The sequence below is a fragment of the Brevundimonas sp. UBA6550 genome (assembly GCF_002434505.1).
GTDB lineage: Bacteria > Pseudomonadota > Alphaproteobacteria > Caulobacterales > Caulobacteraceae > Brevundimonas.
The window spans coordinates 57672-283985 of the sequence record NZ_DJKE01000001.1 but is presented as its reverse complement, the minus strand read 5'-3'; the positions used below and the strand labels follow the sequence as shown (position 1 = coordinate 283985).

The 226314-nt window shown below is 67.2% G+C and carries 215 protein-coding genes, 1 tRNA gene and 1 pseudogene (2 of these 217 running past the window's edge); 101 read left to right on the top strand and 116 right to left on the bottom strand.

Going from position 1 to position 226314, the window contains the following annotated elements:
* The 5 genes from B3Z70_RS01305 to B3Z70_RS01285 form a co-directional block, all read right to left on the bottom strand.
* Positions 1-385, bottom strand: the 5' portion of a protein-coding gene (locus B3Z70_RS01305; RefSeq protein WP_087120466.1) for a MerR family transcriptional regulator. Its footprint begins 95 nt before the window's first position; the window shows 385 of its 480 coding nt (coding positions 1-385); it begins with the start codon at positions 383-385; its stop codon lies off the left edge, out of view.
* Between the two features lie 175 nt (positions 386-560).
* Positions 561-977 carry a DoxX family protein gene (locus B3Z70_RS01300; protein WP_292024131.1) on the bottom strand — a complete coding sequence of 139 codons (417 nt, stop codon included), beginning with the start codon at positions 975-977 and terminating at the stop codon, positions 561-563.
* Positions 978-1188: 211 nt separating this feature from the next.
* Complete coding sequence (locus tag B3Z70_RS01295) at positions 1189-1404, bottom strand: helix-turn-helix domain-containing protein (RefSeq protein ID WP_292024130.1); 216 nt, start codon at positions 1402-1404, stop codon at positions 1189-1191.
* 9 nt (positions 1405-1413) lie between these two features.
* Complete coding sequence (locus tag B3Z70_RS01290) at positions 1414-1941, bottom strand: DUF2975 domain-containing protein (protein WP_292024129.1); 528 nt, start codon at positions 1939-1941, stop codon at positions 1414-1416.
* A 121-nt stretch (positions 1942-2062) separates the two neighbouring features.
* Positions 2063-3475, bottom strand: coding sequence for a protein adenylyltransferase SelO (locus tag B3Z70_RS01285; protein WP_292024128.1), 1413 nt, complete (start codon positions 3473-3475; stop codon positions 2063-2065).
* A 372-nt stretch (positions 3476-3847) separates the two neighbouring features.
* Between B3Z70_RS01285 and nhaA the strand changes: the two genes are divergently transcribed.
* Positions 3848-5092, top strand: a complete 1245-nt coding sequence (nhaA, locus tag B3Z70_RS01280) for a Na+/H+ antiporter NhaA (RefSeq protein WP_292024127.1) — start codon at positions 3848-3850, stop codon at positions 5090-5092.
* A 203-nt stretch (positions 5093-5295) separates the two neighbouring features.
* Complete coding sequence (locus B3Z70_RS01275; protein WP_292044469.1) at positions 5296-7938, top strand: TonB-dependent receptor; 2643 nt, start codon at positions 5296-5298, stop codon at positions 7936-7938.
* A 79-nt stretch (positions 7939-8017) separates the two neighbouring features.
* On the opposite strand, the gene B3Z70_RS01270 is transcribed toward B3Z70_RS01275, so the two are convergent.
* Positions 8018-8455, bottom strand: coding sequence for a VOC family protein (locus B3Z70_RS01270; RefSeq protein WP_292024125.1), 438 nt, complete (start codon positions 8453-8455; stop codon positions 8018-8020).
* Between the two features lie 79 nt (positions 8456-8534).
* Here B3Z70_RS01270 and B3Z70_RS01265 point away from each other — a divergent pair, with 79 nt between their 5' ends.
* On the top strand, positions 8535-9440 hold the full coding sequence (locus B3Z70_RS01265) for a LysR family transcriptional regulator (protein ID WP_292024124.1): 906 nt from the start codon (positions 8535-8537) through the stop codon (positions 9438-9440).
* Positions 9441-9502: 62 nt separating this feature from the next.
* On the opposite strand, the gene B3Z70_RS01260 is transcribed toward B3Z70_RS01265, so the two are convergent.
* The gene (locus B3Z70_RS01260) at positions 9503-12595 is read right to left on the bottom strand and encodes an efflux RND transporter permease subunit (RefSeq protein WP_292024123.1); all 3093 of its coding nucleotides are present in this window, start codon (positions 12593-12595) and stop codon (positions 9503-9505) included.
* Between the two features lie 10 nt (positions 12596-12605).
* Complete coding sequence (locus B3Z70_RS01255; RefSeq protein WP_292024122.1) at positions 12606-13739, bottom strand: efflux RND transporter periplasmic adaptor subunit; 1134 nt, start codon at positions 13737-13739, stop codon at positions 12606-12608.
* Between the two features lie 194 nt (positions 13740-13933).
* On the opposite strand from B3Z70_RS01255, the gene lepA reads away from it, so the two are divergent.
* The gene (gene lepA / locus B3Z70_RS01250) at positions 13934-15742 is read left to right on the top strand and encodes a translation elongation factor 4 (protein WP_292024121.1); all 1809 of its coding nucleotides are present in this window, start codon (positions 13934-13936) and stop codon (positions 15740-15742) included.
* 197 nt (positions 15743-15939) lie between these two features.
* Here lepA and B3Z70_RS01245 read toward each other — a convergent pair whose 3' ends face one another.
* Positions 15940-16692 (bottom strand): SDR family oxidoreductase, encoded by a 753-nt coding sequence (locus B3Z70_RS01245; protein WP_292024120.1) that lies wholly within the window; start codon positions 16690-16692, stop codon positions 15940-15942.
* Between the two features lie 110 nt (positions 16693-16802).
* Here B3Z70_RS01245 and B3Z70_RS01240 point away from each other — a divergent pair, with 110 nt between their 5' ends.
* The 3 genes from B3Z70_RS01240 (at position 16803) to B3Z70_RS01230 (ending at position 18888) form a co-directional block, all read left to right on the top strand.
* Positions 16803-17207 carry a winged helix-turn-helix transcriptional regulator gene (locus tag B3Z70_RS01240; RefSeq protein WP_292044466.1) on the top strand — a complete coding sequence of 135 codons (405 nt, stop codon included), beginning with the start codon at positions 16803-16805 and terminating at the stop codon, positions 17205-17207.
* Positions 17208-17289: 82 nt separating this feature from the next.
* Positions 17290-17835, top strand: coding sequence for a GbsR/MarR family transcriptional regulator (locus B3Z70_RS01235; RefSeq protein WP_292024118.1), 546 nt, complete (start codon positions 17290-17292; stop codon positions 17833-17835).
* Positions 17836-17886: 51 nt separating this feature from the next.
* Positions 17887-18888 carry an SRPBCC family protein gene (locus B3Z70_RS01230; RefSeq protein ID WP_292024117.1) on the top strand — a complete coding sequence of 334 codons (1002 nt, stop codon included), beginning with the start codon at positions 17887-17889 and terminating at the stop codon, positions 18886-18888.
* 2 nt (positions 18889-18890) lie between these two features.
* On the opposite strand, the gene B3Z70_RS01225 is transcribed toward B3Z70_RS01230, so the two are convergent.
* Positions 18891-19220, bottom strand: a complete 330-nt coding sequence (locus B3Z70_RS01225; protein WP_292024116.1) for a DUF1491 family protein — start codon at positions 19218-19220, stop codon at positions 18891-18893.
* 94 nt (positions 19221-19314) lie between these two features.
* On the opposite strand from B3Z70_RS01225, the gene B3Z70_RS01220 reads away from it, so the two are divergent.
* Entirely contained in the window at positions 19315-20136 is an 822-nt protein-coding gene (locus B3Z70_RS01220; RefSeq protein WP_292044465.1) for a hypothetical protein, read from the top strand.
* A gap of 42 nt (positions 20137-20178) precedes the next feature.
* Complete coding sequence (locus B3Z70_RS01215; protein ID WP_292020237.1) at positions 20179-20736, top strand: hypothetical protein; 558 nt, start codon at positions 20179-20181, stop codon at positions 20734-20736.
* A gap of 10 nt (positions 20737-20746) precedes the next feature.
* Here B3Z70_RS01215 and B3Z70_RS01210 read toward each other — a convergent pair whose 3' ends face one another.
* A complete protein-coding gene (locus B3Z70_RS01210; RefSeq protein WP_292020235.1) occupies positions 20747-22450 on the bottom strand; it encodes a sensor histidine kinase in 1704 nt (567 codons plus the stop codon).
* A 161-nt stretch (positions 22451-22611) separates the two neighbouring features.
* On the opposite strand from B3Z70_RS01210, the gene B3Z70_RS01205 reads away from it, so the two are divergent.
* Positions 22612-23055 (top strand): SufE family protein, encoded by a 444-nt coding sequence (locus B3Z70_RS01205; protein WP_292020234.1) that lies wholly within the window; start codon positions 22612-22614, stop codon positions 23053-23055.
* Between the two features lie 4 nt (positions 23056-23059).
* On the opposite strand, the gene B3Z70_RS01200 is transcribed toward B3Z70_RS01205, so the two are convergent.
* Positions 23060-25138, bottom strand: a complete 2079-nt coding sequence (locus B3Z70_RS01200) for a TonB-dependent receptor (RefSeq protein WP_292044463.1) — start codon at positions 25136-25138, stop codon at positions 23060-23062.
* A gap of 48 nt (positions 25139-25186) precedes the next feature.
* Here B3Z70_RS01200 and B3Z70_RS01195 point away from each other — a divergent pair, with 48 nt between their 5' ends.
* A complete protein-coding gene (locus tag B3Z70_RS01195; protein WP_292044461.1) occupies positions 25187-26416 on the top strand; it encodes a DUF1624 domain-containing protein in 1230 nt (409 codons plus the stop codon).
* Between the two features lie 185 nt (positions 26417-26601).
* On the opposite strand, the gene B3Z70_RS01190 is transcribed toward B3Z70_RS01195, so the two are convergent.
* Positions 26602-27324 carry a DUF6456 domain-containing protein gene (locus B3Z70_RS01190; protein ID WP_292044459.1) on the bottom strand — a complete coding sequence of 241 codons (723 nt, stop codon included), beginning with the start codon at positions 27322-27324 and terminating at the stop codon, positions 26602-26604.
* On the bottom strand, positions 27321-27674 hold the full coding sequence (locus B3Z70_RS01185) for a chromosomal replication initiator DnaA (protein WP_292022641.1): 354 nt from the start codon (positions 27672-27674) through the stop codon (positions 27321-27323). The genes B3Z70_RS01190 and B3Z70_RS01185 overlap by 4 nt, the downstream gene beginning before the upstream one ends.
* A 372-nt stretch (positions 27675-28046) precedes the next feature.
* On the opposite strand from B3Z70_RS01185, the gene ctrA reads away from it, so the two are divergent.
* Complete coding sequence (gene ctrA, locus B3Z70_RS01180; RefSeq protein WP_292022643.1) at positions 28047-28748, top strand: response regulator transcription factor CtrA; 702 nt, start codon at positions 28047-28049, stop codon at positions 28746-28748.
* A 63-nt stretch (positions 28749-28811) separates the two neighbouring features.
* On the opposite strand, the gene B3Z70_RS01175 is transcribed toward ctrA, so the two are convergent.
* From B3Z70_RS01175 to fliI, 4 genes are all read right to left on the bottom strand, one after another.
* A complete protein-coding gene (locus B3Z70_RS01175) occupies positions 28812-30215 on the bottom strand; it encodes a serine hydrolase (protein WP_292044457.1) in 1404 nt (467 codons plus the stop codon).
* A gap of 95 nt (positions 30216-30310) precedes the next feature.
* The gene (locus B3Z70_RS01170) at positions 30311-31378 is read right to left on the bottom strand and encodes an endo-1,4-beta-xylanase (RefSeq protein WP_292022647.1); all 1068 of its coding nucleotides are present in this window, start codon (positions 31376-31378) and stop codon (positions 30311-30313) included.
* A 177-nt stretch (positions 31379-31555) separates the two neighbouring features.
* Positions 31556-31966, bottom strand: a complete 411-nt coding sequence (locus tag B3Z70_RS01165; RefSeq protein WP_292022649.1) for a flagellar export protein FliJ — start codon at positions 31964-31966, stop codon at positions 31556-31558.
* A 129-nt stretch (positions 31967-32095) separates the two neighbouring features.
* Positions 32096-33439 (bottom strand): flagellar protein export ATPase FliI, encoded by a 1344-nt coding sequence (fliI, locus tag B3Z70_RS01160; RefSeq protein ID WP_292022651.1) that lies wholly within the window; start codon positions 33437-33439, stop codon positions 32096-32098.
* A 235-nt stretch (positions 33440-33674) separates the two neighbouring features.
* Between fliI and B3Z70_RS01155 the strand changes: the two genes are divergently transcribed.
* Entirely contained in the window at positions 33675-35132 is a 1458-nt protein-coding gene (locus tag B3Z70_RS01155; RefSeq protein WP_292022664.1) for a methyl-accepting chemotaxis protein, read from the top strand.
* Positions 35133-35281: 149 nt separating this feature from the next.
* Here the strand turns inward: B3Z70_RS01155 and B3Z70_RS01150 are convergent, their stop codons facing one another.
* Positions 35282-36184, bottom strand: coding sequence for an EamA family transporter (locus tag B3Z70_RS01150; protein WP_292022654.1), 903 nt, complete (start codon positions 36182-36184; stop codon positions 35282-35284).
* An 84-nt stretch (positions 36185-36268) separates the two neighbouring features.
* On the opposite strand from B3Z70_RS01150, the gene B3Z70_RS01145 reads away from it, so the two are divergent.
* Positions 36269-36751, top strand: a complete 483-nt coding sequence (locus tag B3Z70_RS01145) for an Lrp/AsnC family transcriptional regulator (RefSeq protein WP_292022656.1) — start codon at positions 36269-36271, stop codon at positions 36749-36751.
* 31 nt (positions 36752-36782) lie between these two features.
* Here B3Z70_RS01145 and B3Z70_RS01140 read toward each other — a convergent pair whose 3' ends face one another.
* The gene (locus B3Z70_RS01140; protein ID WP_292022658.1) at positions 36783-38072 is read right to left on the bottom strand and encodes a sensor histidine kinase; all 1290 of its coding nucleotides are present in this window, start codon (positions 38070-38072) and stop codon (positions 36783-36785) included.
* A 148-nt stretch (positions 38073-38220) separates the two neighbouring features.
* Here B3Z70_RS01140 and cysK point away from each other — a divergent pair, with 148 nt between their 5' ends.
* The 6 genes from cysK (at position 38221) to B3Z70_RS01110 (ending at position 42599) form a co-directional block, all read left to right on the top strand.
* Positions 38221-39201 carry a cysteine synthase A gene (gene cysK, locus B3Z70_RS01135; protein ID WP_292022660.1) on the top strand — a complete coding sequence of 327 codons (981 nt, stop codon included), beginning with the start codon at positions 38221-38223 and terminating at the stop codon, positions 39199-39201.
* 102 nt (positions 39202-39303) lie between these two features.
* Complete coding sequence (locus tag B3Z70_RS01130; protein WP_292022662.1) at positions 39304-39864, top strand: hypothetical protein; 561 nt, start codon at positions 39304-39306, stop codon at positions 39862-39864.
* Positions 39861-40505, top strand: a complete 645-nt coding sequence (locus B3Z70_RS01125) for an OmpA family protein (protein ID WP_292044456.1) — start codon at positions 39861-39863, stop codon at positions 40503-40505. Before B3Z70_RS01130 ends, B3Z70_RS01125 begins: the two co-directional genes overlap by 4 nt.
* A gap of 2 nt (positions 40506-40507) precedes the next feature.
* Complete coding sequence (locus tag B3Z70_RS01120; protein ID WP_292022829.1) at positions 40508-40756, top strand: zinc ribbon domain-containing protein; 249 nt, start codon at positions 40508-40510, stop codon at positions 40754-40756.
* A 42-nt stretch (positions 40757-40798) separates the two neighbouring features.
* Positions 40799-42019: a DUF2336 domain-containing protein gene (locus tag B3Z70_RS01115; RefSeq protein ID WP_292022830.1), complete on the top strand. Its 1221-nt coding sequence runs from the start codon at positions 40799-40801 to the stop codon at positions 42017-42019.
* A gap of 151 nt (positions 42020-42170) precedes the next feature.
* A complete protein-coding gene (locus tag B3Z70_RS01110; RefSeq protein WP_248117692.1) occupies positions 42171-42599 on the top strand; it encodes a MucR family transcriptional regulator in 429 nt (142 codons plus the stop codon).
* 170 nt (positions 42600-42769) lie between these two features.
* Here the strand turns inward: B3Z70_RS01110 and B3Z70_RS01105 are convergent, their stop codons facing one another.
* The 5 genes from B3Z70_RS01105 to B3Z70_RS01085 form a co-directional block, all read right to left on the bottom strand.
* Positions 42770-42991 carry a hypothetical protein gene (locus B3Z70_RS01105; RefSeq protein ID WP_292022832.1) on the bottom strand — a complete coding sequence of 74 codons (222 nt, stop codon included), beginning with the start codon at positions 42989-42991 and terminating at the stop codon, positions 42770-42772.
* Between the two features lie 190 nt (positions 42992-43181).
* The gene (locus B3Z70_RS01100) at positions 43182-44297 is read right to left on the bottom strand and encodes a DUF2336 domain-containing protein (RefSeq protein WP_292022833.1); all 1116 of its coding nucleotides are present in this window, start codon (positions 44295-44297) and stop codon (positions 43182-43184) included.
* Positions 44294-45286, bottom strand: a complete 993-nt coding sequence (locus tag B3Z70_RS01095; RefSeq protein ID WP_292044454.1) for a hypothetical protein — start codon at positions 45284-45286, stop codon at positions 44294-44296. The genes B3Z70_RS01100 and B3Z70_RS01095 overlap by 4 nt, the downstream gene beginning before the upstream one ends.
* Positions 45287-45360: 74 nt before the next feature.
* Entirely contained in the window at positions 45361-46401 is a 1041-nt protein-coding gene (locus B3Z70_RS01090) for an ABC transporter substrate-binding protein (protein ID WP_292044452.1), read from the bottom strand.
* Positions 46402-46445: 44 nt separating this feature from the next.
* Positions 46446-47636, bottom strand: a complete 1191-nt coding sequence (locus B3Z70_RS01085) for a TonB family protein (RefSeq protein WP_292044451.1) — start codon at positions 47634-47636, stop codon at positions 46446-46448.
* 718 nt (positions 47637-48354) lie between these two features.
* On the opposite strand from B3Z70_RS01085, the gene B3Z70_RS01080 reads away from it, so the two are divergent.
* On the top strand, positions 48355-51249 hold the full coding sequence (locus B3Z70_RS01080; RefSeq protein WP_292044449.1) for an ATP-binding protein: 2895 nt from the start codon (positions 48355-48357) through the stop codon (positions 51247-51249).
* A 173-nt stretch (positions 51250-51422) separates the two neighbouring features.
* Here the strand turns inward: B3Z70_RS01080 and B3Z70_RS01075 are convergent, their stop codons facing one another.
* Both B3Z70_RS01075 and B3Z70_RS01070 read right to left on the bottom strand, forming a co-directional pair.
* Positions 51423-52391 carry an alpha/beta hydrolase gene (locus B3Z70_RS01075; protein ID WP_292022113.1) on the bottom strand — a complete coding sequence of 323 codons (969 nt, stop codon included), beginning with the start codon at positions 52389-52391 and terminating at the stop codon, positions 51423-51425.
* Positions 52392-52583: 192 nt separating this feature from the next.
* Positions 52584-54401, bottom strand: a complete 1818-nt coding sequence (locus B3Z70_RS01070; RefSeq protein ID WP_292022111.1) for an ABC-F family ATP-binding cassette domain-containing protein — start codon at positions 54399-54401, stop codon at positions 52584-52586.
* An 89-nt stretch (positions 54402-54490) separates the two neighbouring features.
* On the opposite strand from B3Z70_RS01070, the gene B3Z70_RS01065 reads away from it, so the two are divergent.
* The 11 genes from B3Z70_RS01065 (at position 54491) to B3Z70_RS01015 (ending at position 62284) form a co-directional block, all read left to right on the top strand.
* Positions 54491-55063, top strand: a complete 573-nt coding sequence (locus B3Z70_RS01065) for a TetR/AcrR family transcriptional regulator (RefSeq protein ID WP_292022109.1) — start codon at positions 54491-54493, stop codon at positions 55061-55063.
* Positions 55060-55398 (top strand): DMT family transporter, encoded by a 339-nt coding sequence (locus B3Z70_RS01060; RefSeq protein WP_292022107.1) that lies wholly within the window; start codon positions 55060-55062, stop codon positions 55396-55398. Before B3Z70_RS01065 ends, B3Z70_RS01060 begins: the two co-directional genes overlap by 4 nt.
* Before the next feature lie 40 nt (positions 55399-55438).
* Positions 55439-55900 (top strand): YcgN family cysteine cluster protein, encoded by a 462-nt coding sequence (locus B3Z70_RS01055; RefSeq protein ID WP_292022105.1) that lies wholly within the window; start codon positions 55439-55441, stop codon positions 55898-55900.
* A gap of 116 nt (positions 55901-56016) precedes the next feature.
* Positions 56017-56457: a hypothetical protein gene (locus tag B3Z70_RS01050; RefSeq protein WP_292044447.1), complete on the top strand. Its 441-nt coding sequence runs from the start codon at positions 56017-56019 to the stop codon at positions 56455-56457.
* Positions 56408-57601, top strand: coding sequence for a DNA-packaging protein (locus tag B3Z70_RS01045; protein WP_409514367.1), 1194 nt, complete (start codon positions 56408-56410; stop codon positions 57599-57601). The genes B3Z70_RS01050 and B3Z70_RS01045 overlap by 50 nt, the downstream gene beginning before the upstream one ends.
* A 178-nt stretch (positions 57602-57779) precedes the next feature.
* Positions 57780-58067, top strand: coding sequence for a spike base protein, RCAP_Rcc01079 family (locus B3Z70_RS01040; RefSeq protein ID WP_292021808.1), 288 nt, complete (start codon positions 57780-57782; stop codon positions 58065-58067).
* Positions 58067-59194, top strand: a complete 1128-nt coding sequence (locus B3Z70_RS01035; RefSeq protein WP_292021806.1) for an SGNH/GDSL hydrolase family protein — start codon at positions 58067-58069, stop codon at positions 59192-59194. The genes B3Z70_RS01040 and B3Z70_RS01035 overlap by 1 nt, the downstream gene beginning before the upstream one ends.
* 38 nt (positions 59195-59232) lie before the next feature.
* Positions 59233-60303, top strand: coding sequence for an acyltransferase family protein (locus B3Z70_RS01030; protein WP_292021804.1), 1071 nt, complete (start codon positions 59233-59235; stop codon positions 60301-60303).
* A 126-nt stretch (positions 60304-60429) separates the two neighbouring features.
* Entirely contained in the window at positions 60430-61602 is a 1173-nt protein-coding gene (locus B3Z70_RS01025; RefSeq protein WP_292021802.1) for a phage portal protein, read from the top strand.
* Positions 61599-61829: a hypothetical protein gene (locus B3Z70_RS01020; protein WP_292021801.1), complete on the top strand. Its 231-nt coding sequence runs from the start codon at positions 61599-61601 to the stop codon at positions 61827-61829. Before B3Z70_RS01025 ends, B3Z70_RS01020 begins: the two co-directional genes overlap by 4 nt.
* Positions 61829-62284 (top strand): HK97 family phage prohead protease, encoded by a 456-nt coding sequence (locus B3Z70_RS01015; RefSeq protein WP_292044523.1) that lies wholly within the window; start codon positions 61829-61831, stop codon positions 62282-62284. Before B3Z70_RS01020 ends, B3Z70_RS01015 begins: the two co-directional genes overlap by 1 nt.
* Here the strand turns inward: B3Z70_RS01015 and B3Z70_RS01010 are convergent.
* Positions 62271-63074, bottom strand: coding sequence for a hypothetical protein (locus B3Z70_RS01010; protein WP_292044445.1), 804 nt, complete (start codon positions 63072-63074; stop codon positions 62271-62273). The genes B3Z70_RS01015 and B3Z70_RS01010 overlap by 14 nt on opposite strands.
* 89 nt (positions 63075-63163) lie before the next feature.
* On the opposite strand from B3Z70_RS01010, the gene B3Z70_RS01005 reads away from it, so the two are divergent.
* The 8 genes from B3Z70_RS01005 (at position 63164) to B3Z70_RS00970 (ending at position 67112) form a co-directional block, all read left to right on the top strand.
* A complete protein-coding gene (locus B3Z70_RS01005; RefSeq protein ID WP_292020590.1) occupies positions 63164-64390 on the top strand; it encodes a phage major capsid protein in 1227 nt (408 codons plus the stop codon).
* 197 nt (positions 64391-64587) lie between these two features.
* Positions 64588-64854 carry a head-tail connector protein gene (locus tag B3Z70_RS01000; RefSeq protein ID WP_292020592.1) on the top strand — a complete coding sequence of 89 codons (267 nt, stop codon included), beginning with the start codon at positions 64588-64590 and terminating at the stop codon, positions 64852-64854.
* On the top strand, positions 64851-65147 hold the full coding sequence (locus B3Z70_RS00995; RefSeq protein ID WP_292020593.1) for a phage head-tail adapter protein: 297 nt from the start codon (positions 64851-64853) through the stop codon (positions 65145-65147). Before B3Z70_RS01000 ends, B3Z70_RS00995 begins: the two co-directional genes overlap by 4 nt.
* A complete protein-coding gene (locus B3Z70_RS00990; protein WP_292020594.1) occupies positions 65144-65557 on the top strand; it encodes a DUF3168 domain-containing protein in 414 nt (137 codons plus the stop codon). Before B3Z70_RS00995 ends, B3Z70_RS00990 begins: the two co-directional genes overlap by 4 nt.
* A gap of 79 nt (positions 65558-65636) precedes the next feature.
* Complete coding sequence (locus B3Z70_RS00985; RefSeq protein WP_292020595.1) at positions 65637-66047, top strand: phage major tail protein, TP901-1 family; 411 nt, start codon at positions 65637-65639, stop codon at positions 66045-66047.
* 90 nt (positions 66048-66137) lie between these two features.
* Complete coding sequence (locus B3Z70_RS00980) at positions 66138-66416, top strand: GTA-gp10 family protein (protein WP_292020596.1); 279 nt, start codon at positions 66138-66140, stop codon at positions 66414-66416.
* Positions 66413-66589: a phage tail assembly chaperone gene (locus B3Z70_RS00975; RefSeq protein ID WP_292020597.1), complete on the top strand. Its 177-nt coding sequence runs from the start codon at positions 66413-66415 to the stop codon at positions 66587-66589. Before B3Z70_RS00980 ends, B3Z70_RS00975 begins: the two co-directional genes overlap by 4 nt.
* On the top strand, positions 66579-67112 hold the full coding sequence (locus B3Z70_RS00970; protein WP_292044443.1) for a phage tail tape measure protein: 534 nt from the start codon (positions 66579-66581) through the stop codon (positions 67110-67112). The genes B3Z70_RS00975 and B3Z70_RS00970 overlap by 11 nt, the downstream gene beginning before the upstream one ends.
* Before the next feature lie 102 nt (positions 67113-67214).
* Here B3Z70_RS00970 and B3Z70_RS00965 read toward each other — a convergent pair whose 3' ends face one another.
* The gene (locus B3Z70_RS00965; RefSeq protein WP_292020598.1) at positions 67215-67922 is read right to left on the bottom strand and encodes a DUF805 domain-containing protein; all 708 of its coding nucleotides are present in this window, start codon (positions 67920-67922) and stop codon (positions 67215-67217) included.
* A gap of 112 nt (positions 67923-68034) precedes the next feature.
* Complete coding sequence (locus tag B3Z70_RS00960) at positions 68035-68664, bottom strand: DUF805 domain-containing protein (protein ID WP_292020599.1); 630 nt, start codon at positions 68662-68664, stop codon at positions 68035-68037.
* 84 nt (positions 68665-68748) lie between these two features.
* Between B3Z70_RS00960 and B3Z70_RS00955 the strand changes: the two genes are divergently transcribed.
* From B3Z70_RS00955 to B3Z70_RS00920, 8 genes are all read left to right on the top strand, one after another.
* A complete protein-coding gene (locus tag B3Z70_RS00955; RefSeq protein ID WP_292020600.1) occupies positions 68749-69363 on the top strand; it encodes a DUF2460 domain-containing protein in 615 nt (204 codons plus the stop codon).
* 131 nt (positions 69364-69494) lie between these two features.
* Positions 69495-70181 (top strand): baseplate hub protein, encoded by a 687-nt coding sequence (locus B3Z70_RS00950; RefSeq protein ID WP_292020601.1) that lies wholly within the window; start codon positions 69495-69497, stop codon positions 70179-70181.
* Between the two features lie 176 nt (positions 70182-70357).
* Positions 70358-70831, top strand: coding sequence for an NlpC/P60 family protein (locus B3Z70_RS00945; protein ID WP_292020604.1), 474 nt, complete (start codon positions 70358-70360; stop codon positions 70829-70831).
* A 4-nt stretch (positions 70832-70835) separates the two neighbouring features.
* The gene (locus B3Z70_RS00940; RefSeq protein ID WP_292044441.1) at positions 70836-74534 is read left to right on the top strand and encodes a baseplate multidomain protein megatron; all 3699 of its coding nucleotides are present in this window, start codon (positions 70836-70838) and stop codon (positions 74532-74534) included.
* Between the two features lie 87 nt (positions 74535-74621).
* Positions 74622-75554, top strand: a complete 933-nt coding sequence (locus B3Z70_RS00935; protein WP_292022866.1) for a DnaJ C-terminal domain-containing protein — start codon at positions 74622-74624, stop codon at positions 75552-75554.
* A gap of 23 nt (positions 75555-75577) precedes the next feature.
* On the top strand, positions 75578-76738 hold the full coding sequence (locus B3Z70_RS00930; RefSeq protein ID WP_292022868.1) for a phosphoserine transaminase: 1161 nt from the start codon (positions 75578-75580) through the stop codon (positions 76736-76738).
* 73 nt (positions 76739-76811) lie between these two features.
* Positions 76812-78107 carry an adenylosuccinate synthase gene (locus B3Z70_RS00925; RefSeq protein WP_292022869.1) on the top strand — a complete coding sequence of 432 codons (1296 nt, stop codon included), beginning with the start codon at positions 76812-76814 and terminating at the stop codon, positions 78105-78107.
* A 73-nt stretch (positions 78108-78180) separates the two neighbouring features.
* Entirely contained in the window at positions 78181-78987 is an 807-nt protein-coding gene (locus B3Z70_RS00920) for a response regulator (RefSeq protein WP_292022871.1), read from the top strand.
* A gap of 21 nt (positions 78988-79008) precedes the next feature.
* On the opposite strand, the gene rpoH is transcribed toward B3Z70_RS00920, so the two are convergent.
* From rpoH to B3Z70_RS00905, 3 genes are all read right to left on the bottom strand, one after another.
* Positions 79009-79896, bottom strand: a complete 888-nt coding sequence (gene rpoH, locus B3Z70_RS00915; RefSeq protein WP_292022874.1) for an RNA polymerase sigma factor RpoH — start codon at positions 79894-79896, stop codon at positions 79009-79011.
* 219 nt (positions 79897-80115) lie between these two features.
* Positions 80116-80421, bottom strand: coding sequence for a GNAT family N-acetyltransferase (locus B3Z70_RS00910; RefSeq protein ID WP_292022875.1), 306 nt, complete (start codon positions 80419-80421; stop codon positions 80116-80118).
* A gap of 8 nt (positions 80422-80429) precedes the next feature.
* A complete protein-coding gene (locus B3Z70_RS00905) occupies positions 80430-81449 on the bottom strand; it encodes an RluA family pseudouridine synthase (RefSeq protein WP_292022878.1) in 1020 nt (339 codons plus the stop codon).
* Between the two features lie 85 nt (positions 81450-81534).
* On the opposite strand from B3Z70_RS00905, the gene B3Z70_RS00900 reads away from it, so the two are divergent.
* On the top strand, positions 81535-82182 hold the full coding sequence (locus B3Z70_RS00900; RefSeq protein ID WP_292022880.1) for a DUF2799 domain-containing protein: 648 nt from the start codon (positions 81535-81537) through the stop codon (positions 82180-82182).
* 7 nt (positions 82183-82189) lie between these two features.
* Here B3Z70_RS00900 and fba read toward each other — a convergent pair whose 3' ends face one another.
* The 3 genes from fba to gap form a co-directional block, all read right to left on the bottom strand.
* Complete coding sequence (gene fba / locus B3Z70_RS00895) at positions 82190-83275, bottom strand: class II fructose-bisphosphate aldolase (RefSeq protein WP_292022882.1); 1086 nt, start codon at positions 83273-83275, stop codon at positions 82190-82192.
* Between the two features lie 146 nt (positions 83276-83421).
* On the bottom strand, positions 83422-84630 hold the full coding sequence (locus B3Z70_RS00890; protein WP_292022884.1) for a phosphoglycerate kinase: 1209 nt from the start codon (positions 84628-84630) through the stop codon (positions 83422-83424).
* A gap of 164 nt (positions 84631-84794) precedes the next feature.
* Positions 84795-85802: a type I glyceraldehyde-3-phosphate dehydrogenase gene (gene gap / locus B3Z70_RS00885; RefSeq protein ID WP_292022886.1), complete on the bottom strand. Its 1008-nt coding sequence runs from the start codon at positions 85800-85802 to the stop codon at positions 84795-84797.
* Positions 85803-86058: 256 nt separating this feature from the next.
* Between gap and B3Z70_RS00880 the strand changes: the two genes are divergently transcribed.
* The 11 genes from B3Z70_RS00880 (at position 86059) to B3Z70_RS00830 (ending at position 97790) form a co-directional block, all read left to right on the top strand.
* A complete protein-coding gene (locus tag B3Z70_RS00880; protein WP_292022889.1) occupies positions 86059-86211 on the top strand; it encodes a hypothetical protein in 153 nt (50 codons plus the stop codon).
* A gap of 90 nt (positions 86212-86301) precedes the next feature.
* Entirely contained in the window at positions 86302-88053 is a 1752-nt protein-coding gene (locus B3Z70_RS00875) for a dihydroxy-acid dehydratase (protein WP_292022891.1), read from the top strand.
* A 5-nt stretch (positions 88054-88058) separates the two neighbouring features.
* Entirely contained in the window at positions 88059-89072 is a 1014-nt protein-coding gene (ilvC, locus tag B3Z70_RS00870) for a ketol-acid reductoisomerase (protein WP_292022892.1), read from the top strand.
* A 32-nt stretch (positions 89073-89104) separates the two neighbouring features.
* Positions 89105-90817: an acetolactate synthase 2 catalytic subunit gene (gene ilvG / locus B3Z70_RS00865; RefSeq protein WP_292022894.1), complete on the top strand. Its 1713-nt coding sequence runs from the start codon at positions 89105-89107 to the stop codon at positions 90815-90817.
* A 1-nt stretch (position 90818) separates the two neighbouring features.
* A complete protein-coding gene (locus B3Z70_RS00860; RefSeq protein WP_292022896.1) occupies positions 90819-91070 on the top strand; it encodes an ACT domain-containing protein in 252 nt (83 codons plus the stop codon).
* Complete coding sequence (locus B3Z70_RS00855; RefSeq protein WP_292022898.1) at positions 91070-92320, top strand: 2-isopropylmalate synthase; 1251 nt, start codon at positions 91070-91072, stop codon at positions 92318-92320. Before B3Z70_RS00860 ends, B3Z70_RS00855 begins: the two co-directional genes overlap by 1 nt.
* The gene (gene leuC, locus B3Z70_RS00850) at positions 92313-93770 is read left to right on the top strand and encodes a 3-isopropylmalate dehydratase large subunit (RefSeq protein ID WP_292022900.1); all 1458 of its coding nucleotides are present in this window, start codon (positions 92313-92315) and stop codon (positions 93768-93770) included. The genes B3Z70_RS00855 and leuC overlap by 8 nt, the downstream gene beginning before the upstream one ends.
* The gene (gene leuD / locus B3Z70_RS00845; RefSeq protein ID WP_292022903.1) at positions 93763-94347 is read left to right on the top strand and encodes a 3-isopropylmalate dehydratase small subunit; all 585 of its coding nucleotides are present in this window, start codon (positions 93763-93765) and stop codon (positions 94345-94347) included. The genes leuC and leuD overlap by 8 nt, the downstream gene beginning before the upstream one ends.
* Positions 94347-95453: a 3-isopropylmalate dehydrogenase gene (gene leuB / locus B3Z70_RS00840; protein WP_292022904.1), complete on the top strand. Its 1107-nt coding sequence runs from the start codon at positions 94347-94349 to the stop codon at positions 95451-95453. The genes leuD and leuB overlap by 1 nt, the downstream gene beginning before the upstream one ends.
* 218 nt (positions 95454-95671) lie before the next feature.
* A complete protein-coding gene (locus tag B3Z70_RS00835; protein ID WP_292022907.1) occupies positions 95672-97015 on the top strand; it encodes an ammonium transporter in 1344 nt (447 codons plus the stop codon).
* 79 nt (positions 97016-97094) lie between these two features.
* The gene (locus B3Z70_RS00830; protein ID WP_292022909.1) at positions 97095-97790 is read left to right on the top strand and encodes a TorF family putative porin; all 696 of its coding nucleotides are present in this window, start codon (positions 97095-97097) and stop codon (positions 97788-97790) included.
* A 58-nt stretch (positions 97791-97848) separates the two neighbouring features.
* On the opposite strand, the gene B3Z70_RS00825 is transcribed toward B3Z70_RS00830, so the two are convergent.
* From B3Z70_RS00825 to B3Z70_RS00810, 4 genes are all read right to left on the bottom strand, one after another.
* Positions 97849-100221 (bottom strand): glucan 1,4-alpha-glucosidase, encoded by a 2373-nt coding sequence (locus tag B3Z70_RS00825; RefSeq protein ID WP_292044439.1) that lies wholly within the window; start codon positions 100219-100221, stop codon positions 97849-97851.
* A gap of 8 nt (positions 100222-100229) precedes the next feature.
* On the bottom strand, positions 100230-101171 hold the full coding sequence (locus B3Z70_RS00820) for an alpha/beta hydrolase (RefSeq protein WP_292023975.1): 942 nt from the start codon (positions 101169-101171) through the stop codon (positions 100230-100232).
* Positions 101168-102673 (bottom strand): MFS transporter, encoded by a 1506-nt coding sequence (locus tag B3Z70_RS00815; protein WP_292044438.1) that lies wholly within the window; start codon positions 102671-102673, stop codon positions 101168-101170. Before B3Z70_RS00815 ends, B3Z70_RS00820 begins: the two co-directional genes overlap by 4 nt.
* Before the next feature lie 181 nt (positions 102674-102854).
* Positions 102855-104918, bottom strand: coding sequence for a glycoside hydrolase family 97 protein (locus B3Z70_RS00810; protein WP_292023972.1), 2064 nt, complete (start codon positions 104916-104918; stop codon positions 102855-102857).
* Positions 104919-105021: 103 nt separating this feature from the next.
* On the opposite strand from B3Z70_RS00810, the gene B3Z70_RS00805 reads away from it, so the two are divergent.
* Positions 105022-106047: a LacI family DNA-binding transcriptional regulator gene (locus B3Z70_RS00805; protein ID WP_292023970.1), complete on the top strand. Its 1026-nt coding sequence runs from the start codon at positions 105022-105024 to the stop codon at positions 106045-106047.
* 5 nt (positions 106048-106052) lie between these two features.
* Here B3Z70_RS00805 and B3Z70_RS00800 read toward each other — a convergent pair whose 3' ends face one another.
* Genes B3Z70_RS00800 through B3Z70_RS00790 form a run of 3 tightly spaced genes read right to left on the bottom strand, consistent with a single transcriptional unit; the run spans position 106053 to position 109797 of the window.
* Positions 106053-107696 (bottom strand): alpha-amylase family glycosyl hydrolase, encoded by a 1644-nt coding sequence (locus B3Z70_RS00800; RefSeq protein WP_292023968.1) that lies wholly within the window; start codon positions 107694-107696, stop codon positions 106053-106055.
* Entirely contained in the window at positions 107693-109507 is a 1815-nt protein-coding gene (locus B3Z70_RS00795) for an alpha-amylase family glycosyl hydrolase (RefSeq protein WP_292023967.1), read from the bottom strand. Before B3Z70_RS00795 ends, B3Z70_RS00800 begins: the two co-directional genes overlap by 4 nt.
* Positions 109504-109797, bottom strand: a complete 294-nt coding sequence (locus tag B3Z70_RS00790; RefSeq protein ID WP_292023965.1) for a hypothetical protein — start codon at positions 109795-109797, stop codon at positions 109504-109506. Before B3Z70_RS00790 ends, B3Z70_RS00795 begins: the two co-directional genes overlap by 4 nt.
* On the opposite strand from B3Z70_RS00790, the gene B3Z70_RS00785 reads away from it, so the two are divergent.
* Together B3Z70_RS00785 and B3Z70_RS00780 are read left to right on the top strand one after the other, a co-directional pair.
* A complete protein-coding gene (locus B3Z70_RS00785; protein WP_292023963.1) occupies positions 109796-112636 on the top strand; it encodes a TonB-dependent receptor in 2841 nt (946 codons plus the stop codon). The two genes, B3Z70_RS00790 and B3Z70_RS00785, sit on opposite strands and share 2 nt — an antisense overlap.
* A 189-nt stretch (positions 112637-112825) precedes the next feature.
* Positions 112826-114100: a sugar MFS transporter gene (locus tag B3Z70_RS00780; RefSeq protein WP_292023961.1), complete on the top strand. Its 1275-nt coding sequence runs from the start codon at positions 112826-112828 to the stop codon at positions 114098-114100.
* A gap of 74 nt (positions 114101-114174) precedes the next feature.
* On the opposite strand, the gene B3Z70_RS00775 is transcribed toward B3Z70_RS00780, so the two are convergent.
* Positions 114175-114783: a TetR/AcrR family transcriptional regulator gene (locus B3Z70_RS00775; protein WP_292044436.1), complete on the bottom strand. Its 609-nt coding sequence runs from the start codon at positions 114781-114783 to the stop codon at positions 114175-114177.
* Positions 114784-114914: 131 nt separating this feature from the next.
* Here B3Z70_RS00775 and B3Z70_RS00770 point away from each other — a divergent pair, with 131 nt between their 5' ends.
* The 4 genes from B3Z70_RS00770 to B3Z70_RS00755 all read left to right on the top strand — a co-directional run bounded on the left by B3Z70_RS00770 (position 114915) and on the right by B3Z70_RS00755 (position 121190).
* A complete protein-coding gene (locus B3Z70_RS00770) occupies positions 114915-116117 on the top strand; it encodes an efflux RND transporter periplasmic adaptor subunit (RefSeq protein WP_292023958.1) in 1203 nt (400 codons plus the stop codon).
* A gap of 3 nt (positions 116118-116120) precedes the next feature.
* A complete protein-coding gene (locus B3Z70_RS00765; RefSeq protein WP_292044434.1) occupies positions 116121-119399 on the top strand; it encodes an efflux RND transporter permease subunit in 3279 nt (1092 codons plus the stop codon).
* Positions 119399-120832 (top strand): efflux transporter outer membrane subunit, encoded by a 1434-nt coding sequence (locus B3Z70_RS00760; protein WP_292044432.1) that lies wholly within the window; start codon positions 119399-119401, stop codon positions 120830-120832. The genes B3Z70_RS00765 and B3Z70_RS00760 overlap by 1 nt, the downstream gene beginning before the upstream one ends.
* 151 nt (positions 120833-120983) lie before the next feature.
* Positions 120984-121190, top strand: a complete 207-nt coding sequence (locus tag B3Z70_RS00755) for a hypothetical protein (protein WP_292044431.1) — start codon at positions 120984-120986, stop codon at positions 121188-121190.
* On the opposite strand, the gene B3Z70_RS00750 is transcribed toward B3Z70_RS00755, so the two are convergent.
* From B3Z70_RS00750 to B3Z70_RS00720, 7 genes are all read right to left on the bottom strand, one after another.
* The gene (locus B3Z70_RS00750) at positions 121187-121363 is read right to left on the bottom strand and encodes a hypothetical protein (protein ID WP_292044428.1); all 177 of its coding nucleotides are present in this window, start codon (positions 121361-121363) and stop codon (positions 121187-121189) included. The genes B3Z70_RS00755 and B3Z70_RS00750 overlap by 4 nt on opposite strands.
* A 65-nt stretch (positions 121364-121428) precedes the next feature.
* Positions 121429-122520: an HlyD family secretion protein gene (locus tag B3Z70_RS00745; protein ID WP_292044426.1), complete on the bottom strand. Its 1092-nt coding sequence runs from the start codon at positions 122518-122520 to the stop codon at positions 121429-121431.
* A 23-nt stretch (positions 122521-122543) separates the two neighbouring features.
* A complete protein-coding gene (locus B3Z70_RS00740; RefSeq protein WP_292021723.1) occupies positions 122544-124247 on the bottom strand; it encodes an MFS transporter in 1704 nt (567 codons plus the stop codon).
* Positions 124247-124822, bottom strand: a complete 576-nt coding sequence (locus B3Z70_RS00735) for a TetR/AcrR family transcriptional regulator (protein WP_292021725.1) — start codon at positions 124820-124822, stop codon at positions 124247-124249. Before B3Z70_RS00735 ends, B3Z70_RS00740 begins: the two co-directional genes overlap by 1 nt.
* Positions 124823-125030: 208 nt before the next feature.
* A complete protein-coding gene (locus B3Z70_RS00730; RefSeq protein ID WP_292021727.1) occupies positions 125031-125540 on the bottom strand; it encodes a GNAT family N-acetyltransferase in 510 nt (169 codons plus the stop codon).
* The gene (locus B3Z70_RS00725; RefSeq protein WP_292021729.1) at positions 125537-127612 is read right to left on the bottom strand and encodes a S46 family peptidase; all 2076 of its coding nucleotides are present in this window, start codon (positions 127610-127612) and stop codon (positions 125537-125539) included. Before B3Z70_RS00725 ends, B3Z70_RS00730 begins: the two co-directional genes overlap by 4 nt.
* A 171-nt stretch (positions 127613-127783) precedes the next feature.
* Complete coding sequence (locus tag B3Z70_RS00720) at positions 127784-129877, bottom strand: S46 family peptidase (RefSeq protein ID WP_292021731.1); 2094 nt, start codon at positions 129875-129877, stop codon at positions 127784-127786.
* 224 nt (positions 129878-130101) lie between these two features.
* On the opposite strand from B3Z70_RS00720, the gene B3Z70_RS00715 reads away from it, so the two are divergent.
* The 3 genes from B3Z70_RS00715 to B3Z70_RS00705 are packed head-to-tail and all read left to right on the top strand — an operon-like array spanning position 130102 to position 133061.
* Complete coding sequence (locus tag B3Z70_RS00715) at positions 130102-131268, top strand: ABC transporter permease (protein ID WP_292021733.1); 1167 nt, start codon at positions 130102-130104, stop codon at positions 131266-131268.
* The gene (locus B3Z70_RS00710; RefSeq protein ID WP_292021735.1) at positions 131265-132020 is read left to right on the top strand and encodes an ABC transporter ATP-binding protein; all 756 of its coding nucleotides are present in this window, start codon (positions 131265-131267) and stop codon (positions 132018-132020) included. The genes B3Z70_RS00715 and B3Z70_RS00710 overlap by 4 nt, the downstream gene beginning before the upstream one ends.
* A gap of 27 nt (positions 132021-132047) precedes the next feature.
* Complete coding sequence (locus tag B3Z70_RS00705; protein WP_292021737.1) at positions 132048-133061, top strand: HlyD family secretion protein; 1014 nt, start codon at positions 132048-132050, stop codon at positions 133059-133061.
* A gap of 76 nt (positions 133062-133137) precedes the next feature.
* Here the strand turns inward: B3Z70_RS00705 and B3Z70_RS00700 are convergent, their stop codons facing one another.
* Together B3Z70_RS00700 and B3Z70_RS00695 are read right to left on the bottom strand one after the other, a co-directional pair.
* Positions 133138-133935 carry a crotonase/enoyl-CoA hydratase family protein gene (locus tag B3Z70_RS00700; protein WP_292021740.1) on the bottom strand — a complete coding sequence of 266 codons (798 nt, stop codon included), beginning with the start codon at positions 133933-133935 and terminating at the stop codon, positions 133138-133140.
* Between the two features lie 117 nt (positions 133936-134052).
* A complete protein-coding gene (locus tag B3Z70_RS00695; protein ID WP_017505113.1) occupies positions 134053-134205 on the bottom strand; it encodes a hypothetical protein in 153 nt (50 codons plus the stop codon).
* 156 nt (positions 134206-134361) lie between these two features.
* Here B3Z70_RS00695 and B3Z70_RS00690 point away from each other — a divergent pair, with 156 nt between their 5' ends.
* On the top strand, positions 134362-134583 hold the full coding sequence (locus tag B3Z70_RS00690; RefSeq protein WP_292021743.1) for a DUF1289 domain-containing protein: 222 nt from the start codon (positions 134362-134364) through the stop codon (positions 134581-134583).
* A 76-nt stretch (positions 134584-134659) separates the two neighbouring features.
* Positions 134660-135178 carry a retropepsin-like aspartic protease family protein gene (locus B3Z70_RS00685; RefSeq protein WP_292021745.1) on the top strand — a complete coding sequence of 173 codons (519 nt, stop codon included), beginning with the start codon at positions 134660-134662 and terminating at the stop codon, positions 135176-135178.
* Here B3Z70_RS00685 and pgsA read toward each other — a convergent pair.
* The 4 genes from pgsA to B3Z70_RS00665 are packed head-to-tail and all read right to left on the bottom strand — an operon-like array spanning position 135175 to position 137159.
* Positions 135175-135804 carry a CDP-diacylglycerol--glycerol-3-phosphate 3-phosphatidyltransferase gene (pgsA, locus tag B3Z70_RS00680; protein ID WP_292021747.1) on the bottom strand — a complete coding sequence of 210 codons (630 nt, stop codon included), beginning with the start codon at positions 135802-135804 and terminating at the stop codon, positions 135175-135177. The genes B3Z70_RS00685 and pgsA overlap by 4 nt on opposite strands.
* Positions 135801-136256, bottom strand: coding sequence for a PIN domain-containing protein (locus tag B3Z70_RS00675; protein ID WP_292021749.1), 456 nt, complete (start codon positions 136254-136256; stop codon positions 135801-135803). Before B3Z70_RS00675 ends, pgsA begins: the two co-directional genes overlap by 4 nt.
* On the bottom strand, positions 136253-136498 hold the full coding sequence (locus B3Z70_RS00670) for a type II toxin-antitoxin system Phd/YefM family antitoxin (RefSeq protein WP_292044424.1): 246 nt from the start codon (positions 136496-136498) through the stop codon (positions 136253-136255). Before B3Z70_RS00670 ends, B3Z70_RS00675 begins: the two co-directional genes overlap by 4 nt.
* Before the next feature lie 37 nt (positions 136499-136535).
* A complete protein-coding gene (locus B3Z70_RS00665) occupies positions 136536-137159 on the bottom strand; it encodes a carbonic anhydrase (RefSeq protein WP_292021751.1) in 624 nt (207 codons plus the stop codon).
* 68 nt (positions 137160-137227) lie between these two features.
* Here B3Z70_RS00665 and B3Z70_RS00660 point away from each other — a divergent pair, with 68 nt between their 5' ends.
* Both B3Z70_RS00660 and B3Z70_RS00655 read left to right on the top strand, forming a co-directional pair.
* Entirely contained in the window at positions 137228-137464 is a 237-nt protein-coding gene (locus tag B3Z70_RS00660) for an antitoxin (RefSeq protein ID WP_045811950.1), read from the top strand.
* Between the two features lie 12 nt (positions 137465-137476).
* Entirely contained in the window at positions 137477-137854 is a 378-nt protein-coding gene (locus tag B3Z70_RS00655) for a PIN domain-containing protein (RefSeq protein ID WP_292021753.1), read from the top strand.
* A 6-nt stretch (positions 137855-137860) separates the two neighbouring features.
* Here B3Z70_RS00655 and uvrC read toward each other — a convergent pair whose 3' ends face one another.
* From uvrC to B3Z70_RS00630, 5 genes are all read right to left on the bottom strand, one after another.
* A complete protein-coding gene (gene uvrC, locus B3Z70_RS00650; protein WP_292044423.1) occupies positions 137861-139729 on the bottom strand; it encodes an excinuclease ABC subunit UvrC in 1869 nt (622 codons plus the stop codon).
* Between the two features lie 16 nt (positions 139730-139745).
* Positions 139746-140192, bottom strand: a complete 447-nt coding sequence (locus B3Z70_RS00645; protein WP_292021758.1) for a DMT family transporter — start codon at positions 140190-140192, stop codon at positions 139746-139748.
* Positions 140189-140797 (bottom strand): hypothetical protein, encoded by a 609-nt coding sequence (locus tag B3Z70_RS00640; RefSeq protein WP_292021760.1) that lies wholly within the window; start codon positions 140795-140797, stop codon positions 140189-140191. The genes B3Z70_RS00645 and B3Z70_RS00640 overlap by 4 nt, the downstream gene beginning before the upstream one ends.
* A 210-nt stretch (positions 140798-141007) precedes the next feature.
* Positions 141008-141481 (bottom strand): NUDIX domain-containing protein, encoded by a 474-nt coding sequence (locus tag B3Z70_RS00635; RefSeq protein WP_292021763.1) that lies wholly within the window; start codon positions 141479-141481, stop codon positions 141008-141010.
* Between the two features lie 101 nt (positions 141482-141582).
* Positions 141583-143574, bottom strand: coding sequence for an ATP-binding protein (locus tag B3Z70_RS00630; RefSeq protein ID WP_292021765.1), 1992 nt, complete (start codon positions 143572-143574; stop codon positions 141583-141585).
* A gap of 246 nt (positions 143575-143820) precedes the next feature.
* On the opposite strand from B3Z70_RS00630, the gene B3Z70_RS00625 reads away from it, so the two are divergent.
* The 5 genes from B3Z70_RS00625 to B3Z70_RS00605 all read left to right on the top strand — a co-directional run bounded on the left by B3Z70_RS00625 (position 143821) and on the right by B3Z70_RS00605 (position 146494).
* Positions 143821-144582 carry an SDR family oxidoreductase gene (locus B3Z70_RS00625; protein WP_292021767.1) on the top strand — a complete coding sequence of 254 codons (762 nt, stop codon included), beginning with the start codon at positions 143821-143823 and terminating at the stop codon, positions 144580-144582.
* A 5-nt stretch (positions 144583-144587) separates the two neighbouring features.
* A complete protein-coding gene (gene folB / locus B3Z70_RS00620) occupies positions 144588-144986 on the top strand; it encodes a dihydroneopterin aldolase (protein ID WP_292021769.1) in 399 nt (132 codons plus the stop codon).
* A 93-nt stretch (positions 144987-145079) separates the two neighbouring features.
* On the top strand, positions 145080-145742 hold the full coding sequence (locus B3Z70_RS00615) for a hypothetical protein (RefSeq protein ID WP_292044422.1): 663 nt from the start codon (positions 145080-145082) through the stop codon (positions 145740-145742).
* Between the two features lie 13 nt (positions 145743-145755).
* Positions 145756-146139 (top strand): hypothetical protein, encoded by a 384-nt coding sequence (locus B3Z70_RS00610; RefSeq protein WP_292021773.1) that lies wholly within the window; start codon positions 145756-145758, stop codon positions 146137-146139.
* 58 nt (positions 146140-146197) lie between these two features.
* A complete protein-coding gene (locus B3Z70_RS00605; protein WP_292021775.1) occupies positions 146198-146494 on the top strand; it encodes a GNAT family N-acetyltransferase in 297 nt (98 codons plus the stop codon).
* Positions 146495-146553: 59 nt separating this feature from the next.
* On the opposite strand, the gene B3Z70_RS00600 is transcribed toward B3Z70_RS00605, so the two are convergent.
* From B3Z70_RS00600 to msrA, 8 genes are all read right to left on the bottom strand, one after another.
* Positions 146554-147534, bottom strand: a complete 981-nt coding sequence (locus B3Z70_RS00600; RefSeq protein ID WP_292021777.1) for an SDR family oxidoreductase — start codon at positions 147532-147534, stop codon at positions 146554-146556.
* Positions 147535-147600: 66 nt separating this feature from the next.
* Positions 147601-147918 carry a hypothetical protein gene (locus B3Z70_RS00595; RefSeq protein WP_292044420.1) on the bottom strand — a complete coding sequence of 106 codons (318 nt, stop codon included), beginning with the start codon at positions 147916-147918 and terminating at the stop codon, positions 147601-147603.
* Positions 147919-148037: 119 nt separating this feature from the next.
* The gene (gene mdoH, locus B3Z70_RS00590; RefSeq protein ID WP_292044419.1) at positions 148038-149999 is read right to left on the bottom strand and encodes a glucans biosynthesis glucosyltransferase MdoH; all 1962 of its coding nucleotides are present in this window, start codon (positions 149997-149999) and stop codon (positions 148038-148040) included.
* 154 nt (positions 150000-150153) lie between these two features.
* Complete coding sequence (locus B3Z70_RS00585; protein ID WP_292022474.1) at positions 150154-152001, bottom strand: acyltransferase family protein; 1848 nt, start codon at positions 151999-152001, stop codon at positions 150154-150156.
* Between the two features lie 73 nt (positions 152002-152074).
* Entirely contained in the window at positions 152075-152374 is a 300-nt protein-coding gene (locus B3Z70_RS00580; protein WP_292022476.1) for a HigA family addiction module antitoxin, read from the bottom strand.
* On the bottom strand, positions 152374-152661 hold the full coding sequence (locus B3Z70_RS00575; protein ID WP_292044416.1) for a type II toxin-antitoxin system RelE/ParE family toxin: 288 nt from the start codon (positions 152659-152661) through the stop codon (positions 152374-152376). The genes B3Z70_RS00580 and B3Z70_RS00575 overlap by 1 nt, the downstream gene beginning before the upstream one ends.
* Before the next feature lie 99 nt (positions 152662-152760).
* Positions 152761-154098, bottom strand: coding sequence for a VOC family protein (locus B3Z70_RS00570; RefSeq protein WP_292022479.1), 1338 nt, complete (start codon positions 154096-154098; stop codon positions 152761-152763).
* Positions 154099-154169: 71 nt separating this feature from the next.
* Positions 154170-154820 (bottom strand): peptide-methionine (S)-S-oxide reductase MsrA, encoded by a 651-nt coding sequence (msrA, locus tag B3Z70_RS00565; RefSeq protein WP_292044414.1) that lies wholly within the window; start codon positions 154818-154820, stop codon positions 154170-154172.
* Positions 154821-154959: 139 nt separating this feature from the next.
* On the opposite strand from msrA, the gene B3Z70_RS00560 reads away from it, so the two are divergent.
* Positions 154960-155049, top strand: a tRNA-Ser gene (locus B3Z70_RS00560).
* On the opposite strand, the gene B3Z70_RS00555 is transcribed toward B3Z70_RS00560, so the two are convergent.
* The 14 genes from B3Z70_RS00555 to trbB form a co-directional block, all read right to left on the bottom strand.
* Positions 155017-156666 carry a recombinase family protein gene (locus tag B3Z70_RS00555; RefSeq protein ID WP_292044413.1) on the bottom strand — a complete coding sequence of 550 codons (1650 nt, stop codon included), beginning with the start codon at positions 156664-156666 and terminating at the stop codon, positions 155017-155019. The two genes, B3Z70_RS00560 and B3Z70_RS00555, sit on opposite strands and share 33 nt — an antisense overlap.
* The gene (locus B3Z70_RS00550; protein WP_127966070.1) at positions 156663-157061 is read right to left on the bottom strand and encodes a helix-turn-helix domain-containing protein; all 399 of its coding nucleotides are present in this window, start codon (positions 157059-157061) and stop codon (positions 156663-156665) included. The genes B3Z70_RS00555 and B3Z70_RS00550 overlap by 4 nt, the downstream gene beginning before the upstream one ends.
* 146 nt (positions 157062-157207) lie before the next feature.
* Positions 157208-157549 (bottom strand): hypothetical protein, encoded by a 342-nt coding sequence (locus B3Z70_RS00545; RefSeq protein WP_127966069.1) that lies wholly within the window; start codon positions 157547-157549, stop codon positions 157208-157210.
* Positions 157550-157639: 90 nt separating this feature from the next.
* Positions 157640-157882: a DUF2274 domain-containing protein gene (locus B3Z70_RS00540; protein ID WP_127966068.1), complete on the bottom strand. Its 243-nt coding sequence runs from the start codon at positions 157880-157882 to the stop codon at positions 157640-157642.
* Positions 157879-159033, bottom strand: coding sequence for a TrbI/VirB10 family protein (locus B3Z70_RS00535; RefSeq protein WP_284114204.1), 1155 nt, complete (start codon positions 159031-159033; stop codon positions 157879-157881). The genes B3Z70_RS00540 and B3Z70_RS00535 overlap by 4 nt, the downstream gene beginning before the upstream one ends.
* A gap of 95 nt (positions 159034-159128) precedes the next feature.
* A complete protein-coding gene (trbG, locus tag B3Z70_RS00530; RefSeq protein ID WP_127966066.1) occupies positions 159129-160205 on the bottom strand; it encodes a P-type conjugative transfer protein TrbG in 1077 nt (358 codons plus the stop codon).
* Positions 160202-160885, bottom strand: a complete 684-nt coding sequence (gene trbF, locus B3Z70_RS00525; protein WP_127966065.1) for a conjugal transfer protein TrbF — start codon at positions 160883-160885, stop codon at positions 160202-160204. The genes trbG and trbF overlap by 4 nt, the downstream gene beginning before the upstream one ends.
* Positions 160885-162189, bottom strand: coding sequence for a P-type conjugative transfer protein TrbL (gene trbL, locus B3Z70_RS00520; RefSeq protein ID WP_127966064.1), 1305 nt, complete (start codon positions 162187-162189; stop codon positions 160885-160887). The genes trbF and trbL overlap by 1 nt, the downstream gene beginning before the upstream one ends.
* Position 162190: 1 nt before the next feature.
* The gene (gene trbK-alt / locus B3Z70_RS00515; protein WP_127966063.1) at positions 162191-162529 is read right to left on the bottom strand and encodes a putative entry exclusion protein TrbK-alt; all 339 of its coding nucleotides are present in this window, start codon (positions 162527-162529) and stop codon (positions 162191-162193) included.
* Between the two features lie 15 nt (positions 162530-162544).
* Complete coding sequence (gene trbJ / locus B3Z70_RS00510; protein ID WP_284113692.1) at positions 162545-163318, bottom strand: P-type conjugative transfer protein TrbJ; 774 nt, start codon at positions 163316-163318, stop codon at positions 162545-162547.
* Positions 163315-165753: a conjugal transfer protein TrbE gene (trbE, locus tag B3Z70_RS00505; protein ID WP_127966061.1), complete on the bottom strand. Its 2439-nt coding sequence runs from the start codon at positions 165751-165753 to the stop codon at positions 163315-163317. The genes trbJ and trbE overlap by 4 nt, the downstream gene beginning before the upstream one ends.
* Positions 165754-165766: 13 nt before the next feature.
* On the bottom strand, positions 165767-166048 hold the full coding sequence (locus B3Z70_RS00500; protein WP_127966060.1) for a VirB3 family type IV secretion system protein: 282 nt from the start codon (positions 166046-166048) through the stop codon (positions 165767-165769).
* On the bottom strand, positions 166048-166380 hold the full coding sequence (locus tag B3Z70_RS00495) for a TrbC/VirB2 family protein (protein ID WP_127966059.1): 333 nt from the start codon (positions 166378-166380) through the stop codon (positions 166048-166050). Before B3Z70_RS00495 ends, B3Z70_RS00500 begins: the two co-directional genes overlap by 1 nt.
* Positions 166377-167345, bottom strand: a complete 969-nt coding sequence (gene trbB / locus B3Z70_RS00490; protein WP_409514366.1) for a P-type conjugative transfer ATPase TrbB — start codon at positions 167343-167345, stop codon at positions 166377-166379. The genes B3Z70_RS00495 and trbB overlap by 4 nt, the downstream gene beginning before the upstream one ends.
* Positions 167346-167558: 213 nt before the next feature.
* Here trbB and B3Z70_RS00485 point away from each other — a divergent pair, with 213 nt between their 5' ends.
* Complete coding sequence (locus B3Z70_RS00485; protein ID WP_292044403.1) at positions 167559-167924, top strand: hypothetical protein; 366 nt, start codon at positions 167559-167561, stop codon at positions 167922-167924.
* Between the two features lie 28 nt (positions 167925-167952).
* On the opposite strand, the gene B3Z70_RS00480 is transcribed toward B3Z70_RS00485, so the two are convergent.
* The 3 genes from B3Z70_RS00480 to B3Z70_RS00470 all read right to left on the bottom strand — a co-directional run bounded on the left by B3Z70_RS00480 (position 167953) and on the right by B3Z70_RS00470 (position 170808).
* Complete coding sequence (locus tag B3Z70_RS00480) at positions 167953-168387, bottom strand: CopG family transcriptional regulator (protein WP_127966056.1); 435 nt, start codon at positions 168385-168387, stop codon at positions 167953-167955.
* 12 nt (positions 168388-168399) lie between these two features.
* Positions 168400-170391 carry a conjugal transfer protein TraG gene (locus tag B3Z70_RS00475; RefSeq protein ID WP_127966055.1) on the bottom strand — a complete coding sequence of 664 codons (1992 nt, stop codon included), beginning with the start codon at positions 170389-170391 and terminating at the stop codon, positions 168400-168402.
* A 117-nt stretch (positions 170392-170508) separates the two neighbouring features.
* Complete coding sequence (locus B3Z70_RS00470) at positions 170509-170808, bottom strand: DNA -binding domain-containing protein (RefSeq protein ID WP_127966054.1); 300 nt, start codon at positions 170806-170808, stop codon at positions 170509-170511.
* A gap of 224 nt (positions 170809-171032) precedes the next feature.
* Here B3Z70_RS00470 and B3Z70_RS00465 point away from each other — a divergent pair, with 224 nt between their 5' ends.
* Positions 171033-171236 (top strand): helix-turn-helix domain-containing protein, encoded by a 204-nt coding sequence (locus B3Z70_RS00465; RefSeq protein WP_292044398.1) that lies wholly within the window; start codon positions 171033-171035, stop codon positions 171234-171236.
* Here B3Z70_RS00465 and B3Z70_RS00460 read toward each other — a convergent pair.
* The 19 genes and pseudogenes from B3Z70_RS00460 to B3Z70_RS00375 form a co-directional block, all read right to left on the bottom strand.
* Entirely contained in the window at positions 171219-172109 is an 891-nt protein-coding gene (locus B3Z70_RS00460) for a LysR family transcriptional regulator (protein ID WP_292044396.1), read from the bottom strand. The genes B3Z70_RS00465 and B3Z70_RS00460 overlap by 18 nt on opposite strands.
* A gap of 183 nt (positions 172110-172292) precedes the next feature.
* A complete protein-coding gene (locus B3Z70_RS00455; RefSeq protein ID WP_164876625.1) occupies positions 172293-173702 on the bottom strand; it encodes an efflux transporter outer membrane subunit in 1410 nt (469 codons plus the stop codon).
* A gap of 3 nt (positions 173703-173705) precedes the next feature.
* Complete coding sequence (locus B3Z70_RS00450; protein WP_164876624.1) at positions 173706-174827, bottom strand: ABC transporter permease; 1122 nt, start codon at positions 174825-174827, stop codon at positions 173706-173708.
* A complete protein-coding gene (locus B3Z70_RS00445; RefSeq protein WP_292044394.1) occupies positions 174827-175954 on the bottom strand; it encodes an ABC transporter permease in 1128 nt (375 codons plus the stop codon). The genes B3Z70_RS00450 and B3Z70_RS00445 overlap by 1 nt, the downstream gene beginning before the upstream one ends.
* Complete coding sequence (locus B3Z70_RS00440; protein WP_127966050.1) at positions 175951-177678, bottom strand: ATP-binding cassette domain-containing protein; 1728 nt, start codon at positions 177676-177678, stop codon at positions 175951-175953. Before B3Z70_RS00440 ends, B3Z70_RS00445 begins: the two co-directional genes overlap by 4 nt.
* Positions 177675-178688 carry a secretion protein HlyD gene (gene hlyD, locus B3Z70_RS00435; protein ID WP_127966049.1) on the bottom strand — a complete coding sequence of 338 codons (1014 nt, stop codon included), beginning with the start codon at positions 178686-178688 and terminating at the stop codon, positions 177675-177677. The genes B3Z70_RS00440 and hlyD overlap by 4 nt, the downstream gene beginning before the upstream one ends.
* Positions 178688-179377 (bottom strand): CerR family C-terminal domain-containing protein, encoded by a 690-nt coding sequence (locus B3Z70_RS00430; protein ID WP_127966048.1) that lies wholly within the window; start codon positions 179375-179377, stop codon positions 178688-178690. Before B3Z70_RS00430 ends, hlyD begins: the two co-directional genes overlap by 1 nt.
* Before the next feature lie 191 nt (positions 179378-179568).
* A complete protein-coding gene (locus B3Z70_RS17230; RefSeq protein ID WP_371414566.1) occupies positions 179569-180747 on the bottom strand; it encodes a DUF3363 domain-containing protein in 1179 nt (392 codons plus the stop codon).
* 1168 nt (positions 180748-181915) lie between these two features.
* On the bottom strand, positions 181916-182842 hold the full coding sequence (locus tag B3Z70_RS00420) for a lytic transglycosylase domain-containing protein (RefSeq protein ID WP_292044388.1): 927 nt from the start codon (positions 182840-182842) through the stop codon (positions 181916-181918).
* Positions 182843-182846: 4 nt separating this feature from the next.
* Positions 182847-183182 (bottom strand): DUF736 domain-containing protein, encoded by a 336-nt coding sequence (locus B3Z70_RS00415; RefSeq protein WP_292044387.1) that lies wholly within the window; start codon positions 183180-183182, stop codon positions 182847-182849.
* 68 nt (positions 183183-183250) lie between these two features.
* Entirely contained in the window at positions 183251-183796 is a 546-nt protein-coding gene (locus B3Z70_RS00410; protein ID WP_292044386.1) for a S26 family signal peptidase, read from the bottom strand.
* Positions 183793-184314, bottom strand: coding sequence for a DUF2840 domain-containing protein (locus B3Z70_RS00405; protein ID WP_292044385.1), 522 nt, complete (start codon positions 184312-184314; stop codon positions 183793-183795). The genes B3Z70_RS00410 and B3Z70_RS00405 overlap by 4 nt, the downstream gene beginning before the upstream one ends.
* On the bottom strand, positions 184311-184565 hold the full coding sequence (locus B3Z70_RS00400) for a ribbon-helix-helix protein (protein WP_292044383.1): 255 nt from the start codon (positions 184563-184565) through the stop codon (positions 184311-184313). Before B3Z70_RS00400 ends, B3Z70_RS00405 begins: the two co-directional genes overlap by 4 nt.
* Positions 184562-185200 carry a ParA family partition ATPase gene (gene parA / locus B3Z70_RS00395; protein ID WP_292044381.1) on the bottom strand — a complete coding sequence of 213 codons (639 nt, stop codon included), beginning with the start codon at positions 185198-185200 and terminating at the stop codon, positions 184562-184564. Before parA ends, B3Z70_RS00400 begins: the two co-directional genes overlap by 4 nt.
* Before the next feature lie 281 nt (positions 185201-185481).
* A pseudogene (locus B3Z70_RS00390) lies at positions 185482-186291 on the bottom strand (replication initiator protein A); the annotation flags it as partial.
* Complete coding sequence (locus B3Z70_RS00385; protein ID WP_292044378.1) at positions 186292-186561, bottom strand: helix-turn-helix transcriptional regulator; 270 nt, start codon at positions 186559-186561, stop codon at positions 186292-186294. It abuts the pseudogene before it with no gap.
* Between the two features lie 191 nt (positions 186562-186752).
* Positions 186753-187352 (bottom strand): DUF2285 domain-containing protein, encoded by a 600-nt coding sequence (locus tag B3Z70_RS00380; RefSeq protein WP_292044376.1) that lies wholly within the window; start codon positions 187350-187352, stop codon positions 186753-186755.
* On the bottom strand, positions 187291-187545 hold the full coding sequence (locus B3Z70_RS17225; protein WP_409514365.1) for a transcriptional regulator domain-containing protein: 255 nt from the start codon (positions 187543-187545) through the stop codon (positions 187291-187293). The genes B3Z70_RS00380 and B3Z70_RS17225 overlap by 62 nt, the downstream gene beginning before the upstream one ends.
* Positions 187546-187807: 262 nt before the next feature.
* Positions 187808-188650 carry a DUF932 domain-containing protein gene (locus B3Z70_RS00375; RefSeq protein WP_292044374.1) on the bottom strand — a complete coding sequence of 281 codons (843 nt, stop codon included), beginning with the start codon at positions 188648-188650 and terminating at the stop codon, positions 187808-187810.
* A gap of 389 nt (positions 188651-189039) precedes the next feature.
* Here B3Z70_RS00375 and B3Z70_RS00370 point away from each other — a divergent pair, with 389 nt between their 5' ends.
* Positions 189040-189417, top strand: coding sequence for a hypothetical protein (locus B3Z70_RS00370; RefSeq protein WP_292044372.1), 378 nt, complete (start codon positions 189040-189042; stop codon positions 189415-189417).
* Positions 189418-189483: 66 nt separating this feature from the next.
* On the opposite strand, the gene B3Z70_RS00365 is transcribed toward B3Z70_RS00370, so the two are convergent.
* A complete protein-coding gene (locus B3Z70_RS00365; RefSeq protein ID WP_292044371.1) occupies positions 189484-189801 on the bottom strand; it encodes a DUF736 domain-containing protein in 318 nt (105 codons plus the stop codon).
* Positions 189802-190600: 799 nt separating this feature from the next.
* Between B3Z70_RS00365 and B3Z70_RS00360 the strand changes: the two genes are divergently transcribed.
* From B3Z70_RS00360 to B3Z70_RS00350, 3 genes are all read left to right on the top strand, one after another.
* Positions 190601-191311 carry a dual OB domain-containing protein gene (locus B3Z70_RS00360; protein ID WP_292044369.1) on the top strand — a complete coding sequence of 237 codons (711 nt, stop codon included), beginning with the start codon at positions 190601-190603 and terminating at the stop codon, positions 191309-191311.
* Positions 191312-191465: 154 nt separating this feature from the next.
* Positions 191466-192089: a DUF488 family protein gene (locus B3Z70_RS00355; protein ID WP_292044367.1), complete on the top strand. Its 624-nt coding sequence runs from the start codon at positions 191466-191468 to the stop codon at positions 192087-192089.
* A 14-nt stretch (positions 192090-192103) separates the two neighbouring features.
* Positions 192104-192541, top strand: a complete 438-nt coding sequence (locus B3Z70_RS00350) for a DUF488 family protein (RefSeq protein ID WP_183196368.1) — start codon at positions 192104-192106, stop codon at positions 192539-192541.
* 21 nt (positions 192542-192562) lie between these two features.
* Here B3Z70_RS00350 and B3Z70_RS00345 read toward each other — a convergent pair whose 3' ends face one another.
* The 3 genes from B3Z70_RS00345 to B3Z70_RS00335 all read right to left on the bottom strand — a co-directional run bounded on the left by B3Z70_RS00345 (position 192563) and on the right by B3Z70_RS00335 (position 196020).
* Positions 192563-192976 carry a hypothetical protein gene (locus B3Z70_RS00345; protein WP_292044365.1) on the bottom strand — a complete coding sequence of 138 codons (414 nt, stop codon included), beginning with the start codon at positions 192974-192976 and terminating at the stop codon, positions 192563-192565.
* Between the two features lie 136 nt (positions 192977-193112).
* Positions 193113-195161, bottom strand: coding sequence for a ParB/RepB/Spo0J family partition protein (locus B3Z70_RS00340; RefSeq protein ID WP_292044364.1), 2049 nt, complete (start codon positions 195159-195161; stop codon positions 193113-193115).
* 352 nt (positions 195162-195513) lie between these two features.
* Entirely contained in the window at positions 195514-196020 is a 507-nt protein-coding gene (locus B3Z70_RS00335; protein ID WP_292044363.1) for a hypothetical protein, read from the bottom strand.
* A 193-nt stretch (positions 196021-196213) separates the two neighbouring features.
* Here B3Z70_RS00335 and B3Z70_RS00330 point away from each other — a divergent pair, with 193 nt between their 5' ends.
* The gene (locus B3Z70_RS00330; protein WP_292044361.1) at positions 196214-197395 is read left to right on the top strand and encodes a Fic family protein; all 1182 of its coding nucleotides are present in this window, start codon (positions 196214-196216) and stop codon (positions 197393-197395) included.
* Between the two features lie 38 nt (positions 197396-197433).
* On the opposite strand, the gene nucC is transcribed toward B3Z70_RS00330, so the two are convergent.
* From nucC to B3Z70_RS00300, 6 genes are read right to left on the bottom strand one after another with little or no spacing between them, the layout of a single operon-like run.
* Entirely contained in the window at positions 197434-198159 is a 726-nt protein-coding gene (nucC, locus tag B3Z70_RS00325) for a CBASS effector endonuclease NucC (protein WP_292044359.1), read from the bottom strand.
* Between the two features lie 34 nt (positions 198160-198193).
* Positions 198194-199090, bottom strand: a complete 897-nt coding sequence (locus B3Z70_RS00320; protein ID WP_292044357.1) for a CBASS oligonucleotide cyclase — start codon at positions 199088-199090, stop codon at positions 198194-198196.
* Positions 199090-199590, bottom strand: coding sequence for an HORMA domain containing protein (locus B3Z70_RS00315; RefSeq protein WP_292044355.1), 501 nt, complete (start codon positions 199588-199590; stop codon positions 199090-199092). Before B3Z70_RS00315 ends, B3Z70_RS00320 begins: the two co-directional genes overlap by 1 nt.
* On the bottom strand, positions 199587-200063 hold the full coding sequence (locus B3Z70_RS00310) for a hypothetical protein (RefSeq protein ID WP_292044353.1): 477 nt from the start codon (positions 200061-200063) through the stop codon (positions 199587-199589). Before B3Z70_RS00310 ends, B3Z70_RS00315 begins: the two co-directional genes overlap by 4 nt.
* Entirely contained in the window at positions 200060-201019 is a 960-nt protein-coding gene (locus tag B3Z70_RS00305) for an AAA family ATPase (protein WP_292044352.1), read from the bottom strand. The genes B3Z70_RS00310 and B3Z70_RS00305 overlap by 4 nt, the downstream gene beginning before the upstream one ends.
* Positions 201020-201067: 48 nt before the next feature.
* Complete coding sequence (locus tag B3Z70_RS00300; protein ID WP_292044350.1) at positions 201068-201307, bottom strand: DUF2188 domain-containing protein; 240 nt, start codon at positions 201305-201307, stop codon at positions 201068-201070.
* Between the two features lie 138 nt (positions 201308-201445).
* On the opposite strand from B3Z70_RS00300, the gene B3Z70_RS00295 reads away from it, so the two are divergent.
* The 14 genes from B3Z70_RS00295 to B3Z70_RS00230 form a co-directional block, all read left to right on the top strand.
* Complete coding sequence (locus B3Z70_RS00295; protein ID WP_292044348.1) at positions 201446-201769, top strand: helix-turn-helix domain-containing protein; 324 nt, start codon at positions 201446-201448, stop codon at positions 201767-201769.
* A complete protein-coding gene (locus tag B3Z70_RS00290) occupies positions 201766-202668 on the top strand; it encodes an ImmA/IrrE family metallo-endopeptidase (RefSeq protein ID WP_292044346.1) in 903 nt (300 codons plus the stop codon). Before B3Z70_RS00295 ends, B3Z70_RS00290 begins: the two co-directional genes overlap by 4 nt.
* A 566-nt stretch (positions 202669-203234) precedes the next feature.
* Positions 203235-205931, top strand: coding sequence for a TrlF family AAA-like ATPase (locus B3Z70_RS00285; protein WP_292044344.1), 2697 nt, complete (start codon positions 203235-203237; stop codon positions 205929-205931).
* Between the two features lie 38 nt (positions 205932-205969).
* The gene (locus B3Z70_RS00280; RefSeq protein WP_292044342.1) at positions 205970-207391 is read left to right on the top strand and encodes a Shedu immune nuclease family protein; all 1422 of its coding nucleotides are present in this window, start codon (positions 205970-205972) and stop codon (positions 207389-207391) included.
* A gap of 494 nt (positions 207392-207885) precedes the next feature.
* Complete coding sequence (locus tag B3Z70_RS00275; protein ID WP_292022483.1) at positions 207886-208539, top strand: TonB family protein; 654 nt, start codon at positions 207886-207888, stop codon at positions 208537-208539.
* A gap of 105 nt (positions 208540-208644) precedes the next feature.
* Positions 208645-209232, top strand: coding sequence for a TonB family protein (locus B3Z70_RS00270; RefSeq protein WP_292022485.1), 588 nt, complete (start codon positions 208645-208647; stop codon positions 209230-209232).
* Positions 209233-209239: 7 nt separating this feature from the next.
* Positions 209240-209785: an RNA polymerase sigma factor gene (locus B3Z70_RS00265; RefSeq protein WP_292022487.1), complete on the top strand. Its 546-nt coding sequence runs from the start codon at positions 209240-209242 to the stop codon at positions 209783-209785.
* Complete coding sequence (locus tag B3Z70_RS00260) at positions 209782-210765, top strand: FecR family protein (RefSeq protein WP_292022489.1); 984 nt, start codon at positions 209782-209784, stop codon at positions 210763-210765. Before B3Z70_RS00265 ends, B3Z70_RS00260 begins: the two co-directional genes overlap by 4 nt.
* Positions 210766-210898: 133 nt before the next feature.
* Positions 210899-212446 carry a ShlB/FhaC/HecB family hemolysin secretion/activation protein gene (locus B3Z70_RS00255; RefSeq protein ID WP_292022491.1) on the top strand — a complete coding sequence of 516 codons (1548 nt, stop codon included), beginning with the start codon at positions 210899-210901 and terminating at the stop codon, positions 212444-212446.
* The gene (locus B3Z70_RS00250; RefSeq protein WP_292022493.1) at positions 212447-214183 is read left to right on the top strand and encodes a DUF2341 domain-containing protein; all 1737 of its coding nucleotides are present in this window, start codon (positions 212447-212449) and stop codon (positions 214181-214183) included.
* Positions 214184-214192: 9 nt separating this feature from the next.
* Positions 214193-214600 carry an ExbD/TolR family protein gene (locus tag B3Z70_RS00245; protein WP_292022495.1) on the top strand — a complete coding sequence of 136 codons (408 nt, stop codon included), beginning with the start codon at positions 214193-214195 and terminating at the stop codon, positions 214598-214600.
* A 5-nt stretch (positions 214601-214605) separates the two neighbouring features.
* The gene (locus tag B3Z70_RS00240) at positions 214606-215295 is read left to right on the top strand and encodes a hypothetical protein (RefSeq protein ID WP_292022496.1); all 690 of its coding nucleotides are present in this window, start codon (positions 214606-214608) and stop codon (positions 215293-215295) included.
* A gap of 41 nt (positions 215296-215336) precedes the next feature.
* Positions 215337-217115, top strand: a complete 1779-nt coding sequence (locus tag B3Z70_RS00235; RefSeq protein WP_292022499.1) for a putative porin — start codon at positions 215337-215339, stop codon at positions 217113-217115.
* Positions 217116-217793: 678 nt separating this feature from the next.
* Positions 217794-226314: the 5' portion of a filamentous hemagglutinin family protein gene (locus B3Z70_RS00230; protein WP_292044340.1), read on the top strand. Its footprint extends 4067 nt past the window's final position; 8521 of the gene's 12588 nt are visible here — the first part of the coding sequence; the start codon lies at positions 217794-217796; the stop codon falls past the right edge of the window.

Below are 226314 nucleotides of genomic sequence, written 5' to 3'. Positions count from 1 at the left end.
GTTCGGACAGTTTGGATTCCATCCAGGCGCAGGCGGTTTCCGCCGTCTCGATCGCGCCCTCGATGTCTTCCAGCTGCTGTTTCAGCGCGGCGATCTGGGCGCGGTGCCGCACCAGGGCCACCGCCATCTGATGGACGTTGTGGTCCTTCTGATCATAGAGATCCATCATGTCCTGGATCTCCTGCAGGGTGAAGCCGATGCGGCGTCCCCTCAGGATCAGCTTCAGACGGGCGCGGTCGCGGGCGTCATAGACCCGCGTCTGGCCCTTGCGCGCAGGGGTCAGAAGGCCCTTGTCCTCATAGAATCGAAGGGCCCGCGCCGTGGCGCCGAACTCGCGGCACAGCTGGCGAATGGAATAGGTTCTGTGATCGTCGGCTGTGGCCATGCGCCGACCATAACTTTACCCGCACGTAAAGGGAAGAGTTTACGCGCACGTAAGGGTAAGCTTTTTCGGCGGCGCGCTTTCGGCAAAGAAAAAGCCCGGAACCGGGGGAACGGTTCCGGGCGCGAAACGCCGGATGGAGGGGGGAGAACGTCCGGCGCTCGAACTTGTCGGCGCGTCAGGCCCGGCGGCGACCCAGCAGCACCGGAACCGTGAAGGCCAGAAGCACGGCGTTGACCGCCGCCAGGGCGATGTCGTGATTGACGGCGTGGACGGCCATCATGGCCGCCTCCATCACGACCAGGCCGGTCGCGGCGGTCAGCAGCAGCGGACGGCCGACGCGCCAGGAGATCAGCGGGCTCAGCACGCCCAGCGCCAGCACCACCTCGACCAGGCCCAGGCCGCGCACCATGTTCTCGGGCGCGACGGCGGGCCAGCCCATCAGATTGATCAGATTGGTCATCGGCTCGGTCAGCTTGGCGTAGCCGGCGGCGATGAAGAACATCGCGATCCAGCCCTGCAGGGTCCACAGGGCGATGTTGCGATAGGCGGCGCGGCTGCGGGCCTGGGGGGCGGGAAGGGTCGTCGTGGTCATTGGGAAAGGGCCTAATTCGTAACAGCCGCGATATCGGATCGGGCATCGCCGTTCGCAAGAGGGGATATAGCGGCGCTTTGAATATTTGTCATCCGGCGATGACATCAGCTGATGACATCGGTTGATGACTTTGTGTTACAGGCCTCTCAAACCGTTGAGGCGCGGAGAGATTTTCCGCGCCTCGTCGAACTTTCGGATTGTGCAGCCGGGCCTATTCCGGCTGCGGTCCCGGCGTCTGCACGATCAGGTCGCCGGGCTGGCAGTCCAGTTCGCGGCACAGGGCGTCCAGGGTGGAAAATCGCACGGCGCGGGCCTTGCCGGTCTTCAGGATCGACAGATTGGCCATCGTCACCCCCACCCGGTCGGACAGTTCGGTCAGCGACATCCGGCGGTCCAGCAGCAGGCGGTCCAGTTGGATCAGGATCATGGCGCGCCCTCAGACCGTGGTCAGCTGTTCGTCGCGCATGGCGGCGCCCTGGCGAAACACCTCGGCCAGGATGAAGACCACCAGGATCCCCAGCCAGGACCCCAGGTCGAACTTATAGTCCGACGGCGCCTGGCCGATGCTCTGCGGGGCGACGAAGACCAGCAGCAGCGCCGTCATCTGGATGCCGATCAGGCCCAGGCCCACGCCTTGCAGGCGTTTGACGTTGGCGAACTCGAAGGCGTCGGCCTGGTTCACCGACAGCAGGATGCGCCGCAGCCGGTTGATGATCCACCAGGTGAAGCCGCAGGCCATGGCCGCGCCCAGGAAGGTCAGGCGCCCGGTCCATTGCAGGGTGTTGGTCGGGTCGGCGCTGGCGCCCTTCAGCGCGTCGATCAGCCCTGCGCCGAAACTCGGCACGACCAGGGTGAACAGGAAGACGAGAATCGTCGCCACGGCGCCGATCATCACGTACACGTTCAAGAAGCCCAATAGCCAGCGCAGGGCGCTGGCGATGGAGTATTTGCCGATCATCTTCATCTCGAAACCCTTCCAATGGGTCGCCCTCCGCGACCGACTTGGTGAATATCGATATGGATTTATCGATAAACGGGCAAGAACATTATCGATAAACGAGATGAAGCTTTCGTAAGGTTCGGCTTCAGGCGGTGAAGCCCCAGGCGACGCGGGCCGCCTCCAGCCGGGCCAGCTTGGCGTGGAGCGGCGTCCAGTCGTCGTCGGCGTCGATTGAGGCCCACAGGGTTTCGACCTCCCCGATCAGCATTTCCTCCGGCTCGCGGGCGGCGAACATGGGGTGCTCCAGCCGCTCGATCCGGTCGGGCTCGTGCTCCAACAGGGCGAAGCGGAAGGCGTCGAAGGCCTCGCCCTGATACAGTTTGGCGCGCGGTCCCGACAGGGCGCGGGCCGAGGAGGCGAAACCGCCGAACCAGTCGAAGAACAGCGGCTCCCACCGCATCGCCTCGCCGCCTTCGCGCAGAAGGGCCAGAGTCGCATCCACAAGCCGCTGATCCGCCGCTTCGCCCAGGCTGTGGACTCCCAGCCGCATCAAAAAGGCGGCGCGCAGTTCGCGGATATAGGCCGGGCCAAACCCGTTCAGCGCGTCGGCCAGGGTCTTGGGATCGGACACCACCGCCAGGCAGCTGGCCAGCTGCGTCAGGTTCCAGAACACCGCCTCGGGCTGGCGGGCGAAGGCGTAGAGGCCGCCGTGGTCGAAATAGGCGGCGGTGAAACCAGGCTGATAGGACGGCAGGAAGCGCCACGGGCCATAGTCGAAGCTCTCGCCCGTGACGTTCAGATTGTCGGTGTTCAGCACCCCATGCACGAACCCCGCCGCGATCCAGCGCGCCGTCAGCCGGGCCGAGGCGTCGACGATGGCGCGCATCAGGCCGGGAACGTCGCCCGGCGCGACCTGGGGGTGATACATACTGCGGACGTGTTCGATCAGGGCCTCGATCTGATCCGGCCGGTTCAGATAGGCGGCGCGCTGAAAGGTCCCGAACCTCACATGACTGTGCGACAGCCGCACCAGGACGGCGGATCGGGTAGGCGACGGTTCGTCCCCCCGCTCCAGCGCCTCGCCGGTCTCGATCAGGGACAGGGCGCGGCTGGTGGGTACGCCCAGCGCCTCCAGCATCGCCGCCGCCAGCACCTCGCGCACCCCGCCCTTCAGCGTTAGCCGTCCGTCGCCGTCGCGCGACCAAGGCGTGCGGCCCGACCCCTTGGTCCCCAGATCGAGCAGGCGGCCATTGGCGTCGCGCATCTGCGCCGCCAGAAAGCCGCGCCCGTCGCCCAGGTCGGGATTGTAGTGGCGGAACTGATGGCCGTGATAGCGCATGGCGACCGGGCCGGGCTGGCCGGGCAGGGGTTCGAACCGGCCGAAGGCGGCGATCCATTCCGCGTCGCTCAATCCCTCCAGCCCGACCTCGGCGGCGGCGCGGTCGTTGCGGAACCGCAGGATCGTCTGCGGGAAGTCGGCGGCCTGAACCGCGTCCGAATAGTCGGGGCCGAGGTCGATGAAGCGCGGTTCGGGGCGATAGGCGGAGGAGACGGGCATGGAGGGCTAGGTGCGTGTCCGACGGGGGAAGCGCAACCGCTTCTTTCGTCATCCTCCGGCAAGCCGCTTGCGGCGCAGACCGGGGGACCCAGCGGCGCGCGTGAGCGCGAACCTGTCGCGAACTGGATCTTTGGAGAGCTTACGGCGGATGAGTTTCGCCTTCGGCGCCGCTGGGTTCCGGGTCTTCGCTCCGCTTCGCCCGGAATGACGAAAGAGGGCGGCGGTTGGTCCCGCACTCAGCTTCGCCTATAATGTCGCCAGACATCAGGCCGCCCCGCGCGGCCAGGCTGGCGCGCCCTATGCGGGCGGCGAATCCGGTCCGACGCCCGTCGATAACCTGGCGTCACGACGAAACTTCCTTTGGAGGCCGCCGTGGCGCGCAGACTGACTCTCGATTTCCTCAAGACCGAGGCCGCATCCGGCCTGGCCCTGGCGCTGGCGGCCCTCGCCGCCTTGATGGTCGCCAACTCGCCCTGGAGCGGGGAGTATTTCGCCTGGCTGAAGTCCTATCACGTGCTTCAGATCGGCCCGATCAGGCTGCAGGAGACGATCTCCGACTGGATCAAGGAAGGGCTGATGGCGGTCTTCTTCCTCGTGGTGGGGCTGGAGATCAAATACGAGATCGTGCGCGGCGAACTGAGCGATCCCAGGAAGCTGGCGACGCCGGTGCTGGCGGCCCTGGGCGGCATGGCGGGGCCGGCGGCGGTCTATCTGCTGGCATCCGGCCTGATCGGCGCGCCCCACGCGGGATGGCCCATCCCCCTGGCCACCGATATCGCCTTCGCCCTGGCCGTCTTCGGTTTCGTGGGCAAGGGGCTGCCGTCGTCGCTGCGGGTCTTCCTTCTGACCCTGGCCATCGTCGACGACCTGGGCGCCATCGCCCTGATCGCCGTGCTGTTCAGCGAGGGGACCAACTGGATTCAGCTGCTGTGGGCCGCGGCCGCCCTGATCGCGGGCGCCGTCGCCGCGCATCGCATCCGCATCCCCGCGCCCTTTTGGGTGCTGGGGTTCGCCCTGGTCTGGTATCTGACGGTGCTGTCGGGCCTCAGCACCTCCCTGACCGCCGTGGCCTTCGCCATGATCGTGCCGATCCAGGCGCGCGCCGAAGACGGCCAGAGCCCGCTGAAGGCGGCCATCCACGACCTGCACCCGTGGAACGCCTTTCTGGTCCTGCCCCTGTTCGCCTTCGCCAAGGCGGGCGTCTCCTTCGCCGGCCTGTCGATGGATCAGGCGTTCGCGCCGCTGGTCGTCGCCATCGCGCTGGGCCTGTTCCTGGGCAAGCAGATCGGCGTGTTCGGCGCCGCCTGGCTGGCCTCGGCGCTGAAGATCGGCGCACGTCCGACCGGCGCCGGCTGGCTGCAGGTCTATGGGGTGTCGCTGCTGTGCGGCGTGGGCTTCACCATGAGCCTGTTCATCGGCGTGCTGGCCTTCCCCGGCGTGGTCGACAGCCCCGAGCAGGTCGAGGTCAAGCTGGGGGTTATCGGCGGCTCGATCCTGTCGGCGGTCGCGGCGGCCCTGGTGCTGGGTCTGGCGGGCCGGAAGCGCCGCTTCGACCCCGTCGCTCTGAAACCCGAGGTAGAGCCATTGGGGCCGAAAACCGGGCAAAAACTGACCTAGCGTCAGGGTTTTCTGTCGCTTCCTCGACACACAAAGGCGGATCTGCGGCGAAAAATCGTCGCGGGCGAGAACGCTCGCTTGTCGGTGGCGTCGAAGCGCGCTTAGCCTAGCGATAACGAACGCTCCCCCACGAAGGGGACGTCGATGGGAACAGGAAACGCCGCGATCGCCCAAGGCGACGCGACTTCAGCCGGGAGGACGCTATGCGCCGCAATCTTCAACTCAGGACCACCGTGTCCGCCGCCGCCGTGATCGGCGCCGTGGCCTTCGGCTTCGCCGGCGCCGCCGTCGCACAGGAAGCGCCGGCGACCGTCGACGACATCATCGTCACCGCCCAGAAGCGCGAACAGAGCCTGCAGGACGTGCCGATCGTGGTCACCACCCTGTCGCAGGAACTGCTGCAGGGCGCGGGCGTGCAGGACATCAAGGACCTGCAGATCCTGACGCCGGGCATGACCGTCACCTCGACCCAGTCGGAAGCCTCCACCACCGTCCGCATCCGCGGCGCCGGCACCGTGGGCGACAACCCCGGCCTGGAAAGCTCGGTCGGCGTGGTGATCGACGGCGTCTATCGCTCGCGCAACTCGGTCGGCTTCGGCGACCTGGGCGAACTGAGCCGCATCGAGGTCCTGAAGGGCCCGCAGGGCACCCTGTTCGGCAAGAACACCTCGGCCGGCGTCATCAACATCATCACCGAACGCCCGTCGTTCGACCCGTCGATCTCGGCGGAACTGACCGGCGGCAACTTCGGCGCCATCGGCGGCTCGGTTTCCGTCACGGGCGGCCTGACCGACCAGATCGCCGGTCGCCTGTTCGTCGCCCACCGCGAGCGTGACGGCTTCTACGACGTCAACAACGGCGACGGCCCCAACAGCCGCAAGGACGACCAGACCCAGGATTACTGGACCACGCGCGGCCAGCTGCTGATCCTGCCCAACGACAACACCTCGATCCGCCTGATCGCGGACTACACCAAGCGCGAGGAATACTGCTGCGTCGCCGTGCAGACCCGCGTCGGCCCGTCCCAGGCCTTCATCGCCGCCCTGGCCGCGCCGAACGGTCCGGGCCAAACGCCGCCGGTCGCAGGATTCGGCACGGTGCCCTTCTCGCGCCTGGCCTATTCGAACCGCGAGACGCCGCAAGAGATCGAGGACATGGGACTGTCGGCGGAAGCCACCATCGACTTCCCCAGCATGAACGCCACCCTGACGTCGCTGACCTCGTGGCGCGACTGGTCGTTCCAGCAGGGGATGGACCTGGACTACACCGGCGCCGACCTCCTGTACCGCGCCAACGACGGCTCCAACGGCTATGGCGTCGGCAACCTGACCCAGGAACTGCGGCTGGCCGGAACGACGGACAAGTTCGACTGGCTGGTCGGCATGTTCGCCACGCGCGAGACGGTCTATCGCGACGACAACTATGTCTATGGCTCGGATTACAACGCCTTCGCCTCCTTCCTGCTGACGGCCTCGGTGCCTGCGGCCTTCGGCGGCCCCAGCCCGTCGCGGATCGGCTGCTTCACCAATCCGAACGGCTTCCTGGTCGGCACGACCGGCGCCCTGGCCGGCCAGCCGCTTTGCGTTCTGGGGCTGGTTCCGCCCAGCGCCGCCGCCCCTGCCTTCGGCGTCGGCAAGGCCTATGAGGACCGTTATTCCCAGAAGTCGGAATCGGTCGCCCTGTTCACCAACAACACCTACCGCGTGACCGAGGCCTTCGACATCAACCTGGGCCTGCGCTACACCTACGACAGCAAGCGTCTGCTGGGCCTGCAGGACAATCTGGGGACCAACGGCGCGGCCTGCGGCGGCGCCCTGGCGAACCAGAACCCGGCCAACCGCACCGTCTCGCCGATCCCCGGCACCGCCAATGTCGCCACGCCGGCCGCCGCGCTGGGCCTTCTGTGCCTGCCCTGGTCCAACCCGCTCTATGACGGTCGCCGCATCCAGGAGAAGTTCAGCGACACCGACCTGTCGGGCACGATCAAGGCGTCCTACCGCTTCAACCCCTCGATCATGGTCTATGGGTCCTATGCGCGCGGCTACAAGGGCGCGGGCTACAACATGGACCGGGTGCAGACGGGCGTGACGCCGGACGCCTCGCTGTTCTTCAAGGCCGAGACGGTCGACAGCTATGAGGCTGGGGTCAAGACGACCCTGTTCAACCGCACCATGCTGCTGAACCTGACCTACTTCGACCAGAAGTTCGAGAACTTCCAGCTGAACACCTTCCTGGGCACCGCCTTCGTGGTGGAATCGATCCCGGAACTGACCTCGCGCGGCGTCGACGCCGACATGGTCTGGTTCACCCCGGTCGAGGGCCTGACCTTCCAGGGCGGCGTGACCTACACCGACGCGAAGTATGGCCAGTTCGGCGCCGCCGACCTGTCCAGCCCGGGCCGCTTCCCGCAGCTGTCGCTGCTGCCGGGCGCACGCGCCTCGTTCGCCCCGGAATGGTCGCTGACCGGCGCCCTGGCCTTCGACCGCTCGCTGGGCGGGGGCCTGCGCGGCGGGTTCAACCTGTCGGCCAAATATTCGACCGAGTACAACACCGGCTCTGACCTGCTGCCCTACAAGCATCAGGACGCCTTCACCGTGGTCAACGGCCGGGTCTCGATCGGGTCGGAAGACGAACGCTGGACCGTGGAGGTCTGGGGCCAGAACCTGCTGCAGGAAGAATACACCCAGGTCGGCTTCGCCGCCCCGCTGCAGGGCACGGCCTTCACCAACACCACGACGCCCCAGGCCAACGGCACCTTCTACAACCAGGCCACCGACACGGCGACCTACAACGCCTACCTCGGCGCCCCGCGCACCTACGGCGTGACGCTGAAGGTCAAATACTGATCGTCAGGCCGCAGGGCTGGACGACCAAGGGCCGACCGGGAAACCGGCCGGCCCTTTTTCCTTTGCGCTCGCCGGGCCGCTATCCGGCCGCCTGTCGGGCCGAATGGCGAACGGTCTGCCCGTAGGACAGCTCCAGGGTGTTGCCGTCGGGGTCGGCGATATAGGTCCAGTACCCCACCGGATCGGGGCTTTGCGTGGGCGGCGAGCGCAGGACGCCTTGCGCCCTGGCCAGGTCCGCCAGACGATCCACGTCCGCGCGGCTGGCGCAGGCCATGCCCAAATGGCCGAAAGGCCCCAGAGGCGTGTCGCGCAGGGCGTCGGATTCCACCAGCACGACGGCGAACCGCGTATGGGGGTCCGCCATCCAGACGACGCGGTTGATGGGCCCCGCTCCCTCGCGCTCGTGGGTCGCCGAAAGCCCGGCGAAGGTTTTGTAGAAGGCGCGGCTCCGATCCAGGTCGCGCACGACAAATGCGACGTGGGTCAGTCCCCGGTCGGGATGTGGCGTTTCGGACATGTCTTGCGCTCCTGGCTTGATGTCCGGCATGTTTCGTCATGCGTTGAGCGAATGGAAATGAAGATGCATGATGCCGATCATGCGATCTGTGAATGATCTGAACGGCGTCGATCTCAACCTTCTGGTTGTGCTGGACGCCTTGCTCGCCGAGCGCCATGTCACCCGCGCCGCCGTTCGGCTGAACAAGACCCAGCCTGCCGTCAGCCATGCCCTGGCCCGTCTTCGCGTCCTGTTCGACGATCCGATTCTGGTGCGGCGCCAGGGGCGGTTGGAGCCGACGCCGCGCGCCCTGGACCTGGCGGCGCCGTTGCGGGACGCGCTGTCGATGCTGAGCGGTCTGGTGGACGAGCGGGTGTTCAGGGCCGAGACGGCCAAGCGCGAGTTTCGGCTGTCGATGTCGGACTATGCGGCCGACGTCCTTCTGCCCGGCCTGGTCGGGCGGATCGTTCATGCGGCGCCGGGCGCGACTCTGGCCCTTGTGTCGCTGGGTCGGGACGCCGCGCTGGCCGCGATCCGGGCGGGCGAGATCGATCTGGCGATCGGGGTCTATCCCCAGGGGCGAACCGACGACCTTCGCACATCCCCCCTGTTCGATGACCAGTTCGCCTGCCTCGCCGATGCGACATCGGGGGCGCCGGCTTCGCTACGGGCCTATCTGTCGAGACCGCACATCGCCGTCTCCGCCTCGCCCGAGGACAATGGGGAGGTGGACGCCGCCCTGGCCGCTCGGGGTCTCGACAGGCGCGTGGCGATCACCCTGCCGCATTGGTCGGTCGCGCCCCGGCTTCTGCAAGGCTCCGACCTGATCCTGACCGTCGCCCGCCGGAGTCTGGCGAGCCGGCAAGAAGGCCTTGTGATCGCGCCGCCGCCGATCGCGCTGCCGATCATTCCCCTGGTGCAGGCCTGGCATGTCCGGCGGGATTACGACCAGGGCCTGAGATGGTTGCGGACGCAGATCGCGCAAAGCGTCGCCGCCGATCCCTAGGCGCTTTCCAAAACGGCCGGGAGAGGTCCGCCGAACGCGCGGCGCCTCTCCCGGAAAGGCCTTTATTCCACCAGCGGTCCCTGTTTCGGCTTGGCCAGTTCGCGCTGGCCGGCCGTCTTGCGGTGCAGGATGCGGCGGGCGCCCTGGGCGAAGTCGTCGACGATGGTGAAGATGGCCGGGATGTAGAGCAGGCTGAGGAAGGTCGAGGAGATCAGTCCGCCCAGCACGGCGATGGCCATGGGCGAGCGGAACTGGACGTCGGCCCCCACCCCCATGGCGATGGGCACCATGCCGGCGCCCATGGCGAAGGTGGTCATCAGGATGGGCCGGGCGCGCTTGTGCGCCGCGTCCAGAATGGCCTCGCGCCGGGGCATCCCGTCGCGCTCGGCCATGATGACGTAGTCGACCAGCAGGATGGAGTTCTTGGCCGCGATCCCCATCAGCATCAGCACCCCGATCAGGGCCGACATGGAGAAGTTGGCGCCGCCGATGGCCAGGGCGATGAAGGCGCCGCCGATGGCCAGCGGCAGGGCCGCCATGATGGTGATCGGATAGGCGAAGCTTTTGAACAGCAAGGTCAGAACCGCATACATCAACAGGATGCCCGAGGCGAAGGCGACGCCGAAGCCGGTCAGCATCTCCTGAATGAACTCGGCGTCGCCGGCCGGCACCTGGCGCACGCCGGCGGGCAGGTTCTTGACCGAGGGCAGGCGGTTGACCGCCGCGCTGGCCGCCCCGGTCGTCGTGCCGTCCAGTTCGGCGCTGATCGAGGCGAGGCGCGAACGGTCCTGGCGGTTGACGGTGGCTGGGCCGGCGCCGAACTGGATGTCGGCGACGGCGCTCAGCGGCACCGAGGCGCCGCCGCTTGCGGGAACGCGCAGGTTCTCCAGCACGCTCAGGTCCTCGCGCGCGGCCTCGGTCAGCTGCAGACGGATCGGCACCTGGCGGTCGCCGAGGTTATATTTGGGCAGGTTCTGATCCACGTCGCCGATGGTGGCGACGCGCACGGCCTGTGAAATGGCGCCGGCGGACACGCCCGCCAGGGCCGCCTCGTCGGGGCGCGGCGTGACCAGGATTTCCGGCCGGGCGATGGCGGCCGAGTTGACCACGTTCGCCAGACCCGGAACGGTCCGCATCTCGGCCTCGACCTTGCGCGCCGCCGCGTTCAGGGCGTCGGGATTGTCGCCCAGAATCGAGAAGGTGTAGGTCGTGCCGTCTCCGGGGCCGCCGCCCTGCTGGGCGATGCCGGCGCGGACGCGGGCGCCGGGGATCTTCTTCAGCTCGTCCACCATGGCGCGGGCGAAGGCCTGCTGGCTCAGATCGCGGTCGCCCTTGGGCACCATGTCGGCATAGACATTGGCCTGGGTCACGTCCTGACCCCCGATGGCGGCATAGACCGACGTCACCTCGGGCCGGGCCTCCAGCGTCCGGGTCACCTGCTGCACCACCGCATCGGTCTGACGCAGGGTGGAGCCGGGCGGCAGTTCGACCTGGAAGGCGGCGCGGGCCGTGTCGCCGGGCGACATGAACTCGAACGACATCTTGGCCACGATCGCGGTGCCGATGGAGCCGACCAGGAACAGGATGCCCAGGACGAACACCTTCCAGCGGTTGCCCAGCGACCAGCGCAGCGCTTTCAGGTAACCGCCCATCCAGAACGGATCCTTGTCCTCATGGTGGGTGTGTTTGAGGATATAGGCCGCCATCAGCGGCGTCAGGGTGCGCGCCACCAGCAGGGAGAAGACCACAGACACGCAGGCCGCCAGGGCGAAGGCCTTGAAGAACTGTCCGATGATGCCGGGCATGAAGCCCACGGGCGCGAACACGGCGACGATGGTGGCGGTGGTGGCCACGACCGCCAGACCGATCTCGTCGGCCGCCTCCAGCGAGGCGTCATAGGGCGGTTTGCCGTCGCGCATGTGGCGGACGATGTTCTCGATCTCCACGATGGCGTCGTCGACCAGGATGCCGATGGTCAGCGACAGGGCCAGGAGCGTGACCACGTTCAGCGACTGATCCATCGGCCCCAGGATGGCGAAGGTCGGGATCAGCGACATCGGCATGGCCGTGGCCGCGATGAAGGTGGCCCGCCAGTCTCGCAGGAAGATGAAGACGATGATGACCGCCAGCACGGCGCCCAGCAGCAGGGCCTCCAGCGAGGCCAGATAGGATTCCTCGATCTGTTCGACGCTGGCGGTGACCTGGCGGATGGTCAGTTCGGGATGGGCCTCGTTCAGCCGCTTGACCTCTTCGCGGACCTTGTCGGCGACCTTGACCTCGGAGGCGGTGCGCGAGCGCAGGAAGTTGAAGGTCACGGCCTCCTGGCCGTTGTAGCGGGCCAGGCGGCGCGGCTCGCTCCACTTGTCCTCGACCTTGCCCAGATTATCCAGGCGCACGGTCTTGCCGTCGCCCAGCGGCACCAGGGTCTCGCGAAGCTGCTGGACCGAGGTGGCCGAACCCAGGGTGCGGACCGCGCGCTCGGATCCGGCGATGGTGACGCGGCCGCCGGGCAGGTTGTTGTTGACGTTGTTCAGGGCCTGGCTGACCTCGGCGGCGGTGACGCCATAGGCGGCCAGCCGTTGCGGATCCAGCTCGACCCGCATTTCGCGATCCACCCCGCCGGAGCGGTTGACCTGGCCGACGCCGCCCAGGGCCAGCAGGCTGCGGCTGACCTCGTTGTCGATGAACCAGCTGATCTCTTCCGGCGTCATGGTGGGCGAGCGCACGACATAGGTGATCAGGGCGTCGCCGGTGATGTCGATGCGCTGGACCGCCGGCTCCTGCATGTCCTGGGGCAGGCTGGCGCGCAGGCCGGTCATGGCGTTGCGCACGTCGTTGGTGGCCCGGTCGGTGTCTGTGCCCAGCTCGAACTCGATGGTCGTGGTCGAGACGCCGTCGGTGATGTTGGAGTTGATGTGGCGCACGCCCGACAGGCCGGCCAGCGAATCCTCGATCAGGCGCGTGACCTGCACCTCCATTTCCGCCGGGGCGGAGCCGGGGCGGGCGGCGGTGACGGCGACCAGGGGGAAGTCGACGTCGGGGTTCTGATTGATCCGCATCCCCATGAAGCCGACCACCCCGCCGAGCGTCAGCAGCAGGAACAGCAGGATGATCGGGATCGGATTCTTGATCGCCCAGGACGACATCTGGTTCATGGCGTCGGTCCTACTTGGTCGCGGCCGGGGCTGCGGGGGCGACGGCGGGGGCGCCCACGGCCGGGGCGACGTTGACGCGGTCGCCCTCGTTCAGGAAGCCCGCGCCGTCCACCACCACGCGCACGCCGGTGTTGACGCCCGACACCGCCGTCTGGGCGTCGGTGCGCGACAGGACCGTGATCGGCTGGAAATGAACCCTGTCGCCGTTCAGGACGAAGACGCCGGGCTTGTTCTCCCGGTACAGCACCGCCCCGGTCGGGACGGTGGTCGCCGGCTGGTCGCCCACGGCGATGTCGGCGCGCGCGAACATGCCGGGCCGCAGCTGGGCGCCGGGCGCCAGGGAGATGCGGGCCAGGCCCAGGCGGGTCGTGGCGTTCACCTCGGGCGTGACGATGCGGACCGAGCCGGTGGTCTGGCCGGCCTCGCTGGAGGTCACGGTCGCCGACTGACCGGCGCGCACCAGGCCCAGCTCCGTCTCCGGCACCTGGGCGTCCAGCTCCAGCCGGCCGTCGCGGACCATGCGGAACAGTTCGGTCCCGGCCGCGATGATCTGGCCCTTGGTCACGCTGCGGCTGACGATCAGCCCGCCGACGGGCGCGCGGATGGTGGATTGGCTGAGGCGCGTCTGGGTCTCGGACAGGGCCGCGCGGGCGGCGGCCAGATTGGCGGTCGAGGACCGCTGATTGGCCAGGGCGGTGTCCAGCGACGCCTGGCTGAGGAAGCCGCGTTCCTTCAGCTGCTGGGCGCGGTCCAGGGCGGCGTCGTCGCGCGACACATTGGCCTGGGCCAGCTGCACCTGGGCCTGCTGCTGCTGAAGTTGGGCGCGCAGCAGGACATCGTTCATCTGCACCAGGGGCTGGCCCTGACGGACATAGGTTCCCTCGTCCACATAGACGGCGACGGCGGTCAGGCCCCCGGTCTCGGCCGCCACCGGCACCTCTTCCCAGGCCGAGACGGTGCCGGACGCGGTCACGGTGCGGTTCAGGCTGGTCTGGGACACGGTGGCCACGCTGACGGTCTGGCGCGAGCCGCCGCCGGCCTTTTCCTCGCTCTTGTCCTCGCCATGCCCGCCGCAGCTCGCCAGCAGAAACGCCGACAGGGCCATGGCGCCGACGTTGAGAGCGGTTCGGGTCGTCTTGGACACGGGGGATTTCCTCGGTTGCAGGCGAAGCGCATCGCCGGCTGGGCGCCGGTTAGGGGAAGAGTTGCTCCTTACCGCGTCCGCGAGCCGTTCTCAAACGCGGAAGTGGTTTGTTGCAAAGCCGTAATGTGGTCGGGCGCGCGACAGATCGGCCGTGCGGCTGGCCCCGGACCCTTGCGCGTGATAGGGGCGCGCGGATGACGACTCCCCCCATCTCGAACATTCGCAACTTCAGCGTGGTCGCGCACATCGACCACGGCAAGTCGACCCTGTCCGACCGCCTGATCCAGCACACCGGCGGCCTGACCGCGCGCGAGATGTCCGAACAGGTTCTCGACAACATGGAGATCGAGAAGGAACGGGGCATCACCATCAAGGCCCAGACCGTGCGCCTGACCTATCGGGCCAAGGACGGCCAGGACTATATCCTGAACCTGATGGACACGCCCGGCCACGTGGACTTCGCCTATGAGGTCAGCCGCTCGCTGGCCGCCTGCGAAGGCTCGCTGCTGGTGGTGGACGCCTCGCAAGGCGTCGAGGCCCAGACCCTGGCCAATGTCTATCAGGCCATCGACAACAACCACGAGATCGTCCCGGTCCTGAACAAGGTCGATCTGCCGGCCGCGGAGCCGGACCGGGTGCGCGCCCAGATCGAGGACGTGATCGGCATCGACGCCTCCGAAGCCGTCCTGGCCAGCGCCAAGTCCGGCATCGGCATCGAGGAGGTGCTGGAGGCCATCGTCACCAAGCTGCCCTCTCCTAAGGGGGATGCCAACGCGCCGCTGAAGGCCATGCTGGTGGACGCCTGGTACGACCCTTACCTGGGCGTCGTCGTGCTGGTGCGGGTGTTCGACGGCGTGCTGAAGACCGGGATGCGGGTCAAGATGATGCGCAACGGCTCGACCCACCTGATCGACCGGGTCGGCGTCTTCCTGCCCAAGAACACGCCGGTCGATCAGCTCGGCCCCGGCGAGGTCGGCTTCATCACCGCCCAGATCAAGGAAGTGGCCCACGCCGCCGTCGGCGACACCATCACCGACGAGAAGAAGCCGACCGCCGAGCCGCTGAAGGGGTTCAAGGAAGTCCAGTCGGTGGTCTTCTGCGGCCTTTTCCCGGTGGACGCCGCCGACTTCGAGGACCTGCGCGCCGCGATCGGCAAGCTGCGCCTGAACGACGCCTCCTTCACCTATGAGATGGAAAGCTCGGCGGCCCTGGGCTTCGGCTTCCGCTGCGGCTTCCTGGGTCTGCTGCACCTGGAGATCATTCAGGAACGCCTGAGCCGCGAGTTCAACCTCGACCTGATCGCCACGGCGCCCTCGGTCGTCTACAAGATCGGCCTGCGCGACGGCTCCGAAATGGACCTGCACAACCCGGCCGACCTGCCCGACGTGATGCAGATCGAGACCATCGCCGAGCCCTGGATCAAGGCCACCATCCTGACCCCCGACGAATACCTCGGCGGCGTGATCAAGCTGTGCCAGGACCGCCGCGGCCAGCAGATCGAACTGTCCTACGTCGGCAACCGCGCCATGGTGGTCTATGAGCTGCCGCTGAACGAGGTGGTTTTCGACTTCTACGACCGGCTGAAGTCGATCTCGAAGGGCTACGCTTCGTTCGACTACGAGATCACCGAATACAAGGTCGGCGACCTGGTGAAGATGTCCATTCTGGTCAACGCCGAGCCGGTCGACGCCCTGTCCATGCTGGTCCACCGCGCCCGCGCCGAGACGCGCGGGCGGGGCATGGTCGAGAAGATGAAGGAATTGATCCCGCCCCACCTGTTCCAGATCCCGATCCAGGCGGCCATCGGCGGCAAGATCATCGCCCGCGAGACCGTGCGCGCGCTTCGCAAGGACGTGACCTCGAAATGCTACGGCGGCGACGCCACCCGCAAGAAGAAGCTGCTGGAAAAGCAGAAGGCCGGCAAGAAGCGGATGCGCCAGTTCGGCAAGGTCGAAATCCCGCAGGAAGCCTTCATCGCCGCCCTGAAGATGGACGAGGATTGATCGCCTAGCGACGATCTTATCCCTCCCCCTGCGGGGTAGGGTGGCTGAGCCGCAGGCGAAGCCGGGTGGGGGCGGCTAGGCGACGGCGCGCTGATCTGACTTCAGACGAAATCTGAGAGGCTTTGCCCGGCCGCCCCCACCCGGTCGCTTCGCGACCACCCTCCCCGGCACGGGGAGGGAAAGGCATTTACGACGCCTCAGTGCGCCCCGTTCAGCCGCTCGAACACCGCGTCATAGCCGTTCACCTCGGCGAACCGTAGCGGCTTGACCCGTTCGACCAGGATTTCGCCGCGCGGCGTCTCGCCCCGTTCGATCAGGCCGATCACCTCGGCCGTATAGTCCGCCAGCGGCATGGAGTTGGGGTTCTCCGCATGGCCCGGCACGATGTCGGTGGCCACGGCGGGCGGGGCCAGCTCCAGCACCTCGACCGAGGTGTCGGCCAGTTGATGCCGCAGCGACTGGGTCCAGGAATGCATCGCCGCCTTGGTGGCGTTGTAGGTCGGCGTCGCCGTCAGGGGGATGAAGGCCAGGCCCGACGTCACCGTCATCACCGTCGCCGCCGGTTGCGCCGTCAGATGCGGCAGCAGGGCGGCCGTCAGGCGGATCGGCCCCAACAGATTGGTGGCGATGGTCGCGTCCACCGTGGCCAGGTCGAACGGCTGGGCCTTCAGGTCCTCCAGCTTCATGATCCCGGCGTTCAGGATCACGGCGTTCAGGGCGGGATGGTCCTTGACCACCTGGGCGCCGAAGGCGGCGACGGTGCCGGCGTCCTGCATGTCCAGCGTGGCCCAGGCCATGCCGGGATTGGCGGCGGCCGTCGCCTTCAGCACGTCTTCGCGACGGCCGGTGATGATGATCTGATTGCCGCGCGCGTGCAGCGCCTCGGCCAGGGCGCGGCCTATGCCCGTGCCGCCGCCGGTGATCAGCAGGGTGTTGCCGGTGATGTTCATGATCGTTTCCTCGAGGATGCGTCAGCGATGAAGACGAGGTATGACCTTCACTCTCCAATCGAAAGTAGGCACTTGAAACCGCCCTACTTACCCGCCGGAAAGAAATGGACATGACGGCCGTTCCGCCCGCAAGAATCGCGCATCCCGAAACCGGCGAAACCGCCGATCCGCGTGTAGAGGCCCTGGTCAACGACGTGATCGGCCGCGTCGCCGACAAATGGACCATGCTGATCCTGGAGGTCCTGGCCGAACACGGCGAGCAGCGCTTTACCCGCGTCGGCGACCTGGTCGGCGGGATCAGCCAGAAGATGCTGACCCAGACCCTGCGTCAGATGGAGCGCGACGGCCTGGTCATCCGCACCGTCCACCCCGTCATCCCGCCCAGGGTCGAATACCGCCTGATCGACCTGGGCGTCACCCTGGCCGAAGCCTTCTGCGGCGTCTGGACCTGGGCCGAAAAGAACATCGACCGCATCGAAGCCGCGCGGGCCGCGTTCGACGGCCGCAAGGGATAGGCAGAGGCGGCGCCCCCGCCTCCTTGACTCAAAACGGTGTTCGTCGTTTATTTCTGTCATGACAGAAACGAATGACCGATCTTTGCCGCTCGCTGTCGAGCAGATCGTGCTGCGCTGGGGCGACCTTGGCGGCCAGTGGGGCGTTAACCGTTCGGTCGCCCAGATTCAGGCGCTTCTATATCTCAGCGAGCAGCCGCTGACGGCCGAGGACATCGCAACGACACTGGGGCTGGCCCGGTCGAATGTCTCCAACAGCCTGAAGGAACTGCTGACCTGGAAACTGATCCACCGGGTTCCGGTGCTGGGCGACCGTCGCGATCACTATCAGGCCGAAACCGATCTCTGGCAGATGGCCACCAAGGTCGCCCAGGGCCGCAAGGCGCGCGAGATCGATCCCATGGTCGCCGCCATCAACGAGGCCGTAGCCGGCGTCGACGCCCAGGGTTCCGGCGTCAGCCCGGAGGTTCGCGCCCGGCTGGAGCGGCTGCAGGGTTTCGTCAACACCGTGGACGGCTGGTATCAGCAGATGCTGGACGTGCCGCCTGACACCTTGATGCGGCTGATCCGCATGGGATCCAAGGTCGTCGGCCTGCTCAAGTTCGTCGGCAAGCGGGACCGAGGCGGATGATTCATTTGCCCTTTGATTTCTCTCTCTGCAGAAACAACTGACGAGACCGTCATGACCCAGCAAGACCCCACGACTTCCAATGCCCGCAGACGTCTGAACGGACGTCTCCTGTCGGGCTTCGCCCTGGCCCTGGCGATCGCGTTCAGCGCCTTCGTTCTGTTCTCGGCTTCGCGGGCAGGCTCGGTCTGGTTCGCCAGCCTATGGTTTCTGGCCCTGTTGCCGGCCGTCCTGTGCGCGCTGATCTGCTACATCGGCGACCCGGACAAGACCCGGTCGGTCGGCTTCTACTGGCTTGTGCCTGTGGTTCTGGGCGTGATCGTCTGTCTGGCCTCGGCCTTCATCCTGCATGAGGGGGTCATCTGCATCGTCATGCTGTCGCCGGTCTGGCTGCTCAGCGGCTGGGCGGGCGCGCTCATCATGCGCTCGCAACGTCATCGCCGGGGCGGGACCCTGCAATCCAGCTTCCTGATCATCCCCCTGGCGGCGGCGATGGTGGAGGCGCAACTGCCCATGCCGCACGAAGCCGTCTCCCTCAGCCGCACCGTCGTGGTCCGCGCCGCGCCCGAAGACATCTGGCCCTATGCGGTGTCCAGCCGCGACATCGGCGAACAGGAGGGGCGCTGGACCATCACCCACAACATCCTGGGCATCCCCCGCCCCAAGGAATCCACCGTCGTCGGGACCGGCGTGGAGGCGGTGCGGACGGCCTATTGGGGCGATCACGTCAACTTCGAGGAACGGATCGTCGCCTGGGCGCCCGGCCGCAAACTGGGCTGGGACTTCAACTTCACCAACAGTTCGGTGCAGGACTATACCGACAAGCATATTTCGCCGGATGGCGAATTCCTGAAGATCGAGTCCGGCGACTACGTCCTGCGCCCGATCTCACCCGGCCTGACCGAAGTGACCCTGACGACCCGCTATGTCGCCAAGACCCACGTCAACCCCTATGCCAGACTGTGGGGCGAACTGATGATGGGCGACATTCAGGACAATGTGCTGACCATCATCAAGACGCGGGCCGAGCGCGACGCGGCGCTGGGCCGAATCTGAGGTCAGACCTGCACCGTCTCGGTGATGAAGTGCCGGCCCTGCTTGTCCTCGATCTCCACCACCCACAGGTCGGGATCATAGCCCCGCTGGCGGGCGATATAGGCGTCCAGTTCGCTTTCGCTGTCGGACGTGACGGGCTGGATCCACAGGCGGTCGCCGTCGGTTCCGAAGGCTTCGGTGTATAGGCGGGCGGTGCGGGTGGAGGTGTCATAGGCCTTGACGATGACCGAGCCGGCGCGGTCGTCGCCCTTGTTGACCACGGTCGCATAGGCGCCCTCGATCTGGGCGCGGCGGATCAGGGCGCTGACCCACAGGTCGCTGGAAAGAAGCAATTCGCTAACCCTGCTCGAACACGGAACCCCAACGCTGAGCCGCTAGGGTCGAGGCATGAGGATAGGCCTTTCCCCCCGGCGGACCCAAGCCCTGATGTCGGCGCTGCTGATCGCCGCCACCCCTGCCGCCGCGCTGGCCGCGCCGCAGGACCGCTATTATGAGCGCAGCTTCGTGCTGGCCGCCAACGACCGTTGCGGCCTGTTCGAGCCGCAGCTGACCGCCGCCCTGACGGCGGCCGCCTATCAGGCGCGGGGCGCGGCCCTGCGGGCGGGCGCCAACGACCGGCAACTGGCCGAGACGGCCCAGCGGGCGCGGGCGCGGGCGGTCACGACGCCGTGCGGCTCGGCCGATCTGAAGACGGTTCAGGGCCGGGTGCAGACCGCCTTCTCCGGCTGGTCGCGCACCACGCGGATGCAGTTTCCCGGCGACCGCAGGGGCTGGAGCGCCGACCGCGCCGCCTATGCGCGCCCGACCTGGCGGCTGATGCAGGCGACCACGACCGGCGCTTCGCCCGTGCGGTTCGGGGTGGTGGGCGGCATGGATCGGCCGGATCAACTGGCGGCCGTGGTGTCCTGGCAGGGGCGCTCGCGCCCGACCGGCGTTCGGATCGTGATGCGCGACGCGGGCGTGGCGCCGCGCCCGTGGCTGGCGCAGGGCCTGCCGCCCGTGGTCCAGCGCCGCGCCTTCTGGGCCGCCGGCACGCAGGCGGCCGACCGCACCCTGCTGTCCGAGGGCCGTGCGAACGGCCAGGCCTGGCTGTTCCCCGCCGAGGCCGCCGACGCCCTGTCGCGGCTGGACCCGCGCGAGGTCTTCACCGTCGAGTTCGTCTTCCGCGACGGCAGCATCGCACGCTCGACGTTCGAAGCCGGGGACTTCGCGGCTGGTCGGGCCTTTTTGGCGATGGGACAGGTGTAGGTTCGGGTTGTCGGCGTTCGCCTGACGTGCATTTTTCGGATTATGCGCCAGATGCTGTCAGTCGCCGCCGTTCTTGTCCTGGCCTCGGCCTGCTCGAAGGAGGATCGGCCGCCACCGCCTGTGAGAGTTGTCGCCGAGGCGGACTTCGACCGTGAATACCTATGGGACCAAGCCCCCGCGACGTGGGCGAGTGCGCCGACCCTGGTGATCGCCGAAAGAGACAGTCTTTACCCGACGGTGCCCGACGCCGAGCTGTTGCTGACCTGCGAAGCCGACGGAAGTTTGCATGTGTGGGGCGACGCCTACAGATTTGCGACCGACGTGGGCGGTCCTCCGCAACTGCTGCCGATGTTCGGGCTTCGAAGCCCGGGTGTCTCGCTGTTGGGCGAGCCCGTCTGGGAATACGGCGGCTTCGACATGTTCGCCTCTTACCGGCTGCATCCGTCCAAGAACGAGCTGGCCGCCTTGCTGGGTGGGCCCTGGTTCGAGATCGGCGAACGATATGCGGATGGCGACGGCGCCGTCCGATACCCGCCGCCGCCTGCCGAACTGGCGCATCGGTTCATGCAGCGTTGCGACGAGGTGCGCGAGGCCGGATAAAAGCCGGCGGTCAGGTCTCGGCGAGGATGCGACGGGGCGTCGCCTCGGGCTGTTCGCCCCCCACCACCATCACCGGCAACCGGATCATCACCGCCGCCCCTTCGCCTAGGGTGCTGTCGATGGTCATGCGGCCGCCGTGCAGTTCGGTCAGGCTGCGGACCAGGGATAGGCCCAGGCCCGTGCCTTGGGCCTTCTGGTCGGCGCCGCCGGCCTGTTCGAAGGGGCGGCCCAGGCGTTTCAGGTCTTCGGGGGCGATGCCGACGCCGGTGTCGGACACCGCCAGCTCCAGGTCCGGGCCGTCCGCGTCCAGCGTCAGGGTGACGGAGCCGCCGGCCGGGGTGAACTTGACCGCATTGGACAGCAGGTTCAGCGCCATCTGCTTCAGGGCGCGGGCGTCGGCGCGCACCTTCAATGGCTCGGCCGACAGGACGGCGGCCAGATCCACGCCCTTGTCGTCGGCCTGGAGCCGTACCAGGGCGACGGCGGCGGACACGGCGTCGCGCGCATCGAACTCGGCGACGGCCAGCTGATAGCGTTCGGCTTCGATCTTGGACAGGTCCAAGACGTCGTTGATCAGGTCCAGCAGGTGGCCGCCCGCCTGGTGGATGGCGTCGGCGTAACCGGCGTAACGGTCGGGCATGGGGCCGAACAGGCGCTGGCGCATGATGTCGGCGAAGCCCAGCACGGCGTTCAGCGGCGTGCGCAGTTCGTGGCTCATATTGGCCAGGAAGCGGGTCTTGCCGGCGGACTGGGCCTCGGCCTCGACGCGGGCGGTCTCCAGCCCCAGTTCGCGGGCGAACTGGGCCGTGCCGTCGAACGCCTGGGCGATTAGGCGGGGGCGGCTGGCGGCCCGATCATGGAAGGGGGCGACGATCAGGATGACGCGGCGGTCCAGGGCGCTGCGGGGGCTGAACTGCACCTCGGCCGGCTGGCCCGACAGGGCGCGCGACAGGGCGGCGGAGACAGCCGGCCGGTCCGGCGCATGGGCGCTGGCCACCAGACCCTGGTCGATCAGGGCCGGAACCGACAGGGCGGGCGGGGCGGCCCCCCACGTCGCGACCGCATGGCCCGACGGCTCCAGCAGCAGGGTCAGGCCGGGCTGGTCGTGCAGCAGGGCGGCGATGCGGTCGGCCTGGTCCTGCGCCTCGACCAAGCGGCGGCGACGCTGGCCCCAGGTCAGGCGCAGGGCCGATCCGACGGCGCCCAGGGCCAGAAAGGCAGAGGCGGCGGCCAGCAGCGGTTCCTGCGCCTCCGGCCCGTTCAACCAGCTGGACGTCAGGCCGCTGAACAGCGGCGGCAGCACGCCGCCCACCCCCAGCCAGGTCAGGCCGTCGCGGCCGTCGCGTTCGTGATCCAGGGCCACGCCCGCCGCCAGCGGCAGCATGACCAGACCGGGCAGGGCGCCGGTGACGCCCCCGGTCAGGCCCGCCGCCGCCGTCGCCGCGACCAGCCAGGCGACCATGATCGTCAGCCGCAGCGCCAGGGTGTCGCGCACCATCAGCGCCACCCCCAGCACCCCGGGCAGGGCCATGATCAGAAGCGCGGCCAGCGGTCCGTTATGCAGACTGCCCGTCATCTGGGCCGACAGGGCCGTCAGGCTGACCGCCACGGCCCAGACGGCGTGCCACAGGGCCACCAGCGGCGCGCCCGACCGGGCGTCATGCGGCGGCGGGCGCGGGTCGTCCTGGAAGCTGTGGCGAGGGAAGGGTGTCAATCGGTCGGGCCGGTGTTCTGTCTGATCCCAGATTAGTCCCCGCCTTGAGTCGGTGCGAGGCCGCTCCCCCCTCAGGCGAACCCCATCGCGGCGTTCACCATGAATATCGGGGGACAAAACGGCCGGTTGTCGTTAACGGCGCGGCGGCCTATCCAGCGCCCATGACCGCAAGCGACCCCACGCCCCCGACCGACAGCCTGGATCAGACCCTGGCCGAACTGGCCGAGGATTTCGACCTGCTGGGCGATTGGGAGCAGCGGATCGAATATGTGATCGAACTGGGCAAGGGGCTGGCCCCGCTGGACGAGGCCGACCGTGTCGAGGCCAACAAGGTGCCGGGCTGCGCGGCCCAGGTGTGGCTGGCCGTGACGGCTGCGGACGGGCGCCTGTGGTTCGCCGCCGACAGCGACAGCGCCCTGTCCAAGGGCAATATCGCCCTGTTGCTGAAACTGTATTCCGGGCGCACGCCGTCCGAAATCCTGGCCTTCGACGCCAGGGCCGCGCTTGACCGCCTGGGCCTGCCCTCGGCCCTGACGCGCCAGCGCGCCAACGGCCTGAACAGCATGGTGGGGCGGATCAGGGAGGCGGCGCTGGCGGCGGGGTGAAGGCTTACAGCGCGATCCTCAGCGACGCCCTAACGCTGCGCGGCGCGCCGGGGAAGATCCACAGGGCGCTGTAGGAGCTGGCGGCGTAGCGTTCGTCGAACAGGTTGTCGACCTCGACCCGCGCCGTGACCTGGCGCGTCAGCCCATAGTCCAGCGCCGCCTTGGCCTTCCAATAGGCGGGCAGTCTGACCGGATCGGCGGTCAGGGCGCCGGCGCGGTCGCCGACATAGGCCGCGCCCGCCATCACCGACCAGTCCGTGCCGTGGGCGGTGGGGAACCGGCCGATGACGAACAGCGAGCCGGAATGTTCGGGCACGTTCAGCACGGCGTCGCTGGCGAACCGGCTGTCGTCGGCCTTGGCGTCGGTCCAGCTGTAGTTGGCCACCACCTGCCAGGCGTCGTCGATCTTCAGCGAGCCGTCCAGCTCGATCCCGCGCGTGGTCAGCTTGCCGACCGGGGCCAGATAGTTGGAATCGACCGGGTCGGTGGTCAGGATGTTCGACTTCTCGATGTCGAAGACGGTGGCGGCCAGGTCCAGCCCGTCCCAGGCGCCGGCCAGACCGATCTCGGACCCCTGGCCCTTCTCGGGCGCGAAGCCCGCGCCGTCGCGCCCCGTGCCCGAGTTCAGCACGAAGGAGCGGCCATAGCTGGCGTGGGCGGTGACGTTGTCGGTCAGGCGGTAGCGGGCGGCGAAGCGATAGTCGAACGGCGTGTCCGCCGCCTCGCCCACGGCGCCGGTGCGGTTGTTGCGGATGCGCTGGCTGTAGTCGTCCAGCCGCAGGCCCGCCGACAGGCTCAGGCGGTCGTTCACCTCCCACAGGTCCTGGGCGTACAGGGTCACGACCTCGCGCGTCTCCAGATTGTCGGTGAACGGCAGGGGCGTGGGCGCCGGGACCGCCCCATAGACCGGGTCGAAGACATTGATCGGATAGGGGTTGGCCGCCGTCGGATTGATCCGCAGCCACTTCTCTCCATAGGTCAGCTTGTAGCCCTTGAGCCCGAAGGCGAGGTTGTGGACGCCCGGGCCGGTCGCGACAGCGCCCCGCACCTCCAGCCGCGCCGACAGGTCCTCGACGGAGAAGTCGCGGCCCCGACGCTGGCGCCACAGCTGGTCGCCGACCAGGCGCGACTGATCGCTGGACAGGCCGCGCAACGAGCCGCCGCGCCAGGCGATCCCGCCGTTCAGGCTCCAAGCGCCGTTCAGGGCGTATTCGCCCGTGACCTGATGCCGTTCGTTGCGGAACCGGGTCGGGCCGTCGCCCGGCTCGCCGTAGTAGTTGGATTCCGGCAGGGCCAGGGCGTCGCCGCCGATCGCCGGCATCCCCCGGTCGAACAGAGTGGTGAAGGTGGTGAACTCGCCCACATAGGTCAGGCGCAGATCGCCATTGGGCCGCCAGGTCAGGGACGGCGCGACCACCGTCCGGTCCAGCCCGACATTGTCGCGCCAGCCCGTGCTGGTCTCGCCCGCCAGGATCAGCCGCCCGGCCAGGGTCTCGGTCACCGGGCCGGTGACGTCCAGCTCGCCGCGCCGCAGGCCGAAGGAGCCGACAGTTCCGGTGAACGCCGCCTCTGTCGCGAACCGGGGCGTCTTGGAAACCAGATTGACCCGCCCGGCCGGATCGATGTCGCCAAACAGGGCGCCGGACGGGCCCTTCAGCACCTCGATCCGCTCGGCCGTGGCCGGGTCGCGGGGCGGGGCCATGCCGCGATTGGCCAGGAAGCCGTCGACGTAATATTCCGCCCCGCCGTCGGGCGTGCCCAGAAAGCCGCGAATGGCGAAGTTGTCCATCACCCCGCCGCGATTGTTCTGCTGGCTGACGCCGCTGACCAGCTCCAGCGCATCCGCCAGGCGCGTGGCCCCGACCGCCAGGATCAGGTCGTTCTCGATCGAGCGGCTGGACGGGGACATGGTCTCGGTGTCGCGCCCGGCGCCCAGGGTGCGGTCGCGCGGCGCCGCGCGGCGGCCCAAGACGACGATTTCGCTCAAGGCGGCCGGTTCGACCGCCGCCTCCGGCGCAGGCGCGACAGGCGGTTGGGCGGCGGCCAGCAGGCAGGCGCCGGCGCAGCTCGAAAGCAGGGACAAGTCAGGCTCCGTTTGAAACGTTATAATATATCGGCTATCCGTTTCGGCATGATGCTGTCAACCGCCGCAACGCTTTCGCCTTCCGCCCCGTCCCGCGCCCTCGCCCGATCCCGCATCGCCGCCGGCGTGGGCGGGCGCATCCGCTCCATCGACGCCCTGCGGGGGCTGGTGATCCTGCTGATGCTGGTGGACCATGCGCGGGAGTTCTTCTTCATCCACGCCCAGGTCTCGGACCCGATGGACGTTTCGACGACCACGCCGGGCCTGTTCTTCACCCGGCTGTCGGCCCACCTGTGCGCCCCGGTGTTCGTCGCCCTGACCGGCCTGGGGGCCTGGCTCTATGCGGACAAGACCGCCGCGGGCGGGAACCGGGCGCGGGCCGCCTCGGGCTTTCTGCTGAAGCGCGGCCTGTTCCTGGTGGCGCTGGAGCTGACGGTGGTCAGTTTCGCCTGGACCTTCTCCCTGACGCCGCAGACCCTCTATCTGCAGGTGATCTGGGTCATCGGCCTGTCGATGATCGCCCTGGCGGGGCTGGCGTATCTGCCGCGCCCGGCCCTGATCGCGGTCGGTCTTGCGATCGTCCTGGGCCACAATCTGCTGGACACGATCAGCCTGCAGCCGGGTCAGCCGGGCCATGCGATATGGGCCATTCTGCACGACCGGGGCTTCATCGACCTGTCGGGGTTGGGGCTAGGCGTCGAACAGGCCCGAACCTCCTATCCCCTGCTGCCGTGGATCGGCGTTATCGCCCTGGGCTATGGCGTCGGTCCCTGGTTCGCGGGGCCGCAAGGGGTGCGGCTGAAGCGTCTGGCGGCGACCGGCCTTTCGGCCTTGGCCCTGTTCGCGGTCCTGCGCGCGATCAACCTGTATGGCGATCCCACCCCGTGGACCGTGCAGGCGACGCCGTTGCAGACGGCGATGAGCGTGCTGAATCTGACCAAATATCCGCCGTCCGCCGATTTCATCCTGCTGACCCTGGGCGTCGGCGCCCTGCTGCTGGCGGGGCTGGAGCGGGCGTCGGATCGGCTGGTCGGCCTGTTGGCCGTGTTCGGCGCGGCGCCGCTGTTCTTCTATCTGATCCACCTCTACGGCCTGCATCTTCTGCAACTGGCGGCGCTGGCGGTCCTCGGGCCCAATCAGGGCGATGGCTTCGCCGTGCCGGGCGTAGGCTGGCTCTGGGCGCTGGCGGCCGTCGTCGCCATCCCCTGCTGGTTCGCCTGCCGCTGGTTCGCCCGGATCAAGCGGACCAGCGGCCAGCCCTGGATGAAATACCTCTAGGTCCAAACCGAAGTCAGCCGAAGACCGTCATTCCGGGGCTGAGCGCAGCGAAGAACCCGGAACCCAGGGCCACGCTCACGCTGCTGGACGCCTTTGATGCCGGATGCGAAGCCCGGGGTTCCGGGTTTGTCCTTCGGACGCCCCGGAATGACGATTGTGGGCCAGATTGATCGCGTATCGGCGCGCTAGACCCCGATCCCATAGTGTTCGGCCAGGGCCTGGAGCGCGTGTTTCAGCACCGTCTTGCCCTGGCGGCGACGCAGGCCCAGGCCGGTTTCGGCCAGTTGCAGGCTGTCGCCATGGATGCAGATGCGGTTCAGCATCGGACGCAGGCGCGGGCCGACCACCGCCAGCGCCGCCTCCACCCGGCGCCCGGCCGACAGGGCGCGGTCGCTCGGCTCCAGCCGCGCGGCGGTTCCGGCGCCCGACGTCGGCAGGGCGTCCCAGCGCATGGTCAGGGACGGGCCGCGCAGGGCGAACTCGGCCTCGCGCCGCAGACGCTCCCCGGCCGCCGCCTCGGCCGGCGTCAGCCAGGGGCGGCCCGAGACGTCCTTTCGCCGCGCCAGCCAGGCGATGGGGCTTTCGCCCAGATTGGCCGCCCGCCGCGCCACCCGTCCGTCCGGCTGGATCAGGTCGCGTTCGCCCAGGACCACCCCCGGTCGGCCGGGGGGAGGCGGGGCCGCCGTCTCCCCTTCGGCCCGCGCCTGCCACCCGCCGCCGGGCCGGGCGCGCAGGCCGGGCCGTTCGATCAGGGCCCTGAACTCGGCCTCGTTCAGGCTCAGGCTGATCCGGCTGCGCCGATCCGCCGACAGCCGCAGCGCATAGCCGCCGCCTCCGTCGCCGCTGGGGGCCAGCCAGGCGCCGGGGCGGGTCATCAGGTTGCGCGCCCGCTCCACGATCCGGCTCATCGGGCCAGGTCCAGGACGGGCGGCTGATACAGGGCCTGGATGCAGGTCTCCAGCTCGTTCAGCAGGTCGTCCAGCGTGCGCCGGTCCCGTTCGTCCTCCACCCAGCGGCAGGCCGCGCCGACGCTGGCGCGGTTGACCCCGAAGACGTGGCTGACCCGCTCCAGCGTCCAGCCGAAGGCGACGTGCGACAGATACATGGCCACCCAGCGCGGCCGGGCCGTGCGCGGATGCATCCGGCCCCGGCCCATCATCTGCGACGGCCGCGCCCCCGTCCGCGCCGCGACCAGATGGATGGCCAGCCCGGCCTTGATCCGATCCTCCTCGCTGACCGGCACGATATAGTCTTCCACGGCGAACGCCTCCCTGTTCTTCTGAACCCACGCCGACACCATAAGGCGCCTCGACCCTGCGATAGGAATAAATGCCTATCCAACGTCAAAATCGGTCGTGGCGCCTTAACCGCCTTGGGGTTGTGGGGCGGGCGATGTGCTGGCTGGGGTCGGGGCGTCGTCCGCGTCGCGCCGGGCGGCGCGGGGAACATGGTTAATAATTTTCGAATCGTTGACTCCGCCCACTCGACGCCGATTCGCAAATCAGCCTAGATTCGACTCAATCGAATGGCGTTAACCCTTCTTAAGGTTTTCACGTCTTAACCTGCGAACAAGGTTACCCGGCCGTGTGCCAGGGTGGTTACCGCAAAGCTATGGCCTGGAGGGGCACGAATGCGCGTCCTGTTGATTGAAGACGATCACGCAACTGCCCAAAGCATCGAACTGATGCTGAAGTCGGAAGGCTTCAACGTCTACACGACCGACCTGGGCGAAGAAGGCATCGATCTGGGCAAGATCTATGACTACGACCTCATTCTTCTTGACCTCAACCTGCCGGACATGAGCGGCCTGGAAGTCCTGCGCCAGCTGCGCGTGAGCAAGGTCAACACCCCCGTCATGATCCTGTCGGGCAGCCACGAGATCGAAACCAAGGTCAAGACGTTCGGCGGCGGCGCCGACGACTACATGACCAAGCCCTTCCACAAGGACGAGTTGATCGCGCGCACCCACGCCGTGGTCCGCCGCTCGAAGGGTCACGCCCAGGCCATCATCCACACCGGCGAGATCGCCGTGAACCTGGACGCCAAGACGGTCGAGGTGAACGGTCACCGCGTGCATCTGACCGGCAAGGAATATCAGATGCTGGAGCTGCTCTCGCTGCGCAAGGGCACGACCCTGACCAAGGAAATGTTCCTGAACCACCTGTATGGCGGCATGGACGAGCCCGAGTTGAAGATCATCGACGTCTTCATCTGCAAGCTGCGCAAGAAGCTGGCCACCGCCGCCGACGGCAAACACTATATCGAAACCGTCTGGGGCCGCGGCTACGTCCTGCGCGACCCGTCCGAGAGCGTCGTCACCGTCGCCGCCTGATCGGTTTTCGATCCTGAGATGCTGAAACGCCCGCCGGAAACGGCGGGCGTTTTTGCGTTTCGCCTACTGCCGTCTGGCCGGCATGTCGCGACCGCCCTGGTGCAGGACCAGCCCATCGACGGCGCCGGTCGCGTCGCGGGTGAAGGTGATCTGGGCGTCGACAGCGGTCAGGTAGAAGGCGTCCTCGGCCTCCGCCGTCAGTTCGAACGCCTTCTGGCCCGTGGCCTGGGCCGTCAACTTGCCGTCCACGACCGACACGGTCAGGGCGAAGGCGGACGACAGGGCGTAGACGCCCTCATAGACCTTCAACGCCTCGGGCGACAGGGCGACGGCGCGGCGCTCGCTGGCCAGGGTGACGGTCCCGCCGCGCGCCAGGGCGACCAGGGCCGCGCCCAGCTTGTCCGGCGCCTCGCCGTTCAGATTGCCCAACACGATCACGGCCGTCCGGTCACCCGGATCATAGGCCATATAGGTGTTGAAGCCCTCGATGGCGCCATTGTGCCAGACCAGGCGGCGGCCATCGGCCTCGCTGACGATCAGGCCCATGGCGTAGCCGTCGCGAACGGGCGTCGTCAGGGCGGTCAGGGACTGGGCGTTCAGAAGCCGGCCGCCGAATAGACCCTGTTCCCACTTCAGCAGGTCGTGGGTCGTCGAATACAGAGCGCCGGCGCCGGTCGGGATGCTCATGTCCACATAGTCGGCGTTGACGACCCCGTCGGCGCCCGGCGCATAGCCCGAGGCCCGGCGGGGCAGGACGACCTCATTGCGGTCATAGCCGCTGTCGTTCATGCCCAGCGGCTGGAACAGATTGGCGCTCACGAAGTCGGCGTAGCTCTGGCCGCCGGCCGCCTCGACGATGGCGCTGAGCAACACATAGCCTGAGTTGGAATAGGCGAAGCGCGAGCCGGGCGCGAAGTCCAGCGGGCGGTCGCGGAACCGGGCGATCAACTGCTCCAGCGTCGCCGGTCGCGTCTTCAAATCCTGATAGTCGGGAAGGGCGGTGAAGTTCGGCACGCCCGCCGTGTGGCTGAGTAGATGGCGCGGGGTGATCTTGTCCCAGGCGACCGGGGCGTCGGGCAGCCAGGTCTTGATCGGCGCGTCCAGGTCGAGCTTGCCCTGTTGGTTCAACAGCATGACGGCGACGGCGGTGAACTGTTTGGACAGGGACCCCAAGCGGAACTTCACATCCCCGTCGTTGGGGATGTTCCACTCGCGATTGGCCAGGCCGTAGCCCTGATCCAGCAGGATGCGGCCGTCGCGCGCGACCAGGACGGCGCCCGAAAACGCGTCGGCGTCGCTGGAGGCGCGCACGACCTGATCCATGCGCCCGACGTCCTGGGCCTTGGCCTGATTTGCCGCCAGGGGACCGAAGGCGAGGGCGAGCGTGCCGACGGCGAACAGCAGGCGGGCGGTGGTGCGTCGGGCGACGGGCGAATGGGGCAAGGCGGTCTCTCCTGAACGCGCCACGCTGACGCTTTCAACAAGAGGCGGCGAGGGGGCCTTGCGGATGCACGCCGTCGAAATAACGCCAGGCCGTCGCCGGACGACCGGCCGCCTTCCGATCAGGCGGGCGTCCTGAACCCCGCAGCGAGGGCCGCCGCCATCGGGTTGGGGCGGCCGAAGCTGTCGAAGGGCAGGGGCTTGTCCTTGCCGTCGTCCTTTTCGCCCTGGCGATACCAGCTGTCGGTATCCCTCAGGCCCCAGACGGTGAAGGCGAACTGCTGGGCCTTAGGCAGGGCGGCGAAGGCCTGGGCCAGTTCGGTCACGCGCGCGCCCTGGGCGGTCAGGCGTTCGGACTGGCTGCGGAAGTCCAGCCGGTCCTCGGTGCGCAGGGTGCAGTCCAGCTCCGACACATGGATCGGCAGGCCGAACTGGGCCGCCTCGCGCATGAAGGCGGCGATGACGCCCGGCTTGATGTCGATCCACAGGTGGGATTGCAGCCCCAGCCCCTGCAGCGGACAGCCGGCCTTCAGCAGCCGTTCGACCAGTTTCAGGAACTGCGCGCCCTTGGCCGGCACGCTTTCCTGATTGTAGTCGTTGAGGAACAGCAGGGCCTGCGGATCGGCGGCGCGGGCCTTTTCGAAGGCGCGCAGGATATAGCCGTCGTGGCCGTAACGGGCGCTCCAGTGGCAGTCGCGCATCCCCGAGCCGTCGTCCAGGATCGGCTCGTTGACCACGTCCCAGCTGCGGACCTTGCCGCGATAACGACCGGCCGTGGTCGCGATATAGCCGTCGAAGGCGCGGTCGAAGGCGGCGCCGGACAGGCCCGCGAACGCCTGTTCGCCCTGTGCGTACCAGATCAGGGTGTGGCCATGCAGGGCCATGCCCTCAGCCTGGGCGAAGGCGGCGATGCGGTCCGAGCGGTCGAAGTTGGGCTGGTCCAGGCCCTCGGCCAGGATGTATTCCATCTTCATCTCCCACTCCGGCGTCAGCTGGGAGACGTTGGCGCGGGCCAGAGCGACCCAGTCCGGGTCGTCGATCTGGCTGGCCTTGATCGCCGTGCCGAAGGGGGCGGGGGCGACGGATTTCAGCGGCGGAACGGTCGGCGGCGTCGGCTCCGCCGAGGCGAAGCGATCGCAGGCGGCGAGGGCGATGGGGGCGGCGAGGACGGCGCGGCGGGTCGGGGTCAAGGCTTTCCCTCCCCGTTACGGGGAGGGTGGCTGAGGCGCAGCCGAAGTCGGGTGGGGACGGCAGGGCGACGCCCCACTAGCCTGTCTGGCATCTGGCAGTTGCGTCCCTGACGGGCCGCCCCCGCCCCGTCGCTGCGCGACGACCCTCGCCGGGTCGGGGAGGGAGATTGTCGGCTGCTAGACCGCACGCTTCCGCAGGCCCAGTTCGTCGAAGGCGGCGGTTTCGCGCTTGGCGATGGCGACCAGCTGGTTCAGGCGTGTGGTCTCGGCGACGTGTTCGAACTTCTTCAGCTCTTCGAAGGCGCCGGTCAGGGCGTCGCGCGCGCCGGCTTCCTCGGCGTCCAGCACCGACAGGTCGCCTTCGGCCTGGGCTTTGCGGGATTTCCAGCCGTTCAGATAGGCGCCCAGCATCAGACCGGCCTCTGCGTCCAGGCGGGCGCGGTCGCGTTCGGCCTCGGCCTCGGCGTCCAGAACGGCGATGCGGACCTCGGCGCCGGCGCGGCGTTCGGCGATCTCGGCCAGGCGCTTCTGCAGCGTCTCGACCTCGTAGTTGGAGATGCGGATCAGGGATTGAGCCCAAGCGGTCATGAGGTCACTGCGTCTTCTTGAGGGTGGGCATGGAGGCCGGGGCGGAGGTGAGGCGTGCGAGTGAGCAAGGGGTGAGCCGGGACGTCGAAGCGTCCACGTCTGCGCTCACTTCTCGCTCACTAGCACTTCTCACCCCTGCACCATTCCCATGTTCAGGATTGCTTCCAGCCGGGTAAAGGAATCGGAAAGACGGGTGGCGTCGTCCTTGTCCTGACCCAGGAAATCCTCCAGCGCGGGGTTCAGGGCGATGGCCCGGTCCACGATGGGGTCGGCGCCGGTCCGGTAGGCGCCGATCTTGATCAACTCCTCCATGTTCGCATAGGCCGACAGACATTGGCGCGCCCGCTTGTTCAACTCGCGCTCGGGCGGGGTCTGACAGCCGGGCAGGGTGCGGCTGACGGATTTCAGCACGTCGATGGCGGGAAAGCGCCCGCGCTCGGCGATCTTGCGGTCCATGACGATGTGGCCGTCCAGAATACCGCGCACGGCGTCCGCGATCGGCTCGTCATGGTCGCCGCCGTCCACCAGAACGGTGAACAGGGCGGTTATGGGCGCAGCCGTCGTGCCGTCGGGCCGGATCGGGCCGGGACCGGCGCGCTCCAGCAGTTTGGGCAGTTCGGTGAAGACGGTCGGCGTATAGCCCTTGGTGGTCGGCGGTTCGCCGGCCGCCAGACCGATCTCGCGCTGGGCCATCGCAAAGCGGGTGACGCTGTCCATTAGGCACAGCACCTCCAGATCCTGGTCGCGCAGGAACTCGGCGATGGCCATGGTCATATAGGCCGACTGGCGGCGTTTCAGGGCCGGCTCGTCCGAGGTGGCGACCACGACGACGGCGCGTTTCAGCCCCTCTTCGCCCAGGGTCTCCTCGACGAACTCGCGCACCTCGCGGCCCCGTTCGCCGATCAGGCCCACGACCACGGCGTCGCAGGTCGCCTCCTTGGCCAGCATGGACAAAAGCACCGACTTGCCCACGCCCGACCCGGCGAAGATGCCCAGGCGCTGGCCCCGGCAGGTGGTGGTGAAGACGTCCATGGCCCGCACGCCAAGATCCAGCCGTTCGCCCACGCGGCCGCGCGAATGGGCGGGCGGGGGCGGGGCGCGCAAGGGATAGGGCGCTGGCCCCTGCGGCAACGGCCCCTTGCCGTCGATCGGCTGGCCGAAGGCGTCGATGATCCGGCCCAGCCAGGCGGTGGTCGGGCGCACGCTGGCGGCCGTCTCGATGATCCTGATGTCGGCGCCGGGGGCCACGCCCTCTACGGGTCCGAACGGCATCAGCAGGGCCTTGGAATCGCGAAAGCCGACCACCTCGGCCGGCAGGGGATCATGGCCGCGACGCCCGATCTCGGCCCGCGCCCCGACCGCCAGACGCGACAGGCCGCCGCGCGATTCGATCAGCAGGCCGGACACGCCCGCGACCTTGCCGGTGACGACCAGCGGATCGATCGCTTCGACGGCGGCGACGAGATTGCGCAAGCGGACGACCCCAGGAACAGACCCCGATCAGATGCGCCATCGTGGTTAACGACCCGTGAAGTTCGACCGCCTTCCAACCTTTGCAGCAACGCGAGTTGTGTACGGTATGCAACTCATGGGCGAAAGACTTCCGAAACCAATTCAGGTGTTAATCCTGCAACTGAGGCGAGCGGGGACTCGCTGATCGCGAAGGGGTGGGACCATGTTCGCAAAGTAGCATCGAGCGCGTGTGCAGATGCAGGACCGGCTGGCCGATCTGGACGGCAAGATGGCCGCTATCGGCCGATCCCAGGCGGTGATCGAGTTCAGTCTGGATGGGGTGATCATCGACGCCAACCAGAACCTGCTGACCACCATGGGTTACAGCCTGGACGAGATCCGGGGCGCCCATCACCGGCAGTTCATGGATCCGGTCGAGGCGGCCTCGCCCGACTATGTCGCATTCTGGCGCGAGTTGAACGCCGGCCGGTTCCTGGCGCGCAAGTTTCGGCGGCTGGCCAAGGGCGGGCGCGAGGTGTGGCTGCAAGCCTCCTACAACCCGGTCTTCGGCCCCGACGGGCGGCCGGTGAAGGTGATCAAACTGGCCATCGACATCACCGAACAGGAGCAGGAGGCGGCCCGGCGCGAGGCCCAGCGGATCGCGGCGGAACAGGCCCAGACCGTGCTGGTCGAGGCCCTGGCCGGGGTGTTGGCGCGGCTGTCGGCGGGCGACCTGACCGCGCGGATCGACGCGCCGGTCGAGGGGGCGCATGTGCGGGTGCGCGACGACTATAATGCGGCGGTCGAAAGCCTGCGTCAGACGCTGGGCCAGGCGCTGGGGGCCATCGGGGTGCTGCGCGGCGGGGTGGGCGAAATCTCCAGCGCCTCGGACGATCTGTCGCGGCGCACCGAACAGCAGGCGGCCAGTCTGGAAGAGACGGCGGCGGCGCTGGATCAGATCACCGCCACCGTCAAACGCAGCGCGGACGGCGCCCGTCAGGCCTCGACCGCCGCCGCCGGGGCCCGCACCGAGGCGGATCGTTCGTCCGAGGTGGTGCGTCAGGCCGTGGCGGCCATGGACGGCATCAAGCGCAGCTCGACCCAGATCAGCGACATCATCGGCGTGATCGACGAGATCGCCTTCCAGACCAATCTTCTGGCGCTGAACGCCGGGGTAGAGGCGGCGCGGGCGGGCGAGGCGGGGCGCGGCTTCGCCGTCGTGGCGTCGGAGGTCCGCGCCCTGGCCCAGCGTTCGGCCGAGGCCGCCAAGCAGATCAAGACCCTGATCACCACCTCGGGCCAGGAGGTGTCGCACGGGGTGCGGCTGGTCCACGAAACCGGCGCGGCGCTGGACGCCATCGTGGTCAAGGTGGCCGAGATGGACGCCCTGGTCTCCGAAATCGCCGCCTCGGCCCAGGAACAGGCGACCGGCCTCAGCCAGGTCAACAGCGCCGTCAACCAGATGGATCAGGTCACGCAGCAGAACGCCGCCATGGTCGAACAGACGACGGCGGCGGCCATCAGCCTGAAGACCGAGACGGACCAGTTGGCGCAACTGGTCGAACGGTTCGAGACGGGCGAGGCCCCGCCGCGCGTCCACGACCTGTCGCGCGGCGCCGGCCCCATCCCCCTGGCCCGCGAACGCGCCCGCATCCGCGCCTACGCCGGCGCAAGCGCGGCGACGGCGGTCAGTCAGGATTGGGAGGAGTTCTGAGGGGACGTTCAGCCGTCATTCCGGGGCGTCCGTAGGACGAACCCGGAAGCCAGGGCCGCATTGCCGGCGCCCAATGCGGCAAGCGTCGTCGCCACACGCCTGGCTTCCGGGTTCTTCGCTTCGCTCAGCCCCGGAATGACGTGGCGCAACTAGACCGGCTCCGGTCCCGTCTGCGGCTCGCGCGTCGTGGCGATGGCGCCGACCGAGGCGGCGACGATGGCGGCGATGGCCAGCCATTGCTGGCCGGTCAGATGCTCGTGCAGGATGACCAGGCCGGCCAGGGCGCCGACGGCCGGTTCGGCGCTCAGCACCACGCCGAAGGTGCGTTTGGGAATGGCGCGCAGGGCCACCATCTCCAGCGAATAGGGCAGGGCGCTGGAGAAGATCGCCACGGCCACGCCCGCCAGCACGATGGCCGGGTTCAGCAGCGCCATCCCGGCATGGGCGACGCCGAACGGCACGACCACCATGGCCGCCACGCTCATGCCCAGGGCCACAGATTGTCCGGCGTGCAGGTGCGACAGCCGCTTGCCGAACACGATATACAGCGCCCAGCACAGGCCGGCGAAGGCGGCCAAAGCCATGCCGACCGGATCCAGCGCGCCCACGCCCTGTTTCAGCGGCAGCAGCAGGCCCAGGCCCAGGACGGCGAAGCCGATGCAGACGAAGTGGACCGCCTTGCGCGAATGCAGCAGCGCCAGGGTCAGCGGCCCCATAAACTCGATGGCGATGGCCAGACCCAGCGGAATGGTCCTCAGCGACATGTAGAAGCTGAGGTTCATCGCCCCCAGAACCACGCCGTACAGGGCCACGGCGCCGAGATCGGCGCGCGTCAGGCGGAACCGCCAGGGCCGGAACACCGCAACCAGAATGACGGCCGACAGACCGACGCGATAGGCGGTCGTCCCCTGCGCCCCGATCACCGGGAACAGGGTCTTGGCGAAGGAGGTGCCGCACGCCAGCGTCATCATGCCGCCGAACAGCGCCAGATAGGGGATCAGCCGCGCCATCAGGGGCGAGGTCAGGTGCGATTTCAGGGCCACGGCGGTCATGGCCGATGACTAGCCCAAATACGGTTGCGCTTCCCGGCGATTTCCGGCCTGAATGCGCCTGAAACCGGCGTCAAGGGAAATGAAATGACGAATTTCGTCACGCTGGATGCGTTCGATCACAAGCTGCTGGATCGAGTGCGTCGCGACAATCAGGAGCCGGCGCGGGTCACGGCCGAGGCGGTGGGCCTGTCGGAATCGGCGGTGCTGCGGCGGTTGCGGCGGCTGCGGGCCGAGGGGGTGATCGTGCGCGACGTGGCCATGATCGATCCTGCGCGGATCGAGCCGCGCATCGTCCTGCACGTCCAGGTCGAGATGAACACCCAGGACCGCAAGGTGATGGACGCCTTCCAGCGCGCCATGAAGGCCAGTCCCGAGGTCCAGGGCTGCTGGGACGTGACGGGCGAGACCGACTATCTGCTGACCGTCGCCGTCCGCTCCATGCAGGACTACGAGGCGTTCGGCATTCGCGAACTGGTCCCCGAGAAGGGCGTGCGCGGCTTCAAGAGCATGATCGTGATCCGCGAGGTGGTCGCCTTCGACCCCGCCCGCGCGGTGCTGGGGCGGTAAGGGCCGACGGTTTGTGGCGGAACGGGCGTGGTCAGACGGCGGCGGCCTCGACCACCAGGACCGAGCCGGTCCCTTCGGCGCGGTTCTCGATCACCCCGCCGATCTGTTTCACCAGACTGTCGATCACGCGCATGCCCAGGCTGCGGTCGCTGCGGGCGGCGGCCAGGTCGAACCCCCGGCCCCGGTCGGCGACGGTGACGGTCAGGCGGCCGTTGGCGATCCGGCCCGACACGGCGATGGCGCCGCCCTCGGGGCCATAGGCGTATTTGATGGCGTTGGTGACCAACTCGTTGACGATCAGCCCCAGCGGAATGGCGATGTCGGCGCCCAGCGGCGCCTCTGACGCCTCGCAGGTGACGACATGGCGTTCGCTGCCGGCGGCGACGGCCTCGCACAGCTGGCACAGGAAGTCGGACAGGATCACGCTCTGCACGTCGGCGCCGCGCCACAGCTGGTCGTGGACCTGGCCGATGGCCTGGATGCGGGCGCCCGCCGTCGCCAGCGCCTGGCGCACGTCGTCGGACGCGGCGCCGCGCGCCTGCATCGACAACAGGCTGGAGACCAGGGTCAGGCTGTTCTTGACCCGGTGGCTGACCTCGCGCGCCAGCAGGGCCTGGTGTTCGATGGCGGCCAGCAGCCGTTGCTCGGTCTGCTGGCGGGCCAGGGCCGCGCCCACCACGGCGGCGAAGGCGTCCAGGAACAGGGCGTCGCGGGCGTCGAACTGGCCCTCGTCGGGGCTGTCCACCTCCAGCACGCCCCAGGGTTCGCCGTCCACCTCGGGTCGGATCAGGACGTTGATCGCGCGCCGAACCCCGTGATCGGCCAGAAGCCTGGGCGTGCGGAACCGCTGTTCGATGTCCAGGTGGTTGGAGATCAGCGGCTTGCCGGTCTGGAAGGCGTAGCCGGCGGGCGAATCCAGCTCCACCCCCAGGGACGACAGCCCTTCGACCGCCCCGGTCCAGCCGACGCCGGCGATCAGCACCAGCCGGTCGCGCGCCTCGTTATGGATCAGCACCTTGGACAGCGGCGTCTCCAGCCCGTCGGCGCAGACCGCGCAGGCGGCGTCCAGCAGGGCCTGACGATCCCGCTCGCGCAGCGCCAGTTCGCCGAACCGCGCCAGCAGCGACTGCTGCTTCAGCCGATAGCGCAGCTCGTCGTCCAGGGGCCGGGCGTCGGCCACGGGCGCCGCTTCGACGCGGGGCGGAACGGGGGCGTCCATCTGGATCTGGGTCGGCTCGGCCTGATCGGCGCGCACCTCGGCCACCAGGTCCGCGATCTCTGGCGTCAGGCCGGGGTCGGAGGGAGGACGACGGTGGGGCAAGGGCTGTAATCTCGACTTCGCGCGACGGCGACATATAGTCCGACATAGCCGCTCTGAAAGTCTCGCGCAGAAATGATCGCGCGCGGCCCCTTGCGCCGGGGCCTTATGCCTTATCTGTTACGGGCCGCAGTTTCACGGAGACCTCCCCATGTCTGACTTCAGCTATGACGCCGCCCGCCACCTGAAGAAGGGTCGGGGCAAGGTCTATGACTCGATCATCGACACCATCGGCGACACCCCCATCGTGCGCCTGCCGCGCCTGTCGGCCGAATATGGCGCAAAGGCCACGGTGCTGGCCAAGCTGGAGTTCTTCAACCCCATCGCCTCGGTCAAGGACCGGATCGGCGTGGCCATGGTCGAGGCGCTGGAGCAGGCGGGCAAGATCGACCGCAACACGGTGCTTATCGAACCCACCAGCGGCAACACCGGCATCGCCCTGGCCTTCGTCGCCGCCGCCAAGGGGCTGAAGCTGATCCTGTGCATGCCCGAAAGCATGTCGATCGAACGGCGCAAGATGCTGGCCCTGCTGGGCGCCCAGCTGGAGCTGACGCCGGCCGAGAAGGGGATGAAGGGCGCCATCGCCCGCGCCCAGGAACTGCTGGATTCGACGCCCAACGCCATCAGCCCCTCGCAGTTCGAGAACCTGGCCAACCCCGCCATCCACCGCGTGACGACGGCCGAGGAGATCTGGAACGACACCGACGGGGCGGTGGACATCATCGTGGCGGGCGTCGGCACCGGCGGCACCATTTCCGGCGTCGGCCAGGCGCTGAAGGCCAGAAAGCCGTCGGTCCAGATGATCGCGGTGGAGCCGGAGGCGTCGCCGGTGCTGTCGGGCGGACAGCCGGGGCCGCACAAGATCCAGGGCATCGGCGCCGGCTTCGTGCCCGCCATCTATGACCCCTCGGTCGTGGACGGGGTGGAGCAGGTGTCCAACGACGACAGTTTCGACATGGCGCGCAAGGCCGCGCGCGTCGAGGGTATTCCGGTCGGCATCAGTTCGGGCGCGGCCCTGACGGCGGCCTTCCGTCTGGCGGCGCGCGACGAGAATGCGGGCAAGACCATCGTGGTGGTGATCCCCTCCTTCGCCGAACGCTATCTTTCCACGGCCTTGTTCGAGGGCTTGTAAGCGGAGCTTTTTCACCGCTCGCGTGTTCGACAACGGACGCGCGTGCGGCTCCGCTTGGGAGGCGGACAGACGCGCGGTGGATCAACAACGCCGGAGCGTTCCATGCCTGTCGCCCTTCGCCTGATCGCCGTCGCCGGGGTGTCCGCCCTGGCCCTGGCCGCCTGTTCGAACAACGAGGACAAGGCGGCCGCCGGCATGTCCCCCGAACAGCAGGCCGCCGCCGCCGCCAACACCCCCGTCACCGCCCAGCCGCGCCAGACCCGCAATGTGCCGGTCGATGTGCAGGGCGTGACCGAGGTCGGGGCCACGGTGCGGGTCAAGAACGTCGATCTGGCCGAGGACGCCACCATACTGGACGTCAGCATCTCGTTCGCCAGCGACATGACCAACAACGTCCAGATGGCCACCAACGCCACCTATATCGAACTGCCCAACGGTCAGAAGCTGCGTCTGAAGCCGCCCGAGGGCAATCCGAACATGAACATCGTCAAGGGCGACACCATGAACGGCCGCCTGGTCTTCATGGGCGCCGTGCCGACCGGGACGCCGCAGATTTCGGTGGTGTTCAACGAAGGTTCGACGTCGGACAGCATCATCGGCCCGTTCCTGCGCATGACCATTCCGCTGACGGCCCAGGCGGCGACCGCGGGAGCCGCCGGATGACGGGGCGGCACGCGCCCGCCCTGGCGGCCGCCCTGCTGGCCGCCGGTCTGACGCCCTGCGCGGCCTCGGCCCTGACCGTGCGGCTGATGAGCGGCAGCGCCATCGGCATGAAATCCACCTTCGAAAAGGCCGAGACCCCGCGCTCCACCTTCGAGAAGGCCGGGCCGGACAGCGAGCTTCAGAGCGTCTTCGTCTCGTCCGAGGTCGCGCCCGAGCGGGTTGAGACGACCCGCAGTCTGCTGAGCGAACTGAATGCGCGGCGCAGCGAGGGCGTCATCGTGATCGACCTGCCCGCCGACGTGCTGTTCGACTTCGACAAGGCCACGATCCGGCCCGACGCCGAGCCGGCCCTGGCGCGGGCGGCGGAACTGCTGAAAAGCTATCCGCGCGCCCAGGTCAGCATCGGCGGCCACACCGACGCCAAGGGCGACGACGCCTATAACGAGGGCCTGTCGCTGAGACGGGCGCGAGCGGTGGCGGATCGGCTGCAAGGCCCCGCCGGCCGGTCGCTGAAGGCCGAGGGCTTCGGCGAGCGTCGCCCCGTGGCGCCCAACGTCAAACCGGACGGGGCCGACGACCCGGCGGGCCGTCAGAAGAACCGGCGCGTCGAAATCCGCATCGCCCCGCAGGCGGGGGGCTGACCATGGCGCTGATCCCCTGTCCCGCCTGCGGGCGTCAGGTGTCCCAGGCCGCCGTCGCCTGTCCCAACTGCGGCCATCCGATCGCAGGCGACAACGGCGGCACGTTCAAACAGGCCCTGACCCGGCCAGAGGCGGTGAAAAGCGGCTTTACCGTGCTGGGCGTCTTCGTCGCCGCGCCGTGGATCGCGCGCATCTTGGCGTTGATCCTGTTCGTCGTCCTGGCCATCGTGGTGGTGGTCAACAAGAGCTGAGGCCCTCACGCCCGGTTAACCGCTCGCGCCTAGATTGGTCGGATGGGCGAACTGACAGCCATGATCGGGCATGAGCCGGGGGCGGATGCGCCGCTGCGGGCGCGCCGGGCGCTGCTGAAGCGTCTGGCCGATGTCGTGTCGCTGCCCGCCAGCCGGATCAACGCCTTCGAACGCGCGGTGACGGGCGATTTGCTGGTCGAGATGCTGCGCCTGGCCTCGCGCGAGGAGCGTCGCCGCGTCGCCGCCCGCCTGGCGCCCCTGGCCGAACTGCCCAACAGCGTGGCGCGCATTCTGCTACGCGACGAGGTGGAGATCGCCGGCCTTCTGATCGAACAGTGCGCGTCCCTGAGCGACGCCGACATCGTGGGCTGCGCGCGCGACGCCAGCATCGATCACCGCCTGCTGATCGCGGCCCGGCGCGGCCTGTCCGAGATCGTGACCGAGACCCTGTTCTCCTTCGGCGAGATGGCCGTGATGGAGGCGGTGCTGCGCAACCCGACCGCCCGGCTGTCGCAGGTGGGGATCGAGGCGGTGGTGGGCCTGAGCCGACAATCGCCGGGCCTGTGCGGCCTGTTGCTGAAACGGCCGGAGCTGAGGCCGTCGGGCGCCTATGTCATGTTCTGGTGGTGCGGGCCGGAGGATCGCCGCACCATCCTGCAGCGGTTCGCCGTGTCGCGCGAGGTGATGCAGGAGGCGTCCGAGGACGTGTTCGGCATGGCGGCGGCCGAGGACTGGTCCGACCCCGTCGCGCGCAAGGCGCTGCAGTTCATCGAGCGGCGCCAGCGCAATCGCGGCGCCATCGCCAAGAGCCCGTTCGACAGCCTGGAACAGGCCGTGATGGTCGCCGGGCGCGACGGGCTGACGCGCGAGACGGCCTCTGAGATCGCCTTCCTGTCGGGGGTCAAGCCGCTGACGGGCGCCAAGCTGCTGGGCGATCCGGGCGGCGAGCCGCTGGCCATATTGTGCAAGGCCACGGGGATGTCGCGCGCCGACCTGACCCGTCTGTGGCGTTCGATGCGGCGGCCCGAGACGACGGCCGACGGTCAGATCCATCCCGATTGGGAGCGGGTGCAGATCACCTATGAAATGCTGGCCGTGGACCGGGCGCAGACGGTGCTGCGTTACTGGAACTGGTCTCTGTCCTCGGCGCTGACGCCCAGTCTGTTGCGGGCCATACGCGACGGCGAGGACGATGTGGTCGACGAATATTCGGCGCCCGAACGCGCGGCGATGATGGTGCTGGCCGAAGACTTCGGCCGCTGAGCTTCACCACTACAGATAGATGCAGTAACGTGCATAGATCGGTCGTGACGGTCGCGTTTGCTTTCGAGGCCGAATAACTCTATTAGCCGAGACAGGATGTTTCGGCTGCAGAATCGGTCGGGCGCAATAGATCAGGAAAGCGAAGACGCGAATGGAAGATAAGCCCGAACTGCTCGAGATGACCGCAGACATCGTGTCCGCCTATGTGGGCAACAATACAGTCTCGGCCGAGACCCTGCCGTCGCTTATCGCCAGTATCCACGCCGCCCTGTCGGGTGTTTCCAATGGTCCGGTCGAGGCCGAGCCGGAACCCAAGGAACCGGCGGTGCCGATCCGCAAGTCGATCGCGCCCGACTTCCTGATCTGCCTGGAAGACGGCCGCAAGTTCAAGTCGCTGAAGCGCCACCTGCGCACCAAATACGACATGAGCCCCGAAGAATACCGCGCCAAATGGGGTCTGCCCAAAGACTATCCGATGGTCGCCCCGAACTACGCCAAGGCGCGTTCGGAACTGGCCAAGTCGATGGGCCTGGGCCAAGGCGGCCGCAAGCCGGCCCGCACCCCGCGCGTCAAGAAATAAGCCGGATCGTTTCGGTATAGAGACGCCCGCTTCCGAAAGGAGGCGGGCGTTTTTGCTTTGGGGTGATGTCTCTCCCTCCCCCTGCGGGGGAGGGTGGCTGAGGCGCAGCCGAAGCCGGGTGGGGACGGCAGGCGATGGATCGCAGATGATGCTGTTTCGATAGCTGGGGCTTAATCATGGCCACCTCTCTGCCGTGCTTCAGGCTGCGGTGGAGCAACTCCATGTGCGGATGATCCGTCTATCGCTTTTACGCGCGATCCATCGCGCCAGCGCTTGAGGCAGTATCGGAATCCAGTTTCGAAAATATAACCGATAACGCGGTCGCTAAGGCCATCGGCTAGATAGGGGGCGGTGTTATTCCAGGCTTCGATGAGTGCGTTGATGACGGACATCCGTCGCTCCTTCCAAAAGAAAGGATCGATGCTCCATCACTTCGAAATCCCGCAACGCGGCTATGTTGTGCGGTGCGGTGCTGACAACACGCTTTCTTCGATGCGCGTGTGGCTACAGAGCCGTCTCCACCCGGCTTCGGCTGCGCCTCAGCCACCCTCCCCCGTAGGGGAGGGAGAAGTCAGTAGGGCGTTACGCCGCCTGCGCCGTGCGGCGCATACGCCAGAAGCGCAGGGTGCGCAGGGCCGCGTCGCGGGTCAGTTCGCCGTACATCCGCCCATAGGCGGCGGCCTTGCCCATCGGATTGTCCTCGGACCCCAGGACGGCGACGGCGTAGGTCAGATAGACGGCGCGGTCCATGTCGGCCGCCTTGCAGACCACCGACAGGGCGTCCAGGTCCTTGCGCTCGACGATGCCGCGCGCGGTGTGGAAGTCGATGTCCGCCAGTTTGGACAGGGCGATCAGGAAGGGCGTGCGGCCGTTCGAGCGCAGAAAGCGGATCAGCACCTGAGGCGTCAGCTGGCCCGCCGCGTGCAGCTCGTTCACATAGGCCAGGTTCTCGGCGTAGTCGGCCGGCAGGGCGCCGTCGTCGGTGGCGACCCGGGTGCGGCCGGCGGCCAGCGCCGCCTCCAGCAAGTCGGGGTCCATCCGCGCGTTCTGCTCCAGGATCTGGTGACGCAGCCGGGCCTCGACGACGAAATACATCTCGTTCAGCAGGTCGACCGGCAGGCTCTGGCGCTCGACCGTGGCGGCGTGCAGGGCGGGATTGGCCTTGGCCCGTTCGACGGCCGTCTCGGACGCCGCGCGCGACAGGCGGGCGCCGTCGTTGCGCAACAGGGCGCCCAGGGTGTCGTCGTCGCCGCGCTCGACGATGATGTCCGACACCGCCTCCGACACCACGGCGCGGCCCGACACGGCGCGCAGATGACCTTGGCCGCGCCGGCGCGCCACCTGGATCAGATCGTCGTCGGTCAGGACGGCGGAGCCGCGCAGGACCGGCTCGGCCACCTCCAGCTCGTCGTCCGCCAGACGCCGGATCAGGCTGTGCGGCGCATTGGCGGCGGGGGCGAAACGGGCGGCCAGCTCGGCGCGCACCGCCTGCTCCATCTCGTCGGACAGTTTGGCCAGGACCGCGCCATACAGGGCGGTCTCGCTGGGGCTGTGTTCGGGGGCGCCGAAGAAATGGCCGGTCAGTTCGCGCAGCAGAAGACGGCGCTTGTCGCTGGACTCCTCGCCGGCCAGCGCGATCAGCTGGGGCAGGCGAGACGCGGAGACGACGGCGGTCTCGACCGTGGACGTGTCGCTCATGGAAGGTCGTCGGCCTGGGTCTGGGGCACGGCGCGCAGCGAGCCGTTGGCGTTGCGGATCAGGGCGGGCGGACCGTCCGGCTGGGCCAGGTCGTCGGACTTGGGCGTCTGGGTCATCTGCACCGGCAGGGCGTCCAGATAGGTCGGCTGGGGCGTGACGATGGTGTCGGGATGACGGCCGGCCTGACGGTGGACCGAATAGTAGCGGGCGGTCTGTTCGCCGGGCGGCAGTTGGGCCGCCTGCTGCGCGCCGGCCACGGCCGCGCCGTCCAGGGCGACGCCGGTCTGGGGCCGCATCAGCCGATAGATGGGGGCGTCGCGGCGCGGGGCCATCGGGTCGGCGGCGGCCTGTTGGCCGGCCTGGGCGGTCGGAGCCTGGTCGGGCGTCGGCTGGACGGCGGGCGTCTCTGCGGGCGCGGGCTGGGGGGCGGCGGCCTGGACGACGGGCGGCTGAGCAACGGGGGGCGGGGCGGGTTGCGCCTCGGCCATGGCGGCGGGCGCGGGCTGAGGCGCCGGCGGCTGGCTGGCCGCGACCTGCTGAGGGGCCGGCTGATAGGGAACGGGGGCGGGGGCTTCGACGGCGGTCGAGGTCGAAGGCTGGACGGGCGCTTCGGCGGAGCGCACGGGCGCGAAGGTCGGATAGGCCTGGGGGACGTTGCGGGCGGCCTGGGGGTTGGTCCAGTCGCTGGCGGGCGTCAGGCCCCGGCGGGGCGACGGCGACGGAGCGGGCGGCGTGTCTGCGGGCGGCGGGGCCAGGCGCGCCAGGGGCAGGGTGCGGCTGGCGGCGATGACGGTCGGGGCGGCCTCGGGCGAGGCCGGCGTGTGGGTCGGTGCGGGGGCGGGCGCCGGGCGGGCGCCGACCGGCGGCTTGCCCGGCCAGGACAGGTAGCGCAGTCCCGCGCCATTGGTCGGCGCCGACTGGGCGACGGCGCCGCCGGCCAGGACGCTCGCCGCGGTCAGGACGGTCGTGAGAACGAGGGCGCGGCGCAAGGCGGCTCTCCGGCTGGGGATTATCCAACCGTCAGGATAGGCCCCACCGCTTAACCCCGCGCTAACGGCGCAGTTCAGCCCCGGCCGGGCAGATAGTTGTCGGTGAAGGCGTCGCGCCAGTTCAGGCCCGGCTCATAGACGCCCGCCTTCGACGTGACCTCGAAGAAGGCCTGCCAGCGCTCGGCCGTCAGGGCGCCCAGGCCATAGAGGGCGGCGTCGCCCCCATCGACCACGGCCGTGTCGCGCAAGCGCTCGCGCGCCTGATCCAGCTGGGCCTGGCTCATGTCGGGATTGTCCCGGCGGATCAGGGCGTCGCCGGCCGAGGCGTCGCCCCGGATATAGTCGCGCCATCCCTCGGCCGAGCCGGCGATGAAGCTGCGCAGGGCCGCCGCATTGTCGCGCGCGAAGGCGTTGGGGGCCAGGACGATGGCGCCGTAGGAGGGATAGCCCTCGTCCGCCAGCAGGAAGACCCTGGGATCGAAATCGGCGGTCTGTTCGACCGTATAGGGATCGCTGGTCAGAAAGCCCTGCTGCACCGCCCGCGCATTGGCGATGAAGGGGGCGGGGTCGTAGGCGTAGGGGCGCAACTGGGCGTCGGTGAACCCGTAGGTCGCCTTCAGCCAGACCCAGAAGGTCTCGATCCCCGCCTGGGCGATCAGGAACGGGCGTTCGGCCAGGTCGGCGATGGTGCGCAGCGCGTCGTCGGGGTGGGCCATCAGGATCTGCGGGTCCTTCTGGAAGAAGGCGGCGACCGCCCGGACCGGCGCGCCGGACGCGACCAGGTTCATCGGCGTGAAGCTGTTGGACGCCATGCCCAGCTCCACCGCGCCCGAGGCCAGCCGTTGCGGCACGTTGACCGCCGGACCGCCCTGGACGATCTGGACGTTCAGGCCGCGCTTCTCATAGGCGCCGCTGGCCAGGGCCTGATAGAAGCCGCCGTGGTCGGCCTGGGCGCGCCAGTCCAGGGCGAAGCGCAGGCGCACCCGACCCTGTTCGTCCACCGGCGCCTCGGACCGGCCGCAGGCGCGCAACCCCACCGCCGACGCCCCCACTGCCGCAGCCCCCGCGATCAGGGCGCGGCGACGGGTCAGGAACCGATTCCCCGATAAGCTCATGCGCCTGACTTACGGGCGGATGGCGGCGTTGGAAAGGCGGGGCGTCAGTCGGTCGCGATCTCGACGGCCGTCCCGCCGGCGTCGGGCAGGCGATAGCGGATCGGCAGGACGCAGCGGACCGCGCCGGTCAGGGCCGGCTCGGCGCGGGCGGAGGCGATCAACTGGCTGGCGTCCTCGCCGAACACGGCGGACGGCTGGGCGTCGATCACCTCTATGGCGCCCGTCTGGCCCCAGGTCGCCAGGTCGAACCGCACCAGGGCCCAACCCTCGATCCGGCGTTTGGCGAAGGCGGGCGGAAAACGCGCGGGCGCGATGTTGAGCCGCAGTCGGTCCGAGATGTCCGCCGGGCAGGACTGTTGGGGGTCCTCTTCGCGCGGGGGCAGATCGGGCGGCGTCAGCGTCTCGCCGACGCGGTTGAAGTTGAAGACGCAGCCGGTCAGGGGCGCGCCCGGCCGCAGCACCGTCTCGGAGATGGCGCGCCGGGCCTCGCGGTCCAGATCGGCGTCGCCTGACGAGCCCAGGGTCTGGACCGCCGTCGTCCGCCCCTCGGCGTCCACGTTCCAGCGCACCACGGTCCAGGACCGACCGCCCGGCGGCGGGCGCCGGCCGATCATGAAGTCGGGGACGCTGACGGTGCGCGCGGCGCGTCCGCCCCGACCGTCGCCGCCGCAGTTCGCGTCGGGGCCGCCCAGGCGCCGAGCGACCATTTCGCGCAGCGCGCCGCGCGTGCGGGTGACGGCGAAATAGCGCAGCAGATCGTCGGTGGTCGCCGCTTCCACAGACTTGACGGAATAGCGGACGGTGGCCCGGCAGTCGGCGCGCGGCCCGCCTTCGAAACGCCAGGCGGCCAGTGCGGCCTGCTCCTCCTGGCTGGGGCTGAGCGGCGCAATGACGATCGGGCCCGACGGGGTCGAGGCGGCGTCCCTGACCGGCCGAATGTCGCGGGCGCGGCCCTGTTCGTCCACCGAGAAGGCCAGAACGACGGCCGGCTTTTCGTAGCCGGCGCTGCGGGCGACCCCTAGGGCCAGATCGTCGGCGTAGAGCGGTTGGATCGGCTGGCCGCCGCAGGCGATCTCGGTCGTGGGAACCAGCAGCGGCGACGACGACTCGGGCGAGAAAAGACGCCCGTCCCGAACGGGCGACACCTGCAACTGCTCCAGCGTCTGGCCGGGGGCCGCCGCCAGGGCGGGGGATGTGGTCAGGGTCAGGCCGAGGGCGATCAGGGGTGCGCGCATGGGTGTCTCCGTCTGCACCCCATGGGTGCAGATCGGGCGCGGGCTGTCTAGCGCGGTCGTGTGACGCCGTGCAGGGTTCGGCCCCAATTGAGCGAGGGGACGAAGCGTGCGGGCGGACCCGTGTGCTTCGTCCCCTCGCCAAGTCCGGGTTGGACTTGGCCGTTCGGGTCAGGGCCTTGGCCTGGGCGTCGTCGCGGGCGAACCCGAAAGGACGGTCGGCTGTATCCTGTCGCGCTCCTGGCCTCGGGCGTTCTGCGGCGTTGCGGCCGCATCGTCCCTCGATCCCGATCCGGTTCCCCGCTCGTCGTCGATCCGAGGACCGTCGAGGATCGGAGCCTGGATCCCGCCTGCCGCACGTTACGATCCGAAGATCGCCCGAAACGCCGGGTCGGAGAGCCGGGCCGGTTCGCTTGATCTTCCAGGGTCTCCCCCGGATTTCCGCGCCGCCGTGTCCCTTGGCCTGTTGACGTTCCGACGAAACCGGCTATGAGGCAAGCGCCCGATCCCGCCAGGATGTGCACGACTGGCCCGGCGGCGGTGGACAAACCTGTGAACATCGGTGGACGGATCAAATTCGTATTTGCGGATCAGCGCGTTGCGTTGTCCACAGGAACGCGCCTGGAAATGCTTATGTCCGGTGACGAACACAAGAACGGCTGCAACAACTTCACCGGCTGGGGGTTCTGTGGTCGCAGACGTCAGACTCTGAGGAAAAGGCTTGTCCATCACTGTCTCCGAAGGCGCCACCGTCGCTTTTAACCGCGCCCAGTTGGCGCAGATGTTCGCCCACGCGCCGGGATTCATGGCGCTGCTGGTCGGGCCGGAACATCGCTTCGAACTGACCAATCCTAACTATCAGACGCTGATCGGCCATCGGTCCGTGGCGGGCTGCGCCCTGGCCGACGTGCTGAAGGATGCGGTGGATCAGGGATATCTGGCGCTGCTGGACACCGTGTATCGCACCGGTCTGCCCCACCACGCCGAAAGCGCGCTCTACGCCGTGCAGGCGACGCCGGACGGGCCGGTCAAGGAGCGCTATCTGGATTTCGTCCTCCAGCCGATGAAGACGGAGGACGGTCGGGTCTGGGGCGTTTTCGTCCAGGGCGCCGACGTCACCGAACGGATGCGGGCCGACCAGGCCCTGGCGCTGAGCGAGGCGCGATACGGCGCCTTGTTCGCGGCCATGGCGACCGGGTTCTGCGTCATCGAAATGAAGTTCGACGCGGCGGATCGGCCGGTCGATTACAAGATCGTGGAGGGCAACGAAGCCTTCGAGGACATGACGGGCCTAGCCGACCCCTACGGCAAATGGGTCAGCGAGATCGCGCCGGGGCTGGAGCAGCACTGGTTCGATCTGTACGGCGGGGTGGCGCGCAAGGGACAGCCGGTGCGGTTCGAGAATCCGGCCGACATCTTCGGCCGATGGTACGACGTCCAGGCGCTGCGGATCGGGCAGCCGGGCGCCTATCAGGTCGCCATCCTGTTCAACAACATCACCGAGCGAAAACAGAGCGAGGCGCGCCAGGCGGCCCTGCTGGAGCTGAACGACGCCATCCGCGACCTGACCGACGCCGGCGAGATCGCCCTGGCGTCGGCGCGCGTCCTGGCCCAGGCCATGGGGGTCAGCCGGGCCGGTTACGGCACGGTGGACACCGTCGCCGAGACCATCACCATCGAGCGCGACTTCAACCAGCCGGGGGTCGGCAGCATCGCCGGCACCCTGGCCTTCCGCGAGCATGGCTCCTACATCGAGGACATCAAGCGCGGCGAGACGGTGGCCATCGCCGATGTCACGCTGGACCCCCGCACGGCCGCGACGGCGGAGGTGCTGAAGCGGATCAGCGCCGGCTCCTTCGTCAACATGCCCTTGATGGAGCAGGGCCGGGTGGTGGCCATGGTGTTCGTCAACCACGAGGCGCCGCGCCATTACAGCGACAGCGATCTGCGCCTGATGCGCGATGTCGCCGAGCGGGTGCGGATGGCCACCGAGCGCGCCAAGAGCGAGGCGGCCCTGCGCGACAGCGAGGCCCAGTTCCGCGTCTTCGCCCAGGCCACGCCGAACCAGATCTGGGCCAGCTGGGCGGACGGATCGCTGTATTGGTTCAACCCCCAGGTCTATGCCTATACGGGTCTGGCGCACGGGGCGCTGGACGGGACCGACGCCTGGGCCGCGATCGTGCATCCAGACGACGTGGCGCGCGCGGGCGAGGGCTGGTCCCGATCGCTGGCCAGCGGCCAGGTCTACGAGGCCGAGTTCCGCATCCGCCGCCACGACGGGGTGTTCCGCACCTTCATGGTGCGGGCCGAGCCGGTTCACGACGAGGAGGGCCGGATCACCCGCTGGGTCGGCTCAAACATCGACATCGAGGACCTGCGCAGCCAGTCGGCCGAACTGGCCCGGTTCAACGAGACGCTGGAGGAACAGGTCGCCGAGCGCACCAGCGCGCTGATGCAGGCCGAAGAGGCGCTGCGTCAGAGCCAGAAGATGGAGGCGGTGGGGCAGCTGACGGGCGGCATCGCCCACGACTTCAACAATCTGCTGGCCGGGATCAGCGGCAGTCTGGAGATCATCACCAACCGGATCGCGCAAGGCCGCTATGGCGATGTCGAGCGGTTCACGGCGGCGGCGCAGGGGGCGGCCAAGCGGGCCGCGGCCCTGACGCACCGGCTGCTGGCGTTTTCGCGCCGCCAGACCCTGGACCCCAAGCCGACCGACCCCAACCGGCTGATCCGGGGGATGGAGGACCTGATCCGGCGCACGACCGGGCCGGGCGTGGCGTTGGAGGTGGTGGCCAGCACCGGCCTGTGGCCCGTGCTGATCGACGCGCACCAGTTGGAGAACGCGGTGCTGAACCTGTGCATCAATGCGCGCGACGCCATGCCGAACGGCGGGCGGCTGACGGTCGAGACCGGCAACCGCTGGATCGATGCGCGCACGGCCAAGACCCAGGATCTGGACCCTGGCCAATATGTCTCCATCTGCGTCAGCGACACCGGCGACGGCATGGCGCCGGAGGTGGCGGCGCGGGCGTTCGAACCCTTCTTCACCACCAAGCCGCTGGGCGAGGGCACGGGCCTGGGCCTGTCGATGATCTATGGTTTCGTGCGCCAGTCGGGCGGGCAGGTGCGGATCTATTCCGAGCCTGAGCAGGGGACGATGGTCTGCCTGTACCTGCCCCGCCACTTCGGCGAGGTCGAGGACGGCGAGGCGGCGCCCGAGATCGAGCAGGCGCCGCGCGCCCAGGCCGGCGAGACGGTGATGGTGGTGGACGACGAACCCACGGTGCGGATGCTGGTCGCCGAAATCCTGCACGAACTGGGCTATCAGTGCATCGAGGCGTCGGACGGGGCGGCGGGGCTGAAGCTGTTGCAGTCCGGGGCGCGGATCGACCTTCTGGTGACGGACGTCGGCCTGCCGGGCGGGATGAACGGACGCCAGATGGCCGACGCCGCGCGACTGGACCGGCCGGACCTGAAGGTGCTGTTCATCACCGGCTACGCCGAGAACGCCGTGGTCGGAAACGGCCACCTGGACCCCGGAATGCACGTCATGACCAAGCCCTTCGCCATGGAGGCCCTGGGCACGCGAATCCGCGATCTGATCGAGAGCTGAACGTCCCTCTTCCGTTCATCCCGGCGAAAGCCGGGACCCAGGTCTTTCGCATCTGCAGTGCGTGGGATGAACACCCCGATTTGATCTCGAGGAGGTCTCGCCCAAAGCGCTGGGTCCCGGCTTCCGCCGGGATGAACGGAGATGAGTAGGCGCCCTATCGTCTGGGATGGGTATTAAAGACGCGCGTCCAGCCAGGTGCGGATGGCTTTGCGCGCGCCGCGCGCGGCGGGGCCGCCGAAGTGCAGGAAGCCGTGCGGGACCTCGGGCACGCGGATCAGATCGGCGTCCGACGCCTCGCCCCAGCGCGTGGCCATCAACAGGCTGTCCTCGAACAGCGGATCGTATTCCCCGGCCAGGAACAGGGCGGGCGGCAGGCCGGTCAGGTCGGCGTAGAGCGGCGAGACGTCGGGCTGGCGCAGGCCCGCCTCGTCGCGGTCGGGGGCCAGTCGGGCCAGATCGGCCTGCATCGTCGGGCCGTTGAACAGCAGGGTCTCGGGGCCCGCAGAGCGCACGCTTTCGGTCCCCGACAGGTCGAACACGCCGTAGGTGAAGACGCAGCCCTTGACCAGGTCGATCAGCCCCTTGTCGCGCAGGGCGACGGCGGTCAGGGCCGCCAGATGGCCGCCGGCGGATTCGCCCGCGATGAACAGGGTCGCGGCGCCCAGCCGATCGACGTTGGTCACGGTCCAGAAGGCGGCGGCCAGACAGTCGGCGATGGCGGCGTCGATATAGACACGGCGACGCTCGGACAGCAGGCGGTAATCCACCGAGACGACGCAGAAGCCGTGATGCGCCAGATGGGCGTTCAGCCGGTCGTTCAGCCCCGCGCTGCCCAGCACCCAGCCGCCGCCGTGGATGTCCAGGATGACGGCGCGGGGCGCGCCCGCCGGGTGCAGGATGCGCAGATTGACCGGGTGTTCGCCGTCGGTCTGGACGATCTCGACCGTGACGCCGCGCTTCTTCAGGCGAGGCGTCGTGACGCGCCCCGCCGCCGCGTCCAGCCACAGCGACAGCCGCTGACCCGCATCGATCCGCCAGCCCTCCGTGCGCAGGCGCGGCGCGCGGGCCAGGGCGGCGTTGATGCGCCTTACGGCCGCCTGCTGGGGCGGGGCGAAGGCGACGACGTGGGAGCGCAGGGTCATGAAGCTTGAGTGTGCGGCGGCGCGTTTGGTTTCAAGGGGCAGACGTCACCGTCATTCCGGGGCGTCCGCAGGACGAACCCCGGAAGCCAGGAGACGCACATCCAGCTCCGAATGCGTCTGACAAAACCTCTGTCCTCCTGGGTTCCGGGTTCTTCGCTTCGCTCAGCCCCGGAATGACGAAAAGGTCGGTCGCTACCCCGCCAGAGCCGCCTTCTTCTCCTCAAGCTCCAGCCATTCCAGTTCGGCGGCTTCAAGGTCGGCGCGGGCCTTTTCGGCGGCCCTCATCGTGGCGTCGAAGGTCTTGGGGTCGCGGGTGTAGAGGGTCGGGTCGGCCAGGGTCGCGTCGTGTTTGGCGATGGTCGCGGGAAGCGTGTCGATCAGGGTTTCGAGTTCCTTCAGGCGGTGGGCGTCCTTGAAGGAGAGTTTGGCGGTCTTCTTGGGGGCCACGGCGGGCGGGGGCGCTTCGGCGGCGCGCTGGGCGGCCGCCTTGTCCTGGGGGCGGGGATTGGCGCCAGGCTGGAGGAAGCCGGGGTTCTGGCGAATGAAGTCGGTCCAGCCGCCGGGGGTCTCGACGATGTCGCCGCGCCCGTTCAGCGCCAGGGTCGAGGTGGACAGGCGGTCGATGAAGTCGCGGTCGTGGCTGACCAGAATTAGGGTGCCGTCATAGCCTTCCAGCAGCTCTTCCAGCTTGTCCAACGTGTCCATGTCCAGGTCGTTGGTCGGTTCGTCGAGAATCAGCAGGTTGGCGGGTTTCGCCAGGGCGCGGGCCAGCAGCAGGCGGTTTCGCTCGCCCCCCGACAGGGTCGAGATCGGCTGGCGCAACTGGGCCTCGGAGAAGAGGAATTCCTTGGCGTAGGCGGCGACGTGTTTGGAGAAGCCGCGCACGATGATGCTGTCGCCGCCGCCCGGCGTCAGGGCGTCCCACAGGGTCATGTCCGACTTCAGCCCCTCGCGCGACTGGTCCAGATAGACGGGCTCGAGGTTGGCGCCCATGCGGACCGTGCCTTCGTCGGGCGCCAGTTCGCCTAGCAGGGTCTTGACCAGGGTGGTCTTGCCCGCGCCGTTGGGACCGACGATGCCCAGGCGGTCGCCGCGCATGATGCGGGTGGTCAGGTCCTTGAACAGGGTGCGGCCGTTGAAGCCCTTTGAGACATGCTTGATCTCGGCGACCAGCTTGCCCGAGGTGGCACCGGAATCGACGCCCAGCGAAAGTTCGCGCGGCAAGTCCTTCATCTTCTCGGCCCGTTCGGCGCGCAGGGCCTGAAGCGAGCGGGCGCGGCCCTCGTTGCGGCTGCGGCGAGCGGTGATGGAGGAGTAGAAGGTGGCGGTCTCGCGCTCGATGGTCTTGGTCAGGCGACGCAGGGATTCGGCCTCTTCCTCCAGCACCTTGGTCGACCATTCGTCGAACTCGACGAAGCCCTTGCTGAGGGTGCGGACGCGGCGCCCCTCCAGCCAGTGGACGGTGTTGGTGACGCGGTTCAGGAAGGCGCGGTCGTGGCTGACGACCAGCAGGGCGAACCGGGCCGACAGCAACTCGTTCTCCAACAGTTCGATGGCCAGGATGTCGAGGTGGTTGGTCGGCTCGTCCAGCAGCAGCAGGTCGGGCTCCTCGGCGAAGGCCTTGGCCAGGGCCGCGCGGCGGGTCTCGCCGCCCGATAAACCTTGCGTCGATTTGGCGGGGTCCAGACCGAAGGTGGCCAGCCAGGCCTCGGCCGTCCAGCTCTCGGCCTCCCCGGATGAGGCGTAGTCCAGCAGCGTCTCGCCGGTGATGACCGGCTCCTGCGGCACATAGGCGAAGCGGGTCGCGGACTGGACCGAACGGTCGCCGCTGTCCGGTTCGATCAGGCCCATGACCACCTTCATCAGGGTGGACTTGCCCGCGCCGTTGCGGCCCACCAGGGCGGCGCGGCTGCGCGGTTCGACCGCCAGATCGACGCCGTCGAAGAGGGGGCGCTGGCCGTCCTGAAGACGGACGTCCTTGAGTGCGACGAGAGGGGGTCTGGCTGCCATGGGCGGCCATATAGAGGAGGGCAGGCCGAACCGCCACGGCCTTTGGAATTTGACAGATACCGTCCGGTTGGTATGTAGCCGGAATGGATATGATCACACGCCGCCGCGCGCCCGACGACACCCGCGCCGAAATCATCGAAAAGGCGCTGGAGGTGGCGGCGGAGCTGGGGGCGTCGGGCTTTACGCTGGATGCGGTGGCGGCGCGCACGACGGTCAGCAAGGGCGCCCTGCTGCACCATTTCCCCAGCAAGATCGCGCTGTTGGAAGGGATGGTCGATCATCTGGGGCGGATGCACACGGACATGATCCTGGCCGAGGCCGCGCGCGATCCCGAACCCTATGGCCGCAATGCGCGCGCCTATCTGAGGGCCACGGTGAACGAGCCGGTGACGCCGCAAGACGTCAGCATCGGCCGGGTCATCATGGCCGCCTGCGCCATCGATCCCGGGCTGGCCCAGCGCTGGAACAACTGGATCGACAAGGTGAAGATCGACGATCCATGCGATCCGGTCGGGGCCGACGACGCCCTGATGCTGAGGCTGATCGCGGACGGGCTGTGGATGTCGGACCTGTTCGGGACGCACCGGGTTTCGCCGGAGCAGAGGCAGGCGCTGCTGTCGCTGCTGACGCCCGGCCATCCGATCACGGCCAACGACGCATGAGCCCGACGACATGGATGGCGCTGCTGGGCGCCATCGGGCTGGAGGTGGCGGGGACCAGTCTGCTGCAGGCCTCGGCGCAGTTCACGCGGGCCTGGCCCACGGCGGGGATGGCGGTCTGCTACGGCCTGGCCTTCTATCTGCTGTCGATCGCGCTGAGGCAGATGCCGGTGGGGATCGCCTATGCGATCTGGAGCGGGCTGGGGGTGGTGCTGATCTCGGCAGTCGGGACGGTGGTCTTTCGCCAGCGGCTGGACCCGCCGGCCATCGCGGGGCTGGCGATGATCGTCGGCGGGGTGCTGGTGATCAACCTGTTCTCCCGAACCGTGGGGCATTGAGGCCGCGACAGCGCCCGAATGGGCGCGTATGAGGCCCGCCATGCAAGCCTACTGGGAAACCAAGACCCTGGACGAGATGTCGCCGACCGAGTGGGAGGCGTTGTGCGACGGGTGCGGGCTGTGCTGCGTGATCCGGTTCGAGGACGAGGATACGGGCGAGGTCATTCCGACGCGGGTGCATTGCAAGCTGTTCGATTCGAAGGCCTGTTCCTGCTCGGACTATGCCAACCGCAAGGCCCAGGTGCCGGACTGCATCAAGCTGACGCCCGGCAATATCGAGGCGCTGGCCTGGATGCCCAAGTCCTGCGCCTATCGCCGGCTGCACGAGGGGCGGCCGCTGGCGAAATGGCATCATCTGATCTCGGGCAGTCGCGAGACGGTGCATACGGCGGGCGTGTCGGTGCGGGGGCAGACGATTTCGGAGCTGTCGCTGGCCGAGCCGGAGGACGCGCTGGACTTCGAGGCGCCGGAATGGGCGGTCGAACGCGGGCGCGAGCGATAGGGTAGGCACCCCCAGCCAGCGCAATGTCGCTGGTTGAAACCCAGATAAAACAGACCGTTGGCGAATTATGTAGGCGTTCTTCCGGCCTGAGGACGCTGGTGCGCTATGGTTTGGGCATGGCGGGAAATCGGGATGACGACGAGGGCGGCGGGGACGGCGCTCGCGAAACGGCTGCGTCCTGCGCCGGGTGGATGGAGCCTCTGTTCCTGAAGATGAAGGCCAAGATCGAAGAGGCGACCGAGAGCGTCTGCAAGACGGACGTCACAGAGGCCGGAGCGGCCGAAAAGGTCGCGCGCCAGATCGGCGTGATCGCGCGCTCGGCCAAGGCGGTCGAGGCGATGCGGCTGCTGTGCCTGAGCGACAACGAAGAGGACGAGATGGGTGGACGAACCTACGATCCCGCAGACGACGAGCGAATCCGACAGGAACTGCTGGTCGAATACGAGCGGCTCGACCGGATCATGGAAGAGAAACAGGCCGAAGCCGACGAACGGGCAAGAGCTAAGGCTGCATCGCAATCATGCTCGGCTGCTGAAGCATCAGATAAAGCCGGCTGATCTCGACCTTCGCACCTGGCTGCTGCTGGGTGGACGGGGCTCCGGCAAGACCTTCGCCGGGTCGGTCTGGATCGACAAGATGGCGCGCGACAAGGCGGGCATCGTCCTGGCCCTGGTCGGCCCCGCCCTGCACGACGTGCGCGAGGTGATGGTGGAGGGGGCGTCGGGGATCAAGGCGCTGGCCGAACCGGGCGACCGGCCGCGCTGGGAGGCGGGGCGACGAAGGCTGGTGTGGGACAATCAGTCGGCGGCCTATGCGTTTTCGGCCGAGGATCCCGACAGTCTGAGAGGGCCGCAGTTCCATGCGGCCTGGGCCGACGAATTCTGCGCCTGGCGGCGGCCGGATCTGGTGCTGTCGAACCTGAGGTTCGGGTTGCGGCTGGGGGCCAAGCCGCTGCTGGCGGTGACGACGACGCCCCGGCCGATCCCGGCGCTGCGCAAGCTGATGGCCGAGAGCGGGACGGTGACGGAGCGGGCCGAGACGGCGCTGAACGCGCACAATCTGTCGCCGGGGTTCCTGGCGCATCTGAACGACGTCTATGGCGGCACGCGACTGGCGGCGCAGGAGCTGGAGGGGCTGGTGGTCGAGGGCGAGGGGGCCTTGTTCTCCATCGAAGAGTTGAAGCAGGCCAGGGGCGCGCGGCCGCCCGAACTGGACCGGGTGGTGGTGGCGGTCGATCCGCCGGCGACCGCGCGGGGCGACGCCTGCGGCGTGGTGGTGGTCGGGCGGCGGGACGGCAAAGCCTTCGTCCTGGCCGACCGGACGGTCAGGGGGCGCTCGCCCAGCGGCTGGGCCGCCGTGGTCTGTCAGGCGGCGCGCGAGTTCGGCGCGCACGAGGTGATCGCCGAGGGCAATCAGGGCGGCGACATGGTGCGCGCGGTCCTGGGGGCCAGCGACTGTCCGGCCAAGATCGAGATGGTCCACGCGACCCGCTCCAAGGCCGCGCGGGCCGAGCCGGTGGCGCTGCTGTACGAACAGGGACGGGTGATCCACTGCGAGGCCTTTTCGGCCCTGGAGGAGGAGATGCTGGCCCTGGGGTCCGAAGGCGGACCCAGCCCCGACCGGGCCGACGCCCTGGTGTGGGGGATCACGCGGCTGATGCTGGAGGCGCGTTCGGCCGGGCCGAGGGTGCGGGGGCTGTAACAGGCTTTTCCCTCACCGTTGCGGGGAGGGTGGTCGCGAAGCGACCGGGTGGGGGCGGTTAGGCAGGATCGCTTAGATCGGTGGCGGGTCGGCTTGTCGTACCCACCCGGCTTCGCCTTCGGCTCAGCCACCCTCCCCGTTGCGGGGAGGGAGATTTTTGAATGACAGGAGAGACGATATGCCGGCCATTCCCGAGCGGGACGGATTGCTGAGCCATGGGCGCGAGGCCGGGGGACCGGCCAGGCGGGCGGCGGCGGTGACGCCCAGCGATACGGCGGACCTGAACGCCTACGCCAAGGCGCTGTATGTCGGGGCGGCGGGCAATGTCCGGGTGCTGACGGTCGGCGCCGAGGATGGAGAGCCCGTGACCTTCGCCAACCATCCGGTCGGCTGGCTGCCGGTGCAGGTGCGCCGGGTGCTGGCGACGGGCACGACGGCCGGCCAGATCGTGGCGGCGTTCGACTGATGCCGGGATTGGGGGTCGGGGCGGCGTCGGCGGCGCCGGGCGGGGTGCTGGGTCGGACGCGGTTCGCCGTGCCGGACCTGCCGGCCTGGTCCGCGGCGGTGCGGACGATGCAGGCGGGCGGGCGCGAGGCGCGACTGCTGTGCATCGGCGACAGCGTGACGCAAGGGTTTGGCGGGGCCGCCGGCGGCTGGACGCCCAACGCCAGGGCCGGCGCCTGGCCCGAACGATTGGCGATGCTGATGGCCGGACGAGGGCTGCCGACGTCGGCGGCGTCCGTGGCGGGCGCGGGCGGGGCGGATGGCGCCAGCGGCGGCTATCCGGCCTATGATCCGCGCGTGACGCTGGGCGCAGGATGGAGCGTCAATGCGCTGGCGGGGCTGGGCGGGAAGCTGTTTTCCGGCGCGGCGGGTTCGACCGGCGGATGGAGTTTCCAGCCCGACGGGCCGGTCGATCGGTTCGATCTGTGGGCGGTGACGAACACGGCGCTGGGCGTTCTGACGGTCGAGACCGACGGGCTGGTGCGGGCCACGGTCAATACGACCAAGGCGGCGTCGATGGAGGCGACGACGGTCGCCTTTCCCGAGACCGGCGGGCCGGTGACGGTGCGCTGGGCCTCGGGCGGGGCGGTGTTCGTGGCGGGCGGCATGGCCTGGCGGTCGGACGCGAAGCGGGCGCGGGTGATCAACGCCGGCTGGGGCGGATCGAAGGTTTCGGACTGGATTACGACGGACCAGCCGTACCGGGCCTATGGATCGCTGCCGGTCGCGGCGGCGGATCTGACGGTGATCGCTCTGACGATCAACGACTGGAATGCGGGGACGGCTGTGGCGACCTACAAGGCGCAGCTGGGGACTTTGGTCGACCGGGCGGCGACGACGGGGGACGTGCTGCTGATGACCGGCTGTCCGTCCGATCCGACCCAGGGCAAGGCGGCCTATGCGACGCAAGGGGCGATCCGCGACGCGGTGTTCGAGGTGGCGGCGGCCAGGGGGCTGGCCACGCCCATCGACGGGGCGGCCCTGTTCGGCGGGGCGTTCGCCGGCGGGCTGATGTTCGATGCGGCCCATCCCAATGCGACGGGGCAGGCGCGGATCGCCGAGGCCGTGCGGGCGCGGACGATGATCTGAGATTGTCGATCCGTCGCGCCGGATGATAGGCGTGGCGGATGGGGGAGCGGTTTTACGGGGTGCAGGCGCTACGGTTCGCGGCGGCGACGGCGGTGGTCGCGGCCCACGCCGTGGACCTGGCCGGGACGCGGCTGGGGCTGGAGACGCTGGCGGGCAACGGGCCGCTGGCGGATTTCGGCGCGGTGGGCGTGGATGTGTTCTTCGTCATCAGCGGCTTCGTCATCGCCATGACGACGCAGGGGCGGTCGGGTCTGGCGGCGGTGGGCGAGTTCCTGTGGCGACGGTTTCGAAGGGTGGCGCCGATCTATTGGCTGCTGTCTCTGCCGATCCTGATCGGCATGGCGCGGGGCGGGACGCTGGGCGCGGAAATGGCGACGGCGACCTTTCTGTTCTGGCCGTTCAGCGGGCTGGAGATGACCTTTCCGGCGCTGGGGCCGGGGTGGACCCTGTGTTTCGAGATGCTGTTCTACGCCGGGTTCGGCCTGAGCCTGGCGGGCGGGCGGCGGGTCGGATGGGGGCTGGTCGGGGCCTATGCGGTCCTGCTGGTCGCCGGGTTCTTTGTGGCGGCGCCGGTGCTGAGGTTCTGGGGCGCGCCGATCGTTCTGAAGTTTCTGCTGGGCGTCGGCATCGCCGGGGCGTGGCGGTCGGCGCCGCGATGGGCCGGGCCGTGGGCGGTCGGTCTGGGGCTGGTCGGCCTGGGGCTGACGCCGGCGTTCGGATATGGGCGGATCGACGGGGTGGAGGCCCTGAACGATCCGGCGACGGGTCTGGCGCGGGTCCTGATCTGGGGCCTGCCCGGCGCCCTGGTGGTGTTCGGCGCGGTGCGGATGGAGCGTCTGGACCGTGCGACGGGACGGCTGGGCCGGGCGGCGGCCTTCATGGGGGATGCGTCCTATTCGATCTATCTGACCCATGTGCTGGTGGTTCGGGCGTTGGGGCGGCTGTTCGAGAGCGGGCTGGTCGCCCTGCCGGGGGATGCGGTGGTGGCGCTGACCGTCGCGGCGAGTCTGGCGGCGGGCGTGACGGTGCATCTGTGGGTGGAGCGCTCGTTGTTGAAGGTGATGACACCCTCTCCCGTTGGGAGAGGGCTTGAGCGTCCGAGAGCGTAGCGATCGGTCAACGCGAAAGGGTGAGGGTCGCGCCCGTGCGCCTTGGCCCACCGGACGACCCTCATCCGGCTCTTCGAGCCACCTTCTCCCACTGGGAGAAGGGACGGGAATTCTTAGGAGATTGCGATGGTTTCGATCCGGTGGCCGTTCGGCCAGGCGGGGCGCAGGGGTGCGCCCGAGGTCAAGGAAAGCCGGGCGGGCGGGGTGATCGCCCTGTCCGGGGTCGGGCGGCCGCGCTGGACGCCCAACGACTATGCCAGCCTGGCGCGCGAGGGCTATCAGAAGAACGCCGTGGCCTATCGCTGCATCCGCATGATCGCCGAGGCGGCGGCGGCTGCGCCGTTCGCGGTGTTCGTGGAGGGGGTGCGCGACGACGCCCATCCGCTGGCCAAGCTGATCCGTCGGCCCAATCCCGAACAGTCGGGGGCGGAGTTGATGGAGGCGGTCTATGGCGCGCTGCAGGTGTCGGGCAACGCCTATGTCGAGGCGACCGGCGATGCGGACGGGGACGGGGCGCCGGACGAGCTGTGGGCGCTGCGGTCGGATCGGGTGAAGGTGGTTCCCGGCCGGTCGGGCTGGCCCGAGGCGTGGGACTATTCGGTCGAGGGGCGTTCGGTCAGGATCGGGCGGGCGGCGGACGGCTGGGCGACGGTGATGCACCTGAAGCTGTGGCACCCGCTGGACGACTGGTACGGGCTGTCGCCGCTGGAGGCGGCGGCGCAAGGGGTGGACGCGCACAATGCCGCGGGCGCCTGGAACAAGGCCCTGCTGGACAATGCGGCGCGGCCGTCGGGGGCGCTGGTCTATGGGGCGCGCAACGGCGAGCGGCTGACGGACGGGCAGTTCGAGGCGCTGAAGGATCAGCTGTCGAACGTCTATGCCGGGGCGACCAACGCCGGACGGCCGATCCTGCTGGAGGGCGGGATGGACTGGAAGCCGCTGAGCCTGACGCCGGCGGAGATGGATTTCACGGCCGGCAAACATGCGGCGGCGCGCGAGATCGCCCTGGCCTTCGGGGTGCCGCCGCAGCTCTTGGGAATACCGGGCGATGCGACCTACGCCAACTATCGCGAGGCCAATGCGGCCTTCTGGCGTCAGACGGTGATCCCGCTGGTCAGGAAGGCGGCCGGGGCGATGACGGGCTGGCTGGGCGAGCGGTTCGTGGGGTGCGAGATCCGGGCGGACCTGGATGCGGTGTCGGCCCTGCAGCCCGAGCGGGATGCGTTGTGGGCGCGGCTGGATGGCGCCAGCTTTCTGACGGACGAAGAGCGTCGGCGGATGGCGGGGTTGGAAGGATGACCGAACATCAAATCCGGCGCGTGCCGACGGCGCTGCTGATCGCGGTGGTCGTGCAGACCATCGGCGGCCTGGTCTGGGCCGGAGGCGCGGCGGCGCGGATCGCGACGCTGGAGCAGCGGGTCGGGGAGCAGAGGCTGGTCGCCGAACGGCTGGCCCGGCTGGAGACGCAGGGCGAGGCGACGGCGGCGGCCGTGGAGCGGATCGAGCGGCGGTTGGAGGGGAAATGATGGATGGTGCAGGCGCTTCTCTCCTCCCCCGCAGGGGGAGGGAGAAATCCGGGCCGCTTGTCATCCAGGGCTACGCCTCCCTGTGGGGCGTGGCGGATCTGAACGGGGACGTGGTGCAGGCGGGAGCGTTCGCCGACAGTGTGGCCCGGACGGGCGCCGGGGGCGTGCGGATGCTGAACCAGCACGATGCGCGGGCGCCGGTCGGCGTGTGGGATCAGATCGTGGAGGATGCGCGCGGCCTGTTCGTGCGCGGCCGGATCGAGGACTGGTCGGCCGAGGCGCGGTTCGCCGGGGCGCTGAGCCGGGCAGGGGCGCTGGATGGTTTGTCGATCGGCTATCGCACCGCGCGGGCGCGGCGTCAGGGACGGTTGCGGGTGCTGAGCGGCGTGGACCTGTGGGAGGTGTCGCTGGTGACGTTTCCCATGCTGCCGGGGGCGAGGTTCAGCGTAGCTTGAGGGCCTGGAAGGCGCCGTTGCGGTCCAGGCGGTCGGCGAGGTCGGCCATCTTGGCGCGGCCCTTGGGACTGTGGATATAGCGCAGGGCCCAGACGGCGACGATCAGGGCGAAGATCCAGCCGGTGTGCAGGGCGATCCGGGCGAACAAAACGGCGAACAGAATGAGGCCGTAGACGCCGAGATAGACCAGAGCCAGCTTGCCGCCGCGCGAGGCGGTGGGGTTGGAGACGCCGGCGAGCATCTCCGCCACGCCGGGCGGGGCGGCGGCGGCGGGCAGGGCGTGGTCCGCCGGCTTCGTCGCCGGGGTCTTGATCGGGGTTTGAGGGCGCGGCTGGGCCGGCGCCGGCGGTCGAGCGGCGGCTTTCGGCCGGGGGACGATCACTTCGGGCGGGCGGCGGGCGGGGCGATACAGGACGGACTGGCCGCGCTCGTCGATGGTGAAGATTTTGCCGAAGGACGTGGTCGAGAAGTCGATGGCGCGGGTGTCCTGGCCATAGCTCTGGCCGTGCAGGGCCATCAGCCGGCCCTGGCGCAGCTCGATCTGGAAGCCGATGGGATCGGGCAGGTCCGCCACCATCGCATGGACCGTGCCGAACAGGCCGGTGGCGTCGGGATTGGCGGTGCGCCGGTCCGCGTCGACCAGAAACTGGGAATAGAGGCCCGCGCCCGTGTTGCGGCGCAGGCCGGGCGAACTGGACGCCGCCTGGGCGGTCAGATCGGGCACGCTGTCGCCCATCTGCCAGGCCATGGCCTCCATGACGGCGCTTTCGAGCGGCGTGAGATGGGACATCAGGCGACGTCTCGAACGACAAAATTATCAAGAAGGCGGTTCACGCCTCGACCCTAACCGCAACGCGCGGTTCTTCAACCGGAGAGATCATGAAAGAGACCAAACAGGCGTCGGGCCAGCCCGAGGCGCGCGAAGTCGTGCGCGAGATGATGACGGCGTTCGAGGCGTTCAAAGGGGCGAACGACGTCCGGCTGGACGAGATCGAGAAGAAGGCGGCGGCCGATGTGCTGCTGGAGGAGAAGGTGGCGCGCATCGACCAGGCGGTGGCGGCGGCCCAGGCGCGGCTGGATCGGGTGATGAGCCAGAGCCGGCGTCCGGTCATTGGGGGCGAGCCGGTCGAGCCGGCGTCTGCGCCGGAGGCCAAGGCGGCGTGGGACGGCTATCTGAAGACGGGTCAATCGGGTGCGCTGGAGGTGAAGGCGGGCCTGTCGGGCGGCGCGACCTCGGGCGGCTATGTCGTGCCGTACGAGACCGAGCGCGCCATCGAGCGGCGTCTGATGGCGGCGTCGCCGATGCGCGAGATCGCCACGGTGCGCACGGTGGCGGCGGGCGTGTTCAAAAAGCCGGTGTCGACGGCGGGCGTGGCCTCGGGCTGGGTGGCGGAAACCGCTGCGCGACCCGAGACCGATCCGGCGACCCTGGCCCTGCTGGAGTTCCCGTCGGCGGATCTTTACGCCAATCCGGCGGCGACCCAGGCCCTGCTGGACGACGCCATGGTCGATCTGGACGAATGGCTGGCGGCCGAGGTCGAGGACGCCTTTGCGGCCCAGGAGACGGCGGCCTTCGTCAATGGCGACGGTGTGAACAAGCCGCGCGGCTTCCTGGCCTATCCCACCGTTGCGGATGCCGGACAGACCTGGGGTCAGATCGGCTATGTGGCGTCGGGGGCTGCCGGTGGGTTCGCTGCCAGCAATCCGGCGGATCGTCTGATCGACCTGATCTATGCGCCCAAGGCCCAGTATCGGCCGAACGGGCGGTTCGTGATGAACCGCAAGACGGTGTCGGCCGTGCGCAAGTTCAAGGACGCGGACGGCAACTACATCTGGCAGCCGGCGACGCGGCTGGGCGAGACGGCGAGCCTGCTGGGCTATCCGGTCACTGAGATCGAGACCATGCCGGACGTGGCGGCCAACAGTCTGTCGATCGCGTTCGGGGACTTCCAGAGGGGGTATCTGATCGTGGATCGGGCGGGGGTGCGGGTGCTGCGCGATCCCTATTCGGCCAAGCCCTATGTGCTGTTCTACACGACCAAGCGCGTGGGCGGCGGGGTGCAGAACTTCGACGCTTTGAAAGTCATGAAGTTCAGCGCGAGCTGAGGCGTTAGCGGCTTTCCCTCCCCCTGCGGGGGAGGGTGGCTGAGGCGCAGCCGAAGCCGGGTGGGGACGGCAGGGCGACCGGACTGGGATCGCTTACCAAGCCTGCGTCCCTACCGGGCCGCCCCCACCCGGTCGCTGCGCGACCACCCTCCCCGAGGCGGGGAGGGAGAATTCTGAGTTCGACAATGGAGATTGCCATGGCGCAACCGGTGACGGCGGCGGAGGCGAAGCTGTTTCTGCGGGTCGAGCATGAGGCCGAGGACGGGCTGATCCAGACCTTCATCGAGGCGGCGCGGGCGCGGGTGGAGGCGGATGTGGGGTTGAGCCTGACGTCCACCTCCCCCGCGCCGCTTAGGCTGGCGATCCTGATGCTGGTGCTGCGGGCCTATGAGCGGGGCGATCCCGACATGGCGGTGGAGCCGGTCGAGGCCTGGATCGCGCCCTATCGCGTGGTGCGGCTGTGAGGGTGCTGACGGGGCTGTTCCAGCCGATGGAGGCCGAGACGCCCTATGGCGGGCGCAGCGTGACGTTCGAGCCGCTGGGGGCGATCTGGCTGAAAGCCGGGACGCGGCGACGGGTCGAGCGCGGCGAGGGCGATCGGCGCCGGTCGGTCGAGACGATGCGGGCCGGGACGCGGGCCGATCCGAGGCTGGCGGTCGGGCGCGTGCTGCGCTTCGGCGGGGCGGACTGGACGATCCGTCTGATCGCGGAGCCGCGGCCGGGACGGGTCGAACTGGAGCTGGAGCGGACGCGATGACGGACCACGAGGGCGCGCTGCAGAAGGCGATGGTGGCGGCGCTGAAGGCCGATCCGGCGCTGTCGGCCCTGATCCAGGGGCGGGTTTACGACCACGCGCCGGAAGGGGCGCTGTGTCCCTATCTGGCGCTGGGGCGGTGCGAGAGCCGGCCTGTGGCGGCGGACGGAGGCGGGGTGGAGCAGCGGCTGACCCTGACGGGCGTGTCGCGCTTCGCCGGGTCGGAAGAGGCCAAGGCGATGGCGGCGGCGGTGCGGGCCTGCCTGCATGAGACGACGCTGGAGGCCGACGGCGTGCGGACGGCGACCCTGAGGGCGACCTTCGCCGACGTCTTTCCGGCCGGGGACGGGCGGCGGACCTATGCGGTGGTGCGGCTGAGGGCGGTGACGGAAGACGTGAGTGGTGATGCGTGAGTCGTGAGCGGCGACGACGCCGGCCGGCGCGCAATCACCCGTCACGAATCACGATTCACGACCAATGGGAGAGACGGAAATGACGGCACAGGCCGGCAAGGACATGCTGCTGAAGATCGAGGGGACGCCTGGTGTGTTCACGACGGTGGCGGGGTTGAGGGCGCGGACGATCTCGCTGAACGCCAGGACGGTGGACGCGACGGACGGCGACAGCGCCGGACGGTGGCGCGAACTGCTGGCCGGCGCAGGCGTGAAGTCGGCGGCGGTGTCGGGGCAGGGCATCTTTCGCGACGCGGCGTCGGACGCGCTGGTGCGCGAAGCCTTCTTCGACCAGGCGGCGAAGCGGTGGCGGCTGATCGTGCCGGACTTCGGCGTGCTGGAGGGGCCGTTCCTGGTCGCGGCGCTGGAATACGCCGGCGAGCACGAGGGCGAGGCGACCTTTGCGCTGAGCCTGGCCAGCGCAGGCGCCATCGGGTTCAGCGCGATATGAAACCTCGTGAATCGTGAATCGTGAGGAGAAGCATCGATCACGCATCACGCATCACGATTCACCGCTCACGAAATCGAAGTTGGAGATGTGATGAACGGGGCGCGGGGTGAAGTGGTCGTTGAAGTCGGCGGCGAACGGCGTCGGGCCTGTCTGACGCTGGGGGCGCTGGCGGAGATCGAGACGGGGCTGGGCGTCGACGGGATGGCGGCCGTGGCGGAGCGAATGAAGGCGCTGTCGGCGAGGGATTTGATGGTGGTGCTGGCGGCGGTGTTGCGCGGGGGTGGTGAGGCGACGCCGGATGTCGCGACGGCCGATCCGCGCGAGGCGGCGGTCGCGGTGGCGCAGGCGTTTGCGGCCGCCGCACGATGACGCCGTGGGGCGAGATGTTGCGGCTGGCGGCGGCGATGGGCGTGGCGCCCGAGGCGTTTTGGCGGCTGTCGCTGAAGGAGTGGCGGATGCTGACGCAGGCGTCGCGCGGGACGGCGCCGCTGGGGCGCGAGGGACTGGCGCGACTGATGGAGGTTTGGCCGGATGGCGGATGAGTTCGGGCGGGACGGGATCGATCAGGTCGCGATCAAGGCCGCCGAGGCCGGGGCGGCGCTGGAGGCGTTGAAGGCGCCGGCGCAGGAGGCGGCTGACGCCATCCAGGACGCCTTCGGACGGGCGGGCGACAGCCTGACGCGGTCGCTGGCGCGGGCGGCGGCGGACGGGGAGGTGTCGCTGGCCGAACTGGCGCGAGCGGTGCTGAACGCGGTCAATGCGGCGGCGGGATCGCAGGGCGGCCCGGGCGGTGGATTGAGCGCCGCGATCCAGGCGGCCATGTCCAGCTTCGGCGGGGCGCGGGCGGAGGGCGGGCCGGTGCTGGGCGGGGGCGCCTATCTGGTCGGCGAGCGCGGACCGGAGGTGTTCCGGCCGGCGACGGGCGGCGAGATCGGGCCGGTCTCGGGCGGCGGGGTGACGGTCAATGTGGCGGTCGACGGCGGGGCGCCGGCCCTGCTGCGGTCCGAGGCGCAGATCGCCCAGATGCTGGCGCGGGCGGTCAGCCTGGGCGCGCGGCGGATGTGATCACGGGTGAAGGGTGAGCGGTGAATCGTGACTGGGATGCAGCGTTGGCAAGCAGGCCGCCTTCCGCTCACGATTCACGCATCACGATTCACCCCTGGAAGCTCACTCGCCCTTGGGGTTCGGGCCGAAGCGGTTTTCGCCCTTCTGGCTGTCGACCAGACCGATCCACAGCAGGAAGGCCAGGCCCAGCAGGCCGGCGATGGCGAACAGACCGAACGCCGGTCCCATCATGCCGAAGACGGCGGCGGGGTTGTTCTCGAAATAATCTTCCGAATAGCCGTTGGCCACGGCGGCGGCGATCATCATGGCGAAGCCGGCGACGAAGGCGATGATCGAGCCGACCCAGGGAATGGCGATCAGCCAGCCGCTCTTGCCCATGTCGTGCAGGCGTTTCACCGAAATGGCCAGGTTCGGCCAGATCAGGACGACGCCGAACAGGTTGATGATCGGAATCCAGCTGATGACGATGTTGACGCCGAACAGGATCAGCCAGCCGATCCAGAAGTGCGAGCGGCGCAGGCGGCCCTCGAACGACAGCATGGCGGACTTGAAGTCGAAGCCCGAACCCGGGGCGCCCACCGCAGCGGAGGCCGCGTAACCGCCGGCGACGCCGGTTGTGGTGGGGGCGCCGGCCAGGATCAGGATCTGGGTGGCGACGGCGCCTTCGGGCACGAAGTCGACGCGCACGCCGGCGGCGGGCACGGCCGGCGACTGAAGCGCGTCGGAGGTGAAGTCGTAACGCGCGCCGTCGTCGCCGCTGATCAGGCCGGCGCCGGTCGTGGCGTCGTAGCTGAGAATTTCACCGCGCACGGAGGTCTCCTTGGTTGTCGCCGCCGAGCGGCAGTTTGCGAGCATCGCCGGACGACGTGCGCCGGGCAAGACTGAAAGGTCAAGCTTGGCGAAGGGTTCCTGAGAATTTCTCTCAAAGTGGGATTTGACCCATGCCTTTCGGCGGCGCGCCGTGGACATTCACGCACGGCTGCGACGGCAGCAGGCTGACGATGAAGACGAACAGGCCGCCCACATAGGGAATGAGGCCGATCAGGATCAGCCAGCCGCTGAGGCCCACGTCGTGGAAACGGCGGATCGTGACGCTGACGCCTGGAATGACGAGGCCGAAATAGACCAGGGCCACGATGCATATCCAAGCGACGGCCCAGGCTTCGATGCCCTGCCCCGTCTCGGCGTCGGCGATGGCCAGACCAATGATCGGCATGAACGACAGCATCAGGATCAGGAACTGAAACAGGGCGAAGGACCAGTATTCCTTGCGCCGGGCGCGGCCGTTCCCGTCGATGTATTTCGTGGTCAGGCAGCGGACGAAATAGCCCCACAGGCCGAGGTCCGGCTCGGGCGCATGGACGACGGGCGGCAAGGGCCCCTCGCGCAGCACCATCAGGCTGACAGCCCGGTCGTCCTGGACGACGAAATCGACGCGACGACCGGGTTCGAGATCGGCGGTCGTCGATGTGAAGGCGTAGCGCAGAAGGTCGTCGCCGCTGATCAGGCCATCGCCGGTCATCGGATCGTAGCTGAGGATTTCGCCGCGCAAGGTCTGTGGTCCCGAGAGGGCGGCCCGAGCGCCGCCGCAAAGATTTGGACCGGGCGAGCGGCATTGCACAACAGGAGAGTGACCATGGGCGCCTTTCACGAGGTGCGGCTGCCGGCGCGACTGGCGTTCGGTTCGACCGGCGGGGTGGAGCGCAGGACCGAGATCACGACCCTGGCCTCGGGGTTCGAGCGGCGGTCGACGCCGTGGGCGCTGGGGCGCAGGCGGTATCTGATCGGGGCGAACCTGAGGTCGCTGGACGACATGGCGGCGCTGACCGCCTTCTTCGAGGCGCGGCGGGGGCGGCTTTACGGGTTTCGGTTCAAGGACTTCGCCGACTTCAAGTCGTGCGCGCCGGGCGGGACGCCGGCGCCAGACGACCAGGCGCTGGGCGTCGGGGATGGGGCGCGGACGGCGTTTGACCTGACCAAGGCCTATGGCGACGTGGCGCGGACGATCGCCAAGCCGGTCGCGAGGTCGGTGCGCGTCGCGGTCGGCGGGGTGGAGACCACGGCCTTCACGGTCGATGTCGCGACGGGGCGGGTGACGCTGGCGAGCGCGCCCGGGGCAGGGGCGCCGGTGACGGCGGGTTTCCTGTTCGACACGCCGGTCCGGTTCGACACGGACCGGATTGAGACGACGCTGGAAAGTTTCGAGGCCGGGCGGATGGCGGCGGTTCCGCTGATCGAGGTGCGGGTGTGAGTGGTGGTGGTGAGTGGTGAGTGAGCCGCCGTCCCGCCTTCGAAACCGCCACGGTCGTTCGCCCTGCTTCGGCGATCCTCGCCACTCACCACTCGCCACTCGTCACTCGCCACGCCTGAGCGAAAGCGAACATGAGACACATACCGGAAGACCTGGCCGCCCGCGTCGAGAGCGGGGCGGCGACGCTTTGTCATGTCTGGCGGCTGACGCGCGTGGACGGCGCGACGATGGGGTTCACCGATCACGACCGCGATCTGGTCATGGATGGGGTGGTCTGTCGCGCCGCCAGCGGTTGGACGGCGGGGGCGGGCGAGAGCGCCGTGGGGTTGGCGGCCGGATCGGTTTCGGCGGCGGGGGCGCTGGACGATTCAGCGATCACCGAGGCGGACGTGGCGGCGGGGTTGTACGACCAGGCGTCGGTCGAGCTGTGGCGCGTGGACTGGACGCAGCCGACGCTGAGGGTGCGGCTGTGGGTCGGCACGCTGGCGCGGATCAGGCGCGAGAACGCCTTTGAGGGCTGTCGCCCATCGGGCGTCCTGAGCGCAGGGACGTTCGTGGCCGAACTTGAGGGACCGCTGGCCAGGCTGGAGCGGGTAGTCGGGCGGACCTATGGGCGGATGTGCGACGCGCGGCTGGGTGACCAGCGGTGCGGGGTTGCGGAGGCGGCGGGACGGGTCTGCGACAAGCGGTGGGAGACCTGCGTCGGAACGTTTGCGAACGGGGCGAACTTTCGCGGCTTCCCCGATGTGCCGGGCGACGATTTCCTGACGGCCTATCCGGCGGGCGGGGCGCGGAACGACGGCGGGAGCCGGCGGTGAGGCGGGAAGACGACCTGATCCTCCACCGCGTAGCGGAGGAGGGGGACCGCGCGCAGCGTGGTGGAGGGGGCGAAAATCCCACGGGTGTCGATCAGGCGGCTTCGAAGGGTGGTTTTGCGTCCGCCCCCTCCACCGCTTCGCGGTCCCCCTCCCCCTTGAACGGGGGAGGATCTGTCGTGGTCGCCGCCGCGCGGTCCTGGCTGGGGACGCCGTATCGTCATCAGGCCAGTGTGAAGGGCGTGGGCGCGGACTGTCTGGGGCTGGTGCGCGGGGTGTGGCGCGCGGTCGTGGGCGAGGAGCCGGAAGTCTTGCCGGCCTATTCGGCGGACTGGGCCGAGGTGGGCGGGCGCGAGACGCTGCTGGAGGCGGCGGGGCGGTGGATGCGGCCGGTGGCGGTCGATCAGATGCGGGCGGGCGACGTGCTGCTGTTTCGGATGTCGCCGGGGGCTGCGGTCAAGCATTGCGCCATCCTGAGCGACGTCGGCGGGCCGGAGCCGAGGATGATCCACGCCTATTGGGGGCGGGCGGTGGTCGAAAGCTGGATGGGGGCGTGGTGGCGAAGGCGGCTGGCCGCCGTGTTCCGCTTTCCTGTCCCCGGTTCGGCCTCGGCGGCGTGCGCCGCCTCGTTGACCGAGGATGACGGAGTTTAAAAGCATGGCGCAAGTCGTACTGAGCGCGGTCGGGCAGCAGGTCGGGGGCGGGATCGGGCGGGTGATCGGCGCCACCATCGGGCGGGCGATCGACAATCGCGTGATCGGGTCGCTGGGACCGGCGCGTCAGATCGGGCCGCGCATCGAGACGCTGAAGGTGCAGGGGACGGCGGAAGGGTCGCCTATGGCCTGCGTCTTCGGTCGGGCGCGGGTGACCGGCCAGGTGATCTGGGCCGCGCGGTTCCTGGAAGGCAGGACCAAGGGACGGGCGGGCAAGGGCGGGCCCAAGACGGTCGACTACACCTATTCGCTGAGCTTCGCGGTGGCCCTGTGCGAGGGCCAGATCGATGGGATCGGCCGGGTCTGGGCCGACGGGCGGCCGATGGACATGACCGGCGTCGTGATGCGGGTGCATCGCGGCGGCGAGGAGCAGACGCCCGATCCCCTGATCGAGGCCGTAGAAGGAAACGCTCCGGCCTATCGCGGCGCGGCCTATGTGGTGTTCGAGGACCTGCCGCTGGGGCCGTTCGGGGACCGGGTTCCGCAGCTGAGCTTCGAGGTGTTCCGGCGACCCAGGGGCGGGGCGCCCCGGCTGGAGGACTTGCTGGAGGGCGTGTGTCTGATCCCCGGCGCGGGGGAGTTCGCCCTGGCGACCGAGGCGGTGCTGCGCCGCGAAGGGCTGACGCGGACGACGGCGGAGAACATGCACAACGGCGAGGGGCGGGCGGACCTGCTGGCGTCGCTGGATCAGCTTCAGGCGCAGCTGCCGAACCTGAAGCGGGTCAGTCTGGTGGTCGGCTGGTTCGGCAGCGACCTGAGGGCGGGGGAATGCCGGGTGCGGCCGGGGGTTGAGCGACGCGACAAGCCGACCGAGCCGCACGCCTGGTCGGTGGCGGGGCTGGGGCGCGCAGACGCCTATGTCGTCAGCCAGGTCGATGGGGCGCCGGCCTATGGCGGGACGCCTTCGGACGACAGCGTGCGCCAGGCGATCCGCGAGCTGAAGGCGCGGGGGCTGGAGGTGACGCTGTATCCGTTCGTCTTCATGGACTGCCCCGGTTATCCGTGGCGGGGGCGTGTGACGGGCCAGGACGGCGCCGGGGCGACGGCGGAGATGGCGGCGCTGTTCGGGACGGCGGCCGGCTGGGGTTTGCGGCGGATGGCGCTGCACTATGCGCGGATCGCGGCGGAGGAAGGGGCGCACGGGCTGCTGATCGGCTCGGAGATGCGGGGCGTGACCGGGACGCGGGATGCGGACGGGGGCTTTCCGGCGGTTCAGCAGTTCCGGGCGCTGGCGGCGGAATGCCGGGCGGTGGTCGGGGCGGGGGTGAAGCTGTCGTATGCGGCCGACTGGAGCGAATATTTCGGATGGCAGGCGGGCGGGGAGGTGGTGTTCCATCTGGATCCGCTGTGGGCCGATCCGAACATCGATTACGTCGCCATCGACTGGTATCCGCCTTTGACCGACTGGCGCGCGGGCGAGGGCGGAGTGGACGCGGGCGCGTGGGCGGGGGCGGCGGACCCGGCCTATCTGGCGGCCGGCGTCGCGGGCGGGGACGGGTTCGACTGGTTCTACGCCAGCGAGGCGGATCGGGCGGGGCAGGCACGGACGCGCATCGTCGATGGGGCGCATGGCGAAGACTGGGTGTTCCGGCCCAAGGACCTGAAGGGGTGGTGGTCGAACCTGCACCATGATCGGCCGGGCGGGGTCCGAAGCGCGACGCCGACGGCCTGGGTTCCGGGGATGAAGCCGGTCAGGCTGTCGGAGTTCGGCTGCGCGGCGGTGGACCGGGGCGGCAATGCGCCGAACCTGTTCCAGGACCCCAAGAGCAGCGAGAGCCATCGGCCGCCCGCCTCGACCGGCGCGCGCGACGATGGGGTGCAGCGGGCGGCGCTGGAGGCGGTGCTGGGGCATTTCGGCAAGGTGGAGAACAATCCGACATCGGCGGTCTATGGCGGGCGGATGCTGGAGGCGGCGGACGCCTGGTGCTGGGACGCCAGGCCCTATCCGGCGTTTCCGGCGCGAGGCGACGTCTGGGCCGATGCGGGGGCGTGGCGGGCCGGACACTGGCTGAACGGACGACTGGCGGGCGACGGGCGCGACCTGATCGCGGCGGTGCTGGCGCGGGGCGGACTGAAGCCGGACGAGATGTCGGTGGAGGGTGTCGAGGGGGCGGCGGCCGGCTATGTCATCGACAGGCCGATGCGGACGCGCGACGCGCTGGAGCCGCTGCTGGCCGCCTTCGACGTCGTGGCGGCGGAGCGGGACGGGCGGGTCGCGGTCAGGGGGCGGGCGGCGGTCGAGGGCGAACTGACGGCCGACGCCCTGGCCCTGCCCGAGCGGGGCGCGTCGGTCAGCGCGACGCGGACGCTGGAGGCGCGACCGTCAACGGTGCGGGTGCGCTACATCGACGAGACGGCGGACTATCAGACCGGGGCGGCGGTGGTGCGGTCCGACGACCAAGGCGCGACCGGGGGCGGGGTGGACCTGGATTTGCCGGTGGTGTGCGGGGGCGGCCTGGCAAAGGCGGCGGCGCTGGACGTGCTAACGGGGGCCGGGATGGAGGCCGTGACCGTGGCGCTGGGGCCGCTGGACGCCATGCGGCTGGAGCCGGGGGACATGGTGCGGCTGGATGGGCGCGCCGGTGACTGGCGGGTGATGCGGACGACGGCGGACGAGACGCCTTCGGCCGAGTTGGAGCCGGTGACGGAGCGGGCGCGGCAGGAGGACGACGGCGGCTGGCGCGGGGGCGAGGCGCCGACGGTGGTCGGGGCGCCGTTCCTGAAACTGCTGGACCTGCCGCCGCTGATGGGGGCGGAGGAAGACGGGCGGCCCGTGGTCGCGGCGGCGGCGGACCCCTGGCGGACGATGCGGTTGCACGCCGGTGCCAACGCCGATGTCCTGACGCCGCGCGCGGACATGGAGACGTCGGCCATGGTCGGGACCCTGGTTCAGGCCCTGGCGCCCGGCGTGCGTCATCGCTGGGATGCGGCGAATGCGGTCGTGGTTCAAATCGAAGGCGGGGAGCCGGAAAGCGCGGTCGAGGCGGCGGTGCTGGGCGGAGCAAACGCCGTGGCGGTCGAGACGGCGGCGGGGTGGGAGGTGATCCAGTATCGATCCGCCGCCCTGGTCGGGCCGGGGACATGGCGGCTGACGAACCTGCTGCGGGCGCAGCAGGGAACCGAGGTCGAGATGAGGGCCGGGGCGGCGCAAGGGGCGACGGCGGTGTTTCTGGACGGTCGGCTGGCGCGGGCCGAGATCGGGCGCGGCGAGCGGGGGCTGCCGCTGGTCTGTCGCGCGGGACCGGCGGGCGCGGCGCCGGGCGGCGCAGGGTTCCGGGAGGTCGGCTTCACCCCGGCGGGCGTCCATGCGCGGCCGTGGTCGCCGTGCGGCCTGACGGTCGAGACGACGGACGCGGGGCGGATCGTGCGCTGGACGCCGCGCGTGCGCCTGTATGGCGACGGCTGGGACGGCGAGCCGGCGGCGGTCGATCCGCTTCGGTTCCGAGGCAGGGTGCTGGACGGCGAAGGGCTGGTGAGGACGTTCGAGGTGGAGGGGAGCAGCCTGCTGTATCCGCTGGCGGCGTTCGCGGCGGACTTTCCGCAGGGACCGGGGGGCGAGGCGCGGATCGCCGTGGCGCAATGGGGCGAGGGCTTCGGCTGGGGCGTGGAGGCGTCGGTCGGGCTGGAAATCGGTCTGGTCTGACGAAATATGACGGACCCGGCCCTTTGCGGGGGCGGGGGCATGGCTTAACTGACGGCCCATCGGTTTTCAGTTGGAGCGACAACGCACGTGGCAGGCGATCCCTACAAGGAACTGGGCGTTTCGAAGGGCGCGAGCGCGGACGAGGTCAAGAAGGCGTACCGCAAGCTCGCCAAGGAACTGCACCCCGACAAGAACCCCGGCGACAAGATCACCGAGGACAAGTTCAAGCGGGTGACCGCCGCCTTCGACATCCTGGGCGACAAGGACAAGCGCGCCAAATACGACGCGGGCCAGATCGACGGCGACGGCAACGAACAGTATCGCGGCTTTGGCGGAAGCGGCGGGGGACGCGCGGGCGGCAATCCGTTCGGACAGGGGGGCAATCCCTTCGGTCAGGGCGGCGGGCCGGGCGGACGGGCCAACTTCGAGGGCGTCGATCTGGACGACCTGTTCGGCATGTTCGGCGGCGGGGGGCGTCAGCGCGGGGCGCGCGATTTCACCGCGCGCGGCCAGGACGTGAAGGCGACGCTGGACATCAGCCTGGAAGACGCCATCGCCGGGGCGACGCGCCGGATTCAGTTCTCGGACGGGCGCACGCTGGACGTGACCATCCCCAAGGGGGCGTCGGACGGCCAGACCATCCGTCTGCGCGGGCAGGGCGCGCCGGGCCGGGGCGCGGAGAACGGCGACGCCCTGATCGAGCTCAAGATCGAGGCGCACCCGATCTATCGTCGCGAAGGCGCGGACCTGACGATGGACCTGCCGATCTCGGTCCCCGACGCGGTGCTGGGCGCCAAGGTGCGCGTGCCGACGCCGGAGGGGGCGGTGCAGATGACGATCCCGGCCGGCTCGAACACGGGCAAGGTGCTGCGACTGAAGGGGCGCGGCGCGTTCGCCCAAGGGCGGCGCGGGGATCTGCTGGCCAAGCTGGTGGTCACGCTGCCGGAAGAGCCGGATCACACGCTGACGCAGTTCGCCGAGGACTGGCGCGCCAAGCGGCCCTATACGCCGGGGCGTTGAGCGCGCCGGCCGAGGAGACGATCATGATTGTGAAGCCCGATGTGAAGCCGGCGCGGCCGTGGTTCTCGGCCGGACCGACGGCCAAGCGCGCGGGCTATGCGCTGGGCGACCTGCCGTCCGACCTGCTGGGGCGCGGCATACGCGCGCCGGAGGTGGAGGAGCGGTTCGCCCATGGTCTGCGCCTGACGCGCGAGGTGCTGGAAGTCCCCGACAGCCATGTGATGCTCTATACGCCGGGGTCCGACACGGGCGCGGTCGAGGCGGCGCTGTGGGGGATGCTGGGCGCACGGCCGGTGCAGGTAGTGGCCTATGAGAATTTCGGCCTGACCTGGCTGGCGGACGTGAAGGATCATCTGGGGCTGGAGCCCGAGGCCCTGACGGCGCCGTGGGGCGAACTGCCCGACCTGTCGCGGGCGGACTGGTCCAGGGATGTGATCTTTCCCTGGAACGGTACGACGTCTGGCGTGCGCGTGCCGGACGCCGACTGGATCGCGGACGATCGCGAGGGGCTGGCCATCTGCGACGCCACCTCGGCCGCCTTCGCCATGCCGCTGCCGTACGACAAGCTGGATGTGGTGACGTTCAGCTTCCAGAAGGCGCTGGGCGGCGAGGCGGGCATCGGGGTGATGGTGCTGTCGCCGCGCGCGGTGGAGCGGCTGGATACATATCGGCCGGATCGGCCCATCCCCAAGCTGCTGCGTCTGACCGATGGTCAGGGCCGGTTCGACCGGGTGCTGGCGGACGGGGTGGCGATCAACACCTTCTCGGTTCTGACGCTGGAAGACTGGATCGACGCCCTGGGCTGGGCGCGCGACATCGGGGGTTTGAGCGAACTGATCCGGCGGACGAACGCCAACTATGCGGCGTTGGCGGCGTGGGTCGAGAAGACCGACTGGATCGACTTCCTGCCCGAACGGCCCGAGATCCGTTCGACGACGTCGGTGTGCCTGAAGTTCGTCGATCCGCGCGTGACGCGCCTGGAAGACAAGGCGCAGAAGGCTTTCGTTTCGCGCTTCAAGGCGCTGCTGGAGAATGAGGCGGCGGTGTTCGACATGGAGCCGCACCGCAATGCGCCGCCGGGCCTGAGGCTGTGGTGCGGTTGCACCGTCGAGACTGCCGATGTGATCGCGGCGACGCCTTGGCTGGAATGGGCGTTCCAGACGGCGGCGAACGAGGTCGGATAATCCGACTTCTGGGACGACACCGGACGATTCCCCCGCTATAGGCTGCGCCCGCATTCGAAGGCGGAGAAGTGCTTTGGCGAACGTGGCGGTGGTCGGCGCTCAGTGGGGCGACGAGGGCAAGGGCAAGATCGTGGACTGGCTGTCCAACCGCGCCGACATGGTGGTGCGGTTCCAGGGCGGCCATAACGCGGGCCATACGCTGGTCGTGGACGGCAAGGTCTATAAGCTGGCGCTGCTGCCTTCGGGCGTGGTGCAGGGCAAGCCGTCGATCATCGGCAATGGCGTGGTGGTGGACCCCTGGCATCTGGTCGGCGAGATCGAGAAGATTCAGGCGCAGGGGGTGGCGATCACGCCCGATATCCTGACCATTGCCGACAACGCCTGCCTGATCCTGCCCATCCACCCCGCGCTGGACGTGGCGCGCGAGGCGGCGGCGAGCGCGCCGGGGGCCAAGATCGGCACGACCGGACGCGGCATCGGCCCGGCCTATGAGGACAAGGTGGGGCGTCGCGCCATCCGCGTCTGCGACCTGGCCAACGCAGACGATCTGAAGGTCAAAATCGACCGTCTGCGCTCGCACCACGATCCGCTGCGCGCCGGCCTGGGGCTGGAGCCGATCGATCCCGAGGCGCTGCTGGCGCAGTTGCTGGAGATCGCGCCGAAGATCCTGCCCTATGTGAAGCCCGCCTGGCGCGTGCTGGATCAGGCGCAGAAGGACGGCAAGCGCGTGCTGTTCGAGGGCGCGCAGGGCGCCTTCCTGGACGTGGACCACGGCACCTATCCCTATGTCACCAGCTCGAACACCGTGGCGGGACAGGCGGCGGCAGGGTCGGGCGTCGGTCCGCGCGGCGTCGGCTATGTGCTGGGCATCGTGAAGGCCTATACGACCCGCGTGGGCGAAGGACCGTTCGCCTGCGAACTGAACGACGAGGTCGGAGAGCATCTGGCGACCGTGGGCCGCGAGGTCGGGGTGAACACCGGGCGCGCCCGCCGCTGCGGCTGGTTCGACGCCGTGCTGGTCCGCCAGTCGGTGGCGATAAACGGCATCGACGGGATCGCCCTGACCAAGCTGGATGTGCTGGACGGGCTGAAGACGCTGAAGATCTGCGTCGGCTACAAGGTCGATGGCGAGGTGCTGGACTATCTGCCCTCAAGCCTGAAGGCCCAGGGCGCCGCCGAGCCGGTGTTCGAGGAGTTGGAAGGCTGGAGCGAAAGCACGGCCGGGGTCCGCAGTTTCAAGGACATCAACGCCAACGCCATCAAATATGTGCGTCGGATCGAAGAGCTGATCGGGGCGCCGGTGGCGCTGTTGTCGACCAGCCCGGAGCGGGACGACACCATACTGATGCGCGACCCCTTCCAGGGCTGATCGGGCGCAACGGCGGATTCAACAGGCTTTAACCCAGGCGCGGTAAGCATAAGGCTCAAACCCGGAGCCGGACGTGTTCTCTACCAACGCCAGAACCCTGAGCCGCATAGAGCCCGCGATTAGGCGCGTGGTGATCGTCGATCCCAACATGTCCGCCGTTCGGTTGCTGACCGACATCATGAAGGGGATGGGCGCGCGCGAGGTCTATAGCGAGAGCGACGAGGAGCGGGCGCTGGAGCTGCTGCGCGACGTCGAGCCGGGCGTAATCTTCACCGAACGGTCGGGCGAGACGCTGAACGGCGAGACCCTGGCGCGGCGCGTTCGGCGTTCCAGCATGTCGTGCCGGATGTCGCCGATCATCATGGTGACGGGCGAGGCCACGGCCGCCGCCATCAAGGGCGCGCGCGACGCCGGCGTCCATGAGTTTCTGAGAAAACCCTTCACGACTGGCGACCTGTTCAAACGGGTCGAGAACGTCGCCCTGAAGCCGCGCCCGTGGATCGAGGCGGTCGGCTACGTCGGGCCGGATCGGCGCCGCTTCAACTCGGGCGAATACACCGGGGCCAAGAAGCGCCGCAGCGATGGCGCAGCTGGCGGAGCGGCGGAAATGCGCGATCAGGCGACGCGCATCCTGGTTTCGGCCCTGTCCCAGTTCGAGCAGGATCCGTCGCAGGCGACGCGCGCCATCCGCCAGCAGGTCGAGACCTTGAACGGTCTGGCGATCAAGGCGTCGGACGCCAAGCTGGTGATGGTGGTGGCCACGCTGCAGGCCTATCTGGCGACCGGGCAGGTGACCAAGGCCGGGCTGATGCAGCCGGTCAACGCGGTGGTGAACGCCGCCCGCGCCGCAGACGCCGAGCCGATGGCCAGGGCGTCCTGAGGCGCAGACGAACGGCTCAGATCAGGCGTCGACCAGATTACGCTCTTCGGCGGCGGCGCGCATGGCCTTCTGCAGCTTCTCGAAGGCGCGGACCTCGATCTGACGCACGCGCTCGCGCGACACGCCGTATTGACCAGCCAACTCTTCCAGCGTGACCGGATCGTCCTTGAGGCGACGTTCGGTCAGAATGTGCTTCTCGCGGTCGGTCAGTTCTTCCATGGCCTCCTGGAGCAGGCTCATGCGGATGCCCTTTTCCTCGTCGTCGGCGAGTTGGGTTTCCTGAGAAACGGCCGTGTCGTCGGCCAGCCAGTCCTGCCATTCGCTTTCGCCATCGGCGCGCAACGGCGCGTTCAACGAGGCGTCGCCGCCGAGACGGCGGTTCATATTGGTGACTTCCTCTTCCGATACGCCCAGCTTGGTGGCGATGGCGGACAGGTGTTCGGGGTGCAGGTCGCCTTCCTCGAAGGCCGAGATCTGGCTCTTGGCCTTGCGCAGGTTGAAGAACAGCTTCTTCTGCGCGGCGGTGGTGCCCATCTTCACCAGCGACCAGCTGCGCAGGATGTATTCCTGGATCGAGGCGCGGATCCACCACATGGCGTAGGTGGCCAGGCGGAAGCCCTTGTCCGGGTCGAACTTCTTGACGGCCTGCATCAGGCCGACGTTGCCCTCGGAGATCACTTCGCCGATCGGCAGTCCGTAGCCGCGATAGCCCATGGCGATCTTGGCCACAAGACGAAGGTGAGAGGTGACGAGACGGTGGGCGGCCTCGGGATCCTGGTGCTCGGACCAACGTTTGGCGAGCATGAACTCCTCGTCCTTGGTCAGCATCGGAAACTTGCGGATTTCCGTCAGATAACGCGACAGGCCTTGTTCAGGCGACATCACCGCGAGCGTACTATTGGCAGCCATATACAGGTCCCTCCGACCGTCTTGAACGAGCGGGCTCTTCGCTGTCGATCACGCGCGTGCATCGACGTCTCACCCCTCAACCGGTCAAATGGCGATGGGTTGCCGCCTTTTGTAGAGGCGGAAGGTCACACGAAGGCGTGACCGTGACCCGTGCGCCACTCGCGCCGACCGAGGTCGCATGTGGGAACGGGTCCGTTGCTATTCAAGACCCGCTTGCGTTCATAGGCCGAGAATGCCCCGATAGGTCGGATGGACGACATCGGCCTGATCCGGGTGCTTCTGAAGATAGGCCGAAAAGAAGGGACAGACCGGCAGGATCAACAGGTCGCGGGCCCGGGCGTCGGCCAGCACGTGCCGGGCAAGGCGGCTGGCGATGCCCCGGCCTTCCAGACGCTCGGGCACCAGGGTCTCGGTGATCATCAGATTGGGCGGCGAGAGATTGTAGGTGACGACGGCCAAATCGCCCTCCACGGGCAGTTCGTAGCGTTTCAGTTCGGCATTGTCGCGGATGTCGGGGTCAAGCATGGCGGTCCTCAGAGTTCGCGAAGCAGGGCTTCCAGCGCCAGCATATCAGCGGGCGGGGCGGTTTCGAAACGCAGCCGTTCGCCGGTGACGGGGTGGACGAAGCCGAGCACGGCGGCGTGCAGGGCCTGACGGGCCAGTCCGGCTTCGGCGATGGCGGCGCGGACAGGGGCGGCGGGACTGCCCGACCCATAGACGGCGTCGCCGAGAATGGGCGACCCTTTGGACGATAGATGCACGCGGATCTGGTGTGTCCGGCCCGTGTGCAGGGTGCAGGCGACGCGGGCGGCCAAAGGCGCGCCGCCGGCCTTGGCGGGTTCGCCGAAGGTCGTCTGGACGACATAGTCGGTGATGGCCTCGCGGCCGCCGGCCTTTAGAACCGCCATCTTCTTGCGATCCCCGGTGGATCGGCCGATGCGGGTGTGGATACGGCCGGTCGTGGGCGAGGGGGCGCCGCGCGTCAGGGCGATGTAGGTGCGTTCGATGTCGTGGGTCGCGAACAGGGCGGACAGGCCCGCATGGGCGCGGTCGGTTTTGGCGGCGACCATGACGCCGGAGGTGTCCTTGTCCAGCCGGTGGACGATTCCGGGACGGGCCACGCCGCCGATGCCCGACAGGCTGTCGCCGCAATGCGCCAGAAGAGCGTTGACCAGGGTGCCGTCGGGCGTGCCGGGCGCCGGGTGGGCGGCCATGCCCGCGGGCTTGTCGATGACGATCAGGTCCGCGTCCTCGTAGAGGACGGTCAGGGGAATGGCCTGCGGTTGGGGCGTGGCGGGCGCGACGGGCGGCAGGGCGACGCTATAGAGGCCGGGCTGGGCCTTGGTCGATCCGCCGGTCAGGACCGCGCCGTCGCGGGTGACGGCGCCCTCGGACAGCAGGGCCTGGAGCCGGGCGCGCGACAGGGTGGGAAAGGCATCGGCCAGCGCCTTGTCCAGGCGGAGGCCGGCGGCGTCGATGCGCGCCTGCAGCACCTCGGCGGGTGCGCCCGGGGCGGACAGGTCGTCGTCGTCGGTCAGGTCAGGATCGGACACGGTTCTCCCTAGCATGAAGGGCCGCTTGCGCGAGGGGCGAGCGTCGTTCGATAGTGACGCCTGGGGGCGTTGAGGGAACTATCCAATGAGGCGATGGATCATCGCGGCCGGAGTCGTCGGCGGACTGACGGTCGGGGGCGGATGGCTGGCGGGCTGCTCCACCATGAGCAAGGATCAGTGTCTGGCCGGCGCCTGGGGCGAGAAGGGCTATGCCGACGGCGCGGCTGGCTATCCGATGACGCGGCTGGACGACCACGCCAGGGCCTGCGCCAAATATCAGGTCGCGCCGAACTCCGCCGCCTATGATTCGGCGCGCCAGGATGGCTTGCGGTCCTATTGCACCTTCGAGCGGGGTTGGGAGGAAGGTCGGTCGGGCAATACCTATTACGGCGTCTGTCGGCCGCAGGAGGAGCAGGCCTTCCTGCCCGCCTATCACGACGGCTTGCGACTGCATGAGGTCGAGGCGGCGTTCGAGACGGCGGAAAGCGCGCTGAACAGCGCCGAGGCCCGGATCGAGAATCGCCAGGACAAGCTGGAAGCCAAGGAGCGCGAACTGGACGGCGAGGGCCTGACGGACCAGGAGCGGGAGCGCATTCGCAATCGCATCCAGGAGGTCCGGGGTGAAATCCGAGAGGCGCGTCGCGACGCCAGGGATTCGCGCGACGCCCTGGATCGCGCCGAATGGGACGTTCGCCGGGTGCGGCGCGAACTGAGCGGCCGCTACCCGGTCTAGACGTGCTTTAGGCCGCCTTGACGGCGGCGCCGCGGAAGGACGGATCCAGGTCGCCGGAAGCATAACGCTTGGCCATCTGGGCGGTGGAGAGCGGTTGGATTTTGGACGCCTGGCCCTCGCAGCCGAACTGCTGGTAGCGCTCCATGCAGAGTTTCTTCATCGCCTCCTTGGCGGGCTTCAGATAGTAGCGCGGGTCGAACTCGCCCGGCTTCTCCATCAGCGCCTTGCGGATGGCGCCGGTGATGGCCATGCGGTTGTCGGTGTCGATATTGACCTTGCGCACGCCGTGCTTGATGCCGCGCTGGATTTCCTCGACCGGCACGCCCCAGGTCTGAGGCATTTCGCCGCCGTACTGGTTGATGATGTCCTGCAGGTCCTGCGGCACCGAAGAACTGCCGTGCATCACCAAATGGGTGTTGGGCAGGCGGCGGTGGATTTCTTCGATCACATTCATGGCGAGGACGTCGCCGTCCGGCTGGCGCGTGAACTTGTAGGCGCCGTGGCTGGTGCCCATGGCGATGGCCAAGGCGTCGACCTTGGTGGCGGCGACGAAGTCCACGGCCTGATCCGGGTCGGTCAGCAGTTGCGAGTGATCCAGCTTGCCTTCGAAGCCGTGGCCGTCCTCGGCCTCGCCCATGCCGGTTTCCAGCGAACCCAGAACGCCCAGCTCGCCCTCGACCGAGACGCCGCAGGCGTGGGCCATTTCGGTGACGCGACGGGTGACGTCGACATTGTATTCGTAGGAGGCGGGGGTCTTGGCGTCCTCTTCCAGCGAACCGTCCATCATGACGCTGGTGAAGCCGTACTGGATGGCGGTGGCGCAGGTCGCCGGGCCGTTGCCGTGGTCCTGGTGCATACAGACCGGGATATGAGGATAGAGTTCGGCCAGGGCGTCGATCAGTTTGGCCAGGACGATGTCGTTGGCATAGTTACGGGCGCCGCGCGAAGCCTGGATGATGACCGGGGCGTTGACCTCGTGGGCCGCCTCCATGATCGCCAGACCCTGTTCCATATTGTTGATGTTGTAGGCCGGCAGGCCGTAGTCGTTCTCCGCCGCGTGGTCGAGCAGCTGTCGCAGCGTGATGCGCGCCATGATGATAGTCTCCTGAGCCGAATAGTCTTTTTTGATTGGGCGAAAGACTAGCCGCGCGGCGCGCCGAAGTCACGCCACGTTACAGCCGCCGGGCGGGCATTTCCGGCGGAAGCGCGCAGGCGTGATCCGCCTGCATCGCTAACCCATCAGGCGCGCAGGGCCTCGACGCCGGGCAGGGGCTTGCCCTCCATCCATTCCAGGAAGGCGCCGCCGGCCGTGGAGACGAAGGTCAGGTCCGCCGCGACGCCGGCATGGCCGACGGCCGCAACCGTGTCGCCGCCGCCCGCCACCGCGATCAGGGCGCCGGCCTTGGTGCGTTCGGCGACGTGCTGGGCGGCGGCGACGGTGGCGGCGTCGAAGGGCGGAACCTCGAACACGCCCAGCGGGCCGTTCCAGATCAGAGTTTTCGAGGCGTCGACGGCGGCGTTCAGGCGGGCGACAGTCTCGGGGCCGGCGTCCAGAATCTTGTCGTCGGCGGACAGGGCTGCGCCGGTCTTGACCGTGCGGGCGTCGGCGCCGGGCTTGACCTCGGTCGCCACGACGACATCGACGGGCAGCAGGATGTCGCAGCCCTTGGCCTCGGCTTCCGCCAGGATTTCGCGCGCGGTGTCGGCCATGTCCTTCTCGGCCAGCGAGCCGCCGATATCGACGCCTTGCGCATAGAGGAAGGTGTTGGCCATGCCGCCGCCGATGGCCAGCGCATCCAGCTTGCCGACCAGATTCTTCAGTAGATCCAGTTTGGTCGAGACCTTGGAGCCGCCGACGATGCCGATGACCGGCTTCTGCGGATTGCCGAGCGCGGCGTCCAGCGCATCCAGTTCGCGGCGCATCGATTCGCCGGCGTAGGCGGGAATGCGATGCGCGATCCCTTCGGTCGAGGCGTGTGCGCGGTGTGCGGCCGAGAAGGCGTCGTTGACATAGAGATCGCCCAGGTCGGCCAGCTTCTGGGCGAAGACCGGATCATTGGCCTCTTCCGCCGCATGGAAGCGCACGTTTTCCAGCAGGACGACGCCGCCGGCGTCCAGGTCGCGAATGGCCTCCACGGCGGGGCCGCCGATGCAGTCGTCGGCGAAGCGGACCGGCGCGCCGAGCAGTTCCTCCAGCGGTTGGACGACCGGCTTCAGGCTCATCGACGGAACGCGCTGGCCCTTGGGGCGGTCGAAGTGGGCCAATAGCGCGACCTTGGCGCCCGCGTCGCGCAGGCGCTGGATCGTCGGCAGGGCGACCCGCAGCCGGGTGTCGTCGGTGACATTGCCGCCCTCCATCGGGACGTTGAAGTCCACGCGGACCAGAGCCGTCTTGCCGGCGAGGGAGCCCAGGTCGTTGGGGGCGTCGTCGAGGGTGCGGAAGGTCATGTTGGTTTCCCTGTCTCCTCCCCGTCGCGAAGCGATGGGGAGGTGGCGCGGCGCGCCTGCGCCGTGACGGAGGGGCTCTGGCCCCGAGTTCGGTGCGGTGGAAAGAGCCCCTCCACCACTTCGTGGTCCCCCTCCCCACGCTGTGGGGAGGAGACGTTTTCGGCTTACAGGAACTTCGCCATCTGCAGCGCCGTGTCGCTCATGCGCGTCGCGAAGCCCCATTCGTTGTCGTACCAGCTCAGCACGCGGGCCAGTTTGCCGTCGACGACCTGGGTCTGGGGCAGGGCGGCGGTGGAGGAGGCGGCGATGTGGTTCAGGTCGTGCGACACAAGCGGATCGGTCGTGGTGAACAGGACGCCGTTCATCGGGCCGTCGGCGGCGGCCTGAAGCGCCGCGTTGATCTCCTCGACCGTGACCTCGCGACCGGCGACGACCTTGAGGTCCACGACCGAGACGTTCGGGGTGGGGACGCGGATCGAAGAGCCGTCCAGCTTGCCCTTCAGTTCCGGCAGGACAAGGCCCAGGGCCTTGGCGGCGCCGGTCGAGGTCGGGATCATCGACAGGGCGGCGGCGCGGGCGCGGTACAGGTCCTTGTGCATCGTATCCAGCGTCGGCTGATCGCCGGTGTAGGAGTGGATGGTGGTCATATAGCCGCGCTCGATGCCGAACAGGTCGTTCAGCACCTTGGCGACCGGGGCCAGGGCGTTGGTGGTGCACGAGCCGTTCGACACGACGATGTCGTCGGCGGTCAGGGTCTCGTGATTGACCTTGAAGACGATGGTCTTGTCGGCGCCGTCGGCTGGAGCCGAGACCAGGACGCGCTTGGCGCCGGCCTTCAGGTGGGCGCTGGCCTTGTCCTTGGAGGTGAAGATGCCGGTGCATTCGAAGGCGATGTCCACCTTCAACTCGGCGTGCGGCAGATTGGCCGGATCACGATCGGCCGTCACCTTGATCTTGCCCGTGCCGACGTCGATCCAGTCCTCGCCCGACGTCACCGTGCCGGGGAAGCGGCCGTGAACCGAATCGTAGCGGAACAGGTGGGCGTTGGTCTCGACCGGCCCCAGATCGTTGATCGCCACCACTTCGATGTCCTTGCGGCCATGCTCGACAATCGAGCGAAGGACGAGACGGCCGATGCGGCCGAAGCCGTTAATGGCGACGCGGACGGTCATGATGGAAGGCTCCTCTGAACGGATAGGTGTGACGCTTATATAGGTGGGCGTCTCAATGGAGCGGTCGGGCGCGGCTTGCAACCCTGAGCCTGTAACATGATGTGATGAACGGTTACGCTTCGAGGCGGCCGGTCCATGTCGGAGGCAAGAAACACCCCGCGAGGGGCGTTGCGGCGCCTATTGAGCAAAATTTTTGCGACAGGGCTTGTGCGGGTTCGGGCGGTATGGTTTCTTGGCGTCAGACAGGGAGCCGCCCGTGGCCACGATGATGCGCGACATGATGAAGGGAAGCACCGCCGCGGCGGTCGCGGCCGTTCGCGCGCCCGTCGGCCTGGAAAGCCCCGTATTCCTGATTACCCTCGTACTTCTCGGCCTGCTTACGCAAGCGGCGTGGATGCACGCGACCTGACCTAAACGCACTCAGGATCGCCTCGCACCACCCCGCCTCCGAAAGGAAGCGGGGTTTTTAGTGCGCGGCGGTTCGAAACGAACCGGACCGATGACGCAAGATTCTACCTCTCAGCCCAGAAAGCCCAACGCGCGCAGCGCGGCGGTGACGGCCGGCCCGAACCGGGCCGCCGCCCGCTCGTATCTGCGGGCCGCCGGCATGCAGGACGCCGACTTCGACAAGCCGATGATCGGCATCGTCAACACCTGGTCGACGGTCACGCCGTGCAACATGCACTTGGACCGCCTGGCCAAGGACGTGCGTGCGGGCATCGTGGCGGCTGGCGGCTATCCGGTCGACTTCAACACCATCGTGGTCACCGACGGCATCTCGATGGGCACGGCGGGGATGAAAGCCTCGCTGATCAGCCGCGAGGTCGTCGCCGACTCGATCGAACTGGCCATCGAGGGCCACCAGCTGGACGGCGTGGTCTGCATCGTCGGCTGCGACAAGACGATCCCGGCGGCGGCCATGGCCCTGGCGCGGATGGATATCCCCGGCCTGGTCTATTACGGCGGCACCATCATGCCGGGCGTCTTGCCCGCTCCTGGGGGGACCAAGGAGGTCTCGGTCCAGGAGGTGTTCGAGGCCATCGGCGCCCATTCGGCCGGCGCGCTGGACGATGCGGGTCTGAAGGCGGTCGAGAGCGCCGTCTGCCCCGGCGCCGGCGCCTGCGGTGGGCAGTTCACGGCCAACACCATGGCCATGGCCCTGTCGGTCATGGGCATCAGCCCCATGGGCGCCAATGACGTGCCCGCCGTCGATCCGAACAAGGGGGCCGAGGGTGAGCGCTGCGGCCGCATCATCGTCGAGCGCGTCTTCGCCGGGGACACGGCCCGCAAATACATCACCCGCGCCAGCCTGAAGAACGCCGCCGTCGCCGTCTCGGCCTCGGGTGGATCGACCAATGCGGTCATGCACCTGACGGCCATCGCGGCGGAAGCCGGCGTCGATTTCGGCGTCGAGGACTGCCACCAGGCCTGCGTCGAGGCGCCGGTCATCTGCGACCTGAAGCCGGGCGGCCGTTTCCTGGCCTCGCACCTGTTTGCCGCCGGCGGCACCCGCTTGGTCGCGCAGCGGATGGCCGAGGCCGGCAAGATCGTAAACACCCCCACCGTCACCGGCCGCAGCCTGTTCGCCGAGGCGGCCGAGGCCGAGGAGACGCCGGGCCAGGTGGTGGTCACATCTTTCGACGCGCCGGTGATGGAACGCGGCAGCTTCGCGGTCATCTACGGCGATGTCGCTCCCGAAGGCGCGGTCATCAAGCTGACGGGCCACAAGGTCGACACGTTCGAAGGTCCGGCCTGCGTCTTCGACTCCGAGGAAGACGCCTTCCACGCGGTTCAGGACGGAACGGTGGGCGAAGGCGACGTCATCATCATCCGCTACGAAGGGCCCAAGGGCGGTCCCGGAATGCGCGAGATGCTGCAGGTCACCGCCGCCCTGAAGGGCCGCAAGATCGACAATGTCGCCCTGCTGACCGACGGCCGCTTCTCGGGCGCCAGCTATGGCTTCGTCGCCGGCCACGTCTCGCCGGAAGCCGCCGTCGGCGGCCCGATCGCCCTCATCCGCGATGGTGACCGCATCACCATCGACGTCACCAACCGCCGGATCGACGTCAATGTCGACCTGGCGACGCGCCGGGCGGGCTTTACGCCCCACGTAGTCCGCCCGGCGCGAGGCGTCTTCGCCAAATACCGCGCCTCGGTCGCCTCGGCCGCCCAGGGCGCCGTCACCATTCCCAACCCGCCGCCGGCTCAAGTTCCGGCATCCCACAAGACCAACGCTGCTCAGGACGCCTGATCCCCATGGCCATCACCATCTACACCAATGAAGACATCAAGCCGGGCGCCATCGCCGGTCAGCGCATCGCCATCATCGGCTACGGCTCGCAGGGCCGGGCTCACGCCCAGAACCTGCGCGACAGCGGCCATGACGTGGTCGCCGGCGTCCGTCACGGCGGCACGGGCTGGAAACACGCCACCGAGGACGGCATCGCGACCGCCGAGCCGGCCGAGGCCGTCAAGGGCGCCGACATCATCTCCATCCTGACGCCGGACATGGTTCAGGGCGAGGTCTATCGCGACATCGTCGAACCGAACGCCAAGCAAGGCTCGGCCCTGCTGTTCGCCCACGGCTTCTCGATCATCTACGAGCGCGTCAAACCGCGCGAGGACATGGATGTCATCCTGGTGGCGCCCAAGGGGCCGGGCGATCTGGTCCGCCGCGAGTTCCAGCGCGGGCGCGGCGTGCCTTCGCTGTTCGCCATCGAGAACGACGCGACGGGCAAGGCCCGCGACCGGGCCATGGGTTACGCCAAGGGCAACGGCGGCGCGACCGGCGGCCTGCTGGAGACCACCTTCCGCGAAGAGACCGAGACCGACCTGTTCGGCGAACAGGCGGTGCTGTGCGGCGGCGCCAAGGAACTGGTCATCCAGGGCTTCAACACCCTGGTCGAGGCCGGCTACCAGCCCGAGATCGCCTATTTCGAATGCTTGCACGAACTGAAGCTGATCGTGGACCTGTTCTACGAAGGCGGCATCTCCAAGATGCACCACTTCATCTCGGAAACGGCCAAATACGGCGCCGTCGCCAGCGGCCCGCGCGTGGTCAACGAAGAGACCAAGGCCCGCATGAAGACCATTCTGGACGAGATCCAGAGCGGAACCTTCGCCAGGAACTGGATCGCCGAGAACGAGGCCGGCAAGCCGCAGTACGAAGCCTGGCTGAAGGCGGACCGCGAAAGCCAGATCGAGCAGGTCGGCGCGCGTCTGCGCGAGCGCATGGCCTGGCTGAACACGCCCAAGGCCGAAGCGGCCTGAGCGCCGCCTGAACGACCGACAGCATAGATCGCATGACCGTGATGACCGCCGCCGCCTTCAAACCTCAAGCCGAGGCCGCTCCCCAATCGGGGGCCCGCCTGCTGGTCTCCACCCTGGAGCGGCTGGGGGTGGAGGTGGTGTTCGGCTATCCGGGCGGCGCCATCATGCCGGTCTATGACGCGCTGGCCGGCTCCAAGCTGAAGCACATCCTGGTCCGTCACGAGCAGGGCGCGGCCTTCGCCGCCGACGCCTATGCGCGCAAGAGCGGCCGGGTCGGGGTGTGCATGGCCACTTCCGGCCCCGGCGCCACCAATCTGGTCACCGGCATCGCAAACGCGATGATGGATTCGGTGCCGATGGTCTGCATCACCGGCAACGTCGCCCAAGGGCTGATGGGCACCGACGCCTTCCAGGAGATCGACATCCTGGGCGTCACCCTGCCGATCGTGAAACACTCGATCCTGGTCCGCGACGCCGCCCAGGTTCCGGCCGCGATCGAGGAGGCGTTCCACATCGCCGCCTCGGGCCGTCCTGGCCCGGTTCTGGTCGACCTGCCCAAGGACGTGCAGTTCGCCACGACCGGCGAGGACTATGGCTTTTCCATTCCGAACACGACGGCGCCGGTCGATCACGAGGCCATCGCCGCGGCCGAGGCGGCGATCCGCGCGGCCCGCCAGCCCCTGATCTACATCGGCGGCGGGGTGAAGATCGGTGGAGCGACCGAGGCGGTGCGCGCCTTCGCCCAGGCGACCGACATCCCTCAGGTCTCGACCCTGAACGCCCTGGGCACGATCCCGACGGATGCGCCCGGAATGCTGGGCATGTTGGGCATGCACGGCACACGCGCCGCCAACCATGCGGTTCAGGACAGCGATCTGCTGATCGTCGTCGGCGCCCGTTTCGACGACCGCGCGACGGGCAAGCTGGCCGAGTTCGCGCCCAACGCCCGCATCGTTCATTTCGACATCGACGCCTCCGAAGTCGGCAAGCTGCGCAGCGCCAATGTCGCCGTCGTCGGCGAACTGCGCGAAGGCGTCGAGGCCCTGACCCAGCGGATGCAGGCCGGCGCGGCGCTGGACATCCAGACCTGGGCCGACGATTGCGCGCGCGCCGCCGAGGCGGGCGCTCACCCTTATGACGCGCCGGGCGAGGGGGTCTATGCCCCGGCCCTGCTGAAGGAAATCTCGGAAGCGGCGGGCGATGATTTCGTCGCCGCCTGCGATGTGGGCCAGCACCAGATGTGGGCGGCCATGCATTGCCGCTTCGCCCGGCCCGAAGCGCACATCACCTCGGGCGGCCTGGGGGCCATGGGTTTTGGTCTGCCCGCCGGCATCGGCGCCAAGCTGGCCGACCCGTCCGCGACGGTTGTCACCATCGCCGGCGACGGCGGCTTCATGATGAACATCCAGGAGCTGGCGACGCTGAAGCGTTACGGCATCCCGCTGAAGATCGTGCTGATCGACAACTCCAGCCTGGGCCTGGTGCGCCAGTGGCAGGAGCTGTTCTTCGCCGAGAACTATTCCGAGATCGACCTGTCCGACAATCCGGACTTCGTGAAGGTCGCCGAAGCCTTCGGCGTCGAGGCCTTCCGTATCGATCGCCGCGATCAGGTGTCGAACGGCATCCAGCGCCTGCTGGCCGCCGACGGCCCCTGCCTGGCCCATGTGGTCATCGACCCCCGAGACAATGTCTGGCCGCTGGTTCCGCCGGGCAAGAACAACGCTGAAATGATGGAGGGCTCCTGAGATGAGCGACACGATCCACATCCAGATCGACCGTGCGGATGGTTCGCTTCAGCGTCTCATCGGCCTTGTGGAACGCCGGGGCTTCCACATCGACGGGATCAACATGTTCGATGAGGGCGCGTTCCGCCGTATCGCCCTGACCGTGCGGGGCCGCGATGGCGGCCGCTGCATGGACAACCTGGGTCGCCAGATCGACCGGCTGTTCGGCGTGCGCCGCATCAGCAACGACATTATTCAATCCGAGGCCGCGTGATGACCACCCCCGAAGAGGTCCGAGTATCGGGCGTATCGCGCACCGAGCAGATCGCGGCCGATCCCAACCGCGTCATCATCTTCGACACCACGATGCGGGACGGAGAGCAGGCGCCCGGCTTCTCCATGTCCGGTCAGGCCAAGGTGAAGATGGCCCAGGTCCTGACGGACCTGGGCGTCGACGTCATCGAGGCCGGCTTCGCCGCCGCCTCGCCGGGCGACGAGGACTGCATCCGCCGCGTGGCAGGCGAGGTGGAGGGGCCGATCTTCTGCTCCCTGTCGCGGGCCAATGAAAAGGACATCGACGCCACCTTCCGCGCCCTGCAGCCGGCGCCCAGGGCCAATCGCCGCTGCCACGTCTTCCTGGCCACCAGCCCGATCCACCGGGCGGCCAAGCTGAAGATGTCGACCAATGAGGTGCTGTCGACCGCCGTGCGATCCGTGGAATACGCGGCCAGTCTGTTCGACGACGTGGAGTTTTCGGCCGAGGACGCCTTCCGCACCGAGCCGGAATTCCTGGCCGATGTGCTGGAGGCCGCCGCCGACGCCGGCGCCCGCACCCTGAACGTGCCCGATACGGTCGGCTATGCGACGCCGCAGGAGGTGCGCGACCGCTTCGCCGTCCTGGCCGCGCGGATCAAGCAGCGCCATCCGCACGTCATCTTCTCCACCCACTGCCATGACGACCTGGGCATGGCTGTCGCCAACTCCCTGGCGGCCGTCCAGGGCGGCGCGCGTCAGGTCGAGGGCGCGATCAACGGCATCGGCGAGCGGGCCGGCAACTGCTCGATCGAAGAAGTCATCATGGCGCTGAAGGTGCGCGAGGACCTGTATGGCGTCACGACCGGCGCCGACAGCCGCCATCTGGTGCGCGCCTCCAAGATCCTGTGCGAGATCACCGAGACGGTCATCGCGCGCAACAAGTCGGTGGTCGGGATCAACGCCTTCGCCCACGAGGCGGGCATCCATCAGCACGGGATGCTGGCCGACAGCCGCACCTATGAGATCATGCGGCCCCAGGACGTGGGCTTCGAGGGCAGCTGGTTCGTGCTGGGCAAGCATTCGGGCCGTCACGCCATCGCCAAGCGCGCCGAGACCATCGGCCGTCCCATCGAGGGCGAGCGTCTGGCCGCCGTCGTCGCCGGCTTCAAGCGCCGCGCCGACCAGATCGGCGAGATCAACGACGCCGAACTGATCGCCATCATCGACCAGGTGGACGGCGTTTCCGAGGTCGTGGCCCAGTATGCCTGATCCCAGGACCCTGTTCGACAAGGTGTGGGACGCCCACGTCGTGCGGTCGGAAACGGCCGACACGCCGGGGGTGCTGTATATCGACCTGCATCTGGTCCACGAAGTCACCAGCCCCCAGGCGTTCAGCGAGATCGAGGCGCGCGGGCTGAAGGTGCGCCGCCCCGACCGCACCTATGCGACCCTGGACCATTCGACCCCGACCCTGCCGGCGGGACTGAACGGTCTGAAACCCTATGTCACCGCCCAGGCCGAGGCCCAGGTGCACACGCTGGAGCGCAACTGCGCCGCCCACGGCGTGCCGCTGGCGGGATGGGATTCGGACGATCGCGGCGTGGTCCATGTCATGGGACCGGAACTGGGTCTGACACAGCCGGGCATGACGGTGGTGTGCGGCGACAGCCATACCGCGACCCACGGCGCCTTCGGAGCCCTGGCCTTCGGCATCGGCACCTCGGAGGTCGGCCATGTGCTGGCGACCCAGTGCCTGCTGCAGCGCAAGGCCAAGGCCATGCGGGTGACGGTGGATGGTCAACTGCAGCCGGGCGTCTCGGGCAAGGATGTCGCCCTGGCCGTCATCGCCGCCATCGGCTTCGGCGGCGGCACCGGCTATGTCATCGAATATGCGGGCGAGGCGGTGCGGTCGCTGGACATGGAAGGGCGGATGACCCTGTGCAACATGTCCATAGAAGCCGGCGCGCGGGCCGGCATGATCGCGCCGGACCAGAAGACCATCGACTGGCTGCGCGGCCGCAAGCACGTCCCCGCCGACTATGAGGCGGCGACGGCCGACTGGCTGAACATGGCCAGCGATCCGGGCGCGGTCTTCGACCAGGAGGTCGTGATCGACGGCGCGGCCATCCGTCCGATGGCGACCTGGGGCACGACGCCGGACGCGGGCGCGCCCATCGGCTCTCAGGTGCCGCAGCCACAGTCGGACTCGGACCGCAAGGCCATCGCTTATATGGGCTTCACCCCCGGCGAGGCGACGACCAGCCAGCCGGTGGACGTGGTCTTCATCGGCTCCTGCACCAATGGTCGTTTGCCCGACCTGCGCGCCGCCGCCGACGTGCTGCGCGGTCGCAAGGTCAAACAGGGTCTGCGGATGCTGGTGGTGCCGGGCTCGGAGGCCGTGCGTCGCGACGCGGAGGCGGAAGGGCTGGATCAGGTCTTCATCGCCGCCGGGGCCGAATGGCGCATTCCGGGCTGTTCGATGTGCATCGCCATGAACGGCGATTTCGTCGCGCCGGGGCAGCTGGCGGTCTCGACCTCGAACCGCAATTTCGAGGGCCGTCAGGGAAAGGACGCCCGCACCATCCTGGCCAGCCCGGCCACGGCGGCCGCGACGGCGGTGGCCGGGGTCCTGACCGACCCGCGCGTCTATCTGAACGAGGCGGCCGCCCTCAAGCAGTCGAGCGCCGCGCGCGAGACGGTAGGAGCGCAAAATGTCTGAACCCTTCCAGGTCCTGACATCGAAGACGGTCACGCTCAGTCAGGCCAATATCGACACCGACCAGATCATCCCCGCGCGCTTCCTGACCACGACCACGCGCGAAGGGCTGGGCAAGGCCGCCTTCTATGACTGGCGCTACGAAGACGACGGCTCGGAAAAGCCCGAGGCCATTCTGAACCGCATCGACCCAGCCGAGCATCGCATTCTGCTGGCGGGACGGAACTTCGCCTGCGGGTCGTCGCGCGAACATGCGCCCTGGGCCCTGTTGGACTATGGGTTCCGGGCCGTGATCTCGACCGAGATCGCTGACATTTTTACATCTAATGCGTTGAAAAACGGCCTTCTGCCCATCGTCGTCAGCCAGGCCGTCTGGGACGATCTGGCGTCGCAGCCGGACCAGCCGGTCACGATCGACCTCCAGGCCAATCAGATCCAGCGCGGCAATGCCGAACCCGTGCCGTTCGGGGTCGAATCCTTCGCCCGCCAATGCCTGCTGGACGGGGTGGACACCCTGGGCTGGCTGCAATCAAACATGACCGAGATCGAAGCCTACGAGCGATCGAGAGAGACCGCCTGATGACCACCGCCGCCCCCAAGACCTACAATATCGTCGTCCTGCCGGGCGACGGCGTCGGACCCGAAGTGGCGGGCGCCGCCCGTCAGGTGCTGTCGGTCATCGCCGACTTCTACGGCCACCACTTCGCCTTCACCGAACATCTGATCGGCGGCGCGGCCATCGATGCCACGGGCGAGGCTCTGCCCGACGTCACCAGCGCCGCCTGTATCGAGGCCGACGCGGTTCTGCTGGGCGCGGTCGGCGGGCCCAAGTGGGACGGCGGCAAGGTGCGGCCCGAACAGGGGCTGCTGGCCATCCGCAAGGCGATGGGGCTGTTCGCCAATCTGCGTCCGCTGCAGGTCTCGCCGGTGATGGCGCACCGCTCGCCGCTAAAGAAGGAGATCGTCGAAGGCGTCGATCTGATCGTCTTTCGCGAACTGACCGGGGGCGTCTATTTCGGCAAGAAGACCCGCGACGAGAAGGGCGCCACCGACCTGTGCGAATATACGGTGGTGGAGATCGAGCGCGTCGCCCGCGCCGCCTTCCAGACCGCGCGCCAGCGTCGCGGCAAGGTGACGTCGGTCGACAAGGCCAATGTCATGGAGACCAGCCGCCTGTGGCGCGAGGTCGTGACCCGCATCCACGCCGAGGAATTCCCGGACATCCAGCTGGAGCACGCCCTGGTCGATTCCATGGCCATGCATCTGATCAGGAAGCCGCGCGATTACGACGTCATCCTGACCGAGAACATGTTCGGCGACATCCTGTCGGACGAGATTTCGGTGCTGGGCGGCTCCATCGGCTTGCTGCCGTCCGCCTCCCTGGGGACCCAGGGGCCGGGTCTGTTCGAGCCGATCCATGGTTCGGCGCCGGACATCGCCGGTCAGGACCTGGCCAATCCGGTGGGGGCCATCCTGTCGGCGGCCCTGCTGCTGCGCCACAGTCTGAAGTTGGAGGACGAGGCGGATTCGATCGAGGCCGCCGTCGCCGCCGTCCTGGCCGCCGGCGCCGTAACCGCCGATCTGGGCGGCGAACTGGGCACGCGCGCCGCCACCGAGGCCGTCATCGACGCCATCCGCGCCATCCACTGGGCGGCGGCGCACCGGGTGCAGATGCACTGGGCTTGAGGCTCGCCGACAAGGGCCGAGAATCCGTGCCTTAAGCTTGGCTTTTGCGGCAATCTGAAATCTCGTTTTCGGCGCAGGATCGAATGATCTTGCGCCTTGAACGTTTTGTGACCTGACCGTTGCAAGAATGTTGCGCTGTCGGCGCGCTTTCCTCTTGCGCGTCTCGCAATTGCGGTAAAACCTTCGCAACTGCGAGATTGCATAGGGGGTACTATTTCATGTCGCAGCTTGGAAACCGACTTATTGGGGCCGCCGGCCTCGTCCTTCCCACACTCTGTCTTATCGGCGCCGGCGCCGCCCAGGCGCAGACCGGAACGCCGGCCCTTCTGGGCCACCAGGCTCCGCTGGTGCTGGACAGCGCCGGGGCCTCCTGGCTCGGCACCTCCACCGCGCTGGTTCTGCTGATGACCCTCCCCGGTCTGGCGCTGTTCTACGGCGGCATGGTGCGCAAGAAGAACGTGATCGCCACCATCACCCAGTCCGTCGGCGTCTTCGCCGTGGTGTCGCTGGTGTGGTTCATCGCCGGCTACAGCCTGGCGTTCGGGGCCAATCCCTCGGCGGGCCTCCAGCCCTTCATTGGCAGCCTGGACATGCTGTTCCTGAACGGCGTCTCGTTGAAGACCGCCAACGCCCTGCTGCCGGGCATCCCCGAGTTCCTGTTCATCTCCTTCCAGATGACCTTCGCCATCATCACCCCGGCGCTGGTGACCGGCGCCTTCGCCGAGCGGATGAAATATTCGGCGCTGCTGCTGTTCACCGCCCTGTGGTCGCTGCTGGTCTATGCGCCGATCTGCCACTGGGTCTGGGGCGGGGGCTTCCTGGGTTCGGCCGGCGTGCTGGACTTCGCCGGCGGCGCGGTGGTTCACGTCAACTCGGGCGTCGCGGGACTGGTCTGCGCCATCGTCCTGGGCCGTCGCAAGGGTTACGGGATCGAGCCGATCCTGGCGCACAATCCGGTCCTGACTATGATCGGCGCCAGCCTGCTGCTGGTCGGCTGGATCGGCTTCAACGCCGGTTCGGCGGGCGCGGCCAACGACCTGACGGGCGTGGCGCTGCTGAACACCCTGCTGGCCGCCGCCGCCGCCGCCCTGACCTGGAAGATCGTCGAATACATCGAAAAGAAGAAGGTCTCGCTGATCGGCATGTTGTCGGGCGTGGTCGCGGGCCTAGTCGCCATCACCCCGGCGGCCGGCTTCGTCGATCCCAAGGGCGCGGTCATCATCGGCCTGATCGCCGGTCCGGCCTGCTACGCCTCCTCGGTGTGGGTCAAGAAGCTGCTGCGTTACGACGACAGCCTGGACGCCTTCGGCATCCACGGCGCGGGCGGCCTGATCGGCGCGCTGCTGACCGGCGTGTTCGCCACCACCGCGATCAACAGCCTGTCGGAAGGCGCCAATGTCGGCGCTCAGGCCCTGGGCCTGCTGTGGACCATCGTCTACAGCGCCGTCGGCACCCTGATCATCCTGATGATCTGCAAGTTCACCACGGGCCTGCGGGTCAGCGAGGCGGAAGAGGCGGCCGGCCTGGATACCTCGCTGCACGGCGAAGTGCTGGAACATTGATCCGGCGACCGGGCGCGGCTCCATCCCCGCGCTCGGCCATCGCCGCCGGTTCGTAAATCAAAACAAGGGGATAAAGACTATGAGCAAGAACCTGTTGCGTGCAGCCGCCGCCGCGACCCTGGCCACGGCCCTGATCGGCCTGTCCAGCCCGGCCTCGGCCCAGAGCGACGTCAAGGTGGCTTGGAACGTTGGCGTCGTCAGCGACTACATCTTCCGCGGCTTCAGCCAGACGGGCGAGGACCCGGCCATCCAGGGCGGTGTCGATCTGACCTCGGGCAGCTTCTACGCCGGCGCCTGGGCCTCCAACGTCGATTTCGGCGACGACACCGATGCGGAGATCGACGTCTATGGCGGTTATCGCACCGAGGCGGCGGGCTTCGCCTGGGATTTCGGCGTGATCGGCTACCTTTATGCCGGCGAGCCCAAGGGCGCGGACTATAACTACGCCGAGTTCAAGGCCGCCGCCTCGCGCGCCGTGGGCCCCGCCACCGTCGGCGCCGCCGTCTATTACTCGCCGGACTTCTACGGCGTGGACAAGGAGGCGACCTATGCCGAGATCAACGGCGCCTTCGCCCCGGCGCCCAAATGGACCGTCTCGGGCGCCGTCGGCCGTCAGTGGCTGAACGTCAGCAACGACTACACCACCTGGAACCTGGGCGTCGGCTACGCCCTGACCGACAATCTGGGGCTGGACGTGCGCTACTATGACACCAACGTCAAAGGGGTTCCGGCCGCCGACGACCGCATCGTGGGCGGCCTGAAGCTGACCTTCTGATCCACCCGAACCCAGAAGTGGAAAGGCCCCGGAGATCGCTCTCCGGGGCCTTTTTCGTTCAGCGGGCGTAGCGGTCGTGGACGGGATCGTAGCTGTCCCAGACCTTGCCGTCGGCCAGCGACCGCAGCAGCTTCAGATATTCCGCATGGGTCCAGGCCAGGGGGGTGGCCGAGTCGGTGTTCTGACCCAGGGCGTAGTCGCGGGCCGTGGGGTTTCCGACCCCGTCCCACACCTGTTCGGCCAGCATCAACCCACCGTTGGCGAACCGCTCCATGCCGCGCACATAGGTCTGGCGGATGGCGGCGATGTCGGCGGCCGAGGGGGCGCCGTTCACGCTGACGCGGGCCAGCTCGTAATGACCGCGTTCGCCGGTGAAGAAGGGCCAGACCCGGCCGCGCTGACCGGGGCTCATCTGGCCGCCGACGCCGTAGTTGGCGCCGGTGACATGATCCTCGCCATACCCATCGACGCCATATCGGCGCCAGCCCGGCGTCTTGTCGCCCTCGGGGCCGAAGTCGAAGCGGACGCGGTACAGGTCTTCCAGCCCCTGGTCGTCATAGACGGGCAGGGTGGCGACGATATGCGGATCGTCGGCCTTGCGCACGCCGTATCGGACCAGTTCCAGGAAGCCGCCGTCCACCACCTTGTCCTCCGGCGGGGCGACCTGGCCGTTGGCGGCGCCGATCGGGGCCTTGTCGTTGGGGTTCTCGTTCTGGGTGATGCGGATGAAGTAGCGCCCGTCGCCGAAGTCGCCGTTGGTGGTGAACATCCGCTCTTCGATCTTGGACGCATAGCTGTCGGCCGTGGCCAGATAGCGGGTCGCCCCGGCCGCATCGCCAGAGGCGCGCGCCATTTCGGCCGCGACCGTCAGGCCCGCGACCACGGCGGCGGTCGATGACGGCGAATAGCCCTGCTGCTCCTCCCAGCGTTCCTGCTGGGTGAAGGGCGGCTTGATCTCCGCATCGTTCCACATCAGGCCGACCTTGCCGCCGTCGACCAGGAAGTCGGCGGCCGGCTTCAGCATAGACCGATAGTGTTCGGTCATCTGGGCGTCGGACAGCCAGCCCATCTTCCACAGACGATAGCCCAGCATGATCGGCATGGCGGTCTGGTCCAGCTGGACCGCGACCCATTCCAGCTCGCCGTCGACGTGCGTCTTCTGCAGGAACCATCCGCCGACGCCGGTGTTGCCCGGCGTGTTCGGCCCCACCTGGACCTGGGGCAGATAGTTGAAGGCCGCCAGCGGCGTCTCCTTGTCGCCCATGGCCGCCAGAGCCATCGCCACCTGATAGAAGTCGCGCGGCCAGACGGCCTTGTAGCCGGTCGAGGATTTCGACGCATCCACCGTGTCGCCCCACGGGTTGGACAGGCTGGCGATCAGGGCGCCGGCGTGGGTGCGGTCCTCCTGCACCTTCAGCATCAGGGCCGAGGCGTAGGCCAGCTTGCCGCCGTCGGTCGCCTGTTCGGCGATGCGCGGCAGTTCGGTCAGGGAGGCGACATAGTCCTCCCAGCCCACGCGCTCGCCCTCGCCGTTGAAGCGGGCCAGCACCTCGTCCAGTCCGGTGGCGAACGATCCGTCCGCCGCCGCGCGCGCCTCGGCCTCGCTCTGGCCGAAGCCGATCACGAAGTCGCGCGTGATCTGGGTGCTTTCGCGCATCCGGGGCAGGGCGCCGGTCATCATGGTGTTGCCGGCCTGATCGCCGGTCGAGGCGTAGGTCCAGTCCAGCTTGCCGTCCTTCAGGTCCGTCAGACCGTCCGAAGCTCCGACGAAGCCCACGCTGGCCTTTTCGAACGCGTGGCTGGGCTTCAGGAACAGGTGGGTGTCGCCTTCCCAGGCGTGGAAGCCGTCGCGCGCGACCTGGCCCCGGTCATCGACGCCGGTATTGGCGATGTGCGGCTCCAGCATCAGATAGGGCGTCACCTCGCCCTTCAGCGCCGTGATGGTGACGCGCAGCACCAGGGCGTTGCGATCCGGGTCGCTGAAGATCTGCTTTTCGATCTGGAAACGGCCGTTCTTGTCGCGGGTAGTGATGCGATAGGCGGGCGACAGCGGGCGCCCTTGCGCGTCCACGTGCAGATATTCGGTGCGGCTGGTGGTGTCGGGGCCTTCGACGACCAGGCCGTCATGGGTGACGCCGGCGAAGCGCAGGGCCTTGATCTGGGCCTCGTGGATCAGGCCGTACATGGTCTCGGTCAGGACGCCGTCGGCGATGGAATACCAGACCTTGGACACCGCCCCGGTCGGGCCGCCGTCGCGATACTGGCCGTCGACATAGGCTTCGTAGGAGGCGCCCGCGCCGGTCTTGGCCGCGCTGGACCAGACGGGCGGCGCGCCGGGCGCGCCGGGGGCGACGCCCGACTGGGCGGTCGCTGCGGAAGCGAGGGCCAGGCCGGCGGCGCCGGCGAGGCAGAAGGTACGGAAGTGACGCATTGTGGTCCTCACGGGTTGCGCGTGGGGGCGGGGGAAAGAAGAAAGGTCAGGGGCGCGTCCAGACGCTGGTTCCACGACGCCTCGGTGTGCTGGGCGCCGGGGAAGACCAGGCTCTGGAAATCGCCGGGGCCATAGCCGCGACGACGGAACGTCTGGTCCACCTGGGTCTGGAAGACGGCGTAGAACTGATCCAGCGTCTCGTCGCCCCGGTCGAAATAGAAGCGGTGCGCGCCGGGCGCCGGCAGGCCGCGTTCGATCACGCCGGTCCAGGCGGCGACCATCCGCTCGCGCCAGGCGTCCAGCGCCGCGCCCGCCTCCAGCCCCTCCAGCTTCAGCGGCCAGTGGGTCGACAGACAGGCGGCGGCGGAAAAGACGTCGGGCCGCTTCATCACCGCCGCCATCGAGATCAGACCGCCCATGCTGGACCCGGCGATCATCGTATCCTGCGGCTCGGTCAGGGTGCGATAGGTCCGGTCGACGAAGGGCTTCAACTCCTCGGTCAGAAACCGCAGATAGCCGTCGGACAGCGACGGCCCGCCGTAAATGGCCTGAACCTCGTCGCGCATGTCGGCGGGCAGGGCCGCGATCAGGTCGGCCGGCACGTATTCCCGAAGACGCAGATCGGTGTTCCAGACGCCGACGACGATGGGGGCGCGCACCTGGCCGCCCGCGATCAGTCGCGTCAGATGCTCGTCCACGCCCCATTCGCCGAAGTTGGCCGTGGCCGCATCGAACAGGTTCTGACCGTCGTGCATATAGAGGACAGGATGGCGGGCGTCCGACCCCTGATATCCCGGCGGCAGCCAGATGGAGACATTGCGCGCCTTCGCATGGGCCGAGGCCATGTTTTCATGAACGATCAGGCGACCGCCCGCGACGGCGCCTTCGGCGCGGGCCGCGCCGGCGAAGGGCAGGGCGGCCATCAGGGCCAGCAGGCCGCGCCGGTTCATGCGCGATGCTCCTTGACCAGCAGGGCGCTGGCCGCCGCCAGCACAAAGGAGCCCGCGCCCAGCACCAGGGCCCAGATGGCCTGGCCGTCGAACAGGGTCTTCAGGATCAGGCCCAGAACTGTGGCGGCCAGCAGTTGCGGCGCCACGATGAAGATGTTGAACACCCCCATATAGACGCCCATCTTCCGGTCCGGCACCGCCGCCGACAGGATGGCGTAGGGCATGGAGACGATGGACGCCCAGGCGAAGCCGACGCCAATCATCGGCAGCCACAGCAGGCCCGGCTCGCGAATGGCGAAGACGCCGAACAGGCCGGCCGCCCCCAGCAGCAGCATCAGCGCATGGGTCGCCTTTCGCCCGATCCGCCGGGCGATGACCGGCAGGGTGAAGGCCGCCAGGGCCGCCACGCCGTTATAGACGCCGAACAGCACCCCCACCCAGTCCGCGCCGGCCGCATAGGCGGCCGAGGTCATGTCGGTCGCGCCGTAATGGACGCGCGTCACGGCGGCGGTGGTGTAGATCCACATGGCGAACAGGGCGAACCAGCTGAAGAACTGAACCACCGCCAGGCCGCGCATCGTCTGCGGCATACGGAAGAAGTCGTTCAGGATCTCGGTCGCGGCGTTGACCATGCCCCGACGCTGCATCATGCCCACGGCGATCATCAGAAGGCCGAACCCGGCGATGAAGCCGCCCAGGATCAGCAGCTCCTTCTCAAGCCCCAGCGCCGCGATCAGGCCCAGCGCCAGAACCCCCAGCACCAGACAGATCAGACCCGATCCCAGCCAGCCGCGAACCGACCGGGCCGGCGCCTCGGGCGCATCGTCGGCGACCGGGATGCGGGCGCGTTCGAACGCGGCGATCTGTTCGGGGCTGTATTCACGGGTCGACAGCACGGTCCACAGGACGGCGGCGAACAGGCCCACGGCGCCGACATAGAAAGCGATCTTGACCGACAGGGGCACGACCCCCGCCTCGGCCGTCGAGGCGAAGTGGAAGACGTTGGATAACAGCCACGGCAGGGTCGAGGCGAAGACCGCGCCCGCGCCGATGAAGAAGCTCTGCATCGCATAGCCTGCGGTGCGCTGCTCCTCCGGCAGGTTGTCGCCGACGAAGGCGCGGAACGGCTCCATGGTGATGTTGATCGAGGCGTCCATGATCCACAGCATTGCCGCGGCGAACCACAGGCTTGGACTGTTGGGCATGGCGATCAGCGCCAAGGTCGTGGCGATGGCGCCGATCAGGAAATAGGGCCGCCGCCGCCCGAACCGGGTCCAGGTCTTGTCGCTGAAATGGCCGATGATCGGCTGGACCAGCAGACCCGTCAGCGGCGCGGCGATCCACAGGATGGCCAGCGTATCGACCTCGGCCCCCAGGGTCTGGAAGATGCGGCTGGTGTTGGCGTTCTGCAGGCCGAAGCCGATCTGGATGCCGAAAAAGCCGACGCACATGTTCCAGATCGCCAGACCGGACAGGCGCGGGCGGTGGGAGAGGAGGGTCATGGGCGCACACCTGATCCTTCTCCCCTCGGGGGAGAAGGTGGGCGGCGAAGCCGCTCGGATGAGGGGGCTGCCGGATACGGACTCCATGTCGGACGATCGGGCTGCTGAACCAGCCCCCTCATCCGTCTCGCTCCGCGAGCCACCTTCTCCCCCGAGGGGAGAAGGACGTCATTGGCGATGCTCATCTCCGCGCCCGCCCCACCGGCACGAACCGGATCGCCTGGCCGCCGCCCGGCGCCAGGGCCAGGGTCAGCACGTCGCCCGACGTCACCTCCCGCTGCTCGATCACGATGTCCTCGCGCTTGGCCTTATAGTCGGCCTCCGGGCCGTCGCGGTAGATTTCGGCGCGGTAACGTCGGCCGGCGTCCAGGAAGTCGAGCGGCGCGCTCAGCACGCGCGGATGCTCGTCGGTGACGGCGCCCAGGGCCCAGACGTCGGACGCCCGGTCCTTTCTGGCGATCACGACATAGTCGCCCATCTCGGCGGCCAGCACGCGGGTCTCGGCCCAGTCGCACGGCACGTCCTTGATGAACTGGAACGGACCGGGATTGGCCTCGTAGTTGACCAAGAGGTCCGCCGCCATCTGGATCGGGCTATAGATCACGACATAGAGCGCCAGTTGCTTGGCCCAGGTCGTCTGCACGCCGCCGGGGCTGCGCGTCTCCATGCCGAAGATGCCGGGCGTATAGTCCATCGGCCCGGCCAGCAGGCGGGTGAAGACCAGGTTCGGCTCGTGCTCGGGCGGATTGCCGGGGTTGCCCCAGGCCGAATATTCCATGCCCCGCTGGCCCTCGCGGCTGATCATATTGGGATAGGTGCGGCGCAGGCCCGTGTCCTTGAACGGCTCGTGGGCGTTGACGGCGACCTTGTGCCGGGCGCCCGCCTCGATCACGCGCATATGGTGCTGGGCCATCGGCTGGCTCTCGTGCCACGCCATGACCATCCGACCGTCCGGCCCCGCCACGCGCGCCCCGCCCGCATCGGCGACATAGCCGGTCTTGACCGAATGGACGCCCAGCCGCTCGTACAGCGCCATCGCCGGTTCAAGCTGCTGCTCGTAGTGGAAGGCGTTGCCGCCGGTCTCGTGGTGGCCGATCAACTGTACGCCCTTGGACCGGGCGTGGGCGCAGACCGCCTCGATATCGAAATCGGGATAGGCCTCGGTGAAGCTGAAGTCCGAACCATTGGCGAACCACTGGCCGTCCCAGCCCTTGTTCCAGCCCTCGACCAGCACCCCGCCCAGGCCGTGTTTTGCGGCGAAGTCGATGTGTTTGATCGTGTTCTCGGTGGTGGCGCCGTGCTTGGGACCGGCGTTCCAGGTCTTCAGCTCCAGGTGCATCTCCCACCAGACGCCGACGTATTTCATCGGCTTGAACCATGACACGTCGCCCAGTTTGTTGGGTTCGTTCAGGTTCAGGATCAGGCTGGATTCGATCAGGCCCGCGCCATTGTCGGCGATCTGCAGCGTGCGCCACGGGGTGTTGAACGGGGCCTGGCGCACCACCGCCGCATTGGTCAGGCCGGGCGTCAGCTGGGCGCGGAAGTTCGTGCCTTCGGAGCGACGCAGGTTCATGCCGGCGTAGTCGATGCAGGCCGCCTCGTGGATCGAGACGTGCAGGCCCGACTGGCCCTTCACCGTCATCGGCGTCTGGGCGCTGCCGACCGCGTCGATTGGGGTGCGATCGTAGAGGTATTCCTCGCGGTTCCATTCCCATGCGGGCGCCCACAGGGCCTCGCCGTTTTCCGCCAGGTTGAACTCGGTCAGTTCCGAGCCGATGCGCACGGTCTTTAGCGCGGGCTGATCCGGGAACTCGTAACGGAAGCCCAGGCCGTCGTCATACAGGCGGAACACCACGTCCACGCGGCGCTGCAGGCCGCCGGTCTCGGCATAGGCGACGCGCCATTCGTTGTAGTGGTTGCGGATGAAGCGGCGCTCGCCCCACGGCTGCTCCCAGGTGTCGTCCACCGTGACCGGCTGACCGGCGGTGATCGCCAGGCCGCGCTCGATGGCGGGGGCGTCGGTCAAGAGGAAGCCCAGCTTGGACGGCGCCACCACGACCCGGCCCTGACGCAGAACCGAATACATCGGCCGCCCGTCGTTGTCGGTGAAGGCCTCGACCGTCAGCACGCCGCCGGGCGAGCTGGCGCGAGCGTGGGTGGCCGTCGTCTGGGCGCGAACGCCCGTCGCCCCGAACGCCAGGATCGACACGCCGCCAAGGGCCAGGAAGGATCTGCGCTGCATCATGGGAACTCCGTTACGCCGCCTCTTGCCAACCGCCGCGAACGGTGGCTGAAATATTTGCAGAAAATTTTGCAGCTTCACCATGCTGCCGTGAGGACCCGCGACCTTGAGCCGCAAGACCACCCGTCTGGAAGACATCGCCCGCCTGGCCGGCGTGTCCATCGCCACCGCCTCGCGCGCCCTGAACGACAGCCCGGCCGTCAACGACCGCACCAAACAGACGATCTGGAAGCTGGCCAAGGAGCACGACTATCCGTTCCGCCGCCACATGCCGGCCGGCCCCATCGGCGCCCAGGGCACCATCGCCCTGGTGGTGCCGCGTCCGCAGGGGCGGGAAGGGCGCCTCAGCGATCCCTTCTTCCTGGAGCTGCTGGCCGGGGTGGGCGAGGCGGCGCGCGAACGCGGCTGCGACCTGCTGATGAGCCATATCTCGCCCGCCAACTATGACGAACTGTCGGCGGCGCTGAACACCAGCCGGGCGGACGGGGTGATCTTCCTGGGGCAGTCCAGCCTGCATTCCGCCTTCAACCGGCTGGTGGATGCCGACCATCGCTTCGTCGTCTGGGGCGCCGAACTGCCGGATCAGGATTATTGCTCCATCGGCTCGGACAATATCTCGGGCGGACGCCGCGCGACCCTGCATCTGGCGCGGCTGGAGCGAAAGCGCATCGTCTTCCTGGGCGACCTGGATCCGCCCGAGGCCATGCAGCGGCATCGCGGCTATCTGGACGCTCTGGCCCAGGCCGGACTGGAGGCCGACGCCGAGCTGATCGTGCCCGCTCATTTCGAGGTCGAATCGGCCGAGGCGACCGTGGACGCCCTGATCCGACGCGGCGTGGTCTTCGATGGGGTGGTGGCCGCCTCGGACCAGATCGCGCTGGGCGCCGTGCGCGCCCTGTTGCACGCGGGCGTCGATGTGCCGGGCCAGGTCTCGGTCATCGGCTTCGACAATGTGCCGTTCAGCCGCTATTCGCGCCCGGCGCTCAGCACCATCGCCCAGGACACGATGAAGGCCGGTCGGCTGATGGTGTCCAAACTGCTGGATCACGGCGGCGCATCGACGGGCATGGGCGCCGGCCGGTCCGAGCGCGTTCCGACCGAACTGATCGTTCGCGAGACCTGCGGCGGCTGAACCCCTCATCTGGCTTCGGCGAAGATCAGGCCGGCCAGCGGCTTCAGCGCCGATCCGTCCGCCTCGGTCCAGTTGACCGCCGCGATCCGGCGCGCGCCGGCGGGAGGAGACCAGTCCACGGCCTCGAAGCCCAGGTTGAACACGCACAGCAGACGCTCGCCGCCCTCGGCCCGTTCGAACCGGCGGAAGATCACCAGATCGCCCGCGCTTTCGATCTCCAGCCCGCCGGTGCGCAGCGCCGGATGGGCGTGACGCAGGGCGATGATGCGGCGCGCGGCGTGCAGGACCGAGGTCGGGTCCGCTTCCTGCGCATCCACCGACATGGGCAGGTGGCGCGGATCGACCGGCAGCCACGGCTCCGCCGTCGAAAACCCGGCGTTGGGCGCGGACGCCACCCACGGCATCGGCGTACGGGCGCCGTCGCGGCCCAGAGTCTGGGGCCAGTTGGCGATGGCCTCGGGATCGACCAGCCGCTCGAACGGCACCTCGGCCTGCGGCAGGCCCAGCTCCTCGCCCTGATAGACGAAGACATTGCCGCGCAGGCTCATCAGCAGCAGCAGGGCCATCTCCGAAAAGGCCTTCTCGTCGCGGCCCTTGGCCCAGCGGGACACCGCGCGCGGCGCATCGTGGTTGGAGAAGGTCCAGGACGGCCAGCCTTCGCCTTGCTGGTCCGGCCACATCTGGTCGCCCTGGCCGATCAGTTCGCCCTTCAGCGTGTCGGCGTAGAGGTAGAGAAAGCCATAGGCCGAATGCAGCCGGTCGTTCCCGGCGGTGAACGCCTTCATCTCGCGGTCGGCGTGGTCGCCGCCGACCTCCGCCACCGTGAACCGGGCGTCATAGCTGTCGGTCAGGGCGCGGATGCGGTTCAGGAAGCCGATGATGTCGGGATGGGACTGGTTGTAGATCTTGTCCTGGAAATCGAACGGGCGCGTGCGCTTCTTGCCGTCCTGGATCGGCGGATTGTCGCGCAAGGACGGGTCATGGATGGCGAAGTTGATCGCATCCAGTCGGAAGCCGTCCACCCCCCGGTCCAGCCAGAACCGCGCCGCCGCGATCAGGGCGTCCTGCACCGCCGGGTTCCTGACGTTCAGCTGAGGCTGAGAGGCCAGGAAGTTGTGCATGTAGTATTGGCCGCGCCGCGCATCCCAGGTCCAGGCCGGGCCGCCGAACACCGACTGCCAGTTAGACGGCGGCGAGCCGTCCGGCTTGGCGTCGGCCCAGACGTACCAGTCGGCGTGTTCGCCGTTGCGGCTGGCGCGGCTGTCCACGAACCAGGGGTGTTCGTCCGAGGTATGCGAGAACACCTGATCGATGACGACCTTCAGCCCCAGCGCCTGGGCGCGCGCCATCAGGGCGTCGAAATCGGCCAGGGTCCCGAAGATCGGATCGACGTCGCAATAGTCCGACACGTCATAGCCGAAGTCCTTCATCGGCGACTTGAAGAAGGGCGACAGCCACACCCCGTCCACGCCCAGGCTGGCGACATGATCCAGATGCGCCGTGATCCCCCGCAGGTCGCCCACGCCGTCGTCGTTCGCGTCGGCGAAGCTGCGCGGATAGATCTGGTACAGGACCGCGCCCCGCCACCAGTCCTGGGAGAGGGCAGGGGCGACGGCGGCCGGGGAAAGGTCGATGGGCTGGGCGGTCACGGCACGCTCTTGCAGACGAGGTAATCGAGAGGGGGAACGCGGACGGCGACGCTGGCGGGCGCCGACGAACGGGCGGCGCAGTCGCCGCGCAAAGCTTGCCACCGAAGCGAGCCGGGCTCCACCTCGACCTGGGCGCTGACGGGCGCGGTCGAACTGTTGAACAGCACCAGCACCTCGCCGCCGTCGTCTGTCAGGCGCGAGAAGGCGAACAGGCCCGGCTTGTCGCCATAGGCCCGAACGACCTGACGGCCGCGCCGCAGCGCCGGTTCGGCGGCGCGCAGCCGCGCCATTTCCGCGATGGCCTTGTACAGCGGCGCCTCGGTCGAATAGGCTGGCTGGCGGCCGCCGACGGGCGTCTCGTTCGCATAGACCGGCGTGCGGCTGGGCCACATGTCCTGGCGCGAGTTTCCGTATCCGCCCGCGCCGGCGAAGCCCTGTTCGTCGCCGTAATAGAGGGTGGGCACGCCCCGGCTGAACATCATCAGCGCATGGGCCAGTTTGATCCGGGCCAGCAGTTCGGCGTCGTCGGCCTGGGGGTTCGCCTGTTTCACGAAGAAGCCGATCCGGCCCATGTCGTGATTGCCCAGGAAGGTCGGCAGGATGGCGGCCGTCTCGGCGCCGTCCGCATAGATCGTATCGGCGTCGAACAGCCTGGCCAGGGCGTCGGTCCCGACCTTGCCCGCCGCGACATCGGTCGCCTGTTTCTGGAACGGGAAGTCCAGCACGGCCGGATAGCCATCGACCCGCGTGAACCGCGCCGTCACGGCCGGATCGGGATCATAGACCTCGCCGAAGATGTGGAAGTTGGGGATGCCCTTGGCGGCGGCGCGGGCCTTCATGGCGGGGATGAAGGCCCGCCAGAATTCGGGGTTCACATGGCGGGCGGTGTCGATGCGATAGCCGTCGATGCCATATCGGTCGATCCAGCCGCCGAAGATGTCGATCATGCCCTGCAAGACCACCGGGTCCTCGGTCAGCAGATCGTCCAGACCGGCGAAGTCGCCGTCCAGGCTGCTTTCGCCCGAGAAGGTGCTCTCGCCCCGGTTATGATAGCGGATCGGATCGTTCAGCCAGGCGGGAACCTTGGCGTTCTCCTCGCCCGCCGGGACGTAAGGGCTGTAGGCGTAGTCGGTCCGGGTCAGGCGCGAGAAGTCGCGACCGTCGAAGCCCTCGTTGATCGCCGCGCCGTCCACCCCGCCCTGGCGCGTATAGGGATAGTCGGCGCGGCTGCGGTAGGCGCAGTCGTTCTGGGGGCATTCGCGATAGCGGATGACGTCGGCGGTGTGGTTGGCCACGATGTCCAGATAGACCTTCATGCCCCGCGCATGGGCCGCATCGACCAGGGCGCGCATCGTCGCCTCGTCGCCGAAATGGGGATCGACCGTGGTGAAGTCGGTGATCCAGTAGCCGTGGTGCGCCGCGCCGGTGTAGTTTCCGTGCGTCTGGACCGGCTTGTTCTTGAAGATGGGCGCCAGCCACACGGCCGTCGCGCCCAGGCCCTGGATATAGTCCAGCCGCTGGACCACCCCCGCCAGGTCGCCGCCGTGGTAGAAGTCGGTGTCGGTCGGGTCGAAGCCGCTGACCAGCCGCTGGGGCGCATAGCCGCCGTGGTCGTTGGCGGGATCGCCGTTGGCGAAGCGGTCGGGCAGCAGGAAATAGATCACCTCGTCCTGGGGCGGGCGCTGGCGCAGCGCCTCCAGCCCGGCGGGCGTCGGGGCGGTCTGGGCCAGGGCCGAGCCGCCGGCGGCGGACATCAGGGCGGCAGCGGCCGCAACCGCGCGCCATCTGTTTCGTGTCTTGGCGGTGTTCATCGTCGTCGCTCCCACACGTCTGGCCGATGCAAAGCCTTCCAGATCAGTTTGCAAGATTTTGCAGCAATGGCTCCGCCTGTCAACGCGGGTTGTTTTTGCTGCAATGCAAACATTATGAGCGCCTTCAAGCCGCGATCAGGTGTCGCAGTTGCAAAAATCCCGCCCTTGTGAAGGCCGTAAGACGGCGGCAACATTAACTGCTTGCAAGGTTCGCGAAGATTTGCATATTTTTGCGACGGCTTAGGGTCGCGACGTTCAGAAATGCGATCAGCCCCAGGGAGGATGATCATGTTCCAACGTCTCAACCGACGCGCGCGTCTGCTGTCCGGTGTCGCCTTCGGCGCCGCCGCCCTCATGACGGTCGGCTCGGCCCACGCCCAAACCGCCGCGGCGACGACCGCGCAGGCCGGCGACCAACCGACCGAAGTCGGCGAAATCGTCGTCACCGGCATCCGCCGCTCGATCGAAGCGTCGATCTCGGCCAAGGCCAACAACACCTCGATCGTCGAGGTCATTTCCTCCGAGGACATCGGCAAGCTGCCGGACGTGTCCATCGCCGAATCCCTGGCGCGCCTGCCGGGCGTGACGATGCAGCGTCTGGACGGCCGCAGCCAGGCGATCTCGATCCGGGGCCTGGGTCCCGACTTCACCACCGCCTTGCTGAACGGTCGCGAACTGGTCACCACCGGCGACAACCGCGGCGTCGAGTTCGACCAGTTCCCCGCCGAACTGCTGTCCAGCGTCGTCGTCTACAAGACCCCGGATTCGGCCCTGATCGGCCAGGGCCTGGGCGGCACCGTCGACCTGCGCACCGTGCGACCGCTGGCCTATGGCCGCCAGGCCATCGCCCTGAACTATCGCCACGAATGGAACGACATCGGCGCCCTGAACTCGGGCACCACCGACAAGGGCGACCGCTACACCGTCTCCTACGTCGATCAGTTCCTGGACGGCACCCTGGGCGTGGCCCTGGGTTACGCCCACATGAGCTCGCCCTATCAGTCCGAACGGTTCAACGCCTGGGGCTATCCCAACTATACCGACGGCAATCTGCTGACCGGCGGGGTCAAGCCCTATGTCATGTCGTCGGAACTGGAGCGCGACGGCTATATGGGCGTGCTGGAATGGCGCCCGAACGACCGTATCCACTCCACGATCGACGCCTTCTATTCCGAGTTCAAGAACACCCAGGTCCTGCGCGGCATCGAATTCCCGCTGGCCTGGGGCGGTCTGGCTGAAACCCCCAACCGCAGCACCAATCCTGTCGTTCTGGGCGGTTGCCAGATCACCAACAATGTCGCGACGCCCAACGTCTGCCGCCCGGCGCCGTCGCTGCGTCCCGGCTACACGGTCGAGAACGGCCTTATCGTCGCGGGCGCCTGGGACAACATCAAGGGCGTCGTCCGCAACGACCTGAACAAGCGCGACAGCAACATCACGGCCCTGGGCTGGAACACCGAGTTCACGATCAGCGACGACTGGTCGGCCAACCTGGACCTCAGCTATTCGAAGGTCGAGCGTAACGACATCATCCTGGAAACCAACGCCGGCACCGGCCGCAACATCAACGGCGCCCTGGACACCCTGGGCTTCCAGCTGACCGGCGACGGCGTGACCCGCTTCACCAGCCGTCTGAACTACGCCGATCCGACGCTGATCAAGATCACCAGCCCGCAGGGCTGGGGCGGCGACGTGATCCCCGAGGGCCAGGCCGGTTATCTGAACACCCCGTCCATCGAGGACGAGCTGAAGGCCGCCCGCTTCTCGGTCACGCGCCAACTGCACCAGAGCCCGTTCAAGTCGATCGACTTCGGCTTCAACTACACCGAGCGCCAGAAGACCTTCGTCAACGACCAATACTACCTCGGCGTCCCCGGCGGCGGCGATCTGACGGTGCCGACCGCCTTCCTGCTGGACCCGACCGACCTGGGCTATCTCGGCATCTCGCAGGTGCTGAGCTACGACGCCCTGGGCCTGGTCAACAGCGGCGCACTGAACCGCATCCGCAACCCGAACGCCGACGTCATCTCGGGCAACTGGGAAGTGACGGAAAAGGTCTCGACCGCCTATGTCCGCGCCAACGTCGATCACAATCTGTTCGGCCTGCCGCTGACCGGCAATGTGGGGATGCAGTTCGTCTATACGGACCAGAGTTCTAACGGCTTCTCGGCCCGTCAGGCGGGACCGGGCGTGTCCCAGACGGTCGCCGTCTCGGGCGGCAAGGACTATCTGGAAATCCTGCCCAGCTCGAACTTCATCCTGCAGGTCGCGGACGACACCTTCGTGCGTTTCGCGGCGGCCCGCACCCTGGCCCGCGCCCGCATGGACGACATGCGCGCGTCGCGGAACTATTCGTTCGACAACGGCAAGAACAATGGCAATGCGTCGGCCGATCAGAACTCGCCCTGGAGCGCCTCGGGCGGCAATCCGACGCTGACCCCCTATATCGCCGATGTGGCCGACCTCTCGTTCGAGAAGTATTTCGCCAACCGCAAGGGCTACATCTCGCTGGCGGCCTTCTACAAGCATCTGGAAAGCTACGTTTATAACCACGACCAGATCTTCGATTTCACCGGCTATCCGACCGGCGGCGTGACGCCCGTCATCAACTTCGGCAAGTCCTCGGCCCCTGACAACGGCGAAGGCGGTTGGATCAAGGGTCTGGAGCTGTCGATCTCGGCGCCGTTCGACATCTTCCATCCCGCGCTGGAAGGCTTCGGCGCCCAGTTCAGCGCCTCGACGACGGACAGCGAGGTCCAGCCCGATCCGACCCAGGCGCCGACCGCCCTGCCGGGTCTGTCGGAGAACGTCATCAACGGCTCGCTGTACTATGAGCGCTACGGCTTCCAGTCGCGGATTTCGGCCCGCTATCGCTCGGACTACCTGGGCGAGGTCGCCGGCTTCGGCAACGGCCGCACCCTGCGTTCGGTGGCGGCGGAAACCGTGGTCGACGCCCAGGTCGGCTACGAGTTCCAGTCCGGCGCGCTGGAGGGGCTGTCGGTCCTGGCCCAGGTCAACAACCTGACCGACGAACCGTTCAAGACCTTCCAGAACGGCGATGAGCGTCAGACCATCGACTACCAGCACTATGGCCGCACCTTTGCGGTCGGTCTGAACTACAAGTTCTGATCTTCCTTCTCTCCGAGCAGACTTGGGCCGCCCCGATCATGGGGCGGCCCTTTTTCGTCCGACGGCAAAAGTTTGGTTACAGGACGCGCTTTTCGGCTGGACGCACGGCCCGCGATGTCGGAACCACGTCGGTCTGAAGAACCGCGCGGCACAGCGCGGCCGATGACGCCACTGGGGGACCTGACTTTCATGACCACGACGGACGCTGGAAAACGCCAGGGCGCAGGCCTGGCCTTCGCCTATGTCACCACCCTGTTCTTCGCCTGGGGCTTCGCCACCTCGCTGATCGATCCGCTGATCGCGGCGGTGAAGCGGGTGTTCGACCTGAACAACGCCGAAGCCTTCCTGACCACCTTCGCCTGGTTCATCGCCTATGGGCTGATGTCGCTGCCGGCCGCATCGGTGCTCAGCAAGCTGGGCTACAGCCGCTCGATCATCGGCGCCCTGATCGTGATGGTCGCCGGCTGTCTGATCGTGCCGGCCGCGACGGCCGCCGACTGGTATCCGGGCGTGCTGATCGCCCTGTTCGTCATCGCGTCGGGCGTCACCCTGTTGCAGGTCGCCGCCAATCCGCTGGTCGCCGAACTGGGCAGCCCCAAGGGCGCCTCCAGCCGCCTGAACCTGTCGCAGGCCTTCAACTCTCTGGGAACGACGATCGGGCCGTGGCTGGGTTCGCACGTCCTGCTGACGGGCGGCGTCTTCGCCGCCGGCGCGGTCGTGACCGCCGCCACCCGCACCCAGTCGCTGCGCAGCATCGACATGGCCTTCCTGGGCATGGGCTCCTTCTTCGCCCTGGTCGCCGTCTTCATCTTCACGGCGCGCAAGAAGATCAACGCCGCCGCGCCTGCGACGACCGAGGCCGTGTCGCCGCTGAAGGCCCTGTCCTCGCCCTGGGCGATCTTCGGCGCCCTGGCCATCTTCCTCTACGTCGGGTCGGAGGTGGCCATCGGCGGGATGCTGACCAACTTCCTGGAAAGCCCGGAAATCCTGAACGCCCCCATCGAGACGGCGGGCAAGATGGTCGCCCTGTACTGGGGCGGGGCCATGGTCGGCCGCTTCATCGGCTCGGCCGTCCTGACCAAGGTGCGCCCCGGCATCGTCCTGGCCTTCTGCACGGTCGCGGCCGCCACCCTGTGCCTGACCGTCAGCCAGCTGGGCGGACCGACGGCGGCCTATGCCGTCCTGTCCATCGGCCTGTTCAACTCCATCATGTTCCCGACCATCTTCACCCTGACGCTGGAGCGGTCGACCGCCCCGACCTCGGCGACGTCGGGCCTGCTGGTGTTCGGCATCATCGGCGGCGCCCTGCTGCCGCAGGTCGCGGCGCACATCGCCGACGCGGCGGGCGATCTGCAGCCGGCCTTCATCGTGCCGATGCTGGGCTATGTCGGCCTGACCGTCTTCGCCATCGCCTGCATCCGCACCAAGGCCCTGACCGAGGTGACGACGACCGCTTCGCACTAAGCGATACGTCGCCGGACAAGACGAAGGGCGCGGAGGGAGACCTCCGCGCCCTTTTTCAATTCTCCGTCGCGCGATCAGCCGTCGATCAGCGCCTGAAGGATGGGGGCCAGCCGGTCGCGCATCTCTTCGCACTGGGCCGGTTCGATGTTGAAGCTGCCGCCGCCCAGCTCGCGGCTGACGGACATGCCTATGATGAAGCCGGCCAGCAGACGCGCGCGCACCGTGGCGTTCGGTCCGCTCAGCCATTCCTCCAGCGGGCCGAAGAAGCGCGAGGTGCAGGTCGTCTGCACCATCTCCGCCGCCTTGTTCGAGCCGATGGAGCGCAGCATGATCGACATGCCCTTCAGCTTTTCGGCGGTCTTGGGCTCGAACACGATCTCATTGGCCACGCGCGCGCCGAACTCGGACTTTTCGCCGGACATCAGCGTGCTGCCGTCGCCGCAGCTGTCCAGCGCGGCCAGGAACAGGTCGTCCTTGGAGCCGAAATATCGGCTGATCAGGGCCGCATCGACGCCCACGTCGCGGGCGATGTCGCGCATCCCGACGTCGTCATAGCTCTCGGCCGCGAACCGTTCGCGTGCAGCATCGAGAATGGCCGTGCGCGTCGCGGCGGCGTTTCTCGGGCGTGGGCCGGGACATAACAAGGGTGTGACACTCCACAGAACAATAACCGTAGCTCCCATATGGCTTTGTCAACGCGTGTTGACAAGCGCCACGGCCCCGACCATTAAGTCACCATGCGTTGACAAGGCCGACTCCCCATTGGCCGATGTCCGCTTGACTGGGATTTACCTCCGACAGGGAGATTGCGCAGATGCGCGGGCTGAAGATTGCGGCTGTATCCGTCATGGCGACGGGTGCGCTTTATGGTTGTTCCCCAAAGGCGGAGGCTCCGGCGCAAGGCGCGCCCCCGGTGACGGTGGCGACGCCCCTGCAGCAGCAGGTGCGCGACTGGGACGAGTTCACGGGCCGGTTCGAGGCGGTCGAGACGGTGGACGTGCGCGCCCGCGTCGGCGGCTATATCCAAGCGGTCCACTTCCGCGACGGACAGATGGTTCAGCGCGGCCAGCTGCTGTTCACCCTGGATCCGCGTCCGGCCCAGGCCGCCCTGGCCCAGGCCCAGGCCCAGGTCGCGCAGATGCAGTCGCAACTGACCCTGGCTCGCGCCAACCTGGCCCGCAGCGAGACGCTGCTGGCGTCCCAGGCGGTGTCCAAGGCCGAGTATGATTCCAACAAGGCCGCCGTGGATGCGGCCCAGGCCAATCTGGCGGCCGCCAACGCCGCGGTCCGCAATGCGCGGCTGAACCTGGACTACACCCGCGTCACGGCGCCGACCTCGGGCCGCGTGTCCGACCGTCGCGTCGATCCGGGCAATGTCATCGCCGGCGGATCGTCGGCCGGCGACGTCCTGACCACCATCATCTCGGGCGGGCCGATCCACTTCGTCTTCGACGGTTCGGAAGCGGTGCTGCTGAAATACCTGCGCGAGGGCGGCGCCAACCAGGGCGCGACCGTCAACGTCCGCCTGCAGGACGAAAGCACCTACAAGCACACCGGCCGCCTGGACTTCTCGGACAACGCCGTGGACACCGCCTCGGGCGTGATCCGCCTGCGCGCCATCCTGCCCAACGCCGACGGCTTCCTGCGCCCCGGCATGTTCGGCAGCGCCCAGGTCGCCGGCGCCGGCGCCTACAACGCCCTGCTGGTGCCGGATTCGGCCATCGGCACCGATCAGGCCCGCCGCACCGTCGCCGTCGTCAACGCCGACGGCACCGTGACGAACAAGGCGGTCCAGCTGGGCCCCATCGTCCAGGGTCTGCGCGTCGTTCGTTCGGGCCTGGCCCCGACCGATCGCGTCATCATCGCCGGCCTGCAGCGCGCCGCCCAGCCGGGTTCCAAGGTCACGCCCAAGAACGGCAAGATCGAACCCGTCGCCGCCGACGCCTCCCAGGCGCCGGTCACCCAGGCGGCCCCGGCGTCCAGCGCCTCGTTCGCCAACTCCATTCCCGCTGGCTAAGCCATGAACATCTCCCGCTTCTTCATCGACCGGCCGATCTTCGCGGCCGTGATTGCGGTGGTGATCTCCATCATCGGCATCGCGGCCTATCCGCTGCTGCCGCTGTCGCAGTATCCCGAGATCGCCCCGCCGACGATCACCATCAACGCCGCCTATCCCGGCGCCTCGGCCGAGACCCTGGCCGAGACCGTCGCCGCCCCCATCGAGCAGGAGGTGAACGGCGTCGAGAAGATGCTCTACATCACCTCCTCGTCCACCTCGGACGGGGCGGTGGCGATCACCGTGACCTTCCAGCCCGGAACGGACCTCGATTCCGCTCAGGTGCTGGTCCAGAACCGGGTCGCCCTGGCCGAGCCCCGCCTGCCCGAGGCGGTTCGCCAGACGGGTGTCGTGGTCAACAAGGCCGAGAGCGGCTTTTTGATGATCCTGGGCCTGACCTCGCCGGACGGCACGCTGGATAACGACTATGTCGGCAACTACGCCAACTCCACGCTGCGGGACCGCCTGCTGCGGATCGAGGGCGTGGGCGCGGTCCAGGTGTTCGGCGGCGGCAACTATTCGATGCGCGTCTGGATCGACCCGGCCAAGGCGGCCGAGCGCGGTCTGACAGGTCCCGAGATCGTCGCCGCCCTGCGCGCCCAGAACGTCCAGGCCGCCGCCGGCTCCATCGGCCAGCCGCCGTTCGCCAACAGCGCCGCCTCGTTCCAGCTGCCGGTCCAGGTTCAGGGCCGCCTCAGCGACCCGGATGAGTTCTCCAAGGTCATCCTGAAGACGGACGCCCAGGGGCGCGTCACCTATCTGCGCGACGTGGCGCGGATCGAACTGGGCGCCCAGGACTATGGCATTCGCGGCTTCTTCGACGGCCAGCGCGGCGTCGGCGTCGCCATCGTGCAGCAGCCGGGCGCCAACGCCCTGGGCACCGCCGACCGCGTCTTGAAAGAGGTCGACGCCATCAAGGCCGACCTGCCGGCCGGCATGAACGTCTCGGTGCCCTACAACCCGACCGAATTCGTCGCCGCCTCGGTGGAGTCGGTTCAGCACACCCTGGTCGAGGCCGTCATCCTGGTCGTCATCGTCATTATGGTCTTCCTGCAGACCTGGCGTGCGGCCATCATTCCCATCATCGCCATTCCCGTCGCCCTGGTCGGCACCTTCGCGGTGCAGCTGGCGCTGGGCTATTCGATCAACTCCCTGTCCCTGTTCGCCCTGGTCCTCGCGGTCGGCATCGTCGTCGATGACGCCATCGTCGTGGTCGAGAACGTGGAGCGGGCCATCAGCGAGGGCCTCAGTCCCAAGGAGGCCGCCTATCGCTCGATGCAGGAGGTGTCCGGCGCCCTGATCGCCATCGGTCTGGTGCTGATCTCGGTCTTCATCCCGACCATGTTCGTGCCCGGCATCCCCGGCATCTTCTACCGCCAGTTCGCGGTGGTGATCGCCTCGGCCTCGGTCATCTCCCTGTTCGTGTCGCTGACGCTGTCGCCGGCCATGGCCGCCCTGCTGCTGAAGCCGCACAAGAAGGATCACGAACACGCCCGCAAGCCGGGCGTCCTGGGCACGGTCGTCTATTACGGCGGCTGGGCCGGGCGGAAGTTCAACGAGGGCTTCGACTGGCTATCGGATCGCTACGGTCGTCTGACCGCGCGTCTGGTGCGTACGGTCGGTCTGGTGCTGATCGTCTACGCCGGCCTGCTGGGCCTGACCGCCTGGCGCCTGATCGACACCCCCTCGGGCTTCATCCCCGAACAGGATCAGGGCTTCCTGATCGGCGTGATCCAGCTGCCCGCCGGCGCCTCGCTTGATCGGACGGAGGCGGTGATGACGCGCGCCACCGACATCATCCGCAAGACCGACGGCGTGAACGGCGCCATCGCCTTCGCCGGCCTTGACGGCTCCAGCTTCTCGTTCGGCTCCAACGCCGCCACCATCTTCGTGCGCCTGAACCCGTTCGAGGAGCGCTCGAAGCAGGAGGCCGCGACCGCCCTGGCCGGGGCCATCACCCAGGCCACGGGTCAGATCGAGGACGCGCAGATCTTCGTCATCGCCCCCCCGGCGGTTCAGGGTCTGGGCACCGGCAACGGCTTCTCGATGATGATCCAGGATCGCGAAGGCGCCGGCTATCGTCCGCTGGAAGGCGCGACCTTCGCCATGATGGGCGCGGCCGCCCAGGCGCCGACCGAGGTGAACCAGGTCTTCTCGACCTACAACACCGCCTCGCCGCGCATCACCGCCGATGTCGACCGCGACAAGGCGCTGATGATGGGGGTCCAGCCCAGCGCCGTGTTCGACACGCTGGGGGTCTATCTCGGCTCGTCCTACGTCAACGACTTCAACATGCTGGGCCGCACCTTCCGGGTGACGGCGCAGGCGGAGCCGCAGTCGCGCGACGACATCGCCGACATCGCCAATCTGAAGACCAAGTCGTCGTCGGGGGCCATGGTGCCGATCGGTTCGGTGGCCAATCTGACGAACGATTCCGGTCCCTCCCGGATCGTGCGCTACAACCTGTTCCCGGCCGCCGAACTTCAGGGCAACGCCGCGGCGGGCGTGTCGTCGGGCGAGGCGCTGCAGGTCATGGAGCGTATGGCCGCACAGACCCTGCCGCAGGGCTTCTCCTACGAATGGACGGGTCTGGCCTATCAGCAGAAGGCGGCCGGTTCGGGCGCGACGGTCATCTTCCTGATGGCGGTGGTGTTCGTCTTCCTGGTGCTGGCGGCGCAGTATGAGGCGTTCACGCTTCCGCTGGCGGTCATCCTGATTGTGCCCATGTGTCTGCTCGCCGCCATCGTCGGGGTGAACCTGCGCGGCCTGGACAACAACATCCTGGTCCAGATCGGGCTGGTGGTGCTGATCGCCCTGGCGGCCAAGAACGCCATCCTGATCGTGGAGTTCGCCAAACAGGCCGAGGAAGAGCAGGGCATGAACCGGTTCGACGCGGCCGTCGCCGCCGCCAAGACCCGCATGCGTCCGATCCTGATGACCTCCTTCGCCTTCATCCTCGGCGTCGTGCCGCTGATGCTGGCGACGGGGCCGGGCGCGGAGATGCGTCAGTCCCTGGGCACCTCCGTCTTCTCGGGGATGCTGGGGGTGACCTTCTTCGGTCTGATCTTCACCCCGGTCTTCTATGTGGTCTGCCGCTGGCTGTCGTCCAAGCTGCCGCAGGGCCACAAGCCGGGACCCAAGCCGACCTCGAACCCTGATCGGATCGAGCGTTACGACGAAACCAGCGACCTGACCGATCCGAACGCGCCTGCGCCCGCGACCGGCCGGGGAGGGGACATCTGATGACCCGCAAATCCACGCTCAGCCTCCTGACCGCCGCAGCCTCCAGCGCCCTGCTGGCCGCCTGCGCGGTCGGGCCGAAGGCGCCGCCGGCGGACCTGCCGACGGCCGGAACCGGCGCCTTCGTCGGCTCCGCCAGCCCCACCGTCTCGACCGCCCAGGCGCGCGACGACTGGTGGCGGCTGTACGACGACCCGCAACTGGACGCCCTGATCCAGCAGGCCTTCGCCGAGAACAACCAGCTGGAGGCCGCCTTCGCCAATCTGCGCGCCGTCCGGGCGTCGCTGTCGGAGGCGCGCGTCGGCCGCTTCCCGACCACGACGACCAGCGCCCAGGCCCAGCGCAGCCGCGCCTCGGCCGCCACGGTCCAGGAGCTGCCGGCGGGCGAAAAGGCGCCGGAGATCGACACCTACGACGTCGGGATCCAGGCGGCCTATGAGGTCGATCTGTTCGGGCGGGTGGAATCGACCATCCGCGCCGCCCGCGCCGATACGCGCGCCGCCGAGGCCGCCCTGGCCACGGTTCAGGTGACGGTCGCGGCCGAGACCGCCCGCGCCTATGCGGATACCTGCTCGGCCAACGCCCAGATCGCGGTGGCCGAACGGACGCTGGAGCTGCAACGCAACACCGCCAGCCTGACCCAGACCCTACTGGACGGCGGGGCCGGCACCGGGCTGGACGTGGCCAGCGCCCGCGCGGCGGTGGCCCAGACCGCGGCGACCCTGCCGACCCTGCGCGCCGCCCGCAACGAGGCCCTGTTCCGCCTGTCCACCCTGATCGGCCGCACCCCGGCCGAGGCCAGCCAGGCGGCGGCGTCCTGCGTGCGTCCGCCCCAGCTGTCCCAGCCGATCCCGGTCGGCGACGGCGCCGCCCTCCTGGCCCGTCGTCCCGACGTGCGCCAGGCCGAGGCGGAACTGGCCGGTGCGGCCGCTCGCGTGAATGTGGCGACCGCCAACCTGTTTCCCCGCATCAGCCTGGGCGGCTCCTACGGCTCGACGGCGCTGAAGTCCGGCGATCTGGGCGAGGACCAGAATTACCGCTTCAGCTTCGGTCCGCTGATCAGCTGGTCTTTCCCCAACGTCTTCGCCGCTCGCGCTCAGATCAAGGCGGCCGGGGCCCGTTCGGACGCCGCCCTGGCCACCTTCGATCAGACGGTGCTGACGGCCCTGCAGGAGACGGAGACGGCGCTCAGCAACTACGCCAACGAGCTGGACCGCCGTGCGGCCCTGACCGAGGCGCGCGACCAGGCGGCCCGCGCCGCCGACCTGTCGCGCCTGCGCTTCAACGCCGGGGCCGACAGCTTCCTGTTGGTGCTGGACGCCCAGCGCACCCAGGCGGCGGCCGATGCGGCCCTGGCCCAGTCCGACGCTCTGGTCACCACCTATCAGATCGCCCTGTTCCGCGCCCTGGCCGGGGGCTGGCAGGCCGACAGCTGATCCTGCCGCAATCCTGAAACGGAAGGGCCGGGCGACGCATCGCCCGGCCCTTTTTCGTTCGTCCACAGGCTGGCGAGCGCCTCGGTGTTCCGCATTTGTTCCGATCATGCTCTAACCGTCTGCGGCGGTCGGCGGCGTGATGGAGGATCAGATGAACGATGCAATCCTGGCCCGGATGATGGCCGAACTGGACGCCGAGCTGGCGCGGGCCGAGCCGTCCCTGCCGGCCTGCCCGGAACACACCCGCCAGACCGAGGTCATGCGCGCCCTGGCGCTGGGCCTGGGCAATTTCGAGCGGATGCGGGCGCATGACGCCCACCTCTTGGCGGCGCAGCTGTCTCCGCGCCGCGCCGCCTAGGGCTCGCGCTTGAAGGTGTCGCCGATGACCGAGGCGTCCGGGCCGTCCGGCCCGGCGCTCTTCTGCTCGGCCTGACCGACGCGCTTCACCACCTTGTCGGAGGTGGCGCCGTCCGGCTTTCCGGCGGGGTCTGCGCCGTTCTTTTCCCGGCCTTCGGTCTGTTCGCGGTCCATGGTCGTCTCCTTCTCGTTGAAGAGGGAGCGCGGCGCGGGCGAAGCCGTTCCTTGGCGGCCTGGGATCAGCCCGCCGTATCCACCTTGGCCACCACCGACATGCCCGGCGCCAGGCGTTGCGCGGCCTCCTGGCCGGGATCGATGCGGATGCGCACGGGGATGCGCTGGGCGACCTTGGTGAAGTTGCCGGTGGCGTTGTCGGGACGGATGACGCTGAACTCCGACCCGGCGGCGGGGGCGATGCGTTCGACGCGGCCGCGCAGCGTCTGGCCGCCCAGGGCGTCGACGGTCAGGGTGACGGGCTGGCCGACGCGGATGTTGCGCATCTGCGTCTCCTTCATATTGGCGGTGACCCAGACCACGTCGGGCACCAGGCCCATCAGCTGGGTCCCGGCCGTGACATACTGGCCCTGACGCACCCCGACCTCGCCTAGCCGACCGGCGCGCGGCGCGACGATGCGGGTGTTGGCCAGGTCGATCTGGGCCAGGCGCACGGCGGCGCGGGCGTTCTCCACGGCGGCGGCCAGGCTGTCGCGGCCGACCACGGCGGAGGTGACGCCGGTCTGGGCGATGCCCTCGGCGGCGCGGGCCTGGGCGACCTGGGCCTGGGCGCTGCGCAGGGCGGCCTCGGCGATATCGACATTGGCCTGGGCCACCCAGCCGCCGGCCTTCAGGGTGCGGGCGCGATTGGCGTCGGCCTGAGCCCGCGTCAGCGTCGCCTCGGCGGCGGCGATGGAGGCGCGCTGCTGGGCCACCGATCCCCGCGCGGACGCCTGGGTCTGGGTCGAGTTGGACAGGGCCGCCTCGGCCGCGTGCAGACTGGCCTCGGCCTGCTCCAGTCGCTGACGATAGATGCGGTCGTCCACCTGGGCCAGCAGCTGGCCCTGCTGCACCGTCTGGAAGTCCTGAACCGGAACCTGGGTGACATAGCCGCTGACCTGCGGGCTGATCAGCGTGACCTGGCCCCGCACATAGGCGTTGTCGGTGCGCTGGATATGGCCGGTGAAGGGCGGCAACTGCCAGGCGTAGAGCACCAGGCCGATGGCCAGCACGGCGATACAGGCCGCCACCACCGACCACAGGACGCGCTTCTTCGGCTCGGGCGCCGGGGCGGGTTGAGGAGCAGGAGCGGAGGTCGGGGCGGTGGTGTCGGTCATGTCGGTTCGGCTCTCGGAAGGTCTCAGTCGACGGCGGCGGCTGCGGCGGCCTGTTGCGCCGCCAGCCGGGCGTCTTGGCGCGCCTGTTTGCGGGCCTTGAAGCGGGGAAGAAGGTGGATGACCGTGATCCAGGCGCAGCCCAGGGCGGCGATCACGGAAATGAGCAGGAAGACGTCGTTATAGGCCAGGATATTGGCCTGCTGCGTCACCTGTCGGCTCAGCAGGGCGACGCCCTCGGCCTTCAGGAGGGCCGGGTCGCCGATGACGTGGCCATAGGCGCCGGACAACTGGGCCAGGCGTTGCACGACCAGCGGGTTCATGGCGTCGATGCCGGCGGCCAGCTCGTTGGAGTGAAACTTCTCGCGCACGATCTGGACCGTGCCGACCAGGGCCGAACCGGCCAGGCCCCCCACGTTCTGCAGCACGCTGAACATGACGATGAAGCTGATCAGATTGCGCGGATTGGTCTGCAACACCCGTCCCACCCCGATCAGCAAGGCCGGCCCCACGAACATGGCCGAGGCGAAGGCGATCAGGGCCTGGCTGAAATACAGCTGGGCCGGGCGGGTCAGGACGGTGGCGTGGCTGTCGATGAAGGCGCCGATGGCGATCAGACCCAGGGCGATGGCGATGGGCTTGTGCAGCTTGGTCATGTTGAGCGTCAGGGCGCTGACCGCCGTGCCCGCCATCATCGACAGCAGGATCAGCAGGAACAGGCCGTGAAGCTGATCCTGGCCCAGGCCGACGACGGTCAGGAACCCCACCGCGCCCGAGGTCTGTTCGGACAGGGTGACGCGGATCAGGATGACGGCTCCGAACAGGCGCAGCACGTCCTTGCCGGTCAGCCAGCGGGTGTTGATCAGCGGATTGGCGCGATTATGCTCGATCACCAGGGCCACGCTCAGCAGGATGATCGACCCGACCAGGGCCCAGCCGATCCACGCCGCCTCGGTCCACCAGACGATCCGACCCAGCCCCAGCACGGCGGCCAGAAGCGCCACGCCCGGCGCGAACAGGGCGAAGGTCAGAAAGTCCAGCGGCTCGAACAGTTTCAGCCGCTCGGACGGGGGCAGACGCAGCACCTGCACCGCCGCCCAGGCCAGAAGCGCCATCCCCAGTTCGAAGGTGTAAAACGCCTTCCAGTCGTTCAACTGCAGCAGGGTCGGCATGACCAGACGCGCCACCGGCACGGCGAAACTGGCCAGGCCGATGCCGATCACCAGCCCCTTCAGACGATGCTGGGCCGGAAACGCCTGGATCATGTAGAGGAAGCCCAGGCTGCTCAGCCCCGCCGCCGCCATGCCGGCCGCCGCCCGCACCACCAGGGTCGATTCATAGTTGTCGACCAGCAGGTGCGCCGCGCAGGTGGCGACGAAGGCGCCCAGACAGATCTGAGTGAACAGGCGCAGGCCGTATTGCTGGCGGAACTTGACCAGGATCAGGTTCATACAGGCGTTGGTCATCACGAACACGACCGGCAGCCACGCCGCCTCGGTCAGGGTGATCCCCAGCGAGCCTTGCAGGCTGGTGATGTTGGCGGTGACGGCGGCGTTGCCCAGGGCGCCGACCATGGCCACCAGAACCCCCGTCAGGGCGTATTGCACCCTCAGCCAGGGCGCATGGTCCGGCGTGGCGGGCGAGCCGGGCAGGGTGGGCAGTTCGTGCGGCTTCAGCGTGGCGACATACTGGTCCCACGGCAGATGCCAGTGACGGTCGGCGCGGGCCATCAGAGCGCCTCCGCGCGGGGTTTCAGCCCGTCCAGGATGATGTCGCGCGTGCGCAGGGACACGGCCTCGCGCTCGGCCGCGTCGGCGCCCTGGAATCCGGCGCCCAGCAGGGTGGCGATCAGACGAATGTCCATCGGCCGCAAATCCTCCCGCACCAGACCGGCGGCCTGGGCCCGCCTCAGCGACGCGGCGCCCGCCTCCATCAAGCTCTGCCGCAAGGGGGTAAGCGCGTCCGGCGACCGCACGTTCCGCACCAGGCCCGCCAGACCGGCATTGCGGATCATGTCCTCGGCCAGCCGGTCCAGGAACCAGAAGAAGACGGCCGGGTCGTCGCCCTGTTCGTCGGTGCGACGCCCCAGGTCCGCGACATCGGCCTCCAGCACCGCCAGCGCCAGTTCGGTGCGGTCGGCGAAGTGGCGATAAAGCGTGCCGCGCCCGACTCCGGCCTTTTCCGCGATCAGGTCCAGCGGCGCGTCCAGCCCCTGTTCGGACAGCACGACGCGCGCCGCCTGCAACAGGGCGGCGCGGTTCTGAACGGCGTCCTTTCGGACAGGTCTGGGGGCGGGGCGCGACATGGTGACGCGCTTAAATGGACAGTCGTGTCCGTTTTGCAAGGGGCTACTAGCATCTTACCCTCTCCCGCTGGGAGAGGGCTTGAGCGCACGACGGCGACAGCCGGCGTTCTCGCGCGAAAGGGTAAGGGTCGAGTGCTACGACCTGGCTCACCAGCCGACCCTCATCCGGCCCTCCGGGCCACCTTCTCCCAATGGGAGAAGGGCAGGTTCAGAGCCCCTTCTCCAGCACCACGAACGCCAGTTCGGGCCGGGGCGGATCGACGGGGAAGGGGCGGGTCTCGCCGGTGGGGGCATAGCCGCGTCGCGCGTACCAGGCGATCAGTTCGGCGCGGCGATGGATCACCGTCATCTCCATGCGCCGCGCGCCGAACCGGGCCACGGCCTCGGCCTCTGCGGCGGCCAGCAGACGGCGCCCCAGGCCGGACGCCTGCAGCGTCGGCTCGACCGTCAACATCCCCAGATAGGCCAGGTCTTCTCCGGCGCGGGCGACCTGGACGCAGCCGATCAGATCATCGGCATGGTGCGCCAGCAGGATGACCCGTTCGGGATCGGCGATCAGACCCGCCAGCTCCTCGGCGCTGGTCCGCTCGTCGAACAGCAGATCGGCCTCGTGCGTCCATCCGGCCTTGGCCGTCTCGCCGCGATAGGCCCGCTCGATCAGCGGATGCAGGGCGGCGACATCGGCTGGGGTCGCGGCCCGAAAAGCGATCGGGCTCAACGGCGGACGCCCAGCTCCGCCAGCAGATGATCCATCCCATAGACGTCGCGCAGGGCCACCGTCACCGCCTGGGTGCTCACGATCACGCTGCGGTTGGTGTTGCGGTCGTAGCCATAGGCGTTGCGCTGGGTCAGGACGGTGGAATCGAAGTTGGCCCCGATGATCTCGCCCCGCGCGTTGACGGCGGGCGAGCCGGACGAGCCGCCGATGGTGTCGGTCGAGACGGCCATGTCCATCACCGCGTTCGGATCGATCCGGTCCTTGGCGGCCAGCAGCTTGGGCGCGACCTTGAACGGCTCGGCGCCGGTTGCGCGGTCCCACAGGCCGGCGAAGGTGGTGAAGGCGCCGAACCGCTGGCCCGGCACGTCGGAGCCTTCGACCTTGCCGTAGGTCAAACGCAGGGTGCCGGTCGCGTCGGGATAGACCGCGTCGCCATAGGCGGCGAAGCGGGCGGCGGCCAACTGCTCCGAGGCGCGGTCGGTCGGCGCCTTGACCTTGTTTTCCCACTCTGCGCGAACCGCGCGAGCGTCGGCGTCGATCGACAGCACATATTGGATCATCGGATCGTCGGACGCCTGAACCGCCGCCAGGCCGCCGGTCCACAGGGCGCGGCGCACCGCCGGATCGGCCAGCTTCGTGCCGGCGACGACGCGCGCCGACAGGTCCTCGGGGCTTTCCTTGCCCAGCAGGGTGCGGACATAGGGGCTGTCGACCGTCAGCCATTCGCGGGTCTTGGACAGCCACCATTCCAGCCGGATCTGCTCCAGTTCGGGATAGGTGGGCTTTTCAGCGAACAGACCGGATTCGACGCCCGGCAGGCGGCTGTCGGCGAACTCGGCCAGACGCTGGTCCGACGGCTTGGCCCGCTCCTGCGCGCCGCGCACGATGGCCTTGGCCCACTGGAACAGCTGCGATCCGCCCGCGACCGAGGTCGTGCCCATGGCGGTGCCGCCCTCCAGCAGGGCGGTGGGGGCATACAGTTCGCGGGCCAGCGGCTGGATGGTCTTCAGCGCCTCCCACGGGTTCGAGCCGTTGGCGTCGGCGGCGGCGTAACGCTGCATGAAGTCGGCCTCGGCCGCCGCCTTGGCCTGGATGAAGTCAGCGTCGGTCAGGGCGCGCATCCGGCCAAGGCCGCGCTTGTAGGTGTTCTCCACGCCGACGATGGGATCCATGGCGATAAAGGCCTGGTCCTCGCCTTCTTCGGCATAGCGGATCAGGCGGCCGCGCAGCTCCGAGGCGATCAGCTGATCCAGCGGCAGGACCACGTCGCGGATGGTCGCCAGTTGGTCCATCGTCAACAGGCGCTGGGTCGCGCCGGGGTTGCCCGAGACGAAGACGGCTTCGCCCTCGGTCGGCTTGTCGGCGTTCCAGACGAAGTGGGTCGGGGTCTTCACCGGCTTTCCGTCCTCGTACAGGCGGATGAAGGCGGCATCGATGGCGAAGCGGGGGAAGGAGAAGTTGTCCAGATCGCCGCCGAACGTCGCGGCGCGGTCTTCCGGCGCCCAGGCCAGACGCACGTCGGTGTATTTGCGGAACCTATACAGCTTGAACTGGCCGCCGCGATAAAGGCTGACGACCTGGCAGCGGATCTTGGGATCGTTTCCGCAGGCTTCGGTTTCGATCCGCCCGGCCTCGGCCTCGCGCGCCTGGGTGAAGGCCTGGCCCTCAAGTCCTTCGCCGGCCTTGTGCATCCGCTCGGTCACGTCGGAGATGTCGGTCAGGATTTCGGCTGTCGCGCCGGGGCATTTGCGCTCTTCCTCGCGCGTCCTGGGCGTAAAGCCGGTCTCGCCATACTGCTGTTGCGGCGTGGACAGGTTGGCCACGCAGGTGGCGACACAGTGGTTGTTGGTCATCACCAGGCCCTGGCCCGACACCACGCCCGCCGAACAGCCGCCGAACTTCACCGACGACAGCCGCACCCGATCCAGGAAGGCCTGGTCGATATTGGTCCCCAGCGTCTGGTTGGCGCGGGCGATCGGGAAGTTGTCGTAGGTCCACATGCCTTCCTCCGCGCGCGCCGACGTGGCGGCGAAGGCGAGAAGGGCGGCGGAGGCGAGGAGAAGAGGGCGCATGGAAAACTCCTGATCCTTCTCCCCCCGGGGGAGAAGGTGGGCCCGAAGGGCTCGGATGAGGGGGCTCTGTCCGCATTCAAAATGGAAAAAGGGGGCCTGGGTCAACCAGCCCCCTCATCCGTCTCGCTTGCGCGAGCCACCTTCTCCCCCGAAGGGAGAAGGATTTTCTTCTTAGCGACGCACGCCCAGTTCGCGCAGCAGGCGCGGCTGGTTGTAGACGTTGCGCAGGGCCTCGGTGATGGCGGCGGTCGAGACCGTCACCGTGCGGTTCAGCTCGGGGTCGTAACCGAAGCTGCCGCCCAGCGAGTGGATGTTGCCGTCGAAGGCGGCGCCGATGACTTCGCCCTTGGCGTTGATCACCGGCGAGCCCGAGTTGCCGCCGATGATGTCGTTGGTCGAGACGAAGTCATAGACGGTCGCCTTGTTCACCTTGTTCTCGGCCGCCAGCCAGTCGGTCGCCGCATTGAACGGCTCGGCGCCGGTGTTGCGCTCGTAGAGGCCGCCGATGTGGGTGAAGGGCTCCACCGTCACGCCGCGATAGGTCCAGCCCTTCACCTGGCCGTAGGACAGGCGCAGGGAGAAGGTCGCGTCGGGATACAGGTTGGTGCCGTAAACCGCGAACCGGGCCTGGGCGATCTTTTCGCCCGCGCGGCTGGTCGGGCCGGACACCGCCGATTCCCACTGGGTGCGCACGGCCTGGGCCGCGTCGTCATTGGCCAGGACGAAGGCGATCAGCGGATCGCCCGAGGCGGCCAGCTGCTCCGGCGTCATGGCCAGGGCCTGGGCTCGGAAGGCGGGATCGGCCAGGCGCGTGCCGTCGATCAGGCGCTGGGCCACCTGTTCGGGACTTTCCTTGCCCAGCAGCGCCTTAACGTTGGCGTTGTCGACGGTCAGATACTCGCGGGTCTTGGACAGCCAGAAGTCCAGGAAGATCTTCTCCAGGTCGGTCGAGATCGGCGTCTCGGTCGCCAGACGGCGGCCCAGCGAGGCGATGTCGGCGTCCGAATAGCCGGCGCGGCGCTCGGCCACCGGCTTGGCCCGCTCCTTGGAGGCGCGAACGATGGCCTTGGCGTAGCTGTACAGCTGCGACCGCTGGCCCGCCGCCGATTCCAGCTGGCGATAGGGCAGATACAGGTCGCGCTGGGCGGTCGAGACGCGCTCCAGATCGGCCCAGGGATCGCCGATGCGCTGGGCCAGGGCCGGGTCGGCGGCGACGCGCTGGCGCAGTTCCTGCTCTTCATTGCGCTTGGTGGCCATGAAGGCCGGATCGGTCAGGGCGCCCTGCTGGCCGTAGAAGACCTTGAAGCTGTTCTCCAGGCCGAACAGCGGATCGACGGTGACGCGCTTGGCCTCTTCGCCGGTGGTCGAATATTCCAGCAGGCGGCCGCGCAGTTCGGACGACTGGATCAGGGTCAGCGGCATCTGCTGATCGCGCAGCGCCTCCAACTGGGCCACCGTCAGCAGGCGCTGGGTCGAGCCGGGGTTGCCCGCGACGAAGGTGACGTCGCCGTCCTTGGGCGCATTGGCGTTCCAGGTCAGGTGGTTCGGCGTGGCGACCGGCTTGCCGTCCTCGTAGATGCGCAGGAAACCGGCGTCGAGGGCGTAGCGGGGGAAGTTGAAGTTGTCCGGGTCGCCGCCGAAGAAGGCCGCCTGGAACTCGGGCGCGAAGACCAGGCGCACGTCGTCGTATTTGCGGAACTTGTACAGCTTGTACTGGCCGCCGCGATAGAAGCTGATGACCTGGCAGGTCAGCTTCTGGTCGTCGCCGCAGACCTCCTTCTGGATCTTGTCGATCTCGGCCGCGCGGGCCTGGACGAAGGCGGCGCCCTCAAGCCCGGCGCCGGCGCCCACGACGCGGTCGGTGACGTCGGTGATGTCGGTCAGGATTTCGGCCGTCTGACCGGGGCATTTCTTCTCTTCCTCGCGGGAGCCGGGCATCCAGCCGTTCTTGACGTAGTCGTTCTGGGCCGTGGACAGGTCCTGCACGCACGAGACGACGCAGTGGTGGTTGGTCAGCACCAGACCTTCGCCCGACACCAGCGAGGCCGAGCAGCCCTGCAGGCGGACGGCGGCGTTGCGAACCCGGTCCAGCCAGGCCTGGTCGATGTTGGTGCCGTACTTTTGGTTCACCGTGGCGATGGGGAAGTTGTCGAAGGTCCACATCCCCTCGTCGGCCTTGGCGGGGGAGGCGGGCGCCGACAGGACGGCGGTCGCGGCGCCCAGGGCGGCCAGCGAGGCGGTGAGACGAAGCGAGGGCAAGGACATGGCGGCGTGTTTCCCGAAGCGTGGGACGGCCTGTCCCATCTGTTATGTTGTAACTAGCGCCGACAATAGGCCGGCGCCAAGGGCTGCACGGGCCTTAGTCTCCTGTTCAATACGGCGCAACCGATCAGGCCGGCCCGAACACGACCCAAGCCTTACTGCGATTTAACTTGGCGGTGCGATGGCTCGCGGTCAGATAGCACCCAGTTCGGGGGAACCGCCGGTTCATGTCGCTTGCACTTTCAACGCTGCTTTACGAATGGCGCCGCTACATGGCCGCCATCGTGGCGCTGGCCTTCTCGGGCCTGCTGGTCCTGGCCCAGGTCGGTATGTTCATGGGCATCGGCAAGGCGTTCACGGCCCAGATCGACCGTGCGCGCGCCGACATCATGATCCTCAGCCCCGGCGCCACGGCCCTGTTCAACGGCGGCCCGTCGGGCGTGCCGCGCCGCATCATGCCGGTGGTCTATCAGCACCCGGAGGTGGTCGCCGTCGCCGACCTGGATGGTTCGGGCGGTCGCTGGCAGAACATCGTCAAGGATCAGGACGCCCAGGGCAAGGATTCCCAGGGCGCCAAGAAGATGGAGTTCGTCAACGTCACCACCATCGACGCCGTGCCGGGCGCCGTGACGGTGCCGACCGACTATTCCGACGACCTGGTCGAGGCGCTGCGCCAGCCCTACGCCGTGGCGATCGACCAAACCGCCCTGGGGCGTCTAGGCGTCAAGCTGGGCGATCAGGCGTCCTATAACGGCAAGACCGTGAGGGTCGCCGCCGTCACCCAGGGCTATCCCAACATGATGCAGGCCACGGTGGTCATGTCGCGCGACACCCTGCGGATGCTGGGCGAGGCCAACACCGGCGAGCGGGTCGGGCCGCTGATGGTTCAGATCAAGAACCCCGCCCGCGCGACCATCGTCGTGGCCCAGTTGAACGCCATCGCCAACGGCCAGTTCAAGGCCTGGACCCGTCAGGACCTGGCCAAGGCCAACGAAGGCGCGATGATGAAGGAGAGCTTCATCGCCATCATGCTGGGCTTCTCGCTGTTCCTGGGCATCCTGATCGGCGTGGCCATCACCTGGCAGACGCTGCGCGGCGCCATCATGGCCAACATCAAGGAGTTCGCCTCGCTGCGGGCGCTGGGCGTGTCGATGGGGTCGCTGCGCCGGATCGTGCTGGAGCTCAGCTTCTGGGTCGGCATCGCCGGCGTGCTGGCGGCCTATGTCCTGACGTGGCTGGTCAGCCTGCTGGCGGCCGGCACGGGCCTGACCATGGCCTTCCCCCCGACGATGGTGCTGATGGTTTCGGCCATGCTGGTGCTGATCGCCCTGGGCTCCGGTTTCCTGTCGCTGGGCGTCCTGAAGAAGAGCCAGCCTGCGGATCTGCTGCGATGACCTCTCATACCACGACGCACGGCAAGCACGGCGATTTCGCCATCGAGGCCAAGGGGCTGGTCAAGCGGTTCAAGACCGGCCGCAGCTGGGTCGAGGTGTTGAAGGGCGTGGACTTCGACGCCCGCCACGGCGACCTGACCATGGTCATGGGGCCGTCCGGCTCGGGCAAGTCGACCCTGATCGCCAATCTGTCGGGCCTGCTGAAGCCCGAGGAGGGCCGGGTCGACATCCTGGACGTCGACGACCTGTGGAAATACGGCTCGGGTCGGATCGACAAGTTCCGGCTGGACCACTGCGGCTTCATCTTCCAGGGCTTCAACCTGTTCCCATCGCTGACGGCGCTGCAGCAGGTGATGACGGTGCTGAAATACCAGGGCCTGTCCAAGTCCGAGGCCAAGGCGCGGGCCACCACCGCCCTTGAGGAAGTCGGGCTGGGCCATCGCCTGAACCAGCGGCCCAGCGCCCTGTCGGGCGGCGAGAAGCAGCGCGTCGCCATCGCCCGCGCCCTGGCCAAGAACCCGCAGATCCTGTTCGCCGACGAACCGACCTCGGCCCTGGACGGGGAGAACGGCCAGGTCGTGATCCGTCTGTTGCGTCGCGCCGCCACCGAACACGGCGCCGCCGTCATCTGCGTGACCCACGACCCGCGCCTGGAGGCCTGGGCCGATCGCGTCATTCACATCGAGGACGGCAAGATCCTGGACGATCAGCGCCGCATCCCCAATCCCGACGCCCAGCTGGCGTCCCACTAAGCCCTCTCTCGAACGGACCCTGCCGTCATGCCCGCCTTCCTAAAGAACAAATGGCTCTGGATCGGACTGGTCCTGATCGTGCTGCTGGTCGGGGGCTTCATGGCCTTCTCCAAGGCCGGGGCCGCCAAGAAGGCGCAGCAGGAGAAGGAGGCGTCCCAGAAGATCGACAGCCCCTACGCCGCCATCGCCAACGGCAAGGCCGACGTCGAGGGCGGGGTGATCAAGGTCGCCGCCCGTCGCGGCGGCGTGGTGCGCGAGGTGCTGGTCAACGAGGGCGACCGCGTCGTCGCCGGCCAGATCCTGGCCCGCCAGGAAGACGACGAGACGCGCCTGGCCGCCCAGAGCGCCGCCGCCGCCGTCACCGAGGCGCGCGCCCAGCTGGGGATGTCGCGGGTCGAACTGACCACGGCCCGGCGCGAATACGACCGCCTGTCGAAACTGTCGGCCACCAACAATGTCGCGGCCCAGCGGCTGGACCAGGCGCGCGATCAGATCGCCCAGGCCGAGGCGCGCATCGCCTCTCAGGACGCCGCCATCCAGACGGCCCAGTCGCGTCTGGCCGAGGCCCGCTACAACCAGGAACTGACCGTCATCCGCGCGCCGATGGACGGTCGGATCGCCCGTCGCTACGCCCAGCCCGGCGCCGGCGCATCGACCCTGAACGTGACGGCCATGTTCGATCTGGAGCCGGACACCGACCGCATCGTCCGCGCCGAAATCGTCGAGGCCGACATCCCCAATGTCACGGTCGGTCAGGAGGTCGAACTGACCCCGGAGGGCGATCCCACCAAGATCACCGTGGGCCGCGTGCTGCGCCGCGCCGCCGTGTTCGGCGCCCGTCAGCTGCAGTCCGAAGACCCCTCGGCCCGCACAGACGAGCGGGTGGTCGAGGTGGTGGTCTCGGCCGACAACACGCCCTTCCTGATCGGCCAGCGCGTTCTGGTGAAGTTCATGAAGCCTGGTCAGAAGGCAGGCGTCGCCCGTCCGGTCCAGGCCGGCGTCGGCCCGTCCGCCGCCATGCGCCCGGCGGGCCAGAAGTAGGCGGCTCTGCCGATCGATCGGGGGAAGGGGGCGCTGCGGCGCCCCTTTTTCGTTTGGGGGCGATCAGCGGTCCCGTTCAGTTTCCTGTGAAATCGCCCGGTCGCTTTTCCAGCACGGCGCCGACGCCTTCCTGATGGTCGTCGGTCAGGTGGGCCAGGGCCTGCATGGCCGCCGACATCTCCAGCATCTGATCGAAGGTCGTGTCCCGGCCCTGGCGCAGCAGGGTCTTGGCCATGCGCAGGGCCTGGGGCGGCTGGGCCGCGACCTGGGCGGCGGTGGTCAGGGCCTCGTCCATCAGGCTGTCGTGCGCGACGACCCGGTTGACTAGGCCCCATTCGGCCGCAGTCGCGGCGTCAATGGACCGGGCGGTGAACAGCAGCTCGGCGGCGCGGGCGTAGCCGATGTTGCGCGGCAGCAGCCACGATCCCCCGTCGCCGGGGATGATGCCCAGCTTCAGGAACGGCACGCCGAAGCTGGCGCGGTCCGAGGCGATGCGGATATCGCCCAGACCCGCGATGTCGCAGCCCAGCCCCATGGCCGCCCCGTTGACGGCGGCGATCAACGGAACCTCCAGCCCGTACAGCGACCGCACGATCCGGTGCACGACGCGGCGATAGCGTTCGCGGATCGCCGCGCCCGATCCCTCGAACAGGTCGCGCCGGTCGCGCATGGCCGTCAGGTCGCCGCCGGCCGAGAAGGCGCGCCCGGCGCCGGTCAGCACCACGCAGCGGACGGACGGATCGGCGTTGACCCGCTCGCACGCCGCCGCCACCTCGTCCCCGTCGCCCAGATCGGGCAGGGCGTTCAGCCGCGCCTCGCGGTCCAGCGTCCAGATCAGGATCGCGCCCCGTCTCTCTTCGGCGATCAGGCCCATGCGTCGTCTCCGATGTTCGCGCCCGTCATCGACCGGCGCCGCAGGGTTAGGCAAGGCCGCAATTGCAAAAGCCCCGGTCGTGACCGGGGCTTTTTCAGGCTTGGGCCGCAAAGGCCGTCAGCGTTTCTTGATCGTATAGGGTACGAAGTTGGACGGATGGCTGACCACCCGGCCCGAGTTCGACGGCATATGCCGACTGTTGACCAGCATCCCGCCCCACAGGGCGAAGGACATCATGGCGTGTTGGAGGTTACGCTCCTTATCGTTCATCTTGGCGTCTCCTTTCGCAGAACGATGAAAAGAGACACGTCGTACCAATGGGATTCCACCGTCAGTCGTTTCGCGTCATCGGACAACATAAGACACTTTCGTGAATTTGCAAATTTATTCGTCAGGAGTCGGAGTGTTTTTCGTTCCGATGTCACAATGACCACGCCCAATCCCGCTCGTCCCGGTCCGCCCAAGGCCATCGCCAGCCCCTGCGTCATGGTGTGCGCGGTCGATGGGGAGAGCGGCCTGTGCCTGGGATGCTTTCGCACCCTGAAGGAGATCGCCGGCTGGCGGGGCCTTAGCGACGACGAGCGGGCCGCCGTGATGGCCGACCTGCCCGGGCGACGGGACCGGATCGATCCGGCGAAACTGGCCTGATCGGTCCTGGGGTTTTAAGCTTTCGTCAGCCACGTCGTTTCACGGCATCCAAAGATCGCCCCGCTAGACAGGGGGCATGATCCGCATCGACTTCCAGTCCGTCATCGTGTTCGGCGTCGCCCTGACGGCGTCCTTCGCCACGGCGCTGACGATCCGGCATCTGGAGGGCGACGGGGCGGCCCAGGCGGCGACCGCCCCCGTCCCTGTCACGGCGCCGGCCGCGGTCGCAACGGCCGCCCAGGTGGTCAAGGCCGAAGACGGCCACTACTGGGCCCAGGCCCGGATCGACGGACGGGCGGTGCGGGTGCTGGTCGATACCGGCGCCAGCGTCGTGGTCCTGACGCGGGCCGATGCCGGGCGGCTGGGCGTCGCCCCGGAACCGGCGAGCTTCACCGGCCGGATCCAGACGGCGTCTGGCATGGTGCGCGCCGCGCCGGTGCGGCTGAACACCGTCTCGGTCGCCGGGGCGCGCGTGGATCGGGTCGAGGCGCTGGTGGTCGAGCAGGGGCTGGAATACTCCCTGCTGGGCATGAGCTACCTGGGTCGCCTGTCGGCCTTCGAGGCCACGCCGACGGGCCTGACGCTGCGGCCCTAAAGGTCCCGCATCTGGCGGCGGGCTTCGTGGAAATACTGCCAGCCGGTCCACAGGGTGATGATGGCGGCCAGCCAGATCAGCACGTCCGAGAAGAACTGGAAATTCTCCAGCCAGTCCAGCGACAGGCCGAAGCCGTCCCAGTTGCGGGCGAACAGCTGGCAGCCCAGGGCGACCAGCTGCAGCGTGGTCTTCCACTTGGCGGCCAGGGTGACGGGCAGTTCGATCCGCCCGGCCATGGTCTCGCGCAGGGCCGAGACGGCGAACTCGCGGAACAGGATCAGGCCGCAGGGAATGATGATCTGCGGCACGGAGCCGGACGTCAGCACGCCCAGGATGGCGCCGGTCACCAGAACCTTGTCCGCGATAGGGTCCAGGATGGCGCCCCAGCGGGTGGTGGCGTTCCAGCGCCGGGCCAGGAAGCCGTCGATCCAGTCGGTCGAGGCGGCGATGACGAAGATCCAGAAGGCGACGCGATAGAGGGCGAACTGGTCGTCGGGGCTCATCCACTGATCGGCCAGGGGGAAGCCGCTGGTCGCGCCCGCCAGGATCAGGAACATCACCACCCCGGCGGCCAGGCGCGCGCCGGTCAGGATGTTGGGAATGGGGTTGGCGCGGTGGGCGGTCATGGCAGGGTCTCCAGCAAGGACGCCAGCAGGGGATGCGGCGTCTCTGCGAACGGATTGGCGACGGTCACGCCTCGATAGACGAAGCCGTCCTGCATGTCTTCGGAAAGCAGAAGGCCGCACCCGGCTTCGGCGGCGATGGTCAGGATCAAGGCGTCCCATATTTGAAGATTGAAGAAAGCCGCTGCTTCGAGCGCGGCTTCCATGGTCGCGGACGTCGGAGCGGTCAGGCCGATGTCCTCCACCCATTTCCGCACGATCTCACGCGCGACCTTGGGCGGATGGCGGCCTTTGCGGGTCAGAATGTTGTAGAACTCGCCCGCGACCTGGGTCGGCAGGATCAGGTCGTGGTGCGCGACCTGACGAAGAACCTCTATCGCTCGGGCGCGACGTGGCGCGTCGTCACCGATGCCTGCCGCATAGCCCAGCACATTGGTGTCTAGCGCCAGCTTCAAGCGTAGCCGTCTTCGCGCGTGATGCGGCCTGCGCCGACGGCGGGCAGGGCGGCTAGCGCATCGACAAGAGCATGACGCCCTGCCACGCGATCTCCGTGGCTGTCGGCCCGATCCGTCGCGGGTGTCATTCTGACTAGCGGCTGGCCGCGCGCTGTGACGACATAGGATTCGCCCGCCGCGACTTCTCGAAACACGCGCGAAAAGTCACGATTGGCTTCGGTTGCGGTGATCGTGCGTTCCATGAATGCAATAGTAGTGATTTCACTACTATGTTGCAAGTCAAGCCAACGGTTCGAACCGGGGCTTGTCGGTCAGGGCGGTCAGGGCGCCCTCGGCGATGCCGAAGTGAAGGCCGCTGAGCTGAAGCTCGCCCTTGGCCTCGCGTTCGGCGATCCAGGGGAAGGTGCGCAGGTTTCGGATCGACAGGCGCACGATGGCCTCCTCGGCCGCGCGTTCCAGCTGGTCCGGGGCGACGGTCTCGGCCACGTGCTGGACGACGGGCGTCCCTTGCGCGATCCAGGGGCCGACGAAATCGGCGACGATGTCCGGCGCGCCGTGGATCATGGCGTTGACCCCGCCGCAGTGGGCGTGGCCCATGACCACGATCCGCTTGACGCCCAGCACCTTGACCCCGAACTCCAACGCCGCCGACACGCCGTGCAGCTTGCCGTCCGGCTCATAGGGCGGGACCAGATTGGCGACGTTGCGGACGACGAACAGTTCGCCCGGCTTGGCGTCGAAGATCAGGGCCGGATCGGCGCGGCTGTCGGAACAGGCGACGATCAGGGTGTGCGGCTTCTGGCCCTTGGTCGCCAGACTCTCGTACTCGGCGCGGGCGGTCGGCCAGTGGTCGGCGCGGAAGCGGCGATAGCCGGCGGTCAGTTCGTCTTCGATGTCGCTCATGCTGCGCCTGTAGCGTTTTGGGGGGCGGCGATAAATGGTGTATACTTGTCTATACGAAGGAGGCCGTCATGCCCGTCACCAGTCGAACCTTTCGAAGCGGAAACAGCGACGCGGTGCGTCTGCCCAAGGAAATCTCGTTCGGGCCGGGCGTCGAGGTCGAGATCGAGCGCAAGGGCGACGTCGTGACCATCTCGCCCAAGCAGAAGTCCGTGAAGGAGATGCTGGCCAAGCTGCGCAGCCTGCCCAAGCCCGACAGCATCGGCGTTCGCCACGAGGTCGAGATTCCCGAGCGTCCGGGCCTCTGAAACGTGGCCTATATGCTGGATGCGAACGTCGCCATTCACCTGAGGGATGGCGATGCGGTGATCGATGAGCGCGTGGACGCCTTGAGCCCGCCGCTGCTGCTGTCCATCGTCAGCCGGGTCGAGTTGGAGGCCGATCTCGGCCGGATGGAGGCCGGCACAGGCGATCGGCGAGCGAGGCTGGACGCCCTGTTGGACGCCGTGCCTGTGCTGCCCTTCGGCTCGGCCGAGGCCCAGGCCTATCGCGGCATCGTCGAGGCCTGCGGCTTCTCGCGGCGCAAGGTGCTGGATCGGATGATCGCGGCGCAGGCGATCACGGCGGGCGCGACGCTGGTCACGCGCAACGGCGACGATTTTCGCGACATTCCCGGTCTGACGCTGCTGGAGTGGTGACACGCCTTACGCCTTCCTGAAGAAGGCGTGGATGCGTTCGGCCAGGGGCTGGCTGACGCCGTCGACCTTGACCAGATCGACTACCGAGGCGCGGCTGACGCCCTTGGCGGAGCCGAAGGCGTGGAGCAGGGCCTTCTTGCGGCCGGGGCCGACGCCTTCGATCTCGTCCAGCGGGTTTTTCTTGATGTCCATCGAGCGGCGCTTGGCGTGGGCGCCGTTGGCGAAGCGGTGGGCTTCGTCGCGGAGACGCTGAAGGTAGTAGAGGGCCGGCGACTTCAGCGGCAGCATGAAGGGCGCCTTGCCCGGCATGAAGAACTTCTCCATCCCCGCATCCCGATCCGGCCCCTTGGCCACGCCGACCACGGCGATATCATCCAGACCGCCTAGATCGGCCATGACGGCCAGCACCTCGGCCAACTGTCCCGCGCCGCCGTCGATCAGCAGCAGGTCGGGGCGGACGACGTCCTCGCCTTCCTCCTCGTCCTTGACCAGGCGGGCGAAGCGGCGGCGCATGACCTCGCGCATCATGCCGTAGTCGTCGCCGGGCGTCAGGTCTTCGCCTCGGATGTTGAACTTACGATACTGCGACTTCTGGAAGCCTTCCGGGCCGGCGACGACCATGCCGCCCACGGCATTGGTCCCCTGAATGTGGGCGTTGTCGTATATCTCGATCCGTTCGGGTCGGCTCTCCAGTCCGAAGGCTTCGCACACCTCGTCCAGGATTTTGCCCTGCGCCGAACTTTCGGCCAGGCGGCGGCCCAGGGCCTCCTTGGCGTTGGTCAGGGCGTGGTCGATCAGGGCCAGCTTCTCGCCGCGCTGAGGCCGCGCGATCTCGACCTTGCGGTCCGCCTTCATCGAGAAGGCCTCCTCCAGCAACTCCAGCTCGTGCGGGCGGACGTTGGACAGGATCAGGCGCGGGATGGGCTTGTCCTCGTAGAACTGACCCAGGAAGGCGGCCAGGATCTCCGGGTCCGTGTCGGACTTGTCCACGCGCGGGAAATAGGCGCGCCCGCCCCAGTTCTGGCCCGCGCGGTAGAAGAAGACCTGGACGCAGGCCTGGCCGCCATCGGAATGCAGGGCGAAGACGTCGCCTTCGGCCACGCTGTCGGCGCTGACGGAGTTCTCCATGGTGATGGCCGACAGCGCCCGGATGCGGTCGCGCACGCGGGCGGCTTGTTCGAAGTCCATAGCGTCCGACGCGGCCTGCATCTCGCCCGACAGGCGGCCGATCACGGCGCGCGACTTGCCGCGCAGAAAGGCCTCGGCCTCGTCGACCAGTTCGCCATAGTCCTCCAGCGAGATCAGGCCGGTGCAGGGCGCCGAGCAGCGCTTGATCTGATGCAGCATGCAGGGGCGGGTGCGGGTCTCGTAGACGCTGTCGGAACAGGACCGCAGCAGAAACGCCTTCTGCAGGGTGTTCAGCGTGCGGTTGACCGCCCAGGTCGAGGCGAAGGGGCCGAAGTAATGGCCGGGCGTGGTGTGGGCGCCGCGATGCTTCTTCACCTGAGGGGCGCGATGGTCGCTGCGGATCATCAGTTCGGCGAAGGACTTGTCGTCGCGCAGAACCACGTTGTAGCGCGGCTTCAGCTTCTTGATGAAGTTGGATTCCAGCAGCAGGGCCTCGGTCTCGGACGCCGTGACCACCAGCTCCATCGACCGGGTCTGGGCCACCATCAGGCCGATGCGCTGGGTGTGGAAGCGCCCCTGCGCATACTGGACGATGCGCTTCTTCAGGCTGCGGGCCTTGCCGACATACAGGCACGACCCGTCCTCGCCATACATGCGATAGACGCCCGGCTTGTCCGGCGCGCGACGCGCCTCGTCGGCGATCAGGGCGGCGGCGGTCAGTTTCGAATCGGGGGGCTCCGCGGTCATCGGGCGGGATATAGGGTCAGGAGCGCCGGACCAGAAGGACGCCGGCCAGAACCAGGCCCACCCCGGCGATCCGGCCCAGGTTCAGCGGCTGGCGCGGCACGCCCAGGGCGCCGAAATGATCCAGCGCCAGGCTGAGCATCAGCTGGCCCCCGACCATCAGGGTGATGGTCATGGCCACGCCCAGGCGCGGCACGCCCCAGGCGGCGGCGACCACGAAACAGGCGCCGTAAAACCCGCCCAGCCAGGCGTACCAGGGCAGAGCGCGCACCGCCGTCATGTCGGGCCGGGTGTGCAGGATGGCGGCCAGCACCCCCAGCACCGTGGTCCCCACCGCGAACGAGATGAAGGCGGCGTTGACCGGCGAGGCCACGGCGCCGGCCAGCCGGGCGTTGGTCGGCGCCTGCAGCGCGGTTGCGCCCCCGGCCAGGACGACGACGAGGATGGCGAGCAGCGACGGGTTCATGGCCCCTGGCTAGCACGGCTTTCATGGCTTGCGGAGGGCGGCGTTCGGCGATGGGCGCGACGCAGGCGGCGGCGCTCGGCCCTGTTGAGGGGCGCCTGGGGGGCGTCGGCGTCGGCCGACGAAGAAACAGGGTGCAATGGGTGCGCTTCGTCCGGTTCGGTCCCGACGTCGGAGGCGGCGACGAGGGATACGGCCGCATCGTCCCGATCGGACGGCGGGAGCGCGAAATCAGGGTGCAATGGGTGCACATCGCCGGCCTCGGCCGCCAGGACGGACAGGGTTTCGAAAATCTTCAGCCAGCGCTGGGCCTCGGTCGCCTCGCCGTCCATCAGGGCCAGCTGCAGACGACGGCGCGCCGAGGCCGCCATGTCGGAAAAGGCGACATCCTCGACCGCCTCCAGCGCCAGGGCGGGATCGTAGAGATCGGGGTCGTCCTGATCCTGGCGCCGCCAGCCCGCCTTGCGGGCGCGGATGCGAAAGGCCGACAGGCCCAGGTCATAGCGGCGGCAGACGATGCGCGCCGGCTCGCCCGCCAGATAGTCGTCGCGCGCCAGGTCCCAGACCTGTTGCGAGCGGACGCGATAGACGGGGACGGCCTGGGTCATGGCCGCACGCTGGCACGCGCTTGCGTCAAATGCGGACGCACAACGTCTCCTCCACACCTGTGGGGAGGGGGACCGCGCGAAGCGTGGTGGAGGGGCTCTTGAAGCTCCACAGGCGATTGTGATGCGTCGCAGAACCCCTCCGTCACGGCGCGAAGGCGCGCCGCGCCACCTCCCCATCGCTAGGCGATAGGGAGGAGACGGCAACGGGTCTCACCAGTCGGGATCGAGCGGGGCGCCGTCGAAAATCTCCGCCAGACGGGCGCGACAACCGCGATTGACGTCGGCGGGCAGGGCGGCGGGATCGAACCAGCCGACCTCGGCGATCTCGCCGTCGCGCGGCGCGTCGGGACCCGCCTCGAAGACGTCGATGCGAAAGACCGCCACATGGTCGCCGGGAAAGAAGCGGTCGTTGGAATGCAGGGAGATCAGACGCGGCGCCCCGCGCGCGATCAGCCCGGTCTCCTCACGCAGTTCGCGCGCCACGGCGGCCTGCGTCGTCTCGCCCCGATCCACCCCGCCGCCCGGCAGCCACCAGCCCGCCAGATAGGTGTGCCGCACCAACAGCACCCGCCCGTCCCCATCCACCGCCACCGCCCGCACCCCCAACGTCTTGCCCCGCGTCAGCCGCGACCAGGCGAAGAACAGCGGCCGGGTGAAGGGTTCGACGTGGATGCGCCAGGTCATGGGTGTGTCTGCCGTCGACTACAGTGCTTGGCGGGATGTTCGATCATTCTGGTGCAGGGCCAAGAAGAATTTTGGAGAACTAGCAGCATAGTAGATGTTGACTAAGATGTTTGCATTCCCTCTGGGTCGGCTTGACCCTTGCTCGCGGTTTTAAGAATCGAAGACTTTAGTTGCGCGATGCGGCTTTCGATTTCCTCGCCGGACACTTCAACTTGGAGCTTGTCGGCGATGAAGTGTAGGCGAGCTTCGCAGTCGCGAACGATCTGCGACCAAGTCTTCACCCAAACTGTGACGCCTCCCTGTTCAATGAACAACCCTACTGGACGTCCCGACTGAGTGATGCGTCCCTTAACCGTGTCGTCATACTCACCTGTGACTAGGTAAAAGGTCCATGTGTTCGAGGTGTCATTGTATTCCGGCTGAGCCTTAATCGCGTTTACATAGTCTTCAAGCTGGTCGAGTTCTTTGCGGCCGATGGTAAGTGATGGTCGCTTAAGTTCGATCAGTAAAAATTCTCTGTGGGCCTGATTGGGATGGGGCACGATTCGGCCCAGGAATGAGTCGACGCGACCGACTTTGCCGTTGCCCTTTGTGACCCGCTTTTTGCCGCGCTTGGTGCCGATCTCTTGGGAAACACGATCCATGATGCGCGTAAGCCCGGTCTCAGCCAAGGTGATGTGGAAGTTTTCGCCGAACATCCAGGTGTTAGCTTGGACGAGGGCATCCAACTCCCCCCGCTCTTTAACGGTATTGCGGTGCGTCGGATCGAAAACTATGCCCTTAAGCACTTGGAGGGCCACGATCCTGTCTGCGATTAGCGTAGAAGCAGAAATAATATTTCCAAGATTAGTCTTTTGAAGAAGATTGGAGAACTCGTCTTGCCGATTCTTGGGTAAATTGAAAACATGGTGGAGGATATTGTGGATTGCTTCGGGGTTATGGCGAAGTGCCTCTCGCAAGAGTCCTAGCGTCATCTTCTTGAGGCCGTTCTCGGCCTTTTTGAAGTCGCGTGAATACGAAGTCACGGCATGAATAGCGATGTCGAGGACCTGCCGCTCACGCTTTTCGACCTCATCCTTTGGGTCGCCCTCGTAGGGGTAGACGCCATCGTCCTTGAGCTGTTGGATCAGCTCGCCGGACTTCTCGGCTTGCCGTCCACGAAAATAATCTGAAAGCTCTTCGCGGATGTGCTCAACGACATGACCGAAGTCTGGATCAGTCAGCCCGTCAAACTCCAGAAGATTGGCGTCAGCGATCTCTTGGAAGAAGGGTGCATAGGCGTAGGCCGAAAACTCGTACCCTGGAGCAGTGACGTTGGCCGGCAGCGCCCCAAGGACAACGCCGGTCTCGCCTCCGAAATGAATTTTCCGCGCGCCGGCGCTTTGCTTCCACTCGATGACTTTGATCGAAAGATCTCGGACCGTCCGGTTCGGGCAGATGATTGTGCGGGCAGGAAACTCCTGAGCCTGCAAAATCGTGGAACTGGGGTCGATGCGAGCTCCATCATAGAAGATGGCGATGGTCGGATATTGCAGGATGTAGGGAGCGAAAATTGCGCTGAAATCATTACGCGCTTCTTCGCCGCCAAGAATGTTGAGAGGGCTTTTCAGAGGGCGCAGCTGGACGACGGTTCCGGTCTGGTTGTCTTGGGGTAGAAGGTCGGCTGGCTCGACCTCCGCGTGGCCCAGCGCACCCGCCGCGATCTTGATGGTCAGCTTTTTAAGTGTGTCCCCATCCGCATAGATGCTGGTCCAAAGCGCGCGTTCGGCCAACGAAAAGAACCGTAGGCGTCCCTGACCTTCCTTACCGTGGAAAGCGCGGTTGCCGTCGGTGCGGACGCGCGTTCGTTTCCAAGAGCCGCCCCAATTGTCGAAATCAATGTTGGCCCGTTCAGACGTGATCCCGCTGCCGTTGTCGCGGACCGCGATGCCCTCAATGCCGCCAAGGCTGTTGCGGTCGAACTCGACGTAGACTTCCGAGGCGTCAGCGTCCAAGGCGTTCCAGACAAACTCCGCCAACGCACGGACAGGGTCGCGCGTCATTGCTGCCTTCTGGAGCGCGTCCTGTTGCGCCTTCAGCTGTAGAATGGTCATGGGCGCCCCGAAATCTTCTGATGATCAGCTTGGCATGATACTCAGCGTCGCGCTACGCGCCTCCCTGGATAGCGAGATTGGATTATGCGGGGCCTGAGCACTTCCTCACCCCCGTCCCCGCTTGAACCCCGCCCCATCCCGCTCTAAGCCAAGACCCACAACAGGAGCATTCCATGCTGGCGCTCGGCATTATCTTTGGCTTCATCGCCGTCATCGCGGCCTTCAATGTGTTCGAGTTCGGTCGGGTTGACTGAGGGGGCTGCTCGCTCTGAAAGGGGCGTCGCCCTGGTCACGGGCGGGGCGCGGCGGATCGGGCGGGCTGTCTGTCTGAGGCTGGCGCGGGCCGGGTTCGACGTGGCGATCCATCATCATGCTTCGGGCGACGAGGCGCGGGGCCTGGCCGACGAGATCGCGGGCCTGGGGCGGCGTGCGTGCCTGTTGCAGGCGGACCTGATGGACGAGGCGCGGGTGCGGGCGCTGATCCCGGCGGCGGTGGAGGCGCTGGGGCCGGTGACGGCGCTGGTCAACAACGCCTCGGTGTTTCAGGACGACCGGATCGGGGGGCTGACGCGCGAAAGCTGGGATACGCATATCGAGACCAATCTGCGCGCGCCCATCGTGCTGGCCGAGGCGTTCGCCGCGCAGGCGGTCGAGGGGGCCATAGTCAATCTGCTGGACCAGAAGGTGCTGAAGCCGGATCCGCGCTTCTTCTCCTACAGCCTGTCGCGCAACGGCCTGTGGTGGGCGACCCAGACCCTGGCCCAGGCGCTGGCGCCGGGCATCCGCGTCAACGGGGTGGGGCCGGGGCCGACCCTGCCGTCCATCCACCAGACGCCCGAGGAGTTCGCCGCCGAGGCGCGCGCCACCCTGCTGGAAACGCCCGGCAGCCCGGAGGCGGTGGCCGAGGCCGTGCTGTGGCTGATTGACGCCCGGCTGGTCACGGGCCAGATGATCGCCGTCGACGGGGGCCAGCATCTGGCCTGGCGCACCCCCGACATCCAGGAGTAGGCCGCGTGGTCCAGTCGTCGCAGGTTTCGCCGTCGCCGGCGGACGAGCCTTTGCGTTTCGAACGGTTGAGCGTCTTCGTGCGCGGGCTTGAGGTCGAGGCGGGCATCGGGGTCTATGACCACGAACACGGGCGGCTGCAGCGGCTGGTGATCGATGTGACGCTGGAGCTGGAGCCGCGCCCCATCGAACGGCTGGCCGACACCATCGACTACGAGACCGTGGCCAATGCGGCGCGCGCCATCGCCGAGGCGGGGCATGTGGGGCTGGTGGAGACCTTCGCCGAACGGCTGGCGCGGGCCTGTCTGGAGGATGGGCGGGTGCGGCGCGCGACGGTGCGGATCGAAAAGCCCGGCGCCCTGGCCGCCGTGATCGCCCCCGGCTGCGAGATCGTGCTGGGGCGCTGAGGGGCGTCAAGCCCGGTTGCGTCCGGCCCGCCCGACCGCCATTGTCGGCGCCTTGAGTCCAGCCGGGCGTCCGGCGTGAGAGAAGCGTTGTTCATGGCCGAGCCCGGCGATCCCAAGACCCCTGCCGCAGCGCAAGACGGGACCGATCACGACGCCCATGTCGGTTTCGTCTCGCCCGCCTCGCTGGCCGGGCGGGCGCGTGCGCCAGAGCCGACGGCGGCGCCGGAACACGACGACGAGCCGGACCTGTTCGATCCGCCCCTGGCGCGCGAGCCGGGACCGTTCGACCGCAGCGAAGGGGTGCAGCCCGTGGCCCGCTTCGCCCCGCATCCGAAGCCGAACGCCGCGCCCCATGCCGACATGCGCGACCGGATGCGCGCCGAGACGCCGCGCGCGTCCGAGCGGGTGGCCGAGCGCGTTCCCGGTCCGGCCGCGCCGATGCGGCTTTATGCGGTCTATATGCTGATCCTGCTGGCGGTGCCGACGCTGGGCGCCTCGTGCCTGGTGGCGCTGCTGGCGGTGATGCGGCGCGATACGGCGGCCGATGCGCTGGAAAGCAGTCACGCCCTGTATCAGAAGCGCACCGTGCTTGGGGCGATCGCGGCGGCCGTGGTCGGCGCCGTGCTGGTGGTGGTCAATGTCGGGGTGATCGTCCTGTTCGCCGTGGCGATCTGGATTCTGGCGCGCGGCGCCTATGGCGTGCTGAAACTGAAGAGCGGCCAGGCCGTTCCCAAGCCCCGCAGCTGGCTGTTCTGAACCAAGGATCATCATGACCGACGCCCCCGAATTCATCGCCGGACGCGAACCGGAAGGCAAGGTCGGCGCCCTGATCGCCTGGGCGCTGTTCATCCTGTCGATCCCCAGCGCCAATGTGCTGGTGCTGATCGGGCTGGCGGTGTCCTACGTCGCGCGGGGCACGGCGACGGGCGTGGCGCGCCAGCATATCGACGCGCAGATCGCGCTGTTCTGGTCGGTGTTCTGGTGGACCATCGCCGCCTGGGTCGGGATCGCGGTCAGCGCCGTGGCCTCGGTGGTGCTGATCGGCATACCGTTCCTGCTGCTGTTCCTGCTGATCTGGTTCCTGCTCAGCGTCTGGTTCACGGTCAAGAGCGTGCTGGGGCTGATCAACCTGTTGCAGAACCGCCCGATCTGACGCGGCGGGAACACAGCGGGCCGGTCGGCGGTTCAGGCTTCGGAAACAGGAGCGACACATGACCGACGGACAGGGCCGACTGATCGACAAGGCGGACGAGAACCGCTTCGAACAGGACTTCGAGAGCGACGGCGGCGCGGGCCAGGTCTGGGCCGACTACGCCGTGCGCGGCGACACGCGGATGATCCTGCACGTCGAGGCCGATCAGGCGCTGCGCGGATCGGGCGCGGCGGGACGGTTCATGCAGGCCTTGGCCGAACATGCGCGCGAGAGCGGGATGAAGCTGTTTCCGCAGTGCAGCTATGCGGTCGCGTGGCACAAGCGCCATCCCGATTACGACGACGTGCTGGCCTGACCATCCATTGAGCCGTCATCCTCGCCACGAGGGCGAGGATGACGAAGGCGTGGGCGGGTTCAACCGCCCGAATAGCCGCCGATGATCGGCAGGATCTCGCCGGTGATGAAGCTGGACATCTGGGGCGAGGCCAGGAAAACGTAGGCGGGGGCGATCTCCTCGGGCTGGGCCGGGCGTTTCATCACCGTCTGGGCGCCGAACTGGGAGACGGCTTCGGCGTCCTTGTCGGCGGGGTTCAGAGGGGTCCAGACCGGGCCCGGCGCGACCACGTTCACGCGGATGCCGCGCGGCGCCAGATGCGTGCCCAACGATCGGGCGTAGGCGTGAATGCCGCCCTTGGTCAGGGAATAGTCCAGCAAGTCCTTGTTGCCCTGAAGCCCGGTGACCGAGCCGGTCATGACGATGGCGCCGCCGGTCTTCATGTGCGGGACCGCCGCCTTGGTCATGTTGAAATAGCCGTAGAGGTTGGTCTTCAGCGTGCGGTCGAAATGCTCGTAGGTCAGGTCCTCGAAGGCGCCGACGTGTTCCTGGAAGGCGGCGTTGGGGACCAGGACGTCCAGGCGGCCGAAGGCGTCCAGCGTGGCCCTGACGGCGGCTTCGGCGAAGGCGGGGTCAGAGACGTCGCCCTTCAGCACCACGGCGCGACGGCCTTCGGCCTCGACGGCGGCCTTGGTCGTTTCGGCGTCGGCGTCCTCGTCCAGATGGCAGATGACCACGTCGCAGCCCTCGCGCGCGAACAGGACGGCGACGGAGCGACCGATGCCGGAATCGGCCCCGGTGATCAGGGCGGCGAAGCCGTCAAGCTTGCCCGAGCCCTTCCAGAAGGGGGCGTCGTACAGGGGCGCGGGATCCAGCGCGGCCTCGTCGCCGGGCTTGGTCTGATGCTGTTTGGGGAAGGGCGGTTCGGGATAGGGGCGGGCGCCGGCCTGGACCGCGCCGGAGGATGTGTCGTCGCCGGACGTCTTGTCCTTGGCGTCGATGTCGCGCTGGATGGCGCGTTCGTGGTCGGCGACGGCGTCGGCGCGGGCGGTGTCGGTCATCGAAGGCTCCTGAAGGACGGGACCTTCAGGAAGCGGACGAGGCGGACGGGCGTTCCCTGCGCGCGATCAGCTGACGCGGTGGATGATGGTCTTGATGGTCTCGGCGCGGTTGGGCAGGTCGGAGGCCAGGCGCGAGGCGATCTCGCGCGCGCCGACCGGATAGGCGTCGCCGCCCTCGGCGATGGCCTTGGCCTTGGCGGCGGCGTCCAGCAGCAGCTTCTCCAGCGCCTCGATCTCTTCCAGGGCCAGGGCGTGGGCTTCGAGCTGCAGGCGCTTGACCCGGTCGGCGGTGGTCTCGGGCGCCTTCATCAGATCGTAGATCTCGGCCTCGGCCGCGACGAGCCGCAGGTCGGGCTTGGCGTCGGAACCGTTGGACTGGGCCATGGAATCACATCTCCCCGAAAAGGTCAGGGGCCAAGGGTGATGCGAAGTCGCCTTCGCGTCGAGCTTGACCGTAACGGTTGTGGCGGCGCTGTGGCCGCCGTGCATCGGTTTGGCCGGCTTTACAGCTCCGGCGCGCGGGCCGGGACCATGGCGGGGGCGGCGACCGGGGCCAGGACGCCGCCGGCGACCGCGCGCAGCGGCGAACGGGGCGTGTGCAGGACGGCCGGCGAGACGCTGACGCCGTCCTGAACCGGGGTGACCAGGAAGCCCTTCCTGGCCAGGGCGTCGCCCGAACGGACGCGCGAGGTCCAGACGGTGATCGGGGCCGACAGCAGCAGCGGCAGGACGATCGGGGCGAACCAGGTGGCCAGGTCGGGGCGCACGCACAGGGGAACCATGAAGCCGACGCCGGCGATCATCTGCCAGCGCATGGCGCGCAGGGCGTCGGACCAGGCCAGGCCGTCGGCCTCGCGCTGCTGGGTCGACCAGCCGGTGTCGTGACCCGAGACGATCTGGATGAAGGCCTTGGTGTTGGCGACCATCAGGATGGGGGCCAGGATGGCGGACAGGGCGATCTCGGCCGCCATGCCGCGGGCGATGGCGCGGCGCCCGCCGAAGGCGCGCAGCTCGGCCGGGCGGCTGAGCACCAGGGCCGCGCCCATGAATTTGGGCCCGATCAAAAGAATGCCCGACAGGAAGGAGGCCAGCATGAAGGGGGTGAACTGGGGGTTCAGGATGTAGAAGAAGCTGGACCAGTCGACCGGATAGAACATCTGGATGAACAGGCCGGTCATCAGCGAGGCCAGCCACAGCGGCGAGGACAGATAGGCCATGCAGCCCATCAGCAGCTGAAGCCGGCTCATCGGCGACAGGCCCTTGGCGGTGATCAGGCCCAGGTGCTGCAGATTGCCCTGGAACCAGCGGTGGTCGCGGCGGATGAAGTCGGTGATCGAGGGCGGGGTCTCTTCCCACGATCCGTCCAGCGAGGCGGTGACGTGGACGGCCCAGCCGGCGCGGCGCATCAGGGCGGCCTCGACCACGTCGTGGCTCATGATGTGCCCGCCGAAGGGCTTGCGGCCCTTCAGATGCGGCAGGCCGCAGCAGGCGGCGAAGGCGCGCGTGCGGATGATGGCGTTGTGGCCCCAGTAGCTGGATTCCGAGCCGGTCCAGTAGGCCAGACCGGCGGCGGCGACGCGGCCGTACAGGCGCACCGAATACTGGGACACGCGCGCGAAGATGGTGCGGGCCTTGATGATGACCGGGGCGGTCTGGATCAGGCCCACGCCCGGATTGCGCTCCATGGCGTCGACCATGCGCAGCAGGGTCTCGCCGGCCATGGTGCTGTCGGCGTCCAGCACGATCATGTTCTCATAGGCGCCGCCGAAACGACGGACCCATTCGGCCAGATTGCCGGCCTTGCGCTCGGCGTTGTCGGTGCGGCGGCGGTAGTAGGCCTTGGAGTTGGCGGTCAGGCGGAAGGCCTGGAAGACCGAACGTTCGGCGGCGGCGGCCTCGTCCTTGGTCGAATCGCTGAGCACGAAGATGTCGAAGGCCGAGGCGGCGCCCAGGCGGGCCAGCGACTGGTCGATCATGGCTAGTCGGGCGAAGGAGGCGCGGGCGTCCTCGTTATACAGCGGCATCAGCAGGGCCGTGCGCGTGCGCGGCATCGGCGGATGGGGCGAGAAGGCCAGGTCCTGCTGATCCTTGCCGCGCAGCATGACGAACAGCCCCATCAGGCCGCTGACGAACCAGCAGGAGATGGCGGTGATCAGCACCATGAACAGGCTGAAGGCCAGGATCTCGGTCCCGTCCCAGCCCTTGCGGGCGTACAGATAGAAGGGGGTGATGGCCGACAGACCCGTCAGGACGATGGTGCCGGCCAAGAGCGCCAGGCGGCGCAGGGCCACCGTGCGCGGCGAGGTCGCGGGCGTCAGGTCGGCCACGGCGTCGGGCGCGGCCAGGGACTGCACCGGCATGGCCAGGCGCGCCTCGTCGGGCAGCCAGGACCAGGACGGCGCCTGAGCCCGCTCGACAGTCTCGATTTCAGCCTGTTCGACAGGCCGGATCGCCAGCTTGTTCATGCCGCTTCTGGACGCCCCCGTGTTGACCGATCGTCTTTCCGAAGGCAGGAAGGACGCGGAGTGCTGCACTGCAACACGTTCCGCCATACTCGATCACATTCGCGCGATTTTCAATCACGCAATGTTGATTGCAGCGAAATTTTCCGGGGATTTTTCAGATCGGGACGTCTAGCGCGGCGGAAGCCGGGCGCCGGGGCGGCAAGACTGTGGCGTGGTGCAGCAGTTTGCGGTCCAGAACCCAGGCCGCGATCCCGACCCAGCCCACCAGGACGATGGCGTAGAGCCGTTCCCACCAGCCGACATTGGCGTCGTTCACCGTGCCCGGCAGGACCAGATGCTTGGTCAGGACCGTCAGGATCGCCATGACCACGAAGGTCGCGGCCAAAAAGACCTTCAGCCGGGGCATGTCGCGGCGGCGGTGCAGCCCCCACAGCAAAAGCAGCGGCGCCAGTTGGATGCCCAGGGCCAGGTTGATGACCATGTGGCGCGGATCGGGCCAGGGATACAGGGTCGATCCCGCCATGCCCGCCCCCGCCAGGACGAAGACGACCGCGATGACCCAGCCCGCGACGCGCGCGCCGGTCAGGGCGTAGGTCCCAAGGCCGAAGCCGATCCCGGCCAGGCCCGCCATGACCCCGGCGACGAAGACCCCGCCGTTGAAGATGATCGGCGCCCTGGCCGAGGCGCCGCCCAGTTCGCTGAGATACTGGGTGGCGTTGTTGAATCCGGGATAGGCGGCGATGGCGGCGGCGACCACGGTCAGGGCCAGGATCGGCGCGGCGACCCCCACCCCCAGCAGCCGCCGGCGACGGTGATAGGGCTGGGTGGGGCGGATCAGCGCCTTCAGGTCCAGCGGCCAGGGGCGGTCGTCCAGCGGCTTCAGCCCCCACAGCGGGCGGATGGGGGGGATGCGGCGCACGCCCTCATAGACCGCCAGACTGCCCAAGAAGGTCGCGGCGACCAGGAACAGCGCCTCCAGCCCGGCCGGCAGGGCGGCGGGCCGCATGATCCAGACGGCGGCGACCAGGATCGTCTGATGCGCCAGATACAGGGGAAAGGTGGCCTGGGTCAGATAGTTCAGCACCGGCCCGCCGCGCGCCCGCAGATGGCGCGAGCCGAAGCCCAGGATGGCCACGATGGTCGCCCATTGATCCACGCCATACACGAAGGCCCTGGGCGCGCCCCAGAAGGCCCGCGCGCCCGGATGCCAGACCTGGACCATCATGATCGGCAGGGCGACGGCGGCCAGGCCCAGGGCCAGCCAGCGATACCGCTCCATGTCGCGCCACACGCTCTCGCGACCCACGATGCAGAAGCCGAACACGAAGGCCGCCAGCGACAGGGCGTGGTTGTACCAGTCCCAGTGGAGCATGTTGGTGATGCCGAAATGGGGAAACAGAAACAGGCGAATGGCCGACAGATAGAGGATCGGCAGGACCAGCAGCCAAGGCCCCCTCAGAACGCGCTGCAGCGCATCGCCCAGCCGCTCGATCAGGCCCGGCTGACGCCACAGCAGGATCGTCACGATGCTGTAGGCGGCGATATAGACGATGAACCACAGGTGATTGACCGGCACGCCGTCGGCCAGGCCGGCCGGGCTGAACTCGCGCGCCATCCAGGCGACATAGCCGGCGACGCCGCCCGGCCAGCCGCCCTTGTCCATCGCCTCGATCCAGGCCTGGATCGGCACCAGCACGACCGCGCCGAACAGCAGGGGCGGGACCAGCCGCTCGAACCTAGCGCGGGCCACCTGGCGCGGCGTGCGGCGCAGGGTCATGAACCGCAGCGCGGCGCCGGACACCAGAAACAGCAGCGTCAGCCGCCAGGGATTGGTGATCAGGATCGCCTCGCGCATCCACTCGAAGGTGTGGGCGCTGTGCACGTGCCAGTCATAGACGCCGTAAACCAGGCCGACGTGATACAGGATCAGCAGGCCGAAGGCGCCGACCCGGATCCAGTCGAGATCGTAACGGCGCTGGGTCGGGGAAGCGGACGGGTTCACGGCCGCGTCTATGCGACCAGCCGCGCGGTCAGGCAAGACGACGGATGGTCTCGGGGATTGCGGGGCCGATGGATCAGGCGGCGGCCAGGGGCCGGACCCGAATGTCCTGTTCGTGGGCGCGGGCCCTGGACAGGTCATGGCGGGCCTGCATCCGCATGAGGGTGTCGGCGCTGACGCCGAACAGTTTTTCGAACCGGATCGCCATTTCGGCGGACACGCCCGACCGACCGTTCAGCAGGCTGCTGGCGGCCTGGCGGGTCACGCCCAGCGCCTCCGCCAGGGCGGTGACGCTGAGGGCCCTGGGGGCCACGACTTCGTCGCGCAGCCAGGGGCCGGGATGAACGGCGAAGGTGTGATGAAGGCGCATGGCCATCAGTGATAATCCTCCAAATCCATATCCTCGATCTCGAGGTCTGGCGTGACGCGGAAAGTCAGTCGCCAGTTGCGCGTCAAGACCAGCGACCAGACGCCGGCGCGGTCGCATGTCAGGCGATGCGCGCCGAAGTTCGGCGGAAGCAGCAACTCGTCCTCCGTCGCGATAGCGTCGATATAGGCCAGGATATTGATCAGCCGACCGACAAGCGCGGCGGGCAGGCCCTTTGACCGTCCTGTCTCCGCGAACTGGCGCAACGCCTTGTGCCGAATGCTGGCGACTTCCACCCGATTACTTTCACACTTCATATGACGTGCGTCAAGTGACGGTTTACGGTGGCGCGGTTTGTTCGCCGCCTTTCTGCGATGCTATCCGAACTGCCGCGGTCAGGCCGCTGTCGACAGTCCCAGCGCCTTCAGCGTGGCCGCGATGGAGGCGTCCTGTTCGGCGCGGTACAGGGCCATCTCGTCCTGGACCGGGCGGCCCAGGGCGGTTTCGAAGTCGGCGCGGGCGGGATCGACGGCGTAGGCGGTCTGGCGGGCCTCGGCGCCCAGGTTGGACTGGAAGATGCCGGCCGCGCTGACGGGCAGGAAGTCCTCGTAGGTGATGGGTTCGGCGACGACGAAGCCCGCGGCGATCAGGGCCTCCAGGTCGGCGGTCTCGGCGCGCGTCGCCAGCCCCTGGGGCGTCGCGCGATAGCGGAACCAGGCCAGGTCGCCGCGACGCAGGGCGTCCCAGTCGTCGGGCAGGGCGGAGAAGTCCCTGGACGCCAGGGCGGCGTCGTACAGGGCGCGGCCGGCCGGGGTCAGGGCGCAGCCGCGCTGCTCGATCTCGCCGAAGCGGGCGGTGTGGGTTCCGGCGACCATTTCTACAGAGTCTGGGCCGTCCGCGCCGGGGAAGGCGATGGCTTCCTCCAGCGCCTTGAAACTGGTCTGGCGCAACAGGATGGGACAGGCGCGGGCGGGCGGTCCCTCGATGGTCTCCTTGGGGCTTATGCCGCGTTCGGGCATGGCCGTCTGGGCCGCGTCGATGTCCAGGGTGCGCGGGGTCAGATGGTTGATGTGCGGCCCCTTGAAGCTGACCACGTCGGCGATCAGCCGGTGGGCGGCGACCAGGCGGGCGTAGGTCTCGGCGCTGACGGTCGCCTCGGCGTGCCAGCGGAAGGTTTCCAGCAGTTCGGCGACGAAACGGTCGGCCTGATCCGCGTCCAGCCCGCCTTCGCGTTCGGCCGTCTCGATCAGTTCGCGCGCGCCGGGGGTGAAGATGTCGCGGCGGGCCAGGGTCTGGGCCGCCTCGGCCCGCAGGGCTTCGTCCTCGATCAACTCCAGCCGCAGCAGGGAGCAGAAGACCCGGAACGGATTGCGCGCCAGGGCCGCCGGATCGACGGGGCGGAAGGCGGTGGAATGAACCGGCACCCCCGCCGGGGCCAGGTTGTAATAGCTGACCGGCGCCATCCCCATGACGGCGAAGGCGCGGGCGATGGTGGCCAGTTCGGCCGCCGTGCCGACGCGGATGGCGCCGTGCCGCTCCTCAGACAACCGCGCCAGTTCGCCCGACGCCGCCAGCCGGTCGGCGGCGTCCGCATCCGCCTTCAGCGCCCGGGCGTTGATGTCCGCCACCAGGGTCAGCAGGTCGCCGTATTGGGGCACTTCGGCCCGGTACAGGGCGGACAGGGCGGCCGAGAACCGGCTGCGGATGTCGTCGGGATGGACGAAGGCGGACATGAGCGCTCCTGCTTTTTCGTCGCTCTTAAGCCGGTCGGCCGCCGGGCGAAACCCGGCGGCCGTCGCAGGCGTCAGGCGTCCACGCCCACGCCGATGGGGCAGACCACGCCCGTCCCGCCGATGCCGCAGTATCCGGCTGGGTTCTTGGCCAGATAGCCCTGGTGATAACCCTCGGCGTAGAAATAGTCGCCAGCCGGTTCGATCTCGGTGGTGATGGCGGCGCGCCCCGCCTTGGTCAGGGCCGCCTGATAGGCGTCGCGCGACGCCTCGGCTTCGACCTGCTGCTCGGCGTTCAGCGTATAGATGGCCGAGCGATAGGTGGTGCCCACGTCATTGCCCTGGCGCATCCCTTGCGTCGGGTCGTGGTTCTCCCAGAAGGTCTTCAGCAGTTCGGCGTAGGAGATGACGGCCGGATCGAACACCACCTTGACCACCTCGGTATGGCCCGTGCGGCCCGTGCAGGTCTCCTCATAGGTCGGGTTCGGCGTGATCCCCCCGGAATAGCCGGCCGACGTCACCCACACGCCCGGCAGCCGCCAGAAGATGCGCTCCACGCCCCAGAAACAGCCCATGCCGAAGATGGCGGTCTGGAAACCCTCGGGATAGGGCCCCTTCAGCGGATGGCCGCTGATATAATGGTTCAGGTCGGTGGCCAGGGGCTCGGCGCGGCCGGGCAGGGCGGTCTCGGGCGTGGGCAGTTCGGCGCTTTTCTTGAACAGCATGGGCGGGTCCCTCATCGGAAAATGGCGTTGATCCCCATATGGGGATGCGAGAGGCGCTTGCCGAGGGGGCGATGGTGTTCTATCAGGCCCGCCTCCCGCCGGATCGACCTCCGGCGGCGCGCACGAGCGGGCGTGAAACGGACAGGTGGCGGAGTGGTCGATCGCGCACGCTTGGAAAGCGTGTGTAGGTGAAAGCCTACCGAGGGTTCGAATCCCTCTCTGTCCGCCACTTCAGTCCCAAGCTGGGCACGCCGATTCCCGCCGATTTCCCTCCGGAAACGGCCGCAAGCGTGCGGAGTAGCTCTCCTTTCGATCCCATGATGCGAACTTCGGTCTTTGCGACCTCGACGCGCTGGGCGAAGGCGCGCAAGTGATCCCGCCGATAACCGCCCCCGTCGAGGCGGAGGCGCTGGCGCGCCACGTCGGCAAACCGGCGCACGGTAGCCGGCGTGACCGCCTGATTGCCGGAGCTTTCAAGCGTGGCTTGCGCCCGCTCGGCATCCACCTGCGCCTGGTCGCGAAGCGCCTTCAACCCGGCGATGCGGTCTTTCAACGCCGGATCGGAGATATCGGCGACGCCTGATTCGATCGCGTCATAGAGGCGCTTGAGGCGAAGGTCGGTCTCGGCCGCCCGGCGGTTCAACTCGCCGATATGCTCCTGCCGACGTTCGGCCCGCTCGTGCCGGCGGTCGAGGACGGACGACAGCACCTCCTCCAGCCGATCGGGTTGGAGCAGCCGATCCTCGATATGGCCGGCGACGATGGTGTCGAGCTTTTCCATCGGGATCGAACGGCCCGAGCATCCGGTCTCGCCCTGCCGCGCCTTGATCGAGCAGGTGTAATAGCGGTAGCGCCCGCCCTTGCCGGTGCGGATCGTCATGGCCCCGCCGCACTTGGCGCAGAAGCAGATGCCGGTGAGCAGGGTCGGCCCGCTGACCACGCGCGGCGGCGTGACCTTGGGATTGCGGGCTTTCAGATGCGTCTGAACGGCGTCGAAAGTCTCAAGGTCGATCAGCGGCGGCACAGGAACCGTGACGATCTCGCTGATCGGTTTCAGTTCCTTGGTCTTGGAGCGCTTGTTGAACTCGTGCTCGCCGATATAGGTGCGCCGCGTCAGGATGCGGTGAAGCTGGCCGATGCCCCAGCGCCCGCCGTCGCGGGTGAAGATGCGGCGCGCGTTCAGATGGGACACGATCGCCTTGACGCCCATCGGGCCGGAGGTGCCGTTCCCTTCCAGCGCCAGCCGGTAGATCAGCCGCACGGTGTCGGCGTGCAGCGGATCGATCTCCAGCTTCTTCTTGGTCTTGGCCCCACGCTGTTCGGCCGCGACGATGCGGTAGCCGATCGGCGGCAGCGCGCCGTTCCAGAAGCCCTGCCGGGCGTTCTCCTTCAAGGCGCGCATGACGTGCTTGCCGTTCTCCTTGGACTGATACTCGTCGAACAGCGCCATGATCTGGCGCATCATGACGTGCATTGGATCATCGCCCATCTCCTGGGTGATGGAGATCAGCTTGACGCCGTTCTTGGCCAGCTTGCGGACGTAGAACTCCAGCTCGAAATGATCGCGGAAGAAGCGGCTGAACGAGTGGACGACGACGATGTCGAAGGGCGCGGGCTTGGACGTGCCCGCCTCGATCATGCGCTGGAACTCGGGACGGCGATCGTTGGTGGCCGACGCGCCGGGTTCAACAAAGGTATCGATAAGTTGGTAGCCACGCGAAACGCAGTAGGCTTCGCCCTGGCGCTTCTGGTCGGGGATCGAGACGTCATGCTCGGCCTGCCGGGTCGTCGAGACGCGGAGATAGAGGGCGGCGCGCGTGGCAATGCTGGGTGTTTCAGCGTTCATGATGGGTCTCCCTCTGCCGTGATGGTCCGCTTCCGCGATTGTCTCAGCGGCAGGTCCAGGACGACGCGATCGTGGACGAGCTTCGGCGCGAGCTTTCGGCCGCTGCGCTCCATGCGGATCAGGCCGTAGCCGGTCATCGTCTTCAGGGTGCGTGAGAGGTTGGATTTGGCCCGATCGGTTAGCACCGCCAGTTCGTCGAGCGAGCCCGGGGCCTGCTCTGCGATAATGCGCAACATCTCGCGATTGGGCGCGGAAAGAATGCGGGCGAAAGATTCGGTCGAGGCGAACCAGATCTTGGGGTCGGCCTCGCGCGGCCTCTCCTCTCCGCGCGCGATCCGCTGCGAGCGGGCCTTCATTTCGTCGGGATCGGCGATGCCAACCTTCAGCGTCGTCATGGCGTTTTGCCTCCGTCCTGGCATTCGCCGGGCCGGGCAAAAGCATCGGGCGGCGGATCGACTAATCACCGCTTATAGTTATCATCACAACGCAACTAAATCAAACGGATCATGTTCGTATGAGTTTCACCGAAACCGATCACGGCTCAGCGGGACGGCCCGAACAATTCGTCGAAGATGTCGCCGAACCATGCCTCGAACAAGTCGATCTCGGCCTCCGTCACTGGAACGCGCTCCGGCCAGTCGTCGGTCACGGTCCAGGATTCGACATCGTGCTTGGGCGGGCGGCCGATGGGTGGGGCTGGCGTCCCGATCTCGTCCGGCGGGATATAGTCGTAGAGGTCGTCGGGCAGAGCGCCGGACACGACACGGAGCCGGCGTCGCGGGCGATCAGTGCTGCGCCGGGACATGGGAACCGCATTCTGTGAAATGACCAACCGTAAAGACGCTCGATCCTTCGCCACGACGCCGCGCAATTCTTCCAGCATCAACGGATCGCGCGGACTGTGAAGACGGCGTGATCCGAAACCATGATCGTGTTTGGCTATCGGTCCGGCGAAGAACGGCGAGCGTCGGAATCATGATTGCCCGCCTGCGGCCGACGGCGTGGTCCGCCTCGCCTTCGCAAATGCCCGATCAGTCGCGATGAACCGCTCCAGCATCGGCACGATCAGGCGGACGGGATCGGTCGGCGGATGGCCGTTCTCGCGGCCGAGCACGTGGGCATAGGCGGTTAGATCCCGATGCAGGTCAGCGGGTAGTTCCACCGTCACCTTCACCGGCTTGGTCTCAGTGATCGGGCCGAGCTTCAGCTTCGTCATGGCGTGGCTCCATAGGGTTCGAGCACAAGATCGCGTGTGACGATGACGCGGACGGGGAAACCCGGCCGGATGGTCAGTGTCGGGGCGATGTTGAGTTGGCGCTGGACGATCTGCCGGCCGGTCTGACCGATGCTGTCGGATGCGCCGTCGCGGATGGCGCTGAGGAGATCGCTCTCGTCACCGGACGATCCCGTGTTGGCGCCGATGCTGAGCAATGTCGAAAGCGCCGCCGCCTTGAACAGTTCGCCCCAATGATAATCGACGCCATCCTCCAGCCCGGCATAACCTTCGGCGTCCGCACCCGGCTGGCGTTCCAGCACGATCGAGCGGCCGTCGGGCATGATGAGGCGGTTCCAGGCCAGCAGGACGCGGCGCTGACCGAAGCCGACGCCATTGTCATACTGGCCGAGCAACCGCGTGCCCTGTGGCACCAGCAGGATGCGGCCCGTGGGGCTGTCATAGACGTTCTCCGTGACCTGGGCGGTGATCTGGCCCGGCAGATCGGAACGGATGCCGGTGATGAGCGCGGCCGGAATGACCGCGCCGGCTTGAAGGATGTTCGGCGACGCCGGCGCGGCAACGCGATCCGGCGCAACGGTGCGCCGATCGGCCCCCTGGTCGAGAAAGGCTGTTTGCCGGTCCTGAGCTGTGGGCGTCGTCGGCTGCGGCGCGAGACCTAGGCTGGTCAGGTCCGGCATGGGCGCTGTGGCATTGGGGGTCGTGGTGGCTGGCTGTCCGGTATTCCGCGTCTCCGTCGATGCAAAGAGCCGCCCGGTCCGCGCCGCTTCGATCTCCTGTAACCTGCGTTGTTCCTCGGCGCTGAGGCCCGGCGGTGTCGCGGCTGGTGTGCCGATACCCGGCCCGGGCACGGGCTGGCCACGGTTCTGCGCATCGAGGATCGGCCGACCGAGATCGCCGGGCAAAGCCGGGCCGAGGACAGGACCGGTATAGTCCTTGGGCAGGCCGGCGAGACCATCGGCGGTCGCGCGATTCTCGGTCGAATGGAGTTCGGTGTTTCCGCCGCCGCCATCGCGGGTCTGGAGCGCATAGATCAACGCGCCGCCAATACTGAGGCTGCTGACCAGACCGAGACCGGCCAGAACCTTCCGCGACAACCGGGTGACGCGCGGCGGTTCGGCGCGCAGCCGCATCGGTACGACGGGTTCGCCGGTCAGCGGGCGGGCATCGTCGTCAGACGGCTCCGGCGTCGGTTCTGGCTTCGCGCTCTTATCGGGATCGATCTCGCTCACGATGCCGGCCTCCCGTCAGTGCGGGTGATGCGGACGCGGCGCTGGGTATCGCCCGTGCCGAAGCGCAGTTCGGCGGCAGCGAACAGCCGATCGACGATCATATGACGGCCGCGCACCCGGTAGTTCACCAGCTCGGAGGTGTTGCCTTCGGGGCCGACGACGAACAGCGGCGGCATCTCGCCCTGCGCGATGCCACGCGGGAATTCGATGAAGACCTGGCGGCCGTCGTCGAAGGCGCGAAGCGGCCTCCACGGGGCGCGGTCGCCCTCGATCGCATAGCGGAAGTTGACGTTGGCGAGATCGACGCCGCTGGCGATGGGCTGCGCGGCCTCGGCCTGGCTGTTCTGACGACGTAGGACGATGAGCTGATCCTGCGGATATTGCCAGGATACCGACGCCATATAGGTCCGTTCGGTCGAGCGTAGCTCCATGTGATAGGTGCGCATATTGGTGTTGATGATGAGGTTGGTCATCAGCTCGGTGCGCGTCGGCTTGACCAGGATATGCACCTGTTGAGTCGCCCCCGAACCGCTGAGCGTGTCGCCGATGATCCAGCGCACGGTGTCGCCGGCAGCGACGGGACCGGAGCCGACGAGGGTTTCGCCGGGCTGGAGCGCGATGTCGGTGATCTGCCCGACGGCGGTATAGACCTGATAGAGCGCCCCGCCGGTGTAGGGATAGACCTGCATGGCGTTGATGAAGCCGTCGCGGACAGGCTGAATGCGGGCGGCGGCGTTCGCCTGATTGACGCGGGCGGCCGGATCGGTCGGCTCGGGCGCACGGCGGGATTGCTCCACCGGCTTCATCTGGCCGGGCAACGGCAACGGACGCGGCAGTTCGACGACAGTGACGGGCGCTGGCGCATCGACCGTCCGCACGGCGGGTGCGGCATCGTCATAGGCGATCTCGGGCGGCTTCTGCGTCGTGGCGCAGCCGGCCAGCGCCGTTGCTGAGAGCAGCAAAACCGCAAGTCCGACTTTACGGAAACCCGCCTTTCCAACTCTCCGTGCAGGCGTAATGGTGTGAACAGGGTTCGCCGGATGTCCGGCGGTCAGTTGAGACGGCCGGATCATTGTCCGAGCTCCTTCGACCAGTTGATGGCATTAACGTAGATTCCGAGCGGATTGGCCCGGAGCTTTTCGGCGTCACGCGGAGGCGCGACGGTAATGGTGAGGATGGCGGTCCAGCGCTCGGTGGAAGCGAGGCTCCCGTCCTGATAGCGGCGCTCCACCCAGGCGACGCGAAAGCTGTCGGGTGAGGCTCGGATCACGGACGACACCTCGACAGAGATCTGCTGCTTGCCGACCTTGGTGAAAGGGTCGTTGACGCGGGCATAGTCGTTCAGCGCCATCGCCCCGCGATCCGTCGTGAACTCGTAGGCGCGGAGCCAGTTCTGCCGCACGATGATCGCATCGGCCGCGATAGAGCGGACCTGCTCGATGAAGCGGGCCAGATGCCAGGCGATCTGCGGATCGGTCGGGCGATAGTCGGCGATGGCGGGTGCGATGGCCTGGGCCTGGCCGAGCTTATCGACCTGCACCACCCACGGCACGATCGAGCCGTTGGCGGATTGCCAGACCAGCGCGCCGGACAGCCCGGCCGATAGGATCAGCGAGCCGAACGCCATCAGCCGCCAGTTCCTGGCCTGGACGCGGGCCGAGCCGATGCGGTCGTCCCAGACCTGGGCGGCGCGTTGGTATGGCGTCTCGGGTTGCGGCGTCTTGCCGTAATGGGTTGAGGGTCGTTTGAACATCAGCGGTCGCTTTCGCAGAGGTTGACGGAAGAGCCGCCGCCATGGCTGTCGCCGGATTTGACGGCATGGGCGGCGGCCTGAATGCCGTGGGAGGCTTGCTGGCCGCGCTTCATGCGCTTGGCCCAGGCAGGCGGGCCGTTGCTGGCGGCGGACGACGAAGAGTCAGACGTGGCATCAGCAGCCTCGTTCGACGCGGCTCCGCCAGCGACGGTCCGTTCGCCGGTCTGGAAGCTGTCCTTCATGGAGGCGGCGGCGCGCTTGAACGGGCTGGCGATGGCAGACCCGGCCTGGGACGCGCCGGTACTGGCGACCCCCGATGCGCCTCCGGCCCGATAGGCGGCGGTCGCACCGCCCGCCAGGGTCGCACCGCCGCGGGCGGCAGCGGCGGCCCCTCCGGCGAGAGCTGCACCGCCGGATGCGACGGCACCGATGGCCGCACCTCCGGCGGCCACCATGCCACCCGCCGCGAGACCGGTGCCGATTGCTGCGCCCGCGCCGAGCTGCGGTCCGCCGGAGACGAGACCGTTGGCGATGCCGGGACCGAAGATGCCGAGGCCCAGCAGCGACAGCGCGGCGAGCACGATCGCCATCGCGTCGTCGATCGTCGGCGCGGTCCCGCCGAACCCGGCAGTGAACTGGCTGAACAGCGTCGAGCCGATGCCGATGATGACGGCGAGTACCAGCACCTTGATGCCGCTGGAAATGACGTTGCCCAGCACCCGTTCGGCCATGAAGGCGGACTTGCCGAACAGGCCGAACGGAATGAGCACGAACCCGGCGAGCGTCGTCAGCTTGAACTCGATCAGGGTGACGAAGAGCTGGATGGCGAGGATGAAGAAGGCGAGCAGCACCAGCGCCCAGGCGAACAGCAGGCAGGCGATCTGGATAAAATTCTCGAAGAAGGAAATCCAGCCCATCAGGCCGGAGATCGATTCGAGCAGCGGTCGCCCCGCGTCGAGACCGACCTGCGCCACCTTGCCAGGGCGCAGGAGATCGGCGGTCGTGAACCCCGTGCCCGATGCCTTCAGGCCGAGGCCGGCAAAGCTCTCGAAGACGATGCGCGCGAGGTTGTTCCAGTTGCCGATGATGTAGGCGAACACCCCAACGAACAGCGTCTTCTTAATGAGGCGGCCGATGATGTCGTCCTCGCCACCCATCGACCAGAACAGCGCGGCCAGCGTCACGTCGATGACGATCAGCGTGGTTGCGATGAAGGCGACCTCGCCCGACAGCAAGCCGAAGCCACTGTCGATGTAGCGGGTGAAGACGGCCAGGAACTGGTCGATGACGCCGGTGCCGCCCATATTATCGTTCCTCGGTCGTGCTCGGCTCGGCCGGCGCGGTCTGCTTGGTCGCGGGATCGTCGTTCGACGGTACGGAGGGGCGTTGCCTATCGAGACCAAGGAAGCGGTCGCGGCTTTCGGCCCAGACACGAAGGCATTCCGCGTCGCGCGTACCTGCCTCGCCGAGACGTTGGCATCGGCGCTGCCCCTCGCGCAGCGGGTCTGGCGCGGCCGGCGCGATCACGGCCGCCGTCGGATCTGCCGACGTCTCTTCCTCGCGGGTCATCTCGATCGCGGTCGCGGTGATGGCGACGCCCGCGAACACGGCGGCTGCGATGCGGGCGAGCGTCTTGCCTTCCATGGCGCGTCTCCCCGCTCAGTTGTTGCCGTTATTGAACATCTGCGCGCTGCCGGGCTGGTAGCCGGTGCCCGGCGTCAGGAAGCGGCGGCGCTGCTCGCGGCCCTGTTCGGCCGCTGCCGCGCGCTCGGCCTCGGTCAGCGCTTGCGCGCGGCCGTTGGCGGCGACTACGGCGGTGAGATCGGCGAGCTGCTGGGCCTGGAGCGCGAGAAGCTGGTTGCCCGCCTGCGTTGCCTGAAGCGCGCCGGTCGCGGATTGGCTCGATCCGACCAGCGCAGACATCTGCGACCGGTTGGTCTCGATATTGCCGACGACGCCGGCCTGCACCTTCATCGCGTCCTGCAAACCGCCGACGGTGTTCTGCCAACGCGAGCGGGCGTCGGAGACAAGCTGGCTGTCGGAGGCCGATAGCGAGACGTTGCCGTATTTTTGGCTGAACATCCGGTCGATCTGCTGGACGTCATAGGCGACGTTCTGCGCCTGTTGCAGAAGCTGCTGGGTGCGCTGGACCGACTGCTGAAGCTGTTGCAGCGATGAATATGGCAGGCTGGTAAGGTTACGAGCCTGATTAATGAGCGACTGGGCCTCGTTCTGAAGCGAGGTGATCTGGTTGTTGATCTGCTGGAGCGAGCGTGCGGCCGACAGGACGTTTTCCACGTAATTGCGCGGGTCGAACACGATCCCGCCGAACTGCGCTTGGGCGGGCGTCGTCACGAGGATCGGCGACAGCGCGATGGGTGCGGCCAGCAAGACAGCGGCGAAGCGGCGGCCAAGGGAACGACGAGTGGTCATGATGGGATCTCCAGGTTGGTAAGGTCGGGGATAAGGTCGGCCGCCCAGGCGAGACCGCGATGGCGCAGCCAGTCGGTGAGGAAGCCGTCGCGGCCATGATCGGCGACGATGCGGGCGATCTCGGTCTGGTCGGTCTTCGACGAGACGGCGCAGAGCGCCAGCGCCACATCGGACAGACCCAACTCGAACAGCCGGTTGCCCCGCCGCGACTGGCAGTAATAATCGCGCTTCGGTGTCGCCCGTGCGAGGATCTCGATTTGGCGGTCGTTGAGGCCGAAGCGGCGATAGATGGCCGTGATCTGCGGCTCGATCGCCCGTTCGTTGGGGAGCAGAAGCCGGGTCTGGCAGCTTTCGATGATGGCGGGCGCGATGGCGCTGCCGTCGATGTCAGACAGCGACTGCGTGGCGAAGATGACGCTGGCGTTCTTTTTGCGCAGCGTCTTCAGCCATTCGCGGAGCTGGCCGGCGAACCCTTCGTCGTCCAGCGCCAGCCACCCTTCGTCGATGATGATGAGCGTTGGCGAACCGTCGAGCCGGTCGCCGATGCGGTGAAACAGATAGGCCAGCACGGCGGGCGCTGCCTCTGTGCCGATCAACCCCTCGGTCTCGAAGGCCTGGACCGTGGCGGAGCCGAGGTGCTCGGCCTCGGCGTCGAGCAGCCGGCCATGGGCGCCGCCGACACAATAAGGCCGGAGCGCCTGTTTCAGGTCATTGGACTGAAGCAGGACCGCAAGGCCGGTGATCGTGCGCTCGCCGACGGGCGCGCTGGCGAGCGAGGTCAGCGCGGTCCAGATGTATTCTTTCACCTCCGGGGTGATGGCGACGCCTTCGCGGGTCAGGATCGCCACGATCCAGTCGGCCGCCCAGGCGCGCTCCGGCACGTCATGGATGCGGGCCAGCGGTTGGAGCGACACGCTCTCGTCGCTGCCGTCGCTCAAGCCACCGCCGAGATCGTGCCAGTCGCCGTCCATCGCCAGCGCGGCGGCGCGAATACTGCCACCAAAGTCGAAGGCGAAGACTTGCGCTTGCGGGTAGCGCCGAAACTGAAGCGCCATGAGCGCCAGCAGCACGGACTTGCCGGCACCAGTCGGCCCGACGACGAGGGTATGGCCGACATCGCCGACGTGAAGGGATAACCGGAACGGGGTCGAGCCTTCGGTCTTACCGAAGAGCAGTGGGGGCGCTGCAAAATGCTCGTCCCGTTCCGGACCCGCCCATACCGCCGAAAGCGGAATCATGTGGGCGAGGTTCAAAGTCGAAATCGGCGGCTGTCGGACATTGGCATAGACATGGCCCGGCAAGCTGCCGAGCCAGGCGTCCGCCGCATTAATCGTCTCGGCCATCGCCGTGAAATCGCGGCCCTGGACGATTTTTTCCGTCAGCCGAAGCTTCTCGTCGGCAATACGCGGATCGTCGTCCCAAACCGTGATCGTCGCGGTGACATAGGCGAGACCGGCATAGTCCGCGCCCAGCTCCTGCAACGCCAGATCGGCGTCGGCCGCCTTGTTGGCGGCGTCCGTGTCCACGAGGGCCGAGGCCTCGTTGGTCATCACCTCTTTCAGGATCGCGGCGATCGACTTGCGCTTGGCGAACCATTGCCGCCGGATCTTGGTCAGCAGCTTCGTCGCATCGGTCTTGTCGAGCAGGATCGCGCGGGTGGACCAGCGATAGGGAAAGGCGAGCCGGTTCAACTCGTCGAGCAGGCCGGGCGTGGTCGCGGTCGGAAAGCCGACGATGGTCAGGACGCGCAGATGCGACGATCCCAATCGTGGCTCGAGACCGCCGATCAGCGGCTGGTCGGCGACGAGCGCATCGAGATACATCGGCGTCTCGGGCACACGGACGCGATGACGCTGCGTCGAAACGCAGGAATGCAAATAGGTCAGCGTCTCCGCGTCATCGAGCCAGACGCATTCCGGCATGAAGCCTTCGACCAGTTGCAGCACGCGATCGGTGCGATCGACGAAGCCCGCGAGCATCTCGCGCCCATCGACGCCGGAGCGCTCGCGACCCTCGTACAGCCAGGTCTCGGCGCGTGCCGCGTCCTCGGCCGGCGGCAGGTAGGTGAAGGTCAGGAAATAGCTGGATTCGTAATGCGAACCCGCTTCCTTGAAGTCCGCCTTGCGCTCGGCATCGACCAGCGCGGAGGCGGCATCGGGAAAGCGGCTGACGGCATAGGACGCCGCCTCATGGCGCTGCGCCTCGACGAAGATCGCCCATCCCGATCCGAGGCGGCGGAAGGCGTTGTTCAATCGCCCGGCGACGGCGACCAGCTCGGCGGGCACGGCCGAGTCCAGATCAGGGCCGCGAAACCGCGCCGTTCGCTGGAAACTGCCGTCCTTGTTGAGGACGACGCCTTCACCCACGAGCGCGACCCAGGGCAGGAAGTCGGCGAGGCGGGTGGCGGTGCGGCGATATTCGGTGAGGTTCATCATGGGATCGGCCTCCTCAAACGCCGAGATGGCCGGGGATGCGCAGATGGCGGCGCACCACATCGACGAACATCGGATCGCGCTTGGCCGCCCAGACGGCGGCGAGATGGCCGACCGCCCAGATGGCGAGACCGACCAGCCAGAGCCGCAGGCCGAGGCCAAGCGCCGCCGCCAATGTGCCGTTGAGGATGGCGAGGCCACGCGGCGCGCCGCCGAGCAGGATGTGCTCGGTCAGCGCCCGGTGGACCGGCACGGAATACCCCGGCACGTCACCGCCCTGTTCGACAAGGCCGGCCATCAGACGAGCGCCCCCCCGCCGAACGAGAAGAACGACAGGAAGAAGCTCGACGCGGCGAACGCGATCGACAGACCGAAGACGATCTGGATCAGACGACGGAATCCGCCCGACGTGTCGCCGAAGGCCAGCGCCAGGCCGGTCGAGATGATGACGATCACGGCGATGATCTTGGCGACCGGGCCTTCGATCGACTGGAGGATGGATTGCAGCGGCGCTTCCCACGGCATGGAAGAGCCGGAAGCATGGGCGGCGGGCGCCAGCATCATGCTGATGGATACGGCAAGGGCTGCGGTCGCCATGTGCTGGCAACCGCGCGAAAACGTGCGGATCATCGGATATCTCCTTTGGATTCAAGACTGAGGACGGACTGGATGTCGCCGCCGTCGGTGACGGCAGGCACGACGCTGTAATCGCCGTCGGGGCCGAGGCCTTCGACGCGGGCGAGTTCGACGAGCCGGCGCTGCGAACCGCGTCCGGCGAGCACGGCGACGAGATCGATGGTCTCGGCGATCAACGCGCGAGGCACGGTGACGACGGCTTCCTGGATGAGCTGTTCGAGGCGGCGGATCGCGCCGATGGCGCTGCCCGCATGGATGGTGCCGACGCCGCCCGGATGGCCGGTGCCCCAAGCCTTCAACAGGTCGAGGGCTTCGGGGCCGCGCACCTCGCCGATCGGGATGCGGTCGGGCCGCAACCGCAGCGACGAGCGGACGAGATCGGACAGCGAGGCGACGCCATCCTTGGTGCGCATGGCGACGAGGTTGGGCGCGGCGCATTGCAGCTCGCGCGTATCCTCGATGATGACGACGCGATCAGCGGTTTTCGCTACCTCGGCCAGCAGCGCATTGGTCAGCGTCGTCTTGCCGGTGGACGTGCCTCCGGCGACGAGGATGTTGGCGCGCGACGCGACGGCGGAACGCAGCGCTTCGGCCTGTGTCGCCGACATGATCCCGGCGGCGACATAGTCGTCGAGCGTGAATACGGCGACGGCGGGCTTGCGAATGGCGAAGGCCGGCGCGGCGACGACGGGCGGCAACAACCCCTCGAACCGTTCGGCGGTTTCGGGGAGTTCGGCGGAGACGCGCGGCGCACCGGCATGGACTTCCGCGCCGACATTATGCGCGACCAGGCGAACGATGCGCTCGCCATCAGCGGGCGACAGCCGCTCGCCCGTATCCGACAGACCTTCGGACAGTCGGTCGATCCAGAGCCGCCCGTCGGGGTTTAGCATCACCTCGACGACGGCCGGGTCTTCCAGAAATCGCGCGATGGCGGGGCCGAGCGCGGTGCGCAGCATCCGCGCGCCCCGCGTCAAGCTCTCCGAAATCTGGTGTGAAGCCGCCATCTGATCCCCGATCTCGCCAGGGACAAAACAGACGCTCCCGGACCGGGATGATTAAAAGAGCCGGAAGTTTGGCTGATTCAACAAGTATCTAACAGCCGACGGCCATGGCGAAGAAAAGGCGGCAATCGGCGGGATTGAAAAGCCCGCGATCGATAGTGATCAGCTATGCCCATCTTGAATGGAATCAGAAAAGGCAGCGCGATGAGCAATAATCCAGGCAAAAAGGGCAAGCCTGCTCCATGGGTCAAGCGGGAGCGCGAAGATCGAGATCGAGCGCTGGACGAGTATAAGCAGGCGCATCATCCCGCCTATCGCACATGGCGTGAGGCGCGTGGCGAAGTCGGCAGGAAAGCGCGTGCTGAGGCGGAAGTCCTGTTTCCGGGCTTGTCGGGCATCGGCCAGTCGATGAAGCACGCCGACAAGGCGGTCAGCATCTGGGAGAAGGCGAACAAGAACCCGATGACATGGGAGGAATCGCAGGCGCTGGAGGGCGAGTTCGCGAAAAGCTATGTCGCGATCGACCGATCATAGGTCGTGAGGACGATCAGCGGCGTCCGTCCTATTGCGTATCGCTACTATTTCGTGCTGCGTCGATGTCCCGCGACAGCTCCTTCAGAAATCGATCGCCGGTCGCCAGCCGCCGCCCGAGCGATTGCAGGAAGCCGTCGAATCGCTCCGCGCCCTTCGCCCGTGCCGACGCCTGCGCGCTGTCGGGCAAAGGTGGCGTCACGGTCAGCCAGAAGCGGATGAACAGCGAGAGCGTATCCCCGAGAATGGCCAGATCCTCGTCCAGTCCTTCGACCTGTCGGCCGAGCTTGTCCATGCGGCGAGCGAAGACCGCCTCCAGCCGTTCGGACGCGTCGGCGGACAAGAAGGACGCGACCGCCGCTTCGATCACGGCTGATTTGGACACGTTGCGGCGCAGCGCCAACGCCTCGACCTTCTTCAGAAGGTCTGGCTCGAAATAGACATTCATGCGGGATTTGGTCTGCATGGCGACGGCTCCTTACAGTTCGATGCCGTCGGACGGGTCCATCGTCGCCTGGCGTGCGACGGACCTGACCTGCTGGCGGATGGTGCGGGCCTTGGCGGCGTCCACGTCCGGCTCGTCGTCGAGCACATCGAACTCGCGGACCACCGGATGTGCGTCGGGCACGATCTCCTCATGCTCGGGCAGTTCCGGCTCGCGGCGGATACCTGCATTGGCGGGATCGGTCGCGGCGGCGTCGTGCGTTGGCGGCGCGGATGGTGCGGTGGGCGTTGGTGTCGTCAGGGCCGACCAGTCGTCACCCGATGGCGCTTTCGAGGCTTTGGCCCCGGTGGACAGGTCCGGCGGCGGCAGCAGCCGCTCCTTGAAGCGCGCGTCTTCGTAGTAGCGCGCCTTCCTCGCCCGGATTGGCGGCACGCCCGCGACCAGCAGCAGTTCGTCGGTCGGTGGAAGCTGCATCACCTCGCCGGGGGTCAGAAGTGGCCGGGCCGTCTCCTGCCGCGAGACCATGAGATGGCCGAGCCAGGGCGATAGCCTGTGGCCGGCATAGTTGGTGGAATCACGCATCTCGGTCGCGGTGCCCAGCGAGTCCGACACGCGCTTGGCGGTGCGCTCGTCATTGGTAGCGAAGGCAACGCGGACATGGCAATTGTCGAGCACCGAATTGTTCGCGCCATAGGCTTTCTCGATCTGGTTCAGCGACTGCGCAATCAGGAAACTCTTGATGCCGTAGCCGGCCATGAAGGCCAGCGCGGACTCGAAGAAGTCGAGCCGCCCCAGCGCCGGAAACTCGTCCAGCATCAGCAGCAGCCGATGGCGATTGGCGGCGTTCAACTCCTCGGTCAGCCGTCGCCCGACCTGATTGAGGATCAGGCGGATGAGCGGTTTGGTGCGGGCGATATCGGAAGGCGGCACGACGAGGTAGAGGCTGACGGGCCGGTTGCCCGCGACCAGATCGGCGATGCGCCAGTCGCAGCGCGCCGTCACCTTCGCCACCACGGGATCGCGGTAGAGACCGAGGAACGACATGGCGGTGGACAGTACGCCCGATCGCTCGTTGTCGGATTTGTTGAGCAACTCGCGGGCCGACGAGGCGATGACGGGATGCACGCCGACCTCGCCCAGATGCGGCGTAGACATCATGGCGCGCAGCGTCGCCTCCATGGGACGTTTCGGATCGGAGAGGAAGTTGGCGACCCCGGCCAGCGTCTTGTCGGGTTCGGCATAGAGGACATGCAGGATCACGCCGACCAGCAGCGAGTGGCTGGTCTTCTCCCAATGGTTCCGCTTGTCGAGCGCGCCTTCGGGATCGACCAGGATGTCGGCGATGTTCTGGACGTCGCGGACCTCCCAGTCGCCGCGCCGGACCTCCAGCAGCGGATTGTAGGCGGAGGATTTGGCATCCGTCGGATCGAACAGCAGCACGCGGCCATGCCCGGCGCGGAATCCCGCCGTCAGGCCCCAGTTCTCGCCCTTGATATCATGGACGATGACGCTGCCCGGCCAGGTCAGCAATGTCGGCACGACAAGGCCGACGCCCTTGCCGGAACGGGTCGGCGCGAAGCACAGCACATGCTCCGGCCCATCGTGGCGGAGATAGTCGCGGTCCAGCCTGCCCAGCACCACGCCATCCGGGCCGAGCAATCCGGCCGCCTTCACCTCCTCGGCCGAGGCCCAACGCGCCGAACCGTAGGTGGCGACGTTCTTGGCCTCACGCGCGCGGATGATCGACAGGGTGATGGCGACGGCGATGGAGAGGAAACCGCCCGAAGCCGCGATGATCGCTCCTTCGACGAAGATCGCGGGCGCATAGGCATCGTAGGAGTACCACCACCAGAAAAAGGCCGGCGGATAGTAGAACGGCCAGCCGCCCAGCTCGAACCATGGTGTGCCAAGCTGCCCCTGAAATCCGAGCCTCCACGCCGTCCACTCGGTCGCGCCCCAGATCGCCGCCAGCACGATGACGACGACGATGGTGATCTGGCCCCAGAGGACACGGCTTCCCGACATACAGGCTCCAATCGGCAAAAGAGGCGGAGCCGATCAGAGAATAGGCGGTTTCACGATAGGCAACAGGAAAGAACAGCGAGCGTGCTGCCGGATACCATGGCGTAGAAATCGGACGGGTCAGTGCCGTGTGTTGCGGGCTTCTTCGACGGCTTGTTCCAGAATGCGCCGGTAGCCGATTTTCGTCATCCACTGCGCTCGGGCGAGATGGCTTTCCCAGCACGTCCGCGTTCGGTCTTGCTCTGCCAGCGGATCACGATGCAGCACGATCCGCGCCACCTCCATCCAGTCCGCGCCATCGGTCTCGGCATCCAGCAGGCGCAGATAGGTGACGAAATGCGCCTCGTCGTAGAGGGTTATGTCCGGCTCCATCGGAGCCAAATCATCGACATGGGGATCGAGTTCGGGTTTGACGCGCATCTGCGGCCTCCTTCCGGCACCGCGGCTCGGATTGATAATTACCTCACTTTTGCTTCTCAGGTGAGACCGTTGATGTCTGGCGGTGTAGTTCCGCCAAGCATTCAACCGCCCCGATAGTCGAAGCTATCCGGTAAATATCACATCGCGCAACGAATCGGAATTATCGTTCCTGGAACGATCATTCCTACTCAGGCTCCGCTCACGTCATGGATCTCAAAGAGGTCATGGCGGTCAATCTGCGTCGGATACGTCATGGCAAGCAACTGACGCAGGAGGAACTGGCGGATCGCTCCGGCCTGAGCGCGCGCTATATCGGGGCGATCGAGCGTGCCGACGTGTCGGCTAGCGTTACGGTTCTCGGGCAGATTGCCGACGCCTTGAGCGTGGAACCGGGCGAGCTTCTAAAATCGTCAGCCGGATCGCGCTGACCTGCCCATCTCGGCTGCGAGGTCGAGGAGGTTCCTGAGCGCTGGGCTGCGATTGTGCGGGGACCAGACGGCAGAAAACGCAAAAGGTTCGAACTCGTCGAGGATCGGCAGAAACGTCACGCTGGGCACGTGCAGAAGCATTGTCGCCTCGCCGGCAATGGTGACACCATAACCTTGCGCGACCATCGACAGCAGCGTGCTGCGCTCAACGTCGAAACGCAGGATCGACAGGTCCGGCGAACTGCCAGCGAAGCGCATGACGATGTGGTCATGCACCTGTGGCCCGCTGCCGCCTTCACGAACTATGAAGTTGTCGCCTGCCAGATCGGCCCAGGTCACGCCCACGCCATCGGCGAGCGGATGGCGCGAGGGCAGCGCGGCCAGAAGCCGTTCGCTCCATATCCTCCGTGCATGACAGTCGGGAAACTCGGGCGAGCCCGCCACGAACGTCAGGTCCAGTCTGTTGGCCCGAAGCCGCATGACGCTATCGCGGGCGCTGCCTTCGGCGATCTCGACCTCTATGCCAGGATATTGCTCCCGGTAGCGTTCGATCAGCATGGCGAGAAAGCTGCCGGGGATGAGGGCATGGATACCTACGCGCAGCCGGCCGTGCTCTCCGCGCGCCACCATTCCAGCCGTCCTGACTGCGTGGTCGAGCTGGTCGATGCCGGTCGTCACCCGCTCGACGAAATGCCGGCCGGCTTCCGTCAGCCGCACACCGCGCGCGTGGCGCTCGAACAGCTGGACGCCAAGGTCTTCTTCCAGCGCCTTTACGCGCGCGCTGACACTGGACTGGCTGACGCCCATGGCATTCGCCGCATGGCGGAAGTTCAGATACTCGGCAACGGCGAGCGTTTGAAGAAGAGATGTCATCGGAATTCGACCGCCCAGCAGTTGAGGTGGCTGGTTTACAGCCGCACTCTTGGGTTGGCGGTCGATTATTGGTGCCGAACGCCGCCGCCGCATCGCTCTACCCGCGCTCGGTCGTTCGGCGGCAACCTTCGCGCCGGATGGCGGAAACGCGATAAACCTGTGATCGTAAGAGTGGCAGACCGATCATGCGATGACGGCCTCCCACCCACCCCCTAGCGCCTTGTAGAGAGCGACGACGGCCATCAACTCACCGACGCGGGCATCAAGGCTCGCGCGCTCCGCAACGCTGTATGCGGATTGTGCGTTCAGCAAGATGGTCAGGGCGTCCTCGCCAGCATGGTAGCGCTGTCGCGCAAGATCGACCGCGACGGCCGCCTGTGCTGTTGCTCCATCCGCTTTCTGACGCATGCTTCGCGCTGCGGCATACCGATTGAGCGCTGTTTCACTGTCGGTAAGCGCACCCGTCACGGTCCGCTCGTAGCGCACTAGCGCCGCTTCGGCGCGGGCATCGGCAGCTCGAATCTGCGCCCGGATGCGTCCCATGGAGAATATGGGCCAGTGCAGGCTAGGCCCAATCTGAAATCGTGTGCTCGTCCCCGAGGCGAGATCACCCGCGTTCTGCGCTTGCTGACCAATCGAACCAATGAGCGACAGTCGCGGGAAGAGATCGGCCGTCGCCACGCCAACGTCGGCGGTGAAGGCCGCCAATTCGCGCTCCGCCTGACGGATATCCGGGCGTCGCCTCAGAAGCTCCGATGGCAGCCCAGCCGTGACCTGTGATGGATCAGATGGAAGCGGTCCAGGGCTCAACAGCCGGAGCGCGGTCGCTCCCGGTGCTTGACCAGTTAGCAAGGACAAACGGTAGGCTGCCGCGTGCGCGTCCGCCTCGATGCCGTCAAGACTTATGCTTGTCGCCTTCGCCTGGGTATCGGCACGGGCAAAGTCGAAGAGCGATGCCTCACCGGATCGGAATCGTTCTTCGACCAGGGTTGCAATGCCTTGCTGCGCGTCGGCGTCCGCGCGCGCAATCACCAGCCGAGTTTGGGCGCTGCGTAGATCGACATAGCTTCGGACGACCTCGGCGATCACCTGTAGGATGACGCCGTGCCGCGCTTCCCGCATGGCCTCTGCACGTGCGTCGGCCGCCTCGACGCTACGCCGTGCGCGGCCCCACAGGTCGATTTCCCACGACGCATCAAATCCGAGATCGAAAAGGGAAAATCGAGGATCCAACCCCGGAACGCTGGCGACCGGCAACTGACCGTTTTCGCTGACCCGGTTCTCGGTGGCCGCGCCGGTGAATGCTACATCTGGGCCGGCACGGCCGCGTGCGGCGTCACGCAATGCGCGAGCCTCGCGTAGGCGCGCTTCGGCCTCTCTAACATCGTGGTTGTTCCTTACTGCCAGCTCAACGAGTTCGACGAGTTGCGGATCGTCGAACGAATGCCACCAGTCGTCATCTATTGGATGCGGATTTGCAGCGGACATCCAGCCGGGCGCTACCGCCGGGCGCAGTTCGACATTGCTTGGTCCGACAGTGCAGGCAGCGACGCTCATAGATGCAAGCAATGCGGGAAACGGTGATCGTTGCATGGGCTACTCCATCCGCGCGCGGAATAGAATCGCCGAGACGGTCAGCGTGACGGACGCGATAACCGCCAGCGGCCAAGTGTTGGCGAGAATGACCGCCGCCGGCATGTTCTTGAGAAACACGCCCTCGGAGACGACGAGAAAATGCCGACAGGGATTGGCGTAGGCGATGACCTGTAGCCAGCCGGGCATGTTGTCGACGGGAGTGGCGAATCCAGACAGCAGGATGAGCGGCACCGTCACCAGAAACATGCCGAGGAAGGCTTGTTGCTGGGTTTGCGACAACGTGGATACCAGCATCCCGACGCCGATCAGCGAAACCAGATAGAAGAACAGAGAGAAATAGAACGCGGTCACGGAGCCGGTAAGCGGCACTCCGAAGACCGTTGGGATAAGGATCATGTAGAGCGTGGCATTGAAAAAGCCGATCAGCAGAGGCGGCGCCATCTTGCCGATCAGGATTTCGTGGACCCTCAAAGGTGAGACCATGAGCTGATCGAAAGTGCCTAGCTCCCGCTCTCGCGCGACGGACTGCGCTGTGATCGACAAGGTGCCGGTTGCGCCCAGGGTCACAAGCAATGCAGGCATCACGAACCAGAGGTAGATCAGCGCGGGATTGAACCAGTTGGTGACGACAGTTCGGGAAGTCGGCTGGACTGCAATTGCGGCGGGACGGGCTTCCGCAGCAACCTGGCCAACGATCTGTTGCAGGTATGAGGAAACGATCTGCGATGCGTTCGAGCGACGCCCGTCGAGGATGATCTGGACCTCTCCAGTCTGTCCGCTCTCGATAGCCGCGCTGAAGCGGGAATCGAAATTCAAAACGGCGATGACCTGCTGATTGTTGATTGCCTCCCGCATGTCGGCAGGCGATGCGAGCGGCACGACGCGACCGACGTTAGGGCTGCCCGCTACTCTTGAAACAACTTCATGGCTCCAGATGCCGGAATCGCGGTCGAGGACGCCTACGTCGAAGTTGCGCACTTCCAGCGTCGCCGCGAAACCGAACAGGACGAGTTGAAGCAAGGGGGGTGCAATAAGGGTGATACGGGCTTTGGGATCGCGAAAGACCGCCCATAGTTCCTTGACGATGATCGCCGAAAGACGCGCGAAACTGGAGGAACCCATCAGGCAATCCTCCGTCTCGTCACCCGAAAAGCGAGGCCGAAGAACAGCAGACCGAAACCCAGCATCGCCAGAATGCTGCGAATGAACATGGGCCAGAGATCGCCCACGACGAACACGCTGGTCAGGGGCGAGATGAAGTAGCGAGCGGGGACTGCATAGGTTATCCCTTGAAGGATTTTCGGCATTGAGCCGATCTCGAATAGAAATCCCGACAGCAGCAGACCCGGCATGAAGGCCGTCAGCAGCGCAACCTGGCTGGCTACAAACTGATTCTTCGTCGCCGCCGAAATGAGCAATCCTTGGCCCAACGCTGGCATGAGGAAGGCCGCACCGAGCGCATACAGGCCGATAATCGACCCCCTGAACGGCACGCCGAACAGGAAGACGGCCACGACGACGCAGAGCGTCATGGAGCCCAGCCCGAGCACGAAATAGGGGATGATCTTCGTCGCCAGGAATTCGCCCATGCTGATGGGCGTCGCCATCAATGCTTCGAGGGTGCCGCGCTCCCATTCCCGCGCGACGACGAGCGCGGTCAGAAGCGTCCCGATCATTGTCATCACAATGCTGATCGAGCCCGGAATGAGGGCGAAACGACTTTCGAGACCGGGATTGAACCAGAACCGGGGCAAAGGAACGATCGAGGGAGGCAATCGCACGCCACGCTCCAATGCGCGGCCTTCTGCCCAGGTGGCTCGCACACCTTCGGCATAGGCGGCAACGAAGGCGGCCGTGTTCGGCAACGAGCCATCGGTGATGACTTGGACCGGCGCGTCGCTCCCGGCTGCGATCCTTTGGCCGAAATCACTCGGAATGACCACGATACCCCGGGTGCGTCCCGCGATCAGCTCATCCTTTAGCGAAGTCACGTCGCGCCGAGCTTCAACCTCGAACCACCGGGATGATCGGTAGGCACCCGCCAGGCTGGCCGCTGCTTCACTGGAGTCCTGAACAGCCAGGCCAATTCGCGTCCTAGCCGTATCGAGAGACACGCCGTAACCAAACAGGAAGAGCAGGAGCAGCGGCAGCACAAAGGCGATCAGCATGGTAGAGGGGTCGCGAAGAATCTGTAGCGACTCCTTGCGAAGCAGCGCGGCGAAGCGTCGAGCGTCGAAGCGATCGGTCATGCGGCCTTCCGCTTCCGATCCGAGTCCTCGATCAGTGCGATGAAGGCATCCTCCATCGTCAGGTCCGTGCCACCGCCGATTTCAGCCGCGCGGGTCTTGAGGTCTTCGGGCGTGCCTTCGGCGATCTCCTGTGCGCGATAGATCAACGCTATTCGGTCGCAATACTCCGCCTCTTCCATGAAGTGGGTAGTGACGAGCACCGTCACGCCGCGTTGCACGAGCCCGTTGATGTGTAGCCAGAACTCGCGGCGGGTGATGGGGTCCACGCCTGATGTCGGCTCATCCAGGAAAAGCACCGGCGGTTGATGAAGCACGGCGCAGGCAAGGGAGAGCCGCTGCTTGAAGCCCAGCGGCAACGTCCCGCTGTTCACCGGCAGATGCCGTTCAAGCTGAAAAATATCGACGACGCGCGCCACCGCCTCCGACCGTGCGCGTCGATCCAGGCCATAGGCTCCTGCGAAGAAGTCCAGATTCTGTTTGACGCTGAGATCGCCATACAAGGAGAATTTCTGCGCCATGTAGCCTAGCGACTGACGTGCTTCCGCTCTAGCGCTGCGCAGATCATGGCCCGCAACGCGACCGTCGCCCGCTGTCGGCGTGAGAAGGCCGCAAAGCATCTTGAAGGTCGTGGACTTGCCGGCACCGTTCGGCCCAAGGAGGCCGAATATCTGCCCCTCCGGCACGGAGAAGGTGATGTCGCCCGCCGCCGTAAACGTTCCAAACTTCTTGGTAAGTCCTCGCGCCTCGATCGCCGGTGCGTCAGACTTTTCGATGGGCCGATATCCTGCCGCGAGTTGGCTGGCTCCTCTCGGCCCACCGCCGAGGATGTCAATGAACGCATCCTCAAACCGCGGCTGCACGGCTTCGATCCGGTCGCCGCGCGACAGTCCGAGCAGTTCGAGGGACGGTGCAGCAACGCCTTCATCCATGAGCACACGAATGGACGCGCCCTGGATGGTGGCGTCCCTTACTTCATCTCGAAGAACAAGGCTGGCGAGCAGAGACCGCCGGCTTTCGGTCGGACCAAATAGGCGATACGTCCGTCCAGCGACGCGGGATGTCAGTTGCTTCGGCGGTCCACTGAACAGCAACTTGCCTTCGTTCAGCAGAAATACCGTATCGCATTTCTCGGCTTCGTCGAGATAGGCGGTGGACCAGACGACACCCATGCCTTCAGTCGTGAGCTGGCGAACCATGGCCCATAGTTCGCGCCTGGCCACGGGGTCGACGCCAACGCCGGGCTCGTCAAGCAGCAGCACCCGAGGGGGCCGCACCAGCGCGCAGGCGAGGCCCAGCTTCTGCTTCATGCCGCCCGAGAGTTGGCCAGCCAATCGAGGCCGAAATCGCTCCAGATCGGTGAAAGACAGAAGTTGAGAAAACCGCTCTGCGCGCTCCCCTGGGGGTAAGCCGCGAAGATCGGCGTAGAGCGACAGATTCTCGATGACGGATAGGTCTTCGTAGAGTCCGAAGCGTTGCGGCATATAGCCTAGTGCTGACCTGTCGGCCGCGACAGCGGGCTCGCCAAGAAGGGTGACTTCCCCTTCATCCGGGTCGAGTAATCCGGCGAGCAGACGGATCAGAGTCGTTTTACCCGCGCCGTCAGGACCGACCAAGCCTGTCATCAGGCCGGCCATCACCTCGATGTTCACGGCATCGAGCGCTGGAGCCGCATTGGCCTCGAAGCGCTTGGTGACACGAACAGCGCGAGCGACTACCTCCGTCATTTCACTGACCCTGCCGCTGGTTCCGAGCTCTGTTCGAGCCTCACGGTTGCGGGTTGACCTTGACGGAGACGGTCATCGGGATCGGTGACGTTGATCCGCAGCCGATAGACAAGATCGGCCCGCAGTTGCTCGGTCTGGACGGTCCTTGGCGTGAATTCAGCGGTTGGTGAGATGAAGCCGATGACACCACGATAGGCTTTGGGATTACCGTCGGTGGTCACGAGCACGGTCATGCCGGGAGCGATCCGGCCGAGGTCAGGTTCGGCGACGTAGGCGCGCACCCGGATCGGCCGGTTGATGGTGAGCGTGAAGATGGTTGCGCCGGATTGGACGATGGCTCCGGGTTCGGCAGCTCGCGTAAGGATTGTGCCCGCGTCCGGCGACTGAAGCGTCGTATCGGCCAAGCTGGTTCTGGCCCTGTCGCGTTCCGCTATTGCTGCCGCGAGCTGCGCCTCCGCAGCCGCTATGTCTTCGATGCGTGAGCCAGCGCGAAGCAGCGATAATGCTTCCTCCGCCGCCCGAAGCTGAGCCTCGGCGGCGCGGTATTCAGCCTCGGCGGCCTCGAAAACGGATTGGGACACAGCGCCCGTAGCGACCAGCGCTCGGCGGCGCTCGTAGGCTTCGCGAGTCCGCACCATGTCAGCCCTTCGGACGGCGACCGCAGCCTCCGCCTGGGCGATCTCCTGAGGTCGATTTCCGCTGCGCCGCTTGTCGAGTTCAGCCTGAGCGGCAGCGACTTGCGCTTCCGCCCCCGTCAGCGCGTCGATGAAAGGCTGGCGGTCGAGCTGTGCCAGCGTTGCCATCGCGTCGACCGAAGCTCCTTCATCAACCGGCATCTCGGCAATGCGTCCTCCGACGCGGAATCCGAGATTCACCTGACGAATATCGACATTGCCATAGAGAACCAGCCCCTCGTCGGGCTTGTCCCAAAGGCCGAACCCACGGGTGTAGATTGCCGCGCCAGCAGCGCAGGCGATGATGACCACCAGGATGATGATGCGCCGGGACACTATCGCGTCCCCACAATCGGAGAAACAGGCGCAATGGACGCGACAAGTTCGACCGCCAGAGCCTCAATCGCCGCTAGGCCCTTGTCGTCTATCGCTTCCCAATCGAGCGTCGAGAGGACTGCGGCATTCGCCATCCTAAACACGAGGACGCTTCCGACCAGAGAGACGGTTCTGAGACGTACGTGTTGGGAGGCGGGATCTTCGTCGAGCAGAATTCCGACCAGATGGTGACATATTTGAAGAAGCGGCCCCATTACGCCGTCGTAGAGCTGACGGAAGGCCGCAGTGGGCTGCGACTGCTCGCGAATAATGAAGAGCGCCCAAGGCTCGGAGCGGCTGCTGGCGAATAGCGCCGCCATCCGCTGAATGATCTTGCACAGCAGGCGACGCGCCTCGTCCGTGCTGAGTGGCGCTGTCCCCGAGCGGGCCGCTTCGACACGGGCGAAGACGAGGCTTCGCAGCGGGGCGATGTGATCGTTTATGCCGTCCGCGATGGAGGCGGCCGTAGCAAGGTATAGACCTTCCTTGCTGCCGAAGTAGTAGGCAATTGCTTGTTGGTTTGCTCCGGCCCCCTCGGAAAGCATCCGTGTCGTCGCGGCATCAAAACCGACACGCCCGAAAACGTCGATGGCTGCGATAAGCAGTTTCTCGCGAGTTTGATCGCCGCGCTCGATCCTTCGTCCCGACATGAGGCCCGTGCTCCATCCTTCATCCTGGGAGCCGGAAGCCGCCCATCCGCTTGCTCGCGGCGCTTGCTGACCCCTATCCCACGGCCAGCTTTAGCGCCGGTAAGATATTAAATCAATCACATGATTTAGTTTGGTTTAGTTAATCGACGACGCTGCGTGCGCTGCGTTGCCAGCACGTCGCCCGAACAGGACTACAGTCCCAATTGCATCTTCCGCCCGAGCTGCCACGACACCGATCGGCCCTGCACGACACCCATCACCTCGCGGCCGAGCTGGCGGTCGATGACCGGCCGCCACGGGACCAGCGTGAACTCGTGGCTCTTCTCGACGATGGCGAACTTGCCGCTGGCGAGCTGGACCGTCCCGGTGAAGGTGCCGCTGACCGTCTCGCCGTCGCCGGCCGCACGGAACGGTATCGGCTTTGTCGCCGTCAACTCCGCCCCGGCGCGCGCCACCTCGCGCGCCTCCAGCGTGGTGAGCAGATCGCGACGATAGAGAACGCGACCGTTCTGCTGGCGAGTGGCGTCACCCTGTTCGACCAAGCGCTCGCGGCGGCGGCCCATAGCCTCGCTCACGTCCTGCCCGAACCCCGCTTGCGCAATATCGGAAGGACCGCGCCCGACCAGCTTCCGGTCGAGCCAGGTCGCCCCGTCCGCCATGATCTGTTTCTCCAGATCGAAGGTCGAGAGAACACGGATATTGAGCTGGCGACCTCGGCCCGCATCATGGGCAGCGGCGCGCGCCTCGAAGTCCTGCGGGATGCGCCACTGGTCGGCGTCGATTCGCTCGGCGATGCCGGCGCGGCGCAGCGCCTCCAGGCGGCGAACATGGGCATCGACGAAGCCATCATAGTCGCTGCCGGGCACGCGACCATTGAACCGGGCCTGCTCCAGATGGCGGCTGGGCCGGTAGATGCCATCTTCGACCATGCTGGCGATCGTGCGGTCGGACGGGCGCGATCCGGCGTCGGTCGCGCCGATCTCGATAACGCTGCCGATGCGGACATCCGCGACCTTCGCCTGATCGACGCCGGAGATGTGATGTGTGCGGCCGTCGGTGCCGTCGATCACAAGCGTCAAGTTCTCACCCAGCTCGTCGGAGAGGTGTTTGTCGATGACGCGGCCAACGACCGGCGTTGCGGGCGCAGTGTCGTAAATCTGGAAACTTATCGGATCGCGGTCATGGCCCTCGGCTCGCATCGCCTTCTGCATGGTACGCACGATGTCGCCGCGCTCGCCCAGGTCGCGCAGGGTCGACTCCAGGCGATCACCAAGTTCCCAGACGCCCGGTGACTGTTCGGTTGCGAGGCCCATCTTCTCCAGCTTGCCAAGACGGCGCAGCCGGAGCGTCCGATCCTCCTGGCCTCGCATGTTCTCCGGCGCATGGCGCAGGTCGAGCCGTCCATCCTCGGCGGCCTCGTTCACCATCGCCCGGTCGATGCGGGTGAAGCGGTCCTGGTCGATCTCGGCGGTCAGCTTGCGGCGCTGCTCGATCTCGGTGACGGGGCCGAGTTCCAGCGTCGCCAGTTCGCTCGCCCGTTCGCGGACGCCGTTGGCGAGATAGTCGCCGTTGATGACCAGATCCTCGCCCATATCGTCGCGTCCGTTGACGATGACATGGACATGAGGATGGCCGGTGTTGAAGTGGTTGACCGCGACCCAATCCAGCTTCGTACCGAGATCGGCTTCGACGCGGGCCATCAGGTCACGGGTGTGACCGGTCAGGTCTTCGATGTCGGCGGCGTCTTCAGGCGAGACGATGAAGCGGAACTGGTGGCGATCGTCCTTGCCGCGATCGAGGAAAGCATCGCCATCGGCGCGGCCTTCGGTCGCCGAATAGAGCCGGCCGCGCTCGCCATCGCGCGAGGTGCCGTCGCGCTGGATGTAACGCAGATGGGCGGCGGCCTTGCCGCTCTTGCCAGCCGCACGGACGGAACGCGACTTGACGATGACGCGGCGGCTGCCAGCTTGGCGATGACTCCAGGCGTTCGACAGATTGCGGGATCGGACGAAGGCCGCGCCGCGCCCGCGCTTGACGCCCCGGCCGGAAGCGACCGCACCGTTCCGCCCTGGCTTGCCGCCACCTCCGACGCTGCCGCTTCGCGAGGTTCGACCGGAGTCCGCGCCATGCTGGCGGGCGATCTTCCTGACCTTGGTGAGGAAGCTCTTCGCCTGTCCGGCCTTCGACGCATCGGAGCGGATGCGGCCGGGCTTCGGGCGGAAGCGGTTGTCGTCGTCGGCGCTCATCGGCGGCAACCCGCCCGAAAGCGCCGGTTTCTGGGGAGAGTGCCGCCGAAAACGCGGCGTCTGCTGGAATTGTGGCAACAGGCGGCACCATGGTGCCCGGATGACGGTGCCGTCCCAAACAGTGTGCAGACAAAGGCTTGCCCCCCGGATCGGACCCATGGGGTGCCGTCCGCTTTAATCTTGCCCTCCCGCCTCTCTGCCCCTTTCACCCCTCCCAACCCTGATTCAGCCCAACCCCACTCGTACCCTCTGCACACTGGAAAGGACCGCCAGCCGTACCTGTGCCCTATGCTCATCGCGGACCTCCCGTTTCCGCTCGGGCAACAAACAGTCCGCCCGACTGCGGTACGATCGCGGAGAGATCGCGCACCGGCGTTGCAGCCGGAGTGTCCCCGGACTGCGCGCCCGCCTGCACAGAATCGGCAGACGATGTGCGTTCAGCCTGCGCGACGAATAACGGCGCGCGAGTCCACGACAGCGGATCGGCCGCTGCGACCGCGATCGGCCCGGTGATCTCGCCGCCGCCGATCTGCGGTGCGAGCGTTGCGACATAGGCACGCGTTTCCGCTGGCAACGGTCGGCCGGCAAGATGCTCTTCGTAGCGACCGGGACCGGCATTGTAGGCCGCCAGAAAACCCGGCGATCCGTAGCGGTCATGCAGTTCGCGGAGGTAGGCCGCGCCCGCCAGAATGTTGTCACGCGGGTCGTAGAAATCGCTGCCGAGCGCATGGCGGGCGCGAAGCTCCGCCCATGTCGCGGGCATGATCTGCATCAGGCCCATCGCGCCCTTGGGCGAGATCGCTTGCACCTCGTTTGCGCTCTCGACGCGCATGACGGCCCTGATCCACGCCGCCGGAATACCGAAGCGCTGCGCCGCCTCGGCGATATGCGCGGCATAGGGATCGGCCTGGGACTGGCGCGGCACCGGTTCCGGCTGCGCGTGACAGGGCAGCGGCATGGCGACGGCGAGCACAGAGGAAAGCAGAAGAACTGCCGATCTAACGGGCATCCTGTCTCCGCAACGACGCCAGCCTGCCAGCGTGCTCGCTGCGGTCAAGGGTGCGCGCGACGCGCCGATCTTCGATCGCCCTTGACCTTCGCTGCGCGCGCCGGCCGACGGATCGTCGAGCGGGACGGAGGGATGAGACGGCCTGTTCGCGAACAAAGGGATGGGGCTTGTTCGCACGATCCCGCCTGCAATCCTGATGATCGATCGCATGAGATCACTCCCGCTCGCCGCGCTTGATTGGCCGCGTCCAGTGCAGCGACCAGGCGGCTCCGCCGTCGTCGTCGCGGAACAGGTTGGCGCGGATCGGCTGCGGCAAGGCCGGGTCGTCGATCAGCAGCGAGATGTACTCGCCGGCGCGCTCGCCGGTCCGTTTCCAGCCCGCGCCGATCTCCGGTCCGTCGTCGGCGCCGTGATGGATGCGATAGTCCGGTGCGTTCTCGGCATCGGACGGCTCGGCCGGAACTATAGTGAGTTCGCGATAGAGGGTGAGTGTATGAACGCGTCCGACGAAACCCGTCGTCTCGCGCGTGAACTGGCCGATCTGCGGCATGGTAGTCTCCTCGATGCTGGTGAATGCGTGAGAGCCGGCGAGAACGATTGCCGCCGGAATCGCGGCGGTCAGCGCGTCGCGGCGCGCCAGACGAAGCGGCCGTCGCCGTCCTCGTCGGTGTAGACCGGCGTCGCGCGGCCGATGACGGCGCTGACCGGGATCGGCCCGAAGTAGCGGCCGTCCAGGCTGTCGCGGACATCGGCGTTCATCAGGAAGATTTCGTCACCGGCGATGCGGCGGCAGCCGTTCCAGACCGGCAGTTCGCGGCCCGAGCGGTCGCGATCGAGCGCCGCGCCGAGTTCGACGCCATCGACCGTGATCGTGCGCCGGACCCGGCAGACTTCCTGCCCCGGCAGTCCCATGACGCGCTTCAAGAGCGGCACGCCTCGGCCGATATAGCCGCGCTCCACCATGAAATCGGCGAACGGTTCAGGCGGATCGACCGCGACCAGATCGGTGACGGTCAGGTCACCGGGCGGATCGATGGCGTAGAGGCCGATCGGCGCGCTGGCGGAGACGTTCCATACCAGCCGGGTTGGCGTCGGGATGAAGGACGCGATGGCGACGCCTATGATCGAGAGATACGTCACCATCACATAGCCGAAGCGGGTCATGGCGCGACGCTCCGGCGCTTGAGGAACGCCCGGTGCTGGTCGGCGGTGTAGGCGCGCGGCTCGTGTCCGGCCGTCAGCCGGTTGTGGACGTGGCGCCAGTGAGCGGGCGAAACATCCTCCGGATCGATGCCGATCGCCTGGATGGCGTCGATGTGGCGGAGCACCTGTTCGACCCTGGGCCAGCCGTCGATCTTGAGCAGGATTTCGCCGCCGGGGCGCACGAAGGGCAGCGTCTGATAGGATTCGCCGGGCGTGACCGCGCGCACGATGTCGATGCGCGAGATGATCGTGCCGAAGTTGTTCGACGCCCATCGAACGAAGGCGAAGATCGCGCCCGGACGGAACGCGAAGATGCGACGGCGGCGGTCGAGGATGGTTTCTTCGGCGAGCCGGCCGAAGCGAACCCAGTGCTCGATCTTCTTCTCGATATGGGTGAGTTCGACACGGGTCAGGTCGTCGGAGGGAAGCGCGGACGGCACGGGGCCGCCGCGCACGCGGGGAGCTGCGGTGCCGGTCATGATGGGTCTCCTTCGGTGGCTGGGAATTCGCGCGCGAGCAGCTCGCGCAGCATTTCGGCGACGGTGACGCCGCGCTGGAACGCGACGATCTTGATTCGGCCGCGCAGATCCGGCGTGATGTCGATCGTCAGCCGGGCCGTGAACGCCGCGCCGTCGGTCGCGCGGACCGCTGGCGAATCGCTCGCCTTGATCCAGCTCTCGGGATCGGCGGGACGCGCCGCGAAACCGCGTTTCGGGCATCGCTGGCTCATGGCGCAAGCCTTGCGATCTCGGCGGCCAGCGCGGCGATCTCGCGCGCGGCCGGACTGTCGGCGTCGATCTCCGACGCCAGCCGTCCGGACTGCGCGGCGTCGGCGAAGACCACGCGCTGGCCGATGGTGGCGGCGAGCAAGGGCGGATCGTGGTCGGCTAGCGTCTCGGCCGTCTCGCGGGCGATGACGGTGCGCGCGCCGCAGCGGTTCAGCACGAAGCGCGCGGCGAGTTCCGGGCGGTAGATGCGCGCCTCGGTGAGCAGCGCCAGCATCTCCGCCGAGGCCCAGCCGTCGAATGGTGACGGCTGCACCGGGATCAGCACCAGGTCGGCGGCGAGCAGCGCCGAGCGCATCAGCCCGGCGACGCGCGGCGGCCCGTCGATCACGACATGATCGACATCGCGCGCCAGCTCGGGTGCTTCGCGGTGCAGGGTATCGCGGGCCAGGCCGACCACGCCGAACAGCCGTGGGCAGCACTCGCGCGCCCGCTGCTGGGACCAGTCGAGCGCCGAGCCCTGCGGGTCCGCGTCGATCAGCGTCACACGGCCGCCGGTCCTGGCCCATTCTCCGGCGAGATGCAGGGCCAGCGTCGTCTTTCCGACGCCGCCCTTCTGATTGAGCAGGGCGACGATCATGGCACGCGCCTCGATCGTCTGGCGGCACCGGCACCATGGCTCGCGCCCGCGTGCGTCAAAGATAAAGAGTTAGATTCTTTATTAGACTCTAAGTTAGCGGTCGGATTCCGCGTTTCGGGCCAAAGGTTTAACTGCGGTCCGTGCGCCTGATGTGCCGATAGGGCTGCGCCTGATGTGCTGATACCGTTTGCGCCTGATGTGCCGATGCCATTCACACCCTTATCCACAGGCACTGTGAATTGTTCGGCGGGCAGGATTCTAAGCCATTCGCGGCGTCCGTTCCGCTCGATCGACAACCGGTATCCGGGCAGCGGCTGGCGGGCGGCGATGCGTCGGAGATCAAGCGCGAAATCCGAAATCCGGGCCATGCTGCCGGACTTTTCGTGGAGATGGGCGATCTCGAACAGCCAGCCATGCGGCTGGCGACCGGCATGTTTGCGGGCGACGCGATAGAGCCAGCGTTCGATCCCGCCGGTCAGCCGGAAGTAATCCGGGTCGATGGTCAGAACCAGCAAGCGATCGACGACGCCGTTGTAGAACCATTCGGGCAGGACGAACTCCATGCCCTCGACGCGACCGTCATGGGTCGTCATCTCCTCCCATTCGTTGATCCAGGAGAATTGCCGCCGCCGCCAATGGACGCCGTTGCGGATGGTGGTGGCGACGACGGTCGATTGCAGGCGCGCTAGCGACGCCTTCAGCAACTGGTACTGGCGATTGCCGGTGTCGCGGCCGATGCCGCGCAGGAGCTGGTACGGCGTGAAGCGGAAGAAGCGCGATGTGCGCAGGCCGTGGTTCTCGGCCTCGACGATCTGGCTGGCCGCCCAGATCAGTACGTCGGCGTCCCAGATGGTCGCCATGCCGTGCTCGGGCATTCCGAGCACTTGCACCTCGATGTCGGCGGACTTGTAGAGGATGGGTTTGGTGCGCGGCGTCTTCGAAAGCGAGAAGAACGGCCGCTCCATCAAATCGCGCTGATCGAGCGGGCTGGCATCGCCCGTCGCGACGACGAAGGGATCGAGCCGTGCCCGCTCGCTGCCGACAAGGTGCTGGGAGCGCCGTGCGGCGTCGTGGGAGGGACCGCCCGACATTCAGCGTGCGCCCCGCTCGGCGGGCGTCAGGGGCCGCGCCGCGAAGACCCGGCCGGCATCCTTGTCGGTGGTGGATTTGCGGGCGGCGACCGCCGTCCAGGCTTGCAGGTCGTCCAGCGCATAGACGACGCGCCCACCGATCTTGCGATAGGTCGGGCCGGTGCCGTATGTGCGGTGCTTCTCCAGCGTCCGCAGCGATATGCCGAGAAAGCGCGCCGCATCGGGCGTGCGCAGGAATCGGGGCGGCAGCCCCGTCTTCGGGTCGATCATGAAAATGCCTCCGGGTCGGGTTCGGCGGCTGTCGGCGGCGACAGCGGGCTATGGCGAACCGTGGCGGAGGATCGGCGGCTTGCAGCGTGCCGGAATCAGGGGGGTGCGATTTCGGCACCCGATGCCGGAATCAAAGGGGTGACGATCCGGCACCCCGGAGGGGTCGGCTCAAGTCAAGGCCACGCCGCTCCTCAGCGGCGGCGTGGCGCCCGGACGGGATAGTGAAGCAGTTCGCGGTAGCCGCCGCGCATGTAGAACAGGCCATCGGCGACGAGACGGCGCACCTTGTTCTTCAAGGGGCTGACCTCCCAATCGTTCTTGGACCTGCCTTGGAAGCCGAGAAGTGCTTCGGCGATGACGCGATAGCTGGCCCCGGCCAGCTTCGCGTCAAGCGCGCGCAGGATCAGGATGTGCCGGTCGCGGGTCTGCGACGGAAGGTCGTGCCGCCGGTCGCCTGGCGGGCGTCCGGCCAGCGCCAGCCAGAAGCGCAACGCCGCTTCGGCGCGCAACTCGAACAGGGTGTCGAGCGGCAGGATGACGACAAAGCCCGTTGGACCTTCGGGTGGAGCGTTCGCGAGCCAGAAGCGATGCTCCCCGCCCGATCCGCGCCGGAGGCCGTGCCAGGTGCCATCGACGGCCGATCGCGCCGCGACGCCGGGAAGCTTCGGCAGCACGATGGGCATGGCAAAGTTGTCGGGCGGATCGCTCGATGGCTGGAGCCGGAAGGCGTCAGGCTGAAGCGCAGGCGTCCAGAAGAGAGATGCACGATCGGCGGCCTGGTCCGGGTCCACCGCGAAATCGTAACCCCCAGCGGTTGGCGAACGCGATCTGCGCTTCGGTATCGTCGCGGGATTTCCGCCTCAGGCGATGGAAGTCGCGACGATACTCGTCGTCGCGGCGGAGATATTCCCAAGCGAAGCCGGCGGCAGGAATGCTGTGTGCATGTCCATAGGCGGCCGGCGAGCGCCAATCAGAACTCGGCATGGCGTCACCTCTCTTCTTCCAGCATGGGATCGGCGCTGGAAAGACGAAGGGTCCACAACTTGGGATATGCTTTGAAGTCAGCGTTACCGGATATGTAGATCGCGCAAAGCGATCAATATTGGTTAATTATTACTTAACATAGCAAAGTCGATTTGGCGAGCCGGGCGTAGCCCGGCGAGCGGCGGTCGTGGCGACGACACGGCCGCGCCGCCGATCCGGGTCCACGGATCGGCGGAAAATCGGATAGCCGCAAATGAGCAGATCATCCGTGTTTCAGGCGCTGCATCCCTTCCGCCAGCGTCCACAGCGCGCGGTTCAGCCCGACATTCTGGTCAATGCCGTTGATGGCGCGGGTCTGGCTGCGACGGATACGGCCCTCGGGATTGGTGCGCCGCCCCTCCAACCCGCCGCGTATCATGTTCTCCTGAATGACGTTGAACGTGCTCCACAGGCTTTGCCCGACATCCTCGCGGCGGCGCGGGGCGATGACCTGATCGGGACGGACGGGGCTTTCGTCCTCGCCATAGCGGGCGACAAGGCTCGCCTCCGCCAATACCCGCTGTTCGTCAGACGACAGGCGCGTCTCCTTCATCGTTTCGGTGGCGTCGATCAGGCGGGGGAAGTCCTCTGCAACCGTATAGACACCCTCAATGATCTGATCCTGTATGCCGCCCTTGTGGGGGACGCGGACTTCCTCGAAGCGCTCGCCCGCGATCATGCTGTTGGTGCAGACGAAGCGCAGGACACCGGCGAACATCTGATAGGCCGACGTTCCGTCATGGCTGTTGACGATGATGACTTCCGCCGCCTCGGGCTTGCCGATGCCGTCATCCCGGCGCAGGCGCAGCATGTGCTTGGCATGGCCGTGGCGGCTGCCGTCGCGCGGCACGGATTGGACGGCGAAGAACGGAAACCATCCTTCCTTGCGCAGCCCCTCCACGATCTCGATGGTGGGGACGTAGACGTAGCGGTCCGACCGGCTGTCATGCGCCTCGCGGGCGAAGACGGACGGGACGTGGCGGTAGAGGGCTTCGTTGTCGAGGGCTTCGCGCCCGCTGATCTGGTGGCTGTTGCGGTCGAACCGGGTGGCGAGTTGATGATACATGATCTGTCTCCGTGGGTCTGCGTTGGAGCGCAGCGCTGCGCTGCAACCCTGGCCGTCGCCGAGACCGGGGTAGCAAGGTGCAAGGGCGGCCGGGCCGGAGGGGGATCACCCGGCCTGCACGGAACGGAGGAACGACGTGGAGGAAGGCTGGGGATACCGGCCCGGACGAGCGTCAGCGATCCCTTGCGCCGCGCGGGGGTGGAACCCCTAGCAAACCTGCCCGGCATGAGCGCCAGCGGGCGCGGGGCATCAGGATCTGATCGGGATGCGCAAAGCCGCAAACCCTGAAATCCGCACATCTCGATCGCCGTATTGCCTGACAAGCGGTGGGTTGGTTTGGGGCACGCGCATACCCACATGCAAGACAACGATATGGGGAGGGAAATACTTTGGCGGACTATCTCGTAACCTATGATTTCAAGGTCGGCGCGTCTTCGCAGTATAAAGATTTTGTGGAATGCGCTGAGGCAGAAGGTCTCCTTTATGTCTTTCACGGAACGAAGCAGCTTCACCGCCTGACGAACACGACGTTGTGGGGCGTGTTCACCAGCACAGAAGAAGCAAAAAAAGCCTTTGATCGAGCCAAGGCTGCGGCCGAGGGTAAGGTTGGGCGGAAAATCGTTCTGGAGAAGCGCGTAATTACGCTGCTTTCCGGGTGGTCGATCCTCTCCGATACGAAAAAGGCTCCGGAGACCAAGTGGACGAAGTCCACGAAATTCGAAACATGTCGCGCCCATCAGAAGAACGATCCTTTCTTCGCCTACTGAGGCGGTGGCGGCCATGAACATGACGAAGCCCCGCTCGGGTGAGCGGGGCTTCGGGAAATGTCCGGCTCAGTCGCCGTTGCGGCGGGACCAGATGAGGTTGTGGGCTTCGCCCTCCTCGCCCTCGACCAGGCTGGCGTAGATCGGTGCGGGGAAGCTCGGGTCGTCCAGCTTGACGGAGAGGTATTCGCGCTGCGTCTCGCGGGCGGTCTTCTTCCAGGCTGCGCCGAATTCGGTGGCTCCTGCGAAGATGCGGAAGTCGGGACCGCGCTCGCTGTCGCCATCGGTGGGGACGAACTTGGCCTTGACGTTGAGGGTCAGGGTCTTGACCGCGCCGGTGAAGCCCGCGCCGTTTTCGTTCTTGGTGAAGGTGCCGATGGTCGCCATTGTCGTGTTCCTTTTCGCATCCGGCCGCGCCTGTCGCGACCTCGATGGTGGTCGTGCGACCGGGGACGATCGGCCCCGCACCCGTAGGGCTGAAACGCAGTGGAAGGCGGCCGACGACGGCTTTTTTGTCTCGCGATGCAAAGCCGCAGGCGGCGGAAAAAAGCGGGCATTGGGCGTTGCGGGAAGACGAGCGAGGCGCAGCCGGTCTTCGGTCAGACCCAATCCATTCGAGGACGCCGTGGGTGTGGCTGACATAGAAAGCCGAGGAACACGGCACTGGTGGCGGTCGGCCTCCGCATCAACATGAAAACGGTGGCGAACCTCCGGCCGCGCCGCAGCCCCCTGACGTTCGACAGCGAGGCTCTTCACTGTCGACAGAGGGGTGCGTGTTTCCCGATCTGCACCGTGTTAACAGCGCCGTCGTCGGCAGGCCGAAGACGATAGCCGCGCGACGCTACACGACCTTTCTCATCATCTGGTGATCCGAACCCAACGAGCGCAACCGGCTCCTATTTCGAACCCGAGAGCAAAGAGACCGTCATTAAGGTCGTGCTGCCGCGGCTGTGAATAGATGCTTCCGCGCACCGCTTCTCCAAGCGGGGGCTTCATCCACGGAAAGGCCGTCACCGCCATTCTTCGCGTTAGCGATTGAAGCCGAATGGCGGAAACGCGCCTGTGGCGTGGTTCCGGCGCAGCCGAAAGCGCGGCCCGCAGGGCAACGCCACTCCTTCGCTCGCTATACTTGCAAAGCCACCCTGAACAACACAGAGTGTAGGAAATAGGGGGAAGGATTAGATCAATGCCGACTTACGAACTAATAATAACGGATGTCACGCGATACGGTGATCTGTTCTGCGTCGCAGGGTGGGACTTGAACAATGGCGGCATGATCCGCCCGGAGCCGCCGACCGCGAACGCCGTGGCGGAAGCATCGCGATTCTGGACGGATCAGCACGCCGGGCCGGGCAAGTTCTTCGCTGTCGGCAATCGCGTTCGATTCGATGCAGCGACACCACCAGCGAATTTCCCGTTCCCCCATGCGACCGAGGATCGCGTAGTAATTGCCGGCAACAACAGCGCGGTCCTTAGTCAGATGACTGCCGCGCAGATCGCACACGCCGTCGCGGCTGGTGTATCAGCATCGATCGACCAGGCCTTTGGCGGCCATTTGCATCGAGCCTATTCGGGCAAAGCCCATGTGGTCGCCGGTATGCAGACCGGCTCACTCGACGCCATCTTGATCCAGCCAGGGTCGATATCCTTCTACGAGGACAATCCATCCCCTGGAAAACGGCGGCTCCGCGCGCTCATCGACCAGGCTGGCGTCGAATATGACTTCTCCGTGCCCGCCGATGCCGCGAAAAGCCGGTTCCTCGCGGGAGGGGTAGCTGCATTGGAGGCCGATGCCGCCGCAAGCCAGAGCATTCATGTTCGCCTTGGCTTGTGTCGTCCGTTCGCGGCGATGCCGAATAGTTGCTATGCCCAAGTCAACGGTATGTATTTCCTGTGACCATCGCATACTACAACGAGCAATTCGCATAGTCGGAAAAGTCTATATTGCGCGCGAAGATAGCTGGTCGCGCAGGTGCATCATTGATATGATCGCGACGCGCTGAAAATGGAGATCGTGTCGGACGAACGGTCGTAGCATGAAGGAGGCTGGGTTGGCGGATGCGGCTGTAGAGGTTCTGACGATCGGGCATTCGACACTGCCCTATGAGCGTTTCCTCGCGCTGCTGCGTCAGGCGTCGATCACGGCGGTCGCTGATGTCAGGACTGCACCGTTTTCGCGGCACTTCCCGCACTTCAATATGGATACCCTCCGCGACAAGCTGCGCCAGGACGACGTTGCCTATGTCTTTCTCGGTGAAGAACTGGGTGGGCGTCCGAAAGGCAAACGATTCTTTTGCGACGGCGTGGCCGATTACGAGAAAATGGCTGAGACGCCCGACTTCGCGCGAGGACTGGAGCGTGTCATCGACGGGGCGAAGAAGTATCGCATCGCCATGATGTGTTCGGAGCATGATCCGCTCGATTGCCATCGCTGCCTTCTGGTGGGCCGGGCGTTGCAAGAGCGCGGGGTGGCTGTCCGCCATATTCTGAGCGGAGGTCAGATCGTCGATCATCGGCAGATTGAGGACAGGCTGATGGACATGGCGGGCAAGAGCGATATCGATCTCTTCGAACCGCCCGCGAAGCGACTTGCCGCAGCTTATCGGGATAGAGCAATGAAAGTCGCGTTTTCCGAGCGAGAAACCAGCGCGCGAAAACCGGCGGCGGCGGAGTAGATGATTTGAGCGGTGTGGATTTAACGACGATCGGCTTCACCAAGACCACGGCCGCCAAATTTTTCGACCGGCTGAAGAGCGCGAGCGTGAAAAAGGTGATCGACGTCCGGCTCCACAACACGTCGCAGCTCGCGGGTTTCGCGAAAGCCGATGACCTCGCTTATTTTGTGAAGACGATCTGCGGCGCGCAATATACGCATCAGCCGCTTCTCGCCCCGACAGATGACATTCTCAAAGCCTTCAAGCGCGACAAAGGCGACTGGGGTATCTACGAGAATTCGTTCATGCGGCTGATGACGCAACGCAAGATCGAGGACAGGTTCAAACCTGAAATGTTCGAAGGCGGATGTCTGCTGTGTTCCGAGGATAAGCCCCATCATTGTCATCGGCGGCTCGTCTGCGAATATCTTAACAGCAAATGGGACGGCACTTTGAAAGTCAGGCACCTCTGATCCGGCCTGACCAATCTACGGTCACGATTGATACGGTATCTTACGGACCAACCGCACCAGCGCCGACACGCCGACGACCGCGCCCCCGATAGCGCAGAATATCTGCCGCCAGACCTCGGACGGCACTGCCTCGCCGGTGACGCCATTGACAAGAGCGTAGCCCGCGACGGCGGCGGGCGCGGCGAAGACCAGCGCCACGATCAGGCGCGGGACCGGCCAGCGGAGCGAGGTAAAGGCGAACACCAGCAGGCCATAGGCTGCTGCCCCGGCGACGAGGCCGACAAGACCCGCGCCGATCAGGCCGGAGCCAGTGGCGTAGGCGAAGCGCGCCGCTTCGACGGCGAGCATGAAGGGCAGCGCATAGACGGCGAGCGTATAGGCCAGGAGGCACAGTCCCGCGATCAAGGCCACGCCCATCAACATCACGGCGATCATGATGGTTCTCCATAGCGCCGATGACGGTGGCCATCATCGGACAGTCGAGGTCAGCCGGTCGCGCGGTGAACACCGCGCGACCGGAATTTTGGCGGGATGGAAGGCCGGGACCGCTGGTGCGATCCCGGCCCGGTCCTCACTCGGCGGCAATTTGGAAGGCGTCCCCGTCCTGCTGCTCGTCCAGCCACGCGGGCCGCGCCGTGCGCAGGGCGGCGGGAAGCCAGCCGGTTCCGGCCAGAAGCTGCTCGGCAGCCTCCGCCATGTCCGTCTTCTTCAAGCCCGCGATCCGCTCCGCCGCCGCGTCGCTGACGGCCTCGCGCACGGCGGCGAGGATGTGCGCCTTGGTGACTCGACCGAGATAGACCCGCACGGTCGGCGTCCAGTGTGCCGTCATGTCGAGCGCCACCGCCGTCGCCAGCCTGTCCGCCGTCGCATGGGCGTGGGGCTTGCGCTCCCAAGGCTGCCTCACCGCATTGACGGTCAACGAAGCGCAATGGGCGAACAGCGCCATGACGCCGGCATGGTCCAGACCGGCAACGAAGCCCCACAGATCGCCCACGTCACGCGGCATGTCCGCCGCCCATCCGGCATGACGATCCGCCAGCGCCTTGCCCGCCGCCGTATCCTCGATGCCGTCCGCGTGGGATGCAAGGAAACTGCTCGTCGGACGGATTTCGAGGCAGGCGGCGTCCACCCCGCGATAGAAGGTCTGCGCCGCCAGCGCATGGGTGACGGCGATCAACGCCATGTCCGGCTGTTCGCCCAGTGCAAGGCGAAGCCCCAGCGTCCGGTGCGAGGTCAGGTCGCGGACAAGAAGGTCCGACAGCGGCTTGCCCGCATCCTCGGCATCCTCGTCCTCGGCCTCCGACACGGGAACGGTGTCGCCGTCCGCATCATGGTCGCCGTCTTCGATGATCTCGCCATCGCTGTTGACGCGAACGCCGTCCACGACGCTGCCGCCGTCACCGCCCGCATCACCTTCGGTTTCCGGCTTCTCGTCTTCGGTCCGGATGAAACCACGCTCGATACGGGCTTCCCCGTCATGGGATAGGATGACGAACACACCGCCACGGGCGATCTCGTCGGCATCATAGGCGTGACGCAAGGCGTCGATGCGCTCGATCTCGGCTTCCAACTCTCCGAACCGCTGGTCTACATCGTCGGGCAGTTCCTCGGCGCTGTCATACTGCTCGGTCAGCGCGTCATACTCGCCCTGCGCGGCGGTGTAGGCAGCCTCGTCTTCCTCCGACAGGTCCACCGGATGCGGATAGGCGCGGCGCAGGCCGTTGCCGTGCGGATAGTCGATATGGACCGAAGCCCATTTCCAGCCTTCCCCGGCCTTCACGCTCTCCGCGATCCCCTCCAGCTTCTCGATGACCAGCCGGTCGAGCAGCGCCGCATCCTCGTAGAAGCCGCCGCGATCCTCGGTGAACAGGTCGCGCAGGATCAGGCCGCCCGCCTCGGTATAGGCCTCCGCGCCGACGAACACCGTCCGCCGATCCGTCGCCGCGATGTGCATCCGGGTCAGGTCGCGGCGAATGGTCGAAGGGTCCTTGTTCCACGACAGGTTCTCGTAGACCTGCTCCTGCCGGGCCGGATCGTCCACGATGGCGAAGGCCATCAACTGCTCCAAGGTCAGTCCACCGTCGCGATAGACCTGCATCAGCTTGGGGCTGACTGCGCCGAGACGCATCCGCTGGCGCACGACATGCGCCGTCACACCGAAGCGGGCGGCGATTTCCTCCGCTCCCCAGCCGCGCGTTTCGGCAAGTTCGCGGAAGCGCTCGAACTGGTCGGCGGGCGAGAGGTCTTCGCGGGTGACGTTCTCGTCCAGACTGATTTCGCTGGCGTCGTTCACAGTGTCGATGACGCAGCGGATGGGGTCCGTTTTCTTGATCTGCTTGCGCTTCACGCGCAGCAATTGCGCCAGCCTGCGGCCTTCCCCGATGCTGACAAGATAGAAGCCGGTCGCGGCTCCTTCGGCGTCAACCTCCGGCTCCACCACGAGGTTTTGCAGGATGCCCTTGGCGTGGATGCTCGCCGCCTTCGCCTCGATGGATGCCTCGCTGTGCGGCGTCTTACGGGCGTTGTTCGGGTGCTTCTTGAGCTTGTTGAGCGGGATGAACACCTCCGCGCCGGTCACGGCAACGGGGATGGCGGTCGTCTCATTGGCAGGGGTCGTCATGGTCTTTCTCCTATGTGCTTGGGTTTCGCGCAGCGAAGCGCCGCGCTGAAACCCTGCCCGTCGGCGAGACCGGGGGGTGCAAGGGCCAGGGCGGCCGGGGTGGAGGGGGATCACCCGGCCTGCACAAGCGGATGTCCGTCATGACGGATTTGCGGAAAACCGCATCCGCGCGGAAGGTCGGGGAGACCACCCCGGGCGGCGCCGGCTTGCCGGCGCTTTACCCTTGACCGCGCCAGGGGGCGGCGCCCCCAAGTAACCCGCCCGGCGTGAGCGGCAGCGGGAGCCGGGAAAGAGAAAGCTGATCAGGATGCTGGAATTTAGCGATCAAGTGGATGGGTCTGATCGCATTGAATCATGATCGCAGACGGGTGTGGCCGAGTTCTTCCGCTTCAATTTTGCGCTTCATGGCAATTTCCAGAGAATCGTCATCGGATTGCTTGAAGGGTCGGCAGTCTTCGACCAGGCGCTTAAATTCTTCGTTCTTTTTATCATCGGTCTTGGTGTTGTGCGCCTTTATCCATAAATCAGCCTCCTGAAACGTGACTTTAGAAGTGTCCTTTTTCTTGCCTTTGATGAGGGTGATGCTTTTCGGTATGCTTCGATAATTGCCGAATAGATCAATGCCGGCGTCGTTAAGGGCCTTTGGCCCCTTGCGGTTGCTCACCTCATTGTAGAGTTTGGTCAAAGCAATTTTCACAAGCTGCGGGGTGAGATGTTCTATCTCCTTCGCCTTCAAGGCTTTGACTCTGCTCAGCACATCGGCGTTAGATGCCTCCCCATTCCCCCGCTCTCGCATGACATCTTTGTTGATGTCCTCGATTGCATTTCGAAGATCACTCAGGGTTACCTTTTCTGACATATCTCTTCCTTCGACGTTCGGTTTTTCAATTGAGGGATTGTTCGGAGTAAGAGGTCTAATCCGGGCCGGAAACCTGCCCTTGACTCGGCCTATGATGGTATCGCTGCTTATTTAAGTGCGCTTACCTTAGCTCATTTCCTATTTAAGCCAAGCGCCTATTGCTTAAATAACGGCACGACGGCATATTCGGCTCATGTCTGAACCATCGCCCAATCTCCGGTTAGGCCGCTTCGTCGAAACGCCCGTTGCAGGCGAGATGGTGCGCGCCTTCGTGCCGCCGCCCTTGCCGCCAGAGCCGTCGATCAACGTGTTGGCCCTGCTGGAAAAGCTGAGTCTGGCGGAACGCGCCCTGGGGCGTCTAGACGGCATTACCATGCTGCTGCCGCGCCAAGAGCTGTTCCTCTATATGTATGTGCGGAAGGAAGCTGTCCTCTCGTCCCAGATCGAGGGCACGCAATCGACTCTTTCGGACCTGCTCCGCTTCGAGATCGAGGCGCAAGCCGGCCAGCCGATCGACGACATCCGCGAAGTTTCGAACTACGTCGACGCGATGATGTACGGGCTGGAGCGCCTGGAAGATCTGCCGCTGTCGCTGCGCTTGATCCGTGAGATGCACGCGCGCCTGCTGCAAAGCGGACGCGGGGGCACGAAAAGCCCCGGCGAGTTCCGGCGTTCGCAGAACTGGATCGGTGGGACACGCCCCGGCAATGCGCTCTTCGTGCCGCCGCCGCCGACTGAAATGGATGCCTGCCTCGATGCGCTGGAGCGTTTCATGCACGAGGAAGGCTCGCGTCTTCCCGCCCTCATCAAGGCCGGCCTGCTGCACGTTCAATTCGAGACCATCCACCCGTTCCTAGACGGCAACGGCAGGATCGGCCGCTTGCTGGTCACGCTGTACCTCTGCGTCAACGGCGTGCTGCGCAAGCCGCTGCTCTATCTGAGCCTCTACCTCAAAACCCATCGCTCCGAATATTACCGCCTGCTTCAGGAGGTGCGCGAGCATGGGGCGTGGGAAGCCTGGCTCGACTTCTTTCTCACGGGCGTCGCGGATACCGCCAATCAGGCATTCGATGCGGCAACCCGGATTGTCGAGTTGTTCAAGCAAGACCGCGAGCGCATCACGGCGGAGAGCGACCGGGCCGGCTCGGCGCTGCGCATTCATGATCTGTTTCAGCAGAATCCCTATCTGACAGCCAACCAGCTCGTCCACCAGACGGGCCTTTCGGCCCCCACGGTCAATGCGGCGCTCGCCGATCTGGAGCGGTTCGGCATCGTCGAGGAAGTCACCGGCCGCAAGCGCGGCCGCGTTTTCAGTTACAGAGGATATCTCGCGATCCTAAGTGAGGGCACGGACCCGCTTCCCACTGCGCCCTGACTGAAAAAAACGAAAGATTAGGCCAAGTTTCGCACCGGCTATTTCGTTAGCCATTGCCCATAGGCTTCGACATCGATCATGGGGACGGTGCCGCTAAACTGAAGCTGAGAGATCAACTTGAATAAGAATGCGGTAGCAGGCTTGTTCTCGTTGACAAAACTATAGCTCGTGTTCGCCTGATCCAAGAAGAAATGGCCATGCGATGCGACGCAACCGATATCGAGCCGGCCGTCACCTAAGTCGGCGACCAAGGCCTTCTCAAAAGACGGCCCCAGCGCTGGACTCCATTCGCTCTCAAACGTCAGTAGACCACCCAGAATCGGAATCAACGGCTTGGCCGGGTAGACACCTTTCGCGTATGGGATAGGCAAACTGGTACGGTGCAGGCGACGAACGCTCGCAACCTTTGCTTGCGCGTAAGCGACCAAGGCAGCGTCTGCCGTCTGCTTCGCCTCGAAGACGGCATAAACGCTCTCCGCCGGAATGATGGTCTCGTTCTCGTAGGTAAAGATGAAAGGCGAATACTGGCGATCGAAAATCACCACATCAATCTGCTGGCTAAAGTTCCCAAGGCTATCGACCACATGCGCCTTTGCCGCTTGATATCGTTTCGGCAAATATGTCTCCAGCATGCTGATCCACACATTCTCGCTGGCATCTCCCTTTGTGCCCGGATGATTGAACGACTTCCGGACGATCGCCAAGCGCTGCTGAATATCTTCATGCAAGGAGGACAGAAGCTGGGACAAAGACCATTCAGACATAGGAAAACCTCACTTTATTTCTTAGCGGCCGGCTTCATGACAACGGAAATTTCGGGCCGAACAATTCACGCCAGGCGCGCAATGCCTCGCCATTCCGGCCACGACGTACATGGTCGATGGCAATCGTAGCTTCGCGCTCCGCCGCACCCAGAAGTGCACGCGCTCGCGTCTTGCGCGCCGTGTCCATGCCGTTGCTGATCGCCGGGCCGAGTCCTGCAGGGTCTTGCCACTCATCGGAAATCCGTGCCGCGAGCGTAGCAAAGAATCCCTGAATTTCGCGGTCAAAGCTGCCACCCCAGCCGCCATGGAGACATTGCATGGCCATGACTTCGATCAGAAACGAAGGCTTCACCGGCTTCTCGCCGTGCTTTGGGTTGTTGTTCCAATATTTCACCATCCGCACGAGACCCTTCCATTCGTTGGAATAGGCCTGATGCGCGGCGGTGGCCTCTGCGGCATGGGTTTGAGGGTTGGTCCCGATCCACTTGCCGGACTCGTTATCGGGAATCTCGAAATTGCCGTCCTTGTCGAAAGCAGGGACGACATCCACGCTGATGACGCGGTAATCGGTATTATCATCGGCATCGGCCTTCACGCCAAAATCGACGTTGATCGAACGATTTTGTTTCGTGGCTTTGTCACCGTATTTTTCGACCAGGGCATCATGGAAATCAGCCAACACCACCGACGGCGTCTTGGAGCGATAGTGATCTTCTGAGGGTTTCAGCACGAAAAAGATATCGACGTCTTTCAACGGCTTTGTCTTGGTCCAGCGCGCATATGATCCGGTCAGGAAGCTCCGGTCGATCTTGAACTTGGTGTCCAGATAATCCCGGACCTCCTTCTGGCGCGCGGAGGCGTTTGCCTGCTCCCGATCGTTCAGTTCCAGACGACTTTTGAATTTCCGAAACGCCTCGTCGATTGTGAGCATCAGGCTCTCCTCAGATAAGATGTGCTGGCACCGAGGCCGCTGTGCTCTACGGTCGTCCCGAGGCTTTGGCGAACCATGCCTTCCGTTGAGCGTCCGCTCGCTTTGCTCCAACCAGCCACGTCGGGACGACCGGGCTTGCTTTGCAGAAGGAGGCGATACCTTGCCTCGCTGGGGGCCAGCCCCGCCTTTCTGATGGCGTATTTGAGCTGTTCGGTATCAGTCCAGAAACTGCCGTCGCCACCGGACCAGCCATAAGCGATGTCGATGTCCCATCGGAAAATCAGTGCGTCCGTCTTCGGATTGTAGATTTCCAGCTTTACCGTTTCCAGGTCGCCTGTGTTCAGCCACGTCTGGACACCACGCATGTGCAACTCCCAATCGCCAACGAACTCCGACGGATCAAGGCCCACGAGGCGGATGATATCCTTCAAGCTTTTGAGGATGTTGTCGGCCACATAGGTAACCGAGTGCGTATAGGTGTTAACGGCGACGTCGGTCATGAGCCAAGAAACCCTTTCGGATCAAACACAAGGGTCTGCGATTTCGTGGTCGCCGCCTCGTCGGCGCTCGACACAGCCGCATCGAGATCGCGCGCCGTGATACGAGTGCTGTGTTTCTTGAGCGCGCCCTGAACCCAAGTCAGATCATCCGCCAGGCAAGGCAGTGAAATCCGCCAATCCCCTTTCAATGGATCAAAGCCGAGAGGCTCTTCATTAGCGTCGGAACCTTCGACTGCGTCATCCTCATAAAGGCAATAGACGCGAGTCCGCGGGCCGTCACAGGTCACCGTGATTGCGGCATCCTTCGGCGCCTGATCGGCGATTACGCTGGCGGCGACGCCGGCGACCGCAAGAAGCTCGGTCCGAGCATCGCCGGTTTTTCCCTGGGTCAACAGATCGACGATCGCCGCCCAGGTCCGCGAGGCCTCGCGCTCGGGCGTGCTTTTGAAGGTCCGGCGGACAACTGTGCTCATGATGCCTTACCTCCCGATATACGACCTGCCTTAGCCGCACGGGCGGCGGCCAATAGGTCCTCAACTGTCACACGCTCCGGATTCATGGCCGTCTGCGGGCTACTAGCCAGCGCGTTGGCCACCATCTTGCGAATGGCGCGCCCGTCGAGTCCGACACATTCTGCTGCGCAGCGGTCGAAACCCGATAAGGTGGGCAGCCTCGCTATGGCCGGATATGTCTTACCCAGACCAACCAGGCAATCTTTCAGGATAAGCCCGCACGCTTCACGATCCGGCAGGGGCACATGGACGACGAGGTCGCAGCGCGACGTGAACGCCGCATCGACGGCCTGAGGGAAGTTGCTGGTGGCGAGGAACAACAGGTTCGGATGCTGCTCGGCAAGCGCATCGAGCTGAACAAGCACAGCATCGGTCGCACGATGGATGTCGATAGGATTGGCTTCCAGGCTCATCTTCGATCGGTCGGCGGCAAGCGTCTCCACCTCATCAAGAAGTACGATGGTCGGTCCTGCGGCAGCGGCTTCGGCGATAGACTGTGAGAACAGCTCTGATACTGCCCGCTGCGTTTTACCCATCGCGGAACTGGTGAGCGCGTGCGGCTCAACTTCGAGCAAGCGGAACCCGCCGCCTGGAAATGTCTCGGCGGTGCGATGTGCCAACCCACGAGCGAGCGAAGTCTTGCCGGTCCCGGGGGGGCCGACAAGCAGGATCACGCCGTGAAGCGGAATGACACTGCGATCGACCTTGCCGCGCATCGTGAAGTTCAGCATCGCCTGAGAGAGGAGTTGAGCCTTGAGGCGATCGTCCAAGATGATCGAATTCCACAGGGCGCCTAGCGCGGGATCGGGAAGCCGGCGAATGCGCTGGATACCCTTCGGTTGGTTGAAATCCTGGTTCTGAACCGCCGCCACTTTCTGCATGTCGCTTGCCCTCATGCCGCCTGTGGCGGTGATCAAATGCGTCTCGGGGAAAAGCCGCGCTCTACCGAGCGCGGCTATATGGGATCAGCCCTTGGGCGGATTCGGATCGCGTCCGTGGCTGTCGCTCTGGCCGATACGGCCATCCTTGTTATGGATGCGCAGCTCGGTTTCCTGATTGCGGCTGACCTGCCGACCGTAGTTGGTCGCGTCCTGCTTCGTATCGAAGTGCCCCGAGGCACGCTCGCCGCCGCCACGCTTGACATCCCATCCGCCATTGGGGTTCGGCACCACATGATGGGTGTCTGGTCCGCGCTTATCCGCCATATCTTGATCCCTTCTCGCCATTCAAAAATAAAAAGTATCGCTACTCCGAACTCAATATGGGTCTGTACATGCGTGTTGTCAAGAACGACATATACCGCTACTCTGAACAAAGGTGGTTTGGAGTGTGGAGAGCATGACGTGACGACGCCGTTAGGCGACAAGATTCGGGATCTGCGAAAGGCGAAGGGCTACACCCTCGACAAGCTCGCCGAACTCGCGGACTCGAGCAAAAGCTACATATGGGAACTGGAGAACAAGAACCCGCCGCGCCCGTCGGCCGACAAGGTCGCAAAAATAGCTGCGGTGCTTGGCGTTACCGCCGACTACCTTATCGATACGACCGAGAAAGTCGGGCTCGATGACGCCACAGACAACGCCTTCTTCCGTAAATACAGAAAAATGGATGCGGCCACAAAAGATAAAATTAGGCGCATGACTGATTTGTTAGGAAATGACGAGTGACAGGCCCGTTGTCACCAGAGCGCTGGGCCTTCGAGATCACTCATCTTCTTAACGCGGTGTTCGGGGCGGATCGGTTTCCGATCGATATCCCAACGGTGGCGCGGGAATACACGGCGCAGCGATTTCCGGATGATCCGATCATTAGCGTTCAAGGCGACAACTTGCCGGGTTTCGATGGTGCCCTGTTCAAAGCTCCGGCAGGTCGAAAGGGCTGGGGCATCATCTATAACAACGGGATTACATCGAAGGGCAGAATCAACTTCACGCTGGCTCACGAATTCGGTCATTTCCTGCTGCATCGGCTAGCATATCCCGATGGTTTCCGCTGCGGAGAGCAGGATGTGGTTCGCTGGGACTCCGAATACGGACAGGTTGAACATCAAGCCAATGTGTTCGCGGCTAACTTTCTGATGCCGCTCGATGATTTTAGACGACAGATCGCGGCGACGGACAGGGTTGATCTTAATATGATCACTCATTGCGCGGACCGATATCGTGTCTCCCTCATGGCGGCGACCTTGCGCTGGCTCGGTTACACGCAAAGGCGCGCCGTACTGGTCGTATCCCGCGATGGCTTCATTCTGTGGGCGCGTTCAAGCGCCGCCGCGCTGAAGACGGGAGCGTTTTTCCGGACATCGACTGGGCCAATCGAGATTCCCGCAACATCGCTCCCCGTCAAGCCAGATCTGCTCATTGATGGCAGGGCGACCATCGATCACGGGCCCGGTATCTGGTTCAGGGAACCTGTGCGGGAGATGACGGTGTTCGCCGAGCGATATGATTTTGCCATCTCGCTGCTGCTGCTCGACGACGCGCGCCCCTTCGCCTCGTATGAAGAAGAGGATGAGCCGGATGTCTTTGACAAAATGACACCGAAAGAAGGTCGACGCGAATGGTAACGACTAGGTGCCGTACCCTGTAACGAGCACGGCCCCGGTTCATTGCCGCATGGGGGTAACCAGGATACGGCATTAGAGTGCTATAGCGTAGACGTAGTGCTCATCGTCGTCGGGCGCGGCCCGCCATCCCGCCGATTCTACGCCATGACGCGATATGCTGCGAGATTACTACCCAATCACCGCCGAATGCCGCATGGACTTCTAACATGTGATCGACCCGAGGTTTGCCCCCCGCGGCAGAGATCACACTGGTCGCACCCGTTGAGCCGCGTTCCGCCGATGCCATGGGCCGACTCTGGGACTTAGCCGCCTTTCCTAAGTCACATGTTGGACGGCAGGTTACGCCAAGAGCTGACATCCAGCGTTTGCACGACTGGCATCGTAGAACGACAAAAAGTGATCCGATTTCCGACGGTCAGTTCAACAGGCCTAGCACCAAATCAGCGCGAAAAAGAGGTGGGAAACGGCACGAGCGAAGTAATGATCGTCGGGCTACGCATCACCAATGACTTCGCTCGATGGGGGGCGTATATCAGGCGTCAGGGGCGAGACAGAAGGGGGGATGCGTGGTTGCTGAAGCACTTGCGGCACTAAGCAGTGGAGCCAAGTTTTTCCGCAGCGACTTGCACATCCACAGTTACGGCGCGTCGCACGACGTCAAGGACCCCGCGGCGACCCCCGGAGCCATCGTCGAGACGGCGCAGGCAGAGGGCCTCTCGATCATCGCGCTGACCGATCACAACGAAATCTCGAACGTGCCCGCCGCGATTGAGGCTGGCCGCGCCGGCGGTGTCTTCGTGATTCCGGGCGTCGAACTCTCGACTCCAGAGGGTCATCTGCTCTGCTATGCGCCGACAGCCGACGCGCTGGAGCGGTTCTTCAACAGGCTGCAGATTGCGGACCGTCGTACCAACCAATGCCGCTGCCAGACCGGGATGCTCCAATGCCTCGACCTTCTCGCGGCAGAAGGCGGCATTGGCGTTATAGCGCATATCGAGCTGGACGGGGCTTTTGAGTCGAACGTTCCGCGCTTCACCCCGGCAAAGTTCGACATCCTGTGCCATCGCGCGCTTCAGGGCATCGAGGTGACGAAGGCGGACTGCCCGATCCTCTATGACGGCCGCGATACCGACGCCGATCGCCGAAAGGTCGCGGCCGAGCGCATCCGTCGCCTGAAGCTGGGCTCCGAGCAGTATCTCGCGCGTATCCTCAACAGCGACGCGCATACGCTCAATGCGGTCGGCCGAAACGCCAATCGTGACCAGCGCATCACCCGATTCAAGATGGAAACGCCGAGCTTCGAGGGCTTGCGGCTAGCGCTGGAAATCGCCGACACACGCGTGCGGATCGAGGAAGGTCTCCCTGCGATTGTGCCAGTAGTTCAGGGAGTCCGTTTCCAGGGCGGGTTCCTCGATGGCGAGGCGATCACGTTCAGCCCGAACCTCACCTGCATCATCGGCGGCCGCGGCAGCGGCAAGTCGACGGCGTTCGAAAGCGTGTGCCTGCTCGGTGGACAGCCGAGCGAGGATGTAACGGTGATCGACAGCGACGTTTGGCCGGACATCGTATCGCTTTGCTATGTCGACGAGACGGGCCAGCAGCATAACCTCGGCCGTAGCAAGTTCGGTGATGTCGAGAATCTTGATGAGCCGGCGAGCGGCGCCATCGCTTTCCCCGTTGAAAGTTATCGCCAGGGCGCGACCAACGAAATCAGCAGGCGTGTGCAGGACGATCCGCTGGCACTCCTGACCTTCCTGGACAAGCTCATCCAAGTCGAGAAGGAGATCGACACCGAGGATGCGATCCGCGAAGGCCTTGTCGAGCTTGCCCCCAAAATCACCAAGGCGGCCGGGAACGTCGAGCGAATCCCGGAACGTGAGCGGGAACTGAAGCTCAAGAGCGATCAGCTCCAGCGCTTGCGCGACGGCAAGGGCGTTGAGGTGATCAAGCTCCAGCAGCAGCTCGTCGGCGAGAAACGTGCTCGCACCGCGATCGAGACTGCGCTTGCGAAGTTGGGGGTTGCGGTGACGAGCGAGGCAATCACGACGATCACCGCCGATATTCGCGCGTCCGTCGCCGACCATGAAATCGAACTCGGCGCGCCCGAGGCGTCGAAGATAGCGACAGACACCGGAACGTACGAGACGGCCGCCACGGGGTCGACCGACGCACTAAAGAAGGTGACCGCTGACTATGTCGCGGGAGTGAAGGCCCAGATTACCGCATGGCGTGCGAAGGAAATCGCGACCCAGGCGGAGATCGAACAGAAGAAGCAGGAGCTCCTCAAGCACGGCATCCGGCTCGACATGCCTTTCATCCAAAAGCTGGTTTCCGACGAGGCGACGGCGCGTGACAATGTTAAAAAGCTCAAAACCTGGGTTCCGGAACTCGCGCGACTGCGCAAGGAGCATGCCGACCTCTTGAGGCGCCGCTGGGCGGCCCGGCAGGTGGTAGCGCGGCACCGTCAGGGGTTCGCGATCCGTGCGTCGCAGGCGCTTAAGGGCACGCTGTCCGATCTGTTCGTCACGCTGAAGTTTGACGAAAGCGCGCTCGCGCCTGACGCCGAGCGGTTGATCGTAGAGGCAATGGGGTGGCGGACGCTCCAGCATCTGAAGGCGCGCGCGCTGATCAACGACCTCACCCTGCCTGTGCTGCTTGAATGTCTGCGCAAGCGCGACACCAAGCCGATCACAGCGCTCCGCAACGCCGAGACGAACCAGGCTGTATTCGCGCAGAACGAGGCGGAGCTTCTCCTTGACCGGATCGCTGACGCCGACCTTCTTAGCCAGCTCGAGACGGTCGCGGTCCATGACCGGCCCAAGCTCAGCGTCACGAAGAAGATGCCGGGGATCGGCGGGCTGGCAAAGTTTGTCCCACGCGATTTCAAGAAGCTGTCGCTCGGGCAGCAACAATCGGTACTGCTCGCGTTGATGCTCACCAGCGAGAGCCGGGCCCCGCTCATCGTCGATCAGCCCGAGGATAATCTCGACAGCGAGTTCATCTATAAGACGCTGGTGCCGGTTATCCGTGCGGCGAAGGAGCGCCGGCAGGTGATCGTCGTCACCCACAACGCGAATATCGCGGTGCTGGGCGATGCCGAGCTGATCGTGGCGCTCAAGGCGACGTCGGAGAAGGCGACAGTCGTCACCCGGGGGTCGATCGATCACCCTTCAACCTGCGAGGCTGCCTGCAACATTCTTGAAGGTTCGCGCGAGGCGTTCGACCGGCGGGCAACGGTTTATGGGATCGCCCGCGGTGAATGACACTCGCGCCGGCTCGCGCCATCCGGTAGTTCGCTAGGATGCCGTCAGTGCGCCCCTCGGTCTTCAACCAGCGCGTGCGCGCGGACGGCGGACCGTTCCTGATCATCGAGACAAACGAAGAGCATGAAGGCTTCAGCGTCGATGTGCTTTTCACCGACACGCCGCCTGCCGAACGCACTGGCGACTATCCGATCGAACGGCTTCTCAACGTGTCGCCTAATCTGTTGCAGATTTATCCCCTAAACGTCCGCCCCGACGGTCCGGAATATCTGAGGCCACGCTACGGCAACCTCGAAACGATCGCGATCGGCCGGCGGATCGACCAGCCATATCCGATCCCGACCTGCACCGAGGAGGTCGAGGGGCTTCTTGAGCTGCTTCCCGACGGCTTCGCCAAGGACTTCAGGTTGGGCCTCGGACTGCTCTGGGAATATCGTTCGATCTGCGAGGCGCTGGAAGCTCAGGGTCATGTCAAATTGCTGATAGTGCATGGCGGTCATGAGGCGAAACTGATCGGATCGTCGTTCACGCTGGGCATCCGGCGCTTCCATGAGATGCGCAAGGAGATCAACCGGATCAGCACGCGCTACCAGCGCGATGCGCGGCGCGACAAGCAGCTGCATGCCTATCACGAACTGCTCCATGCCGCCGATCCAGCGAAGTTCCCCCGGCTGAAGAAGACGCTGCGCGCCGACGCGATCGCCGATGCGACCAGCGGCGGCCGCGACCTCGTTGCCCTGTCCAAGCGGGACCGCCGCGCGACCGTCGGGTTGGTACGCTCGAACCTAGAGGCATTGGCTGAGGCCGAACCCGATGCGCTGCTGTCGCTCAAGACTGAAATCGAGGAGGTTACTCTTGAGCAATTGATCGCCCGGTTCGCGGAGATGCTCGACAAGCAGCTGGGCGAGGCCAGATGGCAGAGCTTCCTGACGCAGAATCCGTTCATCCTCAGCCTCGCCTTCGCGGTGCCCGCGATCGTGGTCGAGGAACAGGCCTATGTCGGCGGCAAGCGTCTGAGCGGTCGCGGTGGATCGGTCATCGACTTTCTCGTGGCGTCAGCCTCAACTGGCAATCTGGCTATTGTGGAGATCAAACGGCCGGCGACGGAGCTGCTCGGCGCAAGTCCCTATCGCCCGGAGGTCTTCGCGACCTCGGCGGAGCTCTCCGGCACGATTGCCCAAGTTCTCGATCAACGGGTCAAGCTGCAACGTGAGCTGCCGATGCTGAAGGACGAGCCGGGGCGCGGCGACATTCAGGACAACGGCATTCGCTGTATCATCGTCGCTGGGCGGACGCCGGAGAGCGGTCCGCGGCGTCGCTCGCTCGAACTTATTCGCGGGACGATGACCGGGGTCACGGTGATAACGTTCGACGAGCTGCTGGGACGGCTGCGTGAAATCCGCGCGGCACTCGGCGAAAAAATTGGGCCTCCTGCGCCCGCCCCCTGGAACCGATCGTAAGCAGCAACTCCGCGAAACGCACAACTCTGCCCGAGGAGTGCGGCAACGCCCATCGCGAGCAGTCCTTCAAGCCGGTCACGGATGACGGCGAGGCTGGGGGCGCCGCTGCTGTCAGTCGGTCGAGGAAAGCGCGAATGGCAGGTTCCGGCATAAGCCCTCGTTGATGGTTAGGGCGAGCGAACGGCGGACTTTGGTCGAAAGCGTTAATGTCGTCGCAGGCAAACGAATGGTCGCCTCGGCGCCTAGGTTTCTCTGCGGCGGTTGACGACAATCAATCAGGTCACATCGTCGAACGCGCAGCATGCGGCCTTAGAGGGCTATGGCGTAGACGTAGTGCTCATCTTCGTCGGGCGCGGCCCGCCACTTCCTGTCGCGACTTTCTCATATTCCAGTTCGCTGTCGGCCTGCTTGGGGAGTTCCCCTGGGGGAAAGTCAGGGTTTGCCGACACCGCTCCGTGTGACTAAGTCCCGAGGCGCGCAGGTGAGAATGCTTCATGTCGAGAATGGAATTCGGGGCGGCGGTCGCTGGCATGATCGTCGTGCTCGCGGCTCCGGCGGTCTCGGCCTTTGCTCAGACCCAGACATTCTCCATCCCCGCCCAACCTTTGGACGATGCATTGACCCGGTTCGGCGCCTCGACCGGATTCCAACTGCTGTATGACGCCTCGCTGGCTTTGGGGCGGCGTTCGACCGCGGTCGAGGGCGTCATGGAGCCGCGTCAGGCCTTGATGCGGTTGTTGGACGGCACGGGCCTGTCCGCGCGTTTCACGTCTCGTGGAGCCGTGGTGATCTACGCCACGTCGGCGTCGACGGCGGTGGCGCTGAAGCCGATCACCGCCGTGGCCGCGCCTCTGGTGGGACGTCGCGACGACGGGGCGATGCGCGCCTATGCGGACAGAGCCCGCCTGCATGTCGCCGAGGCGGTGAGGCGCGACCCGGAGTTGACCCGAAGCGACGCCGTGGTGCGGTTGCGACTCCGCGTGGACGCGGAAGGGCGCGTCAGTGATGTCGCTCTCCAGGAGGGGGCGGGCGACGCCGCCTGGGACGCCCGGTTTCTGGCTCTGGTCTCGGGCCTGCGTTTTGAAGTTCCGCCCCCCGAGCTGACGCAATCCTTGCGCATGGAATTTCGCGTAAGCCGAGGGCGCTGATGGTCGAATGTCACGGTTCTGTCGTGGCTGGCGGCTAGGAGCGCCTGTGCGTCACGGCTCGGGCGGCCCTTTCCAATGTCGCGTAATCTTCTTCTGAGCGTTGCAGTGTCGACCGTGTTTCACGGCGGTGCGGCGGCCCTGTTTCTGGTCCAGGCGCCCGCTACGGCGGGCGCGCCTGTCGCGGTGGTTCCGAGCATTCAGCTGGAACTGATCGATGCGCGATCGACGGTCGCAGCCGCGTCGGACCGCGTGCCGGCGGCGGCTCCGTCCGTTCAGGCCGACGCCGACGGAGCCGGTGACATCAAGCCGCAAACGCAAGGGACGCAGGGCGCCGGCAAGACCGATCAGAGGGGCGGCGTTGCGCAGGCCGCGGCTGCCGATTCGGTCGATGAGGGAGCCGTGTCGGAATATTACCGCGTGCTTCAGGGACATCTGGCGCGCTATCACGCCTATCCATCCAGTTTGAGGACGCGCCCGATCGGCCTGGTTCGGTTGGGTGTTGTCGTGGGCAGGGACGGTCGGGTTCTGGACGCCTGGATCGAGAACAGTTCCGGCGTCGCGGTTCTGGACGAGGCGGCGATGGCTGCGTTGAGGCGGGCCGAACCCTTGCCGTCCTTGCCGGCGTCCCTGCCTGGCGCGATCGATCTGATCGTGCCGCTTCGCTACGAAGCCGGTCTGAAGATCGCGTCATAGACACGCCATGGTTACGGAAGTCGCGACGCGCCTCAGGGGGCATCTGGTCGAGAAATACGAGATGCTGCTGGCGCGGCTGAGCGTTCGACTGGGCTCGCGCGACAAGGCTCAGGATGCGCTACAGGACGCCTATGTGCGGCTTTCCGTCAACGCGCCGCAGGATGAGGTGCGAAACCCGACCGCCTATCTGTTCCGCATGGCTCTGAATCTCGCGGCCAATGCGCGTCGTCGGGACCAGCGGCTGTTGGGGTTCGACGAGGTGACGGCCTTGCTGGACGTGCCTGACAGCGAACCCGGCCCGGCCGAGATCGCCGAGGCGCGCTCGGACCTGGCGATCGTCAAGACGGCCATGGCGGCCATGTCGCCCCGTCGCCTGGCCATATGCACGGCCGCCTGGGTGGACGGCGCGTCGACGGCCGAGATCGCCGAGAAACAGGGCATGGCCCAGCGCACCGTGCAGCATGAGTTGAAACGTGCGGCGGAGGCGTTGCAGCAGGCGTTGAACCAGCCCAGAATTATTCCTTTGCGCAACCGCGCCAGCGGCGTGTCATGACTATGGGAGACGGTGTGGAGGGCGGCGATAACCCGCAGCACAAGGTGAGCGATGCGACGATCGAACAGGCGCGCGCCTGGGTCAGCCTGCTGTTGTCGGGGGCTGCGACCCATGGGGACGCCGATGCGCTGAAGACGTGGCGGGCGGCCGACCTGAGCCACGAGGCCGCATTCGTTCGCGCGGCCCGCGTGCATGGCCTGTTCCGCCGGGCTGCGGCGGAGGCGTCGATGGACGCCGCTGCGGCCGCTCCGCCGCTCAGGGCTGGAACGGCGGTGAGCCGTCGATGGATCGTCGGCGGGGCCCTGGCGGCGTCGGCCGCCGGAGCGGCCTATCTGTCGGTCGGCGACCAGCTGGGCGGATCGACCGGGGATTTCGTCACGGCGAAGGGGCAGACGCGCACGATCTCGACTGCGCCGGGCGTAACGGTCGAGATGAACACCCTGACGCGGATCGCTCTACGGCCCCAGGTCGGCGACGGCGCCTTCGAAGTGCTGGAGGGGGAGGCGGTGGTCGCCGTCAGCGAACGGGCCGCGCCGCTGGTCATCCTCGCTCACGGCGGCGAAACCTTCTCGAACGGCGGTCGATTGGCCCTGCGTTGTCTGAGCGGCGAGGTGAAGGTGTCCTGCCTTCAGGGCGCCGCGCGCGTGCGTCTGGGCGGACGGACGGTCGAGACGCCGGCCCTGCACAGCATCGCCTATGATCGGCGCGGGCTTCAGCCGGCGACGCCGCTCGACCTGGCGGCGGCGGCGACCTGGCGACAGGGTTTGCTGGTGTTCCGCAACGAGCGACTGGGCGACGTCATCAACGAAATCAATCGCTACCGGGACGGACGCATCGTCATCGCCAATCCCGAACTGAGGAGCCGCCGCGTGAACGGCGTCTTCCACACGCGCCAGATCAACCAGGTGGTGGATCAACTGCGCCTGGCCTATGGCGTGCGGGCCGCCGCCATGCCGGGGGGCGTCGTGCTGCTGGCCTGACGAGGGTGTGCGGTCAAACGACGTCGTGAAAACTTCACGATAAATCTTTGCGCCCGGGTTCGCGGCGCGTGTCTCCCCACTGACGACCTTGTTCGGCGTCGGGGGATAGATGTTCAAGTTGAAGAAGCGACCCATGCGGCCGGCTGCGGCCGCCGTTTTCCTGTCGTTCGCAGGCATGGCTCAATCTGCGGCGGCTCAGGACGCTGCGACGTTCGACATTCGCGCCTTCCAGGTTCGAGGCAATACGGTGCTGGCCGCGGATGCGGTCGAACGGGCCGTCTATCCGTTCATGGGGCCCGGCCGGACCGAGGCGGACGTCGAGGGCGCGCGGGCGGCGCTGCAGGCGGCGTTCGAGGGCGCCGGTTATGTGGCTGTCTCGGTCTTCATTCCCGAGCAGTCGGTCGAGGGCGGGATCCTGAAACTGGAGGTCCAGCCCCAGGCGATCGGTCAGGTTCTGGTGGAAGGCGCGAAGCGGCCAGAAGCGGTCCTGGCCCAGGCGCCTTCGCTGACGCCGGGGACGACGCCGAACATCACGGCCTTCCAGCGCGACGTGGTGGCGCTGAACCAGAAATCGACGCGGCGGGTCACGCCGGAGCTGAGGGCTGGCGTGGCGCCCGGCACGCTGGACGTGGTGCTGACGGTCGAGGAGCGTTCACCGTGGCACGCCTCGGTGGAGGTGAACAACAATCGTTCGGCCTCGACGGCCTATTACCGCACCTCGGCGACGATCCGGCATGACGATTTCCTGGGGCGTGGGGACAGTCTGAGCCTGTCGGCGCAGACGGCGCCGGAGCGGACCGACGACGGAACGGTCTGGTCCGGCAACTATCTGACGCGGCTGGGGCAGGGCGCCCAGCTGATGGTCTATGGGGTGCGCTCGGACAGCGACATCGCCGTGGTCGGCGGCACCAGCGTGATCGGCGTGGGCAATCTGGCGGGGGTGCGATACATCCGCTCGCTCGGGGCGTCGGAAGGCTTCTATCACGCCCTGACGCTTGGCGTGGACTGGAAGGACTTCGCCGAAGACGTGACCCTGGGGGCGGACCGGGCCTCCGCGCCGATCCGGTATTTCCCCTTCCTGGCCTCTTGGCGCGGCGACTGGTCGGGCGAGGGGCGCAGCAGCAACCTCAGCGTTTCGGCCGTGTTCGGGGTGCGGGGCCTGGGCGACGGCTGGGAAAGGTTCGACGCCAAACGCTACAAGGCGCGCCCCAGTTTCGTGGCGCTGAAGCTGGACGGTTCGCACACCGAGGATCTGGCGTACGACCTGCAGCTGAGCACCCGGTTCACAGGGCAATGGTCGCCGGACCCGCTGATCTCGAACGAAGGCTTCTCGCTAGGCGGCGTCTCGACGGTGCGGGGCTATTACGAGAGCGAGGCCCTGGGCGACTATGGGTTCGCGGTCCAGGCCGAGATGCGCAGCCCCGACTTCGGCTCCCGCGTCGGTCTGGGCGTGGACGAGTTCCGCCTGCACGCCTTCTGGGACGCGGGTTACGCCGGAATCCACGATCCGCTGATCGGTCAGGACGACAGCTATCTGCTGTCGAGCGCCGGTCTCGGCGGCCGCATCCGCCTTCTCAACTATCTCAACGGCGCCGTCGATGTCGGCGCGCCGATCGTCTCGGGGCCGTCGTGGCGCTCGGGTCAAATTTTCGCACGCTTCCGCATCTGGGGGGAATTCTAAGTGGGCAAGACTGTCAGCGCGCGTATGCGCAACTCTTTCGCTGTCGGCCTGTCGGCCGTCATGCTTTCGGCGGTGGCGACGCCTGTCCTGGCGTCGGGTTGGTGGCAGGGCGACTACGCCTATAGGACGAAGGTCAACGTCAACGCGCAGGGCGCGGGCGTGTCGGGAGAAGTGGCGCGCGCGCCGGTTCTGGTGCGGCTGCATACCGGCAACTTCGACTTCGCCGACGTCAAGAAGGACGGGGCGGACCTGCGGTTCGTGGCGGGCGACGACCGCACGCCCCTGGCCTTCCACATCGAGAAGTGGGCGCCGGACGAGCAGCAGGCCCTGGTCTGGGTCGACGTGTCGGGGATCAAGCCCGGCGCGGCCCAGGCGATCTACGCCTACTACGGCAACGACAAGGCCGAGGGCGGCCAGAACGTCGCCGGAACCTATGGCCCGGACTATCGTCTGGTCTGGCATTTCGATGCGGCGGGCGCCCCGCGCGACGCCACCGCCAACGGCTTGAACGGCGCAGGCGGCGAGGGCCGCAACGCCCGCGGCCTGATCGGCTCCAGCCTGTCGCTGGACGGCGGCGCGGGCGTGTCGGTTCCGGCCCAGGCCGTCGCCGGCGGTCCGGTCTCGGTCAGCTTCTGGGTCAAGCCCGCCGCCGACGGCCAGCTGTTCGCAGCCCCGGGCCTGAGCCTGGTGTCGCAGGGCGCGACCCTGTTCCTGGACGCCGACGGCCAGCGCAGCGCGGGCGCCGCCCTGCCGACCGGAACCTGGGCCCATGTCGCCGTGGTCAACGACGGCGCGAAGTCGGTGCTCTACGTCAACGGTCAGGCGGCGGGCGAGGCCGCAGGCGCGATCGGCGCCGGGCCTGCGACCCTGGGCGCGGGCTTCCGCGGCGAGGTGGACGAGTTCCGCGTGGCGGGCGTCGCCCTGCCGCAGTCCGTCTTCCAGCTGGCGGCGGCCTCTGAAGGCCAGGGCGCCCGACTGCTGAGCTTCGATACGGCCGAACAGACCGAAAGCGGCGGCCACAACTATTTCGGCATCCTGTTCAAGGCCCTGACGATCGACGCCTGGGCGGTGATCGTCATCCTGGGCTTGATGCTGGCCCTGGCCATCTGGGTCATGATCTCCAAGGGTCTGCTGCTGGGCCGCACCGCGCGCGCCAACGAAGACTTCCTGAACGCCTATCGCCAGTCGGCTCGCGGCTCGAACGGCCATGACGGCCTGGGCGTCCTGCCGCCGGCCCTGGCCGAGCATTCGCCGCTGGCGCGCCTGTATCAGATCGGGCGTCAGGAACTGGGCGTGCGTCTGGCCGAGGGCCAGGCGTCGGGCAGCCGCTTCGCCATCCGTCCCCAGTCCATCGCCGCCATCCGTTCGGCCCTGGACGCCGGTCAGGTGCGCGAGGGCCAGAAGCTGAACAAATGGATGGTGCTGCTGACCATCGCCATCTCGGGCGGCCCCTTCATCGGCCTTTTGGGCACGGTGCTGGGCGTCATGATCACCTTCGCCTCGGTGGCGGCGGCGGGCGAGGTCAACATCAACGCCATCGCGCCGGGCATCGCCGCGGCCTTGTTGGCCACGGTGGCGGGTCTGGCCGTCGCGATCCCGGCCCTGTTCGGCTACAACTATCTGCTGAGCCGGGTGGAGGACATCTCCGCCGACAACCAGATCTTCGTGGATGAGCTGGAGAAGCGCATCGCCGAGACCTGGCAGGACGCGCCTGCCTCTCCTTTGGCCGCCGAATAGGAGGCGGCCATGCAGGTCCAGGGCAAGAAGCCGTACAACGAGATCAACATCACGCCGCTGGTCGATCTGACCTTCGTGCTGCTGATCATCTTCATCCTGCTGACGACGGCGGCGGTGCAGGGGATCAAGGTCGACCTGCCGTCGGCCTCGGCGTCCCAGTCGCTGAACGAGCCCAAGTCGCGGGTCATCGCGGTGGCCGATGACGGGACGGTTTCCATCGACGCCGTGCCGGTGTCGCTGGCCGAACTGGAGAGCGAACTGCGCACCAGCATCGGCTCCGACTCGGAGACGGCGGTGATCCTGCGCGGCGACCGGGCGGTGCAGTACGACCAGATCATGCAGGTGCTGGACCTGTGCTCCAAGGTGGGCGTGGCCAGCCTGGGCATGGCCTCCACCCGTCCGCCGGGCGAGGGCTGAGGGCCATGACCTACGCCTTCATGGCCGACGAGCCGCCGCCGCCGCGTCGCCGCTCCAGGATCAGCTGGCCGGTCGTGATCGTCGTCGGGGTCCTGGCGGTGATCGTGGCGGTCACCTTCCTGCGACCCTCGACGGTCAGCGAGCGCCAGCGCGAGGACAAGACGGTGCGGGTGGTTCTGCCGCCTCCGCCGCCTCCGCCCCCGCCGCCCGAGATCAAGCCGCAGGAGAAGCCGCCCGAGCCCAAGCCCACGCCGATCGAGCAGCCGGTCGACACCACGCCGCCGCCTCAGGACGCGCCGGCCCAGCCCACCGTCGGCGACAGCGCCCTGACCGCGCGCGAAGGCGCAGGCCCGTCCTACGGTCAGACGGTGGGCGATGGATCGGGCAGCCGTATCGGCGGCCGACCGGGAGGGGGCGGCGACGCCTTCGCGGCCTACGCCAACGCCGTGGCCACGCCCTGCGTGCGCCAGGCGGTCCAGGCCGATCGCGAACTGAGACGGGGCAGCTATACGGCCCGTCTTTCGGTGGCGGTGGACGCTGCGGGGCGGATTTCCTCGGTGCGCTCCTCGACCGGGGATGCGCGCCGCGACCAGCGTCTGCGCCAGATCCTGCAGGGGCATCAGTGCGCGGGGCGGACGCCGCCAGCGGGCCTGCCGACTATGAACATCGAACTCAACGCCCGCGCGGCCGGCTGACGCCGACCCGCCAGGTCTCCTTATTCCGGGGAACACAACCTATGTCCATCTCCATCGCTTTCCGTTTCGCGCGGGGTCTCAAACCGGCGCTGCTGGCCGGCGCCGGCGCCGTCGCCCTTATGTCCACGCCCGCCCTGGCCCAGCAGGTGGACGCCAATCGCCTGCTGGAGCTGATGGTCCAGAAAGGGCTGGTCACCCGTGAGGAGGCCGACGGCATGATCGCTGAGGCCAGCAGGGCCCAGCCATCCGTCCAGCCCGCCCTGCCGCCGGTTCCGGCGGGCGGCGTGGACGCGCAGGGCGTCCAGACCATCCCCTATGTGCCGGCCGTCGTGCGCGAGCAGATCAAGGCCGAGCTGAAGGCGGAACTGGGCTCCCAGGCCCAGGCCCAGGGGTGGGCGGCGCCCGGCCAGACGCCGGACTGGACCCGACGCATCCAGATCTACGGCGACGTGCGGGTGCGCGGCGAAGGGCGGTTCTACGACGCCGGAAACGCCGACATCTTCACCGATTACGCCGCGATCAACGCGGGCGATCCGCAGAACATCAACGACAAGACGCCGGGCTGGATCGCGCCGCCCTTCCTGAACAGTCTCGAGGACCGTCAGCGGGCGCAGGTGCGCGCGCGTCTGGGCGTCAAGGCGCGGATCAACGACTGGATCGGCGCCGACGTGCGTCTGGCGACGGGGTCGGACCGTTCGCCGGTCTCGACCAACCAGACCCTGGGCGCAAACGGCGGCGCCGGCTATCAGGTCTGGCTGGATCGCGCTTCGATCCGCCTGACCCCGGTCGAAGGCGTGGCGGCGGATTTCGGCCGTTTCGCCAATCCCTTCTGGGCCGGCGAACTGATCTATGACGCGGACCTGAACTTCGACGGGGCGGCGATCTCGGCCGAGCGGCGGATGAACGAAACCGTGTCGCTGTTCGCCACCGCCGGGGCCTTCCCCGTATTCAACACCGACCTGAACTTCGGCTCGCGCAACGCCCCGACGGGCAGTCTTTCGAACGGGCCGTTCAAGAGCCAGGATCGCCATCTGATGGCGGTCCAGGGCGGAGCGGCCTTCAAGGCGACCGAGACCCTGGAGCTGAAATTCGCCGCAGGCTATTTCCACTACCAGAACCTGAAGGGCGAGATTTCCATGCCCTGCCAGTTCTACGAACTGGTCTGCTCGACCGACGCCACCCGTCCGGCCTTCCAGCAGCACGGCAACACCCTGTTCCCGATCCGCAGCGTGATCGCCGACCCGCTGGACCCGGTCGCCAGCCCGGAGAACCAGTATTTCGGTCTGGCCTCGGACTTCCGCATCCTGCACCTGCGTGCGGCGGCGGACTATCGCTCGTCCGAGCGGTTCGGCCTGCGGCTGGACGGCGAATATGTGAAGAACCTGGGCTGGAACGAGAGTGACGTCGCCGCCCTGGCGATCAACAATCTGGGACCTGACATCCGGGTTCCCGATCCGGCCAACCCGGGTCAGACCATCCGCGCGGACGGGCCCTACGAGGGGGGCGACACCGGCTGGCAGACCAGGCTGACGATGGGCTCGGTGCTGAACCTGAACGGCGAGGGCGACTGGAGCGCCAAGCGCGGCGACTGGAACGCCTTCGTCGGCTACCGCCATCTGGAATCCGACGCCGTGGTCGACGCCTTCGCCGACAGCGATTTCCATATCGGCGGGACCAACAAGAAGGGCTGGATGGTGGGCGGCCATTATGCGGTGGGCGACAACACCGTGATCGGCGGGCGATGGATCAGCGCCGACGAGGTGGCGGACGCGCCCTTCTCGGTCGATCGCCTGCTGATCGATCTGCTGACCCGCTTCTGATCCCGGTCATGAGCGCCCGTCTCCTTCTCGCGCCTGTCTGGCCGAATCCTGTCCCCGCAAGGAACGGGGTCGGAACGGCGTGCGTGCGGGGCGACGGGCGTGACGCCTTCGCTGTTGCGCGCTCCGGTTCTCGCCGGTTCATGGATCGCGCGGCGACGGCGGGCCCGCCTGTCCAATCCCCGGCCGGGCGGGCCCTTTTTCTCGCACTGTTGGCGACGGCGTTTCCGACCGCCGATCCTGCCGCGGCCCAGTCCGGCGACCCGGCCCATAGTGTCGGTTCGGCTGAGGCGCCCGTAGTGTTGCCGCCGGTCGAAGTGACCGGACATTGCCGAACGGCCCGCGACGTCGATTGCGCCAACCGCATGCTGCAGGCGGCCGCACGTCAGGCCCAGGATCGGGCGCGTTCGACGCCGGTTGCATCGGTTCTCGACGCGGATTCACCGGGGCCTGCGATCGGGGTCTCCGGGCAAGCCGGCGCCAGCCTGCGTCTGGGCCCTGCCTTGGGGACCTCGGTGCATCGGCCTGCCCCTCCGCGCACGCCCTCGGCGCCACGACCCGGAGGTCAGCCATGACTTTCGATTTCAAGTTCTTGACGCCCGGCCCAAGCGTCCTCCGCGTCCCCGAAACCCTCGCCTGTATCGCCGCGACTGCGGCCGCCGCCTTTCCGGAGTCCTTCCGATGATCGCCAAGACCCACACCCTGCGCGCCCGCCTGCTGATCGGCGCATCGATCGGCGCCATGCTGTTCACCGGCGTCGCCGAGGCCCAATCCGGGCGTGGACGCGGCGGCGGCGCCGCCAGCGGCGCGGACGCCGCCGTGCGCGCCGCTCAGGCCCAGGCCAGCCAGCAGGCGGCGCAGGCGTCTTCCGCCTCGCAACGCGCCGTCGCCGCCTTCCGTCGCGCCGCCGACGGCCGCGCGGCGATGCAGTCTGCTCAGGCCGCCGCCCGCGCCGCGGCTCAAGCGGCCCAGGCCAATGTGCCCAACGGTCTGGGGCAGGGCGGGCTTCAGGTCGCCGACGGCGTGACCGTGGACCCCAGCCTGTGGATCGGCGCCAATGGTCCGACCCAGACCACGGGAGCGGACGGACGCACCCAGGTCAGCATCGACCAGACCCAGCAGAAGGCCATCCTGACCTGGGACAGCTTCAACATCGGGCGCGAGACCGACCTGAGCTTCAACCAGCAGGGGGCCGATTGGGTGGCGCTGAACCGCGTCACCGACGTCAACGCCGATCCGACCAAGATCCTCGGCTCGATCAAGGCGCAGGGGTCGGTCTACATCATAAACCGCAACGGGGTGATCTTCGGCGGCGCGAGCCAGGTCAATGTCCGTAACCTGATCGCATCTTCGGCCGGGATCACGAACGACCAGTTCCTCGATCGCGGCATCTACTCCAGTCTGTCGGGGTCCAGCTACGTCCCCAGCTTCACGGACGCCGGCGGCAAGGTGACCGTCGAGGCGGGCGCCCGGATCACCACCAACACCCCGACGTCGGTCACGGCCGGCGGCGGCTTCGTGCTGCTGATGGGGACCGAGGTTTTGAACGCGGGCACGATCGCCACCGCGCGCGGCCAGACGACCCTCTCGGCCGGCGACGACTTCATCGTGCGACGCGGCTACGGCACCGAGGAGAATCCGTATTCCACCACCCGCGGCAACGAGGTGCGCGGCCTGATCGACGCGGGCTCGGTCAGCGGGAAGGTGACCAACAGCGGCCAGATCGAAGCGGCCCAGGGCGACATCACCCTGGCCGGTCGCACGATCCGTCAGGACGGGGTGCTGATGGCCACCACCTCGGTCAATCAGCGCGGGACCATCCACCTGCTGAACTCGGCCTCGGACACGAGCGGCTCCGTGACCCTGGGCAAGGACAGTCTGACCCTGATCCTGCCCGAACTGGACAGCGCGGCGACGGCCCTGAACGGCCAGCGCGACGCCCTGATCAAGGAGTCCGAAAAGGCCAATCTGAACCGCGCCGCCACCGCCAACGGCGGCTTTGACGACCGCTCCCTGCTGGCCGACCGGCTGGACCAGGGACGGGTCGAGATCGTCACCGGCGGTAATGTGGTGTTCGAGGGCGGCTCCCAGACCCTGGTCAATGGCGGTCAGGTCGCCGTCCAGGCCAATGCGGGCCGGATCACGGTGGAGGACGGCGCCTCCATCGACGTCTCCGGCGTCATGGGGGTGTCGCTGGATGTCGGCTCCAACGCCATCAAGGTCAACATTCAGGGCAACGAACTGCGCGACAGCTCCGACAACCGCGACTCCGACGCGCTGAAGAGCCGCGACGTCTGGATCGACGTGCGCGATCTGGTCCTGCTGCCGTCCGGAACCGGCGGCTATGAAGGCGACCGCTGGTACACCCCTGGCGGACTGTTGGAGGTCGGCGGTTATCTGAACAACACCGCCCACACCATCGGCGAATGGACCGCGGTCGGCGGGACCATCACCTTGTCGGGCAAGGAGGTGGTCGCCGAGAAGGGCGCGGTGTTCGACATCTCCGGCGGCTCCATCGATTACAAGGCCGGCTATGTCCGCTCGACCCGCGTCCTGGGCGCTGACGGCCGGATGTACGACGTCAGAAACGCGCCCGCCGGCATGAGCTTCGTCAGCATCGGCGACAGCTTCTCGCGCAATCATGAACGCTGGGGCAGTCAGTATGCGGAGGTCTACGCCAATCCTCTGTTCAGCCGCGCCAACACCCTGCGCTGGGAAGAGGGCTACTCCGTCGGTCGCGACGCGGGCAAGCTGATCCTGTCCGCCCCCACCGCCGTCATGGAGGCCGCCATCCTGGCCGGAGTGGTCAATGGGACGCGCCAGACGCAGGCCCGGCCGAACGGCGACGCGGACGGATATGCGCTCGGACAGCACACCGTCGCCCGGGCAGGGACGCTGGCCGTCGGCGGCTATACCGCGCTGGGCGGCACCAATCCCTTCGCAAGCACGATAACGGTCGGCGAGGTCGCGTCGATCACGGCTGACCTGGAAAGCGGCGGGGCGCTTCCAGCCGATCGGACGGGCACGGTGCAACTCGACGCCGCCTATCTGAACGCACAGAATCTGGGCGGGCTGGAATTGTCGACGCGCGGATCCATCAGCATCAAGAAGGATCTGACGCTGGCGGACGGCGGTTCTGTCGCTCTTTTGGCCCCGGACATCAGCATTTCAGCGGGAATCACGGCGCATGGCGGGCGCTTCTCCGCCACAAATCTTCTCAACGCCACGCCGGGTACGCCGACTGTGGTGATGCAGGCGCTGCTACTGAACGGCAAATCCGGCTTCACGCTGTCGGAAACCGGCTCGATCGACCTCAGCGGTCTGTGGCTGAACGGACTGGGACAAGGCGCGGGCTTCGTCGGCCTCGGCCATCTCGACGGCGGCAAGGCGCAGATCGAATTCACTGGCGACGTGAAGATCGGGAAAGGCAGCCGCATCGATGTTTCCTCGGGCGGGGCGATCCTGACGGATGGAAACTTGGTGGGCGGTTCGGGCGGCGATCTGGCTCTGATTGCAGGTTCGGAGCGGGCCAGCGGCATGGCTGGCCGGCTGACCCTTGACGGCGATCTGACGGCCTACGGCGTGAACGGCGGCGGCGTGCTGTCGATCACGACGGGCGGCAAGCTGGTCGTCGGCGCCCAGACCCCGGTAGAGGATGCGCTGAACCTCTCCGTTGATCGTTTCCAGAGCGGTTTCTCCGCCTACGACATCAATGGTCAGGGCGGCTTGCGCGTGGCGGATGGGGCGAAGGTGGACGTGGCGATGCCCGTCTATCGCGTCGCCGAAGCCAGCAGGAATGTCCCCACGGGCATGGCGGCGGCGGAGGCGCTCGAACTCTGGACGCCGCCCGTCTATCAGGAGAACCCGGCGGTCGGCAGCCTGATCCAACGGGACGGCGCCGACCTGACCCTGCGTTCCCAGCGCCTGATGCAGGGCGGGGCTGTCGAGATTGGCAAGGGGGCGGTGGTTTCCGTCGATCCCGGCGCGACAATCCGCATCGCCAGCCCCACGCAAATGACGGTGGAGGGGCGGCTCAACGCCTGGGGCGGCTCCATCCTGTTCGACGAAATCCGGGCCCAGTCAGCCTATTATTCGCCGCAGGCGCATGACCGCTCGATCTGGATCGGCGAGACGGCGGTGTTGGACGTCGCGGGACGCGGGGCCAGCGCGGTGGATGCGCAGGGCCGTCGTTACGGTCTGGCGCAGGCGGGCGGCACGATCCAGCTTGGAGGGCCGCTCAACTGGGAAACGGGCGACGCCGTGCAGGCGCGTCCGGCCGACATGCATGTGGTGATCCGCCCGGGGGCGGTGCTCGATGCGTCGGGCGGCAGCGTGGTGCTCGATCTGCCGGGGTTGGACAAGGGCAGCCCGCGCAATGCGGTCACTGTGGCCGGCGATGGCGGCGCCATCGTCCTGGGATCGGCCAATTCGCTCTATATCGACGGCACGCTGAAGGCGGCGGCTGGCGGAGAGGGTGCTGCAGGCGGCACGCTCGCGCTGACCTATAACGGCGGCATCTATGCGCGCAGCCAGGCCAGCGCCGAGGTGCTGACGCCGCGCATGCTGGTGCTGACCCAGACGAAGGGCGAGGCGCTTCTGGAAGAGGGCGTGCAGCCCGGCGACAAGCTGGCCTATGGCAACGCCCATCTGGGCGTCGACCAGATCGTGGCGGGCGGATTCGGAAGCCTGTCCATTTTCGCCCCCATCCGCACGACGGGCGACCTGACGCTGAACATGGCGCAGAGCCTGCGGCTGTGGTCGTCGCTGGGCGTGCTTCCCGATGCGCAGGCCGGTCGCACGATCAGCCTGTCGGCGCCTTATCTGAAGCTGGGACAAACGGCCTATGCGCCCAACGGCAATACCGAGGCGGCCTATGCGCTGGACGTGCCGAGCGCGGCCGGGCGCAAGGACAGTTTGCGCGTCGAGGCCGATCATCTCGACGTGTACGGCCGCAACGAGTTTCTGGGCTTCAGCGATGTGGCGATCAGCAGCCGGGGCGACATCCGGATGCTGGCGACGCCGTCGCTCGTCGGTTCAGGTCGGACCACGCTGTTCGCGCCGGACCTGATGAGCCTGACCGCGGCGCAGATCTACGCCGCGAGCGGGGCCGACGCCTATCTCGGCGTTGGGTTCGCCAATGGCGGGGTGTCCGTGGAGTCGAATCCCGACAACCGCCTCGTCATCCGTTCCTGGGGCGGTCCGGCGCCGACCGTGCCTTACGCCGTGGGCGGGCGCCTGTCGGTCTTCGGCGGCGTGATCGAACAGGGCGGCGTCTTGCGCGCCCCCCTGGGAGAGATAGTGATCGGCGCGCCGTACCAGAATCCTGTCGTGCGCTTCCTGAGCGGCAGTCTCACCTCGGTCAGCGGCGCGGGGCTGGTGATGCCCTATGGCGGGACCGTCGATGGGATCAAATATGAACTGAACGGGCAGGCGATCTCCATACCCTCCGTCGGCGGGTCGTCGGTGGGGGGCGAGCGTCAGCTTCGCATCGCCGGTGAACAGATCGTCGTGGAGAAGGGCGCGGTGCTGGACCTGTCCGGCGGCGGCGACCTGAAGGGCGCGGGCTTCGTCAGCGGACGCGGCGGGTCGGTGGACATCCTCACGACCGCGCTGGCCGACGCCAATCCGGCCTTCGCCTTCAGCCGGTCAGGCAATCCGGTCTATGCCCTCGTCCCCGGCTATGGCGGCGGTTATGCGCCGACCGGCGCAAGCCAGGGCTTCGGGGCGCCGGCGACCGGCCGGCAGGTGACGATCCCCGAGGGCGTGCCGGGTCTGCCTGCGGGCGTCTACACATTGATGCCGTCCTCCTACGCGCTGCTGCCGGGCGCGTTCCGCGTGGAAATCGGTGCGGCGCCAGCGGCCGGCCTGTCGGGCGTCAGCCCGACCGGCAACGGTTCCTTCGTGGCGGCGGGCTATCTCGGCACGGCGAACACGGGGGTGCGATCGGCGCTGGCCAGCCAGATCATCATCACGCCCGCCGATGTCGTGCGCAGGCACAGCGGCTATAACGAAACCAGCTATAACGACTTCATCATCGCCGATGCCGCGCGCCGCAACATACCGCGCGGAATGCTGACAACGGATGCGCGCGCTCTGCGGCTCAACTTCAGCCACGGTGCCGGCCTGAACGGTGAAACCGCCCTGTCGTTCGAAGGGACGGCCCTGTTCAGTCCGGCAAAGGACAGCCAGGGGTTCGGCGGCATATTGAGCGTTACGGCCGAGGGGGCCGGAACCTCCACCCTCCAGATCCTGGCGGACGGTCAGTCGCCGTTGAGCAATATCGCCGGCGCGGCCATCGAGGCGAGCCAGCTCAACGCCTTCAACGCCAATCGCCTGGTGCTGGGCGGCACGCTCAGCGCCAATGCCTATGGGCAGGCCGAAGTCGGCGTCTTCAGCGACATGGAAGGCGTGATCGTGCGCAGCGGCGCGATCCTGCGCGCGCCGGAAGTCATCCTGACCGCGAGCGGCGGGGGCCTGGGCGTGCTGGTGGAGCAGGGTGCGACCATCGATACGACGGGGTTGGGCAAGCCGGGCTTTTCGTCCGATCAAGGCTATTTCTTCCGCACCTCGATGAGCGCGTTCGTCGTTTCCAACGGCTGGATCAACCTGCTGCCTTCGATCGGCGAGGTTCAGCCGACAATCGATATCGGCGGCTGCGCGGCGGGCGATCTCTGCTCAGGCGAGACGCGCATCCTGACCGAGGGCACGATCGGCGCGGCCACCAACGGCGCCTTCACCCTGCGCGATTCCGTCAGTTACGGCGCGCGCGATCTGGTGCTGGCCGTGTCCGCCGTGAACCTTGGTTCGGCGGATGCGCTGGCGCAGGCTGGGGCGGCGGGTCAGTTGCCGCCGGGCATGGCGCTCAATCAGGATCTGCTGTCCAGTCTGCTGGACGGCAACAGGGCGCAGGGCACGCCCGCTCTGCAGTCGTTGGTGCTGAACGCGCGCGACGGGTTCAATATCTACGGCTCGGTCACGCTCGACACGCTGGACGTGAACGGCGTGTCGCGTCTGGAGCGCCTGGTGTTCGGCGCGCCCGCCATCTACGGCTATGGCTCCGCCGGCGACGTGACGACGATCCGCACGGGCGAGTTCATCTGGGCGGGCGCCGGCCCTGCCAACCCGGACACCACCGCTCGTCCCGGCGACGCCGTGGCGGTGCCGCCCGGTGCGGCGATCCTCGCGCGGCTGGGCGGCGGCGTCCTCGACATCAAGGCGGAGACGATCCGTTTCGACTATGCGCCCAACTCGCGTCCGCTGCGGCTTGTGCCGAGCGATCGGATCGCGCTGGGCTTCGACAGCGTCAACCTCAACGCCAGCAAGATGATTTCCGCTGATGGGGACAATGGTTCGCTGCATGTCTATCGCCAGCAGACCGGCTATGTCGCCGGCAAGGGCTGGAGCTATGCGGGCGGCGATCTCAATATCTCGACGCCGCTCCTGACGGGCGGGGCGGGCAGCAAGCTGGCGGTTCACGCCGGCGGCGACATCGCCATCGCCGGCGGCAAGGGCGCCGAAGCCCCCGCCACCGACAAACTGGGCGCCGAACTGCGCTTCGTGGGGCGGTCGATCAATCTGGATACGACGGTGGTCCTGCCCAGCGGCAGACTGGTGCTGGACGCGGCGCGCGATGTGACGCTGGGCGACAACGCCCGGATCGACCTGGCCGGACGCGAGATCACCCTGTTCGACGTGAAGCGCTACAGCTGGGGCGGCGATCTGCTGATGAGCAGCCGCGAGGGCGATGTCCGCGCGTCGGCAGGTTCGGTGATCGACATCTCGGCGCGCCATAATCGCGGCGGCGGCGTCGACGTGACCGCCATGGCCGAAGGCGCCGGCCGGGTGGACATGCTTGGCGCGATCAAGGGCGGCGCCAGCGGTCTCTACGACGCGGGCGGCACGCTGGTCCCCTATGACGCAGGACAGTTCACCGTGCGCGCCCGCTCGCTGACGGATTTCGCGAGCCTCAACGAACGGCTGAACCAGGGCGAACTGTTCGGCGCGCGGCGCTTCCAGATCGGACAGGGCGATCTTGTCGTCGGCGACGAGGTGAAGGCGCGCGAAGTGCAGATCGTGCTCGACGGCGGCAGCCTGACCGTGAACGGCAAAATCGACGCCAGCGGCTATCAGGTCGGCGCGATCCGGCTGGCGGCGAAGGGCGACCTGACCGTCAACGGCGCGCTGGACGCCCATGCCACGGGCATGCGGATGGACAGCCATGGCAAGCCGATCGAAGCGCCCAATCGGGCTCTGGTGGAGTTGACCACGCGCGAAGGCATGCTGGTGCTTGGCGGCGGCGCGGTGGTGGATCTGCGCGCGGGCACGGAATCGGCCTTCGCCGACAATGTGGCGCGCGGGATGCTGGATCTGATCGCCCCGCGCATCGGTGCGAACGATGTGGCGGTGGACGTGCGCGGCGCTGTCGATGTGCGCGGGGCCAGGACGGTCGCCGTCTATGGCATGCGCAGCTACGACGATGCGCCCCTGGCCACGTCGCCCGATGTGTCGGGCAGCCGCCCGCAACTCGTCACCCAAGCCTATCTCGACGGCATCGATGGCGACAGCAGCGCCTTCATGGATGCGGCGCTGGCCAACCCGGCGCTGGCGGCGCGGCTTGCCGGACTGGCCGGCCACCGCCTGCGGCCGGGGGTGGAGATCGTCAGCAACGCTCTGACCAACCCGAACGGCAATCTGACCATGGCGGGCGACATCGACCTGTCCGGCTATCGCTATGGCCCCGATGCGGACCGTCTGACCCCATCGCGGCGCGGCTTTGGCGAGCCGGGGATGCTGGTGCTGCGCGCCGCCGGCGACGTGAACATCCATGGCGGCGTCAATGACGGCTTCGCGCCGCCGGCCGATACGCCTGATGACAAGGGCTGGCTGCTGACCGAAGGGCGCGAAAGCTATTACTTCAACGGCTATACGCCGTTTGGCGGCGATATCGTGGTGCCGATCGACGGGGTGGTGCTGGATGGCGGCACGGTCTTCCCCTCGGGCTCGGTGCTGAACTACGACATCAGCGTGCGGCCCGTGGTGCTGCCTGCGGGGACCGTCGTTCCGGTGGAGGTGACCCTGACGGGCGCCCTGACCCTGCCGGCCGGGCTGGTGCTTTCCGCCGATGTGACGGGCGCCGACGGCGCATTCTATGGCGCGGGTACTGTGCTGGCGAAAACGCTGACGCTTGGACAGGGCGCGAAGC

Bases quoted from the DNA above. Each gene is read 5' to 3' on its own strand.
- B3Z70_RS01300 (WP_292024131.1), bottom strand. From the start codon at position 977: ATGACCACGACGACCCTTCCCGCCCCCCAGGCCCGCAGCCGCGCCGCC.
- B3Z70_RS01295 (WP_292024130.1), bottom strand. From the start codon at position 1,404: ATGATCCTGATCCAACTGGACCGCCTGCTGCTGGACCGCCGGATGTCG.
- B3Z70_RS01290 (WP_292024129.1), bottom strand. From the start codon at position 1,941: ATGAAGATGATCGGCAAATACTCCATCGCCAGCGCCCTGCGCTGGCTA.
- B3Z70_RS01285 (WP_292024128.1), bottom strand. From the start codon at position 3,475: ATGCCCGTCTCCTCCGCCTATCGCCCCGAACCGCGCTTCATCGACCTC.
- B3Z70_RS01275 (WP_292044469.1), top strand. From the start codon at position 5,296: ATGCGCCGCAATCTTCAACTCAGGACCACCGTGTCCGCCGCCGCCGTG.
- B3Z70_RS01270 (WP_292024125.1), bottom strand. From the start codon at position 8,455: ATGTCCGAAACGCCACATCCCGACCGGGGACTGACCCACGTCGCATTT.
- B3Z70_RS01265 (WP_292024124.1), top strand. From the start codon at position 8,535: ATGCGATCTGTGAATGATCTGAACGGCGTCGATCTCAACCTTCTGGTT.
- B3Z70_RS01260 (WP_292024123.1), bottom strand. From the start codon at position 12,595: ATGAACCAGATGTCGTCCTGGGCGATCAAGAATCCGATCCCGATCATC.
- lepA (WP_292024121.1), top strand. From the start codon at position 13,934: ATGACGACTCCCCCCATCTCGAACATTCGCAACTTCAGCGTGGTCGCG.
- B3Z70_RS01245 (WP_292024120.1), bottom strand. From the start codon at position 16,692: ATGAACATCACCGGCAACACCCTGCTGATCACCGGCGGCGGCACGGGC.
- B3Z70_RS01240 (WP_292044466.1), top strand. From the start codon at position 16,803: ATGACGGCCGTTCCGCCCGCAAGAATCGCGCATCCCGAAACCGGCGAA.
- B3Z70_RS01230 (WP_292024117.1), top strand. From the start codon at position 17,887: ATGACCCAGCAAGACCCCACGACTTCCAATGCCCGCAGACGTCTGAAC.
- B3Z70_RS01220 (WP_292044465.1), top strand. From the start codon at position 19,315: ATGTCGGCGCTGCTGATCGCCGCCACCCCTGCCGCCGCGCTGGCCGCG.
- B3Z70_RS01215 (WP_292020237.1), top strand. From the start codon at position 20,179: ATGCGCCAGATGCTGTCAGTCGCCGCCGTTCTTGTCCTGGCCTCGGCC.
- B3Z70_RS01205 (WP_292020234.1), top strand. From the start codon at position 22,612: ATGACCGCAAGCGACCCCACGCCCCCGACCGACAGCCTGGATCAGACC.
- B3Z70_RS01195 (WP_292044461.1), top strand. From the start codon at position 25,187: ATGATGCTGTCAACCGCCGCAACGCTTTCGCCTTCCGCCCCGTCCCGC.
- B3Z70_RS01190 (WP_292044459.1), bottom strand. From the start codon at position 27,324: ATGAGCCGGATCGTGGAGCGGGCGCGCAACCTGATGACCCGCCCCGGC.
- ctrA (WP_292022643.1), top strand. From the start codon at position 28,047: ATGCGCGTCCTGTTGATTGAAGACGATCACGCAACTGCCCAAAGCATC.
- B3Z70_RS01165 (WP_292022649.1), bottom strand. From the start codon at position 31,966: ATGACCGCTTGGGCTCAATCCCTGATCCGCATCTCCAACTACGAGGTC.
- B3Z70_RS01155 (WP_292022664.1), top strand. From the start codon at position 33,675: ATGCAGGACCGGCTGGCCGATCTGGACGGCAAGATGGCCGCTATCGGC.
- B3Z70_RS01150 (WP_292022654.1), bottom strand. From the start codon at position 36,184: ATGACCGCCGTGGCCCTGAAATCGCACCTGACCTCGCCCCTGATGGCG.
- B3Z70_RS01145 (WP_292022656.1), top strand. From the start codon at position 36,269: ATGACGAATTTCGTCACGCTGGATGCGTTCGATCACAAGCTGCTGGAT.
- cysK (WP_292022660.1), top strand. From the start codon at position 38,221: ATGTCTGACTTCAGCTATGACGCCGCCCGCCACCTGAAGAAGGGTCGG.
- B3Z70_RS01130 (WP_292022662.1), top strand. From the start codon at position 39,304: ATGCCTGTCGCCCTTCGCCTGATCGCCGTCGCCGGGGTGTCCGCCCTG.
- B3Z70_RS01125 (WP_292044456.1), top strand. From the start codon at position 39,861: ATGACGGGGCGGCACGCGCCCGCCCTGGCGGCCGCCCTGCTGGCCGCC.
- B3Z70_RS01120 (WP_292022829.1), top strand. From the start codon at position 40,508: ATGGCGCTGATCCCCTGTCCCGCCTGCGGGCGTCAGGTGTCCCAGGCC.
- B3Z70_RS01115 (WP_292022830.1), top strand. From the start codon at position 40,799: ATGGGCGAACTGACAGCCATGATCGGGCATGAGCCGGGGGCGGATGCG.
- B3Z70_RS01110 (WP_248117692.1), top strand. From the start codon at position 42,171: ATGGAAGATAAGCCCGAACTGCTCGAGATGACCGCAGACATCGTGTCC.
- B3Z70_RS01105 (WP_292022832.1), bottom strand. From the start codon at position 42,991: ATGTCCGTCATCAACGCACTCATCGAAGCCTGGAATAACACCGCCCCC.
- B3Z70_RS01100 (WP_292022833.1), bottom strand. From the start codon at position 44,297: ATGAGCGACACGTCCACGGTCGAGACCGCCGTCGTCTCCGCGTCTCGC.
- B3Z70_RS01090 (WP_292044452.1), bottom strand. From the start codon at position 46,401: ATGAGCTTATCGGGGAATCGGTTCCTGACCCGTCGCCGCGCCCTGATC.
- B3Z70_RS01085 (WP_292044451.1), bottom strand. From the start codon at position 47,636: ATGCGCGCACCCCTGATCGCCCTCGGCCTGACCCTGACCACATCCCCC.
- B3Z70_RS01075 (WP_292022113.1), bottom strand. From the start codon at position 52,391: ATGACCCTGCGCTCCCACGTCGTCGCCTTCGCCCCGCCCCAGCAGGCG.
- B3Z70_RS01070 (WP_292022111.1), bottom strand. From the start codon at position 54,401: ATGGCAGCCAGACCCCCTCTCGTCGCACTCAAGGACGTCCGTCTTCAG.
- B3Z70_RS01065 (WP_292022109.1), top strand. From the start codon at position 54,491: ATGATCACACGCCGCCGCGCGCCCGACGACACCCGCGCCGAAATCATC.
- B3Z70_RS01060 (WP_292022107.1), top strand. From the start codon at position 55,060: ATGAGCCCGACGACATGGATGGCGCTGCTGGGCGCCATCGGGCTGGAG.
- B3Z70_RS01055 (WP_292022105.1), top strand. From the start codon at position 55,439: ATGCAAGCCTACTGGGAAACCAAGACCCTGGACGAGATGTCGCCGACC.
- B3Z70_RS01050 (WP_292044447.1), top strand. From the start codon at position 56,017: ATGGCGGGAAATCGGGATGACGACGAGGGCGGCGGGGACGGCGCTCGC.
- B3Z70_RS01040 (WP_292021808.1), top strand. From the start codon at position 57,780: ATGCCGGCCATTCCCGAGCGGGACGGATTGCTGAGCCATGGGCGCGAG.
- B3Z70_RS01035 (WP_292021806.1), top strand. From the start codon at position 58,067: ATGCCGGGATTGGGGGTCGGGGCGGCGTCGGCGGCGCCGGGCGGGGTG.
- B3Z70_RS01030 (WP_292021804.1), top strand. From the start codon at position 59,233: ATGGGGGAGCGGTTTTACGGGGTGCAGGCGCTACGGTTCGCGGCGGCG.
- B3Z70_RS01025 (WP_292021802.1), top strand. From the start codon at position 60,430: ATGGTTTCGATCCGGTGGCCGTTCGGCCAGGCGGGGCGCAGGGGTGCG.
- B3Z70_RS01020 (WP_292021801.1), top strand. From the start codon at position 61,599: ATGACCGAACATCAAATCCGGCGCGTGCCGACGGCGCTGCTGATCGCG.
- B3Z70_RS01015 (WP_292044523.1), top strand. From the start codon at position 61,829: ATGGATGGTGCAGGCGCTTCTCTCCTCCCCCGCAGGGGGAGGGAGAAA.
- B3Z70_RS01010 (WP_292044445.1), bottom strand. From the start codon at position 63,074: ATGTCCCATCTCACGCCGCTCGAAAGCGCCGTCATGGAGGCCATGGCC.
- B3Z70_RS01005 (WP_292020590.1), top strand. From the start codon at position 63,164: ATGAAAGAGACCAAACAGGCGTCGGGCCAGCCCGAGGCGCGCGAAGTC.
- B3Z70_RS01000 (WP_292020592.1), top strand. From the start codon at position 64,588: ATGGCGCAACCGGTGACGGCGGCGGAGGCGAAGCTGTTTCTGCGGGTC.
- B3Z70_RS00990 (WP_292020594.1), top strand. From the start codon at position 65,144: ATGACGGACCACGAGGGCGCGCTGCAGAAGGCGATGGTGGCGGCGCTG.
- B3Z70_RS00985 (WP_292020595.1), top strand. From the start codon at position 65,637: ATGACGGCACAGGCCGGCAAGGACATGCTGCTGAAGATCGAGGGGACG.
- B3Z70_RS00980 (WP_292020596.1), top strand. From the start codon at position 66,138: ATGAACGGGGCGCGGGGTGAAGTGGTCGTTGAAGTCGGCGGCGAACGG.
- B3Z70_RS00975 (WP_292020597.1), top strand. From the start codon at position 66,413: ATGACGCCGTGGGGCGAGATGTTGCGGCTGGCGGCGGCGATGGGCGTG.
- B3Z70_RS00970 (WP_292044443.1), top strand. From the start codon at position 66,579: ATGGCGGATGAGTTCGGGCGGGACGGGATCGATCAGGTCGCGATCAAG.
- B3Z70_RS00955 (WP_292020600.1), top strand. From the start codon at position 68,749: ATGGGCGCCTTTCACGAGGTGCGGCTGCCGGCGCGACTGGCGTTCGGT.
- B3Z70_RS00950 (WP_292020601.1), top strand. From the start codon at position 69,495: ATGAGACACATACCGGAAGACCTGGCCGCCCGCGTCGAGAGCGGGGCG.
- B3Z70_RS00940 (WP_292044441.1), top strand. From the start codon at position 70,836: ATGGCGCAAGTCGTACTGAGCGCGGTCGGGCAGCAGGTCGGGGGCGGG.
- B3Z70_RS00930 (WP_292022868.1), top strand. From the start codon at position 75,578: ATGATTGTGAAGCCCGATGTGAAGCCGGCGCGGCCGTGGTTCTCGGCC.
- rpoH (WP_292022874.1), bottom strand. From the start codon at position 79,896: ATGGCTGCCAATAGTACGCTCGCGGTGATGTCGCCTGAACAAGGCCTG.
- B3Z70_RS00910 (WP_292022875.1), bottom strand. From the start codon at position 80,421: ATGCTTGACCCCGACATCCGCGACAATGCCGAACTGAAACGCTACGAA.
- B3Z70_RS00900 (WP_292022880.1), top strand. From the start codon at position 81,535: ATGAGGCGATGGATCATCGCGGCCGGAGTCGTCGGCGGACTGACGGTC.
- fba (WP_292022882.1), bottom strand. From the start codon at position 83,275: ATGGCGCGCATCACGCTGCGACAGCTGCTCGACCACGCGGCGGAGAAC.
- B3Z70_RS00890 (WP_292022884.1), bottom strand. From the start codon at position 84,630: ATGACCTTCCGCACCCTCGACGACGCCCCCAACGACCTGGGCTCCCTC.
- gap (WP_292022886.1), bottom strand. From the start codon at position 85,802: ATGACCGTCCGCGTCGCCATTAACGGCTTCGGCCGCATCGGCCGTCTC.
- B3Z70_RS00875 (WP_292022891.1), top strand. From the start codon at position 86,302: ATGACGCAAGATTCTACCTCTCAGCCCAGAAAGCCCAACGCGCGCAGC.
- ilvC (WP_292022892.1), top strand. From the start codon at position 88,059: ATGGCCATCACCATCTACACCAATGAAGACATCAAGCCGGGCGCCATC.
- ilvG (WP_292022894.1), top strand. From the start codon at position 89,105: ATGACCGTGATGACCGCCGCCGCCTTCAAACCTCAAGCCGAGGCCGCT.
- B3Z70_RS00860 (WP_292022896.1), top strand. From the start codon at position 90,819: ATGAGCGACACGATCCACATCCAGATCGACCGTGCGGATGGTTCGCTT.
- B3Z70_RS00855 (WP_292022898.1), top strand. From the start codon at position 91,070: ATGACCACCCCCGAAGAGGTCCGAGTATCGGGCGTATCGCGCACCGAG.
- leuC (WP_292022900.1), top strand. From the start codon at position 92,313: ATGCCTGATCCCAGGACCCTGTTCGACAAGGTGTGGGACGCCCACGTC.
- leuD (WP_292022903.1), top strand. From the start codon at position 93,763: ATGTCTGAACCCTTCCAGGTCCTGACATCGAAGACGGTCACGCTCAGT.
- leuB (WP_292022904.1), top strand. From the start codon at position 94,347: ATGACCACCGCCGCCCCCAAGACCTACAATATCGTCGTCCTGCCGGGC.
- B3Z70_RS00835 (WP_292022907.1), top strand. From the start codon at position 95,672: ATGTCGCAGCTTGGAAACCGACTTATTGGGGCCGCCGGCCTCGTCCTT.
- B3Z70_RS00830 (WP_292022909.1), top strand. From the start codon at position 97,095: ATGAGCAAGAACCTGTTGCGTGCAGCCGCCGCCGCGACCCTGGCCACG.
- B3Z70_RS00825 (WP_292044439.1), bottom strand. From the start codon at position 100,221: ATGCGTCACTTCCGTACCTTCTGCCTCGCCGGCGCCGCCGGCCTGGCC.
- B3Z70_RS00820 (WP_292023975.1), bottom strand. From the start codon at position 101,171: ATGAACCGGCGCGGCCTGCTGGCCCTGATGGCCGCCCTGCCCTTCGCC.
- B3Z70_RS00815 (WP_292044438.1), bottom strand. From the start codon at position 102,673: ATGACCCTCCTCTCCCACCGCCCGCGCCTGTCCGGTCTGGCGATCTGG.
- B3Z70_RS00810 (WP_292023972.1), bottom strand. From the start codon at position 104,918: ATGATGCAGCGCAGATCCTTCCTGGCCCTTGGCGGCGTGTCGATCCTG.
- B3Z70_RS00795 (WP_292023967.1), bottom strand. From the start codon at position 109,507: ATGAACACCGCCAAGACACGAAACAGATGGCGCGCGGTTGCGGCCGCT.
- B3Z70_RS00785 (WP_292023963.1), top strand. From the start codon at position 109,796: ATGTTCCAACGTCTCAACCGACGCGCGCGTCTGCTGTCCGGTGTCGCC.
- B3Z70_RS00790 (WP_292023965.1), bottom strand. From the start codon at position 109,797: ATGATCATCCTCCCTGGGGCTGATCGCATTTCTGAACGTCGCGACCCT.
- B3Z70_RS00780 (WP_292023961.1), top strand. From the start codon at position 112,826: ATGACCACGACGGACGCTGGAAAACGCCAGGGCGCAGGCCTGGCCTTC.
- B3Z70_RS00775 (WP_292044436.1), bottom strand. From the start codon at position 114,783: ATGGGAGCTACGGTTATTGTTCTGTGGAGTGTCACACCCTTGTTATGT.
- B3Z70_RS00770 (WP_292023958.1), top strand. From the start codon at position 114,915: ATGCGCGGGCTGAAGATTGCGGCTGTATCCGTCATGGCGACGGGTGCG.
- B3Z70_RS00765 (WP_292044434.1), top strand. From the start codon at position 116,121: ATGAACATCTCCCGCTTCTTCATCGACCGGCCGATCTTCGCGGCCGTG.
- B3Z70_RS00760 (WP_292044432.1), top strand. From the start codon at position 119,399: ATGACCCGCAAATCCACGCTCAGCCTCCTGACCGCCGCAGCCTCCAGC.
- B3Z70_RS00755 (WP_292044431.1), top strand. From the start codon at position 120,984: ATGAACGATGCAATCCTGGCCCGGATGATGGCCGAACTGGACGCCGAG.
- B3Z70_RS00750 (WP_292044428.1), bottom strand. From the start codon at position 121,363: ATGGACCGCGAACAGACCGAAGGCCGGGAAAAGAACGGCGCAGACCCC.
- B3Z70_RS00745 (WP_292044426.1), bottom strand. From the start codon at position 122,520: ATGACCGACACCACCGCCCCGACCTCCGCTCCTGCTCCTCAACCCGCC.
- B3Z70_RS00740 (WP_292021723.1), bottom strand. From the start codon at position 124,247: ATGGCCCGCGCCGACCGTCACTGGCATCTGCCGTGGGACCAGTATGTC.
- B3Z70_RS00735 (WP_292021725.1), bottom strand. From the start codon at position 124,822: ATGTCGCGCCCCGCCCCCAGACCTGTCCGAAAGGACGCCGTTCAGAAC.
- B3Z70_RS00725 (WP_292021729.1), bottom strand. From the start codon at position 127,612: ATGCGCCCTCTTCTCCTCGCCTCCGCCGCCCTTCTCGCCTTCGCCGCC.
- B3Z70_RS00720 (WP_292021731.1), bottom strand. From the start codon at position 129,877: ATGTCCTTGCCCTCGCTTCGTCTCACCGCCTCGCTGGCCGCCCTGGGC.
- B3Z70_RS00715 (WP_292021733.1), top strand. From the start codon at position 130,102: ATGTCGCTTGCACTTTCAACGCTGCTTTACGAATGGCGCCGCTACATG.
- B3Z70_RS00710 (WP_292021735.1), top strand. From the start codon at position 131,265: ATGACCTCTCATACCACGACGCACGGCAAGCACGGCGATTTCGCCATC.
- B3Z70_RS00705 (WP_292021737.1), top strand. From the start codon at position 132,048: ATGCCCGCCTTCCTAAAGAACAAATGGCTCTGGATCGGACTGGTCCTG.
- B3Z70_RS00700 (WP_292021740.1), bottom strand. From the start codon at position 133,935: ATGGGCCTGATCGCCGAAGAGAGACGGGGCGCGATCCTGATCTGGACG.
- B3Z70_RS00695 (WP_017505113.1), bottom strand. From the start codon at position 134,205: ATGAACGATAAGGAGCGTAACCTCCAACACGCCATGATGTCCTTCGCC.
- B3Z70_RS00690 (WP_292021743.1), top strand. From the start codon at position 134,362: ATGACCACGCCCAATCCCGCTCGTCCCGGTCCGCCCAAGGCCATCGCC.
- B3Z70_RS00685 (WP_292021745.1), top strand. From the start codon at position 134,660: ATGATCCGCATCGACTTCCAGTCCGTCATCGTGTTCGGCGTCGCCCTG.
- pgsA (WP_292021747.1), bottom strand. From the start codon at position 135,804: ATGACCGCCCACCGCGCCAACCCCATTCCCAACATCCTGACCGGCGCG.
- B3Z70_RS00670 (WP_292044424.1), bottom strand. From the start codon at position 136,498: ATGGAACGCACGATCACCGCAACCGAAGCCAATCGTGACTTTTCGCGC.
- B3Z70_RS00665 (WP_292021751.1), bottom strand. From the start codon at position 137,159: ATGAGCGACATCGAAGACGAACTGACCGCCGGCTATCGCCGCTTCCGC.
- B3Z70_RS00660 (WP_045811950.1), top strand. From the start codon at position 137,228: ATGCCCGTCACCAGTCGAACCTTTCGAAGCGGAAACAGCGACGCGGTG.
- B3Z70_RS00655 (WP_292021753.1), top strand. From the start codon at position 137,477: ATGCTGGATGCGAACGTCGCCATTCACCTGAGGGATGGCGATGCGGTG.
- uvrC (WP_292044423.1), bottom strand. From the start codon at position 139,729: ATGACCGCGGAGCCCCCCGATTCGAAACTGACCGCCGCCGCCCTGATC.
- B3Z70_RS00645 (WP_292021758.1), bottom strand. From the start codon at position 140,192: ATGAACCCGTCGCTGCTCGCCATCCTCGTCGTCGTCCTGGCCGGGGGC.
- B3Z70_RS00640 (WP_292021760.1), bottom strand. From the start codon at position 140,797: ATGACCCAGGCCGTCCCCGTCTATCGCGTCCGCTCGCAACAGGTCTGG.
- B3Z70_RS00635 (WP_292021763.1), bottom strand. From the start codon at position 141,481: ATGACCTGGCGCATCCACGTCGAACCCTTCACCCGGCCGCTGTTCTTC.
- B3Z70_RS00630 (WP_292021765.1), bottom strand. From the start codon at position 143,574: ATGACCATTCTACAGCTGAAGGCGCAACAGGACGCGCTCCAGAAGGCA.
- B3Z70_RS00615 (WP_292044422.1), top strand. From the start codon at position 145,080: ATGGCCGAGCCCGGCGATCCCAAGACCCCTGCCGCAGCGCAAGACGGG.
- B3Z70_RS00610 (WP_292021773.1), top strand. From the start codon at position 145,756: ATGACCGACGCCCCCGAATTCATCGCCGGACGCGAACCGGAAGGCAAG.
- B3Z70_RS00605 (WP_292021775.1), top strand. From the start codon at position 146,198: ATGACCGACGGACAGGGCCGACTGATCGACAAGGCGGACGAGAACCGC.
- B3Z70_RS00600 (WP_292021777.1), bottom strand. From the start codon at position 147,534: ATGACCGACACCGCCCGCGCCGACGCCGTCGCCGACCACGAACGCGCC.
- B3Z70_RS00595 (WP_292044420.1), bottom strand. From the start codon at position 147,918: ATGGCCCAGTCCAACGGTTCCGACGCCAAGCCCGACCTGCGGCTCGTC.
- mdoH (WP_292044419.1), bottom strand. From the start codon at position 149,999: ATGAACAAGCTGGCGATCCGGCCTGTCGAACAGGCTGAAATCGAGACT.
- B3Z70_RS00580 (WP_292022476.1), bottom strand. From the start codon at position 152,374: ATGGCCATGCGCCTTCATCACACCTTCGCCGTTCATCCCGGCCCCTGG.
- B3Z70_RS00570 (WP_292022479.1), bottom strand. From the start codon at position 154,098: ATGTCCGCCTTCGTCCATCCCGACGACATCCGCAGCCGGTTCTCGGCC.
- msrA (WP_292044414.1), bottom strand. From the start codon at position 154,820: ATGCTGTTCAAGAAAAGCGCCGAACTGCCCACGCCCGAGACCGCCCTG.
- B3Z70_RS00555 (WP_292044413.1), bottom strand. From the start codon at position 156,666: ATGAACGCTGAAACACCCAGCATTGCCACGCGCGCCGCCCTCTATCTC.
- B3Z70_RS00550 (WP_127966070.1), bottom strand. From the start codon at position 157,061: ATGACGACGCTGAAGGTTGGCATCGCCGATCCCGACGAAATGAAGGCC.
- B3Z70_RS00545 (WP_127966069.1), bottom strand. From the start codon at position 157,549: ATGCTGGAAGAATTGCGCGGCGTCGTGGCGAAGGATCGAGCGTCTTTA.
- B3Z70_RS00540 (WP_127966068.1), bottom strand. From the start codon at position 157,882: ATGACGAAGCTGAAGCTCGGCCCGATCACTGAGACCAAGCCGGTGAAG.
- B3Z70_RS00535 (WP_284114204.1), bottom strand. From the start codon at position 159,033: ATGCGGCTGCGCGCCGAACCGCCGCGCGTCACCCGGTTGTCGCGGAAG.
- trbG (WP_127966066.1), bottom strand. From the start codon at position 160,205: ATGATCCGGCCGTCTCAACTGACCGCCGGACATCCGGCGAACCCTGTT.
- trbF (WP_127966065.1), bottom strand. From the start codon at position 160,885: ATGTTCAAACGACCCTCAACCCATTACGGCAAGACGCCGCAACCCGAG.
- trbL (WP_127966064.1), bottom strand. From the start codon at position 162,189: ATGGGCGGCACCGGCGTCATCGACCAGTTCCTGGCCGTCTTCACCCGC.
- trbK-alt (WP_127966063.1), bottom strand. From the start codon at position 162,529: ATGGAAGGCAAGACGCTCGCCCGCATCGCAGCCGCCGTGTTCGCGGGC.
- trbJ (WP_284113692.1), bottom strand. From the start codon at position 163,318: ATGACCACTCGTCGTTCCCTTGGCCGCCGCTTCGCCGCTGTCTTGCTG.
- trbE (WP_127966061.1), bottom strand. From the start codon at position 165,753: ATGATGAACCTCACCGAATATCGCCGCACCGCCACCCGCCTCGCCGAC.
- B3Z70_RS00500 (WP_127966060.1), bottom strand. From the start codon at position 166,048: ATGGCCGGCCTTGTCGAACAGGGCGGTGACGTGCCGGGGTATTCCGTG.
- B3Z70_RS00495 (WP_127966059.1), bottom strand. From the start codon at position 166,380: ATGATCCGCACGTTTTCGCGCGGTTGCCAGCACATGGCGACCGCAGCC.
- trbB (WP_409514366.1), bottom strand. From the start codon at position 167,345: ATGCTGCGCACCGCGCTCGGCCCCGCCATCGCGCGATTTCTGGAAGAC.
- B3Z70_RS00485 (WP_292044403.1), top strand. From the start codon at position 167,559: ATGCCCATCTTGAATGGAATCAGAAAAGGCAGCGCGATGAGCAATAAT.
- B3Z70_RS00480 (WP_127966056.1), bottom strand. From the start codon at position 168,387: ATGCAGACCAAATCCCGCATGAATGTCTATTTCGAGCCAGACCTTCTG.
- B3Z70_RS00475 (WP_127966055.1), bottom strand. From the start codon at position 170,391: ATGTCGGGAAGCCGTGTCCTCTGGGGCCAGATCACCATCGTCGTCGTC.
- B3Z70_RS00470 (WP_127966054.1), bottom strand. From the start codon at position 170,808: ATGCGCGTCAAACCCGAACTCGATCCCCATGTCGATGATTTGGCTCCG.
- B3Z70_RS00465 (WP_292044398.1), top strand. From the start codon at position 171,033: ATGGCGGTCAATCTGCGTCGGATACGTCATGGCAAGCAACTGACGCAG.
- B3Z70_RS00460 (WP_292044396.1), bottom strand. From the start codon at position 172,109: ATGACATCTCTTCTTCAAACGCTCGCCGTTGCCGAGTATCTGAACTTC.
- B3Z70_RS00455 (WP_164876625.1), bottom strand. From the start codon at position 173,702: ATGCAACGATCACCGTTTCCCGCATTGCTTGCATCTATGAGCGTCGCT.
- B3Z70_RS00450 (WP_164876624.1), bottom strand. From the start codon at position 174,827: ATGGGTTCCTCCAGTTTCGCGCGTCTTTCGGCGATCATCGTCAAGGAA.
- B3Z70_RS00445 (WP_292044394.1), bottom strand. From the start codon at position 175,954: ATGACCGATCGCTTCGACGCTCGACGCTTCGCCGCGCTGCTTCGCAAG.
- B3Z70_RS00440 (WP_127966050.1), bottom strand. From the start codon at position 177,678: ATGACGGAGGTAGTCGCTCGCGCTGTTCGTGTCACCAAGCGCTTCGAG.
- B3Z70_RS00430 (WP_127966048.1), bottom strand. From the start codon at position 179,377: ATGTCGGGACGAAGGATCGAGCGCGGCGATCAAACTCGCGAGAAACTG.
- B3Z70_RS17230 (WP_371414566.1), bottom strand. From the start codon at position 180,747: ATGCGAGGCCAGGAGGATCGGACGCTCCGGCTGCGCCGTCTTGGCAAG.
- B3Z70_RS00420 (WP_292044388.1), bottom strand. From the start codon at position 182,842: ATGCGATCGATCATCAGGATTGCAGGCGGGATCGTGCGAACAAGCCCC.
- B3Z70_RS00415 (WP_292044387.1), bottom strand. From the start codon at position 183,182: ATGCCGCAGATCGGCCAGTTCACGCGCGAGACGACGGGTTTCGTCGGA.
- B3Z70_RS00410 (WP_292044386.1), bottom strand. From the start codon at position 183,796: ATGACCCGCTTCGGCTATGTGATGGTGACGTATCTCTCGATCATAGGC.
- B3Z70_RS00405 (WP_292044385.1), bottom strand. From the start codon at position 184,314: ATGACCGGCACCGCAGCTCCCCGCGTGCGCGGCGGCCCCGTGCCGTCC.
- B3Z70_RS00400 (WP_292044383.1), bottom strand. From the start codon at position 184,565: ATGAGCCAGCGATGCCCGAAACGCGGTTTCGCGGCGCGTCCCGCCGAT.
- parA (WP_292044381.1), bottom strand. From the start codon at position 185,200: ATGATCGTCGCCCTGCTCAATCAGAAGGGCGGCGTCGGAAAGACGACG.
- B3Z70_RS00385 (WP_292044378.1), bottom strand. From the start codon at position 186,561: ATGATCGACCCGAAGACGGGGCTGCCGCCCCGATTCCTGCGCACGCCC.
- B3Z70_RS17225 (WP_409514365.1), bottom strand. From the start codon at position 187,545: ATGCCGAGTTCTGATTGGCGCTCGCCGGCCGCCTATGGACATGCACAC.
- B3Z70_RS00375 (WP_292044374.1), bottom strand. From the start codon at position 188,650: ATGTATCATCAACTCGCCACCCGGTTCGACCGCAACAGCCACCAGATC.
- B3Z70_RS00365 (WP_292044371.1), bottom strand. From the start codon at position 189,801: ATGGCGACCATCGGCACCTTCACCAAGAACGAAAACGGCGCGGGCTTC.
- B3Z70_RS00360 (WP_292044369.1), top strand. From the start codon at position 190,601: ATGCCGACTTACGAACTAATAATAACGGATGTCACGCGATACGGTGAT.
- B3Z70_RS00345 (WP_292044365.1), bottom strand. From the start codon at position 192,976: ATGATCGCCGTGATGTTGATGGGCGTGGCCTTGATCGCGGGACTGTGC.
- B3Z70_RS00340 (WP_292044364.1), bottom strand. From the start codon at position 195,161: ATGACGACCCCTGCCAATGAGACGACCGCCATCCCCGTTGCCGTGACC.
- B3Z70_RS00335 (WP_292044363.1), bottom strand. From the start codon at position 196,020: ATGTCAGAAAAGGTAACCCTGAGTGATCTTCGAAATGCAATCGAGGAC.
- B3Z70_RS00330 (WP_292044361.1), top strand. From the start codon at position 196,214: ATGTCTGAACCATCGCCCAATCTCCGGTTAGGCCGCTTCGTCGAAACG.
- nucC (WP_292044359.1), bottom strand. From the start codon at position 198,159: ATGTCTGAATGGTCTTTGTCCCAGCTTCTGTCCTCCTTGCATGAAGAT.
- B3Z70_RS00320 (WP_292044357.1), bottom strand. From the start codon at position 199,090: ATGCTCACAATCGACGAGGCGTTTCGGAAATTCAAAAGTCGTCTGGAA.
- B3Z70_RS00315 (WP_292044355.1), bottom strand. From the start codon at position 199,590: ATGACCGACGTCGCCGTTAACACCTATACGCACTCGGTTACCTATGTG.
- B3Z70_RS00310 (WP_292044353.1), bottom strand. From the start codon at position 200,063: ATGAGCACAGTTGTCCGCCGGACCTTCAAAAGCACGCCCGAGCGCGAG.
- B3Z70_RS00300 (WP_292044350.1), bottom strand. From the start codon at position 201,307: ATGGCGGATAAGCGCGGACCAGACACCCATCATGTGGTGCCGAACCCC.
- B3Z70_RS00280 (WP_292044342.1), top strand. From the start codon at position 205,970: ATGCCGTCAGTGCGCCCCTCGGTCTTCAACCAGCGCGTGCGCGCGGAC.
- B3Z70_RS00275 (WP_292022483.1), top strand. From the start codon at position 207,886: ATGTCGAGAATGGAATTCGGGGCGGCGGTCGCTGGCATGATCGTCGTG.
- B3Z70_RS00265 (WP_292022487.1), top strand. From the start codon at position 209,240: ATGGTTACGGAAGTCGCGACGCGCCTCAGGGGGCATCTGGTCGAGAAA.
- B3Z70_RS00260 (WP_292022489.1), top strand. From the start codon at position 209,782: ATGACTATGGGAGACGGTGTGGAGGGCGGCGATAACCCGCAGCACAAG.
- B3Z70_RS00255 (WP_292022491.1), top strand. From the start codon at position 210,899: ATGCGGCCGGCTGCGGCCGCCGTTTTCCTGTCGTTCGCAGGCATGGCT.
- B3Z70_RS00245 (WP_292022495.1), top strand. From the start codon at position 214,193: ATGCAGGTCCAGGGCAAGAAGCCGTACAACGAGATCAACATCACGCCG.
- B3Z70_RS00240 (WP_292022496.1), top strand. From the start codon at position 214,606: ATGACCTACGCCTTCATGGCCGACGAGCCGCCGCCGCCGCGTCGCCGC.
- B3Z70_RS00235 (WP_292022499.1), top strand. From the start codon at position 215,337: ATGTCCATCTCCATCGCTTTCCGTTTCGCGCGGGGTCTCAAACCGGCG.